At 71.2% G+C, this 192,857-nt stretch carries 171 protein-coding genes, 2 tRNA genes, 1 pseudogene and 1 riboswitch (1 of these 175 only partly in view); of the genes and pseudogenes, 90 read left to right on the top strand and 84 right to left on the bottom strand.

What is annotated here, in order from left to right:
- From HTV45_RS12870 to pknB, 6 genes are all read left to right on the top strand, one after another.
- Window positions 1-381, top strand: a 381-nt coding sequence (locus HTV45_RS12870) for an FHA domain-containing protein (protein WP_215205833.1), incomplete at its 5' end; no start/stop codon positions are given.
- A gap of 10 nt (window positions 382-391) precedes the next feature.
- Complete coding sequence (locus HTV45_RS12865) at window positions 392-901, top strand: FHA domain-containing protein (RefSeq protein ID WP_215205832.1); 510 nt, start codon at window positions 392-394, stop codon at window positions 899-901.
- A 141-nt stretch (window positions 902-1,042) separates the two neighbouring features.
- Entirely contained in the window at window positions 1,043-2,587 is a 1,545-nt protein-coding gene (locus HTV45_RS12860) for a Stp1/IreP family PP2C-type Ser/Thr phosphatase (RefSeq protein ID WP_215205868.1), read from the top strand.
- Window positions 2,588-2,614: 27 nt separating this feature from the next.
- On the top strand, window positions 2,615-4,063 hold the full coding sequence (locus tag HTV45_RS12855; RefSeq protein ID WP_215205831.1) for an FtsW/RodA/SpoVE family cell cycle protein: 1,449 nt from the start codon (window positions 2,615-2,617) through the stop codon (window positions 4,061-4,063).
- Entirely contained in the window at window positions 4,060-5,535 is a 1,476-nt protein-coding gene (locus HTV45_RS12850) for a penicillin-binding protein 2 (protein WP_215205830.1), read from the top strand. The genes HTV45_RS12855 and HTV45_RS12850 overlap by 4 nt, the downstream gene beginning before the upstream one ends.
- A gap of 169 nt (window positions 5,536-5,704) precedes the next feature.
- Entirely contained in the window at window positions 5,705-7,696 is a 1,992-nt protein-coding gene (gene pknB / locus HTV45_RS12845; protein ID WP_215205829.1) for a Stk1 family PASTA domain-containing Ser/Thr kinase, read from the top strand.
- Between the two features lie 124 nt (window positions 7,697-7,820).
- On the opposite strand, the gene HTV45_RS12840 is transcribed toward pknB, so the two are convergent.
- The 5 genes from HTV45_RS12840 to HTV45_RS12820 all read right to left on the bottom strand — a co-directional run bounded on the left by HTV45_RS12840 (window position 7,821) and on the right by HTV45_RS12820 (window position 11,587).
- Window positions 7,821-8,597, bottom strand: a complete 777-nt coding sequence (locus HTV45_RS12840) for a class E sortase (RefSeq protein WP_308309511.1) — start codon at window positions 8,595-8,597, stop codon at window positions 7,821-7,823.
- A gap of 13 nt (window positions 8,598-8,610) precedes the next feature.
- Window positions 8,611-9,768 (bottom strand): class E sortase, encoded by a 1,158-nt coding sequence (locus HTV45_RS12835; protein WP_215205827.1) that lies wholly within the window; start codon window positions 9,766-9,768, stop codon window positions 8,611-8,613.
- On the bottom strand, window positions 9,765-10,430 hold the full coding sequence (locus tag HTV45_RS12830) for an aminodeoxychorismate/anthranilate synthase component II (protein WP_215205826.1): 666 nt from the start codon (window positions 10,428-10,430) through the stop codon (window positions 9,765-9,767). Before HTV45_RS12830 ends, HTV45_RS12835 begins: the two co-directional genes overlap by 4 nt.
- Window positions 10,427-10,588 (bottom strand): hypothetical protein, encoded by a 162-nt coding sequence (locus HTV45_RS12825; protein ID WP_215205825.1) that lies wholly within the window; start codon window positions 10,586-10,588, stop codon window positions 10,427-10,429. The genes HTV45_RS12830 and HTV45_RS12825 overlap by 4 nt, the downstream gene beginning before the upstream one ends.
- Before the next feature lie 219 nt (window positions 10,589-10,807).
- Complete coding sequence (locus HTV45_RS12820) at window positions 10,808-11,587, bottom strand: DUF881 domain-containing protein (RefSeq protein ID WP_215205824.1); 780 nt, start codon at window positions 11,585-11,587, stop codon at window positions 10,808-10,810.
- A 141-nt stretch (window positions 11,588-11,728) separates the two neighbouring features.
- Here HTV45_RS12820 and crgA point away from each other — a divergent pair, with 141 nt between their 5' ends.
- Window positions 11,729-11,983 carry a cell division protein CrgA gene (gene crgA, locus HTV45_RS12815; RefSeq protein ID WP_215205823.1) on the top strand — a complete coding sequence of 85 codons (255 nt, stop codon included), beginning with the start codon at window positions 11,729-11,731 and terminating at the stop codon, window positions 11,981-11,983.
- Between the two features lie 278 nt (window positions 11,984-12,261).
- Here crgA and HTV45_RS12810 read toward each other — a convergent pair whose 3' ends face one another.
- Window positions 12,262-13,149 (bottom strand): rhomboid family intramembrane serine protease, encoded by an 888-nt coding sequence (locus HTV45_RS12810; RefSeq protein ID WP_215205822.1) that lies wholly within the window; start codon window positions 13,147-13,149, stop codon window positions 12,262-12,264.
- 105 nt (window positions 13,150-13,254) lie between these two features.
- On the bottom strand, window positions 13,255-13,782 hold the full coding sequence (locus HTV45_RS12805) for a peptidylprolyl isomerase (protein WP_215205821.1): 528 nt from the start codon (window positions 13,780-13,782) through the stop codon (window positions 13,255-13,257).
- A 338-nt stretch (window positions 13,783-14,120) separates the two neighbouring features.
- Here HTV45_RS12805 and HTV45_RS12800 point away from each other — a divergent pair, with 338 nt between their 5' ends.
- Window positions 14,121-14,819, top strand: a complete 699-nt coding sequence (locus HTV45_RS12800) for a DUF5324 family protein (protein ID WP_215205820.1) — start codon at window positions 14,121-14,123, stop codon at window positions 14,817-14,819.
- A 48-nt stretch (window positions 14,820-14,867) separates the two neighbouring features.
- Here HTV45_RS12800 and HTV45_RS12795 read toward each other — a convergent pair.
- Window positions 14,868-14,940 (bottom strand) — tRNA-Ala (locus tag HTV45_RS12795).
- Between the two features lie 181 nt (window positions 14,941-15,121).
- Between HTV45_RS12795 and HTV45_RS12790 the strand changes: the two genes are divergently transcribed.
- A complete protein-coding gene (locus HTV45_RS12790) occupies window positions 15,122-15,670 on the top strand; it encodes a DNA-binding protein (RefSeq protein WP_215205819.1) in 549 nt (182 codons plus the stop codon).
- A 340-nt stretch (window positions 15,671-16,010) separates the two neighbouring features.
- Complete coding sequence (locus HTV45_RS12785; RefSeq protein ID WP_215205818.1) at window positions 16,011-17,696, top strand: serine/threonine-protein kinase; 1,686 nt, start codon at window positions 16,011-16,013, stop codon at window positions 17,694-17,696.
- Between the two features lie 57 nt (window positions 17,697-17,753).
- Here HTV45_RS12785 and HTV45_RS12780 read toward each other — a convergent pair whose 3' ends face one another.
- A complete protein-coding gene (locus tag HTV45_RS12780; protein ID WP_215205817.1) occupies window positions 17,754-19,115 on the bottom strand; it encodes a hypothetical protein in 1,362 nt (453 codons plus the stop codon).
- 138 nt (window positions 19,116-19,253) lie between these two features.
- Window positions 19,254-19,382: a DLW-39 family protein gene (locus HTV45_RS12775; RefSeq protein WP_003999697.1), complete on the bottom strand. Its 129-nt coding sequence runs from the start codon at window positions 19,380-19,382 to the stop codon at window positions 19,254-19,256.
- A gap of 338 nt (window positions 19,383-19,720) precedes the next feature.
- Between HTV45_RS12775 and HTV45_RS12770 the strand changes: the two genes are divergently transcribed.
- Together HTV45_RS12770 and HTV45_RS12765 are read left to right on the top strand one after the other, a co-directional pair.
- Window positions 19,721-20,083 carry a DUF6344 domain-containing protein gene (locus HTV45_RS12770; protein WP_215205816.1) on the top strand — a complete coding sequence of 121 codons (363 nt, stop codon included), beginning with the start codon at window positions 19,721-19,723 and terminating at the stop codon, window positions 20,081-20,083.
- A 446-nt stretch (window positions 20,084-20,529) separates the two neighbouring features.
- Window positions 20,530-20,943, top strand: a complete 414-nt coding sequence (locus HTV45_RS12765) for a hypothetical protein (RefSeq protein ID WP_251691925.1) — start codon at window positions 20,530-20,532, stop codon at window positions 20,941-20,943.
- A 234-nt stretch (window positions 20,944-21,177) separates the two neighbouring features.
- Here HTV45_RS12765 and HTV45_RS12760 read toward each other — a convergent pair.
- The 9 genes from HTV45_RS12760 to dnaA all read right to left on the bottom strand — a co-directional run bounded on the left by HTV45_RS12760 (window position 21,178) and on the right by dnaA (window position 34,056).
- Window positions 21,178-21,254: transfer RNA gene (locus HTV45_RS12760), tRNA-Ile, on the bottom strand.
- A gap of 123 nt (window positions 21,255-21,377) precedes the next feature.
- Window positions 21,378-22,127, bottom strand: coding sequence for a DUF3566 domain-containing protein (locus HTV45_RS12755; protein WP_215205815.1), 750 nt, complete (start codon window positions 22,125-22,127; stop codon window positions 21,378-21,380).
- Window positions 22,128-22,145: 18 nt separating this feature from the next.
- Window positions 22,146-24,743 (bottom strand): DNA gyrase subunit A, encoded by a 2,598-nt coding sequence (gene gyrA / locus HTV45_RS12750; protein ID WP_215205814.1) that lies wholly within the window; start codon window positions 24,741-24,743, stop codon window positions 22,146-22,148.
- A 42-nt stretch (window positions 24,744-24,785) separates the two neighbouring features.
- Entirely contained in the window at window positions 24,786-26,846 is a 2,061-nt protein-coding gene (gene gyrB / locus HTV45_RS12745; RefSeq protein WP_215205813.1) for a DNA topoisomerase (ATP-hydrolyzing) subunit B, read from the bottom strand.
- Window positions 26,847-27,279: 433 nt separating this feature from the next.
- Window positions 27,280-27,822, bottom strand: coding sequence for a DUF721 domain-containing protein (locus HTV45_RS12740; protein ID WP_215205812.1), 543 nt, complete (start codon window positions 27,820-27,822; stop codon window positions 27,280-27,282).
- Entirely contained in the window at window positions 27,819-28,940 is a 1,122-nt protein-coding gene (recF, locus tag HTV45_RS12735) for a DNA replication/repair protein RecF (protein ID WP_215205811.1), read from the bottom strand. The genes HTV45_RS12740 and recF overlap by 4 nt, the downstream gene beginning before the upstream one ends.
- 72 nt (window positions 28,941-29,012) lie before the next feature.
- Window positions 29,013-29,888, bottom strand: coding sequence for a phosphogluconate dehydrogenase (NAD(+)-dependent, decarboxylating) (gnd, locus tag HTV45_RS12730; protein WP_215205810.1), 876 nt, complete (start codon window positions 29,886-29,888; stop codon window positions 29,013-29,015).
- Window positions 29,889-30,062: 174 nt separating this feature from the next.
- Window positions 30,063-31,193 (bottom strand): DNA polymerase III subunit beta, encoded by a 1,131-nt coding sequence (dnaN, locus tag HTV45_RS12725; RefSeq protein WP_215205866.1) that lies wholly within the window; start codon window positions 31,191-31,193, stop codon window positions 30,063-30,065.
- Window positions 31,194-32,049: 856 nt separating this feature from the next.
- Window positions 32,050-34,056: a chromosomal replication initiator protein DnaA gene (dnaA, locus tag HTV45_RS12720; protein ID WP_215205809.1), complete on the bottom strand. Its 2,007-nt coding sequence runs from the start codon at window positions 34,054-34,056 to the stop codon at window positions 32,050-32,052.
- Between the two features lie 375 nt (window positions 34,057-34,431).
- Here dnaA and rpmH point away from each other — a divergent pair, with 375 nt between their 5' ends.
- From rpmH to HTV45_RS12675, 9 genes are all read left to right on the top strand, one after another.
- A complete protein-coding gene (gene rpmH / locus HTV45_RS12715) occupies window positions 34,432-34,569 on the top strand; it encodes a 50S ribosomal protein L34 (protein WP_003975051.1) in 138 nt (45 codons plus the stop codon).
- A gap of 21 nt (window positions 34,570-34,590) precedes the next feature.
- The gene (rnpA, locus tag HTV45_RS12710; RefSeq protein WP_215205808.1) at window positions 34,591-34,959 is read left to right on the top strand and encodes a ribonuclease P protein component; all 369 of its coding nucleotides are present in this window, start codon (window positions 34,591-34,593) and stop codon (window positions 34,957-34,959) included.
- Window positions 34,956-35,330 carry a membrane protein insertion efficiency factor YidD gene (gene yidD, locus HTV45_RS12705; RefSeq protein WP_215205807.1) on the top strand — a complete coding sequence of 125 codons (375 nt, stop codon included), beginning with the start codon at window positions 34,956-34,958 and terminating at the stop codon, window positions 35,328-35,330. The genes rnpA and yidD overlap by 4 nt, the downstream gene beginning before the upstream one ends.
- A 3-nt stretch (window positions 35,331-35,333) precedes the next feature.
- On the top strand, window positions 35,334-36,602 hold the full coding sequence (yidC, locus tag HTV45_RS12700; protein WP_215205806.1) for a membrane protein insertase YidC: 1,269 nt from the start codon (window positions 35,334-35,336) through the stop codon (window positions 36,600-36,602).
- Between the two features lie 15 nt (window positions 36,603-36,617).
- Window positions 36,618-37,130 carry a R3H domain-containing nucleic acid-binding protein gene (locus tag HTV45_RS12695; protein ID WP_215205805.1) on the top strand — a complete coding sequence of 171 codons (513 nt, stop codon included), beginning with the start codon at window positions 36,618-36,620 and terminating at the stop codon, window positions 37,128-37,130.
- Between the two features lie 121 nt (window positions 37,131-37,251).
- Entirely contained in the window at window positions 37,252-37,971 is a 720-nt protein-coding gene (gene rsmG, locus HTV45_RS12690; protein ID WP_215205804.1) for a 16S rRNA (guanine(527)-N(7))-methyltransferase RsmG, read from the top strand.
- 349 nt (window positions 37,972-38,320) lie between these two features.
- Window positions 38,321-39,397 carry a ParA family protein gene (locus HTV45_RS12685; RefSeq protein ID WP_215205803.1) on the top strand — a complete coding sequence of 359 codons (1,077 nt, stop codon included), beginning with the start codon at window positions 38,321-38,323 and terminating at the stop codon, window positions 39,395-39,397.
- Complete coding sequence (locus tag HTV45_RS12680; RefSeq protein WP_215205802.1) at window positions 39,394-40,488, top strand: ParB/RepB/Spo0J family partition protein; 1,095 nt, start codon at window positions 39,394-39,396, stop codon at window positions 40,486-40,488. Before HTV45_RS12685 ends, HTV45_RS12680 begins: the two co-directional genes overlap by 4 nt.
- Before the next feature lie 321 nt (window positions 40,489-40,809).
- Window positions 40,810-41,427, top strand: coding sequence for a GNAT family N-acetyltransferase (locus HTV45_RS12675; protein ID WP_215205801.1), 618 nt, complete (start codon window positions 40,810-40,812; stop codon window positions 41,425-41,427).
- 110 nt (window positions 41,428-41,537) lie between these two features.
- On the opposite strand, the gene trxA is transcribed toward HTV45_RS12675, so the two are convergent.
- The 7 genes from trxA to HTV45_RS12640 all read right to left on the bottom strand — a co-directional run bounded on the left by trxA (window position 41,538) and on the right by HTV45_RS12640 (window position 51,297).
- Complete coding sequence (gene trxA / locus HTV45_RS12670) at window positions 41,538-41,870, bottom strand: thioredoxin (protein WP_103545205.1); 333 nt, start codon at window positions 41,868-41,870, stop codon at window positions 41,538-41,540.
- A gap of 41 nt (window positions 41,871-41,911) precedes the next feature.
- Entirely contained in the window at window positions 41,912-42,883 is a 972-nt protein-coding gene (gene trxB, locus HTV45_RS12665; RefSeq protein WP_215205800.1) for a thioredoxin-disulfide reductase, read from the bottom strand.
- Between the two features lie 192 nt (window positions 42,884-43,075).
- On the bottom strand, window positions 43,076-43,990 hold the full coding sequence (locus tag HTV45_RS12660; RefSeq protein ID WP_215205799.1) for an anti-sigma factor: 915 nt from the start codon (window positions 43,988-43,990) through the stop codon (window positions 43,076-43,078).
- Window positions 43,987-44,712 (bottom strand): RNA polymerase sigma factor SigM, encoded by a 726-nt coding sequence (gene sigM, locus HTV45_RS12655; protein WP_215205798.1) that lies wholly within the window; start codon window positions 44,710-44,712, stop codon window positions 43,987-43,989. The genes HTV45_RS12660 and sigM overlap by 4 nt, the downstream gene beginning before the upstream one ends.
- Window positions 44,713-44,740: 28 nt before the next feature.
- Complete coding sequence (locus HTV45_RS12650) at window positions 44,741-46,426, bottom strand: protein kinase family protein (RefSeq protein ID WP_215205797.1); 1,686 nt, start codon at window positions 46,424-46,426, stop codon at window positions 44,741-44,743.
- A gap of 141 nt (window positions 46,427-46,567) precedes the next feature.
- A complete protein-coding gene (gene murJ / locus HTV45_RS12645; protein WP_215205796.1) occupies window positions 46,568-48,868 on the bottom strand; it encodes a murein biosynthesis integral membrane protein MurJ in 2,301 nt (766 codons plus the stop codon).
- Between the two features lie 44 nt (window positions 48,869-48,912).
- The gene (locus HTV45_RS12640) at window positions 48,913-51,297 is read right to left on the bottom strand and encodes a DUF6049 family protein (protein WP_215205795.1); all 2,385 of its coding nucleotides are present in this window, start codon (window positions 51,295-51,297) and stop codon (window positions 48,913-48,915) included.
- 193 nt (window positions 51,298-51,490) lie between these two features.
- On the opposite strand from HTV45_RS12640, the gene HTV45_RS12635 reads away from it, so the two are divergent.
- Window positions 51,491-52,957, top strand: coding sequence for a CCA tRNA nucleotidyltransferase (locus tag HTV45_RS12635; protein ID WP_215205794.1), 1,467 nt, complete (start codon window positions 51,491-51,493; stop codon window positions 52,955-52,957).
- A gap of 101 nt (window positions 52,958-53,058) precedes the next feature.
- Here HTV45_RS12635 and HTV45_RS12630 read toward each other — a convergent pair whose 3' ends face one another.
- The 4 genes from HTV45_RS12630 to HTV45_RS12615 all read right to left on the bottom strand — a co-directional run bounded on the left by HTV45_RS12630 (window position 53,059) and on the right by HTV45_RS12615 (window position 56,808).
- A complete protein-coding gene (locus HTV45_RS12630; protein ID WP_215205793.1) occupies window positions 53,059-53,535 on the bottom strand; it encodes a hypothetical protein in 477 nt (158 codons plus the stop codon).
- Window positions 53,536-53,658: 123 nt separating this feature from the next.
- Window positions 53,659-54,921: an MFS transporter gene (locus tag HTV45_RS12625; RefSeq protein ID WP_215205792.1), complete on the bottom strand. Its 1,263-nt coding sequence runs from the start codon at window positions 54,919-54,921 to the stop codon at window positions 53,659-53,661.
- 77 nt (window positions 54,922-54,998) lie between these two features.
- Window positions 54,999-56,081, bottom strand: a complete 1,083-nt coding sequence (locus HTV45_RS12620) for an inositol-3-phosphate synthase (RefSeq protein ID WP_215205791.1) — start codon at window positions 56,079-56,081, stop codon at window positions 54,999-55,001.
- Window positions 56,082-56,124: 43 nt separating this feature from the next.
- On the bottom strand, window positions 56,125-56,808 hold the full coding sequence (locus tag HTV45_RS12615) for a PadR family transcriptional regulator (RefSeq protein WP_215205790.1): 684 nt from the start codon (window positions 56,806-56,808) through the stop codon (window positions 56,125-56,127).
- A gap of 396 nt (window positions 56,809-57,204) precedes the next feature.
- Here HTV45_RS12615 and HTV45_RS12610 point away from each other — a divergent pair.
- Window positions 57,205-59,541 (top strand): annotated as a pseudogene (locus HTV45_RS12610) (transglycosylase domain-containing protein); the annotation flags it as partial.
- A 60-nt stretch (window positions 59,542-59,601) separates the two neighbouring features.
- Here the strand turns inward: HTV45_RS12610 and HTV45_RS12605 are convergent.
- From HTV45_RS12605 to HTV45_RS12595, 3 genes are all read right to left on the bottom strand, one after another.
- Window positions 59,602-60,945 carry a serine/threonine-protein kinase gene (locus HTV45_RS12605; RefSeq protein ID WP_215205865.1) on the bottom strand — a complete coding sequence of 448 codons (1,344 nt, stop codon included), beginning with the start codon at window positions 60,943-60,945 and terminating at the stop codon, window positions 59,602-59,604.
- On the bottom strand, window positions 60,942-61,685 hold the full coding sequence (locus HTV45_RS12600) for an FHA domain-containing protein (RefSeq protein WP_215205789.1): 744 nt from the start codon (window positions 61,683-61,685) through the stop codon (window positions 60,942-60,944). The genes HTV45_RS12605 and HTV45_RS12600 overlap by 4 nt, the downstream gene beginning before the upstream one ends.
- Window positions 61,686-61,890: 205 nt before the next feature.
- Window positions 61,891-62,484, bottom strand: a complete 594-nt coding sequence (locus tag HTV45_RS12595) for a hypothetical protein (RefSeq protein WP_215205788.1) — start codon at window positions 62,482-62,484, stop codon at window positions 61,891-61,893.
- Window positions 62,485-62,777: 293 nt separating this feature from the next.
- Here HTV45_RS12595 and HTV45_RS12590 point away from each other — a divergent pair, with 293 nt between their 5' ends.
- The 9 genes from HTV45_RS12590 to HTV45_RS12550 all read left to right on the top strand — a co-directional run bounded on the left by HTV45_RS12590 (window position 62,778) and on the right by HTV45_RS12550 (window position 75,521).
- Entirely contained in the window at window positions 62,778-63,632 is an 855-nt protein-coding gene (locus HTV45_RS12590) for a bifunctional methylenetetrahydrofolate dehydrogenase/methenyltetrahydrofolate cyclohydrolase (protein WP_215205787.1), read from the top strand.
- A complete protein-coding gene (locus HTV45_RS12585; RefSeq protein WP_215205786.1) occupies window positions 63,622-64,215 on the top strand; it encodes a DUF3017 domain-containing protein in 594 nt (197 codons plus the stop codon). The genes HTV45_RS12590 and HTV45_RS12585 overlap by 11 nt, the downstream gene beginning before the upstream one ends.
- A gap of 578 nt (window positions 64,216-64,793) precedes the next feature.
- Window positions 64,794-65,909 (top strand): XRE family transcriptional regulator, encoded by a 1,116-nt coding sequence (locus tag HTV45_RS12580; protein ID WP_215205785.1) that lies wholly within the window; start codon window positions 64,794-64,796, stop codon window positions 65,907-65,909.
- An 808-nt stretch (window positions 65,910-66,717) separates the two neighbouring features.
- Window positions 66,718-67,707 (top strand): malate dehydrogenase, encoded by a 990-nt coding sequence (locus HTV45_RS12575; protein WP_215205784.1) that lies wholly within the window; start codon window positions 66,718-66,720, stop codon window positions 67,705-67,707.
- A 231-nt stretch (window positions 67,708-67,938) separates the two neighbouring features.
- Complete coding sequence (locus tag HTV45_RS12570) at window positions 67,939-69,459, top strand: aldehyde dehydrogenase family protein (protein WP_215205783.1); 1,521 nt, start codon at window positions 67,939-67,941, stop codon at window positions 69,457-69,459.
- 268 nt (window positions 69,460-69,727) lie between these two features.
- The gene (locus tag HTV45_RS12565; protein WP_215205782.1) at window positions 69,728-71,269 is read left to right on the top strand and encodes a GMC family oxidoreductase; all 1,542 of its coding nucleotides are present in this window, start codon (window positions 69,728-69,730) and stop codon (window positions 71,267-71,269) included.
- On the top strand, window positions 71,266-72,357 hold the full coding sequence (locus HTV45_RS12560; protein ID WP_215205781.1) for a glycine betaine/L-proline ABC transporter ATP-binding protein: 1,092 nt from the start codon (window positions 71,266-71,268) through the stop codon (window positions 72,355-72,357). The genes HTV45_RS12565 and HTV45_RS12560 overlap by 4 nt, the downstream gene beginning before the upstream one ends.
- A 61-nt stretch (window positions 72,358-72,418) precedes the next feature.
- On the top strand, window positions 72,419-74,437 hold the full coding sequence (locus HTV45_RS12555) for a proline/glycine betaine ABC transporter permease (protein WP_215205780.1): 2,019 nt from the start codon (window positions 72,419-72,421) through the stop codon (window positions 74,435-74,437).
- A gap of 79 nt (window positions 74,438-74,516) precedes the next feature.
- Window positions 74,517-75,521 (top strand): ABC transporter substrate-binding protein, encoded by a 1,005-nt coding sequence (locus HTV45_RS12550; RefSeq protein ID WP_215205864.1) that lies wholly within the window; start codon window positions 74,517-74,519, stop codon window positions 75,519-75,521.
- 84 nt (window positions 75,522-75,605) lie between these two features.
- On the opposite strand, the gene HTV45_RS12545 is transcribed toward HTV45_RS12550, so the two are convergent.
- Complete coding sequence (locus HTV45_RS12545) at window positions 75,606-76,112, bottom strand: carboxymuconolactone decarboxylase family protein (RefSeq protein ID WP_215205779.1); 507 nt, start codon at window positions 76,110-76,112, stop codon at window positions 75,606-75,608.
- Window positions 76,113-76,158: 46 nt separating this feature from the next.
- Between HTV45_RS12545 and HTV45_RS12540 the strand changes: the two genes are divergently transcribed.
- The 5 genes from HTV45_RS12540 (at window position 76,159) to HTV45_RS12520 (ending at window position 81,827) form a co-directional block, all read left to right on the top strand.
- Window positions 76,159-77,547: a PLP-dependent aminotransferase family protein gene (locus HTV45_RS12540; protein ID WP_215205778.1), complete on the top strand. Its 1,389-nt coding sequence runs from the start codon at window positions 76,159-76,161 to the stop codon at window positions 77,545-77,547.
- A gap of 206 nt (window positions 77,548-77,753) precedes the next feature.
- Window positions 77,754-78,398 (top strand): dihydrofolate reductase family protein, encoded by a 645-nt coding sequence (locus tag HTV45_RS12535; RefSeq protein ID WP_215205777.1) that lies wholly within the window; start codon window positions 77,754-77,756, stop codon window positions 78,396-78,398.
- Between the two features lie 227 nt (window positions 78,399-78,625).
- Window positions 78,626-78,973 (top strand): hypothetical protein, encoded by a 348-nt coding sequence (locus HTV45_RS12530; RefSeq protein ID WP_215205776.1) that lies wholly within the window; start codon window positions 78,626-78,628, stop codon window positions 78,971-78,973.
- A 7-nt stretch (window positions 78,974-78,980) separates the two neighbouring features.
- Complete coding sequence (locus tag HTV45_RS12525; protein ID WP_215205775.1) at window positions 78,981-80,165, top strand: glutathionylspermidine synthase family protein; 1,185 nt, start codon at window positions 78,981-78,983, stop codon at window positions 80,163-80,165.
- 76 nt (window positions 80,166-80,241) lie between these two features.
- Window positions 80,242-80,346, top strand: a riboswitch (ZMP/ZTP riboswitch).
- A gap of 32 nt (window positions 80,347-80,378) precedes the next feature.
- On the top strand, window positions 80,379-81,827 hold the full coding sequence (locus tag HTV45_RS12520; protein WP_215205774.1) for a glycine hydroxymethyltransferase: 1,449 nt from the start codon (window positions 80,379-80,381) through the stop codon (window positions 81,825-81,827).
- Between the two features lie 61 nt (window positions 81,828-81,888).
- Here the strand turns inward: HTV45_RS12520 and HTV45_RS12515 are convergent, their stop codons facing one another.
- From HTV45_RS12515 to HTV45_RS12505, 3 genes are all read right to left on the bottom strand, one after another.
- On the bottom strand, window positions 81,889-82,605 hold the full coding sequence (locus tag HTV45_RS12515) for a hypothetical protein (protein WP_215205773.1): 717 nt from the start codon (window positions 82,603-82,605) through the stop codon (window positions 81,889-81,891).
- A gap of 138 nt (window positions 82,606-82,743) precedes the next feature.
- Window positions 82,744-83,634 (bottom strand): hypothetical protein, encoded by an 891-nt coding sequence (locus tag HTV45_RS12510; RefSeq protein WP_215205772.1) that lies wholly within the window; start codon window positions 83,632-83,634, stop codon window positions 82,744-82,746.
- Window positions 83,627-84,187, bottom strand: coding sequence for a sigma-70 family RNA polymerase sigma factor (locus tag HTV45_RS12505; RefSeq protein ID WP_308309499.1), 561 nt, complete (start codon window positions 84,185-84,187; stop codon window positions 83,627-83,629). Before HTV45_RS12505 ends, HTV45_RS12510 begins: the two co-directional genes overlap by 8 nt.
- Window positions 84,188-84,339: 152 nt before the next feature.
- Between HTV45_RS12505 and trpS the strand changes: the two genes are divergently transcribed.
- Both trpS and HTV45_RS12495 read left to right on the top strand, forming a co-directional pair.
- Window positions 84,340-85,332 (top strand): tryptophan--tRNA ligase, encoded by a 993-nt coding sequence (gene trpS / locus HTV45_RS12500; protein ID WP_215205863.1) that lies wholly within the window; start codon window positions 84,340-84,342, stop codon window positions 85,330-85,332.
- 267 nt (window positions 85,333-85,599) lie between these two features.
- The gene (locus HTV45_RS12495) at window positions 85,600-86,178 is read left to right on the top strand and encodes a 2'-5' RNA ligase family protein (RefSeq protein WP_215205770.1); all 579 of its coding nucleotides are present in this window, start codon (window positions 85,600-85,602) and stop codon (window positions 86,176-86,178) included.
- 16 nt (window positions 86,179-86,194) lie between these two features.
- Here HTV45_RS12495 and HTV45_RS12490 read toward each other — a convergent pair whose 3' ends face one another.
- Together HTV45_RS12490 and HTV45_RS12485 are read right to left on the bottom strand one after the other, a co-directional pair.
- A complete protein-coding gene (locus HTV45_RS12490) occupies window positions 86,195-86,950 on the bottom strand; it encodes a decaprenylphospho-beta-D-erythro-pentofuranosid-2-ulose 2-reductase (RefSeq protein ID WP_215205769.1) in 756 nt (251 codons plus the stop codon).
- A 36-nt stretch (window positions 86,951-86,986) separates the two neighbouring features.
- A complete protein-coding gene (locus HTV45_RS12485; RefSeq protein WP_215205768.1) occupies window positions 86,987-88,342 on the bottom strand; it encodes an FAD-binding oxidoreductase in 1,356 nt (451 codons plus the stop codon).
- A gap of 133 nt (window positions 88,343-88,475) precedes the next feature.
- On the opposite strand from HTV45_RS12485, the gene HTV45_RS12480 reads away from it, so the two are divergent.
- From HTV45_RS12480 to HTV45_RS12465, 4 genes are read left to right on the top strand one after another with little or no spacing between them, the layout of a single operon-like run.
- Complete coding sequence (locus HTV45_RS12480) at window positions 88,476-89,009, top strand: phosphatase PAP2 family protein (RefSeq protein ID WP_215205767.1); 534 nt, start codon at window positions 88,476-88,478, stop codon at window positions 89,007-89,009.
- Window positions 89,010-89,014: 5 nt separating this feature from the next.
- On the top strand, window positions 89,015-89,941 hold the full coding sequence (locus tag HTV45_RS12475; protein WP_251691998.1) for a decaprenyl-phosphate phosphoribosyltransferase: 927 nt from the start codon (window positions 89,015-89,017) through the stop codon (window positions 89,939-89,941).
- Window positions 89,938-90,375: a GtrA family protein gene (locus tag HTV45_RS12470; RefSeq protein WP_308309497.1), complete on the top strand. Its 438-nt coding sequence runs from the start codon at window positions 89,938-89,940 to the stop codon at window positions 90,373-90,375. Before HTV45_RS12475 ends, HTV45_RS12470 begins: the two co-directional genes overlap by 4 nt.
- Window positions 90,363-91,301 (top strand): YihY/virulence factor BrkB family protein, encoded by a 939-nt coding sequence (locus HTV45_RS12465; protein WP_215205765.1) that lies wholly within the window; start codon window positions 90,363-90,365, stop codon window positions 91,299-91,301. Before HTV45_RS12470 ends, HTV45_RS12465 begins: the two co-directional genes overlap by 13 nt.
- On the opposite strand, the gene HTV45_RS12460 is transcribed toward HTV45_RS12465, so the two are convergent.
- Entirely contained in the window at window positions 91,249-92,529 is a 1,281-nt protein-coding gene (locus tag HTV45_RS12460) for a D-alanyl-D-alanine carboxypeptidase family protein (RefSeq protein ID WP_368860824.1), read from the bottom strand. The genes HTV45_RS12465 and HTV45_RS12460 overlap by 53 nt on opposite strands.
- A gap of 91 nt (window positions 92,530-92,620) precedes the next feature.
- Here HTV45_RS12460 and HTV45_RS12455 point away from each other — a divergent pair, with 91 nt between their 5' ends.
- Together HTV45_RS12455 and HTV45_RS12450 are read left to right on the top strand one after the other, a co-directional pair.
- On the top strand, window positions 92,621-92,872 hold the full coding sequence (locus HTV45_RS12455; protein ID WP_215205763.1) for an SCO4848 family membrane protein: 252 nt from the start codon (window positions 92,621-92,623) through the stop codon (window positions 92,870-92,872).
- Window positions 92,873-92,896: 24 nt separating this feature from the next.
- Window positions 92,897-94,228, top strand: a complete 1,332-nt coding sequence (locus tag HTV45_RS12450) for a metallophosphoesterase (protein WP_215205762.1) — start codon at window positions 92,897-92,899, stop codon at window positions 94,226-94,228.
- A gap of 172 nt (window positions 94,229-94,400) precedes the next feature.
- Here the strand turns inward: HTV45_RS12450 and HTV45_RS12445 are convergent, their stop codons facing one another.
- A complete protein-coding gene (locus tag HTV45_RS12445) occupies window positions 94,401-95,930 on the bottom strand; it encodes an ATP-binding protein (RefSeq protein WP_215205761.1) in 1,530 nt (509 codons plus the stop codon).
- Entirely contained in the window at window positions 95,927-96,616 is a 690-nt protein-coding gene (locus HTV45_RS12440) for a response regulator transcription factor (protein WP_215205760.1), read from the bottom strand. Before HTV45_RS12440 ends, HTV45_RS12445 begins: the two co-directional genes overlap by 4 nt.
- A gap of 163 nt (window positions 96,617-96,779) precedes the next feature.
- On the opposite strand from HTV45_RS12440, the gene HTV45_RS12435 reads away from it, so the two are divergent.
- On the top strand, window positions 96,780-99,209 hold the full coding sequence (locus tag HTV45_RS12435) for an MMPL family transporter (protein WP_215205861.1): 2,430 nt from the start codon (window positions 96,780-96,782) through the stop codon (window positions 99,207-99,209).
- Here HTV45_RS12435 and HTV45_RS12430 read toward each other — a convergent pair.
- The 7 genes from HTV45_RS12430 to HTV45_RS12400 form a co-directional block, all read right to left on the bottom strand.
- On the bottom strand, window positions 99,202-99,990 hold the full coding sequence (locus HTV45_RS12430; protein ID WP_215205759.1) for a TetR/AcrR family transcriptional regulator: 789 nt from the start codon (window positions 99,988-99,990) through the stop codon (window positions 99,202-99,204). The two genes, HTV45_RS12435 and HTV45_RS12430, sit on opposite strands and share 8 nt — an antisense overlap.
- Before the next feature lie 161 nt (window positions 99,991-100,151).
- Window positions 100,152-100,763, bottom strand: a complete 612-nt coding sequence (locus HTV45_RS12425; protein WP_215205758.1) for a Uma2 family endonuclease — start codon at window positions 100,761-100,763, stop codon at window positions 100,152-100,154.
- A gap of 159 nt (window positions 100,764-100,922) precedes the next feature.
- Complete coding sequence (locus HTV45_RS12420; RefSeq protein WP_215205757.1) at window positions 100,923-101,702, bottom strand: succinate dehydrogenase iron-sulfur subunit; 780 nt, start codon at window positions 101,700-101,702, stop codon at window positions 100,923-100,925.
- Complete coding sequence (gene sdhA, locus HTV45_RS12415; RefSeq protein WP_215205756.1) at window positions 101,702-103,456, bottom strand: succinate dehydrogenase flavoprotein subunit; 1,755 nt, start codon at window positions 103,454-103,456, stop codon at window positions 101,702-101,704. Before sdhA ends, HTV45_RS12420 begins: the two co-directional genes overlap by 1 nt.
- A 19-nt stretch (window positions 103,457-103,475) precedes the next feature.
- Complete coding sequence (locus HTV45_RS12410; RefSeq protein ID WP_215205755.1) at window positions 103,476-103,958, bottom strand: succinate dehydrogenase hydrophobic membrane anchor subunit; 483 nt, start codon at window positions 103,956-103,958, stop codon at window positions 103,476-103,478.
- Between the two features lie 5 nt (window positions 103,959-103,963).
- Window positions 103,964-104,344 carry a succinate dehydrogenase, cytochrome b556 subunit gene (sdhC, locus tag HTV45_RS12405; protein ID WP_159535433.1) on the bottom strand — a complete coding sequence of 127 codons (381 nt, stop codon included), beginning with the start codon at window positions 104,342-104,344 and terminating at the stop codon, window positions 103,964-103,966.
- Window positions 104,345-104,546: 202 nt separating this feature from the next.
- Window positions 104,547-105,083, bottom strand: coding sequence for a 2-oxo-4-hydroxy-4-carboxy-5-ureidoimidazoline decarboxylase (locus tag HTV45_RS12400; RefSeq protein WP_308309519.1), 537 nt, complete (start codon window positions 105,081-105,083; stop codon window positions 104,547-104,549).
- A 287-nt stretch (window positions 105,084-105,370) separates the two neighbouring features.
- Between HTV45_RS12400 and HTV45_RS12395 the strand changes: the two genes are divergently transcribed.
- The 8 genes from HTV45_RS12395 to HTV45_RS12360 all read left to right on the top strand — a co-directional run bounded on the left by HTV45_RS12395 (window position 105,371) and on the right by HTV45_RS12360 (window position 113,809).
- Window positions 105,371-106,960 carry a glycoside hydrolase family 20 protein gene (locus HTV45_RS12395; RefSeq protein ID WP_215205859.1) on the top strand — a complete coding sequence of 530 codons (1,590 nt, stop codon included), beginning with the start codon at window positions 105,371-105,373 and terminating at the stop codon, window positions 106,958-106,960.
- A gap of 134 nt (window positions 106,961-107,094) precedes the next feature.
- Complete coding sequence (locus HTV45_RS12390) at window positions 107,095-107,637, top strand: hypothetical protein (protein ID WP_215205754.1); 543 nt, start codon at window positions 107,095-107,097, stop codon at window positions 107,635-107,637.
- A 108-nt stretch (window positions 107,638-107,745) separates the two neighbouring features.
- On the top strand, window positions 107,746-108,351 hold the full coding sequence (locus HTV45_RS12385) for a hypothetical protein (RefSeq protein ID WP_215205753.1): 606 nt from the start codon (window positions 107,746-107,748) through the stop codon (window positions 108,349-108,351).
- 488 nt (window positions 108,352-108,839) lie between these two features.
- Complete coding sequence (locus tag HTV45_RS12380) at window positions 108,840-109,664, top strand: DUF3152 domain-containing protein (protein ID WP_251691995.1); 825 nt, start codon at window positions 108,840-108,842, stop codon at window positions 109,662-109,664.
- 170 nt (window positions 109,665-109,834) lie between these two features.
- Window positions 109,835-110,452, top strand: a complete 618-nt coding sequence (locus tag HTV45_RS12375) for an RNA polymerase sigma factor (protein WP_215205751.1) — start codon at window positions 109,835-109,837, stop codon at window positions 110,450-110,452.
- A 247-nt stretch (window positions 110,453-110,699) separates the two neighbouring features.
- Window positions 110,700-111,596, top strand: a complete 897-nt coding sequence (locus tag HTV45_RS12370; RefSeq protein ID WP_215205750.1) for a hypothetical protein — start codon at window positions 110,700-110,702, stop codon at window positions 111,594-111,596.
- 402 nt (window positions 111,597-111,998) lie between these two features.
- Window positions 111,999-112,673 carry an RNA polymerase sigma factor gene (locus tag HTV45_RS12365; protein WP_215205749.1) on the top strand — a complete coding sequence of 225 codons (675 nt, stop codon included), beginning with the start codon at window positions 111,999-112,001 and terminating at the stop codon, window positions 112,671-112,673.
- Window positions 112,673-113,809 carry a hypothetical protein gene (locus HTV45_RS12360; RefSeq protein ID WP_215205748.1) on the top strand — a complete coding sequence of 379 codons (1,137 nt, stop codon included), beginning with the start codon at window positions 112,673-112,675 and terminating at the stop codon, window positions 113,807-113,809. The genes HTV45_RS12365 and HTV45_RS12360 overlap by 1 nt, the downstream gene beginning before the upstream one ends.
- 188 nt (window positions 113,810-113,997) lie before the next feature.
- Here HTV45_RS12360 and HTV45_RS12355 read toward each other — a convergent pair whose 3' ends face one another.
- The gene (locus tag HTV45_RS12355; protein WP_215205747.1) at window positions 113,998-114,846 is read right to left on the bottom strand and encodes a L,D-transpeptidase family protein; all 849 of its coding nucleotides are present in this window, start codon (window positions 114,844-114,846) and stop codon (window positions 113,998-114,000) included.
- Between the two features lie 324 nt (window positions 114,847-115,170).
- On the opposite strand from HTV45_RS12355, the gene HTV45_RS12350 reads away from it, so the two are divergent.
- Window positions 115,171-116,769 carry a methylmalonyl-CoA mutase gene (locus HTV45_RS12350; RefSeq protein ID WP_215205746.1) on the top strand — a complete coding sequence of 533 codons (1,599 nt, stop codon included), beginning with the start codon at window positions 115,171-115,173 and terminating at the stop codon, window positions 116,767-116,769.
- A gap of 66 nt (window positions 116,770-116,835) precedes the next feature.
- Window positions 116,836-117,486, top strand: coding sequence for a leucine efflux protein LeuE (gene leuE / locus HTV45_RS12345; protein ID WP_215205745.1), 651 nt, complete (start codon window positions 116,836-116,838; stop codon window positions 117,484-117,486).
- A gap of 65 nt (window positions 117,487-117,551) precedes the next feature.
- Here the strand turns inward: leuE and HTV45_RS12340 are convergent, their stop codons facing one another.
- The 6 genes from HTV45_RS12340 to HTV45_RS12315 all read right to left on the bottom strand — a co-directional run bounded on the left by HTV45_RS12340 (window position 117,552) and on the right by HTV45_RS12315 (window position 125,906).
- Entirely contained in the window at window positions 117,552-118,490 is a 939-nt protein-coding gene (locus tag HTV45_RS12340) for a class I SAM-dependent methyltransferase (RefSeq protein ID WP_215205744.1), read from the bottom strand.
- Window positions 118,491-118,636: 146 nt separating this feature from the next.
- Window positions 118,637-119,734: an acyltransferase gene (locus tag HTV45_RS12335; protein ID WP_215205743.1), complete on the bottom strand. Its 1,098-nt coding sequence runs from the start codon at window positions 119,732-119,734 to the stop codon at window positions 118,637-118,639.
- Window positions 119,735-119,996: 262 nt separating this feature from the next.
- Window positions 119,997-121,343 carry an alpha-2,8-polysialyltransferase family protein gene (locus HTV45_RS12330; RefSeq protein ID WP_215205742.1) on the bottom strand — a complete coding sequence of 449 codons (1,347 nt, stop codon included), beginning with the start codon at window positions 121,341-121,343 and terminating at the stop codon, window positions 119,997-119,999.
- 3 nt (window positions 121,344-121,346) lie between these two features.
- Window positions 121,347-122,312 carry a glycosyltransferase family 2 protein gene (locus tag HTV45_RS12325; RefSeq protein WP_215205741.1) on the bottom strand — a complete coding sequence of 322 codons (966 nt, stop codon included), beginning with the start codon at window positions 122,310-122,312 and terminating at the stop codon, window positions 121,347-121,349.
- A gap of 49 nt (window positions 122,313-122,361) precedes the next feature.
- Window positions 122,362-124,653, bottom strand: a complete 2,292-nt coding sequence (locus HTV45_RS12320) for a polysaccharide pyruvyl transferase family protein (protein WP_215205740.1) — start codon at window positions 124,651-124,653, stop codon at window positions 122,362-122,364.
- A complete protein-coding gene (locus HTV45_RS12315) occupies window positions 124,650-125,906 on the bottom strand; it encodes a tetratricopeptide repeat protein (RefSeq protein ID WP_215205739.1) in 1,257 nt (418 codons plus the stop codon). The genes HTV45_RS12320 and HTV45_RS12315 overlap by 4 nt, the downstream gene beginning before the upstream one ends.
- Before the next feature lie 293 nt (window positions 125,907-126,199).
- Between HTV45_RS12315 and HTV45_RS12310 the strand changes: the two genes are divergently transcribed.
- Complete coding sequence (locus HTV45_RS12310; protein WP_215205738.1) at window positions 126,200-127,429, top strand: RCC1 repeat domain-containing protein; 1,230 nt, start codon at window positions 126,200-126,202, stop codon at window positions 127,427-127,429.
- Between the two features lie 373 nt (window positions 127,430-127,802).
- Here HTV45_RS12310 and HTV45_RS12305 read toward each other — a convergent pair whose 3' ends face one another.
- Both HTV45_RS12305 and HTV45_RS12300 read right to left on the bottom strand, forming a co-directional pair.
- Window positions 127,803-129,140: an alpha-2,8-polysialyltransferase family protein gene (locus tag HTV45_RS12305; RefSeq protein WP_215205737.1), complete on the bottom strand. Its 1,338-nt coding sequence runs from the start codon at window positions 129,138-129,140 to the stop codon at window positions 127,803-127,805.
- Window positions 129,140-130,126 (bottom strand): glycosyltransferase family 2 protein, encoded by a 987-nt coding sequence (locus tag HTV45_RS12300; RefSeq protein WP_215205736.1) that lies wholly within the window; start codon window positions 130,124-130,126, stop codon window positions 129,140-129,142. The genes HTV45_RS12305 and HTV45_RS12300 overlap by 1 nt, the downstream gene beginning before the upstream one ends.
- A 198-nt stretch (window positions 130,127-130,324) precedes the next feature.
- Between HTV45_RS12300 and HTV45_RS12295 the strand changes: the two genes are divergently transcribed.
- The 13 genes from HTV45_RS12295 to HTV45_RS12235 all read left to right on the top strand — a co-directional run bounded on the left by HTV45_RS12295 (window position 130,325) and on the right by HTV45_RS12235 (window position 146,508).
- Window positions 130,325-131,650, top strand: coding sequence for a DUF6716 putative glycosyltransferase (locus tag HTV45_RS12295; protein WP_215205735.1), 1,326 nt, complete (start codon window positions 130,325-130,327; stop codon window positions 131,648-131,650).
- A gap of 44 nt (window positions 131,651-131,694) precedes the next feature.
- Window positions 131,695-133,158 (top strand): N-acylneuraminate cytidylyltransferase, encoded by a 1,464-nt coding sequence (locus tag HTV45_RS12290; RefSeq protein ID WP_215205734.1) that lies wholly within the window; start codon window positions 131,695-131,697, stop codon window positions 133,156-133,158.
- A gap of 13 nt (window positions 133,159-133,171) precedes the next feature.
- Window positions 133,172-134,110, top strand: a complete 939-nt coding sequence (locus tag HTV45_RS12285) for an N-acetylneuraminate synthase family protein (RefSeq protein ID WP_215205733.1) — start codon at window positions 133,172-133,174, stop codon at window positions 134,108-134,110.
- A gap of 57 nt (window positions 134,111-134,167) precedes the next feature.
- Window positions 134,168-135,241 carry a hypothetical protein gene (locus HTV45_RS12280; RefSeq protein ID WP_215205732.1) on the top strand — a complete coding sequence of 358 codons (1,074 nt, stop codon included), beginning with the start codon at window positions 134,168-134,170 and terminating at the stop codon, window positions 135,239-135,241.
- A 286-nt stretch (window positions 135,242-135,527) separates the two neighbouring features.
- The gene (locus HTV45_RS12275; RefSeq protein ID WP_215205858.1) at window positions 135,528-136,757 is read left to right on the top strand and encodes an amidohydrolase; all 1,230 of its coding nucleotides are present in this window, start codon (window positions 135,528-135,530) and stop codon (window positions 136,755-136,757) included.
- A 389-nt stretch (window positions 136,758-137,146) separates the two neighbouring features.
- Entirely contained in the window at window positions 137,147-138,196 is a 1,050-nt protein-coding gene (locus tag HTV45_RS12270) for a BMP family protein (RefSeq protein WP_215205731.1), read from the top strand.
- Window positions 138,197-139,038: 842 nt separating this feature from the next.
- Complete coding sequence (locus HTV45_RS12265) at window positions 139,039-140,088, top strand: BMP family protein (RefSeq protein WP_215205730.1); 1,050 nt, start codon at window positions 139,039-139,041, stop codon at window positions 140,086-140,088.
- 198 nt (window positions 140,089-140,286) lie between these two features.
- The gene (locus tag HTV45_RS12260) at window positions 140,287-141,864 is read left to right on the top strand and encodes an ABC transporter ATP-binding protein (protein ID WP_215205729.1); all 1,578 of its coding nucleotides are present in this window, start codon (window positions 140,287-140,289) and stop codon (window positions 141,862-141,864) included.
- On the top strand, window positions 141,864-142,985 hold the full coding sequence (locus tag HTV45_RS12255; RefSeq protein ID WP_215205728.1) for an ABC transporter permease: 1,122 nt from the start codon (window positions 141,864-141,866) through the stop codon (window positions 142,983-142,985). The genes HTV45_RS12260 and HTV45_RS12255 overlap by 1 nt, the downstream gene beginning before the upstream one ends.
- Entirely contained in the window at window positions 142,982-144,256 is a 1,275-nt protein-coding gene (locus HTV45_RS12250; protein ID WP_215205727.1) for an ABC transporter permease, read from the top strand. Before HTV45_RS12255 ends, HTV45_RS12250 begins: the two co-directional genes overlap by 4 nt.
- Complete coding sequence (locus HTV45_RS12245) at window positions 144,253-144,651, top strand: cytidine deaminase (protein WP_215205726.1); 399 nt, start codon at window positions 144,253-144,255, stop codon at window positions 144,649-144,651. The genes HTV45_RS12250 and HTV45_RS12245 overlap by 4 nt, the downstream gene beginning before the upstream one ends.
- Window positions 144,652-144,748: 97 nt before the next feature.
- Entirely contained in the window at window positions 144,749-146,026 is a 1,278-nt protein-coding gene (locus tag HTV45_RS12240; protein ID WP_215205857.1) for a thymidine phosphorylase, read from the top strand.
- An 86-nt stretch (window positions 146,027-146,112) separates the two neighbouring features.
- Window positions 146,113-146,508, top strand: coding sequence for an STAS domain-containing protein (locus tag HTV45_RS12235; protein WP_215205725.1), 396 nt, complete (start codon window positions 146,113-146,115; stop codon window positions 146,506-146,508).
- Here HTV45_RS12235 and HTV45_RS12230 read toward each other — a convergent pair.
- Both HTV45_RS12230 and HTV45_RS12225 read right to left on the bottom strand, forming a co-directional pair.
- A complete protein-coding gene (locus HTV45_RS12230) occupies window positions 146,392-147,408 on the bottom strand; it encodes a sigma-70 family RNA polymerase sigma factor (protein ID WP_215205724.1) in 1,017 nt (338 codons plus the stop codon). The two genes, HTV45_RS12235 and HTV45_RS12230, sit on opposite strands and share 117 nt — an antisense overlap.
- Before the next feature lie 229 nt (window positions 147,409-147,637).
- The gene (locus tag HTV45_RS12225; protein WP_215205723.1) at window positions 147,638-148,918 is read right to left on the bottom strand and encodes an MFS transporter; all 1,281 of its coding nucleotides are present in this window, start codon (window positions 148,916-148,918) and stop codon (window positions 147,638-147,640) included.
- A 64-nt stretch (window positions 148,919-148,982) separates the two neighbouring features.
- On the opposite strand from HTV45_RS12225, the gene HTV45_RS12220 reads away from it, so the two are divergent.
- On the top strand, window positions 148,983-149,945 hold the full coding sequence (locus HTV45_RS12220) for a LysR family transcriptional regulator (protein ID WP_215205722.1): 963 nt from the start codon (window positions 148,983-148,985) through the stop codon (window positions 149,943-149,945).
- Between the two features lie 137 nt (window positions 149,946-150,082).
- Here HTV45_RS12220 and HTV45_RS12215 read toward each other — a convergent pair whose 3' ends face one another.
- Window positions 150,083-150,844 (bottom strand): alpha/beta hydrolase, encoded by a 762-nt coding sequence (locus tag HTV45_RS12215; RefSeq protein WP_215205721.1) that lies wholly within the window; start codon window positions 150,842-150,844, stop codon window positions 150,083-150,085.
- Window positions 150,845-150,957: 113 nt separating this feature from the next.
- On the opposite strand from HTV45_RS12215, the gene HTV45_RS12210 reads away from it, so the two are divergent.
- Together HTV45_RS12210 and HTV45_RS12205 are read left to right on the top strand one after the other, a co-directional pair.
- A complete protein-coding gene (locus HTV45_RS12210) occupies window positions 150,958-152,115 on the top strand; it encodes an adenosine deaminase (protein ID WP_215205720.1) in 1,158 nt (385 codons plus the stop codon).
- Window positions 152,116-152,253: 138 nt separating this feature from the next.
- Window positions 152,254-152,601 (top strand): ATP-binding protein, encoded by a 348-nt coding sequence (locus HTV45_RS12205; RefSeq protein WP_215205719.1) that lies wholly within the window; start codon window positions 152,254-152,256, stop codon window positions 152,599-152,601.
- Between the two features lie 93 nt (window positions 152,602-152,694).
- Here the strand turns inward: HTV45_RS12205 and HTV45_RS12200 are convergent, their stop codons facing one another.
- The 5 genes from HTV45_RS12200 to afsQ1 form a co-directional block, all read right to left on the bottom strand.
- Entirely contained in the window at window positions 152,695-152,898 is a 204-nt protein-coding gene (locus tag HTV45_RS12200; protein ID WP_215205718.1) for a PspC domain-containing protein, read from the bottom strand.
- 58 nt (window positions 152,899-152,956) lie between these two features.
- Window positions 152,957-153,535, bottom strand: coding sequence for a VanZ family protein (locus HTV45_RS12195; protein ID WP_215205717.1), 579 nt, complete (start codon window positions 153,533-153,535; stop codon window positions 152,957-152,959).
- 533 nt (window positions 153,536-154,068) lie between these two features.
- Window positions 154,069-154,743 (bottom strand): hypothetical protein, encoded by a 675-nt coding sequence (locus HTV45_RS12190; protein WP_251691920.1) that lies wholly within the window; start codon window positions 154,741-154,743, stop codon window positions 154,069-154,071.
- Entirely contained in the window at window positions 154,743-156,344 is a 1,602-nt protein-coding gene (locus tag HTV45_RS12185; protein ID WP_215205716.1) for a sensor histidine kinase, read from the bottom strand. The genes HTV45_RS12190 and HTV45_RS12185 overlap by 1 nt, the downstream gene beginning before the upstream one ends.
- Window positions 156,341-157,018, bottom strand: a complete 678-nt coding sequence (gene afsQ1 / locus HTV45_RS12180; protein WP_029394402.1) for a two-component system response regulator AfsQ1 — start codon at window positions 157,016-157,018, stop codon at window positions 156,341-156,343. Before afsQ1 ends, HTV45_RS12185 begins: the two co-directional genes overlap by 4 nt.
- A gap of 275 nt (window positions 157,019-157,293) precedes the next feature.
- On the opposite strand from afsQ1, the gene HTV45_RS12175 reads away from it, so the two are divergent.
- A complete protein-coding gene (locus HTV45_RS12175) occupies window positions 157,294-158,031 on the top strand; it encodes a SigE family RNA polymerase sigma factor (RefSeq protein ID WP_215205715.1) in 738 nt (245 codons plus the stop codon).
- A gap of 309 nt (window positions 158,032-158,340) precedes the next feature.
- Here HTV45_RS12175 and HTV45_RS12170 read toward each other — a convergent pair whose 3' ends face one another.
- Complete coding sequence (locus HTV45_RS12170) at window positions 158,341-159,105, bottom strand: uridine kinase (protein WP_308309483.1); 765 nt, start codon at window positions 159,103-159,105, stop codon at window positions 158,341-158,343.
- Window positions 159,106-159,164: 59 nt separating this feature from the next.
- Between HTV45_RS12170 and HTV45_RS12165 the strand changes: the two genes are divergently transcribed.
- Entirely contained in the window at window positions 159,165-159,503 is a 339-nt protein-coding gene (locus tag HTV45_RS12165; protein WP_215205714.1) for a hypothetical protein, read from the top strand.
- A gap of 128 nt (window positions 159,504-159,631) precedes the next feature.
- Here HTV45_RS12165 and HTV45_RS12160 read toward each other — a convergent pair whose 3' ends face one another.
- Genes HTV45_RS12160 through deoC form a run of 3 tightly spaced genes read right to left on the bottom strand, consistent with a single transcriptional unit; the run spans window position 159,632 to window position 162,907 of the window.
- Complete coding sequence (locus HTV45_RS12160) at window positions 159,632-160,519, bottom strand: aldehyde dehydrogenase family protein (protein ID WP_215205713.1); 888 nt, start codon at window positions 160,517-160,519, stop codon at window positions 159,632-159,634.
- Complete coding sequence (locus HTV45_RS12155; protein WP_215205712.1) at window positions 160,512-161,948, bottom strand: aldehyde dehydrogenase family protein; 1,437 nt, start codon at window positions 161,946-161,948, stop codon at window positions 160,512-160,514. Before HTV45_RS12155 ends, HTV45_RS12160 begins: the two co-directional genes overlap by 8 nt.
- 5 nt (window positions 161,949-161,953) lie before the next feature.
- A complete protein-coding gene (deoC, locus tag HTV45_RS12150; protein ID WP_215205855.1) occupies window positions 161,954-162,907 on the bottom strand; it encodes a deoxyribose-phosphate aldolase in 954 nt (317 codons plus the stop codon).
- 160 nt (window positions 162,908-163,067) lie between these two features.
- On the opposite strand from deoC, the gene HTV45_RS12145 reads away from it, so the two are divergent.
- Complete coding sequence (locus tag HTV45_RS12145; RefSeq protein ID WP_215205711.1) at window positions 163,068-163,769, top strand: PH domain-containing protein; 702 nt, start codon at window positions 163,068-163,070, stop codon at window positions 163,767-163,769.
- 92 nt (window positions 163,770-163,861) lie between these two features.
- Here HTV45_RS12145 and HTV45_RS12140 read toward each other — a convergent pair whose 3' ends face one another.
- The 3 genes from HTV45_RS12140 to HTV45_RS12130 form a co-directional block, all read right to left on the bottom strand.
- A complete protein-coding gene (locus HTV45_RS12140; protein WP_215205710.1) occupies window positions 163,862-165,520 on the bottom strand; it encodes a phospho-sugar mutase in 1,659 nt (552 codons plus the stop codon).
- 123 nt (window positions 165,521-165,643) lie between these two features.
- The gene (locus HTV45_RS12135; RefSeq protein WP_215205709.1) at window positions 165,644-166,468 is read right to left on the bottom strand and encodes a purine-nucleoside phosphorylase; all 825 of its coding nucleotides are present in this window, start codon (window positions 166,466-166,468) and stop codon (window positions 165,644-165,646) included.
- A 92-nt stretch (window positions 166,469-166,560) separates the two neighbouring features.
- A complete protein-coding gene (locus HTV45_RS12130; protein ID WP_215205708.1) occupies window positions 166,561-167,001 on the bottom strand; it encodes a gamma-glutamylcyclotransferase in 441 nt (146 codons plus the stop codon).
- A 98-nt stretch (window positions 167,002-167,099) separates the two neighbouring features.
- On the opposite strand from HTV45_RS12130, the gene HTV45_RS12125 reads away from it, so the two are divergent.
- Together HTV45_RS12125 and HTV45_RS12120 are read left to right on the top strand one after the other, a co-directional pair.
- A complete protein-coding gene (locus tag HTV45_RS12125) occupies window positions 167,100-168,548 on the top strand; it encodes an NAD(P)H-quinone dehydrogenase (RefSeq protein WP_215205707.1) in 1,449 nt (482 codons plus the stop codon).
- 146 nt (window positions 168,549-168,694) lie between these two features.
- Window positions 168,695-169,666: a DeoR/GlpR family DNA-binding transcription regulator gene (locus HTV45_RS12120; protein ID WP_215205706.1), complete on the top strand. Its 972-nt coding sequence runs from the start codon at window positions 168,695-168,697 to the stop codon at window positions 169,664-169,666.
- 279 nt (window positions 169,667-169,945) lie between these two features.
- Here the strand turns inward: HTV45_RS12120 and HTV45_RS12115 are convergent, their stop codons facing one another.
- Complete coding sequence (locus tag HTV45_RS12115) at window positions 169,946-171,718, bottom strand: biotin carboxylase N-terminal domain-containing protein (protein ID WP_215205705.1); 1,773 nt, start codon at window positions 171,716-171,718, stop codon at window positions 169,946-169,948.
- A gap of 364 nt (window positions 171,719-172,082) precedes the next feature.
- Between HTV45_RS12115 and HTV45_RS12110 the strand changes: the two genes are divergently transcribed.
- Entirely contained in the window at window positions 172,083-172,640 is a 558-nt protein-coding gene (locus HTV45_RS12110) for a hypothetical protein (protein WP_215205704.1), read from the top strand.
- Here HTV45_RS12110 and HTV45_RS12105 read toward each other — a convergent pair.
- The 4 genes from HTV45_RS12105 to HTV45_RS12095 form a co-directional block, all read right to left on the bottom strand.
- On the bottom strand, window positions 172,609-173,229 hold the full coding sequence (locus HTV45_RS12105) for a nucleoside triphosphate pyrophosphatase (protein WP_215205703.1): 621 nt from the start codon (window positions 173,227-173,229) through the stop codon (window positions 172,609-172,611). The two genes, HTV45_RS12110 and HTV45_RS12105, sit on opposite strands and share 32 nt — an antisense overlap.
- Window positions 173,230-173,261: 32 nt before the next feature.
- On the bottom strand, window positions 173,262-173,390 hold the full coding sequence (mmpB, locus tag HTV45_RS34815; protein ID WP_285899634.1) for a morphogenic membrane protein MmpB: 129 nt from the start codon (window positions 173,388-173,390) through the stop codon (window positions 173,262-173,264).
- 121 nt (window positions 173,391-173,511) lie between these two features.
- Complete coding sequence (locus HTV45_RS12100; RefSeq protein ID WP_215205702.1) at window positions 173,512-173,718, bottom strand: acyl-CoA carboxylase epsilon subunit; 207 nt, start codon at window positions 173,716-173,718, stop codon at window positions 173,512-173,514.
- A gap of 20 nt (window positions 173,719-173,738) precedes the next feature.
- Window positions 173,739-175,328, bottom strand: a complete 1,590-nt coding sequence (locus tag HTV45_RS12095) for an acyl-CoA carboxylase subunit beta (RefSeq protein WP_215205701.1) — start codon at window positions 175,326-175,328, stop codon at window positions 173,739-173,741.
- A 110-nt stretch (window positions 175,329-175,438) separates the two neighbouring features.
- On the opposite strand from HTV45_RS12095, the gene HTV45_RS12090 reads away from it, so the two are divergent.
- Together HTV45_RS12090 and HTV45_RS12085 are read left to right on the top strand one after the other, a co-directional pair.
- Window positions 175,439-176,317, top strand: a complete 879-nt coding sequence (locus HTV45_RS12090; protein ID WP_215205700.1) for a biotin--[acetyl-CoA-carboxylase] ligase — start codon at window positions 175,439-175,441, stop codon at window positions 176,315-176,317.
- A gap of 638 nt (window positions 176,318-176,955) precedes the next feature.
- On the top strand, window positions 176,956-178,083 hold the full coding sequence (locus HTV45_RS12085) for an adenylate/guanylate cyclase domain-containing protein (protein WP_215205854.1): 1,128 nt from the start codon (window positions 176,956-176,958) through the stop codon (window positions 178,081-178,083).
- Here HTV45_RS12085 and HTV45_RS12080 read toward each other — a convergent pair.
- On the bottom strand, window positions 178,080-178,721 hold the full coding sequence (locus HTV45_RS12080; RefSeq protein WP_215205699.1) for a hypothetical protein: 642 nt from the start codon (window positions 178,719-178,721) through the stop codon (window positions 178,080-178,082). The two genes, HTV45_RS12085 and HTV45_RS12080, sit on opposite strands and share 4 nt — an antisense overlap.
- A gap of 201 nt (window positions 178,722-178,922) precedes the next feature.
- On the opposite strand from HTV45_RS12080, the gene HTV45_RS12075 reads away from it, so the two are divergent.
- From HTV45_RS12075 to hutH, 3 genes are all read left to right on the top strand, one after another.
- Window positions 178,923-179,723, top strand: coding sequence for an enoyl-CoA hydratase/isomerase family protein (locus tag HTV45_RS12075; RefSeq protein ID WP_215205698.1), 801 nt, complete (start codon window positions 178,923-178,925; stop codon window positions 179,721-179,723).
- 65 nt (window positions 179,724-179,788) lie between these two features.
- Window positions 179,789-180,937, top strand: a complete 1,149-nt coding sequence (locus HTV45_RS12070) for a GGDEF domain-containing protein (protein ID WP_215205697.1) — start codon at window positions 179,789-179,791, stop codon at window positions 180,935-180,937.
- 83 nt (window positions 180,938-181,020) lie between these two features.
- Window positions 181,021-182,589, top strand: coding sequence for a histidine ammonia-lyase (gene hutH / locus HTV45_RS12065; RefSeq protein ID WP_215205853.1), 1,569 nt, complete (start codon window positions 181,021-181,023; stop codon window positions 182,587-182,589).
- Window positions 182,590-182,681: 92 nt separating this feature from the next.
- Here the strand turns inward: hutH and HTV45_RS12060 are convergent, their stop codons facing one another.
- Entirely contained in the window at window positions 182,682-183,008 is a 327-nt protein-coding gene (locus tag HTV45_RS12060; RefSeq protein WP_215205696.1) for a hypothetical protein, read from the bottom strand.
- Between the two features lie 109 nt (window positions 183,009-183,117).
- Between HTV45_RS12060 and HTV45_RS12055 the strand changes: the two genes are divergently transcribed.
- On the top strand, window positions 183,118-183,474 hold the full coding sequence (locus HTV45_RS12055) for a hypothetical protein (RefSeq protein WP_251691919.1): 357 nt from the start codon (window positions 183,118-183,120) through the stop codon (window positions 183,472-183,474).
- A gap of 235 nt (window positions 183,475-183,709) precedes the next feature.
- Entirely contained in the window at window positions 183,710-184,963 is a 1,254-nt protein-coding gene (locus HTV45_RS12050) for an Ig-like domain-containing protein (protein ID WP_215205694.1), read from the top strand.
- A 473-nt stretch (window positions 184,964-185,436) separates the two neighbouring features.
- Here HTV45_RS12050 and HTV45_RS12045 read toward each other — a convergent pair whose 3' ends face one another.
- Window positions 185,437-186,555, bottom strand: a complete 1,119-nt coding sequence (locus tag HTV45_RS12045; protein WP_215205693.1) for a hypothetical protein — start codon at window positions 186,553-186,555, stop codon at window positions 185,437-185,439.
- Window positions 186,556-186,687: 132 nt separating this feature from the next.
- Between HTV45_RS12045 and HTV45_RS12040 the strand changes: the two genes are divergently transcribed.
- A complete protein-coding gene (locus tag HTV45_RS12040) occupies window positions 186,688-187,845 on the top strand; it encodes a cystathionine gamma-synthase (protein WP_215205692.1) in 1,158 nt (385 codons plus the stop codon).
- Between the two features lie 49 nt (window positions 187,846-187,894).
- Here the strand turns inward: HTV45_RS12040 and HTV45_RS12035 are convergent, their stop codons facing one another.
- The 3 genes from HTV45_RS12035 to HTV45_RS12025 form a co-directional block, all read right to left on the bottom strand.
- Window positions 187,895-188,143, bottom strand: coding sequence for a hypothetical protein (locus HTV45_RS12035; protein WP_215205691.1), 249 nt, complete (start codon window positions 188,141-188,143; stop codon window positions 187,895-187,897).
- Between the two features lie 46 nt (window positions 188,144-188,189).
- Window positions 188,190-188,693 (bottom strand): sigma factor-like helix-turn-helix DNA-binding protein, encoded by a 504-nt coding sequence (locus HTV45_RS12030; RefSeq protein ID WP_215205690.1) that lies wholly within the window; start codon window positions 188,691-188,693, stop codon window positions 188,190-188,192.
- A gap of 255 nt (window positions 188,694-188,948) precedes the next feature.
- Window positions 188,949-189,449 (bottom strand): MarR family winged helix-turn-helix transcriptional regulator, encoded by a 501-nt coding sequence (locus tag HTV45_RS12025; protein WP_215205852.1) that lies wholly within the window; start codon window positions 189,447-189,449, stop codon window positions 188,949-188,951.
- 163 nt (window positions 189,450-189,612) lie between these two features.
- Between HTV45_RS12025 and ilvA the strand changes: the two genes are divergently transcribed.
- The 3 genes from ilvA to HTV45_RS12010 all read left to right on the top strand — a co-directional run.
- Window positions 189,613-190,842 carry a threonine ammonia-lyase gene (gene ilvA, locus HTV45_RS12020; RefSeq protein WP_215205689.1) on the top strand — a complete coding sequence of 410 codons (1,230 nt, stop codon included), beginning with the start codon at window positions 189,613-189,615 and terminating at the stop codon, window positions 190,840-190,842.
- A gap of 187 nt (window positions 190,843-191,029) precedes the next feature.
- Window positions 191,030-192,073, top strand: a complete 1,044-nt coding sequence (locus tag HTV45_RS12015) for an ATP-binding cassette domain-containing protein (protein WP_215205688.1) — start codon at window positions 191,030-191,032, stop codon at window positions 192,071-192,073.
- On the top strand, window positions 192,070-192,857 hold the 5' portion of the coding sequence (locus HTV45_RS12010; protein ID WP_215205687.1) for an ABC transporter permease. 58 nt of this gene lie beyond the right edge of the window; the window shows 788 of its 846 coding nt (coding positions 1-788); its start codon is at window positions 192,070-192,072; its stop codon lies off the right edge, out of view. Before HTV45_RS12015 ends, HTV45_RS12010 begins: the two co-directional genes overlap by 4 nt.

Raw genomic sequence — 192,857 nt, 5'->3', positions numbered from 1 at the left:
GCCGCGCCGCCCCCCGGCGGCGCTCCCGGCGGGTACGGCTACCCGCAGCCGGCGGGCGGCCGGCGGCCCCCCGCCGCACCCGCGCCGGTGCCCGGCGGACGCACCCGCCACTGGATCGAGATCAACGGCACCCGCCACCAGATCTCCCGCGCCACCCTCGTCATGGGCCGCAGCACCGAAGCGGACGTACGGATCGACGACCCCGGCGTCTCCCGCCGACATTGCGAGATCCGTCCCGGTACGCCCTCTGTGATCCAGGATCTCGGATCCACCAACGGCATCGTGGTGGACGGACAGCACACCACCCGCGCTACGCTCCGCGACGGCTCGCGAATCGTCGTGGGCAGCACCACCGTTATCTATAGGCAAGCCGAAGGGTGAAGCGGGGGCAATGTCAGAGCTGACCCTCACGGTCATGCGGCTGGGCTTCCTGGCCGTACTGTGGCTGTTCGTGATCGTGGCCGTGCAGGTCATCCGGAGCGACCTGTTCGGGACGCGCGTCACCCAGCGCGGTTCCCGGCGGGAAGCGGGCCGGGCGCAGCAGGCCGCCCGCCAGGCACCACCGCCGCAGCGCCAGCAGTCCGGCGGCGGACGCCGTGGCCGTAACACCCCCACCAAGCTGGTCGTGTCCGAGGGCACCCTCACCGGCACCACTGTCGCCCTCCAGGGCCAGACCATCACCCTGGGCCGGGCGCACGACAGCACGATCGTGCTGGACGACGACTACGCCTCCAGCCGCCATGCCAGGATCTACCCGGACCGCGACGGCCAGTGGATCGTCGAGGACCTGGGCTCCACCAACGGCACCTACCTGGACCGGACCCGGCTGACGACCCCCACACCGATTTCGCTGGGCGCACCGATCCGCATCGGGAAGACCGTCATCGAGCTGCGGAAGTAGTGCTACACCAATGAATGAGTGCGAGCGGAGCGAGCACGCAGTGGGGGTCCCCTCCCAGGGCCCCGGCGCGCTCCCGACCGGAGGGTGGGCAGTGTGGCTCGACACGACCGGCTGTATCCGGAGCCGACGGGCGAGGTGCGCATGAGTCTGTCACTGCGCTTCGCCGCCGGATCGCACAAAGGGATGATCCGGGAGGGCAACGAGGACTCCGGTTACGCCGGCCCCCGCCTGCTCGCCATCGCCGACGGCATGGGCGGCGCCGCGGCCGGTGAGGTCGCCTCCTCCGAGGCGATCTCCACCATCGTCGCGCTCGACGACGACGTCCCCGGTTCCGACCTGCTGACCTCCCTCGGCACGGCCGTCCAGCGGGCCAACGACCAACTGCGCATGATGGTCGAGGAGGATCCCCAGCTCGAGGGCATGGGCACCACCCTGACCGCCCTGCTGTGGACCGGTCAGCGCCTGGGCATGGTGCACGTCGGCGACTCCCGCGCGTACCTCCTGCGTGACGGCGTCCTCACCCAGATCACCCAGGACCACACCTGGGTGCAGCGTCTGGTCGACGAGGGCCGGATCACCGAGGAGGAGGCCACCACCCACCCGCAGCGCTCCCTGCTCATGCGGGCCCTCGGCAGCGGTGAGCACGTCGAACCCGACCTGTCGATCCGTGAGGTCCGGGCCGGCGACCGGTATCTGATCTGCTCCGACGGTCTGTCCGGCGTGGTCTCCCACCAGACCCTCGAGGACACCCTGGCGAGCTACCAGGGCCCCGAGGAGACCGTCCAGAACCTGATCGAACTGGCGCTGCGCGGCGGCGGCCCCGACAACATCACCGTGATCGTCGCCGACGTCCTCGACCTGGACACCGGGGACACCCTCGCCGGGCAGCTCTCCGACACCCCGGTCGTGGTCGGCGCCGTCGCCGAGAACCAGAACCAGCTCCACGACAACGGCATCATGCAGACCCCGGCCGGCCGGGCCTCCGGCCTCGGCCGCCGGCGCGGCGGGGGCGGGGGCGGCGGCGAGTTCGGCCCGCCCGGCAGCGGCGACGTCACCGGCTTTATCCCCACCGACGGCTTCGACTACGGCGACGACGACTTCGTCAAACCCGCCAGGAACCGCCGGTGGCTCAAGAGGTCCGTGTACGGCCTGCTCGCGCTCGCCGTCCTCGGCGGCGCCGTGTACGGCGGCTGGCGCTGGACGCAGACGCAGTACTACGTCGGCACCAAGGGCGAACACGTCGCGCTCTACCGGGGCATCAGCCAGGACCTGGCCTGGGTCTCGCTGTCGGAGGTCGAGAAGGACCACCCCGAGATCGAACTCAAGTACCTGCCGCCCTACCAGCGGGAGCTGGTCGAGGCGACCATCGCCGAAGGCGACCTGTACGGCGCCCGGAAGAAGATCGAAGAGCTGTCGGTACAGGCCTCCGCGTGCCAGAAGCAGGCGGAACGGCGCGCCGCCGAGGCCGAGAAGAACGCCAAGACCGGCGAGGGCGAGGCCGGAGGCACCACGGGAACCAGCCCCGTCTCCTTCACGTCCAAGGCATCACCTTCGCCGAATCCCTCGGGCTCGGCGAAGGACCCGGATGATTCCACGCCCCCGTCCACGACCGCACCCACTTCCAGCCCCGGCCCCAGCCTCTCGGAGGAGGAGCAGAAGGTCGTCTCGCTGTGCGGTAAGCAGTAGGCAAGCCGTGAGAGGCCCTGTCACACGATGAGCAGTACTACGAACCCGTCGACGCAGCACACGTCCACGATCGGCGCGATCGGCGCACCCAGCCGGCGCAACACCGAGCTCGCCCTGCTGGTGTTCGCCGTCGTCATCCCGGTCTTCGCCTACGCCAACGTGGGGCTCGCCCTCGACGACCAGGTGCCCGCCGGGCTGCTGAGCTACGGTCTGGGCCTCGGTCTGATGGCCGGCGTCGGCCATCTCACCGTACGGAAGTTCGCCCCGTACGCGGATCCGCTGCTGCTGCCGCTGTCGACCCTGCTCAACGGCCTCGGACTGGTCGCCATCTGGCGTCTGGACCAGTCGGACCGGCTTCAGGCGAGCAGCACGTTCGTCGAGGCGGCACCGCGCCAGCTGCTGTACTCCGCGCTCGGCGTCGCCCTCTTCGTGGCCGTGCTGTTCTTCCTGAAGGACCACCGCGTCCTGCAGCGCTACACCTACATCTCCATGGCCGGAGCGCTGGTCCTGCTGCTCCTGCCGCTGGTTCCGGGCCTCGGGCACAATGTCTTCGGCGCCAAGATCTGGATCAAGATCCCCGGACTGGGCACCCTGCAGCCGGGCGAGTTCGCCAAGATCGTCCTCGCGGTCTTCTTCGCGGGATACCTGATGGTCAAACGTGACGCGCTGGCCCTCGCCAGCCGCCGCTTCATGGGGCTCTACCTGCCCCGCGGGCGGGATCTCGGCCCGATCATCGTGGTCTGGATCATCTCCATCCTGATCCTGGTCTTCGAAACCGACCTCGGTACCTCGCTGCTGTTCTTCGGCATGTTCGTGATCATGCTGTACGTCGCCACCGAGCGGACCAGCTGGATCGTGTTCGGTCTGCTGATGTCCGCGGTCGGCGCCGTCGGTGTGGCCAGCTTCGAGCCGCACATCCAGACGCGTGTGCAGGCCTGGCTCGACCCGATGCGCGAGTTCGAGCTCAGCCGCGCCGGGGTTCAGGACGGCATCGTCCACTCCGAGCAGGCCATGCAGGCACTGTGGGCCTTCGGCTCCGGCGGCACCCTCGGCACGGGCCTCGGCCAGGGCAACTCCGACCTCATCGGCTTCGCCGCCAACTCCGACTTCATCCTCGCCACCTTCGGCGAGGAGATCGGCCTGGCCGGCGTCATGGCGCTGATCCTGCTCTACGCGCTGATCGTGGAGCGGGGCGTACGCACCGCCCTCGCCGCCCGTGACCCGTTCGGCAAACTGCTCGCCATCGGCCTGTCCGGCGCCTTCGCGCTCCAGGTCTTCGTCGTCGCCGGCGGCGTCATGGGCCTGATCCCGCTGACCGGTATGACGATGCCCTTCCTGGCGTACGGAGGCTCCTCCGTCATCGCCAACTGGGCGCTGGTCGGCATCCTGCTCAGAATCAGCGACACCGCCCGCCGCCCGGCGCCCGCTCCCGCCGCCAATCCCGACGCCGAGATGACCCAGGTGGTCCACCCGTGAACAAGCCCCTGCGCCGGGTCGCGATCTTCTGCGGCCTGCTCGTCCTCGCCCTGCTCGTCCGCAACAACTGGATCCAGTACGCCCAGGCCGACAAACTGAGGAACGACGAGAACAACCGCCGCGTGGCGATCGAACGGTACGCCTCACCGCGCGGCGACATCATCGTCGACGGCGAGCCCATCACCGGGCACAAGGCCACCGACGGCGACTTCGCGTACAAGCGCACCTACAAGGACGGCGCCATGTGGGCGCCCGTCACCGGCTTCGTCTCCCAGGCCTTCGGCGCCAACCAGCTGGAGTCCATCGAGGACGGCATCCTCACCGGCAACGACGACCGCCTCTTCTTCCGCAACACGCTCGACATGCTGACGGGCAAGAACAAGGAGGGCGGCAACGTCGTCACCACCCTCAACGGCGCCGCGCAGAAGGCCGCCTACGAGGGCCTGAAGAAGCAGGGCGGCAAGGGTTCCGTCGTCGCCCTCGAGCCGTCCACCGGCAAGATCCTCGCCCTGGCCTCCTTCCCGTCGTACGACCCGTCCACCATCGCCGGCAACAGCCTCGACACGGACACCAAGGCGTGGGAGAAGCTGCAGAAGAAGAACAACCCCGACGACCCGATGCTCAACCGCGCGCTGCGCGAGGTCTACCCACCCGGATCGACCTTCAAGGTCGTCACCGCGGCCGCCGCCCTGGAGCACGGGCTGGTCGACGACGCGGACGAGAAGACCGACACCCCGCTGCCGTGGGTCATGACGGGCACCACGACCGAGCTGAAGAACGACGGCGACCTGCCCTGCAAGGACGCCACCCTGCGTGAGGCGCTGCGGGTGTCCTGCAACACCGTCTTCGGCAAGGCGGGCGCCGACCTCGGCAACGACAAGATGCTGGAGACGGCCAAGAAGTTCGGGTTCACCGAGGAGCAGTTCGTCCCGGTCCGCGCCAGCGCCTCCGTGTTCTCCGAGGGCATGGAGCCCTCGCAGGTCGCGCTCTCCTCCATCGGCCAGTTCAACACCGCCACCACCCCCCTGCAGATGGCCATGGTCACCGCCGCCGTCGCCAACAACGGCACCCTGATGAAGCCGTACATGGTCGACGAACTCCAGGCCCCGAGCCTGGACACCGTCGAGAAGACCGACCCGGAGAAGCTGAGCGAGCCGATGTCGGCGCAGAACGCCCAGATCCTCCAGTCGATGATGGAGACGGTCGTCAACGACGGCACCGGCAAGAACGCGCAGATCGACGGGGTCACGGTCGGCGGCAAGACGGGCACGGCCCAGCACGGTGAGAACAACAGCAAGAACCCCTACGCCTGGTTCATCTCCTACGCCAAGAACAGCGACGGCCAATCACCGGTGGCCGTCGCGGTCGTCATCGAGGACGACGACGCCGTACGTGGCGACATCTCCGGCGGCGGCCTCGCGGCCCCCATCGCCAAGAGCGTGATGGAGGCGGTCGTCAAGGGCAAGCAGTGACCCCGGTCACGTCCGCCGCGCATCGGTGCACTTGGCGGTACCGGTCCTGTCACGGCTGACTCACTTGGCCAGGTCACACAAAGCGATCCGGGTACGGTATGCCCGGACGGCAGCCTCCGGCGGCACGGTATGTGCCGCCGGGATCGACGGAGAGGGCTGGTAGGTAGCTATGGAAGAGCCGCGTCGCCTCGGCGGCCGGTACGAACTGGGCCATGTGCTCGGCCGCGGCGGCATGGCGGAGGTCTACCTCGCCCATGACACCCGCCTCGGCCGCACCGTGGCGGTGAAGACGCTGCGCGCGGACCTCGCGCGCGACCCGTCCTTCCAGGCCCGGTTCCGCCGGGAGGCCCAGTCGGCCGCCTCGCTCAACCATCCCGCGATCGTGGCGGTCTACGACACGGGCGAGGACTACATCGACGGGGTCTCCATCCCGTACATCGTCATGGAGTACGTCGACGGCTCCACGCTCCGCGAGCTCCTGCACAGTGGCCGCAAGCTGCTGCCGGAGCGGACGCTGGAGATGACCATCGGCATCCTCCAGGCGCTGGAGTACTCCCACCGGGCCGGCATCGTCCACCGTGACATCAAGCCCGCCAACGTCATGCTGACGCGCAACGGCCAGGTCAAGGTCATGGACTTCGGCATCGCCCGCGCGATGGGCGACTCCGGCATGACGATGACGCAGACCTCCGCCGTCATCGGCACCGCGCAGTACCTCTCGCCCGAGCAGGCCAAGGGCGAGCAGGTGGACGCGCGGTCCGACCTGTACTCCGGCGGCTGCCTGCTGTACGAGCTGCTGACCGTCCGCCCGCCCTTCGTGGGCGACTCCCCGGTCGCCGTCGCCTACCAGCACGTCCGGGAAGAGCCGCAGCCGCCGAGCGTCTTCGACCCCGAGATCACGCCCGAGATGGACGCGATCGTCCTGAAGGCGCTGGTCAAGGACCCCGACTACCGGTATCAGTCGGCCGACGAGATGCGCGCCGACATCGAGGCCTGCCTCGACGGCCAGCCCGTCGCGGCGACCGCGGCCATGGGCGCGGTCGGCTACGGCGGTTACCCGGACGACCAGCCGACGACGGCCCTGCGCCAGGGCGTCGACCCCGGTGCCTCGACCTCGATGCTGCCGCCCATGAACCCCGACGACGGCGGCTACGGGTACGACGACCGGCAGAGCCGGCGCCGCCAGCCGAAGAAGAACAACACCTCGACGATATTGCTGGTCGTGGCGGGTGTCCTGGTCCTCATCGGCGCGATCCTGATCGGCCGCTGGGCCATCACTGGCAGCGGCGGCGTGGGCAACGGCACCGTCGCGGCCCCCAGCTTCGTCGGCGAGACGAAACAGAGCGCGCAACAGCTCGCCGACAACGCCGATGTGAAGGTCAGCTTCGAGGAGAAGCCCTGCGAGGACCAGACCGCGGGGAAGATCTGCTCACAGGACCCGACGGCCGGCACGACGGTCGACAAGGAGGACACCATCAGCCTGGTGGTCTCCACGGGCGCGCCCAAGGTGGCGGTGCCGAGCGTCGTCGGTGACCAGGTCGAGGACGCCAAGGCCGAACTCGAGAGCGAGAAGTACGAGTTCGTCGTCGAGGTCGAGGAGAAGGTGGACGCCCAGGAGCCGGGCACCGTCCTCGAGCAGGACCCGGGTCTCGGCGAAGAGGTGGAGAAGGGCACCACCGTCACCCTCACCGTCGCCAAGGAGGAGGCCAAGTCCACGGTCCCGGACGTCACCAACCGGAGCTGTGACGACGCCAAGGCCCAGATGACGGCCAACGACCTCGTCGGCAACTGCACCGAGGAGGAGGTCGACGACCCGAACCAGGTCGGCAAGGTCCTGCGCACCACCCCGTCGGCGAACACCCAGGTCGACAAGAACTCCCAGGTCACGATCGTCGTCGGCAAGGCCAAGCAGAACGAGAAGGTCAACGTGCCGAACGTCAACGGCCAGACGCTCGGGGACGCCCAGCGGATGCTCCAGGAGGCCGGGCTCGCGGTCGGCAACGTCGGCCCGGCGCAGGACCCGAACTCCCGCGTCATCGCCTCCGACCCGGGCCAGGGCAACCCGGTCGACAAGGGCACGGCTGTCAACCTGGTCACCGTGGACCAGGGAGGCAACAACGGAGGGAACGGCGGCTTCTTCGGCGGCTCCCAGGGCGGCTGAGCCGCGGGCCCCGTACGGCACACGACAGGAGCCCCGGCCCTCTTCACCAGAGGGCCGGGGCTCCTGCCTTCACGGGATGTCCGCGGGTGGTCCGGCGCCGTGTCCCCGCCGTGTCCCCGCCGTCTCAGCGCAGTTCCGCCGGCGGGGTACGGTCCTCGTCCACCTTCTCCGTACGGACCAGTTCGCCCCAGACGACGTAGCGGTACTTGCTGGTGTACACCGGGGTGCAGGTCGTCAGCGTGATGTAGTGACCGGCCTTCTTCCTGCCGGACTCCTCCGGGATCCTGCCGAGGACGCCGACGTTGTACTTCGAGGTCTCCGGGAGGACGGCGTAGGTCTTGTAGACGTACCACCTGTCCTTCGTCTCGAAGACGATCGGGTCGCCCTTCCCGATCTTGTGGATGCCGTGGAACTTCGCGCCGTGGCCGTCCCGGTGGGCCGCCAGGGAGAAGTTGCCCTTCTTCCCGGAGGTCGGCAGGACCGCCTTCACGGGGTCGGTGTAGTAGCCGGCGACGCCGTCGTTGAGGACCTTCATCGAGGTGCCCTTCTCGACGAGGATCTCGTCACCGGTCATCGCGGGCACATGGAGGAAGCCGATGCCGTTCCTGCTGTCGTAGGAGGCGGGGCCACCGCCGGCACCGGCGCCGTCCTCCTCACCCTGCCCCTGTGCCCAGGAGTCACGGACCTTGTCCGCCTGCCGGTCCGCCGCCCGGTCGGCGACCACGTTCGTCCACCACAGCGAGTAGGCGACGAACAGGCCGAGCAGCACGCCCGCGGTGATGAGGAGTTCCCCGAAGAAGCTGACGGCCATCGCCACCGGCCCCATACGGCGGCGCGCCCGCGGCGGCGGGGACGCGGGCGGGTCGGAGTGCTGTGCGGTGTCGTCGGCGGTCGCTGCCACGTTTCCTCTGCCCTTAACTGACGAGCGCATCCGGCTTGCCCTTGCTGCGCGGCCGTTCCTCGATCATCTTGCCCCAGACGATCATGCGGTACTTGCTGGTGAACTCCGGAGTGCACGTGGTCAGCGTGATGTAGCGGCCCGGACCGGTGAAGCCCGATCCCTTCGGGACCGGATCGAGGACGCTCACATTGCTCGGCGACGTCACCGGCAGTATGGACGCCATCTTGTAGACGAAGTACTCGCCCTGGGTCTCCACGACGATCGGGTCCCCGGGCTCCAGCCGGTTGATGTACCGGAAGGGCTCCCCGTGCGTGTTCCGGTGCCCCGCGAGTCCGAAGTTGCCGGCCTTCGCGTCCGGCATCGCCGTCTTCAGCGCGCCCTCCGCGTAGTGACCCACCATGCCCCGGTCGAGCACCTTCTTGCTGTCGATGCCCTCCGCGATCGGCACCACCACGTCCAGCTTGGGAATGTGCAGCAGCGCGAAGCCCTGCCCCGGCTCGAACGCCCCCGGCTTGCGCTCGCCGTTCGCCCAGTCCCTCTGGAGGTCGCTGGCCTCCTGGCCGGCCTGTGCCTGTGCCCGGATGTTCGTCCACCACAGCTGGTAGGTGACGAACAGCAGCATCAGCACACCGCAGGAGATGAACACCTCGCCAATGGCCCGGCTCGCGACGACCGCCGGACTCGCCTTGCGCGCCCGCGCCTGCCGGCGCGCCTCCACCCGGGACAGCGGCGCCCGGGACTCCCCCTCATCGGCCCACGAGGGGCCCTGGCGGCCTCCGGGGCCGCCAGCGGCCCCGGAGCCCTCCGAGGCCTTGTGCGACCCCCCACGCCGCCCCTGACGCTTCCTGGCGGCCTTCCTGCGGGCCGCCCGTCCGCCGTCGGCCGCGGAGTCCTCACGCGGCGTACGGGCCGGCGGCGGCTCGGGGATGCGCAGCGCCACGGTCTCCTCGTCGACCGGCGGCAGGTACACGGTGCTGTCGGGCGCGTCCCCGTAGGAGCCGTGCGCCGCCGGGCTGTCGGGGGCGCCCCCATAGGAGCCGGGTGCCGCCGTGCTGTCGTACCAGCCGTCCCCGTACGCACCCGGCACCCCGTACGGCTGCCCGCCGTACGGGGTGCCCTGGTCGCCGGCGCCGTAGGCACCGGACTCGCGCTCGGGGCGCAGCGCGGTCACGCCGTGGACCTGCCCACCACCGGGGCGAGCCCCGTCGATCTCGCGACCGCGCTCTCGTCCCCGCACTCCGCCAGCCAGTTGGCCAGCATCCGGTGACCGTGCTCGGTCAGCACCGACTCGGGATGGAACTGCACACCCTCGACCAGCAGTTCCCGGTGCCTCAGTCCCATCACCGTGCCGTCCGCCGTCCGGGCCGTGACCTCCAGTGCCGCCGGTACCGTGGCCGGCTCGGCGGCCAGCGAGTGATAGCGGGTGGCCGTGAACGGGGAGGGCAGACCGGTGAAGACGCCCTTGCCCTCGTGCACCACCGGTGAGGTCTTGCCGTGCAGCAACTCGGGCGCGCGGTCCACCACCCCGCCGTACGCCACCTGTATCGACTGCATGCCGAGACAGACGCCGAAGACCGGCACCCCGGCCGACGCGCAGTGCCGCACCATGTCCACGCAGACGCCGGCCTCCTCGGGAGTCCCGGGGCCGGGTGACAGCAGCACGCCGTCGAACCCTCCCCCGCTCCCCGGGCGGGAGGCCGCCCCCGTGGCGTGTTCCGTCGACACCTCGTCGTTGCGCAGGACCTCGCACTCGGCGCCCAGCTGGTACAGGTACTGAACCAGGTTGAAGACGAAGCTGTCGTAGTTGTCGACGACGAGAATGCGCGCGCTCACTGGTTGTCCACCGTCACATCGTTGAAGGGCAGCAGCGGCTCGGCCCACGGAAAGACGTACTGGAAGAGGACGTAGACCACGGCGACGACCAGCACCAGTGAGATGAGAGCCCGCACCGGTCCATTGCCCGGCAGATGCCGCCAGATCCAGCTGTACATGCCGTCCCTTCCGTCGTACCACGGCACCAGACCCACGCCGTACGCCAACAGACTAACGGCGCAACCCCTCCGTTTTCCCGGCCTCCGGAGGCTGCGCGACGTCCGGCCGGGCCCGACCGTGTGTACCCACATGTACGCGGCGCGGAGCCGATCGCCTCGATGTCCGGGCAGGTTCCACGTGAAACATCGCGGCAGGGGGCGATCACCCCCATACGGCTGCTACTCGACGGGCTTCGCGTAGTGCAGGTCGACCGTGCCCGTGTAGCCGGGCAGCGTCACCGTGCCCTCGTCCTCGACCTTCCAGCCGAGCCCGTAGACGTTGACGTACACCATGTAGTTCTGGATCGCGGGCGCTTCCGTGAGCGCCTTCCTCAGCTTCTCCGGATCCCCGACCGCGGTGATCTTGTACGGGGGTGAGTAGACGCGCCCCTGGAGGATCAGGGTGTTCCCGACGCACCGCACCGCGCTGGTGGAGATCAGCCGCTGGTCCATGACCTTGATGCCCTCGGCGCCGCCCTGCCACATCGCGTTGACCACTGCCTGGAGATCCTGCTGGTGGATGACCAGATAGTCGGGCTGCGGCTCGGGGTAACCGGGCAGCTTGGCGGTGGCGTCCGGCGGGGCGTCGTTCAGGGTGACCGTGATCGCCTCGCCCTTGAGCTTCCGCGTGCCGGCGCGCCCCTCCAGGGCGGCGAGCCGGTCGTCCTCCGCCTCGGTGCTGCCGTCGTCACGCTCGGCGAGGGATTCGATGTCCTCGCGCAACGCGCCGTTGGACTCGTCGAGCTCGCCGTTCTTGAGACTGCGCTCGTGGATCAGGTCGGAGAGCTTCAGCAGTGAGGCGTCGGTGCGGATGTTGGTGCCCTTGGCCGTGTCGAAGCTGATGAAGAAGATGAGTCCAGCCAGGGCGAAGACGCCCGCGGTCAGGATCCGCACCGGCCGGAAACGGTGCCCGCGGGCGGGAGTGGATTCCGGTCCGGGGAAGTCGGCAGAATTGCTCAACGTACCCTTATCTCCTTCGGCGCCGCGGAAGCACTACGCTAACGGACGCCCGGGGAAGCGCTCAGAGTCCCCTTGTACGCTGCTCCGAGCCCGACCCAGTTCCCTGCGCGGCCACGCAGCGCATCGACAGGAGAGACCCTCGTGCCGAAGTCACGTATCCGCAAGAAGGCCGACTACACGCCGCCGCCGGCCAAGCAGACGACCGCGATCAAGCTGACCAACCGCTCCTGGGTCGCCCCGGTGATGCTGGCCCTGTTCCTCATCGGCCTGGCCTGGATCGTCGTCTTCTATGTCACCGACGGCTCGCTGCCCATCGACGCCCTGGGCAACTGGAACATCGTGGTGGGCTTCGGCTTCATCGCCGCCGGATTCGGCGTCTCGACCCAGTGGAAGTGAGGCTCACCGCACGGTGAGCGCTGCCTGCCCAGAGCCGTCCATCAGCTCTGGGCAGGGTTGTCCCCTGAGTTATCCACAGACCTTGTCCACATGTGGACAGTCAACTCGATCTGTGGATAACCCACTGGAGGTTGACGCCGGTGTGACAGAAACACCGGCAACCGAATGCATGTTCGCACGCGGCTTGACCTGCACCAATGCGGGTCGCACGCCCGGTCGGCAGAGCTCCCCGCACCCTATGCACAAGATCCGCCACCGTCTGTGGACAACCACGGAACTCAGGTGAGCTGCGCGGTCCTCAGCAGGATCATCACGACGACCACGGCAAGCACCAACGCACAGGTGCCGTACTGCACCAGCGCCCGCCGCTCCCGCGGCGCATGGACCATGGCGTACCCGATCACGACACCGGCGACGAACCCTCCCAGGTGGGCCTGCCAGGCGATGTTGCTCCAGCCGATGGTGATGATCCCGTTGATGACCAGCAGGGCGATGATCGGCCGCATGTCCTGGTTGAGCCGGCGCATCAGTACGGCGATCGCGCCGAAGAGTCCGAAGATCGCGCCGGACGCGCCGAGCGAGGCCGTAGTGCCCGAGGCCAGTACATAGGTCAGCGCACTGCCCGCGAGGCCCGAGACCAGATAGAGCGCGAGGAAGCGGGCGCGGCCGAGAGCCTCCTCCAGCGGTCCGCCGAGCCACCACAGACCGAGCATGTTGAAGGCGATGTGCCAGATCTCCTCGTGCGCGAACATCGAGGTGACCAGGCGGTACCACTCGCCCGTCGCCACACCCTCCGTAGGCAGGAACGGCGCCGGCGGCCACTCACCGATCAGATACAGATCACGCACCAGCGACGACTGAATCTGCACGGCGACGAAGACCGCCAGATTGACCGCGAGGAGGATCTTGGTCAGCAGCCTGGGGTCGGCGGCGACCGTTCCCCCCGCGATGGTGCGAGGCATGGAGGCCGAGGGCGAGTGCCCCGTACCCGAACCTCCACGGACGCACTCCGGGCACTGGAACCCGACCGAGGCGTCGACCATGCACTCCGGGCAGATCGGCCGCTCGCACCGGGTGCAGCGGACACCGGTCTCACGGTCCGGATGGCGGTAGCAGACAGGAACGCGCGGGGCGTCCTGCGCCCTCCCGTCAGCCTGGTCGTCCATGGGATCCCCTAGGTCGTGTGGAAAAGCCCCGCCCCGCCCATCCTTACGGATGAGCGGGGCGATTGGTTCCCTACGAGGGCTTTCGCACTCCGGGGGACGAGGTGCTCAGCCCTCGCGGATCTCGACCGACTCGATCACCACGTCGTTCAGCGGACGGTCGGTGCGCGGGTTGGTCTGCGTGGCCGCGATGGTGTCGATGATCTTCTGGCTCGCGGCGTCGGCGACCTCACCGAAGATGGTGTGCTTGCGGTTCAGCCACGCCGTCGGGGAGACGGTGACGAAGAACTGCGAGCCGTTCGTGCCCGGTCCCGCGTTGGCCATCGCCAGCAGGTAGGGCTTGTCGAAGCGGAGGTCCGGGTGGAACTCGTCCTCGAACTGGTAGCCGGGACCGCCGGTGCCGTTGCCCAGCGGGTCTCCGCCCTGGATCATAAAACCGCTGATCACCCGGTGGAAGACCGTGCCGTCGTAGAGCCTGTCCGTGGTCTTCTTGCCGGTCTGGGGGTGGGTCCACTCCCGCTCGCCCTTGGCGAGCTCGACGAAGTTCTTGACCGTGATCGGCGCGTGGTTCGGGAAGAGCCGGACCTCGATGTCGCCGTGATTGGTCTTCAGGGTGGCGTGGAGCTGCTCAGCCACGATGTGCCTTCCGTTGTCTTTCCGTGACGCCCTGATCCTCGCACGGACGGGGCATCCAGTCGCCCGGCCTCCGACGACAGACGGGCAACCGGGCCGTTCCGGTGCGGAAAAACAGGCCCGGTACTCCCGCGGCGGGGGCACCGGGCGACGATCCGTGCCATGGTCGACGACAAGCTCCCGTTGCCCGGATTCATCCGCGATCGCACTCGATACCGCATTCGATCACTGCCACCGGCACCCGTATGCCCGTCCGCGCATGCCTCGGAGCGAACCGGCAGGCATGATCCGTAAAAGGGTGGAAAGTCGAAATACCGTACGCCACCGAGGAGGAGGAACCCGTGACCCGCATCGACAGCGTGCGCGCCGCGACCGGTTCGGCGAAGGACAGCGTGCTGCACGCCGCGGAAGCGGTGGCGCCCTACGCCGACACGGCCAAGGTCAGGGCCGCGCACTACGCACAGGAGGCGCGCGTACGGCTGGCGCCCAAGGTGACGCAGGCCGCCGGACAAGCCCGCGTCCAGTACGGCGCCCATGTGCAGCCCTACCTGGAACAGGCCCGGACCCATGTACCGCCGAAGGTCGACCAGGCCGCCCATCAGGCGGCCGTCCGCACGCGCACGGCCGCCCGACAGGCGGCGGACTACTCCCGGCCGGTGATCGAGCAGGCGGTGGCGGTCGCCGGCCCTGCGCGGGAGGAGGCCGCGGCCCGCAGTGCCGCCGCGCTCGCCGCCCTGCGGGGTCAGGTGTCGGCCCAGCAGATCCAGAAGCTCGTCCGCAAGCAGCAGCGCAGGGCGAAGGCGGGCCGTGCCGCGAGGATGGCGCTGATCATGAGCGCCGTCGCAGGCGGTGCCTACGCCGCCTGGAAGTGGTGGGACAAGCAGGCCAACCCCGACTGGCTGGTGGAACCGCCGGCCGCGACGGATGTGCCGGACTCTGCCCGGCTGACGTCCGTGGACGGCAGCGACCTGGGCGCACTCGACCCGGAGGTCGAGGCCAAGGAGGCCGCGGAGGAAGCCGCCAAGCGCGACGAGACCTGACGGGCAGGACCGCCGACGGGGGGGGGGGGGGGGGGGGGGCCCTTTCGGTGGAGCCTAGGGGAGTCGAACCCCTGACATCTGCCATGCAAAGACAGCGCTCTACCAACTGAGCTAAGGCCCCGAAGCGAAGCGTCCACCTGGAAGAACACTTCTCGGTGGCTGCCCGGGACAAGAGTACCGGGTTCCCCCGGGGGTTCCGCAAAAAGATTGGGGGTCCCCGTGACCAACCACTCTCCGTAAGATGCTCGACGTGGTTCGCTTCAGCGAACCACGGGTTCATGGGGAAGCGATGGGGAGACGCAATGGACGCCGCACAGCAGGAAGCCACCGCCAGAGCGCGGGAACTGCAGCGGAATTGGTACGGGGAGCCGCTGGGGGCGCTCTTCCGTAGGCTCATAGACGACCTGGGCCTCAATCAGGCTCGTCTGGCGGGGGTCCTGGGACTGTCCGCGCCGATGCTGTCGCAGCTGATGAGCGGCCAGCGGGCGAAGATCGGAAATCCCGCGGTGGTCCAGCGGGTGCAGCTGCTGCAGGACCTGGCGGGGCAGGTCGCCGACGGCAGCGTCAGCGCGGCCGAGGCGACCGAGCGCATGGAGGAGATCAGGAAGTCTCAGGGGGGTTCGGTGCTCAGTAACACCACGCAGACCACGAGCAGTTCGGGGGCGCCCACGGTCAAGCGGGTGGTCCGTGAGATCCAGTCCCTGCTGCGCTCGGTGTCGGCCGCCGGCGACATCATCGACGCCGCCGACACCCTCGCTCCCACCCACCCCGAACTGGCGGAATTCCTGCGGGTCTACGGCGCCGGCCGCACCTCCGACGCCGTCACGCATTACCAGTCCCACCAGAACTGATCTCCTGTCCGGCAGGCCGGGGAGGGCTCGGCCGCCGGAGTCGCTCCGGAGAACCAGAGGTCCGGAGGTCCCGAGGTCCGGAGGTCCGGAGGTCCGGAGGTCCGGAGATCCAGAGGTCCGGAGATCCAGAGGTCCGGGCAACGAGGGAGGTCCGGGCCAGGGGGCAGGTGCGGGCCAGGGGGCAGGTGCGGGCAACAGGGGCAGGCTCTGTGCGCGCGGGCCACCCGGACCGCGGGGGACGTCTCGCTCGGGACGGAGAGAAGGCGGGACGGGGGAGTCGTATCGCCCGCCGAAGGGGATGGTCAGGGGGACACCGCAGGGGGAGGAGCGACGTACAGCCATGGGTGAGGTCTTCGCAGGCCGTTACGAACTGGTCGATCCGATCGGACGCGGGGGTGTCGGCGCCGTCTGGCGCGCCTGGGACCACCGCCGCCGCCGCTATGTGGCCGCCAAGGTCCTGCTGCAGAGCGACGCCCATTCACTGCTCCGTTTCGTCCGCGAGCAGGCCCTGCGGATCGATCACCCCCATGTCCTCGCTCCCACCAGTTGGGCCGCCGACGACGACAAGGTCCTGTTCACCATGGACCTGGTCACCGGAGGTTCCCTGGTCCATCTGGTCGGCGACTACGGCCCCCTGCCTCCTGCGTTCGTCTGCACCCTGCTCGACCAGCTGCTGGCGGGGCTGGCCGCGGTGCACGCGGAAGACGTCGTGCACCGGGACGTCAAACCCGCCAATGTGCTGCTGGAGGCCACCGGCACGGGCAGGCCACGGCTGCGGCTTTCCGACTTCGGCATCGCCATGCGGCTGGGCGAGCCACGGCTGACCGAGACCAATCTGGTGGTGGGCACCCCGGGTTATCTCGCGCCGGAGCAACTGATGGGCTCCGAACCGGACTTCCCCGCCGACCTGTTCGCCACGGGCCTCGTCGCGCTGTATCTGCTGGAGGGCGCCAGACCGGACGCCAAGGCCCTCATCCAGTACTTCGCCGAGCACGGCACGCCCGGAGCCCCTCAGAGCGTCCCTGAGCCGCTGTGGCAGGTCGTGGCCTCGCTGCTCCAGCCGGATCCGCAGGCGCGGTTCCGCACGGCCACGGGGGCACGCAAGGCTCTCGCCGCAGCCGCGGAACTGCTGCCGGAGCCCGGCCCCGACGACGAACTGATCGAGATCTTCGACCAAGTCGGCCCGCTGCCCCCGGGCTTCGCCGCGGACGGCCCGCTGACCAGGGTCTCGGCTCCGCGGCCGGGCCACAGTGGTACGTCCGCGCCCGCGCAGGAGCACGGCCCCGGGAAGGGCGTCCTGTCCGATGACGGCGAGGACGGGTCCCCGCGCGGCGCGCCCCCACGACCGGACGACTACGGGTCTCTCTCCGGCCGGGGCACGGACACCTCGGACCCACCCGACGGTCCCCGGGCCGGCTCCGTGCCCGCCCGGACGGGCACGGCAGGGGGGACAGGAACCGGACCCGGTGCCCCCGGTCCGGACCACACGACGGGCGCGGGCGACGGCTCCGAACCCACCGATCCGCGTCGCGGCGCCGTTTCCCCCACGGCGCCGCCCGGACCCCCCCGACACCCACCCGGCATGTCCGACACGGGCAGCTTCCCTCTCCCCCCGCCCCGGAGCACGGCCCTCCCCTCCTCTTCGTCCTCCCCCGTGCCCGCCCCGCGGCCCCCCGCACACGCCCCGCAGAACCCGGAACAGGCCCTGTACGGCACACCGCACCAGGCGCCCGATGACCCCGCCCCCTCCGGCTCCCATGCCTCCCCTCACGACCACACGCATCCGCTGCGCTCCCTCCTCGCACGGCCGGCCACGCGTCCCGAGGCCTCTACTGCTGAATACACCGCCCGGGTCCCGCAGGTTCCACCTCCGGCCGGGCCGATCCCACAGCACGGCGCCACCGCCCCCCGGTCCCACCGCCGGCGCAGCCGTCGGCCCGGCCCTCCGGCGAAGGTGGCCGTCCCCGTCCTGCTGCTCGCCCTGGCCTGTTACGCCGTGGGGTTCTGGGCCCTCACCCAGATCTGAACCACGGCAGCCCCGCCGACCGCACGCACACCGCCCGGTACGAAGTCCGGGCACGGCCTATGGACGGGCCCTGCGCCGGACCACCATCGTCCACACGCCGAGCCACGCCAGCAGGGCGCTTCCGGTGCCGATACCGCCGAGCGCGAGCGACCGGTACGCGGCGCCGTCGCCCGCTGTACCGCCCCCGGCCGCCGCGTCCCGGTCCTCCCCCGTGACCGTGAAGACGTCCGCCGGAACGGTCTGCCCCGCGTACCGGGGCCCTTCCTGCACCGCACCGCTCACCCGTATCCGCAGGGTCAGCGGGACCGGCCCGTCGCCGAAGTCGTCCGCGACCTCCGCCGTGAGGTGCGCGACAAGGTAGTAGGAGCCGGCGAACCGCATCACCCCGGTCTGGCGGCCGGGGTCGAGCCGATTGCCGTGAGCGACCTCGGGCAGGGGGGCAAGGCTCTTCGACTTCGGTTCGCCGTTGTAGGACATGCCCAGGTCCTCGACGTGGCCGCGTGCGGGGTTGTAGAGGTCGAGGTCCAGCGCGGCGGCGGCGAACCCTCCGCCCGCCGGGCCCGGACCGCCCAGGTCGACGGTGGCGTACAGCTGCTGTCCCCAGTCCACGGGAACCTTGTAGAAGAGGGTCTGGCCCGGTCGTATGCCGTCCCGCCACACTCCCTGCCCGACCGCGGTGGCCTCGGTGAAACCGGCCCCGCCGGCACGCCGTTCCGGCTGCCCCGTGACGGGCTCGGGAGGCGCGGAGTTCCATTCCCCGGGCGCACGCGTGGGGCCGGTCCCCTCCAGCGCCGGCTCCGACACCGTGGTGAGCTCCATCTCCCAGGGATCCGGGGAAGCGCCCTTCGCCTCCGGGGCGGCGCGCTCGACGGCCAGGTAGTACGTACCCGCGTCATCGCACGGGGATCTTCTGGGGGAGATCTCCCGCATGGCCCAGGCGGCGACGGGATGCGGGCTGCCGCCGCTGCCGAGGCTCGAGGTGTCCGCGTCGCAGGAGCGGCCTTCGCTGTCCCGCACGGACACTCTGACCCCGTCGATGACGGAGGTGCCGCGGCCGGGCGGGGGGACCACGGTGGCGGAGGCGTAGAGGTTCGTGGTGTCGTCCAGTTCCAGCCGGTAGTGGACCGTGCCGGTCGCCGGGAGAGTGCTCCGGTAGGACCTGCCAGGCTCCAGTTCCACGGCGTCCGCCGGGCTCATGGCGCCGTCGACCCTCCGCGCGTCCTCGGCGAAGGCGTAGGTTCCGGGCGTCCCGGAGCTGCCTGCGTCTCCCGGCCCGGAGCGGAAGCCTCCGGCGGCCGCGGCCTGCTGTCCCGGCAGAACGCCACCCAGCACCACCGCCACGCCGACGCATCCGGCGGCCAGGCGCCGACCACGCCCGCTTCCCGCCCGCCCCCGCGCCGTACCTTGCCGTCCCCTCACGCGCCACCCCTCGTCGCCGGACGTCGCCCCCTGTCGCCCATCCTCTCCCGTGGACGCGGCCGGCCGACAAGGCCCCGTCGCACACAAAACCCCGACCGCGAGGGCGGCCGGGGTCTGTTCAGCGTCGGTTGTCGGTACTCACGAACCCGTGGGCACGGAGTCAGTCGCCTCCGTCCACAGATCCTGCTCGGCGCGATCCGCCTGGATCTGGCGGTACACGAGGAGCCCGCCGATGGCGGCCAGTGCGACCAGGAGGAGCTTCTTCACCGCGCGACCTCGTCTTTCGTTGACGTTGGGGACCTCTGGCGCCCGACTATACACACCGGCCGATACCGATCGGTGACCTGCGTCGGCGTTCCGAACTGCCCTCACGCGCGGCGCAGTAGAAGCGGAGCACGGCCGTCCGGCCAGAAGATGACACCCCTCCGGGGACGACCACGCCCAGGTCCTTCCTGCCACTTGGCGAGCTTTTCTCACTTTATGCACCCATCCGTGTGGTGTTCATCTGAACATCCACGCGCCACGGGCGTCGGTCCACCACTTCGCGGCCCTCATACACATCATGAGGAAAGTACGCAAATCGCCCAACCCGAAAGTGAGGGGCCATGGCCCGGAACAAGGTCATGAAGCTGTGGAGCACCATCGTCACCGCCTTCCTCGCGCTGTGCACGGCGCTCGGACTCATCACCACGACCGCCTCCGCGGCCGTACCCCAGACCGAGAAGGCGCGCAACAGCGACAGCGCACCCAGGACGGCGGAACCGACGGCGCCCCTCTGGTCCTGGTCACTGAACAGGGCACTGCCCCCCACGATGAAACAGCGCATCCGCGCCGAGGCGCACGGCAAGTCCCCCGGCTGCCGGCACCGCCCCCTCGCGGACGCGGAGCCCGACTCCCCGGACTGCTCCGACGACACGACGGCCACCCGCCCGGAACCGGTCACCGACCGCATCCGCCTCCAGCGCTGAGTCCGACCGCGCCTCCCGAGCCCTCCTCGTGCCGTCGCTGCTTCCCGAAGTCCTGGCGAACTCGCGTACAGCACCACGGCACGACGGCTCCCTCCCTGGCCGGTGACGGCCACCGCGCAGAAAGACCCCCGCCGGGATCCGGCGAGGGTCTTCTTCGTGCGGGTACGGCTCCGTCGTACACGGGGCTCGCGCACCGCGCGTACTTCATCACCGCTCGGGCTTCGCTGTACGGACCGCCCTGTCGTGTGTCCTGGGCCTGGTGACACACGTGCGGCCCCGCACGTTCGGCCGGTGCCGGCCACCGGCCCGTGCGGTGCGGTCCGCGACCTGCCAGGGCGAGCTGCGGTCGCGGTCCCGGGGGATCGCGGTGATCCTGTCAGGGAGCGTGGCCGGCGTCGTGCGGACGCTGCGCACCGATGACCGCGCTGCACAGGAAGGTGACGGCCATGGCGGCAATTCCGGACGGCACCCGGCGAGGCCACGGAGGGCTCAGCGGCGCTTCCCTGTTCGCCGGGGCCGTGATGATGCTCAGCGGGCCGCTCAGCATTCTCATGGGTGCGTCCGGCATCGCCGGGGACAACCTGTTCGCGGCGTCCCAGTACGCCTATCGGTTCGACCTGACTGCTTGGGGCTGGATCCACATCGTGGCCGGACTGGCACTCGTCGTGGCCGGTCTGGGGGTCGTGAGCAACCGGAGCTGGGGTCGCGGAGCCGGTGCGGTGGCGGCGGGGGTCAGCCTGATCACCCAGTTCATGTTCGTGCCGTACTACCCGCTGTGGGCCATCCCCGTGATGACACTCGACCTTCTGGTCATCTTTGCGCTGACGAGGTTCCACGCCGGCTCGCACAGCGGCTGGTGACACACCCGGGCACGTGACACACCCGGGTCCACCGGCCCGCCACGGGACGGCAGTGGGCACGGGCGGCCCGCCCGCCGAGCTTCAGCCGCTGTGACGCCAGGAAGTCAGGGCCACTCCGCCACCGTGTTCGGTGAGCTCGCGGGTCACGTCTGCTCCAGGGGAGGCCCGTCGTCTGCCGGAGAACGCAACCGCACGCAGAAGACCCCCGGCCTGATGGCTCGGGGGTCTTCTGGCTGGTGGGGCTAACAGGATTTGAACCTGTGGCCTCATCCTTATCAGGGATGCGCTCTAACCAACTGAGCTATAGCCCCGCCGCGCTCTGCGGTGTACGTCCCGCGCGAACTGACTACTGAAGATTAGCGCACGACGGGGGCAGTCCCAAAATCGGTTGTCGGGGTGCTTTCCGGGAAGCCGGGCAGAGCGCTGTGAGCGCCTCACTCGTCCTCGGCCAGCGTCAGTTCGACGCCGCCCACGAAGCCCGCGGAGAGGTTGTAGATGAACGCGCCGAGCGTCGCGAGAGCGGTCGCCAGGACGACGTCGATGACGGCGATGATCGTCGTGAACATCAGGACGTTGGGCAGCGACAGGAACGACTGGAGGTCGAACCCGTTCGACTCGTTGGAGCCGGTCGCCTCGGCGATCGTGCCGCCGACCGTCGAGAACACGCCCATGGCGTCCATGACCATCCACAGCACCGCGGAGGCGACGATCGTGCAGATGCCGAGGGCGATGGAGAGCAGGAAGCTGACCTTCATCACCGACCAGGGGTCGGCCTTGGCCACCCGCAGGCGCGCCTTGCGTACACGCGGGGTGGTGCGCGCCCCCGTGCGCGGCCGTCGTACCGCGCCGGTCTGGCCGGCTGCCGTACCGCCGGCCTGCGCCGCGTAGGCCTGCGGCGGGTGGTACGGGCCCGACTGCTGCTGCGCCTGCCGTTCCCCCGGCAGCGGTGAGGCCGTCTGAGCGGCGGCGCCCTGGTCCGGCGCGGCCTGCTGCGAACCTCGGGTGTCCGTCACGGTTCCCCCCTGGGATCCCTGTACGCCGGACGCGGAGGCGTCCTTGGCGGGCGACTTGATCGCTTGGAGATTGGTCGTGTGCGGATCTGTCGCCCGCGCGGCAGAGCCACGGCCACCGCCGCCCGTTCCCGTATTGGTACCGGCCGGTCCGGCGCCCGTGGCTCCGCTCACGCTGACTCACTCCTCGTGCTACTCGGACGAGGGCGCCTCACCCTCGTCCGCCCCGGTGGTCGCGTCCCCCACGGTGGTCTCGTCGACGACCACGTCGCCGTCGACTTCCTCCGCCTCGCGTCCCGCCTCGGCATTACGGGCGATGCCGACCACGGCATCGCGCTTGCCCAGATTGATCAGTTGGACGCCCATGGTGTCACGGCCCGTTTCCCTGATCTCGTTGACTCGCGTACGAATCACACCGCCCGACAGCGTGATGGCGAGGATCTCGTCGGTCTCCTCGACCACCAGCGCGCCGACGAGGGTGCCGCGGTCCTCAACGATCTTGGCGGCCTTGATACCCAGGCCGCCGCGTCCCTGGACGCGGTACTCGTCGACAGCGGTCCGCTTCGCGTACCCGCCGTCTGTGGCAGTGAACACGAACGTACCGGGTCGAACAACATTCATCGAGAGCAGCTCGTCCCCACCACGGAAACTCATGCCCTTGACGCCCGAGGTCGCACGCCCCATGGGACGCAGTGTGTCGTCCGTCGCCGTGAACCTGATCGACTGCGCCTTCTTGCTGATCAGCAGCAGATCGTCGTCGGCCGAGACGAGTTCGGCGCCGATCAGTTCGTCGTCGGAACCGTCCTCCTGCTCGCGCAGGTTGATGGCGATCACACCGCCCGAGCGTGGCGAGTCGTAATCCTTCAGCGACGTCTTCTTCACCAGGCCGGCCTTGGTGGCCAGGACCAGGTAGGGCACTGCCTCGTAGTCGCGGATCGCGCGGATCTGGGCGATCATCTCGTCCGGCTGGAAGGCCAGCAGGTTCGCCACGTGCTGCCCGCGCGCGTCCCGGCCGGCGTCGGGCAGTTCGTAGGCCTTCACCCGGTAGACCCGGCCCTTGTTCGTGAAGAACAGCAGCCAGTGGTGGGTGGTGGACACGAAGAAGTGGTTGACGATGTCGTCTTCCTTGAGCTTCGTGCCGCGTACGCCCTTGCCTCCGCGCTTCTGGGCCCGGTAGTCGTCGGTCTTGGTGCGCTTGATGTAGCCCCCGCGCGTGACCGTGACGACGATGTCCTCCTCGGCGATCAGGTCCTCGATGGACATGTCGCCCTCGTACGGGATCAGCTTCGTCTTGCGGTCGTCGCCGAACTTGTCGACGATCGCCGCCAGCTCCTGGCTGACGATCCCGCGCTGGCGGACCGGGGAGGCGAGGATCTCGTTGTACTCGTTGATCTTCGCCTGGAGTTCCTCGTGCTCCTGGACGATCTTCTGGCGCTCCAGGGCGGCCAGCCGTCGCAGCTGCATCTCGAGGATGGCGTTGGCCTGGATCTCGTCGATGTCCAGGAGGTCCCGCAGGCCCCCGCGCGCGATCTCGACCGTGTCACTGCGCCGGATCAGCGCGATGACCTCGTCGATGGCGTCCAGGGCCTTCAGCAGACCGCGCAGGATGTGCGCCCGCTCCTCGGCCTTGCGCAGCCGGAAGCGCGTACGGCGGACGATGACCTCGATCTGGTGCGTCACCCAGTGCCGGATGAACGCGTCCAGGGACAGGGTGCGCGGCACACCGTCGACCAGGGCCAGCATGTTGGCGCCGAAGTTGGTCTGCAGGTCGGTGTGCTTGTAGAGGTTGTTCAGGACGACCTTGGCGACCGCGTCCCGCTTCAGCACGATGACCAGACGCTGGCCCGTGCGCGAGGAGGTCTCGTCGCGCACGTCGGCGATGCCGCCGATCCTGCCGTCCTTCACCAGGTCGGCGATCTTCTGCGCCAGGTTGTCCGGGTTCGTCTGGTAGGGCAGCTCCGTGATCACCAGGCACTGGCGGTTCTGGATCTCCTCGACCTCGACCACCGCGCGCATGGTGATCGACCCACGGCCCGTGCGGTACGCCTCCTCGATGCCGCTGCGGCCGACCACGAGGGCGCCGGTCGGGAAGTCGGGGCCCTTGATGCGCTCGATCAGCGCGTCCAGGAGCTCCTCGTGGGAGGCCTCGGGGTTCTCCAGGTACCACTGGGCGCCGGACGCGACCTCGCGCAGGTTGTGCGGCGGGATGTTGGTCGCCATGCCGACCGCGATGCCCGCCGAGCCGTTGATCAGCAGGTTCGGGAAGCGGGCCGGCAGAACGGTCGGCTCCTGGGAGCGGCCGTCGTAGTTGTCCGTGAAGTCGACGGTCTCCTCGTCGATGTCACGCACCATCTCCATCGACAGCGGCGCCATCTTGCACTCGGTGTAGCGCATCGCCGCCGCCGGGTCGTTGCCCGGGGAGCCGAAGTTGCCGTTGGAGTCCACCAGCGGCATCCGCATCGACCACGGCTGCGCGAGCCGGACCAGCGCGTCGTAGATCGAGGAGTCGCCGTGCGGGTGGTAGTTGCCCATGACGTCGCCGACCACGCGGGCGCACTTGTAGAAGCCGCGCTCCGGGCGGTAGCCACCGTCGTACATGGCGTACAGCACACGGCGGTGGACGGGCTTCAGGCCGTCCCGGACGTCGGGCAGCGCACGCGAGACGATGACGGACATCGCGTAGTCGAGGTACGAGCGCTGCATCTCCGTCTCGAGCCCGACGGGCTCGACACGCATGGCGGCGGCGTCCACGTCCTCGAGAGGCGTGACGGGAGTGTTCTCGTCGGTCATTGCTGGTGAAAGTCCTTCCTGGTGCGGTCAGCTGAGACCGACTCAGATGTCGAGGAACCGGACGTCCTTGGCGTTGCGCTGGATGAACGCGCGGCGTGCCTCGACGTCCTCGCCCATCAGGACCGAGAACAGGTCGTCGGCCTGGGCGGCGTCGTCCAGGGTGACCTGGCCGAGGACGCGGTGCTCCTGGTCCATCGTGGTGATGCGCAGTTCCTCGGCGTTCATCTCGCCGAGACCCTTGAAGCGCTGCACGGAGTCCTCACGGATGCGCTTGCCGGCGTTGCGGCCCAGCTCGATCAGCGCGTCGCGCTCACGGTCGGAGTACGCGTACTCGAAGTCGTCCTTGCCCCACTTGATCTTGTAGAGCGGAGGGCGGGAGAGGAACACGTGCCCGGCCTCGACCAGCGGCCGCATGAAGCGGAACAGGAACGTCAGCAGCAGGGTGTTGATGTGCTGGCCGTCGACATCGGCGTCCGCCATCAGAATGATCTTGTGATAGCGGAGCCGCTCGATGTCGAAGTCCTCGTGCACCCCGGTGCCGAACGCGGAGATCATCGCCTGGATCTCCTGGTTCTGCAGGATCCGGTCGATGCGCGCCTTCTCGACGTTGAGGATCTTGCCGCGGATCGGAAGGATCGCCTGGTACTGCGGGTTCCGGCCGGACTTGGCCGAACCGCCGGCGGAGTCACCCTCGACGATGAAGATCTCGCACTTGACGGGGTCGTTCGACTGGCAGTCGGACAGCTTGCCCGGCAGGGACGCCGACTCCAGCAGACCCTTGCGCCGGGTGAGGTCGCGGGCCTTGCGGGCCGCCACTCGGGCGGTGGCCGCCGCGATGCCCTTGCGGATGATGTCCGCGGCCTCGTTGGGGTTGCGGTCCAGCCAGTCGTTGAGGTGCTCGTAGACCACCTTCTGGACGAAGGTCTTGACCTCGGTGTTGCCCAGCTTGGTCTTGGTCTGGCCCTCGAACTGCGGCTCGCCCAGCTTGACCGAGATGATCGCGGTCAGACCCTCGCGGATGTCGTCGCCCGTGAGGTTGTCGTCCTTGTCGCGCAGCAGCCTCTTGTCCCGCGCGTACTTGTTGATGAGCGAGGTGAGCGCCGCCCGGAAGCCCTCTTCGTGCGTACCGCCCTCATGGGTGTGGATGATGTTGGCGAACGAGTACACGCCCTCGTTGTAGCCGCCGTTCCACTGCATCGCGACCTCGAGGGAGAGCTGCCTCTCCCTGTCCTCGGCCTCCAGGTCGATCACGGTGGGGTGCACCGGGTCGCCCTTGCGGGAGTTGAGGTACTTCACGAAGTCGACGATGCCGCCCTCGTAGTGGTACGAGACGAACTTGACCTCGTGCTTCTCGTCCTCGCCCGCCTCGTCCGCACCGGCGGTGGCCTTCGCCGACTCGCGCTCGTCGGTGAGGTTGATCCGCAGGCCCTTGTTGAGGAACGCCATCTCCTGGAAGCGCCGCGAGAGCGTCTCGAAGGAGTACTCGGTGGTCTCGAAGATGTCCGGGTCGGCCCAGAAGGTGACCGCCGTGCCGGAGTCCTCGACCACCTCGTGCCGGGCGAGCGGCGCGGTGGGGACGCCCAGCTTGTACTCCTGCGTCCAGCGGTGGCCGTCCGTCCTGATCTCCACGGCGACCCTGGACGACAGGGCGTTCACCACGGAGACACCCACGCCGTGCAGGCCGCCGGAGACCGCGTAGCCGCCGCCGCCGAACTTGCCGCCCGCGTGCAGCACCGTCAGCACGACCTCGACGGCCGGCTTGCCCTCGGAGGGGACGATGCCCACCGGGATGCCACGGCCGTTGTCGACGACGCGGACGCCGCCGTCGGCGAGGATCGTCACATCGATCGTGTCCGCGTGCCCGGCCAGCGCCTCGTCGACGGAGTTGTCGACGACCTCCTGCACCAGGTGGTGCAGCCCTCGCTCACCGGTTGAACCGATGTACATACCGGGTCGCTTGCGGACCGCGTCCAGACCCTCGAGGACGGTGATCGCACTGGCGTCGTACGAGGCGGTGACCTCGCTGCCCGAGGTGGTCGCCTCGCTGTTCACGCCGGTGTCGGTGGACGGGATGTTCTCGTTGGGGTTGCCGGAATCGGCCACGAAGCGCCCTTTCTGGCACAGCACGAGCCGGGCTCGGCGGCAGGTTGCCGGAGCGGCTGCGGCATGTTGCGTTGGTAAGCCTTGATCAGCGTTGCTCAGCTTTTCCCGGGCGGTCCCCACGATCGGGGCGGGATTGTCTCTCAGTCTACCGGTAGCGCCGACATCGATGGGGCTTTGCGGGCACCTGAGTCCGCATGTGCCGCCCTCAACCAGTCTCGTCCGACTCCCGATATGCGGATGGGGGCTCCAGGAGCCCCACGACGGCACTCAGCGCTTCCGGCCGTCAACCCTTTGCTACTTAGGAGTCAGGTGGTGACGCACACCCGTGCGCGGCGGCGCGGCGACACCACCACCGACGGCCAGAACGCCCCGGGAGAAAGCCCTGATGTGAAGTCGGTCACGTGGGAACGGCGGGGCGGAAGGGACCGTCCGATCACCCGTATGTGTCACCCGGACCGGTGCTTCCCGGGGCACGCAGCGGCCCGAAGCGACGGGCCGGACCAGCGGGACCGGCGACCTTGATCAACCGGACCGTTCCATGGCCCAGGTCCTCGTTCAGCCGTGCGACCAGAGTCGGCGCGAGCAGCCGCAGATTCGTCGCCCAGGCCGTGGAGTCGCAGCGCACCACCAGCACCCGCTCGTCCTCGTCGTACCGCTCGGGCTCGCAGTGCTTCGCCACGTCCTCGCCGACGATCTCCGGCCAGCGCCCCATCACCCCGCCCACCGCGGCCGGGGCCTCCCAGCCGCGCTCGGTGAGCAGCCGGTTGATCGCCGCGCCGAGCGCCATCGGGTCGCGCCCGTCGGCCCGCGCGCCGGAACGCAGACCCCCGCGTCGCGCCTGCTTCCTCTGCTGCGCCGCGTCCCCCCGCGCGCGTGCCGCCTCCTTGGCCGCGCGCAGTGCCACCCGCGCGAGATCGACGCCGGAAGGCTCCGGGACCTTTCCGGCGCCGCTTCCGGGCGCCTCCTGCTCACTCATACGCGCTCCACCGTTCCCCCGGCCACGGTGAACCGCGTACCCGCCAGCACATGAGGCACGTCGTCGTCCACGGCCGCGGTCACCAGCACCTGCTCACCGGGCGCGACCAGCTCTGCCAGCCGCTCACGGCGGCGCGTGTCCAGTTCGGCGAAGACGTCGTCGAGCACCAGCACCGGCTCGTTGCCCTCGGCGCGCAGCAGATCGTACGAGGCCAGACGCAGCGCCAGCGCGTAGGACCAGGACTCGCCGTGCGAGGCGTAGCCCTTGGCGGGCAGCCGGCCCAGCTTGAGCAGCAGGTCGTCGCGGTGCGGGCCGACCAGGGTGACACCCCGCTCGATCTCCTGCTTGCGGGCCTGTGCGAGCGCGGCCATCACCTGCTCGAAGAGGTCCTCGCGCGTGTGCGCCTCACCGGGCGCGGAGGGCCTGTACTCCAGGGCGACCGGGCCGCCTCCCGGCGCGAGCTGCTCGTAGGCCTTGTCGGCCAGCGGCTGGAGCACGGCGATCAGGTCCAGACGCTGTGCCAGGAGCTCGGCGCCCGCCCGCGCGAGGTGCTGGTCCCAGACGTCCAGCGTGGACAGGTCCAGCGTGCGCCCGCCGTGCCGGCGGGCCAGCGCGGTCGACTTCAGCAAGGTGTTGCGCTGCTTGAGCACCCGGTCGTAGTCGGAGCGGACACCGGCCATACGCGGGGACCGTGCGGTGATCAGCTCGTCGAGAAAACGGCGCCGCTCCCCGGGATCGCCCTTGACCAGGGACAGATCCTCCGGCGCGAACAGCACGGTCCGTACGATCCCCAGCACGTCCCGGGGCCTAACCTGCGAGGACCTGTTGATGCGGGCCCGATTGGCGCGGCCCGGGTTGAGCTCCAGTTCGACCAGCTGCTGTCGCTCGCCCTGGCGGACCTGGGCCCGGACGATCGCGCGGTCGGCGCCCATGCGGACCAGCGGTGCGTCGGAGGAGACCCGGTGGCTGCCGAGCGTGGCGAGATAGCCGACCGCCTCGACGAGGTTCGTCTTGCCCTGCCCGTTGGGGCCGACGAAAGCCGTCACCCCCGGATCGAGCGGGACCTCGACCCGGGGATAGGAACGAAAGTCGGCCAGCGACAGATGCGTGACGTGCATGGTCGTTCCGCCGACCTCCCCCGACGTTGTGGACCGCCGAACGGTCCTGTGGACAGTTGAGCGCCCGGTGGACTACTTCTTCTCGACCGCGTGACCGCCGAACTGGTTCCGCAGCGCCGCGATCATCTTCATCTGCGGCGAGTCCTCCTGACGGGAGGCGAACCGCGCGAACAGCGAGGCCGTGATGGCCGGCAGCGGGACCGCGTGGTCGATCGCCGCCTCCACGGTCCAGCGTCCCTCACCGGAGTCCTGGGCAAAACCCCGGAGCTTGTCCAGGTGCTCGTCCTCGTCGAGGGCGTCGACCGCGAGGTCCAGCAGCCAGGAACGGATGACGGTGCCCTCCTGCCAGGAGCGGAAGACCTCCCGGACATCGGTCACCGAGTCGACCTTCTCGAGCAGCTCCCAGCCCTCGGCGTAGGCCTGCATCATGGCGTACTCGATGCCGTTGTGGACCATCTTGGCGAAGTGCCCCGCGCCCACCTTGCCGGCGTGCACCGAACCGAAGTCTCCCTCCGGCTTCAGTGCGTCGAATATCGGCTGCACCTTGGAGACGTCCTCCTGGTCGCCGCCGTACATCAGCGCGTAGCCGTTCTCCAGCCCCCAGACGCCGCCGGAGACACCGCAGTCGACGAAGCCGATGCCCTTCTCCGCCAGCTCCCCGGCGTGCTTCTCGTCGTCCGTCCAGCGGGAGTTGCCGCCGTCCACGACGACGTCACCCGGCTCGAGCAGGCCGGCGAGCTCGTCGATGGTGGACTGGGTCGGCTCACCCGCCGGGACCATCACCCACACCACCCGCGGGCCGCTGAGCCTGCCCACCAGCTCCTGCAGGCTGTGGACATCGGCGACGTCCGGGTTGCGGTCGTATCCGTGGACGGTGTGGCCCGCGCGGCGGATCCGCTCGCGCATGTTGCCGCCCATCTTGCCGAGGCCGACGAGACCGAGCTCCATCAGTTGTGTTCCTTAGGTGTGCGACGTGGCGTGACGGCACGAACGTGCCGGCGTCCGAGCCTAAACCCTGGGGGTACCACCCACGCTTTTCGGGCAGTGGGGGAGCACGTGCACATCTGTGGGCATACGCGCTCACACGTACACCCCTACCTGGGGCTTCCGGCGCGGCGGGCCTCAGCCGCTGAGCCGCACCGGCATGATCAGGTACTTGTAGGCCTCGTCCGCCTCCGCATCCACCGCCGGACGGCCGCTGAGCAGCGCGGGCTTGGTGGACGTGGTGAACGACAGCTGGGCCACCGGGGAGTCGATGGCGCTCAGGCCGTCCAGCAGGAACGTCGGGTTGAAGGCGATGGAGATGTCGTCGCCCTCCAGCTGGGCGTCGACCCTTTCCACAGCCTGTGCGTCGTCGCTGGAACCGGCCTCCAGGATGAGCACGCCCTGCTCGAAGCTGAGCCGCACCGGGGTGTTCCGCTCGGCGACCAGGGCCACGCGCTTGACGGCCTCGACGAAGGGGGCGGTCTCGATCACGGCGACGCTGTTGAACTCCGTCGGGAACAGCGTGCGGTACTTGGGGAGGTCGCCCTCCAGCAGTCGCGTGGTGGTGCGGCGGCCGGCTCCCTCGAAGCCGATCAGGCCCTCTCCGGCGCCCGATCCGGACAGCGCCAGGATGACCTGGTCACCGCTGGTCAGGGCCTTGGCGGTGTCCTGGAGCGTCTTGGCGGGCACCAGGGCGACCGCGGACACCTCCGGGTTCTCCGGCTTCCACAGGAACTCGCGGACCGCGAAGCGGTAGCGGTCGGTGGAGGCGAGCGTGACGGTGTCGCCCTCGATCTCGAGGCGCACACCGGTCAGGACCGGCAGTGTGTCGTCACGGCCGGCCGCGATGGCGACCTGCTGCACCGCGGAGGCGAAGACCTCGCCGGGGACCGTACCCGTCGCGTTCGGCATCTGCGGCAGGGCCGGGTACTCCTCCACAGGCAGGGTGTGGAGTGTGAAGCGCGAGGAGCCGCACACCACCGTCGCCCGTACACCGTCTGTGGAGATCTCCACCGGCCGGTTGGGCAGCGCCCGGGAGATGTCGGCCAGCAGCCGGCCGGAGACCAGGACCGTGCCCTGCTCCTCGACCTCCGCCTCCACCGAGACCCGCGCGGAGACCTCGTAGTCGAAGCTGGACAGGCTCAGCTGACCTTCCTCGGCCTTCAGCAGCAGACCTGCGAGGACAGGGGCCGGCGGACGGGCCGGAAGGCTGCGCGCCGCCCAGGCCACTGCCTCCGCGAGTACGTCGCGTTCCACCCGGATCTTCACTGTTGCCGCCTCCTGCTGTTGCCGGCGCTTCTCGCCCTGCCTGGCTCCGTCGTCTGACTCGGTGTCGCCGGCCCCTGGGCCGGGAAGGACACCGGGACCAGTCTGACGCACCGCACTGACAGTAGGTGCCCGTCGGGGTCAAGTCGTGACGAGGGGCAGTCGGGGTCCGGACAGCGAGTTGTGCACAGGACCCCCTTCTAAACGGATTCCTCACTCTCTCTAGTCGGGAGTAGTAGTAGGGCCTGTGGATACCGTGGATAACCTCGTTTTCCCAGCTCAGGCCCACTTTTTTGTCCACCGGGCCTGTGGGCGGAGCCGGTGGACAACCAGGGGTATCTGTGGAGAACAGAAAGTTCTGCACACTGCGTGCACAGGGAGGGGCTAGTTCTCCCCAGCTCCGTCCCCAGGTTTTCGGCGCTTTCCCACAGGCCCTCGAGGCAACGTGATGTGACGCCTTTCACTCGCCCCGGTGAGAGAGCGCGTCGCGTTGCCGAACAGTGGACAGTGATGTGGAGAAGCGGGTGATCGCTGGGGACAACCGGCCTCAGCCTGTGGGTTGTCCGTGGACAACTTCCTGCACAGGCTGTGGACCGCGACTCTGTCCACAGCCTGTGGAGATCGTTTGTCCACGAATCCACAGGTGGTTGACCTGGGTCGATTGTCCCTCGACCGGCCGAGCTGTGGACAAGGTCGGGACAACTTCTCGGTCCCCAGCATGTGGACGGCAAAAAGTCACCGAATCTGTGGAGGACACCCGTAACCCGGCTCTGAAATCGAACAGAGCAGGACGGCCGAGGCACGAGGAAGGGCGCCTCCGGATCGCTCCGGAGACGCCCTGGACGGACCGGGGGGACCCTCAGCCGGCCTTGATGCGGTTGGTGAGCTCGGTGACCTGGTTGTAGATCGAGCGCCGCTCGGCCATCAGATTGCGGATCTTCCGGTCGGCGTGCATCACCGTGGTGTGGTCGCGGCCGCCGAACAGTGCGCCGATCTTCGGCAGCGACAGGTCCGTCAGTTCGCGGCACAGGTACATGGCGATCTGCCGGGCGGTCACCAGCGCGCGGCCGCGCGAGGTGCCGCACAGGTCCTCCACCGTGAGGCCGAAGTAGTCGGCGGTGGCGCCCATGATGGCCGTCGAGGTGATCTCCGGGGCCGAGTCGTCGCCCCCGGGCATCAGATCCTTCAGGACGATCTCCGTCAGCCCCAGATCCACCGGCTGCCGGTTGAGCGAGGCGAACGCCGTCACCCGGATCAGCGCACCCTCCAGCTCACGGATGTTCCGGGAGATCCGGGAGGCGATGAACTCCAGTACCTCCGGCGGCGCGTTGAGCTGTTCCTGTACCGCCTTCTTGCGCAGGATCGCGATGCGCGTCTCCAGCTCCGGCGGCTGGACGTCGGTGATCAGTCCCCACTCGAACCGGTTCCGCAGCCGGTCCTCCAGGGTGACCAGCTGCTTGGGCGGCCGGTCGCTGGAGAGCACGATCTGTTTGTTGGCGTTGTGGAGCGTGTTGAAGGTGTGGAAGAACTCCTCCTGCGTCGACTCCTTGTCCGCCAGGAACTGGATGTCGTCGACGAGCAGGATGTCCATCTCGCGGTAGCGCTTGCGGAAGCTGTCGCCCTTGCCGTCACGGATGGAGTTGATGAACTCGTTGGTGAACTCCTCCGAGCTCACGTACCGCACGCGCGTGCCGGGGTAGAGGCTCCTCGCGTAGTGCCCGATCGCGTGCAGCAGATGCGTCTTGCCCAGACCGGACTCCCCGTAGATGAACAAGGGGTTGTACGCCTTGGCCGGTGCCTCGGCGACCGCGACCGCGGCGGCGTGCGCGAAGCGGTTGGACGCGCCGATGACGAACGTGTCGAACAGGTACTTCGGGTTCAGCCGCGCGGTGGGCTCGCCCGGGCCGGTCGCCGGGGCGGGCTGCGCCGCCAGCGGGCCGGGTGCCCCGGTGGTGGGCAGGTTCGGGCCCACGGGACCGCCGCGGTGGACATGTCCCGAGCCGGAGGGCGGTTCGGACAGGTCGCGGCGCCGGGCGTCCCGCCGGCCGTAGTCGCCGCGCGACGTGTCGTAGTCGGAGCGCTGCTGTTCGTAGGACGACGGCCGGTCCATCGGCTGCGGGCGGTAGTCCTGCGAGGGCGGTCCGCCGTACCCGTCCTGGGGACCGTAGGAGTCCTGGGTGCCGTAGTTGTCCTGCGACGGCGAGGCGTACGGGTCGCGCTCCGGGAAGCCGAGGCGCTGCTGCTGCCACCCGTAGTCCTCCTGCGGCGGCCGCGGCCAGGAGCCGGGCTCGGGCCGCTGGTACTCCGAGGGGTAGGCGGGGCGGGCCGTGGGGAGCTGGTCGCCGGACGGGCCCTGCTGCTGATCGTCGCGGCGGCGCCCGTAGCCGTCGTAACCGTCGTACGGCTCACGGTTCTCGTACGGCTCGCGCTCCTGCCGGTCCTGACGGTCGCGGTGGTCCTGGCGGTCGCGGTGGTCGCGGTGGTCGCGGTGGTCCTGCCGGTCGGGACGGTCCTGGCGGTCGCTGGGGAGCTCCGGCTGCTCCTCATAGCGGGGCTGCGGCCGGGGCGCCGGCGCCCCGGAGGGCTCGCCGACGGTGTCGTCGACCGTGATCGCGATGCGGATCGGGCGGCCGCACTCGCGGCTCAGGGTCTCGCTGACGACGGGCGCGAGGCGGCCTTCGAGCACACCCTTGGCGAACTCGTTGGGCACGGCGAGCAGCGCGGTGTCGGCGACCAGCGCCAGCGGCTGGCAGCGCCGGATCCAGTGTTCGTCCTTGCCCTCGACACCCTGTCCGCGGCCTTCCCCGAGAAGTTGTTCCAGTACGCGTGGCCACACTGCGGCAAGATCGGCAGGTACGTCAGCCACAGGGCACGCTCTCTCACAGGTCCCTCGATCGTGTGATGCGGAGGACGGGTCGGGATGTAAATCGGGTGGTGGAGGGTCAAGGGAACGAATCGGAGTTCAGCCACGGTAGTCAGCGCGGCGGGTATGGTTCAAGTCGTTGTCCCCAGGCTGTGGACAAGTGTCTCCCGGCGACCGCTGGTTTGACCGAATGGCGCAGCCGCGCGTACCGTAAACAGGTCGAGTTGTCGATGGCTGCTGCCGCCTGCCTCCGATGGGCACAGATCGCGCAAGATGATCGGTCAGCGGTGCACTCGGGCGTAACGCGAGCTTCTCGTGGGCGCACGGTGACAGCCAGGACGGCACCCCGCAAACATCGATTTCTTCTGGAGCCCCCGAGTGAGCAAGCGCACCTTCCAGCCGAACAACCGCCGTCGCGCCAAGACCCACGGCTTCCGGTTGCGGATGCGCACCCGTGCCGGCCGCGCGATTCTCGCGACTCGCCGCAGCAAGGGTCGCGCCCGTCTGTCCGCCTGATACCGGTCGGGTCATGACGTCGTGCTGCCCACCGACAACCGGCTGAGGCGGCGCGAGGACTTCGCGACCGCGGTACGACGAGGGCGCCGAGCCGGGCGCCAGCACCTCGTCGTCCACCTTCGTAGCGGTGCAACGGACCCGCATGCGCCTGGGGAGAGCGCTCCCCCGGTGCGTGCGGGTTTCGTTGTGAGCAAAGCGGTGGGTGGCGCGGTGGTGCGCAACAAGGTGAAGCGAAGGCTTCGTCATCTGATGCGTGAGCGAATCGGCCGGCTGCCCGCCGGTAGCCTGGTAGTCGTACGAGCGCTGCCCGGTGCGGGCGACGCCGACCATGCACAACTGGCCCAAGACCTGGACGCCGCCCTGCGGCGGCTGGGAGGGGGCGCGCGATGAAGTATCCACTGCTGGCCCTGATCAAGATCTACCAGTGGACGATCAGTCCACTGCTGGGGCCGGTGTGCAAGTACTACCCGTCGTGTTCCCGCTACGGCTTCACGGCCATCGACCGGCACGGTGCCTTCAAGGGCACAGCACTCACGGCCTGGCGCATTCTGCGGTGCAATCCGTGGTCGCTGGGCGGTGTGGACCATGTCCCGCCGCGTAAGCGTCCGCGGTGGCACGAAATGCTGCGTAACGCCTGGCGTGCACGCAAGGGCGGGACCTCCGCCGCCGAACCGGCCACCGAGGGACGGATCTCTCCCACAGGTCCGACGAGTCCTTCGAGCCCGGCCGCAGAGACCCCGTCCCATGCCCAAGGAGCATGATTAGTGGACACGATTGCCAGCCTCTTCAGCTTCATCACAACCCCTGTCTCCTGGGTCATCGTCCAGTTCCACAGCGTGTACGGCGCCCTTTTCGGCCCTGACACCGGGTGGGCCTGGGGCCTGTCCATCGTGTCCCTGGTGATCTTGATCCGGATCTGCCTGATCCCGCTCTTCGTGAAGCAGATCAAGGCGACGCGTGCGATGCAGACGCTCCAGCCTGAGATGAAGAAGATCCAGGAGCGCTACAAGAACGACCGGCAGCGCCAGTCCGAAGAGATGATGAAGCTCTACAAGGAGACGGGTACCAACCCGCTCTCCTCGTGTCTTCCCATCCTGGCCCAGTCGCCGTTCTTCTTCGCCCTCTACCACGTGCTCAACAGCATCGCGTCGAACGACACCGTCGGCGTGATCAACGAGCGTCTGCTCGAGAGTGCGCAGAAGGCCCACATCTTCGGAGCCCCGCTCGCGGCGAAGTTCACCGACAGCTCGGACAAGGTCGAGGCGTTGAACTCCTCGCTGACCGACGTCCGCATCGTCACCGCGATCATGATCATTCTGATGTCGGCGTCGCAGTTCTACACGCAGCGCCAGCTGATGACGAAGAACGTCGACACCTCGGTGAAGACGCCGTTCATGCAGCAGCAGAAGATGCTGATGTACGTCTTCCCCATCATGTTCGCCGTCTTCGGTATCAACTTCCCGGTCGGTGTCCTCGTCTACTGGCTGACCACCAACGTGTGGACCATGGGCCAGCAGATGTACGTCATCCACAACAACCCCACGCCGGGTTCCAAGGCCCAGTCCGCGTACCTGGAGCGCCTTTCCAAGCACGTCACCCGGCACGGCAGGACCCGCAGCAGGGGTGAGCGCGCCATCGTCAAGGCCATCGTCGCCAAGGGCCGGGACCGCAACGAGTACGAGCGCAAGTTCATCAACGGTCTGAGCAAGGCGGGTCTCGCGGCCCAGCCCGACGGCACGGTGATCAAGAGCGAGAGCACGACCGCGGCGCAGGCGGAAGACGGTACGGCCACCGGAGCCGCTCCCAAGCGGCAGCAGCCGAAGCGGCAGAGCAAGTCCCGGCGCCAGTCCGGCACGGCGAAGGCGGCGGACGAGCCCACCACCTCGCTCACCAAGTCCGAAGGGACCGAGGACAGCAAGCCTGCCTCCGCTGCCGGTAAGGGCAATGCCAAGCCCGCCGGCAGTACCCGCAGCAAGGCCCAGTCCGGACAGCGCAAGGGTCCGCAGCGGCCCAAGTCCCCGTCCAAGAAGTAAGAAGGAGTCCATCCCGTGACGGAAGGCACCACCACCGCCGCTGCCGAGGGCGCAGACACCCTGACCCGCCTGGAGCAGGAGGGCGAGATCGCGGCGGATTACCTGGAGGGTCTGCTCGACATCGCCGACCTCGACGGCGACATCGACATGGACGTCGAGGCCGACCGCGCCTCTGTCTCGATCATCAGTGATTCGGGCGGCCGTGATCTGCAGAAGCTGGTGGGCCGTGACGGTGAGGTGCTGGAGGCGCTCCAGGAGCTCACGCGTCTGGCTGTGCACCGGGAGACCGGGGACCGCAGCCGCCTGATGCTCGACATCGACGGCTTCCGGGCCAGGAAGCGCACCGAGCTGTCGGAAATCGGTGCGAAGGCGGCCGCCGAGGCCAGGAGCAGTGGGAATCCCGTGAGGCTCGACCCGATGACGCCGTTCGAGCGCAAGGTCGTCCACGACGCGGTCAAGACAGCCGGCCTGCGCAGCGAGTCCGAGGGCGAGGAGCCGCAGCGCTTCGTCGTCGTGCTTCCGGCCTGACTGGCTCGCTTTCCACCGGCCCCGTCTGTTGTGCAGACGGGGCCGCGTTTTGTCAGCCTGATAGTTCTGGTTCTGGTGTCGGCGCCCCGTGCCGGCACGGCACGGAAGGACGGTCCCCCCAGTGACGGAGGCAGCGGAGCTTCCCCCTGCGCCCGAGCAGGCACGCGAGGTGTTCGGCGATCGCTTCGCGGACGTGGTCCGTTACGCGGAGCTGCTCGCCGAAACGGGTGTGCAGCGAGGCCTGATCGGTCCGCGGGAGGTGCCCCGCCTGTGGGAGAGGCATCTGCTGAACTGCGCGGTCCTCTCGGAAGTCGTACCCGAGGGCGTGACGGTATGCGATGTCGGCTCGGGAGCCGGTCTGCCTGGCATTCCCCTGGCGCTGGTCCGGGAGGACCTCAAGATCACTCTTTTGGAGCCGCTTCTTCGACGCACCAACTTCCTCAGCGAGGTCGTGGAGCTGCTCGGCCTGGACCATGTCACGGTGGTGCGGGGCCGGGCGGAGGAGGTCATGGGGAAGTTGCCGCCGGTACACGTGGTGACCGCCCGAGCCGTAGCCCCCCTCGACCGCCTGGCTACATGGGGCATTCCTCTGCTGCGGCCGTACGGGGAGATGCTCGCGCTCAAGGGAGACGCTGCCGAGGAGGAACTGAAGAGCGCCTCCTCCGCGTTGAGTAAGCTCGGCGCTGTGACGACGTCGATCGTGCATGTGGGCGAGGGCATCGTGGATCCGATGTCCACCGTGGTGAAGGTCGAGGTCGGGGAGAGCCCTGGCGGAGTGCGGTTCGCGGCCAAGCGCGCGAAGGCCGCACGTACGGGACGGGTGCGACGCCGACGCGGATAGCGAGTGGATCCTCTGGTCCCGCAGTGCGTGACAGGAGAGGCGCAGCACCTCATCTGAGAGGGCCGGATGTACTCCACACAAGCTGCCCACCTGTACCTGCCGGAGTGTCGCGGCTTCGCGGGCTCAGCCGCTGTGCATCGTGTTTCACGTGAAACGTCGCTCACTGCTGCACGGCATCATCAGTCGGGGCCGCGCTGCGGCCGAACCCCGTGACCGGAAACCTCTGGGTTCGCTCGGGAAAGGGCCGGCTTCCGACGAGACACCGCCCACTTCAAGGGGTACGGAGTTGTCCACAGAGGTGGATTTCTCCACAGAACGTCAGGCCTCACTGGTTCGCGACCCCGAAGGCATGGGAGGCTCTGTTCATTGCGAGCCTGAAGTCGAGGAGAGTGAATCCTTGCGGTCCGACGCCAACATCGCGGGACCGATGACCGACCCGGTCCCCGGTCCCCGTACCGAATCGATGGGGGCGGATGTTTCACGTGAAACACCGCCCCCGATGGACGACACTCCCATCGGTCGTGCTGCCCAACTGGCAGTGGAGGCACTGGGGCGTGCCGGTGAGGGCCTGCCACGGCCCGAGCAGACACGCGTCATCGTGGTCGCCAACCAGAAGGGCGGAGTCGGGAAGACGACAACCACCGTCAACCTCGCGGCCTCACTGGCTCTGCACGGTGCGCGCGTCCTGGTGGTCGATCTTGATCCCCAGGGCAACGCGTCCACAGCCTTGGGGATCGACCACCATGCCGAGGTCCCCTCCATCTATGACGTGCTGGTGGAGAGCAGACCGCTCGCGGAGGTTGTCCAGCCGGTCCCCGACGTCGAGGGACTCTTCTGTGCCCCTGCCACCATCGACCTCGCCGGTGCGGAGATCGAACTGGTGTCACTGGTGGCACGGGAAAGCCGACTGCAGCGGGCCATCCAGGCCTATGAGCAGCCGCTGGACTACATCCTCATCGACTGTCCACCCTCCCTGGGCCTGCTCACGGTGAACGCGTTGGTGGCCGGCCAGGAGGTGCTGATCCCGATCCAGTGCGAGTACTACGCACTGGAAGGCCTGGGGCAGCTGCTCCGCAATGTTGACCTGGTCCGGGGCCACCTCAACCCGGCCCTGCATGTATCGACGATCCTGCTCACCATGTACGACGGCCGGACGCGGCTCGCGTCGCAGGTCGCGGACGAGGTACGCACACACTTCGGCGAGGAGGTCCTGCGGACGAGCATCCCCCGTTCCGTCCGTATCTCGGAGGCGCCGAGTTATGGGCAGACGGTACTGACCTACGATCCTGGGTCGAGTGGTGCCCTCTCCTACTTCGAGGCGGCACGGGAGATCGCGCTGAGAGGTGTCGGCGTCAGCTATGACGCACCGCAGGCGCACATCGGCGCACAGCACAATGATCCGAGCATGGTGGAGGGCGTTCAGTGAGTGATCGACGGAGGGGGCTGGGTCGTGGCCTCGGTGCACTGATCCCTGGCCCGACAGAGAAGACGGCTTCGCCGACCGTAGGAGGTGCCGCCTCGGCCTCCCCTGGCTCGGTTCCGGTGCTCCCGAACGAGCGTGGTGTCGCGGCCGCGAAGGTGGCTACCCTGCCGTCTGTTCCACGTGAAGCAGAGGATTCCGCGGAGGTGGGCACGGCGGCGTCGCACGCGCCACCCCTGGGGGCTTACTTCGCTGAGATTCCGCTGGACGCCATCACACCGAATCCCCGGCAGCCGCGTGAGGTCTTCGACGAGGACGCGCTGTCCGAGCTGATCACCTCCATCAAGGAGGTCGGTCTTCTCCAGCCGGTCGTGGTACGGCAGGTCGGGCCGGAACGGTTCGAGCTCATCATGGGCGAACGCCGGTGGCGGGCTTGCCACGAGGCAGGTCTCGAGGCCATCCCGGCGATCGTGCGAGCCACGGACGATGAGAAGCTCCTCCTGGACGCACTGCTGGAGAACCTGCACCGTGCGCAGCTGAATCCGCTGGAAGAGGCTGCCGCCTACGACCAGTTGCTGAAGGACTTCAACTGCACGCACGACCAGCTGGCAGACCGCATCGGCCGGTCCCGCCCGCAGGTGTCCAACACACTGCGGCTGCTGAAGCTCTCGCCCACCGTTCAGCGCCGGGTCGCCGCCGGTGTCCTGTCCGCCGGACACGCACGGGCTCTCTTGTCCGTCGAGGACTCCGAGGAGCAGGACCGGCTGGCACACCGGATCGTGGCCGAGGGTCTCTCGGTGCGGGCCGTCGAGGAGATCGTGACCCTGATGGGATCACGGCCCCAGAAGGCTCAGCGGTCCAAGGGACCGCGAGCCGGAGCGCTGGTGTCGCCGGCACTGACGGGCCTGGCGACTCGTCTCTCGGATCGCTTCGAGACCCGGGTGAAGGTCGACCTGGGACAGAAGAAGGGCAAGATCACCGTCGAGTTCGCCTCGATGGAGGATCTGGAGCGCATCCTGGGCACCCTTGCTCCGGGTGAGGGCCCCGTGCTGCAGCAGAGCCTGGTGGAGGACGATCCCACGGAGACCGAGTCCTGATCCGGCGACCTGTTCGGCCGAGCCGATCAGCCTTCTGAGGGTGGACCGTATCCGGTGTATACCGAAAACGGTCCACCCTTTGCTTTTGGCGGTATCGATGGAATCGCATCGTGGATACCATGCGTGGGACAGGGCGCATCCACCCGGCAATACCTCTCAGAGCAAGGCAGGAGCCATGCGCATGATGAGCCGTACCGGACTGGTGAGCGCAGGACTGGGGGCAGGCGTTGTCAGTGGCTTCATCGGGAGCCTGCTCCGGGAACGGAGGGCTCTGACAGCCGCCCGTGAGGCAGCGGGCGAAGGAAGCGAGGAACAGCCGTCATGGGCCGTCGGCTCGTACCGCTCACGCTGGACATCCTTCAGGACCTCCCCCAGCGCTGTCGTTCGTGTGTCTTCTGGGAGCGGGACCCCGTCAGCGGCGAGGCAGCGGTAAAGGCCGGGACGTCCGAGCTCGAGAAGGAATCGTGGATCTCGGCGGTTCTCCTGGACTGGGGATCCTGTGGCAGGGTCGTCTACGTCGACGATGTTCCCGTGGGCTTCGTCCTCTACGCTCCGCCCGCCTATGTGGCTCGTTCCACGGCCTTTCCCACCAGTCCCGTGTCGCCCGATGCCGTGCTGCTGATGACCGCGTTCGTCCTGCCCGAGTATCAGGGACAGGGACTGGGCCGGGTGATCGTGCAGACGGTGGCAAAGGATCTGCTCCACCGGGGCTTCAAGGCGATCGAGGTCTTCGGTGACGCCCGCTGGAAGGAGCCCGCTTGCGTCCTGCCCGCCGACCATCTGCTGGCCGTGGGATTCAAGACCGTCCGGCCGCACCCTGCGTATCCGCGGCTGAGGCTGGAGCTGCGGACAGCGCTGTCCTGGAAGGAAGACGTGGAGATGGCGTTGGACCGGCTGCTCGGAGCCGTACAGAAGGAGCCGGCCCTGCGGCCGCTCTGATACGTGAACCGCGTCATGACTTCAGAACGTCATGCGAATGGGCCAGCCCTCTGGGGCTGGCCCATTCGTGTTTCACGTGAAACATGCACCGCCGCAACGACGGTTCGCCCTTACTCGGCGATGAAGTCCTCGAGGTCGCGCACGATCGCGGCCTTCGGCTTGGCACCGACGATGGTCTTGGCCACCTCGCCACCCTGGTAGACGTTCAGGGTCGGGATGGACATGACGCCGTACTTGGCGGCCGTACCCGGGTTCTCGTCGATGTTCAGCTTGACGACCTCGATCTTGTCCCCGTACTCGGAGGCGATCGCCTCGAGTGACGGAGCGATCTGACGGCACGGGCCGCACCAGGCGGCCCAGAAGTCCACCAGAACGGGCTTGTCGCTCTTGAGGACGTCCTGCTCGAAGGAGTCGTCGGTCACGTTCTTCAGGGTGCCGGCCACAGCGGGCTCCTTAACTGGTTGATGCGTGGGGCGGGTGGGAGTCAGACGGCGGCGGTCTTCTCGGGCTCGGGCTTCTCCTCGTCAGCGAGAGCCGCGAGGAAGCGCTCCGAGTCGAGAGCCGCGGAGCAGCCCGTGCCGGCCGCGGTGATCGCCTGACGATAGGTGTGGTCGACCACGTCGCCGGCAGCGAAGACACCGGTGATGTTGGTGTGGGTCGAGGGCGCCTCGACCTTCAGATAGCCCTCCTCGTCCAGCTCCAGCTGGCCCTTGAAGAGCTCGGTGCGCGGGTCGTGGCCGATCGCGATGAACAGGCCGGTCACTGCCAGGTCGGAGAGTTCCCCCGTCTTGACGTTGCGCAGCTTCAGACCCGAGAGCTTCTGATCGCCCTGGATCTCGGCGATTTCGCTGTCCCACACGAACGAGATCTTCGGGTCCGCGAAGGCGCGCTCCTGCATCGCCTTGGAGGCGCGCAATGTGTCACGACGGTGGACGATCGTCACGGACTTGGCGAAACGGGAGAGGAAGGTGGCCTCCTCCATCGCGGTGTCGCCACCCCCGATCACGGCGATGTCCTGGTCCTTGAAGAAGAAGCCGTCACATGTGGCGCACCAGGAGACACCCCGGCCGGACAGGGCGTCCTCGTTGGGCAGGCCCAGCTTGCGGTGCTGCGAGCCGGTGGTGACGATGACGGACTTCGCCTGGTGGACGGTCCCGGCCGTGTCCGTGACCGTCTTGATGTCTCCGGTCAGATCGACGGAGACCACATCGTCAGGAATGAGCTCGGCGCCGAACCGCTCTGCCTGGGCGCGCATGTTGTCCATCAGCTCGGGCCCCATGATGCCGTCCTGGAAGCCGGGGAAGTTCTCGACATCGGTGGTGTTCATCAGCGCGCCGCCGGCGGTGACGGCGCCCTCGAACACCAGGGGCTTCAGCGACGCACGGGCGGTGTAGAGCGCCGCCGTGTAGCCGGCGGGCCCCGAGCCGATAATGATCACGTTACGGACGTCGCTCACGGCTGGATTCCTCGTCTCTGGACTGCGTCGTTCGACCGGGAGAGCTTCTGTCGGAAGTCTCATCCCACCCAACGGATCCTAAGGGGCGCGCATTCCCGGCGTGCCCGCGCACACGCACAGGGGCCCTCCGCGAGAGCGGGAAAGGGCACACCGTACGGGATACCACGGAGGACGGAGACCAAGCGCGGCGTGTCAGCGTGTATAGGAGTGCTTCAGAAGAATCTCCGCCGCGGTGGCCGACGGCGGGCTGCCCACACAGGTCGTCTCGACGATGTAGGCGGTGACACGGGTGTCGTCCGACGTATCGGGAAGCACGACGAGCAGTGCGGCCTTCCCCTGGTATGTGCCCTGCTCGGTGGCGAGGGCGGCGTCATTGCGCCCGATGCCTTCGCGGATACACTCCGGGACCGCGGGCTCCTTGAGGACCTTCGGTTGTGCGCCGCCGGACTCCGCTTCCATGCCGAAGGTCTGCGGGGAGCTGGAGAGCTTGCCCTGTCCCTGGTCCCTGCTGAGGAGATCGGTCACCTGCTTCTCCAGCCTGTCCTCGGAGAAGGTGTCCGCCGCGGTCGTACGGGTTACCTCTTCGGAGCCAGCGCCGTTGTTCATGGACGCCACCACCGCTGAACCGAGGCCTAGGGCGGCAACGGTGAAGACGGCCCCCAGGACGGCGATCCGTCGGCGCCCACGCGGCAGGCGTCCCTTGCGACCGGGGCCGGTCGTGGAGGGGTGGGGTCGCCCCGTAGGCCGGCCCGAGGGCATCGATGTTTCACGTGAAACATGCGGTTGGCCGTCGTCCGGTGCTGCGGAAGCGGTGACCGTGGGGTCCTCGGAGACGTCGGGATCGAGCGCCGTGGAAGGGAGCAGGGCCTCTGCGGCAAGTGCCGTGTCGATACGGCCGACCACATCGTCAGGCATGGGGGCCGGTCCCGGCACCGTGCCGAGCAGATCTCGGATCTCCTCGAGTGAGGCATGAACGTCCGCGCAGAGAGCGCACGCGTCCAGATGCCGACGCACGTCGGCGCTCCGGGCCGGAGGGAGGAGCCCTTCGGTGAGGTCGGAGATCTCCGCGACATCCGGGTGCTCCGCGATGTTCTTCGTCGACGTCACGCTCGCCCACCTCCGCCCTTCGCTGCAGCCGGGTCATTCGATTCCGCGTCCGGCGGGTCCTGCCGTCGCGGGCCCGCTGCGGGTGGGACGGACGTCCCCTGGGTCCGGTTCCGTGTCCCGTCCGGTGTCGTACCCCCACTGTCGCCGTCCGGCCGTAGGTGGGTGAGCAGGGGCAGGAGTCTGGCTCTGCCGCGAGCGCACCTGCTCTTCACCGTGCCGACGGGCACGTCGAGGACGCGGGCCGCCTCGGCGACCGGGTAGCCCTGCATGTCCACCAGGACGAGTGCGGCTCGCTGGTCGGGCGGAAGGGTACCCATCGCTTCGATGAGCTGGCGGTGCAGATCATTGCGTTCCGCGGGCGCCGAGGCGGACTCGTGCGGCTCCAGCAACTGCTCCAGACGCTCCCTGTCGTCGATCGGCGTGGTCTTCCGGGAGGCCGCCTTGCGGGCACGGTCCAGGCAGGCGTTCACCGTGATCCGGTGCAGCCATGTCGTGACGGCGGACTGGCCGCGGAAGGTGTGGGCGGCCCGATAGGCGGAGACCAGGGCGTCCTGGACGGCGTCGGCGGCTTCCTCGCGGTCGCCGAGCGTTCTCAGGGCCACGGCCCAGAGCCTATTGCGGTGACGGCGCACAAGCTCACCGAAGGCGTCGGGGTCGCCCTCCACATGCCGGGTGAGCAGTTCCCGGTCTTCCGTCCCCTCATACGCGGTGCCGTCCGTCATGGGCCCTCCTCCCCTTGTCGCAGAAGGCCTAGCTGCTCACCTTGACGTCCACGACGCGACCACGGAAGGTGCCCTCGCTGGTCTGCGGCAGTTCCGTCAGCCACACCAGAAGGAAGCGGGACTCGGCCGCGTTCCGGGGTTCCAGGGTCACGGTGGATCCCGATCCTTCGGCGAGCTTGGTGTAACCGTCGAAGGACGTGGGCTGCGTGTCGCCGGAAGCGCCGCGCAGCTCGACCGATGTGTCACCGACGAACGAGACGGTGACCTTCCCGACCCGCTGGACCTTGCCGAGGTCCAGGATCACGCCGACGCCGGACTTCAGCCGACCGAAGTCCGTGCTCAGGTAGTAGTCCGTCTGCCAGTACGTGTCGGGTGCGCTGTCGTACACCTTGCCCACGTCACCCGGCTTCTCCGAGCCGTTGCCGAACGGGTCGAAGTCCTGCGCGCCCTGAATCGCTATCGGCTTGCTGACCGGCTTCTGGGGGCCCTTGTCGTCGCCTTCCGTCGTCTGGGTCTTGTTGGTGTCCTCCGCCTTGCCACCCTGCTCCATGAGGGCATCCGCGAGCTGCCAACTGCCCAGGCCCAGCGCGGCGATCAGCAGCGCCGAGACGGCCCACTTCAGGGCCTTGCCCGTGCGGCTCTGCAGCGGGGGAGGCGGGACCGGTGTCGGCTGGGTGGCGCCGGGATGCGGTGCGGGCCGACCGTAGGTGCCCTGCTGGTACGTGGTGCGCTGGTACTCGGGCGGGGTGGCGAACGCGGGCTCAGGCGGACGGATGCGGGGCATCTCGCCGATCGCCTTCACCAGTTCCTCCGGCGTGGTGCACGGAGACTCGTGGCGCGAGGCGGTGGCACCGTCGTTGGCGAGCGCGCGCATGGCCAGCTCGGACAGACCGCGGTGGACACCCGCCCGCACCTGGTCGGGCGGGATCAGCCCGATGTCCTTCGGCAGGCCGGACATACCGTAGGCGTCGCTCTCGTAAGGCCAGCGCTGGGTGAGCGCCGCGTAGAGCAGGGCACCGATGGACTCGGTGTCGGTGCGCTGGGGAGTGTCGGAGCTGATGCCGCGCAACGCCGCGTTCACGGCGAGGCCGCGGATGCGCCATTGCCCGGTCGAGGCGCGCAGGACGGCGTTCGGACTCAGCCGCAGATGAGCGAGGCCCTCACGGTGTGCCGCGGCCATGGCGGCGGAGATCTGACTGACCATCTGGTAGGCGTCGTACACCTCCAGCGGTCCTGCCGCCAGGAGCGCCGTCAGTTCGGTGGCGTCGGGGAGCCATTCGTGCACGACGTAGACGACGTCGTTCTCTTCGACGGCGTCCAGCACCTGGACGAAACGCGGGTCTCCCAGCAGGGCGGAGGACCTGGCCGCGGCCAGTACCGACCGGGCACGTGAGTGATCGGCGGGCAGGATGTGGACGCCGACGGCGCGGCGCAGTTTCTCGTCCACGGCACGCCAACTGCTGAATCCGTCCAGACGGGTGACGCACTCCTCGAGGCGGTAGCGTCTGGCCAGTTTGTGGCCGCTGTGCAGTTCGGGCGGCGAGGTCATCCCGGAACCGCTGGTCCCGGTGCTCTCCTGTGCCTCGTCGTTGTCCGTGTCCCGCTCCCGGTTCTTGGCCACCCCGTCGGCCGTGGACTGGTCCGCCTGTGCGGTCAGCGGCTGCTCACCGCTGTTGTCTGCCACGTCGACGGCAGCTGTGCTCCGTTCTGCCACCGTCGTTCCCTGCCTCCCCATCCATAGCCCATCGGCCGGCGTCCGTCGCGCGCCGGCCGACGCCGAGACCAATTGTGCCCACAGTCCGCCGCTATGCACGACACACAGGGGCGGTTGATGGTTGTGCGCCTACCCCCCGCTTCAGCGTCCCAGGCGTCCGCGCACCATACCGACCAACGAGTTGACTTCGTCGATCCGCATCCGCCGAGCCGCCACGTAGAAGGTTCCGAGCAGAACAGCCCCGCCGCCCAGCAGCGCGGCGAACGAACCCAGGACTCCCTGACCCAGGGCCTGGCTGATGCCGTAACAGGCCGCTCCGCTGAGCAGCGCGGCGGGAACGGAGGCGATGCACAGCCGGGCGTAGGTCCGCAGCACCCGGGCGCCGTCCAGGTCCCCGCCCAGCCGGTCGCGCAGCCGACGCCAGGCGACGCCGACACCGATCACATAGGCCAGACCGTAGGAGGCGGCCATACCGACCACGGCCCAGCGGGCCGGCAGCAGGAGGAAGCAGAGGCCCGAGGCGATCGCGTTGCCCGTGGCCACGATGACCGTGTTGTAGAAGGGGGTTCGGGTGTCCTCGTACGCGTAGAAGGCCCGCAGGACGACGTACTGCACCGAGTAGGGGATCAGGCCGAGGCCGAAGGCCATCAGCATGTAGCCCATGTTGGTGGCCGCCCCGATTCCCGACGAGCCGAACATCAGCGTGCACATCGGGATGCCGAGTGCCACGAAGCCGAAGGCGATCGGCACGATCGCGACGGCCGTCGTGCGCAGGCCCTGGGAGATGTCGTCGCGGACGGCACCGGCGTCGTCGTCGGCCGCCGAGCGGGAGATGCGGGGCAGGAGCGCGGCCATCAGGGAGACGGTGATGATGGCCTGGGGCAGGCCCCAGATCAGCTGGGCGTTGGCGTAGGAAGTGATACCTGTACCGGCGATCTTCGTGTCGACGAAGGACGCTGTGGCCAGCTGGGTGACGACCAGCGCACCCGCCTGGTTGGCGAGGACGAAGAAGATGGTCCACTTGGCGAGCATGGCCGCCTTGCCGAGACCATGGCCCTTCCAGTCGAACCGCGGACGGATCCGGAATCCGGTCTCGCGCAGGTACGGGATCATCGCCAGGGCCTGGACGACGAGGCCGAGCAGCACGCCGACGCCGAGCAGCCGCATACCCTCCGGCGGGATGTTGGTGACCTTCATCTGCGAATCCCCGGCAGTGCCGTAGACCCAGATGAAGGTGCCCAGGGTGACGATGATGACGATGTTGTTCAGAACGGGGGTCCACATCATCGCGCCGAACCGGCCGCGCGCGTTGAGGATCTGACCCATCACCACGTGGACGCCCATGAAGAAGATCGAGGGCAGGAAGAAGCGGGTGAAGGTGACGGCGACCTCGTTGGCCGCGGGATCGCTCGCGACGGGGTTCGACAGCGCGCGCACCAGCAGGGGGGCGGCCAGCCAGGCGAGGGCGGTGAGCCCGGCCAGGGCCACCATCACCAGTGTCAGCAGGCGGTTGGCATACGCCTCGCCCCCGTCCTCGTCGTCCTTCATCGCCCGCACGAGCTGCGGCACGAAGACGGAGTTGAGGCCACCGCCGACGGTCAGGATGTAGATCATCGTCGGCAGTTGGTACGCGATCTGGAAGGAGTCGCCCAGAAGGGCGAGGCCGAGCGCCGAGACGATCATCGCGGACCGGATGAACCCCGTGAGCCGGGACACCATGGTGCCCGCCGCCATCACGGCACTCGACTTCAGCAGTCCCCCGGCCCGGCCGCCCTTCTTCGGGGCGGGGGCGGAAACCGGTTCGGGGACGGGTGCTTCGGCGGCGGGAGGCGGGGTGGCCCCGGCGTAGTGGCCGGGTGCCGGGGACGCGGGTCCCGGCACGGGCGCGGACGCGTAGTGCTGCGCGCCGGTCACCGGTGCGGGTCCGTGCTGCCCACCGCCCGGCTGCTGGTCCGGGACCCCACCGCCCTGCTGCTGATCACGGAAGAGATGGGCGAAGGCGTCGGGTTCGTGGCGCTGGTCGCCGGCCTGGCCGACGAGGTCGTCCACGCCCACGAACTGTGTGGTGCGCGGGTCGTCGCCGTAGGGCAGGTACTGCGTCGGGCCGTCCGGCTCCGGTGCGGGAGGCCGCGCCCACACCCGCGGATCGGGAGCGTACGGCGACGGGGGCGGCTGCCCGTAAAGCGGCTGCTGAGGGGGGTGCGCGCCCGGAGGGGGCGGCGGGTGCGCGGCGCGGTCGTAGAGCGCCTCCGCGACCGGGTCCTGGGCGGCGAGGTCCCGCTCCTGGTAGGGATCCTGCGCGTACGTGTTCTGGAGGTACGGATCCGCGGGTGGCGGCGGCACCTGGTCGTGCCCGGGCGGCGGACCCTCGGGAGGGTCCGACTCGGGGTGGCCCGAGCTGCCCGCGGCATGGCCGCGGTCACCGTCGTACGGCGCGTTCATGGTTACCCCACCTCATCGTCCCGGGCCCACCGGCCACGACATCCTCAACGGTCAACTCTCTCACCCGTGCCGGACGGGTCGGCGCTTTCCGGTGCGGTGTCCGGTGCCGGGTCACTCGGCTGCTCGGGGCCGTCCTCCCGCGAGCCCGTGGCGGACTCCTGGGAGAGACGCGCCTCGTGGGCTGCGGGGTTCTGCGGGCCGTCGGCGTCCTCGTCCGCCCGGTCTTCCTGCTCCTCGGCCTCGCGGGCCGCGGCACGCTTGCGCTGGGTGTACATCCGGAAGCCGGCCAGGACGAGCAGCAGGACGCCGCCGCCGATGACCAGCATCACCGTGGCGGTGATCTCGGTGACCTTCACGTCGAACGTGACGGGGGCGCCGTACTTGTCGCCGTCCTCTGTGTACAGCTGGGCGACCACCGTCGCCCTGCCGTTGGCGTTGGCCGACGTGGTGAACTTCACCGACTGGCTGTGCCCGCCGGAGACGGCGACGGGCTGCTCCTCGTAGGCGGCCCCGCCGATCTCCAGACGGGTCGGGTTGGTCGACGTGAGGCGCAGTACCAGCTTCTCCACGCCCTGGACCAGATTGTTCTGGACCGTCACCGGGATCGTTGCGCTGCGGCCGGAGAGTTTCGTCTCCGACTTGTCGATCAGCCTCACCTGGCCGATGAGGCCGTCCAGATACGACTCGACACCGCTGCGGTAGATCGCCGCCTCGGACTGCCGGCCCCGCCAGGACACGGACATGCCCCGGTTCAGGGCGCGTCCGAACGGAGTCACCACGCGGGACTCCCTGGCCAGGATCACCTTGAACCTGTCGAGTTTGGCCTGCGTCCTGGCGATCTGCTCGAACGTCGCCTTCGGGAGCTCCCGCTTGCGCAGAGAGGACGGATACGCCGAGGCCCTGGGGACTTCGGTGGTGGCGCCGGGGTCCGGTTCGGCTCCGGCGGCGGCTGTGAGGTCCTGGGACTCGGACCAGGTGCCGCCCTGAAGGATTCCGATCGCCTCGGCCATCGTCTGCGCCTGGCTCGCGGACAGTGTGCGCTGCGGCGCCACGACCACACTGCGCTGCCGGTCCGTCTGCAGGCCGAGCGTCAGGCTCTGGGCCAGGAACCGCTGTACCGCGAGCGCCGACGTGGAGGCCTTGGTCATGTCGCCCTGGAACGCCGTGGACAGCCGTGCGTCCGCGACGACGGCCGTGGTGCCGCCGCCGATGGGGCGGGCCGCCGAGGTCGTGTACGGCAGGCCGGTCTCCTCGAAGGTGTCGCTGCGCGCGATCACCGTGTCCGCCCCGGCGGATGTGGCGACCCGGACGACGGAGGGGTCGATGGCACCGTTGACGGGCCAGGCGAAGTCCGTGGTGGGCGTCACGTGGAGGATCGACTCCACGACGTTGGACGCGACCTCGGTCGCCTCCTTGAGGTGGCTCAGCGAACCGGTGACGGAGGTGCCGTTGTGAGCGAGGGAGGCCAGGTCGGGATCGCCGAACGGAAGCGCGACGACCTCCTCGTCCACCACGGCCTGCTGCACCTCGGTGAGCCATCGCTTGGCGACCGACTGGTGGCCACCGACGATGTTCTCGTCACCCTCACCGAGGATCTCGTACCGGGCGGCCATCGCCTCGACGGAGGCCAGCAGGTCCGGATCGATCACCCAGGTGACCCCGAGGTTTCTGCCCAGTGCCACCATCCGGTCCAGCCGGCCGCCGGGGGAGATCTCCTTGGCGAGTTCGTCGTCGTGGAACACCGGCGTCTGCTGTTCGTCCGAGCCCGTCTGCGCGGTCATGTGGACCGTGGAGATCAGGGGCCACATGACCGTCGTCTTGGTCTTTGTGCCGGCCTCCTCGGGCTTCCACGGCAGGAACGTCCGCTGGATGCCGAGGGGCTGCTCCCACGGCTGAGCCGAGGTCTCCCCGGCGAGCGACACCGCCAGCTCGTAGACGCCGTCCTGCCCGAGGTCCAGTTCGTCCACCGGCACCGAGAGGGTGAAAGGCCGGGAGACTCCGGGGGTGAGCCTCGTGAACTCCTGGGAGTACTTGTCGTCGATCTCCGTGCCGACGGTGCTCTGGAGGTCGTCGCCGTTCTTCGCGACGGTGTCGATGCCCGAGCGGGTATCCAGCAGAGGGCCCACACGCAGGCCGACGTGGGCGTCGGTGACGGTCTGCTTGCCCTTGTTGGTCACCGTCCCGGTCACGGTCACGGTGTCGCCCTCGCCGGGGGCACCGGGGGTGAGGGAGTCGACCGACACGGAGACCGATCCCGACTCGGCGGGGGCCTGGGGCGCGTCCGGCCCGGCAGCGCCCGCGGGAGACGCGGCCGGCAACTGGAGAAGCCCCGCCAGCAGCGGCGCTCCGGCGAGCAGTGTTCCGGTGCGCCGCAGCCAGCGGCGGGCAGGTGAGGGACGTGTCCCCTGGAAGTCTGCCGCCTCGGCCACGCGCTCGCCCGTCCCTCGTCGTCAGTGCTCGTCGGATTGTGCGTCCAGGCATGGTAACGATGCATGCTGAGAGGAAGTGCCGCGGACCGGTGCGCAAGATCGCGCACGCGGGTCTTGTCCGTGTATCGGCGGGGGTGTCCGGGCAGCCAAGTGAGGAGCCTCGCGTCGGTCCGGCCACGTACCCTCTTCTGTTGTGCCGAATGCCAACGAAGAAGCCAGTGCCCTGAGCCAGGCGCAGGACCGCGCCGTGAGTGAACTGCTGCGGGTCGCCCCTGTCGCCGACGACCTCGCCCGCCGCTTCCAGGAGGCCGGGTTCTCACTCGCCCTGGTGGGCGGCTCGGTGCGGGACGCGTTGCTCGGCCGCCTCGGGAACGACCTGGACTTCACTACGGATGCCCGTCCGCAGGATGTACTGAAGATCGTGCGTCCTTGGGCGGACGCCGTCTGGGAGGTGGGGATCGCCTTCGGTACGGTCGGTGCGCAGAAGGACGCCCGCGTCGAAGGAGCGGACCGAAGCTTCCAGATCGAGGTGACCACGTACCGGTCGGAGGCGTACGACCGCACCTCACGCAAGCCGGAGGTGTCGTACGGCGACTCCATCGACGAGGATCTCGTCCGCCGCGACTTCACCGTGAACGCGATGGCCGTCGCGCTGCCGGAGAAGCGGTTCATCGATCCGCACGGTGGTCTCGGCGACCTTGCGACGCGTGTGCTGCGTACCCCGGGCACGCCCCAGGAGTCGTTCTCGGACGACCCGCTGCGGATGATGCGAGCCGCCCGTTTCGCCGCCCAGCTCGACTTCGAGGTGGCACCGGAGGTGGTCACGGCGATGACGGGCATGGCCGGGCGGATCGAGATCGTGTCGGCCGAGCGTGTGCGGGACGAGCTGAACAAGCTGATCATGTCCTCGCAACCCCGCAAGGGTCTGTCCCTGCTCGTGGCCACCGGGATCGCCGAGCACGTGCTGCCCGAGCTGCCGGCCCTGCACCTGGAGAGAGACGAGCATCACCGGCACAAGGACGTCTACGACCACACGCTGATCGTCCTGGAGCAGGCGATGGCCCTGGAGGAAGACGGCCCCGACCTGACCCTCCGGCTTGCGGCCCTGCTGCACGACATCGGCAAGCCCCGGACGCGCCGGTTCGAGAATGACGGCCGTGTCTCGTTCCACCATCACGAAGTGGTCGGGGCGAAAATGACGAAGAAGCGCCTCACGGCGCTGAAGTACCCCAACGAGTTGGTGAAGGACGTCTCGCGTCTCGTCGAACTTCATCTGCGCTTCCACGGGTACGGCACGGGAGAGTGGACGGACTCCGCTGTGCGCCGCTACGTCCGTGACGCCGGGCCGCTTCTCGGTCGGCTGCACAAGCTGACCCGCTCGGACTGCACCACGCGCAACCGACGCAAGGCCGCCGCTCTCTCCCGGGCGTATGACGGGCTGGAGGAGCGGATCGCTCAGCTTCAGGAACAGGAGGAGCTGGACGCCATCCGTCCGGACCTCGACGGAAACCAGATCATGGAGATCCTCGGCGTCAAGCCTGGCCCGGCGGTCGGTGAGGCGTACAAGCACATGCTGGAGCTTCGTCTGGAGCACGGCCCGATGGACCATGACGCGGCGGTGACAGCACTCAAGGAGTGGTGGGCGGCGCAGCCCGACTGAGAGTGCGAAACGGGGTCACGTTTCACGTGAAACATGACCCGCTGGCACGACGGAGGGCGGTGTTTCACGTGAAACACCGCCCTCTGGTCCGCGCGGAAGGGTTACTTCACTTCCTTGAGGCAGAGAACCACATTGTGACTGCTGTCACCCGTCTGGTAGTAGGAGATCGTCGCCTCCTTGACGGCCTCGCACTTGTCGCTGTCGCTGGTGTCATCGAACTTCTCGACGACCTTGTACTGGGCGTCGCTCGAAGAGCAGTCGACTCCCTTGAGGTCCGGGGCCACCTGCGTGCCCTTGTTGTGCATGCAGCTGCCCACGGACGCGGTCTCTGCGTCCGTCTGTCCGAAGAACCACTTGCCCACAGCGATGAGAACTGCAATGACGATGAAGCCGACGATGCGTATCAGCGTCTTGTTGAAGCGCCTGGCGGGAGCCGGCGGCGGGACCGGAGCGCCCGGCGGGGGGAACCCAGGCTGGCCGGCCTGCGGGAAGCCGCCTTGGGGCGGGTGAGGGGCCTGGCCCTGGTGCTGCGGCTGGCCCTGGGCGAACGGGTTGCCCTGAGGCGGTGGAGTGGTCACTTGGGGATCCCCCTGAAACATAGGTGCGTGGCGCAAAAGCTGCGCTGATAAGACGCACGTAAGTTACCGGGCCGCACTGACAACTCGGGAGCCGGATGAGGCAATGTGGCATTGATGTGACACTTATCGACGTTCAAACCGTGTCATAGCCACAGCTACTGCTCCGTAGATAACGGCGACTGTTACCACGAGTGGGACCGATCGGCCGTCCGGAGGCAACATCAGGGCGGCCACACCGGCGGCGCCGACGAAGGCCACGTTGAACAGGACGTCGTACAGGGAGAAGACCCGGCCGCGGAAGCCGTCCTCCACGGCGGACTGGACGATGGTGTCCGTGGCGATCTTGGCGCCTTGAGTGGTCACCCCAAGGACGAACGCCCCCGCGAGGAGGGGGACGGTGGCGAACGGAAGGCCCGACGCGGGGACCAGTAACGCCGCCGACGCGGCGCACACCACGATCCACCGGCCCGGCCCGAGCCGCCCGGCGGCCCAAGGCGTCATGACGGCCGCCACGAAGAAGCCGGCACCCGAAGCCCCCAACGCCAGGCCCAGCAGGGCGAGTCCCTGGTCCGTGGTCGAGGTCAGCGCGTACCGGCACAGCATCAGCAGCAGGACGAGCATGGCGCCGTAGCAGAACCGCATCAGCGACATCGCCGTGAGGGCCCAGGCCGCTTCTCTGCGCGGAGGCGCGGCGAGGTGACCCAGTCCCGCCCTGAGGTCGCGGGCGGTGCCGCCGAGCGCCGCGCTGAGGCGGGGGCGTAGCAACGCCTGGTCCGGCCCCAGCAGTTCCTTCGTCATACGCAGCGATGCCACGGCCGCGCCCAGATACAGCGCGGCGCCCACGAGCACCACCACCGCGTCGGAGTCGGCGCCGCTCAGCCGGACGAGGAAGGCCAGTCCGCCGCCCGCGGTCGCGGCGAGGGTTCCGGCGGTCGGGGAAAGCGAGTTGGCGACGACCAGTCGCTCGTGGTCCACCACACGCGGCAGCGCGGCGGACAGGCCCGCGAGGACGAACCGGTTGACGCCGGTGACGCACAGGGCGGAGACGAAGAGCAGCCAGTCGGGTACCCGGCCGAGGATGAGAAGGGCGGTCACCGACGCCATCAGGGCGCGCAGCAGATTGCCGTACAGAAACACCTGACGGCGGCGCCAGCGGTCCAGCAGGATCCCGGCGAAGGGGCCGACCACGGAGTACGGGAGGAGCAGCACCGCCATCGCGGCGGCGATCGCCACGGCCGATGTCTGCCTCTCCGGTGAGAAGACCACGTACGAGGCGAGTGCGACCTGGAAGACGCCGTCGGCGCCCTGGGAGAGCAGACGGACGGAGAGCAGGCGTCTGAAGCCCTGGAAGCGCAGCAGAACGCGCAGGTCACCGACGACGGCCATGAGGCACAGCCTCACATATGAAGAGGGTCTCCGGGACCTACGACCCGGAGACCCTCGACTGCCCGCAGCGGGAGGTCCTAGCGCTCGACCTCGCCGGCGATGAACTTCTCGACGTTCTCCCGGGCCTGGTCGTCGAAGTACTGCACCGGGGGGGACTTCATGAAGTACGAGGACGCGGAGAGGATCGGGCCGCCGATGCCCCGGTCCTTGGCAATCTTCGCGGCGCGCAGGGCGTCGATGATGACACCGGCGGAGTTCGGGGAGTCCCAGACCTCGAGCTTGTACTCCAGGCTCAGCGGGACGTCACCGAAGGCACGGCCCTCGAGACGGACGTAGGCCCACTTGCGGTCGTCCAGCCAGGCGACGTAGTCGGACGGGCCGATGTGGACGTTCTTCTCGCCGAGGTCCCGGTCGGGGATCTGCGAGGTGACGGCCTGCGTCTTGGAGATCTTCTTGGACTCGAGGCGGTCGCGCTCGAGCATGTTCTTGAAGTCCATGTTGCCGCCGACGTTCAGTTGCATCGTACGGTCCAGGACGACGCCGCGGTCCTCGAACAGCTTCGCCATGACGCGGTGCGTGATGGTGGCGCCGACCTGGGACTTGATGTCGTCACCGACGATCGGGACGCCCGCCTCGGTGAACTTGTCCGCCCACTCCTTGGTGCCGGCGATGAAGACCGGGAGGGCGTTGACGAAGGCGACCTTGGCGTCGATGGCGCACTGGGCGTAGAACTTCGCCGCGTCGTCGGAGCCTACGGGCAGGTAGCAGACGAGAACGTCGACCTGCTTGTCCTTGAGGACCTGGACGATGTCGGCCGGGTCCTCGTCGGACTCCTCGATGGTCTCGCGGTAGTACTTGCCGAGACCGTCGAGGGTGTGGCCGCGCTGGACCGTCACCCCGCTGCTGGGGACGTCGCAGATCTTGATGGTGTTGTTCTCAGAGGCGCCGATGGCGTCCGCGAGGTCGAGACCGACCTTCTTGGCGTCCACGTCGAAGGCGGCGACGAACTCGACGTCGCGGACGTGGTACTCGCCGAACTGGACGTGCATCAGGCCCGGCACCTTGGACGCCGGGTCGGCGTCCTTGTAGTACTCGACTCCCTGTACCAGCGACGCGGCGCAGTTGCCCACGCCGACGATGGCTACGCGAACCGAACCCATTCCGGTTGCTCCCTGTGTGTACGAGTGAGGCCCTGAACGGGTCTCACGTGGCGGTGTCGTCGGGCGTATCCGGCCGGGGGCTCTCCCCCGGCCGGGGCAGGCCGCCCGTCGCTCCAGATGTGGTGTCCTGCTGGGCGGATCCCCCGGTGGCGGGCCTCTTCAGGTCCCGTCCCGCCCGCTCGCTCTCGATGAGCTCGTTCAGCCAGCGCACTTCGCGCTCCACGGATTCCATCCCGTGGCGCTGGAGCTCGAGGGTGTAGTCGTCGAGACGCTCCCGGGTCCGCGACAGGGAGGAGCGCATCTTCTCGAGGCGTTCCTCCAGCCGGCTGCGGCGTCCCTCGAGCACGCGCATCCGTACGTCGCGCGATGTCTGCCCGAAGAAGGCGAACCGCGCGGCGAAGGTCTCGTCCTCGTAGGCGTCCGGTCCCGTCTGGGAGAGCAACTGCTCGAAGTGCTCCTTGCCCTCGGCCGTCAACCGGTAGACGATCTTGGCGCGGCGCCCCGTGAGCGGAGCGGCGAGGGCGTCCTCGGTGGTGTTCCCGGGCTCCTCGATCAACCAGCCGTTGGCGAGCAGCGTCTTCAGGCAGGGGTAGAGCGTTCCGTAGCTGAAGGCACGGAACACACCCAGCGACGTATTGAGTCGTTTGCGCAGCTCATAGCCGTGCATCGGGGATTCGCGGAGCAGGCCGAGGACGGCGAACTCGAGGATTCCGGAACGCCGGCTCATCGTCGCCTCCCCTCTGCCGCGGTCACCCGTGACGGCCTCGTGTACGGCTGGAACGCAGTCCTTATGCCGAGCTGATGTATCGACTCGATACATCATGACGATAGAACGGTCTTCCGGATGCGACAAGAGGGAGAGGGGTGAACGGGGTCACATCATTGATTCATTGCCAGCAAGTTGCCTGATTTGAGGTGAACTTCTGTGCTCGGCAGGTTTTGGCGGTGCGTAGTCTGTGCGCCATGCACACCACCGGGAACCGAGTGACGTCCGGGGGCGTCTTGCTCCCCGGTGCAGTACGGGTGAATGCGGAAAGCACCGCATCCGTACTTCGGGGGGACCGGAAACCAGACGCCGTTTCCAGGCGCACAACGGTGCGCCTGCCCGAGGAGTAGTCGTTCGATGAGCGAGCACCGTCGCAAACCGCCGCCGCCGCAGGGAGGCGGACGTGCCGCGGCCCGACGCGGTCAGTCCGGCTCGTCCTCCGGCCGCCGCGCGGCACCGCGAGGCGCCACCGGATCTCCGTCCGATTCCTATGGGCCGGGTCCCCGTGGCTCGGGAGGTGAGGACCAGGCATACGGCAGCCGCGCCGAGGCGCGACGCGCCGCGCAGAGAGGCGGGGCCCGCCGCGCCGGTTCCGCCGCGCCCGGGCGCGGCAGAGGGCGCGCGGCACCTCCCGCCAAGAACCGGATCATTGACTATCCGCGCCACGACAAGGACGGCTGGCGCCGCTGGACGCCGTCCTGGAAGCTTGTCTCCGGCCTGTGCATCGCGTTCTTCGGAAGCCTGGTGGCTGTGGCGGGCATCGGGTACGCGATGGTCAGCGTGCCGGACGAGGGGCATGCCGCCGCGCTGTCCGAGAACAACGTCTACTACTGGGCCGACGGCAAGCAGATGGTCGCCACGGGCAGCGGCCAGAACCGGCAGAACGTCACGATCGACCGTATCCCCGAGGCCATGCAGCGGGCGGTGATCTCGGCCGAGAACAAGAGCTTCTACGACGACTCGGGCGTCGACCCCATGGGTATCGCACGGGCGCTCGGCAACATGGCCACGGGCGGTGACACCCAGGGTGGTTCGACGATCACCCAGCAGTTCGTCAAGAACACCTACCTGACCCAGGAACAGACGCTCTCCCGGAAGTTCAAGGAGATGTTCATCTCGATCAAGGTGGGCACGAAGCTCTCCAAGGACGAGATCCTCCAGGGCTACCTGAACACCTCGTACTACGGCCGTGGCGCCTATGGCATCCAGGCCGCCGCCCAGACGTACTACGGCAAGGACGCGGTCAAGCTCACGCCGAGCGAGTGCGCCTTCCTCGCCGCCCTGCTCAAGGGCCCGACGTACTACGACCCCGCGGGCAACCAGAACCTCGACAAGGCGGCCAGTCCCGAGGCCAACCGCGAGCGCTCCGAGGAGCGCTGGGGCTGGATCCTCGAGCAGATGCACGCCGACGAGCACCTCACGGACGCCGAGTACCAGAAGGCGACCGCGAAGTACCCCATGCCGCAGGGCCGCAAGGCGACCAAGGGCATGACCGGCCAGATCAGCTATCTCGTCGACACGGCGAAGCGGTTCGTCCTGAAGAACTCCGACATCACGGAGGCGCAGTTCGACCAGGGCGGCTACCAGATCTACACCACCTTCGAGAAGGACAAGGTCGACGCACTCGCCAAGGCCGTCAAGAAGGTCGAGAAGAAGAACATCGATCCGAAGCGCGAGCTGGACAAGCACGTCCAGTTCGGTGCGGCGACGGTGAAACCCAATGACGGTGCGATCGTCGCGCTCTACGGTGGTGCCGGCTTCGAGAACGGCCACTTCAACAACAACGCGGACACCTCGGGTATCCCGGTCGGCTCGACGTGGAAGCCGTTCGTGATGGCCGCCGCGATGCAGCACGGTACCTATGAGACCGACGGCGAGGGTGTGTCACCTCTCAGCAAGTACAACGGTGACGACCACCTGAAGGTCAGGAACAACGACGGGTCCTTCGTCCTCAAGAAGGACAACACACCCTTCTTCCAGGAGAACGAGAGCGACTTCCCGTGGGGCTACATCACCCTGCGCAAGGCGATGGAGCAGTCCGTCAACACCCCGTTCGTGCAGCTGGGCATGGATGTGGGGATGAAGAACGTGGCGGACGTCGCCGAAAGGTCCGGCATCCTCAAGGACAGCTTCGCCGGGCTGAACGCCTCGTTCGCGCTCGGTACCTCGACCCCCAGCGCGATCCGTATGGCCGATTCCTATGCGACCTTCGCGGCGTCCGGCAAGCAGGCGGATCCCTATTCGGTGACCGCCGTCAAGCACAAGGGGACGGAGCTGCCCAATTTCGAGAAGCCTCGGGTCAAGCAGGCCATGCCCGAGAACGTGGCGAACAACGTCACCGACCTGCTCGAGAACGTGATCGAGAACGGAACCGCCCAGCACGCGAAGGAGCTGGGACGTACGGCCGCCGGCAAGACGGGTACGACCGACGAGAACAAGTCAGCCTGGTTCGTCGGCTACACCAAACAGCTCTCGACCGCGGTCACGATGTTCCGTGAGGACCCCAAGAGTCACAAGCTGCTCTCCATGAACGGCACTGCGGGCAAGGACTCGATCCACGGTGGTGACATCCCCACGGAGGTGTGGACCGCGTTCATGAAGGCCGCGCTGAAGGGCGAGCCGGACGTCGGGTTCCCCAAGGCCGAGAAGATCGGGGCGATCGCGGACGGGGTGGGTGCGCCCCCCCCCCCCCCCCCCCCCCCCCCCCCCCCCCCCCCCCCCGCCGGCGGCCGCGCGGGACCAGCGGACTCGGATTCAGCCGTCCGTCCGGCGCAGGGCGCGCCATGTGGCGGGGCCCACCATGCCGTCCGCGTCCAGCCCGGCCCGTTCCTGGAAGGTGACGACCGCCCCGTGGGTCAGGGGGCCGAAATCGCCGTCGACCGCGCCGACCTCCGTGACGCCGTGCAGGTACCGGAGCAGGCACTGGAGCTCTCTGACCTGGCTTCCTCCGTCCCCCTGTTTGACGGTGAAGTCCCACGTGCCGCTGTGACCCGCCATGTGGCCGGGGCCGTGCTCAGGATCCTCGTACACCACCGGCTTCTCGCACGTGGGCGGCGCGGCGGCCGCGGGAGCCTCGTCCCGCAGGCTTGTGTACGCCACGCCGGAGCCCGCAAGCACCAGCGCGGCGACGACCGCCGCCAGGGCCGCGGGGCGCCGCCACCGCCGGGGCTTCAGCCGGGGCAGACGGGCGGAGCGGGAGGCGCCCGCGGCCTGTTCCACGCGGCGCAGCAGTGCCGCCGTGTCCGCGGCGCGCTCCTCGTGCGTGGCGGCCAGACAGTCCCGTACGATCTCCCGCCAGTCGTCGGGGAGTCCGGGGGACAGCCGGAGTTCCTCCGCGCCCCGGGCGTAGCGCATCGCCGCGTCGGTGCGGGCCTGCGTGGAGCCGCCCGGGAGCGGGAAGGAGCCGGACAGGACGATGTGGGCGAGGACGCCGAAGGCCCAGATGTCGGCGGTGGGGCGGATCCGGGCGCCCCGCTCGTCGATCTCGGGCCAGAGCAGTTCGGGTGCGGTGTAGTCGGGGGTGGCGAAGGCAGGGGAGTAGGCGTGGGTGCCCTCGAGTTCGGCGGCCATGTTGAAATCGGCGAGGCGCACCGAACCGTCCGCCAGCAACAGCACGTTGGCCGGTTTCAGGTCACCGTGCACCCAGCCCGCGTGGTGCAACTGGTGCAGGCCCTCGCAGATCTGGGCGAGCAGTGCCGGGCCGGCCTCGGGGGCCGGGGTCCGCTCCAGCAAGGCATCCAGGGAACCCTCCGCCCGTTCCAGGACGAGGACGGAGGCACCGTCGAGTTCCGGGTGGGCCGGGTCGTCGACCGTCAGGGTCTCGTACATGCGGATCAGCCGGGGCGCGCGGATCCGGCCCAGCAGGTCGGCCTCCCTTTCGGCCAGTTCGCGCAGGTGGCTGAGCTGGCGAGGGGTTCGGGTGCCGGTCGGCAGGAACTTGAGAGCGGCGTCGCGGGGCAGCGCGGGGTCCGGGGCGTCGACGGCCCGGCGGGCCGCGTAGACGGTGGCGAACGCGCCCGAGGCGAGGGTTTCGCGTACCTCCCAGACGCCCACCCGATAGCCCTTCGGGACGGGGACGGCGTACGGCTGTCTGTTCACCGGACCACCTCGTTACGGGACGGATCGAGCACGATGAGGTCGTCCTCACGCACCAGGTCGAAGCGGAGGGCGAGCGAGACGAGGGACTGCTTCTTGCCGTTGGCCCGCCGGCCGGTCCGGGCGGCGTCATGCGGGCCCGGTCTCAGCCGGAGCTTGACGGCCAGGTAGTCGATGTTCCAGTAGACGGCGGAGCGGCTGACCTTCGGCCAGGTGGGGCGCAGCCGTTCGACGAGTTCCTCGACCGCGGGCAGCGGGGCGTGCGGCTCGCCGCGCAGCCGGGGCTCGCACAGCGCCGCGAGCACCGCGAAGTACCGTTTCGTACGGTCGAGGGCGAATGCCGGAACGGTCGTCGCACCCGCGAGCCCGCGGCGGTCGACGCTGCGGAAGGCGTGGCACGGAGCCCAGACGTCGAACGTGAGGAGATCGCCCGCGGAGGGCAGCACCACCCGCGCGAACTCGAACGGAACGGGTGTCTCCAGCCTGCCCGGCGCGACCTTGATGTGTTCGCCGGCGCCCTCCGGGTTCTCCACCACGTAGGTCTGGTCCTCGCTGAGGTTGCTCAGCAGCCAGAACGTCCGGTGCGCCGAGATCTCACCGGCGACCCGGGGCACTCCTTCATGGGCGAGGGCGAGACCGCCCTCCGTCGCCGCTCTGCCGAACGTGAGACGTTCACCCGTGGCGATGCGGATCTGTTCGTCCCCGACGCCGCCCGACGGCGGCACCACAATGACGCTGTACATGGAGTCGTTCCCCCTTCCCCGATTTCTCGGGGCCAACTTTCTCCAGTCCAACGGGGAGCAGGTTAAGGGACGCTCCTGCGGAGCGGCGAAGCTTCCGCCCGCACGGCGCGTCCCGTGACGCGCAGGGGCCGTGTCACGCCACGAGTGGCGGGACACGGCCCCTGCGGGACACGACGGCGCGGACCGTTCAGCGGGTCCGTGCGGTTCAGTATCGCGGTCGTCTGAACCATTCCGAGCTGGCGCGCTTGGCCGCGAAGACGATCACCAGGATCGAGACCACCCAGATGAGCAGGCCGAGACCGAACATGCCCAGGGCGAAGATGCCGCTGACGATCGCGAACGAGGCGTACACGATCGAGCAGACGCGCACGCTGCTGCCGCCCTTGGCGTACTGGAGCAGCAGCACCAGGCCGAGGATCGCGAAAACGGCGGCCAGACCGATGAAGAAGACGATGACGCCCTTGCCCAGGTCGGCGAACTCCTCCGCGTCGGTGCCGCCCCTGAGCCCGGCTTCGGCCACCACCTCGTCCCAGTCGGCCAGCGCCACGGCGTACACGGCCGCGATGATCACGTGGGACACGGCGATCACCGCGAGCAGGATCTGCGCGGCGCGCGTGATGCCCGGCATCTGGGCGGGGGCGTAACCGCCGCCGCCGTACGGCTGGGCCACCGGCGGGGCGGCGGGGTAGCCGTATCCCTGCTGCGGGGCGCCGGGCTGCTGCGGGTAGCCGTAGCCGGGTCCGGCCGGGGGCTGCTGGGGAGGCTGCCCGTAGGGGTTGTTCGGGTCGCCGAAACTCATGGCGGTTCTTCCTCCGGTTGGGCTTCAGATGCGGGGACGACGCGGGGGCCGGCGCGGAGGAAGTTCTACAGATGCGGTCCGTCCCCCCGGTTCTGCCCGCGGCACTGCGCTCTCATCGTTCGTGACCGTTCCTTTCCTTGTCCAGCCGTACGCCGTATGTGTTGTGCAAGTGCAACATCACTGATCTTGGACCGATTCGGGCGGAAGAGGAGCGGGCACGGGGTCGGGCGTCCGGGCGGCCCGCCGTCCGGGCTGATTGGAACCGGGGCCCGGTCATCCGCGAGGATGGGGGCATGACCGCCCAGATTCTCGATGGCAAGGCCACCGCGGCCGAGATCAAGTCCGACCTGACCGCCCGTGTGACGGCGCTGAAGGAGAAGGGCGTCACGCCCGGCCTCGGCACGATCCTCGTGGGACAGGACCCCGGCAGCCAGAAGTACGTCGCCGGCAAGCACCGTGACTGCGCCCAGGTGGGCATCGCGTCCATCCAGCGCGAACTGCCGGAGACGGCCACCCAGGAGGAGATCGAGGCGGTCGTCCGGGAGCTGAACGAGGACCCCGCCTGCACCGGCTACATCGTCCAGTTGCCGCTCCCCCGGGGCATCGACGAGAACCGCGTCCTCGAACTGATGGACCCGGAGAAGGACGCCGACGGCCTCCACCCGATGAACCTCGGCCGCCTCGTCCTGAACGAGCCGGCCCCGCTGCCCTGCACCCCCAACGGCATCATCACCCTGCTGCGCCGCCACGGCGTGGAGATCAAGGGCGCCGAGGTCGTGGTCGTCGGGCGCGGTGTCACCATCGGCCGCCCGATGCCCCTGCTGCTGACCCGGCGCAGCGAGAACGCCACCGTGACCCAGTGCCACACCGGCACGCGTGACCTGGCGGCGCATCTGCGGCGGGCGGACATCATCGTGGCCGCCGCGGGCAGCGCCCACCTGGTCCGTCCCGAGGACGTCAAGCCGGGCGCGGCCGTCCTCGACGTCGGTGTCTCCCGCAGCGCGGAGGGCAAGATCGTGGGCGACGTCCACCCGGGCGTGGCCGAGGTGGCCGGCTGGGTCGCCCCGAACCCCGGCGGCGTCGGCCCGATGACCCGGGCCCAGCTGCTGGTCAACGTGGTCGAGGCGGCGGAGCGCAGTGTCGGCTGAGCGGCACGCCCCCGACGCCGGGGACGCCCCCGGGGCCCCTGGGACCGAGGACGCCCCTGGGACCGAGGACGCCCCTGGGACCGAGGACGCCCTTGGCGCCGAGGACGCCCCGGAGGCTCGGACACCGGAGCGGTCCGAGGACGTCACGGTCCGCGACTCCGTCAGCGCGCCCGACGCCGAGGGCGTGCCGCGGCGTGCCACCCGCCGGTTCCCGCTGTTCACCCGGGACACCGCGCGCCCCGAGGGCGGCGGCAGAGCGGCCCCGGGTGACGCGCCCGCGCCCGCCCGCCAGTGGCCGATCCTCGCCGTGCTGCTCGCGGCCGGGCTGGGGCTGCTGGTGACCGCGATGGACCAGTTCCGGCTCGGCACGCTGCTCGTCGGCGTGGCCCTGGTGGCCGGAGCCGTGCTGCGCTGGACGGTGCGGGACGTCGGCATGCTCGCGGTGCGCTCCCGGTTCACCGACATCGTCACGTACGGCGGGCTGGGTCTGGGGATCGCGGTGCTGGCGCTGATGGTCCAGCCGGAGCCGAAGCTGAGGATCCCGTTCCTGGAGGACCTGCTGCACTTCACGATCAGCGGCTGAGCCACGCCGGGAATCTCCGCGAACGACGGCCCGTCCTCACCCCCGTGAGAGGACGGGCCGTCGTTCGCGGACCACACTCCTGTACGACGAAGTGCCTGTTCAACGGCTGTCCTGCCGCTGTGGCACGGAAGTGACCGTTCCGCTACGTCCCCCGGAATCCCCGTACAGCCCCGCGATGCGGTCGCGACATGTTCGAGACATGACAGTCCGCCGTGGGGCGCAGGGGATTGATGTGATCATCGCTCCGGCCGTCTGGGTCGATGTTTCGACAAGTCCGCGGATGTGTGACGAAGTGGTGGAACTCCGGGGTGAGCAGGAACAATGAGCACGCTCCGGGGTGTCTCCGCCCTCTAGTTCCGGGTTCCGTTCGGTCGAGGGGGTGACCGATGGGACACTGGACCGTAAGCGGGCGGGCGGGCGACGTTGCCCGTCCGCAGCCATCATGCTCCCGTGCGCCCCCACCCCGGGAACTGAGACCCTGGCTGGCGGCATCCCTGTGGGTAGCCGGACGGGGACTCGGCAGAGGGCACCATGCGCGAGGGAAGAACAGCACGAACCGGGGGGAAGAGGGGGAAGCAATGCCTCGTTGGAAGGCCTTGCCGGAAGAGCTCGATCCGCAGATCAGGGAGTTCACCAGTCAGCTCAGACGGGTCGTGGACCGCAGCGGCATGAGCGTCGCGTCGGTCTCCGACCGCACGGGCTACAGCAAGACGTCCTGGGAGCGGTATCTGAACGGACGGCTGCTCGCGCCGAAGGGCGCGGTCGTGGCCCTGGCCGAGGTCACCGGGACCAACCCGCTGCACCTCACCACCATGTGGGAGCTCGCCGAGCGCGCCTGGAGCCGTTCGGAGATGCGTCACGACATGACCATGGAGGCGATCCGGATCTCACAGGCGCGTGCCGCGCTCAGTGAGCTCGCCGGTCCGTCCACCGGTGGCAGACCGGGCAGGACCGGAGCCGCGGTCCGTCCCGGCGTCGCGGGGCCGGCCGGCGTCTCCCCGAGCGTGCCGCCGCAGCCGACCGCCTCCGAGGTGCGCGATGCCGCGGGCGGGCCGGCCGGGGGCAACTCCTGGGGTGTCTCCGGAACCCCGGGAACGCCGCAGCCGGGCCACTACGGCTCCGCTCCGGCGGGGACGTACGGGGCGCCGCCCCGGGGCCCGTCCGGTCACGGCGGCTCCGGTGGTGCCGGTGGTGCCGGCGGGAAGAAGCGGACGTCCACGTTCATCGCCGGCGCGGTGGGGGCGCTGGTGCTGGTCGCCGCCGCGTTCTACGTCATCGGGACCGAGGGCGACCGCAAGAAGGACGAGGCACGGAAGTCCCCGTCGCCCACCGCCACCGCCAGCGCGAACCTGCCCCCCGGCGTCGAGTGCAGCGGGGAGAGCTGCGCCGGCAAGGACGCCGAGGTCATGGGGTGCAGCGGCGATCTGGTCACGACGACGCAGACCGCGACCGTCGGCGCCACCACGGTGGAGGTCCGTTACAGCGAGACCTGCGCCGCGGCCTGGGGACGCATCACCCAGGCCGCACAGGGCGACACGGTCGAGATCAGCTCGGGCGGGTCGAAGCAGAGCGACACCATCTCCGCCGTCGGCGACACCGTCACGTACACCCCGATGGTGCCGGTCGAGAGCGCGACGGACGTCAAGGCCTGCGCCGTCCTGGCCGCCTCCGGCGAGAAGGGCTGCACGGAGTAGTCCGGTCCACCCCGCCGGCGGAGCAGTGCGCGGTGGACCGCCCGCCCGGTTCGGGTGTCCCGGTGCTCCCGGGCGGCCCGCCCGTCCGCGCGGAAGCCCCTGGAGCGGCAGCCGGACACCCGGGGGCGGTTGCTTCGCCGTGCGGGTGGGGGTGTGTGGGCCCGGCCTCGTGTCCCGGGGCTCCGGGGGCGTCGTACGAGCGGCCCGGCGTGCGGGGGTCGCGGCGCCGCGCCAGGTACCTGCCGTGTGGGCGTGGGCGTGGGCGTGTGTCCGGTCCGGTGGTGCGGGGCTGTCCGTTCGGGTTGGTGCTCCGGGCTGGTGGGTGCGGACCTGTGGGGCGTCGCTTCGCCACGTACGAGACCGCATGCCGGGCCCGTGCCGCCGAGTAGGAGGGGAGCGGGGTGTGTGGGCCGTATGGGTCCATATGTGTGGGGGAATCGTGGGGACGTGAATGCCGGGGCGAAAGGCGGGCACGCGAAAAGTACCCCCAGGGGAGTCCGGCACGGTCGGTCCCCGGCGGCGGCCGCCCCGTCCCCACCTCTCCCGGACGGGACGGCCGCCCTTTTCTGTGCCCTTCCGGCTACCCCTGTACGCGCGCGGTCACTCTGTGGGGCGGGCCACAGGGAGCCCGGCCGTGCGGGCCGGCGGATGCGCGATAGCCTGACCGCTGGATCTCTCTTGACGCCAAGAGACCGATCATGCGAACCGATGATCGATCATCGTGGTGGACGCCGGTCACGAGCCGGAGCGGGATCCCGCACCCCGGGGCAGGGACCGCCCCACCGCCAGCTGTCATACGGAGAACGCCATGACCCGCACTCCCGTGAACGTCACCGTCACCGGCGCGGCCGGCCAGATCGGTTACGCCCTGCTCTTCCGCATCGCCTCCGGCCAGCTGCTCGGCGCGGACGTGCCGGTCAAGCTGCGCCTGCTGGAGATCACCCCGGCGCTCAAGGCCGCCGAGGGCACGGCCATGGAGCTGGACGACTGCGCGTTCCCGCTTCTGCAGGGCATCGACATCACGGACGACCCGAACGTGGCCTTCGACGGCGCCAACGTCGGCCTCCTCGTGGGCGCCCGCCCGCGGTCCAAGGGCATGGAGCGCGGTGACCTCCTCGAGGCCAACGGCGGCATCTTCAAGCCGCAGGGTCAGGCCATCAACGCCCACGCGGCGGACGACATCCGCGTCCTGGTCGTCGGCAACCCGGCCAACACCAACGCGCTGATCGCCCAGGCCGCCGCCCCGGACGTGCCGGCCGCCCGGTTCACCGCCATGACCCGCCTGGACCACAACCGCGCGCTGACCCAGCTGGCGAAGAAGACCGGTGTCCCGGTCTCCGAGATCAAGAAGCTGACGATCTGGGGCAACCACTCCGCCACCCAGTACCCGGACATCTTCCACGCCACCGTCGCCGGCAAGAACGCCGCCGAGGTCGTGAACGACGAGAAGTGGCTGGCCGAGGACTTCATCCCGACCGTCGCCAAGCGCGGCGCCGCGATCATCGAGGCCCGTGGCGCCTCGTCGGCCGCCTCCGCCGCCAACGCCGCCATCGACCACGTGCACACCTGGGTCAACGGCACCGACGAGGGTGACTGGGTCTCCATGGGCATCCCGTCGGACGGCTCCTACGGCGTCCCCGAGGGCCTCATCTCCTCCTTCCCGGTCACCGTCAAGGACGGGACGTACGAGATCGTCCAGGGCCTGGAGATCAACGAGTTCTCGCGCGCCCGGATCGACGCCTCCGTCAAGGAGCTCGAGGAGGAGCGCGAGGCGGTCCGCGGTCTCGGCCTCATCTGACCTGCGCGAACAGGCCCGTGGGCCCCGTACCGGTTCCGCCGGTACGGGGCTCACACGCGTTCGGACGCTCGGCGGGACACTCGTGTGCAGTGACTCGGAGCACTTCCGGCCATGGATTCGGCATGCATTCGGGACAACAGGGCAGGAGCACCCGGTCCCGTGGGTGACACATGTGGGTGACACATGTGTGGTGCACGGACGTGGAACAGGAACGGAAGGCAGTTACCGAACATGGCGGACAGCACAGAACTCCGGGTGCGCGGCACCATCCACGCGGGAGGCGAGTGGCGGACCGCCGTCTCGGGGGCCACCCGCGAGATCCTCGACCCCGCGGACGCCCTGCCGTTCGCCGTGGTCGCGGAGGGCGACGAGAAGGACACCGACCTCGCGGTGGCAGCCGCGCGCCGTGCCTTCGACGAGGGGCCCTGGCCGCACACGCCCGTCGCCGAACGGGCCGCGCTGCTGCGCCGCGTCGCGGACCTGCTCGTGCGGGACCGGGAGGAGCTCGGCCTGCTGGAGAGCCGCGACGCGGGCAAGACAGCCGAGGAGGGCCGCGTCGACATCGACTGTGTGGCCGACGCCTTCCGCTACTTCGCCGACCTGGTCGCCGCGGAGGCGCCCGGACGGGTCGTCGACGCGGGCTCGCCCGACATCCACAGCGTCGTCGTGCACGAGCCGGTCGGCGTCTGCGCGCTGATCACCCCCTGGAACTATCCGCTGCTCCAGGCCAGCTGGAAGATCGCCCCCGCCCTCGCGGCCGGCAACACCTTCGTGGTCAAGCCCAGCGAGATCACCCCGCTCACCACCGTCGCCCTCATCGGCCTGCTGGCCGAGGCCGGACTGCCCGCCGGCGTCGCGGGCATCGTCACCGGACCCGGTCACACCGTCGGCGCCCGGCTGGCCGAGCACCCGGACGTCGACCTGGTCTCCTTCACCGGCGGCCTGGTGAGCGGCACCAAGGTCGCCCGGGCCGCCGCCCCGAGCGTGAAGAAGGTGGCCCTGGAACTCGGCGGCAAGAACCCCAACGTGGTCTTCGCCGACGCCTGCGCCACCGACGAGGGCTTCGACACCGCGGTCGACCAGGCCCTCAACGCGGCCTTCATTCACAGCGGCCAGGTCTGCTCCGCGGGCGCGCGGCTCATCGTCGAGGAGTCGGTCCGGGACCGCTTCGTCGCCGAACTCGCCCGCCGGGCGGAGAAGATCAGGCTCGGCCGGGGCACCGCGGACGGTGTCGAGTGCGGTCCGCTGGTCTCCGCGCAGCAGCGCGAGAAGGTCGAGGCGTACGTCGAGTCCGCGCTGAAGGAGGGCGCGGTACTGCGCTGCGGCGGCAAGCGGCCCGAGCCGTCCGCCGAACGCCCCGAGGCCGGCTACTTCTTCGAGCCGACCGTCCTCGACCGCTGCCACCGGGAGATGCGCGTCGTACGCGAGGAGGTCTTCGGACCGGTCCTCACCGTCGAGACCTTCCGCACCGAGGACGAGGCCGTCGCCCTCGCCAACGACACCGAGTACGGGCTGGCCGGCGCCGTGTGGACCGCCGACGCGGGCCGCGCCCGGCGGGTGGCCGGACGGCTGCGCCACGGCACCGTGTGGATCAACGACTTCCACCCCTACCTCCCGCAGGCGGAATGGGGCGGCTTCGGCAGGAGCGGGGTGGGCCGGGAACTGGGCCCGGCCGGTCTCGCCGAGTACCGCGAGACCAAGCACGTGTACCAGAACCTGGCGCCGAGGCCCGTGCGCTGGTTCGCGGGCTGAACCACAAGCCGGTCCGGAGTCCCCGTACCGCCCGGCCGCGTCCGGCGGGACGTTCCGCGGCCGGCCGAACCGCTTGCGGCGGTCGAGCCGCCCGCTCAGCGGCCGGCCGCCCGTCCTTCACCCGGCCCGTCGCACCGCCGTCCGTATCACCCGTCGCACCGTCCGCCCGCATCGCTCGCCGTACCGGGTCACCCACCCTGCTCTCCGTACCGGCCGTCGCACCGCGATCCGCCCACCTGCCCCGAGTCCCCGGAGGAGTACCACCCCGATGACCGCTCAAACCCACGAACGTGAACTCGTCTACGACTACGTCGTCATAGGCGGCGGCACCGCCGGATCCGTCATCGCCTCCCGGCTGACCGAGAACCCGGACGTCACCGTCGCCGTCATCGAGGGCGGCCCCAGCGACGTCGGCCGCGACGACGTGCTGACCCTGCGCCGCTGGATGGGCCTGCTCGGCGGCGAACTCGACTACGACTACCCCACCACCGAGCAGCCGCGCGGCAATTCGCACATCCGGCACAGCCGCGCACGCGTCCTCGGCGGCTGCTCCTCGCACAACACGCTCATCGCGTTCAAGCCGCTGCCGTCCGACTGGGACGAGTGGGAGGCGGCCGGCGCCCAGGGCTGGGGCGCGGTGCAGATGGAGGCGTACTACGCCCGTCTCAGGAACAACATCGTGCCGGTCGACGAGAAGGACCGGAACGCCATCGCCCGGGACTTCGTCGACGCCGCGCAGACCGCGCTCGAGGTCCCGCGGATCGAGGGCTTCAACAAGAAGCCCTTCTCCGAGGGGGCCGGCTTCTTCGACCTGGCCTACCACCCGGAGAACAACAAGCGTTCGTCGGCGTCGGTGGCGTACCTGCACCCCGTGATGGACGAACGCCCCGGCCTCACGCTCATGCTGGAGACCTGGGCGTACCGCCTGGAGCTGAACGGCACCCGCGCCGAGGGCGTCCATGTGCGGACCAAGGACGGCGAGGAGACCCTCGTCAGGGCGCGGCGCGAGGTCGTGCTGTGCGCCGGCGCGGTCGACTCCCCCCGCCTGCTGCTGCACTCCGGCATCGGTCCCCGGGCCGACCTGGAGGCGCTCGGCATACCCGTGGTGCTCGATCTGCCCGGCGTGGGCGAGAACCTGCTCGACCACCCCGAGTCGGTGATCGTCTGGGAGACGGACGGACCCATACCCGACAACTCGGCGATGGACTCCGACGCCGGCCTCTTCGTGCGCCGCGACCCCCAACACGCGGGCCCCGACCTGATGTTCCACTTCTATCAGATCCCCTTCACCGACAATCCGGAGCGACTGGGCTACCGGCGGCCGGAGTTCGGCGTCTCCATGACCCCGAACATCCCCAAGCCGAAGTCCCGCGGCCGGCTCTACCTCACCAGCGCCGACCCCGACGTCAAACCCGCCCTCGACTTCCGCTACTTCACCGACGAGGACGACTACGACGGCCGCACCCTCGTCGACGGCATCCGCATCGCCCGCGAGATCGCCAAGACCGAGCCGCTCGCCCACTGGCTCAAGCGCGAGGTCGCTCCCGGCCCGGACGTCACCGGCGACGAGGAGCTCGGCGAGTACGCCCGCAAGGTCGCCCACACCGTCTACCACCCGGCCGGCACCTGCCGGATGGGCGCCGCCGACGACGACGGGGCGGTGGTCGACCCCGAGTTGCGCATCCGCGGGCTGGAGGGCATCCGGATCGCGGACGCCTCCGTCTTCCCGACCATGACCGCCGTCAACCCGATGATCGGTGTCCTGATGGTCGGCGAGCGCGCCGTGGAACTGATCGGTGGTGCCGCGTGACCACCACCCCCGCCACCGCCCCGGTCGCTCCGGCCACCGACACCCCCGTCTTCTCCGTCGACGGACTGTGGAAGGTCTTCGGCCCCAGGGCCGAGCGCGTCCCCGCAGACCCGGAGCTCGCCGCACTCGACGCCGCCGGGCTGCGCGCCCGCACCGGGTGCACGGCCGCCGTCCGGGACGTGAGCTTCGACGTCCGCAAGGGCGAGGTCTTCGTCGTCATGGGCCTGTCCGGTTCCGGCAAGTCCACCCTGGTGCGCTGTCTGACCCGGCTGATCGAACCGACCGCGGGCAGCATCGTCATCGACGGTGAGGACGTCCGCGCCATGGACAAGGCACGGCTGCGCGAACTGCGCCGGCACCGCGCCGCCATGGTCTTCCAGCACTTCGGCCTGCTGCCGCACCGCACCGTCCTCGACAACGTCGCCTACGGCCTCGAGATCCAGGGCATGGGCAAGGCGGAGCGCCGCGAGAAGGCCGCCCAGGTCGTCGCCAAGGTCGGCCTCGAGGGCATGGAACAGCGCAGACCCGCGCAGCTCTCCGGCGGTCAGCAGCAGCGCGTCGGGCTCGCCCGCGCCCTCGCCGTCGACCCCGAGGTCCTCCTCTTCGACGAGCCGTTCAGCGCGCTCGACCCGCTGATCCGGCGCGACATGCAGGAGGAGGTGATCCGGCTGCACCGCGAGGAGGGCCGCACGATGGTCTTCATCACCCACGACCTCCAGGAAGCCCTGAAGCTCGGAGACCGGATCGCCCTGATGCGCGACGGCCGGGTGGTCCAGCTGGGCACACCCGAGGAGATCGTCGGCTCTCCCGCCGACGACTACGTCCGCGAGTTCGTCCGGGACGTCCCGCGCGAACAGGTCCTCACCGTCCGCACCGCGATGCGCCCCGGAGACTGCGGCGGGCCCGACCACCCGGGGGCCCTCGCCCCCGACACCGTCGTCTCCGGCGCCATCGAGGTCGTCGCCCGCACGGGCCGCGCCGCCTGCGTCGTGGAGAACGACCGCTGCCTGGGCCAGGTCGACCACGTCGACCTCCTGCGGGTCGTCGCCGGAATCGACGGCCGCCCGGCGAAGGAAGCCGCCCGATGAGCGCCGGCATCGGAACCGGCGCCGCGGAGACGGCCACCGCGACCGCACGGGGGCGGGGCATATGAGCGCCGTCACCACCCCCGCCCCGCCCTCCCCGCCCACGGAACCGGCCAGGAAACCGGCCCCGCGAGCGGCCCGCTCATGGCCGGCCCACCCGCTGCTGCGCCGTCTCCTCCCGCTGGCCGTCGCCGCGGTCGTGCTCGTGCCGGTCGCGGCGGCCCTCTGGGGCAGCGGAGTCTGGCCGTCCGCGCTGACCGCCGACGTCAAGACACCGCTGGACGACGCCTACGCCTGGGTCGTGCGCAACCGGGACACCCACCCCGTCTTCCTCTACTTCCTGCTCCACCTGAGCAACTGGTCCGACGACTCCGTCGGCTGGATGACGGACCTGCTGGTGAACGTCGGCTGGTTCCCGGTGACGCTGGGCGCCGTCCTGCTCTCCTGGCGCATCGGCGGCCTGCAGAGCCGGCGCGGAGTCAAACTGGCCGGCGTCACGCTGGCGTCCTTCGTGGTGTGCGGCCTGCTCGGCATGTGGGAAGCCACCATGGAGACCCTCGCCCTGATGGCGATCGCGGTCATCGTGTCCGCGGTCATCGGCGGCCTGCTCGGCCTGGGCGGCGGTCTGTCGGACCGCTTCCAGAAGATCCTGCGCCCGGTGCTGGACACCATGCAGATCATGCCGGCGTTCGCCTACCTGCTGCCGCTGGTGCTGCTCTTCGGGATCGGCGTGCCCTCGGCGCTGATCGCCACCATCATCTACGCCGCCCCGCCCATGGCCCGGCTCACCGCGCTCGGCCTGCGCGGCGCCGACGCGGGCGTGATGGAGGCCGCCCGGTCACTGGGCGCGAGTACCCGGCAGCGGCTGCTGACCGCCCGGCTGCCGCTGGCCCGCAAGGAGATCCTGCTCGGCCTCAACCAGACGATCATGATGGCCCTGTCCATGGTCACCATCGCCTCCGTGGTCGGCGCCGGCGGCCTCGGCGAGGAGGTCTTCCAGGCCTTGTCCACCGTCGACGTCGGCAGGGCACTGGCCGCGGGCATCCCGATCGTGCTGCTGGCCGTCTGGCTGGACCGCACCACCGCCGCCGCCGGCGACCGGCTCGGTGAGGGCCCCGGCCCCTCCCCCGTCCGCCTCCTGCACGGCTGGCGCGGCTGGAGCCTGACGGCCGGAGTGGGCGTCGTGGCCTCCACGGCGGGCGCCGCGCTGCTCATCGAGGAGTGGCCCGAGCCGTGGACCGTGGACATCTCCCAGCCGGTCAACCGGGCCATGGACTGGTTCACGGGTCACCTCGCCGAGGGCGTGCCCGTCCTGGGCGGCACCCGTACCTGGGCCGACGGCTTCACCACCTGGGTGCTCGACCCGCTCCGCGACGGCCTGACCGCCACCCCGTGGTGGCTCCTGGTGCTGCTCGCCGCGGTGCTCGGCCTCCTGGCCGGCGGCTGGGGCGCCATGGCCACGGCCGCCGCGTCCATGGCCGGTATCGGTGTCATCGACGTGTGGGACAACTCCCTCGACACCCTGTCGCAGGCCATCGCGGGAGTCGTCGTCACCCTTCTCCTCGGCTTCCTCATCGGGGTGGTCGCCGCCCGGATGCCGGTGGTCGAACGAGTGCTGCGGCCCCTGCTCGACACCATGCAGACCCTGCCGCAGTTCATCTACCTGATCCCGGTGGTCGCCCTGTTCAACGTGGGCCGTTCCGCCGCCGTCGCCGCGGCGGTGCTCTACGCGCTGCCCGCCGTCATCCGGATCACCGTGCAGGGCCTGCGCCAGGTGGACCCCGCGGCCCTGGAGGCCTCCCGCTCCCTGGGCGCCGGCACCTTCCAGCAGATCTGCCAGGTCCAGGTACCGCTGGCCCGGCCGGCGCTGATGCTCGCCCTCAACCAGGGCGTCGTCCTGGTCCTCGCCATGGTCATCATCGGCGGCTTCGTCGGCTCCGGAGCCCTCGGCTACGACGTCGTCTTCGGCCTCCAGAAGAGCGCTCTGGGCACCGGTCTGACCGCCGGCGTCGCGATCGTGCTGCTCGGTCTGGTCCTGGACCGCACCACCCAGCGCACCCGGTCCACGACCGGCACACCCTGACCCCCGGACCCGGCGCCCACCCCCGCCGGCACCACCGACCGACCGAACGAACAACGAACCAGGAGAACCCCTCATGCGCATGAAGAAGCTGAACCCGACCGGCCCGGCCGGAGCGAAGCCCAGCGGGGCCAGAACGCGCCTCACCCGGACCGCGACCGCCGTCGCGGTCGTGACCGCCCTCACCGGTCTGAGCGCCTGCGCCGCCGCCGACACCGGCTCCTCCTCGTCCAAGGGCTCCTCCGACTCGGTCACCATCGCGGTGCCGTCGTGGGTCGGCGCGGAGGCCAACGCCGCCGTCGCCCAGTACATCCTCGAGAACGAGCTGGACACCAAGGCCGAGCTCACCCAGCTCGACGAGTCGGTCGCCTTCGACGCCCTCAACAGCGGCAAGGTCGACGCCATCATGGAGGACTGGGGCGGCGCCCCGAAGAAGGTCGACCTGTACGTCAAGGACAAGAAGACCGTCGTCGAGGGCGGCGACCTCGGTGTGGTCGGCCACATCGGCTGGTTCGTGCCGAAGTACCTGGCCGACGAGCACCCGGACATCACGGACTGGAAGAACCTCAACAAGTACAAGAACCTCTTCAGGACCGCCGAGAGCGGCGACAAGGGCCAGCTCCTGGAGGGCTCGCCGTCGTACACCACCAACGACGACGCGATCATCAAGAACCTCGAGCTGGACTACAAGACGGTCTACGCCGGCTCCGAGGCCGCGCAGATCACCCAGATAAAGGAGAACTACAAGGCCAAGAAGCCCTTCATCACCTACTGGTGGACTCCTCAGTGGCTGAACGCCCAGCTCGACCTGGTCGAGGTGAAGCTGCCCGAGTACAAGGAGGGCTGCGACGCCGATCCCGAGAAGGTGGACTGCGCCTACGCCCAGACCCCGCTGCAGAAGTACTTCAACGCCGACTTCGCCGAGGACGGCGGTGACGCGGCCGAGTTCCTGAAGAACTTCAACTGGACCGCCGAGCAGCAGAACGTGGTCGCCTCGATGATCGCGGACGAGAAGATGAACTCGAAGGCGGCAGCCGAGAAGTGGGTCAAGGACAACAAGGACGTCTGGCAGAAGTGGCTGCCCTGACCCGTGGCCCCGTGACGGGCCCACGGCGGCCCCCGGCAGCGCCCCGGCCGCGCGCTGCCGGGGCCCCGGGCCGGGCATGATCCGTCAGTGGTGCCGGCCCGGCTGGTAGTGACCCGGCGTCATACGACACGTCACACCGAACCGGTTCCATGCGTTGATCACCGTGATCGCGGCGATCAGCTGGGCCAGCTCCGCCTCGTCGAACCGCTTGGCGGCCCGCTCGTACACCTCGTCGGGCACGAAACCGTCCGTCAGGACGGTGACGGCCTCGGTCAGCTCGATCGCCGCGAGCTCCCGCTCCGTGTAGAAGTGCCGCGACTCCTCCCACGCGCCGAGCTGCACGATCCGCTCGACGCTCTCGCCCGCCGCGAGCGCGTCCTTGGTGTGCATGTCGATGCAGAAGGCGCAGTGGTTGACCTGCGAGGCGCGGATCTTCACCAGCTCGTACAGCTTCGGGTCGAGGCCCTTCTTCGCGGCGGAGTCCAGCCGGACCATCGCCTTGTAGACCTCGGGCGCGTGCCGCGCCCACTCCAGCCGGGCGGGCGACTCGGCGGCGTAGGGCCGGTCCGCTGTGGTTTCGGTGTTCGTCATGGTTCGACCGTAGGAGCGAGGCAGCCCACGGGTATGGTCCATTTCCATGGCAGAACGCCGGTCCACTTCCCGCGGCGGCCTCCAGGGCATCGACCTCCACCTCGATCCGGCCGGGCCCGGACTGCGCCGCGGTCTGACCGACGCCCTGCGCGAGGCCGTCCGCAGCGGCAGGCTCGCCGCGGGCACCCGGCTGCCCTCCTCCCGCTCCCTCGCGGGTGACCTGGGCATCGCCCGCAACACCGTCGCCGACGCCTACGCCGACCTGACCGCCGAGGGCTGGCTCACCGCACGGCAGGGCTCCGGCACCCGGGTCGCCGACCGCGCGGTACCCGGCCCGCCGAGCCGTCCGGTCTCCGCCCGGCGCACACCGGGCCGCCTCCCGTACAGCCTCATTCCGGGCACCCCGGACCTCGCCTCCTTCCCCCGCGCCGGCTGGCTCAAGGCCACCCGCCGTGCCCTCGCCGCCGCTCCCCACGAAGCCCTCGGCTACGGCGACCCGCGCGGCCTCCCCGAACTGCGCACCGCCCTCGCGGGCTACCTGGCACGCGTCCGCGGTGTACGCGCCGATCCCGAACGCGTCGTCGTCTGCTCCGGCTTCGCCCACGGCCTGAAGCTCCTGAGCGAGGCCCTGCGCGCCCGCGGTGCCCGCACCCTCGCCGTGGAGCCCTACGGCCTGAACGTCCACTGGGACCTGGTCACCCGCGCCGGCCTGCGCACCACCCCACTGCCGCAGGACGCCGCCGGCACCCGCACCCAGGACCTCGGCGACGCCGACGCGGTACTCCTGAGCCCTGCCCACCAGTTCCCGCTGGGCGGCGCCCTGCGCCCCGAGCGGCGTGCCGCCGTGGTCGACTGGGCCCGTCGCGGCGGCGGCCTGATCCTGGAGGACGACTACGACGGCGAGTTCCGCTACGACCGCCAGGCCGTCGGGGCGCTCCAGGACATCGACCCCGACCACGTGGTCTACCTCGGCACCGCCAGCAAGTCCCTCGCCCCCGGGCTCCGCCTGGGATGGATGGTCCTGCCGCCCTGGCTGGTGCCGGACATCACCACCCACTCCGTCAGCGTCGTCGAACAGCTCACCCTCGCCGAGTTCCTCACCTCCGGTGCCTACGACCGCCATGTCCGCGCTGCCCGCCTGCGCTACCGCCGCCGCCGAGACGCCCTCGTCCGGGCCCTCGCCGCACGCGCGCCCGACGTCCGCATCACCGGCATCGCGGCCGGCCTCCACGCGGTCCTGGAGCTCCCGCCCGGCACCGAGCAGTCCGTCGTCCAGGCAGCCGCCTGGCAGGGGCTGGCCGTCCACGGCCTCACCTTCTACCGCCATCCCGACACGGACACCACCCAGAGGGACGCCCTGGTCGTCGGCTACGGCACCCCGCCGGACCACGCCTGGGCCGGCGCTCTCGAGGCGCTGTGCAGGGCGCTGCCCTGAGCTGTTCTGAGCTGCCCTGAGCTGCCTTGAGCTGTTCTGACCCACGGAGGCCGGTCACGGAGACCGGGCGGCGGACGAGGACCGGCCGGCCGGACTCCGCACAGGAAGTTCCGGGCCGCTGTCGATCGGGCCGTGCTCCGTTCGACGTCCTGGTGTGCAGCGCACCGCCCTACGGGGGAGGGTGCCAGGACCCGATGAGGAGAGACATGGAACAGCTGCTGAGGGCCATGAACATCACCGTCTCGAGTGACGGGATCGGTGCCGGTGAGCACCAGACCCTGGAGCGGCCCTTCGGCCACGCCGACCCCGGGAGGATGTTCGCCTGGGCGGGCGCCACGGCGAGCTGGCCCAACCGCACCGAACCCGGAGGGACCCGCGGCCTCGACGACCACCTCACCCGGGACTTCGGCCGCGACATCGGTGCGGAGATCATGGGCCGCAACAAGTTCGGCCCCCAGCGCGGGCCCTGGGACGACCACACATGGCGCGGCTGGTGGGGCGACGAGCCCCCGTTCCACACTCCCGTGTTCGTCATGACCCACCACCCGCGGCCGTCGTTCACGCTCTCCGACACCACGTTCCACTTCGTCGGGGGCACCCCGGGCGAGGTCCTGGAACGCGCCCGGGAAGCGGCGCGGGGCAAGGACGTCCGGCTGGGCGGCGGGGTCACGACCATCCGGCAGTTCCTCGAGGCCGACCTCGTGGACACCCTGCACGTGGCGGTCGCGCCGATCGAGCTCGGCACCGGCCTCCGCCTCTGGAAGTCGCCCGGCGAACTGTGCGACCGGTTCCATCTCGAGGTCGTCCCGAGCCCGAGCGGAGTGACCCACCACCTGTTCTGGCGGCGGTGACGCGAGGACGCACGCGAGGCGGCCCGCCGCGGATCGCGGATCGCATATCGCGGATTACGGATCACGGAAGTGGCTCAGACATGTCAAAGGGGGCGAAACAGCGGTGAGATGAGAGGTGCGGGCCGGGGGCTCCTGTGCGAGCGGCCCGGCCGGTCTCTAGGCTGTCCGCCGCGAGCCGGGAGTGAACAGGGTCCCGGCGGACAGCGGAAACGGCGCAAGGGGGAGTCATGGCGGAGACGCGGCGGAGGCTGCGGTCCAGCACGGTGGTGCTCGGGGGGATGGGGGTGCTCGCGGCGGCCCTGTCGGCGTGCGGGTCGGATCCGGACCGGCGCTGTGTGGACCGGGACAGCTACGACTACCTCAACGGCTACAAGGTCGTCGCCGACAAGAACTGCACGTCCGGCTCCTCCTCCGGTTCCTACGGCAAGGGCAAGTCCCGCAGCGGCGGCGACTCGGACTGGTACTACGACGCCGATGTCAGCGCCGGTTACGCCGAACGCGGCACCTTCAGCCGCAGCGAGGCCGTCGACCGGGGCGGCTTCGGCTGCTCGGGCTCCGGCAGCGGCGGCGGCTGAGCGGGCCATGGAGCGGCGCACCATCGAACCCCGCCCCGGCTGGCAGGAGACCGTCGAGGAGCAGGGCCTCATCTACCCGCTCACCCGGTATCCGGACGGGTCGCTTCGGCCCTACTGGGACGAGAGCGCCTACTACGTCTTCTCCCTCGGTGAGGTCGAGGCGCTGGAGGAGGCCGTCGAGGAGCTGCACGGGATGTGCCTCGCGGCCGCCGAGCACATCGTCACCGCCGGCCGCTTCGCCGACCTCGGCATCACCGATCCCCGGATCGTCCACGCGGTCGGTGAGGCATGGCGGCGGCGCGGCGAACTCCCCTCCCTCTACGGGCGCTTCGACCTCCATTACGACGGCACCGGCCCGGCGAAGCTGCTGGAGTACAACGCCGACACCCCCACCTCCCTGGTGGAGGCAGCCTCCCCCCAGTGGTTCTGGATGGAGGAACGCTTCCCCGGCGCCGATCAGTGGAACTCCCTCCACGAACGCCTGATCGCCGCCTGGAAGAGGCAGGCCGCCCTCCTCCCGCCGAACAGCCCCCTGTACTTCGCCCACTCCTCCGCCGATGAGCTGGGGGAGGACCTGATGACGGTCGCCTACCTCAAGGAGACCGCCGAGCAGGCCGGTCTCGAGACCGACTGGCTCTCCATGGAGGAGATCGGCTGGGACCGGCTCTCCGGGCGCTTCGTCGACAACGGGCTCCGGTTCATCCGCAGCATCTTCAAGCTGTACCCCTGGGAGTGGCTGACCACCGACCGCTTCGCCGGCCATGTGCTCGACACCCTCGACAACGGCGGCGGCACCGGCTCCACTCTCTGGATCGAGCCCGCCTGGAAGATGCTGCTCAGCAACAAGGCCCTGCTGGCGATCCTGTGGGAGCTGTACCCCGGCCATCCGAACCTCCTGCCCGCCCATCTCGACGGCCCGCGCGCGCTGGCGGACACGACGGGGTACGTCGCCAAGCCGCTGCTGGGGCGTGAAGGCGCGGGTGTGACGCTTCACCAGCCCGGAACCGGCCCGGTGCTCCGTGACGAACCCTGCTGCTATCAGCAGCTCGCCCCCCTTCCCGACTTCGACGGCAACCACGTCGTCCTCGGAGCCTGGGTGGTGGGGGACGAGTCGGCCGGCCTCGGCATCAGGGAGTCCTCCGGACTGGTGACGGACGAGTACGCCCGCTTCCTGCCGCACGTGATCCTTTAGCGACCCGGGGGCCACGGGCGGCTGCGCCCGGATGGTGGACGTCTCTCCGTGGCACTCCGTGCCGCCCGGTAATCTGACCGTGGGCCGTGACTGGCGTGCTGGGATGGAGCAACCATCGGGAAGCGGCCCCCGTCCCCGTGACCCGGGGACCGGACATGTGCCGTGCGCCTGGGCCGTACCGTGAACGCCGAACGCCACGTCCGGAGGTCCCTCATGTCTGCCGAGCCCCTCTCCACCGCTTCCACCGCCTTCCGCTCCGCCCTCGACGTGATCCGCGCCGTCGAGCCGCGAGTCGCCGACGCCATCGGCCAGGAGGTCGCCGACCAGCGCGAGATGCTCAAGCTGATCGCCTCCGAGAACTACGCCTCCCCGGCCACCCTCCTCGCGATGGGCAACTGGTTCAGCGACAAGTACGCCGAGGGCACCGTCGGCCGCCGCTTCTACGCCGGCTGCCGCAACGTCGACACCGTCGAGTCGCTCGCCGCCGAGCACGCCAGGGAGCTCTTCGGCGCCCGGCACGCCTATGTCCAGCCGCACTCCGGCATCGACGCCAACCTCGTCGCCTTCTGGTCGGTCCTCGCCCAGCGCGTCGAGGTACCCGCCCTGGAGAAGGCCGGGGTCCGCCAGGTCAACGACCTCTCCGACGCCGACTGGGCCGAACTGCGCCGCGCCTTCGGCAACCAGCGCATGCTCGGCATGTCCCTGGACGCCGGCGGCCACCTCACCCACGGCTTCCGTCCCAACATCTCCGGCAAGATGTTCGACCAGCGGTCCTACGGCACCGACCCGGCCACCGGCCTGATCGACTACGAGGCGCTGCGCCTCTCCGCCCGCGAGTTCAAGCCGCTGATCATCGTGGCCGGCTACTCCGCCTACCCCCGTCTGGTGAACTTCCGGATCATGCGGGAGATCGCCGACGAGGTCGGAGCCACGCTCATGGTCGACATGGCGCACTTCGCCGGTCTCGTCGCCGGCAAGGTCCTCACCGGCGACTTCGACCCGGTCCCGCACGCCCAGATCGTCACCACCACCACCCACAAGTCGCTGCGCGGTCCGCGCGGCGGCATGGTGCTGTGCGACGACTCCCTCAAGGACCAGGTCGACCGCGGCTGCCCGATGGTCCTCGGCGGCCCGCTCCCGCACGTGATGGCGGCCAAGGCCGTCGCCCTCGCCGAGGCCCGGCAGCCCGCCTTCCAGGACTACGCCCGGCGCATCGTCGACAACGCCCGCGCCCTCGCCGAGGCCCTGATGCGCCGCGGCGCCACCCTGGTCACCGGCGGCACCGACAACCACCTCAACCTGATCGACGTCGCCACCTCCTACGGTCTCACCGGCCGCCAGGCCGAGGCCGCGCTGCTCGACTCGGGCATCGTCACCAACCGCAACTCCATCCCCGCCGACCCCAACGGCGCCTGGTACACCTCCGGCATCCGCATCGGCACCCCCGCGCTGACCACGCGCGGTCTGGGCACCGCCGAGATGGACGAGGTCGCCGGTCTCATCGACCGTGTCCTCACCACCACCGAGGCGGGCACCACCAAGTCCGGCGCTCCTTCCAAGGCCTCCCACGTCCTCGACGCGAAGGTCGCCGACGAGATCTCCCACCGCGCCACCGACCTGGTCGCCGGCTTCCCGCTGTACCCGGAGATCGACCTCGGCTGAGCGATTTCCCGCGAGTGACGCACGGCGGTCCGGTCGCGCACCGGGCCGCCGTGCGCCGCCGTCAGACGTCCAGCAGTTCCTGCCGCGGACCGGGAGCGTCCTTCCGGCGCTGGACCAGCCGTGTCCCGTACGGGCGCAGCAGCAGGGCCAGTGACGCTCCGGCCACCACCCCCGGTATCGCCCACCACCAGTCGGTGGAGCCGGCCGCCACAGCGCGGGTCTGCGCTGCCGCCGCGGCCGTGCCGTCGTCGGTCGCCGGGCGGGCCTGCGCCGTCTCCCACGGTGCCGGGTACATCCCGGATGCCGGTACGGGGGCCGTCGTCCTGCCCATCACGCCCAGCCCGAAGAGGAACTTGTACACGTCCGACGGATACTCGGCGCGGTGCCAGAAGCCGTTCGACGACTCGGGGACATGCGACGCCGTGTGTATCCAGACGTCTTCGTCCGGGAGTCCCACGAAGACCCGGTCCACGCGCCAAGGCGTCACGTCGTGCACCATCCATGTCACGTTGATCAGCCGGGCCGAGCTCGAGACGGCTTCCGGCGGCTTCGCAGGGGTGCCTCTGCCGACCGGGCCGAGCAGTTTCTCCAACTGGCCGTACTCCGCGTCGGAGTAGTACAGCGCGGCCGTCTCCTGGCTCTCCGGTGAGACCACCAGCACGCTCGTCGGCCCCCCGGCAACGGCCGGTGACGCTCCCCCCAGCATCACGGCCAGCGCGGCCGCCAGGGCCCCCGCACTCGCCGTCAGTCGTCGGACACTGCCTTTCCATCCACGCATCCGGGCCCCCACTCGGCCGGTCGATCCCCGTGCGGCCCGACCACGAGCCGCCTGTCACTTCTGGTACACCGCCCGGGCCGCCGGGGTTCCCATGGGGTCCGCCAGGAACTCCGGAACTCCGGGAGGCCGGAAGGCCGGCTACCCGTCCGCCTCCCCGACCGCCCCCGCGATCTCCAGCGCCCGCGCCTTCGACGCCACCCCCTCCAGCCGCAGCGTCACACCGTCCGCCGCCGCACCCTCACTGCCCGCCGCACCCGTGTGGCCCCACAGCAGCGTCGGCCCCGCCGTCCGCTCCGCCCGGGTGAACCGGTGTCCGTCCGTGTCGACCATCCAGAAGGTCAGCACATGCGGACGCGAGAACCACAGGGCCGACTCCGCGGACCCGCCCGCCGGGCCACCCGCACCCGGCGACAGCAGCTCCGGCTGCTCGCGCACACTCTTGGTGAAGGCGATGTCCAGGCGGCCCGGGAACTCGTCCAGCCGGATCGTCCGCCCCTTCTCCCGCCAGCACAGGCTCACCAGGGACCGCCCTCGCGGGAGCCCGCTCACCGTCACCGCGTCCGGAGTGCCCAGTGCCTCCGGCACGAGTGGCGCGAACCCGGCCCGCCGCTCCGCCTCGCCGAGCGACACCGACCGCCCGCAGCCCGGCACCTCGGCACCCGGCGAAGGCACCGCCGACGGGTCGTACCGCACCTCGACCCCACCGAAGCCGAACCAGTCGGTCACCGCCGCCCGCACCGGAGGGGTCAGCACCACCACCGTCAGCACCCCGCACAGCGCCGCGACCAGTGACCGCCACCGCGCCCCCGCCCAGCGCCGCACGGCCCGCAGCCGAGCCCGGGCGCCCGTGGGCTCCGCCACCGGGGCCGGCACCCGCTCGGCCAGTATCTGCCCCAGCACCCGCTCGGCCATCGACTCCGGCCCCGCGGCGCCGTGCGGACCGCCCGGCCGCCCGTCCAGGGACCGGCCGAAGGCCCGCAGTTCCTCCCGCAGCCGCTCGGCCTCACCCTCGTCGTACCGCTCACCCACGGCTCTCCCCCCTTTCCCGGGGCCGGAAGTCCGGCAGCAGGCGCTCCAGTCTGCGCAGCGCGCGGTTCAGCCGGGATTTCACCGTGCCCCGGGGCCAGCCCAGGGCCTGGGCGGTCTCCCGCTCGTCCATCTCCAGCAGATAGCGGTAGGTGACGACCAGCCGGTGCTCCTCGCTCAGTTTCCGCAGGGCGGCCGCCAGGGCCGCGCGACGCTCGATCTCCAGCGTCGCCGCCGCCGGGTCGGCCGACTCCGGTATCACCGGCTCCGCCTCCACGAACGCCGCCTCACGGCCGGCGAGGGTGCTCCGGCGCACGGCCGCGCGCACGGTGTTCCTCGTCTCGTTGGCCACGATCGACAGCAGCCACGGCCGGAACGCCGTGCCGTCCCGGAACCGGCCCAGCGCGCGGTACGCCTTCACGAAGGCCTGCTGCACCACGTCCTCCGCGTCCGATCCCGCACCGAGCGCGGCGGCCGCCCTGAGCGCGATGCCCGTATGGGCCCGCACCAGCTCCGCGTACGCCTCCGGCTCTCCGGCGCGTACGCGTGCGATCACCGCGGCCTCATCGACGATGCGACCCCCCTCCCGCGTCCTCACGCTCTTGTTACACCGCCGGGCACGGATCGGTTCCCACCTGTTTCCGGCCGGTTCCGGACCGCCCCCCGATACCTGAGACAATGGTGGGCATGGCGACTGACCGACCCCGCGTGCTCTCCGGAATCCAGCCCACCGCAGGCTCGTTCCACCTCGGCAACTACCTCGGCGCCGTCCGCCAGTGGGTGGCGCTGCAGGAGACCCACGACGCGTTCTACATGGTCGTCGACCTGCACGCGATCACGCTGCCGCAGGACCCGCGGGAGCTGCGCGCCAACACCCGGCTCGCCGTCGCCCAGTTGCTGGCCGCCGGGCTCGACCCGGACCGCTGCACGCTCTTCGTGCAGAGCCATGTGCCCGAGCACGCCCAGCTCGCCTGGGTCATGAACTGCCTCACCGGCTTCGGCGAGGCCTCCCGCATGACCCAGTTCAAGGACAAGTCCGCCAGGCAGGGCGCCGACCGCGCCTCCGTCGGACTGTTCACCTACCCGATCCTCCAGGTCGCGGACATCCTGCTCTACCAGGCCGACGAGGTGCCGGTGGGCGAGGACCAGCGCCAGCACATCGAGCTCACCCGTGACCTCGCCGACCGTTTCAACGGCCGGTTCGGCGCGACGTTCGCCATGCCGAAGCCGTACATCCTCAAGGAGACGGCGAAGATCTACGACCTCCAGGACCCGTCGATCAAGATGAGCAAGTCGGCGTCGGCGCCCAAGGGCCTGATCAACCTCCTGGACGAGCCGAAGACCACCGCCAAGAAGGTGAAGAGCGCGGTCACCGACACCGACACGGTGATCCGCTACGACGTCGCCGAGAAGCCCGGTGTGAGCAATCTCCTCACCATCCACTCGACCCTCACCGGGGCGGACATCGCCGCCCTGGAGGAGAAGTACGCCGGCAAGGGCTACGGCGCGCTCAAGACGGACCTCGCCGAGATCATGATCGAGTTCGTGACCCCGTTCAGGGAGCGCACGCAGCAGTACCTGGACGACCCCGAGACGCTCGACTCGGTCCTGGCCAAGGGCGCGGAGAAGGCGCGTGCCGTCGCCGCGGAGACCCTCGCCCGGGCGTACGACCGGGTGGGCTTCCTGCCCGCCAAGCACTGACCCGCGCGACCGGCCCCGCCCACACCTCCCGGGCACCGGACCGTCACGGACCGCACCGGCGCTGAACCGGCCCACGGCCGCGGTCCGTATCACTACAGAGCGCTGCACATCACTCCCGTTGCGCCTGCCCGCGCCCGGGTCGTGGTCGTACAGTCGATATCCGGGTGACCGTCCCGGCGGTCACCCGGCGCTCACCGCGGCTTCACCGCCGCAGCCCGGACACATGCTTCATCGCACGCTTCACCACCACCGACGACAGGAGACGACGTGGGGACCGTAACGATCGGCGTGTCGATCGCGGTCCCGGAGCCTCACGGCAGCCGGCTTCAGCAGCTGCGCGCGGGCTTCGGCGACGTCGCGGCGCACGGCATCCCCACGCACGTCACCCTGCTGCCGCCGACGGAGATCGACGGCACCGGCCTGGCGGCCGTCGAGGCGCATCTGAGCGAGGTGGCCGCGGCCGCCCGCCCGTTCCCGATGCGCCTGTCCGGCACGGGCACCTTCCGGCCGCTGACCCCGGTGGTGTACGTACAGGTCGTCGAGGGCGGTGCGGCGTGCACCTGGCTGCAGAAGCGGGTCCGTGACGCCTCCGGCCCGATCCCCCGTGAGCTGCAGTTCCCGTACCACCCGCACGTCACCGTGGCGCACGGCATCGACGAGGCGGCCATGGACCGCGCCTACGAGGAGCTCGCCGACTACGTGGCCGAGTGGCCCTGCACCGGCTTCGGGCTCTACGAACAGGGCGCCGACGCCGTGTGGCGCAAGCTGCGCGAGTTCCCGTTCGGCTCCACCATGGTGCCCCCGCAGGCCGGGCGGGTGGACCGGGGCTCCGTCTCCGCCCACTGAACCTCCCCGCCGCCCCTCACACCGGCAGCCTGCGGAACACCCCGCGCGGCAGATGCCGCAGCGCCGACATCACCATCCGCAGCGCTCCCGGCACCCAGACCGTCTCCGCGCGGCGGCGCAGCCCCAGCTCCACGGCCGCCGCGACCGCCTCAGGAGTGGTGGCCAGCGGCGCCTCGGGCAGCCCGGCCGTCATCCGCGTACGGACGAACCCGGGGCGTACGACCATGACGTGCACGCCGGTGCCGTGCAGGGCGTCGCCGAGACCCTGGGCGAAGGCGTCCAGGCCGGCCTTGCTGGAGCCGTAGATGAAGTTCGCCCGCCGGGCCCGCTCGCCCGCGACGGACGACAGCACCACCAGGGAGCCGTGGCCCTGTGTCTGGAGCGCGCCCGCGCACACCAGGCCCGCCGAGACCGCGCCGGTGTAGTTGGTCTGCGCGACCCGTACCGCGGCCTCCGGGTCCCGTTCGTCGTGCGCCTGGTCGCCCAGGGTGCCGAAGGCGAGCAGCACCATGTCGATGTCGCCCTCCGCGAACACCTTGCCCAGGGCGTCCTCGTGGGCGGCCGGGGCGAGTGCGTCGAAGGCGACGGTACGCACCTCGGCGCCGAGGCCGCGCAGTTGGCCGGCGGCCTCGTCCAGGCCGGGGGAGGGGCGGCCTGCCAGCCACACCGTGCGGGTGCGGCGGGCGATCAGCCGCCGGGCGGTGGCCAGCGCGATCTCGGACGTACCGCCGAGGACGAGCAGGGACTGGGGGAGGCCGAAGGCGTCCTTCACGACAGCTCCTAAGACGGGGCGCGGGGGGTGAGGGGTTCAGAGGTGGAGCCGGCGGGAGAGGTCGGAGGTGAACACCGCGCGCGGGTCCAGTGCGGTGCGCAGCGCGCGGAAGTCGTCCAGGCGGGGGTACATGGCCGCGAGGAGTTCCGGGCGCAGCCGGGAGTCCTTGGCGAGGTAGACGCGTCCGCCGGCGCCGGCCACCTCCTCGTCGAGGGTGTCGAGGAAGCCGCCGAGGCCGGGCAGCGCCGCCGGGATGTCCAGGGCCAGGGTCCAGCCCGGCACGGGGAAGGAAAGCCAGCCGGGGTCGGCTTCGCCGAAGCGTTTGAGGACGGCGAGGAAGGACGGGCAGCGCCGTTCGGAGATCCGGCGCACGATCCGGCGCAGGGCGTCCTCCCGGCCGTGCCCGACGGCGAACTGGTACTGCACGAAGCCGCCCGGTCCGTAGACCCTGTTCCAGTGCGGTACGCCGTCCAGGGGGTGGAAGAAGGCGGGGATGCGCTGGAGCTGCCCCGTGCGGGCGCGGGGCGCCCTGCGGTACCAGAGTTCGTTGAAGAGCCCGACGGTGGTGCGGCTGAGCAGGCCCCCGGGGAGGAAGGAGGGGGCGGCGGGGAGGCTCGAGGTGCGGAAGGACAGGGGGGCCCCGCGCGCGCGGGTGCCGCGCGGCAACGCGTCCAGGGGCGCGTGGTCGCCGCGGGTGAGCACCGCTCGGCCGGTGGACCGGCCCCGGGCCAGCAGGTCGATCCAGGCGACCGAGTAGCGGTAGCGGTGGTCGGTGTCGGCGAGACGGGCCATCAGGTCGTCGAGGTCGCCGGCGCGTTCGGTGTCCACCGACATCCAGGAGGTCTCGACCGGCTGCAGCCGGACGGTCGCGGTGAGGATCACCCCGGTCAGGCCCATGCCGCCCGCGGTCGCCTCGAACAGCGGCGTGCCCGGTACGACCGTACGGACCTCGCCGTCGGCGGTGAGCAGTTCCAGGGACAGCACATGGCGGGAGAACGACCCGGAGACGTGGTGGTTCTTGCCGTGGATGTCGGCGCCGATCGCCCCGCCGACGGTCACATAGCGGGTGCCGGGGGTCACCGGTACGAACCAGCCGAGCGGCAGCAGCACCTCCATCAGCCGGTGCAGGGAGACGCCCGCGTCGCACAGCACGGTCCCGCCGTCCGCGTCGACCGCGTGCACGCGGTCCAGGCCCGTCATGTCGAGCACCGCGCCGCCCGCGTTCTGCGCCGCGTCCCCGTACGCCCGCCCCAGGCCCCGCGCGATACCCCCGCGGGCCCCGCAGTCCCGGACGGCCAGAGCCGCCTCCTCGTACGTCCGCGGGCGGATCAGCCGGGCGGCGGTGGGAGCGGTGCGGCCCCATCCCGTGACGGAAACGGTGTCGGCAGGCATGACGGTGACCGTATCGCCCCTATGTGACTCATTGGTTTCGAAACGTCATCGGCGTCCCCGAAACGGGTGATTAATGGGATGTCGCTCGATAGGCGCCGAATTATGGCCCGCCCAGGGTGAACAGTAGGTCCACATGGACGATCACCACGACCTCCCGCACCCCGGCGGTCTGCACGGCCTGGACCACCGGATCGTCGCCGCGCTCCGGGCCTGCGGCACGGATCCACGCGTGGCCGGTGCCGCGCGTGCCCTGTCCTGGGCGGGGGAGCACGGGGCGCTGTGGCTCGCGGCGGGTCTCGCCGGAGCCGTCGTGGACCGCCCCCGGCGCGGTGCCTGGCTGCGCGGCACCGCGCTCACCGCGGGCGCCCACGCCGCCAGCATGGGGGTGAAACGCGTGGTGCGCCGCCCCCGGCCCGCGCATGTCGAACCCCTGGTCGGCACGGTCGGCCGGCACTCCTTCCCCAGTTCGCACGCCACCTCCGCGGCGGCCGCCGCCGTCGCCTTCGGCGCGCTGGGCGCCCGCGCGGTGCCACCGCTGGCCGCCGCCGTGTGCGTCTCCCGCCTGGTGGCCGGCGTGCACTACCCCTCGGACGTGGCGGCCGGTGCGGCCCTCGGCGCCCTCACGGCCCGGCTCGGCGCCCGCTGGATGACGGGAGGCCCCGCGTGACCCTCCTGCGTGAGCGCTCGGACCGCCGGGCCGCCGAGCAGGCCGGCCAGGGCGGCCTGCTCGGCGGCCTGCTCAGAACCGCGCGTCCCAAGCAGTGGGTCAAGAACGTCCTGGTGATCGCCGCCCCGGCCGCCGCCGGAGAACTGTTCTCACCCGGCGCGCCGGCCCGGCTCGCCCTGGTCTTCGTCCTGTTCACCGCCTGTGCCGCCGCGGTCTACCTCGTCAACGACGCGCGCGACGCCGAGGCCGACCGGGCCCACCCCGCCAAGTGCCGCCGTCCGGTCGCCGCCGGCCGGGTCCCCGTACCGGCCGCCTACGCCGCCGGGATCACCCTCGGCGTCCTCGCGCCCCTCGTCGCCTCCCGGCTGTGCCCGCCGGAGGTCACCGTGCTGCTGACCGCGTACCTCGCCATGCAGATGGCGTACTGCGTCAGCCTCAAGCACGTCCTCGTCGTCGACCTCGCCGTCGTCACCACCGGTTTCGTGATGCGCGCGGTGATCGGCGGGCTCGCCCTCGACATCCCGCTCTCCCGCTGGTTCCTGATCACCACCGGGTTCGGCGCCCTGTTCATGGTGGCGGCCAAACGCTACTCCGAGGCCGTGCAGACGGCCGGGCAGGCGGGCGCCACGCGTGCGCTGCTCACCGAGTACACCACCGGCTACCTCCGCTTCGTCTGGCAGCTCGCCGCCGGCGTGGCCGTCCTCGGCTACTGCCTGTGGGCCCTGGAGGAGGGTGGGGTGCCGCACACCAGCGTGCTGCCCTGGCGGCAGCTGTCCGTGGTCGCCTTCGTCCTCGCGGTCCTCCGGTACGCCGTGTTCGCCGACCGGGGGACCGCGGGCGAACCCGAGGAGGTGGTGCTGGGCGACCGCGCCCTCGCGCTCATCGGCGTGGTGTGGGTGGCGATGTACGCCGCCGCGGTGGCGGACTGGTGAGAGACCGTCTGCTCCGGCACCGGCGGGAGCTTCTCGGTTTCGCCACCGTGGGACTGCTCGCGTACGCCGTCGACCTCGCCCTCTTCCTCTGGCTGCGCGGCCCCGCCGGACTCGGCCCGCTCACCGCCAAGGCCCTCTCCTTCGTCGCGGGCTGTGCGGTCGCCTACGCGGGCAACGCGTACGGCACCTACCGCGGCACCCGGGTGCGCGGCGCGCGTCCCTACGCGATGTTCTTCGCGGTCAACCTCGCGGGCGCCGCCGTCCAGCTGCTGTGCCTGACCGTCAGCCACTACGGCCTTGGCTTCACCTCGCGGCGCGCGGACACGGTCTCCGGCGCGGTGATCGGTATGGCTCTGGCCACCGGAGTCCGTTTCTGGGGCACCAGGACATTGGTCTTCCGCAATACGGGCAGAGTCGGCTCATGGACTGGCTGAAAAAGCTCCCGGGCGTCGGGCCGTATCTGGCGCGGCTGATGCGCACCCACGCGTGGCGTTCGTACGAGCGGCTGGACCGCGTGCACTGGACACGACTGGCCGCGGCGTTGACGTTCCGCAGTTTCGTCGCGCTGTTCCCGCTGCTCACCGTGGCCGCCGCGATCGGTGCCGCCACCCTCGGCCGGGACCGCCAGGACGCCCTCCAGGACAAGATCACCGACCAGGTGCCCGGCATCTCCGACCAGGTCGGGGACCTGGTGCAGAACGCGGGCACCGTCGGCCTCATCGCCGGCGCCGCCCTGCTGTTCACCGGCGTCAGCTGGGCCGGTGCGATGCGCGACTGCCTCCGCGCGGTGTGGGAACTGCCCGAGGAGGAGGAGAACCCGCTGCTGCGCAAGGCCAAGGACGCGGGCATCCTGCTCGGGCTCGGCGGCGCGCTCCTGGCCACCCTCGCCGCCTCCGCCGTCGCCTCCGCGCTGGTCGGCCGGATCAGCGACGCCATCGGACTGGAGAAGGGCGGCTGGGGCGGGATCGTGCTGCACGTGGCGGCGTTCGCCGTCGCCGTGGGAGCCGACTTCCTGCTCCTGCTCTACGTGCTCACCCAGCTCCCCGGCGTGGAACCCACCCGGCACCGGCTGACCGTCGCCGCACTCACCGGCGCCATCGGCCTGGAACTGCTGAAGCTGCTCCTCAGCGGTTATGTGCAGGGCGTGGCCGCGAGGAGCGTGTACGGCGCGTTCGGCGTCCCCGTGGCCCTGCTGCTGTGGATCAACTTCACCATGAAGGCGGTCCTGTTCTGCGCCGCCTGGACGGCGACGCCGAGCAGTCCGGACGAGGCGGACGAGGCGGACGAGGCGGACCGGAGGGACGGGGTCACGGACGCGGGCGGCGGCGCACCAGGTCCGGCAGCGGCCAGCGCCGGTTGACCAGGAACGCGCCGCCCGCGAGCGCCACCAGCACCCCGCCGGTGATGCCCAGCGCGGTCCCCATGCCGTCCGTCGCGCTGCCCGCCGCGGCGCTCGCGACCGGTTTCGCGCCGGCTCCGGCCCCGGTGCCTCCGGCCTCACCGGGGGAGGCGGACGCTCCCGGCCGGGCACCGGCCCGCACCGCGCTCCGCGGCGGCACCAGTTCGCCGACCGGCTCGACCTTGCCGACCGCCTTGAAACCCCAGTCGAAGAGCCGCGCGGTCTCCTTGTAGACCTCGTTGGACGCGTCCTTCTGCGGGTTCATCACGGTCACCAGCAGCACCTTGCCCCGCTGCTCGGCGACACCGGTGAAGGTGGCGCCGGCGTTGGTGGTGTTGCCGTTCTTCACGCCGGCTATGCCCTGGTAGACGGGCAGGCCGCTGTCACCGCTCAGCAGCCGGTTGGTGTTCTGGATCTCGAAGGACTTGCGGACCTTCCTGCCCTTCTTGTTCTTCTTCGTCTCCCCCGGGAACTTCGCCCGCACCGTCGAGGCGTACTCCCGGAAGTCCTTCTTCTGCAGCCCCGAACGGGCGATCAGCGTCAGGTCGTAGGCGGACGACACCTGCCCTTCCGCGTCGTAACCGTCCGGGCTGACGGCGTGGGTGTCCAGGGCCTGGAGCTCCTCGGCGTGCGCGTTCATCTCCCCGACGGTCTTCTCCACCCCGCCGTTCATCGCCGACAGCACGTGCACCGCGTCGTTGCCGGAACGGAGGAAGACACCCAGCCACAGGTCGCGGACCGAGTAGGTCTCCTCCTCCTTGATCCCGACCATGCTGGAACCGGGCCCGACGCCGGCCAGGTCGGAGACTTCCACCTTGTGCCGTGCCGTCCCGGGCCACTTGGGCAGCAGCGCGTCGGCGAACAGCATCTTGAGGGTGCTCGCCGGAGCCAGCCGCCAGTGCGCGTTGTGTGCGGCGAGCACGTCTCCGGACTCGGCGTCGGCGACGATCCAGGACCGGGCCGACAGGCCCTTCGGCAGTACGGGCACTCCCCGCGCCAGATCGACCTGGGTGCCGGGCTGCCCGAGCCGGGTGCCGCCCACCGTCGACATGTTCGCCGGGGGAGTGGCCGACGGTGTGGCCGACGGCTTGGGGGCCGCCAGGGCGACGGGCGCGGTCAGCGCGGTGGACAGCAGGAGCGTGGACGCGACCAGCAACGGGCGCCGGACGGTCTTCTTGGGTGCGGGCACGGTCGGAAACGTACATGCCCCTCCAGAGGATGTCCCGCCCCGGTCCCCACCCCGGGCAAGGAACCGGACACCGCCCGGTGATACTGGAGCCATGAAGCTCAGCCGCCCCGTCTCCTGGTTCCTGCTCGCCTTCGGGGTGTGGAGCTGGATCATCTGGGTCACTTTCGTCAGGAACCTGGTCAAGGACGGCAGCGGGCTGGCGTTCGAGGACGGGAATCCCACGGCGTACTTCTTCGTTCATCTGACGCTTGCCGTTGTCTCCTTCCTCTTGGGGACGGTCATCGGGGGCATCGGGTTGCGCGGGCTGCGCGCACTGAGCCGGACGCCGGAGACGGCGTCGTAACGACGAAGCAGGGAACTCCGCACCGTGGTCATCGTCTTCGTACTCATCGCGCTGCTGGTCCTGGCCGTCCTGGTGACGGGCAACTGGTATGTCTGGCGGCGTCTGTTCCGGGACACCACACGGGGTCCGGGCGCGGTGCGCCGCGCGGGTGCGGTGGTGATCGCCGGGGGCTGGACGCTGACGGTCGCGGCGATGGCCGCCGACTCGGCCGGGGCTCCCTTCTGGCTCCAGCAGGTGCTGGCCTGGCCGGGGTTCCTGTGGCTGGCGCTGTCGCTGTATCTGCTGCTCGCGGTGCTCGCGGGCGAGCTGGTACGGCCGGTGCTGCGCAGGGTGCTGGAGCGGCGGGACCGGGCGGCGCGAGGGCCGGCCGCACCGGCGGACGTGCCGGCGAGGCCTGAGGCGATACCGGCGGGGCAGGGCGCGTCCGCCCGGACCGACGCAGCGGGCGCGGGACCGGCCGGGGACGGCCCCGGGTCCGGCAGCGAGCCGGGGGCGTCCATGGCGCCGGAGACGCCCGTGCCGCCGGCCGGCCCCTCGCGGCGTCTCTTCGTCTCCCGTGTCGTCGGCGGGGCGGCCGCCGCGGCGGCCGTGGGGACCGTCGGCTACGGGACGTACGGGGTGCTGCGCGGACCGGGGGTGAAGCGGGTCACCGTACCGCTGGCGAAGCTGCCCCGCGCGGCGCACGGTTTCCGTATCGCGGTCGTCAGCGACGTGCACCTCGGGCCGGTGCTCGGGCGGGGGTTCGCGCAGAAGGTCGTCGACACGATCAACTCGACCCAGCCGGATCTGATCGCGGTGGTCGGGGACCTGGTGGACGGCAGCGTGAAGGATCTGGGGCCGGCCGCGGCGCCGCTGGCGCAGCTGAGGGCCCGTCACGGTTCGTTCTTCGTCACCGGAAACCACGAGTACTTCTCCGGCGCCGAGCAGTGGGTCGAGGAGGTGCGGCGGCTCGGGCTGAACCCGCTGGAGAACGCGCGGACGGAGCTGCCGTACTTCGATCTGGCCGGGGTCAACGACGTGGCGGGGGAGGGCGAGGGGCAGGGGCCGGACTATGCGAAGGCGCTCGGGGACCGTGACCGCGATCGGGCGTGTGTACTGCTGGCCCACCAGCCGGTGCAGGTTCATGACGCCGTCGACCACGGGGTGGACCTGCAGCTCTCCGGACACACGCATGGGGGACAGCTGTGGCCCGGCAGCCTCGTCGCGGGCGCGGTGAACCCCACGCTGGCCGGTCTCGACCGGTACGGGGACACCCAGCTGTACGTGAGCCGGGGGGCCGGGGCATGGGGGCCGCCCACGCGGGTGGGCGCGCCCTCGGACATCACGGTGATCGAGCTGGCGTCGCGGAGGGCGTGATCGGCCGGGGCGGAGCGCCTGCCCTGATCCGCGCAACGGCCGACGCCGGCCACCGCACGGACGGCGGCGTCCCGGCCGCCCGGCGTCCCGTGCGGCGACCGCCGCCGGTACAGCCGCGGGTGTCGTCGGACGAGACGGACGGGGTGCCGCGCCGGACGGCGCGCGGTCCGGCTCAGCCGGAGTCGACGGCGGTTCCGGCGGGCGCTCTCGCCGGTGAGGGTGGCGTCGGCCCGTCCACGGCCTCGTCATCCGCCCGCCTCCGCGCGGGCAGCGTCACGGTGGCCGCCAGGCCCTCGCCCGGCCGCGTCCGCACCGACACCTCACCCCCGTGGGCCCAGACCACCCCCTGCACGATCGCCATCCCCAGCCCGCTGCCCGTACCGCCGCCCGCACGGAAGAACCGGTCGAACACCCGCGCCGCGTCCCCCGCCGCGAGCCCGGGCCCGTCGTCCGCCACGGACAGCCGCACCACGCCGTCGTCCGTGCGGACCGCGCCCAGCCGCACCGCGACGTCCGCCGGAGTGTGCGTGCGGACGTTGCCCAGCAGATTGCCGATCACCTGCCGCAGCCCGGCCTCGTCCGCGTGCACCAGCACTGATCCGTCCGCGTCCACGGTCACCGGCCGCTCCGGCTGCTGCACCCGCAGATCCTCCGCCGCCTCCCGCAGCAGCCGGCACACGTCCACGTTCCGTAGCCGCAGTTCGGGACGCTGGTCCAGCCGGGCCAGCACCAGCAGTTCGTCGACCAGCCGCCCCATCCGGTCGGACTCCGCCATCATCCGGTCCCAGGCCCGCTTGCGTTCCGTGGGCTCCCGCAGCATCCCGCGGTCGTGCAGCTGGAGGTATCCCCGTATCGCGGCCAGCGGTGTGCGCAGTTCGTGCGAGGCGTCGGCGACGAACCGCCGCAGCTGGGCCGCGCTGCGCTCGCGGGTCCGGTAGGCCGACTCCACCTGCTGGAGCATCGAGTTGAGCGCGACCCGCAGTTGCTCCACCTCGAGGATCGGATCCCGGCTGGAGGGGACGCGCCGGGTCAGGTCGCCCTCCGCGATCGCCGAGGACGTCTCCACCATGTCCTCCAGCGGCCGCATCCGCCGCCGCACGCTGAACATGGTCAGGCAGGCCAGCAGCAGCAACAGCAGTGTGCCGATGGCCAGATCGAGCTTGACCGCCCTGGTGACACCTTCGTGCACCGCCTCGGTGGAGGTGGCGATCAGGATGTGGGTGCCGTCGGAGAGCCGGGTGGCGGTGACGCGGTAGGGAGCTCCGCGGACGGTGACGTCGTGCGGTTCCGGGTCCTCGACCAGGGCGCGCGCGTCGCCCGCCGCGTCCGCCAGGGCACGCTGTGCCTCGGTCGGTGCGAAGCCGAGGATGCCGATGGGTTCGCCCCGGGTGTCGACGGCGGCGAAGACCGAGTCCGGGTCGTTGTCCCGGTCGAAGTCCTCGTCCGCCCGGTCGCGGAAGAAGCTCAGCGCGCTCAGCGAGTCGATCTGACGCAAAGTCAGCTCCGACCCGCCCAGCGAGTCACGGTTCGCGGTCAACTCCATGTCGATCTGGTCCAGCAGGTAGTAGCGCATGCCCATCACGCTCACCACGGTGGCCGCCACGATGCCCAGGGCCAGCAGCACCACATTGGCCAGGGTCAGCTGCCCGCGCAGCGAGTGGATGCCGCGCGCGCGGCGCGGCCGTCGGAACGCCGGCCTCATGTGAGCCCGTACCCGACCCCGCGCCGGGTGGTGATCACCGGCGGTCCGATCGTGTCGAGTTTGCGCCGCAGGTAGCTGATGTAGGTCTCCACCACGGTCGACTCCGGCGGGGTGTGCTCGTACTGCCATACGTGCCGCAACAGTTGCTCCTTGGGGACGATCCGGCCGCCGTTGCGCACCAGGAAGCGCAGCAGGGCGTACTCGGTGGGGGTGAGCTCGACCGTGCGGCCCGCGCGGCGCACCGAGTACGTCGTCTCGTCCAGCTCCAGGTCGCCGTGGCGCAGCGGCGCGCGCTGCGGCAGTACGTCGGCGGAGCGGGTGCGGCGCAGCACGGCGGTGACACGGGCGACGACCTCGTCGATGTTGAACGGCTTGGTGATGTAGTCGTCGCCGAAGCCCAGGGCGCCGACGATCTCGGCGGGCGCGTCCCGGGCGGTGAGGAACACCAGCGCCAGCTCCGGCCTCCGCAGGCGGAGTTCGCGGCCCAGAGCGCGGCCGTCGCCGTCCGGCAGCATGACGTCGAGCAGGGCGGCGTCCGGGCGGGTGTGCTCGGTGAGCGTGAGCGCCTCACGGACGGTGCCGGCGATCATGACCTCGAAACGGTGGTAGCGCAGGGCGATGGCGAGGACGTCCGAGATGCTCTCCTCGTCCTCCACGACCAGCACGGTGCCGGGAGCTGTCGTCATGCCGTCCAGTATCCGCGCGGACGGTGCCGGCCGTACGGGTTCGCGCCTTGGAGTTCCTTGAGAGTCCCGCGCAAGTCGTGTCGCCGGGCGGGTGCCGGGGTCGATTCTGCTGCCAGGACCTGGGGGACCGACGATTCGACGAAGGAGCTAAGACGTGGCGGCTTTGGCACGCTGGTGCTATCGGCACCGGGTGGTGGTCCTGTTGCTGTGGGTGGGGGCGCTGTTCGGACTGGGGGCGTCCGCCAGCAGCGCGGGCACGAACTACGCGGAGATCCTCTCGCTTCCGGACACCGACTCCAAGCGGGCGTACGACCTGATGGAGCAGGCGTTCCCGGAACGCGCCGGCGACACCGACACCGTGGTGTGGAAGGTCGAACAGGGTTCCGTGCGCGACGACTCCGTACGGTCCCGGATCGAGCCGGCGCTGCGGGAGATCGGGCGGATGGAGGGCGTCGGCGACGTCACCGGCCCGTACGGCGACCGGGGCGCGGCGCAGATCAGCGAGGACGGGCGGATCGCCTACGCGCAGGTGACGTTCGCCGAACAGGCGAACGCGATACCGAAGGAGCTGGTCCAGGACGTCGTCGACACGGCGCAGGACGCCCGGGGCGACGGACTTCAGGTGGAGCTGGGCGGCCAGGCCATCACGCGCGTCCAGGAGCCGCCGACGGGCACGGCCGAACTGGTCGGCGTCCTCGCCGCCTCCGTCGTGCTGTTCGTGGCCTTCGGGTCCTTCTTCGCGATGCTGCTGCCGCTCGTGGTCGCCCTCTTCGGCGTCGGCAGCGGCGTGTTCGGCGCCCAGCTGCTCAGCCATGTCACCAACGTCCCCGAAATCGCCACGCTGCTCTCCACGTTGATCGGTCTCGGCGTCGGCATCGACTACGCCCTGTTCATCGTCACCCGGCACCGGCGCGGCCTCCTGCGCGGTGTCGACCCGGAGGAGGCGGCGGTCACCGCCCTCAACACCGCCGGCCGCGCGGTGCTGTTCGCGGGCGGCACGGTGTGCATCGCGCTCGCCGGGATGCTGGTGACGAACCTGCGGTTCCTGGACGGCGTGGTCATCGGCACCACACTCACCGTCGTGCTGAGCGTGCTCGCCGCCGTCACCCTGCTGCCCGCGCTGCTCGGCCTGCTCGGCCACCGGGTGCTCAGCCGCCGCCAGCGCCGCCGGCTCGCGGCCGAGGGGCCCCGGACCGAGGCGGTGGGCGGTCTCGCCGCGCGCTGGTCCGCCGGCGTCGAGCGCCGCCCGCGTTCCGTCGCCGTGCTGGCCGTCGTGGTGATGGCCGTGCTGGCGATCCCGCTGCTGTCCCTGCGGCTGGGCACCGTGGACCAGGGCAGCGACGACTCCTCCATGACCACCCGGCAGGCCTACGACCTGCTCGCCGAGGGCTTCGGCCCCGGCTTCAACGGACCGCTCCAGGTGGTCGTGGACGGTGAGGCCTCCGACACTCTGGTGACGGCCGTGAGGGAGACCGAGGGCGTCGCCCAGGTCGCCGCGGTGCCGCCCACGAACGGTGTGAGCGTCATCCAGGTCATTCCCACCACCTCACCTCAGGACGAGGAGACGGACCGCCTCATCGACACCCTGCGCGAGGAGGTCATCCCGGACGCCGGGGCCGATGCCCATGTCGGAGGCGTGACCGCGGTGTCGAAGGACTTCGCGTCGGTGACGGGGGACCGGCTGCCGCTGTTCGTCGCCACGATCATCGGCCTCGGCCTGCTGCTCCTGATGCTGGCGTTCCGTTCCGTGGTGGTGCCGCTGACGGCCGCCGTGATGAACCTGCTCGCGGCGGCGGCCTCCTTCGGCGTCCTCGTGGCGGTCTTCCAGTGGGGCTTCGGACTGGACGCGTTGGGTCTCGGCCAGGAGGGCCCCATCGACTCCTTCCTGCCGATCATCATGCTGTCCCTGCTGTTCGGCCTCTCCATGGACTACCAGGTGTTCCTGGTGAGCCGGATGCACGAGGAGTGGGTGCACACCCAGGACAACGCCCGCGCGGTGCGCGTCGGCCTCGCGGAGACCAGCCGGGTCATCAACTCGGCCGCCCTGATCATGGTCTGCGTCTTCCTCGCCTTCGTGCTCAGCGGCAACTACGGAGCGGCCATGGCGGGCGTCGGCCTGGCCGCCGCGGTCGCGCTGGACGCGTTCATCCTGCGCACGGCGCTGGTCCCGGCCGTGATGCATCTGCTCGGCCGGTCCAACTGGTGGCTGCCCGCGGGCCTGGAGAAGCGGCTGCCGCATCTGGCGGTCGAACCCGCGGAGGACGCCCCGGCGCCGGGCTCCGGGACGCCGCCGGCGATCCCCGCCCAGCGCGGCGGACCCTCCTCGGTCGTCCACGGCTTCGTGCGCGCGGTCGACGGTGAGCCGGTCGAGGGCGCGGCCGTCACCCTGATGACCTCCGGAGGCCGTCAGCTGGACCGGGTCGTCTCCCACGCCGACGGCGCGTACATCCTCTCCGTACCGGGCCCGGGTACGTATCTGCTCTCGGCCACGGAGAGTTCGCACGGCTCCCGCGCGGCGCACGTGACCGTCGCGGACGGGCCGCTGGTGCACGACGTGGAACTGGCGCCCGGAGGGGTGGACGCCGTCAGCTGACGGTGCCGGGGCGCCCGTCGTCGTCGACGGGCGCCTCCTTCCGCGTGGGCGCCGCCTTCCTCGCGGGGTCCGGGAACGCCCTCGTCATCCCGGGGAGGAACTCCGTGAACAGTTCGTGCACCTCGCTGACCAGCGGCCGCAGCACCCGGAAGCGGGCCAGGGCGACCCCCCGCGCGGTGAGCCGGGCGCCCCGCTCGGCCAGCCGGTAACTGCGCTCCCGCCCCTCGGTGCGGTCGAAGATCCAGTACAGGCAGAGTCCCATCTGCGACAGCCACATCAGCTCGGGCAGGATGTCCCGCAGTTCCGCCGGCACCTTGGTCCTCGTCCCGGCCAGCACCGACCGGTGCACGCTGATCGCCTCCAGGCGCGCGTGCTCCGACTCCGGGGAGAAAGGGCTGAGCGGACTGTCCGGGTCGGCCGCGTTCTTGAAGAACTGCACCGCGAACTCGTGGTACGGCGTGGCGATGTCCAGCCACGCCTTCAGCACGCCCGCGAGCCGCGCCTCCAGGTCGGTCTCCCGGGCCAGCACCTCCCGGGCCGCCAGCTGGTGCTCGGCGGCGATCCGGTCGTAGAAGCCCTGGATCAGGTGCTCCTTGCCCTCGAAGTAGTAGTACGCGTTGCCGACGGAGACACCGGCCTCCTTGGCGATGGCCCGCATGGTCGTCTTGTCGTACCCGTGCTCCTGGAACAGCCGCATGGCCGTCTGGAGGATCAGGGCGCGGGTCTGCTCGGACTTGCTGAGGGTGGCGCCGTCGTCGGGGCCGTCGTTCTTCGCGGACACGGGAACAGAGCCTAACGTCCGGTGCGGGCGCCCTCCGGCGCGGTGCGGGTGCCTGCGTCGCAGCTGGGCGCGGTGCGGCTCCAGCCGTCGCGCGGATCGTACGTACGCCGTCGCCCCGGCGGTACAGGTGTCCGCCGGACCGGCCATGTCCGGTGTGCGGCTCAGTCGGCGGTGCGGGGCTGCCCGGCCGCGAGGATCCCGGCCACGTCCAGGGTGACCTTGGCGCCGATGGAGTCGGGGAGGGTGACCGACTGGCCGGGGGAGTGGAAGCGGTGGGTGGCGTACTCGCTCCCGACCGGGTCGGTCAGGACGTGGATGCGCTGGTGCTTGCGGTCGACGACGACGTAGACGGGGACCTTCGCCTCGGCGTAGGCGGCGACCTTGGTCTTCAGGTCGTTCCTCCAGTTGCTGGAGGTGACTTCCAGGACGAGGCGGAAGCAGACCGGGTCGTAGGAGTTGTTCTCGATGAGGTGCTCGTCGAGGTCGGCGTCCACCACCGCGAGGTCCGGGATGGAGTAGTCCTCGGTGTCGGTGGGCAGCCAGAGACCGACGCCTTGGAGTACTTCGGTCTCGCCGTCGTCAAGGCCCGCCATGATGAACGGACGCATGAGTTTGGTCAGGGCTCGGGCGTGAGGGCCATCCGGTGGCGGGGTCACGAGGAGCTGGCCTCCGATGATCTCGACGCGGTAGCCCGGATTGCGGTCCATGAGACGGTTCGCCTCTGCGGTCAGCGGACGCTCGCCGTGGGGCCGCTCGACGGATGCTGCGGACATCGCGTGCCTCCTAGGGGCTGGTGTCGAGACCATCATCGTAGGGCGGAGGATGCCCTCCCGTCCCTTGCGGCCACGTTCACCCCCAACGTGTGGCATATGCCAGAGGGCCCCGTCTCCAGCGGAAACGGGGCCCTCGTGGGCGTCGGCGAACGGCGTACGTCAGTAGCGGCGCGTGATCAGCGCACGCTTCACTTCCGCGATCGCCTTGGTGACCTCGATGCCGCGCGGGCAGGCGTCCGTGCAGTTGAAGGTCGTGCGGCAGCGCCAGACGCCGTCGCGGTCGTTCAGGATCTCCAGGCGCTGCTCGCCGGCCTCGTCACGCGAGTCGAAGATGAAGCGGTGCGCGTTGACGATGGCCGCCGGGCCGAAGTACTGCCCGTCGTTCCAGAACACCGGGCACGAGGACGTGCACGCGGCGCACAGGATGCACTTGGTCGTGTCGTCGAAGCGCTCGCGGTCCTCGGCGGACTGCAGCCGCTCACGCGTCGGCTCGTTGGTGTCCTTCGTGATCAGGAACGGCATCACGTCCCGGTACGCCTGGAAGAACGGCTCCATGTCCACGACCAGGTCCTTGAGGACCGTGAGGCCCTTGATGGCCTCGACCGTGATCGGCTTCTCGGGGTTGATGTCCTTGATCAGCGTCTTGCACGCCAGGCGGTTCTTGCCGTTGATCCGCATGGCGTCGGAGCCGCAGATGCCGTGGGCGCAGGAACGGCGGAAGGTCAGCGTGCCGTCCAGGTCCCACTTGATCTTGTGCAGCGCGTCGAGGACACGCTCCTTGGGGTCGATCTCCAGCTCGAAGTCTTCCCAGACGGCCTCGGCCGAGACCTCCGGGTTGAACCGGCGGATCCGGAACGTGACGGTGATGTACGGGGAGTCGGCGAAACCGGGCTCGGGGGAACCGGCCGCGTCCGACTTGTCGAGAACGGGGGTAGCCATCAGTACTTACGCTCCATCGGCTGGTAGCGGGTCTGGACGACCGGCTTGTAGTCCAGGCGGACGGTCTCGGAGCCGTCGGCGCCGACCTCGCGGTACGCCATCGTGTGGCGCATGAAGTTGATGTCGTCGCGGTTGGGGTAGTCCTCGCGGTAGTGACCGCCGCGGGACTCCTTGCGGGCCAGTGCCGAGACGGCCATGACCTCGGCCAGGTCGAGCAGGTTGCCCAGCTCGACGGCCTCCAGCAGGTCGGTGTTGAACCGCTTGCCCTTGTCCTGGATGGCGACGTTCCGGTAGCGCGCGCGCAGCTCGGCGAGCTTCTCCACCGCCGTCTTGATCGTCTGCTCGGTGCGGAACACCATGACGTTGGCGTCCATGGTCTCCTGCAGTTCGCGGCGGAGCTCGGCCACCCGCTCGGTGCCGGTGGAGGAGCGCAGCCGTTCGATCTGCTCGACGACGAGGGACTCCGGGTTCTCCGGCAGTTCGACGAACTCGGCCGTCTGCGAGTAGTCCGCCGCCGCGATACCGGCCCGCTTGCCGAACACGTTGATGTCCAGCAGCGAGTTGGTGCCCAGGCGGTTGGCGCCGTGCACCGACACGCAGGCGACCTCGCCGGCCGCGTACAGACCCGGCACGACGGTGGTGTTGTCCGCCAGCACCTCGCCCTGGACGTTGGTCGGGATGCCGCCCATCGCGTAGTGCGCGGTGGGCTGGATCGGGATCGGGTCCGTGTAGGGCTCGATGCCGAGGTAGGTGCGCGCGAACTCCGTGATGTCGGGCAGCTTGGCGTCCAGCTGCTCCGGCGGGAGGTGGGTGAGGTCCAGGTAGACGTGGTCGCCCTCGGGACCGCAGCCGCGGCCCTCGCGGATCTCCGTGTAGATGGAGCGCGAGACGACGTCACGCGAGGCGAGGTCCTTCATGACCGGCGCGTACTTCTCCATGAAGCGCTCGCCGTCCTTGTTGCGCAGGATGCCGCCCTCACCGCGGGCGCCCTCGGTGAGCAGGATGCCCATGCGCCAGATGCCGGTCGGGTGGAACTGGAAGAACTCCATGTCCTCCAGCGGCAGCCCGCGCCGGTACACGGCGGCCTGGCCGTCACCGGTCAGCGTGTGCGCGTTGGACGTCACCTTGAAGAACTTGCCGGTGCCGCCGGACGCGTAGATCACGGACTTCGCCTGGAAGACGTGGATCTCGCCGGTCGCCAGCTCGTACGCCACGACACCGGCCGACTTCTTGACGCCGTCGACCTCGGTGATCAGCTGGTCCAGGACGTAGAACTCGTTGTAGAACTCCACGCCCTCCTTGACACAGTTCTGATAGAGCGTCTGGAGGATCATGTGACCGGTGCGGTCGGCCGCGTAGCAGGAACGGCGGACCGGGGCCTCGCCGTGGTTGCGGCTGTGACCGCCGAAGCGGCGCTGGTCGATGGTGCCGTTCGGCGTCCGGTTGAAGGGCAGGCCCATCTTCTCCAGGTCGAGGACCGAGTCGATGGCCTCCTTCGCCAGGATCTCGGCGGCGTCCTGGTCGACCAGGTAGTCACCGCCCTTGACGGTGTCGAAGGTGTGCCACTCCCAGTTGTCCTCCTCCACGTTGGCCAGCGCGGCGGCCATACCGCCCTGCGCGGCGCCGGTGTGGGAGCGGGTGGGGTAGAGCTTCGTCAGGACGGCGGTGCGGCTGCGCTTCGTCGACTCGATGGCCGCGCGCATGCCCGCGCCGCCGGCGCCGACGATGACGGTGTCGTACTTGTGGATCTTCATATCTCTCGCAGCCCCGTGCCTAGCGGATGTTCGGGTCGAAGGTGAAGATCACCAGCGTGCCCAGCAGGATGGTGAACACCGTGGCGGTGTAGAGCAGGCCCTTGAGCCACAGCCGGGTGTTCGGCCGCTCCGCGTAGTCGTTGATGACCGTGCGCAGGCCGTTGGCGCCGTGCAGCATCGCCAGCCACAGCATCAGCAGGTCCCAGACCTGCCAGAACGGCGAGGCCCAGCGGCCGGCCACGAAGGCGAAGCCGATCTTCGAGACACCGCCGTCCAGCACCAGCTGGATCAGCAGGTGGCCGATGACGAGGACGACCAGGACGACGCCGGACAGGCGCATGAACAGCCAGGCGGCCAGCTCGAAGTTGCCCCGGGTGGTCTTCGGGGTCTTCTTGGTCCGCTTGCGCGGCGGCTCGATGACCGGTGCCGGGTTGTCGACGGAGTAGAGGGAGGCGCCCTCGACGGGGCCGATGCCCGAGGCGTTGGTTTCAGTCGTGGACATGGGCGTCAGCTCCCGAACAGTTCACGAGCGGCGTGGCCGAGGACGGGGTAGATCGCCCCGAGCATCAGCACGACCCAGATGGCGACGACGGTCCAGAGCATCTGCTTCTGGTAGCGGGCGCCCTTGATCCAGAAGTCGACGGCGATGACACGCAGGCCGTTGAGCGCGTGGAAGAGGATGGCGGCCACGAGGCCGTACTCCAGCAGCGCGACGATCGGCGTCTTGTACGTGGCCACGACGGTGTCGTAGGCCTCGGGGGACACCCGCACGAGAGCGGTGTCCAGCACGTGAACGAACAGGAAGAAGAAGATGAGGACGCCGGTGACTCGATGAGCCACCCAGGACCACATTCCTTCCCGGCCGCGGTACAGCGTTCCAGCCGGCACGGAAATTTCCTCCGGGAGCGGGGATCGGGGCCGCGCCGGCTTTCCTTGTCGGTCGGGCCCGGCCGGGTACGGTCCACCGGCCCCCAGCATGGTAGCGACGAGTGCCTGTGGTGCTTACAGGGGGCCTGCCGGTGTGATCAAACTTGCACTCGAAGGAGTGCGGGGCGGTTCCCCTCGGCCACCGGGGCGGGGGCATATGCGGTCATTTGCCCGGTGTGGCGCCGCGTGGATCGTTCACGCGGTTCCCCGCGCCCCCGAGGAGGTTCTCCAGACGGCCTCTCGCCAGGTGGCGGAGCTGCTCGGCGGCCACGACGCGTTCGTCCTCCGGATCGTTCGCCAATCGTGACCGGATGTCCGTCAGGACCCGGTCCAGGGCCTCTTCCTCGGGAATGCCGGCCAGGGCGATGACGAATACGTGTCCGAATTTGGCCTCGTAGGCCGCGTGCGCCGCGTTCAGGGCCGTGTGGGCCGCCGTGTAGGTGTCCTCCGGGAGGGCGGGCAGGGACTCCGCGGCCAGGGCCTGCGCGAGTTCCCCGGCGGAGAGGTCGTACGCCGCCTCGTCCGCGGCCGCCAGCAGGGACGCCAGATCGGGGTAGGGGCGGTGGCCGGCGATGCGCAGCGCCCAGCGGAGGCTGTGCAGACAGGCCAGCAGGGCGTGCTCGGCGTCCTGGGCGGGGGCGGTGTTGAACCGCTCCAGCGGGGACGGAGGGCCGGGCACGCCGCGGGACTGCGCGGGTATGGCGACTCGGCCGGGGAGGTCTGGGAGACGGTGCGCAGGCAGCGTGGGTCCTCGTGGGCGTCGCGTGAGTGTCGGTGGAAGATGCTGTGAGAGTTGTGCCGTCACGTTACCGAGTGCGTGCGAGACGTGTCCGATCGGTACCCCGGATTCACCCGGACGGCAGAGTTTGGGATCGGCTTGTGGACGCCCCTCACCCGGATGGGTCGTACGTTGGCTGAGTGAGTCGGCACAGGCAGCAGAGGCGGACGGAACACGGGCGGCGCGGGCGCCGCACCGTGGCGGGAGCGATGCGGGAACACCGGGTGCTGGCCGCGGCCGTCGCGGCGGGCGTACTGGTGGCAGGGTCCGGTGTGGCGGCCGGTCTGTGGGCGACGTCGGGCGGCGGGTCGTCCGCGGACTCCGCGGAGTCGTCCGCCACGCGGAGCCCGAGTCCGAGCCCCACCCGCTCCTACCCCCTGTCGAAGGCGCCGCGCACGATACCCGCCGTCCGCGGGCACACGGCGGAGCGCGGGCCGGGCTGGCGTCCGGCGAAGGGGTACCGGGTGGTCGTGGACGGTCCGGGCCTGGCCGACGAGGGCCGGCTGATAGCAGGCGAACTGGGGCTGGCGTACGCGGGGGAGAAGGACGACGAGCGGGCCGGGGACCTGCGCCTGGAGCTGAACCGCGACGCCGGCGCGAACCCGGAGTCGTACACGATGACCGTCCGGGGCGGACGGGTGACCGTGACCGCGCCGGCCGAGGCGGGCGTGTTCTACGGCACCCGCACCCTCAAGCAGGAGATCAAGGGGGCCGGCAGCGCCCCCGAGGGCGTGGTGCGCGACGAACCGGCCAAGCAGCGGCGCGGCCTGATGCTGGACATCGCGCGCAAGCACTACAGCGCCGGCTGGATCGAGGACCGGATACGGGAACTCGGCGACCTGAAGTACAACGAGTTCGGCCTGCACTTCTCCGACGACCAGGGCTTCCGCATCGAGTCCGACTCCCATCCGGAGATCGTCTCCGCGCAGCACCTGACCAAGGCGCAGGTCAGGAGGATCGTCGACCTCGCGGCCGCCCGGCACATCACCGTCGTCCCCGAGATCGACTCGCCCGGACACCTCGGCGCGGTCATCGCCGCCCACCCCGACCTCCAGCTGCGCGACGCGGGCGGCGACCCCGTGCGCGGCGCGATCGACATCTCCGAGCCGGAGTCCGCCGAGATCGTCGACGATCTGCTGGACGAGTACGCCGGACTCTTCCCCGGCGGGCAGTGGCACCTGGGCGCCGACGAGTACCAGGCCCTCGTGGTCTCCGATCCCGAGGCGTCCTTCCCCGAACTGGCCGCCGCCGCGCGGAAGAGGTTCGGCTCGGGCGCGACCGTCGAGGACCTGACGACCGGCTGGACGAACGACCGGGCCGACACGGTGCGCGCCCACGGCCGCACGCCCCGCGCCTGGAACGACGGCTTCTTCCGGGACGGTTCGGTGCGGGCCGCGAAGGACATCCGGGTGGCCTACTGGACCGGCAAGGAGATCGGCGCCCGGCAACCGGTCGAATACCTGACCGAGGGTCGCGAGGTCATCAACTACAACGACGAGTTCCTCTACTACGTCCTCGGCGAGCCGCAGACCTTCGTCTACCCGACGGGGAAGCGGATCTACGAGCAGTGGACGCCGCTGGTGCTGCGCGGCACCACCCCGGTCCCGGAGCGGTACGACGACCAGATCCTCGGCGGGTCCTTCGCCGTCTGGGGCGATCTGCCCCGCTCCCAGACCCAGGACCAGGTCGCGGCGGGCCTCCGCATGCCCCTGCGGGCGACCGTGCAGAAACTGTGGGACCCGGACACACCCGCCCTGTCGTGGACGGAGTTCCGGAACCTGGCGGACGAACTGGGCTGACCCGCGCCCGCCCGTCCGCGCCGTCCGTGCGCCTCCGCGCCCGGTGGCGGATTGCCGGAATTGCCTGCGAACCCCCGTGCGACTGTGGTGGTGTTCTGCTGGTCAGAACCTACGCACCGGGGGGACACCAGCACATGGGTTACTGGGGGTACTTCGTCGTGGGCCGTGCGGAGCGGCCGCTCGCCGAACTGGACGCGCTGGCCGGTGCGGCCGGGGGACTGACCTTGCGCACCTCGGCACCGGACGGCTGGCAGGTGTGGGAGTACCCGGGCGGCGAGGGCGACATCGGCAACATGAACGACCTGGCCCGGGAGACCGGATCGCCCGCGCTGTTCGGTTATGTCATGGGCAGCGACTGCGTGGTGGTGGAGGCTGCCTCGCCCGAGAGCGGGGCGTGGACGACCTGCCTGGCGCGGGCCGCGATGGCCGGGTACCTCGACGGACAGCGGGAGGGGCTCACGGTCGACGACTACTTCCTGGAACCCGCCGACGCCGCCGAACGCGCCGTCTTCTGGGCCGAGGAGGCGGGGCACGCGGTGTCCGCCGCGGACCTGACCGAGGTGCTGTCCGCCGCCCCCGGCTCTCCCCCACTCTCGGCTTCGCTCGAGCGGGGGCGGCCTCAGGCCGAAAAGCTCTTCTTCCGTCTCCTCGACCGGCTCGGAGTGGTGCCCGAGTGACACTCCCGGCCCGTCGCACGCAGTAAGGGGAAATGCGGGCTCCGCAGGGGACGAGGCCCGTACAGGGCCTCATCGGGGGGCCTGTGACGACCCGCAAGGGGGGCGTGGATGAGCCTGGTGGAACTGATCGCACAGGCCGACGGGCGCGGGCTGGCCGTGAGCGGCCTGGCTTGTCTGGATCGGTGCGTGCCCTTGCTGGGCGGCGACGACGAGGTGCTGCGGCCGCTCTGGGGGAGCCTCGCGGAGGACGCGGCCGCCGGTGACTGGGCCGAACGGCTCGAACAGGCGCGCGGCAAGCTGGACATGGTGGCCGGCGGCGCGCAGGAGGAGGCGGAGGAGTCCGTGGCGCTCGCGCACCGGATGCTCGCCGCCGCCCCCGCGGAGCGGTCCGCCGCCGGTCTCGGAGCGTGGGCCGACTCCTGCTCCCTCGCCGCGCTGCGGATCCACCGGCTGCTGGATGGTCCCGCCGCCGAGGACGACGGCCTGGCCGGACGGTGCCGGGAGGGGGCCGCGGAGGATCTGTCTCCGCTCCTCGCCGCCGAACTGCGCCGTCAGACCACCGTCCTGGAGCTCCTGGCCGCGCATGGTCCGGCAGGGCTGCGCGGCGCGCTGGAGGTGTCGACGGAAGGCCGGCGGGTGCTCCGCGCCGCGGTGTCCCGCCGCGGCCGCCGTGACGGCCGGGGCGGCTCGCGGGGGTCGCTGCGCATGGGGTGACGAAACGGTTCTTCACAGGGCTCCCCGGGGTGTGACGACTGCGGGGACGGCGACGAACAGCACGGACGCGTCCGGCGGGAGGCAGCGCCCGTAGCCCGTCGCGCCCCGGACGGCGTCGCGGAGTTCCGCCGGGGAAAGCCGGGGAAAGCCGGGGAAAGCCGGAGAACGCCGGAGAACGCCGGAGAACGCCGGGGCCGCACCTCGCGGACGTGCGAGGGATCGAAAGGTTGTACGGAGGTGCTGGGCCCGCCGTGTGGTGATCGACACGTCTCCGTCCCGTGACGATCATGATCGTCGCCCCCTCTGTCAGCAGGGGCCGGCCGGGAGCCGGTCCTCCGTTCAGTGAACGGACAGAGCGATACGAGGGGATTTCCGTCGTGGGGCATCGTGGCGGACGTGGGGACCGGCGCGCGCGGGGGAGGCGGCGAGGAGGACGGCGGGGGCGTGGATCCGCCCGGCCGCGCTGGAGCCGCACCGTACCGGCCGGGCTGGCCTCCGCCGCCGTGGTGGTCGCCCTGGGCGCGGCCGTCGCGCACTGCCAGGACAGGGACGCGGCCGCCGGGGGCGACCGGCCCGTGGCCGTCGGGGACATGCTGGAGGAGCCCGCCGGCGGCACCGGCGGTACCGGCCCGGAACGGGACCCGCGCGTCGCCGACAGCGCCCGGCCCCCCTCCTCCCCGCCGCCGCCCTCCCCCACCACGAGCCCGTCCGCCTCCGCCTCTTCCCCCGCCACGGAGACCGCGATCCCGGACACCGGCCCCGGCACCTTCACCACCGCACGGGCCGACGGGTCGGCCGTCGGTACGGGCAGCCGCGTCCGGCGCTACAAGGTGCTGGTCGAGGACGGTATCGATGTCCCGGCGAGCGAGGCCGCCGCCGAGGTCTCGGCGGTGCTCGCCGACCGCCGGGGCTGGACCAGGGACGGGGTGAACTCCTTCCAGCTGGTGAGCTCCGGGTCGTACGACTTCGTGGTGAAGATCGCGACACCCGGCACCACGGACCGGATCTGCGGTGCCGCCGGGCTGCTGACCCGCGGTGAGGTCAACTGCAGCGTGGGCACGGACGTGGTGGTCAACCTCAAACGGTGGGTACGGGGGTCACCGCAGTTCGACGGGCCGATCGGCGAGTACCGGGCGCTGATCGTCAACCACGAGGTCGGCCACCGCATCGGACACGGCCACGAGGGCTGCCCGGGGCCCGGCCGTCCGGCGCCCGCGATGATGCAGCAGATCAAGGGCCTCGACGGCTGTGTCGCCAACGCCTGGCCCTACGGGCGCGACGGCACGTACCTGGGCGGGCCCGCAGTCCCCTGACAGCCCCTGACCGCTCCTCACCGGCCAGGACGTGCCGTGCGAGGCGTCTGGCGAGCTGTGACGTATTCGTCGCTCCGGACGCTGATCACCGTGGGGCGTGGGCGCATTCGGACGTGCTCACGCCAAGCCACAGTGGTGCGCTACGCGCTCGGTACGGACGAGGACGGTTCTTGGGCCACGGAGGTGAATACCGCCGCACAGGGGCGTACGACGGGGAGCTGGGCGCGGCCGTCGGGCGGGCCCAGGAGGGTGACGAGGCGGCCTTCGCCGTGGCCTACCGGCTCGTGCAGCCGGGGCTGCTCGCCTATGTGCGCGGGCTGGTCGGGGACGACGCCGAGGACGTCATGTCGGACGCCTGGCTGGAGATCGCCCGTGACCTGGGCCGGTTCAAGGGTGACGGGGCCGGCTTCCGGGGCTGGACGGCGACGATCGCCCGGCACCGGGCGCTGGACCATCTGCGGCGGCAGCGGGTGCGGCCCCGGCCGTCGGCCCTGGAGCAGGACGTACTCGACCTGCCCGGACAGCAGAACACCCACGACCAGGCCATGGAGTCCCTCTCCACCGCGCACGCCCTCGAACTGGTCGGCGGGCTGCCGCGGGACCAGGCCGAGGCCGTGCTGCTGCGCGTGGTCGTCGGCCTCGACGGCCCCGCCGCCGCCAGGGTCCTCGGCAAGCGGCCGGGTGCGGTGCGGACGGCCGCACACCGGGGTCTGAAGCGGCTGGCCCGGCAGCTCGGAGCCGACGGTGTGACGGATGAGCCGCCGCGGACGCTGGGTGAGTCGACGTGAGTATCGGCCGGCACGGCGGACGCGGTGGGCGGCACGGCGACGTCCGCCCGGGGCCGTCCGCACCGGCGGCGGCCACGTGCAGGGCGGTGAACAGGCCGGATACGCGCCACGTATCCGTTGGTCCGTGCCGCGCCACCGGACGACCGGACCGCGTGGGCGGTCGGAACGGCCGGACCCGACGGCCGGGCGGAAGCCGAACGGAGCGGCCGGGCGGACCGGACGGGATCGAACAGGGACGGGAACGGACATGGGTGAACGGCAGAGCGGCGGTGGGCCGGCGGGCCGCCGGCGTGCGCACCCCGCCGAGAGCGTGCCGACCGCGGTGCACCATGAGGGTGTGCCGTCCGCGCGGAGCGGCCGGGGCACCGTCCCCGTCGGCCTGGAGGCACTGCTCGCCGCCGCGCTGATCCGTGACGGACTGGACCCCGGCGCCGAGCAGCGGGCCGTCACCGCGTTTCTGACGGCCCGGCACTCAGGCACGAGCGGCGCGCGCACCCGGCGCCGCGACGACTGGCGGGTGCGCCGGCGGCGCGTCGGCAGCCACTCGCTGAAGGCGACCCTCTCCGTCCTCGTCGCCGGTGTCACCCTGAGCGGTGTCGCGGTCGCCGGGATCGGCGCGGCGGGCGTGTCCGAGGACGGCCCCCGCGACACCGGACCCACCCGCACGCCGTCGCGCACCACCGTCCCGGCCACCCCGGGATCCACCGCCCCCGTCCCCGGCCCCGGTTCCGGCAGCCCGGACCTGGACCGGCCTGGAACCGCCCGGGACTCCGGGGCGGACTGCCGCGCCCTCGAACAGGCCGAGGGGCGTGGCAGGACACCGGACCCGTCGGCCCTGAAACGGCTCACGGAGGCCGCGGGCGGCGCTGCGCGCGTCCGCGCCCACTGCGCCGGGGAACGGGGCCGGGACGCGGGGGGTCCGGCGAGCGCCGGTCCGGCGGGCGGGGCGGGGAACGGTCCCTCCGGCGGTGCGGGCGGCCCCGCCGCCCCCGACGTCGCGGGCCGGGGCCGGGAGAGCGACCAGGGCGGGAATCCGGACCGGGCCCCGGGTGCCGTCACCGGCGAGAGCGAAGGCCGGGGCGGGACCGACGGCCGGGGCGGGAGTGCGGGGCGGCCCGCGGAGCCGGGCGCGGCGAAACCGTAACGAACACCGTGTGACCGCTGTTACCCGAGCACAGTGCTACCCGAGGCCAGTGACATCCGTGCTCAGGAGGTCGCCGCCGAGGCAACGGCCGGGGCCGCCACCCCCCACAGGAGAGGCCCCGGCCGTCGCGCGGTACGGGCCGCGCGGCGGCCCGTACCCTCTACAGCGCCGTGAGTGCGTTTTCTGTCACACCATCTCGTGTCACGGGTTAATTGCATCTTGGACGAACATGGACGGGGAGAGGATTCAGGCCGTAACGTGCCTTTCGCGCCAGGTCGCGGGGGGACAGATGACCACCAACCGTCCGTGGCCCAAGACCGCATTCACCAATTCGAGGAACCACGACGGCGAGTACCCGGTCCGCGAACGCGGCGCCGGCTGAGGCGCAGAAGGGCGCGCGCGGTGCTGGGGGACGACGCGGAGCTGACCGCCGCGGTGTGTGCGGCACAGGACGGGGACGAGACCGCGTTCCGGACTGTGTACCGCGCGGTGCACCCGCGGCTGCTGGGGTACGTCAGGACACTGGTCGGCGAGCCCGACGCGGAGGACGTGACCTCCGAGGCCTGGCTCCAGATCGCCCGTGACCTGGAACGGTTCACCGGTGACGCGGACCGGTTCCGCGGCTGGGCCGCCCGTATCGCCCGCAACCGGTCACTGGACCACATACGCATGCGGGGCCGCCGTCCGTCCATCGGCGGCGACGAGACCGAACTCACCGGGCGGGCCGCCGAGTCGGACACCGCAGGGGAGGCGATGGAGGCGCTGGCCACCGACGGCGCGTTCTCCCTGATCTCCCGCCTGCCCCAGGACCAGGCCGAGGCCGTCGTGCTCCGCGTGGTGGTGGGCCTCGACGCCAAGACCGCGGCCGACACCCTGGGCAAGCGTCCCGGTGCCGTACGGACGGCCGCGCACCGTGGCCTGAAACGGCTGGCGGAGCTGCTCGCCGACGATCCGGAAGGTCATCCGGAATCGTCCGGGGTGCTCGACGCGCTGCCGCCCCAGAGAGAACCACGCCGTCGTACGGTGACGTCCGCGAGTGTGACGCAGATGCGAACGCGGACGCAGAAGGACATGTGATGGCCGACGAGCAGTACAGGTGGCTGGACCGCGGGACGGCGGAGCGGCTGCTGAGCGGAGAGCCACCCGAAGCTGCCGACCCCGCCACCCGTGACCAGGCCGAACGGCTTGCCGCCACGCTGCACGCGCTCGCCGCCCCACCTCCCTCCGCCGAGGGCGGACTCTCCGGGGAGGCGGCCGCGCTGGCCGCCTTCCGCGAGCTGCGGGACGAACGCGAAGGGCGGGCCGCGCCGCTCGGCGCCGCCGGTCACCGTGCCGGAACGGCGGACTCCGGCGGGAGCCTGATCCGTATCGGCGCCCCGCGCGGTGATCGTTCCGGAACGGCGGACGGAGCGCGCGGCCCGCGTCGCCTGCGGTACGGGACGGCCGCGGCGCTGGCCGCCGGCCTGCTCGGTGGCGCCGCGGTCCTGGCCGGAGCCGGCGTGCTGCCCACACCGTCCGGCGGATCCGGGACCGACCCGGCGGCCTCCGCCTCTCCCACGCATCCCGAACGCCCCCTGCCGCCCCTCCCTCCGGACGGTGGCGCGGTCACGCCCGAGGGGCGGCATCCGGAGGGCGGCACGGGCGAGCACGGGACGGAGGCCCGGCGGGACGCCGGCGAGGACCGGCCGGGGACGTCGGCCGGTCCCGGATACGACCTCGGGGACCCGGGGGCACATGCCGGCCGCGGCGGGAATCAGACGGCGTCGGCTTGCCGGGCCTTACAGGACGGCAAGAACCTGAACCGCCGGCGCGAACGCCTCCTCGAGGACGCGGCGGGCGGCCCCGCCCACGTCGGTCCGTACTGCGCGGACGCGCTGGCGTCGGACGGGGACGGCGCCGGTACCGGGCGCCCGCCCGGGAAGGGCGCCGATGCGGGCGCCCCCGCGGGCGGCGGCAGCGGCAAGGGCTCCGAGACGAGCAACGGGAACGGCAACGGGAACGGGAACGGCGGGAGCAACGGCAACAGCGGCAGCGGCAACGGCGGGAGCAACGGCAACGGCAACGGCAACGGCAACGGCAACGGCGGGAGCAACGGCAACAGCGGCGCCCACCCCGGTAAGGGCGAGGGCGGCAATCAGGGCAAGGGCGGCAAGAAGGGCCAAGGTGCCGAGCAGGCGCCAGGTTCCGGGAAGTCCCAGGGAAACAAACCCTGACCTGCGCTTTTGGTGTCCGTTGAACGGGCCGCGCCGCCAGGTGTGACACTTCCGGCCCGCGTGACGCAGTAATAAGTGAGCCGACTGGTCATCGGCCGTCGCACAGAGCCGGGGTTCCCCCCGTACTCACGGCTCGTGCACCTCGGCGCGGGCGGGACACGTTCCCCCGGTCCCGCCCGCGCCCCATCTCACCAGTGCACGACGACCTTGTCGCCGTTGCGCACCTGTCCGTACAGCCGCGCGATCGCCTCCTCGTCCCGTACGTTGACGCAGCCGTGCGAAGCGCCGCCGTACCCTCGCGCGGCGAAGTCGGCCGAGAAGTGCACGGCCTGGCCGCCGCTGAAGAACATGGCGTACGGCATCGGCGAGTCATAGAGCGTGGACACGTGGTGCCGGGACTTCCAGTAGATGCGGAAGACACCCTCACGGGTCGGCGTGTACTCCGAGCCGAAGCGGACCGGCGTCGTCGACACCGTCCGCCCGTCGATCATCCAGCGCAGGGTGCGGCTCGACTTGCTGATGCACAGCACCCGGCCGGTCCGGCAGCGGGCGTCGGGCGCGTCGGCCGGCTGGCCGCCCATCAGATACAGCTCCCACTTGCCCGGCTCGCGCGTCATCGCGAGCAGCCGCTGCCAGGTGACGCTGTCGGCCACCCCGGTCTCCGGCAGTCCGCGCTTGCCCTGGAAGCCCCGGACCGCCTTCTCCGTCGGTCCGTCGTAGTCCCCCGTGGGCCCGTGGAAGATCCAGGCGACTTGCCGCAGCCGGGCCTGGAGCTCCCGGACGTCCCGCCCGGAGTCGCCGGGTGACCACAGCACCCGCGGTGATTCGGGGTCGGGGCGGGCGGGGGACGGCCGGTCGGTACCGTCCGGCGTCCGGGAGACCGGGGCGGTCGGCGTCCGGCCCGGCACTTCGATGTGTACCGGGGGCTTGCCCGCACCGCCCGCACCGCCCGCACCGGCGGGCTGCACCGTGCAGCCCGCCGCGCCCGCCGCGAGGGCGGTGAGCGCCGCGAGACCGGCGATCCCCTTCCTCCTCATGCCCGTCCTCCGCACCCCGGCCCCCTGTCGTCCCACCGGCCTCGCGCCCGGTCGCGCGCCCGGTCGTCCTCTCAGGTCTACCCAGGAGATGACCCCGGCCGAACAAAGGGGCATGGTGGTGAGTGACCCAACGGCAGCCGCCTGGGCGGGTGCTGTGAGCGGAGTCCCATCGCGGTTGTGAGGAAGGTCCCAGCGTGTGCCCCTGCACCGGGCCGCACGCGCACCGCTACAGTCCGTGGAGGAGTCGGCCCGGTACTGGTGAGCAAATGGGCGGTCGGCGGGCGATCAGGTCGAGCAAGGCTGCTCAGCGGGAGGCATCACACCATGGCGCGCGAGTCGGGCAGTGCCCGGTCCACCGAGAGTGGACTGCCCATCGAACCGGTCTACGGGCCGGAAGCCCTCGAGGGCTGGGACCCGGCCGCGAAGCTGGGTGATCCGGGGTCGTACCCCTTCACCCGCGGCGTGTACCCGACGATGTACACGGGCCGGCCGTGGACGATGCGCCAGTACGCCGGCTTCGGCACGGCGACGGAGTCCAACGCCCGCTACAAGCAGCTGATCGCCAACGGCACGATGGGCCTGTCGGTCGCCTTCGACCTGCCCACCCAGATGGGCCACGACTCCGACGCCCCGATCGCCTCGGGCGAGGTCGGCAAGGTGGGCGTCGCCATCGACTCGATCGACGACATGCGGGTGCTGTTCGGCGGAATCCCGCTGGACAAGGTCTCCACGTCGATGACGATCAACGCCCCCGCCGCCCTCCTGCTGCTCCTCTACCAACTGGTCGCGGAGGAGCAGGGCGTGAGCGCCGACAGGCTCACCGGCACGATCCAGAACGACGTGCTGAAGGAGTACATCGCGCGGGGCACCTACATCTTCCCGCCCAAGCCCTCGCTCCGGCTGATCGCCGACATCTTCAAGTACTGCCGGGCCGAGATCCCGAAGTGGAACACGATCTCGATCTCCGGCTACCACATGGCCGAGGCGGGTGCCTCTCCCGCGCAGGAGATCGCGTTCACCCTCGCCGACGGCATCGAGTACGTCCGCACCGCGGTCGCGGCCGGCATGGACGTCGACGACTTCGCCCCGCGCCTGTCGTTCTTCTTCGTGGCCCGCACCACGATCCTGGAGGAGGTCGCCAAGTTCCGCGCGGCCCGCAGGATCTGGGCGCGGGTGATGAAGGAGGAGTTCGGCGCCAAGAACCCCAAGTCGCTGATGCTGCGCTTCCACACGCAGACGGCCGGGGTGCAGCTGACCGCCCAGCAGCCGGAGGTGAACCTGGTCCGGGTCGCCGTCCAGGGCCTGGGCGCGGTGCTCGGCGGCACCCAGTCGCTGCACACCAACTCCTTCGACGAGGCGATCGCCCTGCCGACCGACAAGTCCGCACGGCTCGCCCTGCGCACCCAGCAGGTCCTCGCCTACGAGACGGACGTGACGGCGACCGTCGACCCGTTCGCCGGTTCCTACGTCATCGAGAAGATGACCGACGACGTCGAGGCGGTCGCGCTGGAGCTGATGCGGAAGGTCGAGGACCTCGGCGGCGCGGTCAACGCCATCGAGCACGGCTTCCAGAAGAACGAGATCGAGCACAGCGCCTACCGCATCGCCCAGGAGACCGACTCCGGCGAACGCGTCGTGGTCGGCGTCAACCGCTTCCAGCTGGACGCGGAGGAGCCCTACGAGCCGCTGCGCGTCGACCCCGCCATCGAGGCCCAGCAGGCCGACCGTCTCGCCGCACTCCGCGCGGAGCGCGACCAGCAGGCGGTCGACTCGGCGCTCGCCGCCCTGCAGAAGGCCGCGGAGGGCGAGGACAACGTCCTGTACCCGATGAAGGACGCCCTGAAGGCCCGCGCCACCGTCGGCGAGGTCTGCAACGCGCTGCGCGCGGTCTGGGGCACCTACGTGCCGACCGACGCGTTCTGAGCCGCCCCTTCCCGGTGACCGGAATCATGCGGAGGAGTGTCGTACCGCCGTGCGACACTCCTTTCCATGTTCGGCGTCATCGACCTTCCCGCCTACCTGGCGGGCCTGGCCCTCATCATCCTGCTCCCGGGGCCCAACTCGCTGTATGTGCTGTCAGTCGCCGCCCGGCGCGGTGTCCGGGACGGGTACCGGGCCGCGGCCGGGGTGTGGTGCGGGGACGCCGTGCTGATGACACTGTCGGCCGCCGGGGTCGCCTCACTGCTCCAGGCGAACGCCGTCCTGTTCGGCATCGTGAAGTACACGGGCGCCGGCTACCTGACGTGGCTCGCCGTCGGCATGCTGCGGGCGGCCTGGGGGATGTGGCGGACACGGCGGGACAAGGACGAGGCCGAAACGCCCGCCGCCGTCGCACCCGGTGAGCGCCCGTACCGCAGGGCGCTGGTCGTCAGCCTGCTGAACCCCAAGGCGATCCTGTTCTTCATCGCCTTCTTCGTGCAGTTCGTCGACCCGGGCTACGCCTATCCCGCGCTGTCCTTCGTGGTCCTCGGCGTCTTCGCCCAGCTCGCCAGCATGCTCTACCTCAGTGTGCTGATATTCGGCGGCACCCGGCTCGCCGAGGCCTTCCGCCGCCGCAGGGGTCTGTCGGCGGGGGCGACCTCGGCGGCGGGCGCGGTGTTCCTGGGCTTCGCGGCGAAGCTGTCACTGGCGGGCTCGTAGCGGTCGGCCCGCAGCGGTCGGCGGCCCACGAACCGGCAGGGTCCGGAACGGGGTGAGCAGAGGGTTCAGGCGGCCCGCAGGAACGCCGACAGGGCGGCCTTGCCGAGGTAGGTGAACCGGGTGGCGCCCGTGAGGTGCTTGTCCAGGGCCTCCTCGATGCCGGGCCACTTGGGGTCGCCGAAGTCGTCCAGGACGACGATCCCGCCCGGGGCGGCGATCTCCTCCGCCCACTGCAGGTCCTTGGCGACCCCCTCGGCCGAGTGGTCGCCGTCGACGACGATCACGCCGTAGCGGCGGTCCGAGACGGCCGCACGGGTGCCGGGGTCCTCGGAGAACCCCCGCTGGATCCGGGCGGCCACGCCCGCCGGACCGGCCAGGGCGAGATTGGTCCGCACGGCGCGCTCGTCGACCGGTGTGCCGGAGGGGTCGGAGCGGCGCGGAGTGCCGGGCTGGAGCTGCACACCGGCGAACGGGTCGACGATCGTCACGCCCGGGCTCCGGCCGTCGCGTTCCATCATCCGGATGAGCCCGGCGGAGAACATGCCGTAGAGCGTGCCGATCTCCAGGATCTCGTCGTTCGGCGGGTCCAGCAGGGGGATCGTGCCGAGCTTGCCGCAGATGTTCATGGTGCCCCCGGCGATCCGGCCGGTCCCCAGCGACTCGAGCGCCACCAGCAGCCGGTACGCGGTGGCGACATTGCGTTCGGCGGCGCCCCGGTCTCCCGCCAGCTCCGCCACTTCGGACCGCAGCCGGTTCAGCGGGCCGGGGCTCACGGCCCGGGAGAGACCCCGGCCGGAGGAACCGAGCAGCAGCTCCAGGGTGAGCTCCTGACGCCGCACCGTCTCGGCGGTCTCCCGCAGCCGCTCACGGTCCGCCGCGTCCGCGGCCGCCGTCGAGCGCAGCCGCCGGTCGATGTGCCGGTCGATGCGCCGGTCGATGAGATCGGCGACCGGCCGCAGCACACGCCGGGACACGGAACTGGTGAGCAGGGAGCGGGTGTTCATGGAGCCGGAGACCTCGATCCGTCGGAAGCGCGGTGGGAGTGGTGTGGCTGCCGGGTGGGGGACAGGCTAGGCGGGCACCGCCGGTGGAGGAGGGGTGCGGAGGCGAGCGGCACGCGAACACCTGACGAACACCGTGTGGCGCCGCGTCAGCCGAGCAGACGCCGCAGGTTCAGCCTGCCCCACAGCAGGCTGGTGGCGAACGACAGCACCAGCACCGTGACCAGCAGACCGGCCAGCAGCAGGCCGGCCACCGGCCCGCCCAGGTCCGGCGACACCAGCGGAGCGACGATCTCCTCCACGAACAGCACATGCACCATGTACGCGCCGAGCGCCGCACCGGCCAGCTTCCGCAGCGCGGGCCGCAGCTTCTCGGGGACCCTGATCCTGCTGATCAGCAGCAGTACGCAGATACTCATCGCGGCGACGAAGAGGTGCGCGTTGGGCATCACGTAGTGGACCTGGGTGTTGTACCAGAGGGCCCCGGCCATGGTCAGCGGCAGCACCGCGTACAGCGGCCACCGCCACCGAAGGGCTCCGGCCGGCAGGGTGAACAGCAGGGCGCCGCCGACCGCGTACACCAGGGAGTAGGTACCGAACCCCCAGGTGACCTGCGGCATGTCGTGGCCGGTCACCTCGGTGACCGTGGCCAGTGCGCTCGGCAGGACCGCGAGGGCGAGGAGTGCGGCGCCGAGGCTCCAGGGCCGCTTCCCGGCGGTGAGCAGCAGCGCGAAGGCGAGCAGGGCGATGATCGGGATGTAGGTGTACATGAACCACAGGTGGTAGGCGGGCCGTACGGAGCCGGCCAGGGAGTCCGTCGCCAGCTCCGTCATGGGGCGGTCGTTGCGGTCGCGCAGCCAGGCCCAGAGGAGGTAGACGGCCGTCCAGGTGAAGAGCGGGACGGTGTTGCGGACGATCCGCTGCCACATGCGTGCGCTGTCGCGCGGGGGCGCGCCCACGAGGACGGCCCAGCCGGCGATGGCGAAGTACAGGGGGACGGCGAAGGGGTTGATCGCCTCCGCGATGTGGCCCGCCCAGTAGGAACCGGCCCCGTTCGCGGGGTCGTTGTCCGTGGAGCGGATGAACTGGGCGCCCACGTGGCCCACCATGATGGTCGCGGAGCAGATCAGGCGCAGCAGGTCGATGTCGTAGCGGTGCTCCCGGGGGGTGGGGGTCGGCTTCTGTCCGGGGGCGGCTGGGCTTTCCTGCTGCTGCTGCGGCAGGCGCACGGCGGTGTTGTTGGGCACCGGGTCACTGTGGGGCGGGGCGGTGTACGGGAGTTGACGGGTGGATGGCACAGCCGTGACCGGTCGGTCTCGGTTGGCCCGCCGGGCGTGACGGCTGGGCGGGGGTGGGTTGCGCAGCCCGGCGTCCACGGGGTGCCTCCCCGCCTCCCCCACTCTCGACTGCGCTCGAGCGGGGGACCCCCATCGCCCCGCGGCACGATGGTCCGCGGCCGGCCGGCCGGCCGGGATCCGGGATCCGGGATCCGGGATCCGGGGTCCGGGGTCAGCGGTTCCGGCGGACAGCTCGGCGGACGACGCGGGTGGCCCGGCCTGCCTGGATCCTCGCCCGGGTGCGTGGTGTGCTGCCCGGCAACGCGAGTTCGGCCAGGCGGAGTTCGGGGAAGTAGTAGCCGGGCGTCTCGGACAGGTGGGCGCGGAGCCAGTCGGTCGCCGTGTCACGCAGGCCGGCGTAGGTCTTCGGCTGCATGCAGAAGCCGATCGCCCGGACCAGCGGGGACAGGGTGTCCGGCGCCCGCCCCACCACCGCAGGGGGCTCCGCGCGTTCCAGGTCCGGCACCAGGTGGTCGATCACGGCCAGCGGCACCCGGTTGCTGTTCGGGTAGGGCTTGAGCCGGTCCATCACCAGCGCCGTCCCGACCCGGGCGACGGGCACGTCGTAGTAGGCGGACGCGGTCACCATGGCCGTGGAGAAGCAGCCGACGACGAGTTCGGGACGGCCAAGCCGGTACAGCGTCTCGGCCAGCAGCGGCGCGTCCAGCACGGTGAGCCGTACGCCCGCGTCCGCCGCCGCCTTGCCGAGCGCCGCCGAGTAGCCCGCGGGAGCGGTCGGGTGGGGCTTGAAGACGAGGGACCGGTGCCCGGCGCGCACGGCCCCGGTGAGCATACGGACATGGAGGTCCTCCTCCTCCCGCGCGCTCAGGATGTTGATCGCGGCGAGATACTGGCCGAGGAGCACGGCCGTCGGGGCCTCCGCGAGCACGGGCGCGAGCCGCGGGTCGTCCGCCGCGTCCCGCGAGATCTCGTCCAGTACCCCGCGGAACGCCCCGTCGGGGACGACCACCGGTGCCACCGCGTACTCGGAGAGCAGCATCGGCCGCAGACCGGGGATCAGGTCGAGGTGCAGCAGCCGCCGGACGCGGCGGGCGATGGTCAGCGGAAGCCTCTCCCGGGTCGGTCCGTAGCTCATCAGACCGTCCGCGTAGACGTCGACGGCGGCCTCGGTGAAGATCGCCGCGAGCGCGCGGGCCGGGTTGGCCTGGATCGACTCGACGGCGAGCTCGATCCTGTCCCCCTCGTCGATGTCCCAGAGAAGACGGAACGCCCGCTGCCACACCACCAGGTCGCTGCCGCGCGGGCCCCAGGCGCTCGGGTGGTAGGGGCGGATCGCCTCGTTCCAGCTGACCACCGAGTCGAACCGGCCGGCGATCGGCCCGTAGCCGTGCATCTCGTCCAGCCGCAGGGCGGTCTCCGGCACGGCGGCGTTGTTGCAGACCAGCAGGACGCGACGGGCCTTCCCGCGCGGTCCGAAGAGGCCCGCGTCCAGGGCCGCGGCCAGCGTGGCCGCGCCGTAGAGCGTGGAGACCTGGAAGATCTGGGTCGTCTGGGGCATGGGTCAGGCAGCCTTCCGCCCGTCACGCAGGCGGCCGAGCAGCCTGCTCCGGGTGCTGTCGATGGTGGCGAGGGTCTCCTCCAGCGCCTGCTGGGGCATGCGGTGCAGCGCCTCCCGCGCCTCCCGCCGCAACCGCCGGGCCGCCGAGGGCTCGTACGCGTCCGCCTTGCCGATGTGGAAGGCGATCATGGCGCAGTAGGTGCGGACGGCCTTCAGGAGGAACCGGTCGCTTTCCGGGTCACCGAGCACATCCCGCAGCAGTGCGTCGTACGCCGGGATGAAGTCCAGCTGGCGGGAGTCCTTGACCTGGGTGAGGGAGGTCGCGACGCCGCGCCGGTAGAACACGCCGTGCAGGCCGAGGGAGGCGTACGTCCGGGCCGTCAGATGCAGTTGCCAGATCCACAACCGGTCTTCCGCCGTGCGGAGTTCGGTCACGAAGCGCATACCGCCGTCGGCGAAGAGGCGGCGGTGGTAGATGCCCGCCCAGACGAAGGGGTAGTCGACCATCGTCTCGGTGTCGGCGGGCGTGATCCCGTCGCGCGGATCCATCACCGCGCCCCGCACCGGTGCTGGCGGACGTTTGATCACCCGCTCGGTGCCGGTGGCCTGGACGTGGTCGGTGCGGGCGAAGTCGCAGCCCAGTTCCTCCATGGCCCGCACCATCCCGGCGAGATGACCCGGCCCGTACCAGTCGTCGCCGTCGAGGAACGTGAGGAACTCGCCCCCGGCCGCGTCGATACCGGTGTTGCGTGCCTGGGCGATGCCCATGTTGCGCTCGTGCCTGATCACCCGCGCGCCCGGCAGCTTCTCCGCCCAGCGGTCGATCACCCAGGGTGTGGCGTCCGTGGAGCAGTCGTCGACGAGCAGGAACTCGACGTCCGGGCCGGCGTTGGCGGCGAGACTGCGCAGCGTGCTCTCGGCGAACGGTTCCACATTGTGCAGGGGGACGACGACGGACAGTTTCGGCACGGGGGCCTCACCTCGGGGTGTTTCGGGAACGGCGGGATGTCTCGGCGGCTCAGATCGGTCCGAAGGTCTCCCGGAGATCGTCGAGGTTGGAGCGCGTGGTCTCCCAGAGGAGCTTCTGCGCGTCGAGCACCTCCGCCACGGCGGCCGGATGGTCGTCCAGGACCGCCGTCGCCCGCTCCAGCAGCCGGGCACCGAGGTCCCGGTCGTGCACCGACAGCCCCCACTCCTCACGGCCGATGTCGGACAGGAAGTAGGCCAGCTTCGGATGGGAGACGAGGCTGAGGACCGGGGTGCCGCAGCCGAAGGGGATCATCCCCGCATGCCCGCGCATCCCGATCACCAGGCGCGACCGGCGGAACAGGTCACGGACACCGTCGTTGGTCATGTCGTACAGCTGCTCGACGGGCAGGGAGATCCCGTGCTCCCGGCGCAGATCGTGCACGAACCTCTCGTCGGCGGGCATGTGCGCCGCGTACCGCACGCCGGTCCGGTCGCGCAGGCCGCGCAGCGCGGTGGCCATGTGGGCCAGGAAGCCGCCGTAGTCGTGGCCGAAGCGCAGACCGGCGCGGTCGTAGGCGCAGTTGACCAGGACGGTGTCGTCCCGCACCACCGGATCGGTCCAGCCCGGGACGAGGTGGCGGGCCACCGTGGTGGGGCAGGGCTGGTAGCGGACCCGGTCGCGCAGCCCGGCGGGGAGCAGCTCGCGGACGCGTTCGATGGAGCCGTGGTTGCGCAGTCCGAAGAACTCCGAGCGCTCGACGAGGGTCCGCAGGCTTTCGGCGAAGCGGCTCCGGCGGTAGAGCTGCCCGTCGAAGACGTTGTAGCCGACCGCGAACACCGCCAGCGGGACGGTCAGCCGGGCCAGCACACGGTCCGGGATGTTCCATTGCCAGTGGCTGTTGGCGTTGGGGGAGGTGTCGGGGAGGAACAGTCCGCCACCGCCGACGATCACCCCGCGCCGCGCGTTCAGTTCGTCCAGCGCGGCCTCGTCCACCAGCCGGTGCACCGGCTGCCGGTACCAGGCGCGCGGTCCGGTGTCGGTGCCGAAGCACAGGCGCACGGCCTCCGGCAGCACCTTGTCGCCCGCGTTCTCCCGGCCCTCGGCGAACAGCGCGACGTGCGCCAGCTGCTCCCCGGCCGCGACCGGCTCCCGCTCCCGTACAGGCCCGTGTTCCGCTCCGGGCTCCCGCCGCTGGTCCTCCGTACGCGTACGGAGGTACCAGTCGTGGCATCCGGCGTCGGTCGGATCGGCCTCCAGCCCCGCGCGGGCGTAGGCGTGCGCGTCCGTGTCCCGGCCGCACAGCCACGCCAGCCGCGCGAGCTGGGCGAAGGCGCGCGGCGCGGTGTCGGGCGACGCCGCCGCCAGCAGCAGCCGTGCCTCCGCCTCCTCGTAGCGCGACAGCGCCATCAGACAGACGCCCAGTGTCTCCTGGCAGCGCGGAGCGTCCAGCCGGTCCCCGACCACCGGGGCGAGCACGTCCACGGCCTCGTCGTAACGGCCCTGTCCGCGGTACACCTCGGCGACCGTCCGGGCGAGGCCGAGCGAGGGGCGGGCCTGCAGCAGCGGCGGGGCGAGGTGGGCCAGCAGCTCGGGGTGTCCGGTACCGGGCAGGGCGCAGTACGCGGCCCGGAACTCCTCGTCGTCCTGCTCGAACCGGCGCCGCGCCCCGGCGGCCGGGGCGTGTCCGGGCTCGTCGGACGGGCCGGGGAACCGCAGCACGGCGACCTCGGCGGGCACCGGCATGTCGTCGTACAGCCGGCGGGCGGGGAAGTCGTACCGGGCGTCGAGCGGCTGCAGGACCCCTCCGAGTACCGAGCCCGCCTCGCTGCCGCCGTCGAGCCGGGCCACCACGGTGTCGTCCACGTCGGCCCGCTGCACCACCAGCAGTCCGTCCGTCCGGACCGCACGCCGCTCACCGCCCTCCCCGTCGGGCAGCACCTGCGGTACGGCACCCACCCCGTGCCGCATCCGCAGCAGTTCACCGAGGTCCCCCAGTACGACCGAGGTGGGGGAGAGGGCGACGACGGTGTCGTAACCCTCCAGCCGGAGCACGTCCAGGCGGCTGTCCGCGCGACGCGTGACCAGGCGCGGGTGCAGCCTGCGCAGGGCGTCGAACGAGGCGTCCGGCAACCCGGGGTGCAGCACCACGAAGTCCTCGCACACCCCCGGGTTGGTGAGCGCCAGACTGCGCAGCAGGGTGGCCACAGCGGGCAGGGTCCCGGGGCCGGAGTGGACGGCGAAGGCGATCCGGCGCCTGCCGGTGACGGCGCTCCGGTCGTCGGCGGAAGCGGTGCTCCGGTCGTCGGGGAGAGCGGGGGCGGGGGCGGAGGGGTGGGTCATCGCAGGGAGATCCTCATCGTGCCGGCGTCGACGTGCGTCGCGCGCTCCATGACCCACGCGGCCTCCGCGGGCCGCAGCCGGCCGGGCCGGTCGAAGCCGATGAGGTCCAGGCGGGGACTGACATCCAGGAAGTCCAGCAGCCGCAGCACGGTGAACGCGGTGCTCGCCCCGGCACCCCAGCCGTCCTCTCCCAGCAGCGCCGGATCGCTCAGGGGCCGCCGCAGCGAGGCGTCCCCGACCTGGTCCTGCGCCCCGGCGACCAGCCGCTCCCGGGTCGCGCGGCGCCAGGTCCCGGCAGGGTCGCCGAAGACCAGCCGGATCCCGGCCCGCCGGGACCACGAGGGCCCCTCCCACGGTGTGTCGCCGCGCAGCGAGACGGCGTGCAGCCCGGTGCGCCCGCCGGTGCCCTCCGCGCGCAGACGGAACGCGTCGCAGCGCACCACCAGGTCGTAGCCGTCGATCTCCGCGCCCAGCGTGCTGTCGGCCACCTCGCGGGCGTCCGAGACCACGCACACCGTCCGCCCCGCGACCAGGGCACGCAGCCCGCCGGCCCCGATCGGCACGCTCCCGCCCAGCAGCGGATCGGGCAGCGCGGACCGCTCGACGAGCCGTCGATAGGTGCCGTACAGCTCCAGCAGACGCCGTACGGTCCGATCGCCCGGGCCGTGCTCGGCCATCCGCGCCCGGACCTGGGCGGCGAACTCCCCGGCCGCGGTGCCGGTGTCCCCGGCGGTCAGTCTCTCCAGCGCGCGGCCGGACACGGGAAGGAGCGCGGCGGCCTCCTCCAGGCACTCCCGCCGGCGTCGCAACGTGTCGGTCCGGCGGGTGACCGCCTCCGCCGTGTCACCGCCCTGATGCAGCGCGAGACAGCGGCCGTAGCACTCCAGCGCCTCCTCGTCCCGCCCGAGCCGGTCCAGCGCCCGGCCACGCAGTCGCCAGGCCCCTCTGGACCGCTGCCGGAGCTCGGTCGCCGTCTCCGCGATCCCCAGCGCCAGCGCCGGACCGTCCTCGCCGCCGGTCTCCAGCGCACGCTCGCCGACCTGGAGCAGGGCGTCGAAGGGGTCCGCCGACGGGGTGCCGAGGGCGGCGGCGAGCACACCGACGGCCCGGGTGAGGCGGACGTCGCAGGGAGCGGTCCGGTCGTCCCGGGCCGCCAGATACTCACCGCACACGCGCATGCCCCGGGCGTACAGCGCGGGCCTGGCGGCCTCCTTCTGCCGTGCCTTGAGCATCCCCGCCAGGGGGTTCGTCATCCGTTCCACCGTCCTGAGGTCTCCGGGCCGAATGTGCCCCAGCGGGGCGGTCCGCCGGTGGCATCCGGGTGGACGAGGGGTGAACAGTCCCCCTCCAGCAGCCGGCGAGGCGCCCGGGTGTTCGTACTCAGGCCCCGCTGGGTGCCGGTACCCAGTCATCGGGAGGTCCGGATGAGCGGATCCGCCCTGCCGCCCGCGCGCCCCCGAGCGGCAGGGTGGGGACCGGAGGGGGAGGTCCTCCCCGCCCGACGCCGCGTGCGCCGGGTTCCGCCCTCGCGCGAGTGGAGTGCCGGATGGTTCCGAGAACGTGGCTGCGGGTGCTGGTCGCGGGCGTCGCCGTGCTCGGCCTGGCCGGGTGCAGCAAGGCGGACCGTGCGGTCCACGGCGCGCCCCGGTGCCCGGAGGGGCCCGCCGCGCAGCCCGCGCCGCGGCAGGTGCCCCCGGGCGTCGCCTGGGCCTGGGCGTCGATGAACGGCGCCCCGGCCGGCAGCCGCGCGGAGGGCGCGGTGCCGGGCTGGACCGACGTCGTCTCGGTCGCGGACGGCCGCTGGACCACGGTCGCGGTCCGGGCCGACGGCACCGTGTGGTCCTACGGCACCAACATCGGCGGCTCCCTCGGACAGGGCTCCTACGAGCGCCACTACCGGGCCGAACCGCGCCGGGTACCCGGTATCGACGACGCCCGCACCGTCCACAGCAGCGGGCCGACCTTCTACGTCGTACGGCGGGACGGCACCGTGACGGCCTGGGGGGACGACCGGTTCCTGGTCAACGGCGGTAAGCGGGAGGGGTACAACGGCGTGCCGACCCCGCAGCGGGTCCCCGGTCTGGAGGACATCGTCTCGATGGGGCCCGGCTCCCTCAACGCCTTCGCCCTGCGCTCCGACGGCCGGGTGCGGGGATGGGGCATCAACCTCACCGACGTCCTCGGCGACGTCGACGGCACCCGGCTCACCACGATCGACGGCGTCGGCGGAGTCGTCGACGTGGCCTCGGCGGGCGGAGCGGTGGTCGCACTCAAGGCGGACGGGCGGGTCTGCGCGTGGGGGAACAACGCGCACGGCCTGCTGGGGACCGAGCCGCGCGGCGGCCAGAGCGGCAGACCGGTACGGGTGCCAGGACTGACGGACGTGGTCCAGGTGGCGGGCGGCGACAACGTGGCCTACGCCCTGGACCGGGACGGCGTGGTCCGGGCCTGGGGCCGGGGCGTGGGCGGCACACTCGGTGACGGCGACACCTCGGACCACTCCTCCACCGCGCCGGTCCGCGTGGCGGGCCTCCCCGGGATCCGCCGGATCGCCGCGTCCGGACTCACGGGGCTCGCCATCGACAGCAAGGGTGGGCTGTGGGGCTGGGGATCGGGTCTGGGTCTGGGCGAGCGGGCCGGGGGCGATGCGGACCGGCCGGTGCGGATCCCCCTGCCGGGCCCCGCCCTGGACCTCTCCGGCACCCACGTCATCCTCGACCCGGCCCCGCCCGAGGACGCCACCGGCGGCACACCCTTCCAGGACACCACGCCCTGAGGCACCCCCTGACGCCGGCCGGACGCCGGGCCTGACACCCGGTCGGCCGGACCGCCCCGGTCCTCGCCGACACCCTGCCCGAAGCGCGACCTCGCAACGGGTGCCGCTCCGGGTGCCGCGTGCCCGGTTCCGCGAGCCCCGGGTCCCGTGGCCTGAGCCCCGGGCCGCCGGTCCTGGGCCGCGTGCCGCGTGCCGCGGACCGCGCGTCACCACTCTCGCGTCACCGGTGTGGCACGAGGGTGCCCGCACCGGCGTCGCCGACCGGTTCCGGTGTCCGGGCCGACGCCCGCCCTCCTCGGCCGTGCGGCCGAGACGTATCGGGATCCCGCGCTCCCGGCGCCGCCCCGGCGCGTTCCGGGCCCCACGACCGGACCTACCCCCGCACCGCCTTCCGCAGCGCCCGGGCCCGCCGTACCACCCGGCGTGCGGTGGCGCTGCGGGGGAGGAACGCCAGCCGGCCCGGAATGCCGCCGGGCAGCCCCAGCGAGGTGAGCCGCTTGCGCCTGAACCAGCGTCGGGCGGGCGGGCCGGGGTTCTGTGCGAGGTAGCGCTCGGCGGCCGGGCGCAGGGACGGGTGGACCTGCGGCTGCATGGTGAACCCGAGCGCCGTCACGAGGTCGTCCAGCCCGCCCGCCGCAAGTGGCGCCGGGCCGCCGCCGTCCCCGCCCTCCAGGTCCTCCAGCAGCGCGTCCGCCAGGACGGCCTGGACCCGGTGACCGTGCTGGTAGGGCGTCAGCAGGTCCAGGAGCCGCTCCGTGCCGACGCGGGCGACCGGCAGGCCGTAACACGCGGACGCCGTGAACAGCGCGCCCGAGGAGCAGCCGACGACCAGCGCGGGCCGGGACCTCTCGAACAGCGCCTCGGCGGGCACGGGAGTGTCCAGGACGGTGAGGTCCACCCCGAGCCGCTCCGCCTCGGTCCGCAGCGCGCGGCCGTGCCGGACCTCGGAGGCGGGGTGCGGCGCGAACACGACCGTGCGGTGCCCGCGTTCGACCGCTCCCCGCAGCATCCGCAGGTGCAGCTCGTCCTCCTCCCCGGCGGGGTGGACACCGAGCGCGGACAGGCTCTGTCCCACCAGCAGCGCCGCGCCCTCCGGCAGAGCGGACAACCCGTCCGCGGGCACGACCAGTTCGCGAACCGCCCGGCGGAAGGCGTCCGTCGGCACGACCCGCGCCGGCACCCCGAACTCGGTCAGCAGCATCGGTGTCAGACCCGGCACCACGTCCAGATGCAGCAACTGCCGCACCCGCGTGCCGATCAGCGGATCGAGCTTGCCCCGCGTGGGCCCGTAGACCGCCGGCCCGCCCGCGTGGACATGGAGGGGAGCTCCGGTGAACACCCGGGCCACCGCCAGCGCCCACGGCGTGTCCGGGGACTCCAGCACCAGCTCCACACGGTCCCCGCCGAGCCCCCACAGCAGCCGCAGATGACGCTCCAGGAGCGGAACGTCCTCGGTGCGGGGCGTCCAGGCCGCCGGGTGGAAGGGCCGGACGGCCTCGTTCCAGGACAGCACCTTCTCGAAGCGGGCGCGCAGCGGGGCGGCACCCGCGAGCGCGTCCGGCGCCTGCGCGGCCTCCGGCACCGGGGAGTCGTCGCAGACCAGCAGCACCCGCCGCTCGGCCCGCGCGAAGCAGCCGGAGTCTGCCGCCGCCGCCAGGGTGGCGACGCCGAGCGGCGTCGAGGCGCAGAAGATCTGTGTCGCGGGGGTCATCACGCGGCGTCCTTCCCTGTGCCGGCCCGGCGCCGCAGCCGCCGCAGCCGGGCGGAACGGTGCAGGTCCATGGTGTCCAGTACGCCGTCGAGCACGTCCTGCGGCATGCGCCGGAGCGCCGCCGCGCTCATCGCCCGCAGTCTCCGGGCCACGGCCGGTTCGAACTTGTCCCGCTCGGACAGATGGTGGGCGATGACCGCGCAGTACGTCCGTACCGCCTTGGGCAGCAGCAGGCCGGCGTCCCGGTCCGCCGCCGTCTCCTCGACGACCTGGTCGAAGGCGCGGAGGAAGTCGAGCTGGCGGGCGTCGCCGATCCGGGTGAGGGAGGAGTCGACCCCGCGCCGGTAGAACACGCCCAGCAGGTCGGTCACGGCGAACGACGTGGCCTCGCGGTGCAGCCGCCAGATCCACGGCCGGTCCTCGGCCGTGCGCAGGCTCTCGGTGAAGTGCAGCAGCCCCCGCTCCAGCAGCCGCCGGTGGTAGATCCCGGCCCAGACGTAGGCGTAGTCCACCGAGGTCGTCCGGTCCGCCGGCAGGATCGCGTCCCGGGGGTCCAGCACCTCGCCCCGCAGGCCGACCGGCACCCGGCGCACGGTCCGGGTGCGGTCCGTGACCTGGATCTGGTCGGTGCGGACGAAATCGCACCCCAGCCCCTCGGCGTCCGCCACCAGCCCGGAGAGATGGCCCGGTGCCAGCCAGTCGCCGCCGTCCAGGAAGACCAGGTACTCGCCGCGCGCCGCGTCCAGTCCGGTGTTCCGCGCGGCGGACACCCCGCGATTGGCGTCGTGGCGGATGTGGCGGACCCGGGCGACGGCCGAGAGTTCCCCGGCCGCGCGCTCGAGAATGTCCTGGGTACCGTCCTGGGAATGGTCGTCGACAAGAAGGAACTCGAAGTCCGGACGGGCGTTCAGACGGAGACTTCTGAGGGTGTCAGGCGCGTGTGGCCGGACGTCGTGGAAGGGGACGATCACGGAAAGCTTCGGCACCCGGAAAACTCTAGGAGGCCGCCCGGATCAGCGACTTTCGGGTGACCGTACAGAGGGTGAACTCCATGTGTCGGTACGGTGTATCACGTCTACGTGAGGCGTTTTCGGTGGCGGATTCGGCTCTCGGACGGGTGTTGTTAACTCTTCGTTGATTCACGGTTGGGCCGTACCTAGAATTCGCTTCCTAGCGTCTTCGGTGTGCCAGCAAGTGCAAAGAAGCCCCTGAGAGTGGCGGTCCTCGCGGATTCCGACACCCGGTGGAAATGGGGCGCCCTCACCGCGAACCGCATCGCTCCGCGGGAAATCCGCCTGGACGGATTTCTGCTGCGGGGCCGCGCCACGCCCACCGCCCGCCAGCTCGGCGAGGTCGGCGTCCGCGCCGACTCCCTGAGGGAGGTCACCGCGGCCGAGTTCCTGCGCGTGATGCGTGAGGAGTCCTGCGACATCCTCGTGCTCGCCCTGGTCGGCGGTGGTGTGCAGGCGATGCTGCACGGGCTGAACCGGGCCTGGGAGGGCCGCGCCGACCGGCCCGTCGTCGTCACCGGGTACGTCGGTGTCGTCTACGAGAAGCTCGCCGACGGCCTGCTGCTGCGCCACGGCGCCGACCTGGTGCTCGCCAACTCCCGTCAGGACGCGGACCGTTTCCGCGCCGTGTACGAAGGGGTGGGCGCCGACGCCGGCTCGGTGACCGAGGTGGCGCTGCCGTTCCTGGGCGGCGCCCCCTACTCCGGGGAACACGCCCCGTACACCGTCGTGTTCGCCGCCCAGCCGTCGGTACCGGACAGCCGCAGGGACCGTACGTACCTGCTGAACCGGCTGGTGGAGCACGCCCGTCGGCACCCCGGGCGCGAGGTGCTGCTGAAGCTGCGCTCCAGGCCCGGCGAACACACCACGCACCTCGAGGAACTGCCCTACCAGAAGCTGGTCCAGCGCCTCGACCCGCCCGCCAACTTCCGTCTGGTCTACGGGCACATGGGCGAGGTCCTCGACCGCACCGACCTCCTCGTCACGGTCAGCTCCACGGCCGCCCTGGAGTCGCTGCACCGCGGTATCCCCACCGTGGTCCTCACCGACCTCGGTGTCCGGGAGGCGCTCGGCAACCACCACTTCGTCGGATCCGGCTGCCTCGCCTCCTGGGACCAGCTGGACGACGGCCACCTCCCGCGGGCGGACGGGGAGTGGGTGGCCCGGCAGGGAGTCGCCGCCGGCGGAACGCCCTCCGGGGAGGGCACGTACGAGACGGCGTTCGACGCCGCCCGGGAACGCATCGGCGACCTGCTCGGCCGACCCGGCGGACTCCCGCCGATGACCCCGTACTACACACCCGTCACCGCGCCCGGCTATCTGCCCGGCATCCTCGCCCGCCACCACCTCGGCCCGGACGGCACACCGCTGCCCGGCGCGCCCGCCGCGGACAGGGAGCCCGGGCCGGTCCGGCAGATCGTGCGCCGGGCGGCGCGCGGCGCCTACCGGCACGGCGTGCAGCGCGTGGCCCCCGTGATCCGCCGCATGGGCGAGCTGTGACCTCCCAGGCCGCCGACCCGAACTCCGCTCGAGGAGCTGATCCCATGTCCCACCCGCCGACGGTACGCCGGGTACTCGCCGTGATCCCCGCGCGCGGCGGCTCCAAGGGCGTGCCCGCGAAGAACCTCGCCCCCGTCGGAGGCGTCCCCCTGGTGGCCCGCGCCGTGCGCGAGTGCCGTGCCGCGCGGAACGTCACGGACGTCGTCGTCTCCACCGACGACCGGGCCATCGCCGCCGCCGCGCGGCAGGCCGGCGCCGAGGTCGTCCTGCGGCCCGCCGCCATCGCCGGTGACACCGCCACCTCCGAGGCCGCCGTGCTGCACGCCATGGAGTCCCACGAGGCCCTGCACGGAGCCGGGGTGGACGTCGTCCTGCTCGTGCAGTGCACCAGCCCCTTCCTGCTCCGCGAGGACATCGACGCGGTGGCCGCCGCGGTCGCCGGCGAGGGCGCCGACACGGCGGTGACCGTCGCCCCGTTCCACGGCTTCCTCTGGCGGGACGCCCCGGCGGAGCCCGAGGGCCCCGTGACGGACGCCTCCCGCGCGCCTGCCCCGACGGCCGCCGACGACGCGAGCGCCGGGACCGCCGGCGCCACCCTTGCCGGCGTCGACGGTGGCCGACGGGAACCGCGGGCAACCACCCCCGCCGGGGGCTACGGCGTCAACCACGACAAGTCCTTCCGTCCCCGCCGCCAGGACCGCCCCCAGGACCTCCTGGAGACCGGCGCCGCCTACGCCATGGACGCGGCCGGCTTCCGCGAGCACCGGCACCGCTTCTTCGGCCGCACCGCACTCGTACGGACCGACCCCGCCCGCGTCCTGGAGATCGACGACCCGCACGAACTCGCCCGGGCCCGCGCCCTCGCACCGCTCTTCGACGCCGAGCGGCCCGGCGCCCTCGCTGCCGTTCCTCCCACCCACCTCGCCGCCGTTCCTCCCACCCACCTCGCTGCCATTCCTCCCACCCACCTCGCTGCCGTTCCTCCCACCCACCTCGCTGCCATTCCTCCCACCCACCTCCCCGCGGCCGACGACATCGACGCGGTCGTCCTCGACTTCGACGGCACCCAGACCGACGACCGGGTGCTGATCGACTCCGACGGACGGGAGTCCGTCTCCGTGCACCGCGGAGACGGACTCGGCATCGCGGCCCTGCGCCGCAGCGGTCTGAAGATGCTGATCCTGTCCACGGAACAGAACCCGGTCGTCGCCGCCCGCGCACGCAAGCTCAGGCTCCCCGTGCTGCACGGCATCGACCGCAAGGACCTCGCCCTCAAACAGTGGTGCGAGGAACAGGGCATCGCGCCGGAGCGCGTGCTCTACGTCGGCAACGACGTCAACGACCTCCCGTGCTTCGCCCTGGTCGGCTGGCCCGTGGCGGTCGCGAGCGCCCACGACGTCGTACGCGGCGCCGCCCGCGCCGTCACCGCCCTCCCCGGAGGCGACGGCGCGATCCGGGAGATCGCCGGCTGGATCCTCGGCCCCTCCCTCGATTCCCTCCCCAAGTAAGGAAACCCCGGACATGAGCACCAACTCCCGCATCCGCACCCTCGGCCCCCGCGAGGCCGGCCCGGGCCGCCCCGTGTACGTCACCGGCGAGATCGGCATCAACCACAACGGTGACATCGAGAACGCCTTCAAGCTGATCGACGCCGCCGCCGAGGCCGGCTGCGACGCCGTCAAGTTCCAGAAGCGCACCCCGGAGATCTGCACCCCGCGCGACCAGTGGGACATCGAGCGGGACACCCCCTGGGGCCGGATGACGTACATCGACTACCGCCACCGCGTGGAGTTCGGCGAGGAGGAGTACCGCCAGATCGACGCCTACTGCAAGAAGAAGGGCATCGCCTGGTTCGCCTCCCCGTGGGACACCGAGGCCGTCGCCTTCCTGGAGAAGTTCGACGTCCCCGCCCACAAGGTCGCCTCCGCCTCCCTCACCGACGACGAGCTGCTGCGCGCCCTGCGCGCCACCGGCCGCACCGTCATCCTCTCCACCGGCATGTCGACGCCGAAGCAGATCCGCCACGCGGTCGAGGTCCTGGGCTCGGACAACATCCTGCTCTGCCACGCCACCTCCACCTACCCGGCGAAGGCCGAGGAGCTCAACCTCCGCGTGATCAACACCCTCCAGCAGGAGTACCCGAACGTCCCGATCGGCTACTCCGGCCACGAGACGGGCCTGCAGACCACCCTCGCCGCCGTCGCCCTCGGCGCCGCGTTCGTCGAGCGCCACATCACCCTCGACCGCGCCATGTGGGGCTCCGACCAGGCCGCCTCCGTCGAGCCGCAGGGCCTGACCCGCCTGGTCCGCGACATCCGCACCATCGAGGCGTCCCTCGGCGACGGCGTGAAGAAGGTCTACGAGTCCGAGCTGGGCCCGATGAAGAAGCTGCGCCGGGTCACCGGCGCGGTGGCCGAGGCGGAGATCGCCACGGCCGCCGGCGAACCGCTGACCGTCTGACCCGCGCCCTCCACCCCACCCGCCCACCCCTACGACGACGGGAACGGTCGTACGTCGATGAGCCCGCCCGCCGGCCGGCCCGGCCCCCACACTCTCGCCTTCGTCGAGAGCCCGGTACAACTGCTCAACGTGCTGGAGTGGGCGCACGCGCACGCGCCCGGCGGCGGGCTCACCCTCGTCGTGCTGTCCCCGGTCGACCCGATGACGCGCGGCCAGCTCCGCCGGATGGCGGAGCTGGCCCGCGACGAGGGCCACGAAGTCCGCTGGGAGGAGGCCCGCGGGGGAGCGGGCGCCCCGCTGCGGACGGTCGGCGGACTGGCCGGGCCGCTGCGCCGGGCCACCCGTGTCGTCCTCGGCGACCCCTTCTCCCGGTATGTCCAGCTACTGCTGACGATCACCCGGGCCCCGGAGGTGGTGGTGGTCGACGACGGCACGGCGACCATGGAGTTCGCCGGCCAGCTGGCCCGCGGCGAACGGCTGGTGCGCTGGCACCGCAAGGGTGGCCGTCCCGGCCCCCGCGACCTCCTCTTCGCCCCCGTGTCCGCCGCCGCGCGGCGCCGGCTCACCCCGGGCGGGGACCGCGCGGTGGTCATCTTCACCTCCATGCCCATGCAGGACACCCCGCCCGGAGTCACCGTCCGCGCCCACACCTTCGCCTGGACCCGGGACCGCTTCGGCCCGCCCAGCGTCACCCGGGGCGCCGATCTGGTGGGCACGTCGCTGGTGGAGACCGGTGTGGTCGACGACGACGCCTACCTGGAGGCCGTCCGCTCCCTGGCGAGGACGCACGGCGTCCGGCGCTACTTCGCGCACCGCCGCGAGAGCACGGAGAAGCTCCACCGGCTGGCGGTCGGGACGGGACTGGAGATCGTCCGGCCCGAACTGCCCCTGGAGCTGGTCGCCCGCCGCGGCCCCATCGGCCGCACCGTCCTCAGCTTCCCGTCCACGGTCGTCCACACCCTCCCCCTCGCCCTGACCGGTACGGACGTCCGCGTGACGGTCTGTGCCATCGACCCCGCCTGGCTGACCAGGACGGCCTCTCCCCGCGCACACGGCTTCCTGTCCGGGGTGACGGACTCCGCGCGGGGCGTCCACCGGCTGCCGGCGGTGGCGGCGCCCGTGACGCCCTAGGTGTGCCGGAGGTGTCCGCCAGATGAACCGGTCCGCGTGGTCTGCGCCGAGCGTGGTATCCGTGAAGAGGTGGATGGGTGCCGGGGCCACCGATGTCGCTGTGACGCGAGTCATGTTCCGGCAGGTCATGGGGCCTTGACCCCGCACAAGGGCGGCGAGTTTACCCATCCCGACTGACGGCTATGCGCGGGGCGGCCGGTTTTTCTTCGCCTGACGGACTGATTTTTCTTGATCGAGGGTCAGTAGTCGGCTTCGGCGCCCTACTCTTCAAAGGGTGAAACCACTGATGTCACTGGAGTCCGAGGTCGACCTCCCCGGCGGAGCGGTGCTCCCCGGAGCGTTGCCCGAGGCCCTGCGTGCCGAGCTCGTCGCGTTCCGCCGCGACCTGCACATGCACCCGGAGCTCGGCAATCAGGAGTTCCGCACCACCGCCGCGATCAAGGAACGCCTGGAGCAGGCCGGCCTCCGGCCGCGCGTCCTCTCCGGCGGAACCGGCGTGATCTGTGACATCGGCACGGACGACGAGGCCGGCACCGACTCGGCGATGCTCGCGATGCGCGCCGACATCGACGGCCTGCCCATCCCCGACATGAAGTCCGAGTGCCCCTACCGCTCCACCGTGCCCGACCGCGCCCACGCCTGCGGCCACGACGTGCACACCACCGTGGTGCTCGGCAGCGGCCTGGTCCTCGCCGAACTGCACCGGCAGGGCCTGCTGCCCCGCCCCGTACGGCTGATCTTCCAGCCCGCCGAGGAGGTGCTGCCCGGCGGCGCCGCCGACGCCATCGCGGACGGCGCGCTCGACGGCATCGGCAGAATCATCGCCGTGCACTGCGACCCCCGCGTCGACGCCGGCAGGATCGGACTGCGCCAGGGCCCCATCACCTCTGCCTGCGACCGGCTGGAGATCGCTCTCGACGGCCCCGGCGGCCACACCGCCCGCCCGCATCTGACCACCGACCTGGTCACCGCCGCCGCCCGTGTCGTCACCGACGTGCCGGCCCTGGTCGGCCGGCGCGTCGACAGCCGCAGCGGACTCGCCGTGACCTGGGGCAGGATCGAGTCGGGTCACGCGCCCAACGTCATCCCGCAGCACGCCGAGCTCTCCGGCACCGTGCGCTGTCTGGACCTGGAGACCTGGCGGCAGGCGCCGGACGTCGTGGTCGCCGCCATCGACGAGGTGGCCAACCTGCACCGAGCCAAGTCGGAGATCAACTACGTACGGGGCGTCCCGCCGGTCGTCAACGAGGCCGGGGCCACGGAACTGCTGCGCGACGCCATGACCGCCCGGCGCGGGGTGGACTCCGTCGAGGGCACCGAGCAGAGCCTCGGTGGCGAGGACTTCTCCTGGTACCTGGAGCGCGTCCCGGGCGCCATGGCCCGCCTGGGCGTCCGTCCTCCTGGCGAGCGCACCGTGCGCGACCTGCACCAGGGCGACTTCGACGTGGACGAGCACGCGATCACGGTGGGAGTGGAACTCTTCACCGCGGCAGCCCTCCTGGACGCCCTGCGCTAGTGCTCCGGCGGTGCGGCCGCGTTGGTTCCATCGCGAACCCGGGGTTCCCCGCCCCGGGGGGCGGGGAACCTGGCTGCTTCCGCCCGCCCGTCCGTCCGCCCCACCACCCCCACCCACCTCTGCACCCCCCCACCTCTGCCGTCATCCCTCCCGCCCCTTCCGCTTGCGCGCCGCCCACCGCAGGGGCAGCGTGGTGCGCGTGCAACCGAACGTCATGTACCGATCGCCCGTTCCGGGCCCGTACGGACCTCTGGTTCACCAGGACGTAACCGGCCATCGGCACGAATGGATAACGGCCCCGCTGAACCCCGTTCCCAGGAGTGTCTACGCGCGTTAATGTGCGCCGAACCGAGCACCCGCTGCGGGGCTTTGGAGAATGGGGACTTCAGATGCGTCGGATATCCAGGCTGACCCGCGTCGCGGTGGGGGTCGCCTCGCTCGCCCTCGCCGCCACCGCCTGCGGCGGGACCAGCAGCGACAACAACGACAGCGGTGGCTCGAAGGAAGACCTCGGCCTCGCCATCGCCTACGACATCGGCGGCAAGGGCGACCAGTCCTTCAACGACGCCGCGTACGCCGGCCTGGCCAAGGCCAAGGACGAGTTCGGTTACAAGACCGCGGACGTGGAGCCCACCGAGGGTGAGACCGACGCGGACAAGGAGCAGCGCCTGTCCTCGCTGGCCAAGCAGGGCTACAACCCGGTCATCGGCGTCGGCTTCGCCTACGGGCCGGCCATGGAGGCGGTGGCCGCCAAGTACCCGGACACCACCTTCGGCATCGTCGACTCCGTCGTCGAGGGCGACAACGTCGCCTCCCTCGTCTTCGCCGAGGAGCAGGCCTCCTACCTCGCCGGTGTCGCCGCCGCCAAGGCCACCGAGACGAACGTGGTCGGCTTCGTGGGCGGTGTGGACATTCCGCTGATCCACAAGTTCCAGGCGGGCTACGAGCAGGGCGTGAAGGCGACCGACCCCAAGGTCAGGGTGATCCCGCAGTACCTCACCCAGACCGCGGAGGAGGGCGGCTTCTCCAGCCCCGACAAGGGCAAGGCCGCCGCCGAGGGCCAGATCGAGAAGAAGGCCGACGTCATCTACCAGGCGGCGGGACTCTCCGGTCAGGGTGTGATCGAGGCCGCCGCCAAGGCGGAGGTCTGGGCGATCGGTGTCGACTCCGACCAGTACAAGCAGGAAGCGCTCGGCGCGTACAAGGACTTCATCCTCACCTCCGCCCTCAAGGACGTCGGCGGTGCGGTGTACGCCCTGGCCAAGTCGGTCCAGGACGACGAGCCGCTGACCGGCACGCAGGTCTTCGACCTGAAGGTGGACGGCGTCGGCCTGTCCGACAGCAACCCGAAGATGGCCGAGGTCGAGGGCCTGACGGACGCCGTGGCCGAGGCCAAGGAAGGCATCATCGACGGCTCCATCGAGGTCAAGACGGAGTAGTCGGCAGACGACGGAAACGCAGGAAGCGGGCGGGCGCCCCCACAGCCCGCCCGCTTCCTGCGTCTCCGCTCCCCTCACCCGCCCCTCACCCGCCCCGCTCCCGCCTGCTCCCGACGCCCTCCCGCCGGGCGCCACCCCTTCCGCGGCCGGGCCGGCCCCCGTCTCCGGGGGCCCTTCCCGTCTCCGGGGCCGGTCCTCCCGCCCCCGGGCCGGGTCCTGCCATGCCCTACTCGTGACCGGTCCCGGCCCACTCGGACCGGCCCTCCCGCACCCTGGGCCGGTCCTCCCGCACCCTGGGCCGGTCCTGCCGTGCTCGCGGCGGTCCTGCCGCATTCCAGGGCTCTTTCCCCCGCACCCTGGGCCGGTCCTGCCGTGCTCGGGAGGCGGTCCTGCCGCATTCCAGGGCTGATCTGGCTGTGGATCACCAACCTGGCGCCGCGACACCCTGCGGTACGAGGCCGGTTCGGCCACCAAGGCTCTTTCCCCCGCACCCTGGGCCGGTCCTGCCGCGCTCGGGAGGCGGGCCTCCCGCCTCCCAGGGCTGTTTGCCCCGCACCCTGGGCCGGCGGTCCTGCCGCGCCCAGGGCTCGCTCCTCCGCACCCAGGCCCGTTCCTCCCCCACCCGCGTCCCGCGTCCGCCCCCGCGGAGGACACCTCACCCACCGCAACCCCGCGTTCGCGATCGGCAAGGCCCGACCACGGCCCGGGGTCATGTTGGCCACGGGCGCATAACAAGGTGGACAGAAGGGGTTTTCAGGTAGGTCTACGCGCGTTAATCTGCGGCGAAGCCAGCGCCGTAGCTGAACACGTCCCGGCGCTTTGTACGACTAGGAGCACCACACATGCGCCGGATTTCCCGGATGACGGTCGCAGGCGCAGCGACCGCCTCCCTGGCCCTCGCCCTCTCCGCCTGCGGCGGCACCTCCACCTCGTCGAGCTCCTCGGAGCCGAAGGGCGACAAGGGTCTCGCCATCGCCTACGACGTCGGCGGCAAGGGCGACCAGTCCTTCAACGACGCCGCCTACGCCGGCCTGGAGCAGGCGAAGACGGAGTTCGGCTACGAGACCGCCGACGTCGAGCCCACCGACGGCGAGACGGACGCCGACAAGGAGCAGCGCCTGGTCTCGCTGGCGAAGCAGGGCTACAACCCGGTCGTCGGTGTCGGCTACGCGTACGCCGCCGCCGTGAAGGGTGCCGCGGAGAAGTACCCCGACACCACCTTCGGCATCGTCGACGATGCCACGGTCGAGGCCGACAACGTCGCCGACCTGGTCTTCTCCGAGGAGCAGGCCTCCTACCTCGCCGGTGTCGCCGCCGCCGAGAGCACCACGACGAACGTGGTCGGCTTCGTGGGCGGTGTGGACATTCCGCTGATCCACAAGTTCCGCGCCGGCTTCGAGCAGGGCGTCAAGGACACCGACCCCAAGGTCAAGGTCATCTCGCAGTTCCTGACCCAGACCGCGGAGGAGGGCGGCTTCTCCAGCCCCGACAAGGGCAAGTCCGCCGCCGAGGGCCAGATCGAGAAGAAGGCCGACGTCGTCTACGCGGCCGCCGGCCTGTCCGGTCAGGGCGTCATCGAGGCCGCCGCCGCCAACAAGGTGTGGGCGATCGGCGTCGACTCCGACCAGTACAAGCACGAGGCCCTCGCCAAGTACAAGGACTCGATCCTCACCTCGGCGATGAAGGATGTCGCCAAGGCGGTGTACAACCTGGCGAAGTCGGTCGAGGACGGCGAGCCCGCGACCGGTATCGTCAAGGGCGATCTGAAGACGGGTGAGGTGAGCCTGTCGAACTCCAACCCGAAGTTCGCGGACGACGCCGAGCTCCAGGAAGCCATCGAGACGGCCAAGGAGAAGATCGTCAGCGGCGAGATCAAGGTCAAGTCCAGCTGAGCAACACCCTGAACCACCGCGGGGTCGCGGCCGTTCGACGGGGTACGAGGAGCCCGGCTCCTCGTACCCCGTCGGTCCAGGGCGCCACCCGCTCGTATGCCGTAGGGGCGCTACGCGCGTAGACGACCCCCGTCCCCAGGAGAGTGCGTCATCAACGCGTCCAGCAGCCCTCCGGCCGGAGCGGCGGTCAACGAATCGGTGACCGCCGTGGAGCTCGCCGGGATCACCAAGCGCTTCCCCGGTGTCGTCGCCAACCACGACATCCACCTCACCGTCCGCAAGGGCACCGTGCACGCCCTCGTCGGTGAGAACGGCGCCGGCAAGTCGACCCTGATGAAGATCCTCTACGGCATGCAGAAGCCGGACGAGGGCACCATCACGGTCCACGGCGAGCAGGTGAACTTCTCCTCGCCCGCCGACGCCATCGCCCGCGGTATCGGCATGGTGCACCAGCACTTCATGCTCGCCGACAACCTCACCGTCCTCGAGAACGTCGTCCTCGGCAGTGAGAAGCTCTACGGCATCGGCGCCCGGGCCCGCCGCAAGATCAAGGAACTCTCCGAGCGCTACGGCCTCGGCGTCCGCCCCGACGTCCTGGTCGAGGAGCTCGGCGTGGCCGCCCGCCAGCGCGTGGAGATCCTCAAGGTCCTCTACCGCGGCGCCACCACCCTGATCCTCGACGAGCCCACCGCGGTCCTGGTCCCGCAGGAGGTCGACGCGCTCTTCGACAACCTGCGCGAGCTCAGGGCCGAGGGCCTGTCCGTCATCTTCATCTCGCACAAGCTGGGCGAGGTCCTCTCCGTCGCCGACGAGATCACCGTCATCCGCCGCGGCACCACGGTCGGCACCGCCGTCCCCGCCGAGACCACGCCGCGCCAGCTCGCCGAGCTGATGGTCGGCAGTGAGCTGCCGACGCCCCAGACGGCGGAGTCCACGGTCACCGACCGCCCCGTCATCACCGTCGACGCGCTGCGCCTGGCGGCCCCCGGCGGCAAGGCCCTGCTCGACGACATCACCTTCACCATCCACGAGGGCGAGATCCTCGGCATCGCCGGTGTCGAGGGCAACGGACAGACGGAACTGGTCGACGCCCTCATCGGCCTCAGGCACGCCGACTCCGGCGTCATCCGGCTGGCCGACGAGGAGATCACCGCCTGGCCCACCCGCAGGCGCCGCGAGCAGGGCATCGGCTACATCCCCGAGGACCGCCACCGCCACGGCCTGCTCCTGGCGGCCCCCCTCTGGGAGAACCGCATCCTCGGCCACGTCACCGAGAAGCCCAACGCCAAGGGCGTCTGGCTGGACCCGAAGGCCGCCCAGGAGGACACCCGGCGGATCGTCCAGACGTACGACGTCCGCACCCCCGGCATCGACGTCACCGCGGCCTCCCTGTCCGGCGGCAACCAGCAGAAGCTGATCGTCGGCCGTGAGATGAGCCACAAGCCGCGCTTCCTGATCGCCGCCCACCCGACCCGCGGTGTGGACGTCGGCGCGCAGGCCGCCATCTGGGACCACATCCGCGAGGCCCGCCGCGAGGGCCTGGCCGTGCTGCTGATCTCGGCCGACCTGGACGAGCTGATCGGCCTGTCCGACACCCTCCGGGTGATCTACGACGGCAAGCTGGTCGCGGACGCCGACCCGGCCACCATCACCCCGGAGGAACTCGGCACCGCCATGACCGGCGCCGCCGAGGGCCACCTCGAACACGACGAGACCCCCGAGACCCAGGCCGACCTCTCCAAGTCCGCCGAGTCTCCGGAAGACGAGGCCCGCTGATGAAGAAGTTCGACAAGGAGCGCGCGCTCCTCGCGGTGGCCGGGCCGGTCATCGCGCTCGCCGTGGCCTTCGTGCTCAGCGCGATCGTCCTGATCGCCTCCGGCAAGAACCCGGTCGAACCGTTCGCTCTGATGTTCGAGCAGCTCGGCTTCTCGGACATCCAGGTCCTGATCATCAACCAGGCGTCGATGTACTACATCGCCGCCCTCGCGGTCGCCATCGGCTTCCGGATGAACCTCTTCAACATCGGCGTCGACGGCCAGTACCAGCTCGGCGCCATGATGGCCGCCGTCGTCGGCGCCCACGCCGCCCTCCCGGCGTTCCTCCAGGTCCCGCTGCTGCTCCTGACGGCCGTCCTCACCGGCGCCTTCTGGGCCGGTATCGCCGGTGTCCTCAAGGTCACCCGGGGCGTCAGCGAGGTCGTCGCCACGATCATGCTCAACGCCATCGCCACCTCGCTGATCGTCTACATGTGGAAGCCGGACGTCTTCGGCGTCAAGATCGGCAACAACAACACCACCGGCGAGATGCACGAGTCCGGCTGGATCCCCGGCATCGCCATGGGCGAGGCCGGCGAGATCTACGGCCTGGTCGTCCTCGCCGTCCTGCTCGGCATCGGCTACTGGGTCACCCTCAACCGCACCCGCTTCGGCTTCGACCTGCGTGCCTCCGGCGCCTCCGAGTCCGCCGCCGCGGCCAGCGGTGTCAGCCCCAAGCGCATGGTCCTCACCGCCATGCTGCTCTCCGGCGCCATCGCCGGACTCGCGGGCCTGCCGATCCTGCTCGGCGACACCCACACCTACAGCCTCAACTTCCCCACCGGCATCGGCTTCCTGGGCATCGGTATCGCCCTGCTCGGCCGCAACAGCCCGGTCGGCATCGCCTTCGCCGCCCTGCTGTGGGCCTGGCTCGACAAGGCCTCGCCCGAGCTGGACTTCCACGGCTACGACAAGGAGATCGCGGTCATCATGCAGGGCCTGATCGTCCTCTCGGTCGTCGTCTCCTACGAGGCCGTCCGCGAGTGGGGCCTGCGCCGCCAGCAGCGCAAGGTCGGCGCGGAGCTCGCCGCGGGCCACGTCCTCGGCGCCAACAACACCACGAAGGAGGTGGCCGGCCGATGACCGCTCCGACCACAGCGACCGACGTCAACCAGCCGTCGCTCGAGCACACACCGCCGACCGGCCGCCGCATGTCGTGGCCCGTCCTGCTCCTGCTCATCGCCGGAGCCCTGGCACTGGTCTCCGTCGTACGCCTCGTCACCGGTGCCGACGGCATCACCAACGTCAGCCAGATGTCCACCGCCCTCCAGCTCGCCGTCCCGATCGGCCTCGCCGGTCTCGGCGGCCTGTGGGCCGAACGCGCGGGCGTCATCAACATCGGCCTCGAAGGCATGATGATCCTGGGCACCTGGTTCGGCGCCTGGGCCGGATTCCAGTGGGGCCCCTGGACCGGCGTCCTCGTCGGCCTCATCGGCGGCGCGCTCGGCGGTCTGCTGCACGCCATCGTCACCATCACCTTCAACGTCAACCACATCGTCTCCGGTGTGGCCATCAACATCCTGGCCCTCGGCGCCACCCGCTACCTCGCCCCGCTCGCCTTCGAGGGGCACCAGGGCGGCTCCGCCAAGCAGTCCCCGGCGGTCGACTCCCTGGGCCACTTCACCGTGCCGGGGCTGTCCGACGGACTGAGCGACCTCAACGACAAGGGCTGGTTCTTCGTCTCCGACATCGCCGGCCTGCTCGGCGGACTCGTCACCGACGTCTCCTGGCTGACCCTGATCGCCGTCGCGCTCATCCCCGCCACCTGGTACATCCTGTGGCGCACCGCGTTCGGCCTGCGGCTGCGCTCCTGCGGCGAGAACCCGATCGCCGCCGAATCCCTCGGCGTCAACGTCTACAAGTACAAGTACCTCGCCGTGATCATCTCCGGCTCCCTGGCCGGCCTCGGCGGAGTCTTCCTCTCCATCGTCGCCAACCCCTTCTACCTGGAGGGCCAGACCAGCGGCCGCGGCTACATCGGCCTCGCCGCGATGATCTTCGGCAACTGGATGCCCGGCGGTCTCGCCATCGGCGCCGGCCTCTTCGGCTACACCGACAGCCTCAACCTGCGCGGCGGCTCCGCCAACGTGCACGCCCTGCTGCTGCTCGGCGCCCTGCTGCTGCTCATCGGCGCCATCTGGCTCGTCATCCGCAAGAAGTACGTCCAGGCGGCGATCACCCTGGTCATCGGCGCCCTCGTGTTCGCCTGGTACGCCGGCACCAACGAGGTCCCCAACCAGGTCGTCTCCGCCACGCCGTACGTCATCACCCTCGTCGTCCTCGCCCTCTCCGCCCAACGGCTGCGCATGCCGAGGGCCAACGGCATGCCGTACCGGAAGGGGCAGGGCAAATGACCGCGGCCGATCCCGACTGGGAGACCCTGCGCGCGGTGGCACGGGAGGCCATGACGCACGCCTACGTCCCCTACTCGGGGTATCCGGTCGGCGTCGCCGCCCGGGTCGACGACGGGCGCACGGTCTCCGGCTGCAACGTCGAGAACGCCTCGTACGGCCTCGGCCTGTGCGCCGAGTGCGGAATGGTCTCCGAACTGCACCGCACCGGCGGCGGCCGCCTCACGCACTTCACCTGCGTGGACGGCAAGGGCGACATCCTCGTCCCGTGCGGCCGCTGCCGGCAGCTGCTGCACGAGTTCGGCGGCCCCGGCCTGCTGCTGGAGACCCCGGCGGGGATCATGCCGCTCTCGGAGATGCTGCCGCAGGCCTTCGGCCCGGAGCACCTCACCCAGTAATCCCGTGCGGCCCCCGCGGGCGACTGTCGCTACCGTCGACACGTCGGCCGCGGGGGCCGCGCCCTTCGCACCTTCGGAAGGAACCCCAGCCATGGCCATGGACGCCATCTCCGTCATCCGCACCAAGCGGGACCGCGGCGAACTCAGCGACGAGCAGATCGACTGGGTGATCGACGCGTACACCCGCGGGGAGGTGGCCGACGAGCAGATGTCGGCGCTCGCCATGGCGATCCTCCTGAACGGCATGAACCGCGGCGAGATCGCCCGCTGGACGGCCGCGATGATCGCCTCGGGCGAGCGGATGGACTTCTCCTCGCTGTCCCGCCCCACCGCCGACAAGCACTCCACCGGCGGTGTCGGCGACAAGATCACCCTCCCGCTGGCGCCCCTCGTCGCCGCCTGCGGCGCGGCCGTCCCGCAGCTCTCCGGCCGCGGCCTCGGCCACACCGGCGGAACCCTCGACAAGCTGGAGTCCATCCCCGGCTGGCGCGCCCTGCTCTCCAACGACGAGATGCTCTCCGTGCTGGACGGCACCGGCGCGGTCATCTGCGCGGCCGGCGACGGACTGGCCCCCGCCGACAAGAAGCTCTACGCGCTCCGCGACGTCACCGGCACGGTCGAGGCGATCCCGCTCATCGCCTCCTCGATCATGTCGAAGAAGATCGCCGAGGGCACCGGCTCCCTGGTCCTGGACGTGAAGGTCGGCACCGGCGCCTTCATGAAGACCCTCGACGACGCCCGCGAACTGGCCCGCACCATGGTCGGCCTGGGCACCGGCTCCGGCGTGCGGACCGTCGCCCTGCTCACCGACATGTCCACCCCGCTCGGCCTGACCGCGGGCAACGCCCTGGAGGTCCGCGAGTCGGTCGAGGTCCTGGCCGGCGGCGGCCCGGCGGACGTCGTCGAGCTCACCCTCGCCCTCGCCCGCGAGATGCTCGACGCGGCCGGCCTGAAGGACGCCGACCCGGCGAAGGCCCTCGCCGACGGCTCCGCGATGGACGTCTGGCGCCGCATGATCGCGGCCCAGGGCGGCGACCCGGACGCGGAGCTGCCGGTGGCCCGCGAACAGCACGTCGTCAAGGCCCCCTCCTCCGGAGTCCTGACCCGCCTCGACGCCTACGGCATCGGGGTCGCCGCCTGGCGCCTCGGCGCGGGCCGCGCCCGCAAGGAGGACCCGGTGCAGGCGGGTGCGGGCGTCGAACTCCACGCCAGGCCCGGTGACACCGTCACCGGGGGCCAGCCCCTCCTCACCCTCCACACGGACACCCCGGACCGCTTCGACTACGCCCTCCAGGCGATGGAGGGCTCGTACGACGTCGAGGCCCCCGGCACGGACTTCACGGCCACCCCGGTCGTGCTGGAACGTATCGCCTGACCAGCGCTTTCCCCGATCGGGTGAACGGGACCGGTGGACCGCCGCCGGTCCCGTTCGGCATGTGATCCTTTCGGCGCCCCCTCGCGATGAGTTACGCGCGTCCGGCCGGTCTACCGGTTGTGGACGCCATGACACCGCCCGTGCTCGTGCTCAGCGGCCCCCTCACCCACAGCGGCGTGAGCGGGCCGTGCGACGCGCTGCGGGCCCTGCTGGACAGCGGTGGGGGCGGCGCGGGCCGGGTGGTCGTGTGTGATGTCGGCGGACTGGGGCCGCCCGGTCTCGACGCCGTCGACCTCCTCGCGCGGCTCCAGCTCACCGCCCGCCGCGGCGGAGGCGGGATTCTGCTGCGCGACGCCTCCCCGGCGCTATGCGCCCTGCTCGACCTCGTCGGCCTCCGCTTCGAGACGGAGGGGCAGCCCGAACAGCGGGAACCACCGCTGGGTGTCCAGGAAGCAGTGGAACCCGGTGATCCGGCCGTCTGAGATCTCCAGCACCTGCACCGCCCAGGGTGTGAAACCACCGGTCTCCGGGTCGGGCTTGTACTGCGCGAACCCCGGCATCCCGTTGACCTCCACCGGCACCAGCCGGGAACCCGCGCACGGGGCGCCCAGCGTCGTCATGAACCCGGTGATGTCCCCGGCCCCGGTCAGCCACAGGTCGAACGGCGGCATCGTCATGACGGCGTCCTCGTGCAGCAGCGCGGTCAGCGCCGTCATGTCGTACCCCTCGAACGCCGTCACATAGCGCTCGAGCAGCTTCTGCTGCTCCTCGTCCAGCGGGTCCGACACCGCTGCCCCGCCGCCCGGCCGCTGCCGCTCCGCGAGTGTCGCCCGGGCCCGCTGCAGCGCGCTGTTGACCGACGCCACCGAGGTGCCCAGCAGCTCGGCGACCTCGCTCGCCTTCCAGGCCAGCACCTCACGCAGGATCAGTACCGCCCGCTGCTTGGCCGGCAGCTGCTGGAGCGCGGCCATGAACGCCAGCCGCACCGACTCCTTGGCGAGCGCGGCCTCCGCCGGATCGGCGGGCGTGGGCAGCACCCGGCCGTCGGGCATCGGCTCCAGCCAGGTGCTGTCGGGGCGGGGGGACAGCGCGGCCTGCGCCAGGGGGGTGGACTCCGTCAGGTCCATCGGGCGGGCGCGCTTGTTGCCCGCCGTCAGCAGGTCCAGGCAGACGTTGGTCGCGATGCGGTAGAGCCAGGAGCGCAGGCTGGAGCGGCCCTCGAACTTCTCGTAGCTGCGCCAGGCCCGGATCATGGTGTCCTGCACCGCGTCCTCCGCCTCGAAGGACGAGCCGAGCATCCGGTAGCAGTACCCGGTGAGTTCGACCCGGTACTTCTCCAGTTCGGCGTCCAGGTCGGTCTTCGTCGCCGTGTCGTTCGTCATCGTGCGCCCACCCCATGTGGTGTCGTCGTGGTCCACCACTTCGGAAGCTATCGCAGCCCACTGACAACGGCCCGTCGGCCGGACGAACACGCAGGTCAGGCGGTGCCGACGCACGTCTTTCCTCGCCCCCGGGGGCTGAACTCGGCCCCTCCGGCGTTCGAGGAGCCGGGGCCCGGGGGACAGCGCCCCCGGGGACGGGACAGGGAAGGGGCGGCGGGGGCGAGGAACCTCACGCCGACCGGACGACCCCCCGCGCCGCCGCCCGCGTCCCCGCCAGGGTGATCGCCGCGACCCCGGCGACCGCCGCCAGCCCGACGGCCACCGTCCCGCCCCAGCCCCCCGCGTGGAACGCCACCGCGCCCACCACACTCCCCGCACTCGCCCCGACGTAGTACGCGGACTGGTACAGCGCGGCCGCCTGCGCCCGCCCCCGCGTCGCCGTCCTCCCGACCGCCGCCGACGCCACCGCGTGCCCCGCGAAGAAGCCCGCCGTGATCAGCACCAGCCCCAGCAGCACCACCGGCAGCGAACCCGCCAGCGACAGCACCAGCCCCGCCGCGGTCGTCCCCCCGCCCGCGTACAGCGCGCCCCGGCGCCCCAGCCGCCCCACCAGCCGTCCGGCTGCCGAAGCCGAGACCGTGCCCACCAGATACACCAGGAAGACCGACCCCGCAATTCCCTGCGGCAGCGAGAACGGCGCCTCGGTCAGCCGGTACCCGATGACCGTGTACACGCCCCCGAAGACCGTCATGAACAGCGCCCCGATCGCGAACAGCCGCCGCAGCAGCGGATCGGCCAGGTGGTGGCGGACCGTACCGGCCAGCACACCCGGCCGCAGCGAGCCCGGACGGAAGTGCCGCGGCGCCGGCAGCAGCAGCCGGAACGCCACCGCGCACGCCACCGCGATCACCCCGATCAGGCCGACGGCGACCCGCCAGCCCCACTCCTGTGCCACCCAGCCGGTGATCACCCGGCCGCTCATCCCGCCCACACTGTTGCCGGCCACGAACAGCCCGATCGCCGTCACCAGCGCCCGGGGCGTGACCTCCTCCGCCAGATACGCCGTCGCCGACGCGGGCAGCCCGGCCAGGGCCGCGCCCTGCAACGCCCGCAGTGCCACCAGCCAGCCCAGCGACGGGGCGAACGGCACCAGCAGCCCGAGGGTCACCGCGACCGCCAGGGAGACCGTCATGACCGTACGCCGACCGAACCGCTCCGACAGCGCGCTCATCGGCAGCACGAACAGCGCCAGACCGCCGGTCGCCGCCGACACCGTCCAGCTCGCGTCGCTCGCGCTCACCGCGAAGTCGCCGGAGATCAGCGGCAGCAGGGCCTGGGTGGAGTAGAGCAGCGCGAACGTCGCGACACCCGCGAGGAACAGGGCGAGACTCATCCGGCGGAAACCGGGCCCGCCCGGGGACATCCGGGACTCGGAGACGGGAGGCGGGGCGGAGGCAACGGATGCGACGGCGCCCACGCTGGTGGACGCCCCGGTACTGGCGGGAGTCATGACCCCGAAACTACGGACGCCCCCGCTCATCCGTCCAATGCACGGAATCGTCATAATCGTTCCCATGGTGCATCAAGCAAGGTCACGCGGCGGGCTGTCACGGACCGGTGACACACACGACACGGAAGACATGTCGAGGCTGCTCGCGCCGCGCCTCGCCTACTTCGCCGGTGTGGCCCGCACCGAGCACGTCACCCGGGCCGCCCAGGAGATGCAGGTACCGCAGTCCACCCTCTCCCGCGCGATGGCCCGCCTCGAAGGGGACCTGGGCGTCGACCTGTTCGCCCGCCACGGCCGCACCGTCTCCCTGACCCCCGCCGGCCGCACCTTCCTCGCCTCCGTCGAACGCGCCCTCGCCGAGATCGAGCGCGCCGCCGACGACGTGCGCGCGGACGCCGATCCGGCCACCGGCAAGGTCGCCTTCGGCTTTCTGCACACCATGGGCGCCGAGACCGTGCCCGGTCTGCTGCACGCCTTCCGCGCCGACCATCCGCGCGTCCGCTTCAGCCTCGTCCAGAACTACGGCGAGGCCATGCTGGAAGGGCTCCGCGCGGGCGAACTCGACCTGTGCCTGACCTCTCCGGTGCCGGACGCCCCCGACCTCGTCGCCCGCCGCCTCGACGAGCAGAAGCTGCGCCTGGTCGTCCCCGCCGACCACCGTCTCGCCGGCCGTCGCCGCGTCCGCCTCGCCGAGGCCGCCGACGAGAACTTCGTGACCCTGGAGCCCGGTTACGGCCTGCGCCGCATCACCGACGACCTCTGCGCCCAGGCCGGTTTCCGACCCCGGATCGCCTTCGAGGGCGAGGAGGCGGAGACGCTGCGCGGCCTGGTGGCGGCGGGCCTCGGTGTGGCGCTCCTGCCCCCGCCCCCCTACCCCCGCCCCGGAGTGGTCGAACTGACGGTCACGGCTCCCCGGGCGGCCAGGGAGATCGGCGTGGCCTGGCCGGCCGGCCGTCCGGACACACCCCCGGTGGCAGCCTTCAAGAAGTTCCTCCTCTCCAAGAGAGGAACGCTGCTCCCGATGTGAGAGGGGGAGGCTGACCGCCGACGCGGGGGCAGCGCCCCCAGCCAGGGGCGCGGGGCTGTCTCACCATGCGGCTCCGCCGCGTGAGCGCGACGAGCCACGGACGGCCCGCCCGCCGCGGCATGCGTCACGGCGGGCGGCTACCGCCGCAGAGACCGACCGAACCCCACAGCCAGCGGCATCCGCAGCCCCAGCGGCGGAGGCGCCGCCAGGGCATCCCGCACCGGCCGCGAGAACGCCCGCCCGAACAACGCCCCCATCACGAAGTCCTCCGCCAGCGCCAGCACTTCGTCCCGGTACTGGCTCAGCCCGTGCCCGTCCGCGTGGACCTCGAACCGGCACACCTCCCGGTTCGCCTTCTTCGCCCGCGCGGCCAGCCGGAAGGACAGCTCGGGATCGGTCCGCGCGTCCTGCGTGCCGTGCACCACCAGCACATGTCGTCCGACGAGCTGTTTCACCGGTTCGGGTGGTGTTGCCGCGTCCTCCCCGGGCAGCCAGGGGGCCAGCGCCAGCACGGAGCTGACCGCCTCGTGGCCTCCCGCGCGCAGCGCCGCCCGGCCGCCCATACCGAGACCGGCCAGGCAGACGGGAACGTCCCCGTAGCGCCGGACGGCCTCGCCGGCGGCCCAGGCGGCGTCGTGCGCGAGATGTGCCGCGTCGCCGTTCCAGCCCCGGTAGCGGTAGTGGACGACATGGGCGGCGAGGCTGTGCTCGTGTCCCGCGCGGGCCAGGCGCCGGCCGAGGCCCCGCACGGACGCGGCCGCCACCATGGGGGACGGTCTGCGGGTGGAGACCTCCTCGCCGGACGGGAGCAACAGCACCACCCCGCTCACCGCCGCCGGCTCCGGGCCGAGTGTCCTCCCCAACCGGGCCGTACGCACCGGCGTTGCTTGCTGTGCCATGGCAGAACATTCTCAGAAGCGGCGGTGGGCCCGACCCGTCCGTGCGGTCACCTTTGCGTATCGACGCGTTTCCCCACCGGGTGATCTACGCGCGTAGGGGTTACGGTGCGGAAATGACGAGCCAGACCATCGCGAACACCCCGACAGCGGACCAGATCCGCCGGGCGCCCAAGGTTCTGCTGCACGATCACCTCGATGGCGGCCTGCGCCCCGGCACCGTCGTCGACCTGGCCCGGGACAGCGGATATCACCGGCTCCCCGAGACCGACCCCGGCAAACTCGCGCTCTGGTTCAGGGAGGCCGCCGACTCCGGATCCCTCGAGCGCTACCTGGAGACCTTCTCGCACACCGTCGGCGTCATGCAGACCCGGGACGCTCTCGTCCGGGTCGCCGCCGAGTGCGCCGAGGACCTGGCCGAGGACGGTGTCGTCTACGCCGAGGTGCGCTACGCCCCCGAACAGCACCTCGAAGGCGGGCTGACCCTCGAAGAGGTCGTCGAGGCGGTCGACGAGGGCTTCCGGCAGGGCGAGCGGCGCGCGCGGGAGAACGGCCACCGCATCCGGGTCGGCGCCCTGCTCACCGCGATGCGGCACGCCGCCCGCGCCCTGGAGATCGCCGAACTCGCCAACCGCTACCGGGACCTGGGCGTCGTCGGCTTCGACATCGCGGGCGCCGAGGCCGGCTACCCGCCCACCCGGCACCTCGACGCCTTCGAGTACCTGAAGCGGGAGAACAACCACTTCACCATTCACGCCGGCGAGGCGTTCGGGCTGCCCTCCATCTGGCAGGCCCTGCAGTGGTGCGGCGCCGACCGGCTCGGTCACGGGGTGCGGATCATCGACGACATCCGCGTCCGCGACGACGGCACCGTCGAGCTCGGCCGGCTCGCCTCCTACGTCCGGGACAAGCGCGTCCCGCTGGAACTCTGCCCGAGCTCCAACCTCCAGACCGGCGCGGCGTCCTCGTACGCCGAACACCCGATCGGTCTGCTGCGCCGGCTGCACTTCCGGGCCACCGTCAACACCGACAACCGCCTGATGTCCCACACCACCCTGAGCCGGGAATTCGAGCACCTGGTCGATGCCTTCGGTTACACGCTCGACGACATGCAATGGTTCTCTGTCAATGGGATGAAATCAGCGTTCATCCCTTTCGATGAACGACTGGCCATGATCAATGACGTCATCAAGCCCGGATACGCCGAGCTGAAATCCGAATGGCTGTTCCGTCAAACCGCCTCCACCAGCGGTTCCGCGGAAACGGGGCGCTGAGCGGCGCGTTCTCGGTGCGTGTGAACACATCGGGCGTTCACCGTTCGTCCGCATTTCGATGTTTGCGGCGAGCGGTGCCTCGTGTTTACCGTCACAGCACCGCTCACTCCCCGTATCCCATTTCGAGGACGCATTTACATGAAGCAGTCTGCTGCCAAGACCCTCGGTGTCGCCGCTCTCGGTGCCGCCTTCGCCGCCGCCGGTGCGGGTGCCGCCAACGCGGCTCCGGCCGTCCCGGACGCCACCCAGGCGCTGGACACCGTCACCCAGGCCGTCCCGGCGGAGCGGCTGTCCGGCGCGGCACCGGGCTCGGCCGAGGCGCTGTCCACGGGCCAGGAGCTGGCCGGCACCGGCGTGGCGGCCGTGCAGCCGGTGGCCGAGAAGGTGGGTCCCGTGGTTCCGGGCACCGGTCTCCTCGGCGGTCTGCCGGTGAACCAGCTGCCCGCCAAGGGCCTCAACGTCAACGGTGTCCCGCTCGGCAGCTGAACCACCCAGGCGCGAACCGCCGATGGGGCGCACCCGGACTGTCGGGGTGCGCCCCATCGGCGTACACGCGCAGGCGGTGCGGTGTCTCGCGGGTCACCAGGCGTCCGTCCGGACCTTGTCCTCCGAGGGCAGCAGCACCCACAGCGCGATGTACAGCAGGAACTGCGGTCCCGGAAGCAGACACGACGCCAGGAAGATCACCCGCATCGTGGTCGTGGAGGTGCCGAAGCGCCGGGCCAGCGCGGCGCACACTCCGCCGATCATCCGGTCGTTGGTGGGGCGGGCGAGGCGGCTCATGACAGCTCCTTCGTCAGCGGTACGAGGCCTCCCGGTCGGCTGCCTCATGCACTCCACGTTACGGAGACGAAGGGGGAAACGCGTCGCCCCACGGAGCGATCCCGACCCTGGGAATCGTCGGGGTCCTCCCCTGAAGCGGCTCCTCCATGAGGAGGGCCGTCACGGGCCGCTCGGCCGCACGGCGCAGCCAGGCGCGGCCCGCCGGTACCACGGCCAGGTGCGCGAGCGCGGCGCCGGCCGCGTTCAGCAGCAGCGAGTCGACGTCCACGACCTGCCCCGGGACCGCGGTCTGCAGCAGCTCCACGGCCAGCGAGACGAGGGCGACCGCGGTCGTGGTGCGGATCAGCGAGCCCAGCCGGGACACCGCCAGCCGGCCCCCGGCCATCGGCAGCAGCACGCCCAGCGGAGCGAGCAGGGCCATCGACTCGCCGGCCCGCCGCACCCCCGTCACCCAGCCCAGGGCGAAATCACCCCGGATACCGTCGAACGGGCGCAGATTCGCGGGCATCACCCAGGGGACGTCCAGCGGGCGCAGCGCGTACCAGGCCACGAACGCGAGGTGCGCGGCCAGGAGGAGTGCTCCTGTCACGCGGATCCGGGACGCGGCGGTGCCGCCGATGAGGCCTTGACGCTGCACGATCCCCAAGACGCGGTGTCCGGCACGATCGGTTCCGGCCTGTCACCCGTTCACCGGGTGAGGCATGCGCCACAGCCCGGCGGGCGGGCCCGGACCCCGTCGTCGGTCCGCTCCTCACCGGCCCCGGCGGCCCGGCCCGCGGACGTCACGTCGCGGCCGGCCCCGCGCGGACGACGCGCTCCGTCCGGACCTGCGGGCCCGCCGGGTTCGCCGGCCCCGTCGGCGCGTCCGGTACGCCGTCCGGGGACGTCGCCCGACCGTCGCTCGACGACCACCGGGTCTGTCTCGTCCGCCCCGTCACCGTGCCGGCCCGTGCCGCCCTCATGGCCCGTGGCGGGTGCGCCGGCCGAGGTGCCCCCGACCCGCCGGTGCGTGCGGCACGTCGTGGGGAGCGTCGCGTGACCGCCGCTCGACCGCCGCCTGACCTGTCCCGTCCGCCCGGCCGGCGTGCCGGCCCGTGCCGCCGTGATGGTCCGTGCCGCCGTGCCGGCCCGCTGCGGGGTGCGCCGACCGGGGCTTCCCCTCGTCCCCGCTCAGCCGCCGGTGGCCTCCGTGGAGGGCGGCTCCTCGTCGCCCGGACGGGTACGGACCTCGTCCGTGCACTTGTAGCGGCGCGGCCGGCTGTCGTCCGGGCCGCCCAGGATCACCGACCCGTCCCCGTCGGCGGCCGCCGAGTCGGAGAAGGTGCACACGACCTGTGCCAGCGCGGAGGAGGACAGGCTCCCAGGCCCGGTGCTCAGCCGCAGGGTGTCCTCCGGATCGCCGGGCCGGGGGCCGCGCACCGTCGTCCCGGGCCGTACCCGGGTGGTGTACCCGGCCTCCCGCTCGGCGTCCGACGGCCGCTGCGCCATCACGTCCAGCAGTCCCTGTGCCACGAGCGCCCGCCGCGCGTCCGCGGCCCCGTCCGGGACCCGTACCGTCCGGTCCACGGCCACCAGCGACGATCCGCACAGCAGGAACACCTGCACCTCAAGCCCCCGCCCGGCCTGCGCCGGCGCCTCCGGCTCGACCGGCGAGCAGCGCACCCGCGAGGGCGCCGGACCGAAGTCGGTCGGCACCTCCGTGGCCCGGATCCCGCACCCGGCCAGCAGTGCCCCGAGCGTCCCGGCGGCCAGCAGCCCCCGCACCGCGGTCCGTCGTACGCCGGCCCGTCGTACGGTCGTCCGGCGCGCGGCGGCCCGCCCCGCGCCCATCCGTCCCGCTCTCATCAGGCGTCCCCCTCGGCGCCTGCGTCCCCGGGGTCGCCGTCCCGGACCGTCGAACCCTGCGCGGACACGTCCCGCGGCAGTCGCAGCGTGAACACGGCGCCGCCCTCGGGGGAGTTCACCGCGGTGATCTCTCCGCCGTGGATGTGCGCGTTCTCCAGCGCGATGGACAGTCCCAGACCGCTGCCCTCGGAACGCGGCCGGGAGGCACTCGCCTTGTAGAAGCGGTCGAAGACGTGCGGCAGGACATCCTCGGGGATGCCCGGCCCGTGGTCCCGCACCTCGATGACGACCGTGCCCCCGCCACCGGTTTCCCCGCCGTCCCCGCACTCCCGTACCGACACCCGCACCGGCGAACCGCCGTGCTTGAGCGCGTTGCCGATGAGGTTGGCCATGATCACGTCCAGCCGGCGCGGGTCGATCCGCGCGTGGATGCCGCGCGCGGCGTCCAGGTCGACCGCGTCCAGCCAGGCACGCGCGTCGATGCAGGCGGTGATCTGGTCCGAGACGTCGACGTCGTCCAGCACCAGACGGGCGGTACCGGCGTCGAAGCGGGTGACCTCCATCAGGTTCTCGACCAGGTCGTTCAGCCGCCGGGTCTCGCTCACCACCAGCCGTACCGCGGGCTCGATCATCGGGTCGATGCCGCCGCCCTCGAACTCGAGCTCCTCCTCCAGGACCTCCGTCACCGCCGTGATCGCGGTCAGCGGCGTGCGCAGTTCATGGCTCATGTCCGCCACGAACCGGCGCGAGGCCTCGTCCCGCGCGGCCATGTCGGCCACCCGCTTCTCCAGCGCCTCGGCCGCCTTGTTGAACGTGCGTGACAGATCGGCGAGTTCGTCGGTGCCGGACACTCTGAGCCGGGTGTCCAGTCTCCCCTCACCGAGCCTGCGGGCGGCCACCCCGAGCCGCTGCACCGGCTTCAGCACGGTCGTCGCGGCGGCGTGCGCGAGCAGCGCGGAACCTATCAGCGCGAGCGCCGTCGCGATCCCCAGCGACCAGGCCAGCGAGTTCAGGTCCTTGGCCTCCGGCTCCAGCGACTTCAGCATGTAGCCGGTCGGCCCGCCGCCGATCACCCGCGTCCCCGCCACCAGGTACGGGACGTCGTCGTCGACCGTCCGCTGCCAGTACAGATGGTGCGGATAGGTGTTCGCCGACGTGATCTTCTGCCGCTCGGTGACCGCGTCCCGCAGCGACTTGGGCACGTCCTGCAGCGAGAAGCCGTTCAGCCCGCCCGAACTGCCGTACACGGTCCGCCCGCCGGGATCGACCGCCACCAGCAGCACGGTGAAGCGCTGGCTGCTCGTCGCCATCTGACCCGCCGCGCGCTGCAGTTCGTCCTGGGTCGCACGCTCCGGCAGCGCACCCGCGCGGTTCTGCATCTCCCGCTCGAAGTCACGCAGCACCGCGTCCTGGGTGCGGGTCAGCACGGACTCACGGTTCAGCCAGTACGCGATCCCGGACGCCGACACCGCGGCGGTGAGCGCGACCAGCCCGAACACCACGACCAGCCGCAGCCGCAGACTCGTGAACCGCAGCCGTGACCAGACTCCCCTGCGCGCCGCGAACCAGCCGCGGACCCCCCCTTGGTGCTCGTGTGTCACTGGGGCGGATCCAGCCGGTAGCCGACACCGCGCACGGTACGGATCAGGGTCGGGGACGACGGCACGTCCTCGACCTTGGCGCGCAGCCGCTGGACGCACGCGTCCACCAGACGCGAGTCGCCCAGGTAGTCGTGCTCCCACACCAGCCGCAGCAACTGCTGCCGGGACAGCGCCTGTCCCGGCCGCCGGCTCAGCTCGAGCAGCAGCCGCAGCTCGGTCGGCGTCAGCTGGAGGTCCTCGCCGTTCTTCGTCACCGTCATCGCCGAACGGTCGATGACCAGGCTGCCGAAGCTCGCCGAGTCGCTGGACTCCCGTTCCCCGCGCCGGAGCACGGCCCGGATACGGGCGTCCAGCACCCGGCCCTGGACCGGTTTGACGACGTAGTCGTCGGCGCCCGACTCGAGACCGACGACCACGTCGATGTCGTCGTTGCGCGCGGTCAGCAAAATGATCGGCAGCTGGTCGGTGCGCCGGATACGACGGCACACCTCGAAACCGTCGATGCCGGGCAGCATCACGTCCAGCACGATCAGGTCCGGCCGCTGCTCGCGCAGGAGCTTCAGACCGTCCTCACCACTGGCAGCGGTCGCCACCCGGTGGCCCTGGCGCGTCAGTGAGAGCTCCAGGGCCGTGCGGATGGCGTCGTCGTCCTCGATCAGCAACAGGGAAGGCACGCGCTCATTCTGGCCCATGGAGTGCTTCCTGTTCGACCCGTGGGCGGCAGTTGCCCATTGGGCCCGGATACGTGCCGCTACGTGCACCGACGCTTGTGAAGGACCTGTGCTCCTTCCGGGACCGACCCCTGTGACACGCCTGTGACAGTCGGCTGACACGGCGATGAAGGTCCCCGGGCAAGCTTCTCGGCACAAGCACAACAGCACGACGGCACAACAGCACAGCAGCACGACAGCACGGCAGGACACCGGAACTCCACGACGGGGGGCGCGAGATGAACACGCTGCACGGCACCAGCTCGAGCGCAGTGATCACGCGACTGCACGACGTGAAGCGGGGTTCCGAGAAGTCCGGTGCCGCGGGCATGCGGGGGTGCGCTCGCGGCACCGGGCGTCAGCACACCACGATCATGACGGTGGTTGACGCACCCACGGGGGACACGAACGGGGGGACCGCGTACGGGGAGGGCTCGGGGGAGCGCCGCTCACTGTCGGAGGTGGAGTTCACCGCCTACGTCCGGGAGCGCCGCGCCTCCCTGTACGCCACCGCCTACCACCTGACCGGTGACCGCTTCGAGGCCGAGGACCTGCTGCAGAGCGCGCTGTTCTCGACCTACCGGGCGTGGGAGCGGATCAGTGACAAGGCGGCGGTCGGCGGATACCTCCGCCGCACCATGACCAACCTGCACATCAGCGCGTGGCGCCGCCGCAAGCTGAACGAGTACCCGACCGAGGAGCTGCCGGAGACGGCCGGCGACACGGACGCGATGCGCGGCACGGAGCTGCGCGCGGTCCTGTGGCAGGCGCTGGCCCGGCTGCCCGAACTCCAGCGGACCATGCTGGTCCTGCGCTACTACGAGGGCCGCACGGACCCGGAGATCGCGGACATCCTCGGCATCAGTGTCGGCACGGTGAAGTCGAGCATCTGGCGGTCTCTCCGCCGGCTGCGCGAGGACGAGGTCCTCAGCTTCGGCCGTGACGAGGAGAGCGCCTTCGGGGAGCTTGTCGCCTGAAGGCAGGGGGAGCCTGGAGGACGGGGGAAACCCTCCAGGCGCACGGGGGAATCGGGGGTCCGGGATTCGGGGAGTTCCGGACGACCACGGCCCGCGGGGGGACGCACCAAGGGTCCGAGGGGGGACACGGGGGTACGGGGGAAGCACGGGGGAGTGCGAAACAGCGGGACTGCGCAGGGCCGGGGGGCCCGTCACGCGGTCCCGCTCTTTCGTGCGCCCGCGCCCGTCGGCGCCCGTCGGCGCCCGCCTGCGCCGGGGTGCGTCGCAGCCTGCCGGCGCCGTACCCGCCCCCGTGTTCGCGGTCGCCCTCTACCTCGCCGAATGGTCGATCCCCGACCGCCTCATCGGATCGATCCGGACCTGATCCGCCGCGCCCGGCCCCGGCGTCCGTGAACGCCCGGCGACCGCGGCCTTCGCCAGCCGGTCCAGCGCCTCGTCCCGGCCGCAGGCGTACGCGCCCAGCGCCGTCTGGCGGGCGATGATCGACCGCTCCAGCCGCATCAGCCGCCAGCCGCGGCGCAGCAGGAACGGCACCGACTTGCGTCCCTCCCGGAGATCCCGCAGGAAGCGCCGCCGGAACGTCCGCACCGGACCCCGGCTCAGGCAGAGGGCGTCGGCCAGCAGCCCCAGCTCCCGGCAGCGGGTGACGATCTCCGCGGCGAAGACGCCCTCCGCGATAAACAGCGGGGTGCCGCCGATGTCGAGGGGCGCCTCACCCGTACGGGCGCTCAGCGCGATGTCGTAGACGGGAACCTGTGTGCGACGCTCGCGGCACAGCCGGTCGATCGCGGCGACGGCGACGTCCGCGTCCCAGGAGCCGGGGTGGTCCCAGTCGATGTCGGAGCTCCCCGCGACCAGGGGGAGGGTCGGGTCGTCACCCTCCTTGTAGAAGTCGTCGAGGCGCAGCACCGGAAGGCCGGAGCGGGCCGCGAGAAGGGACTTGCCGGAGCCGGAGGGGCCGCAGAGCAGCACGACTCGCGCGGGTATGGGCGACTGGGGACTCACGGGACACCAGTCTGGGGCATCGGCCGGGCGGCGTACGACCCCGGACCCCGGCTTTGAAGCGCGTGTCACACATCCACTACTCTTCGCGACGAACCGATCACCCAGCGAAGGTAATAGGTGGCACAGCGATGGCCCGACACAAGGCACCCAAGATGCCGACCGCCCGGCGTGCCCTCGCGGTCCTGGCGACGGCGGGCGTGGCGCTCGGCGGCGGTGCGGCGACGGCGGCGGCCGCGGACTCCGGGACGCTGCTGGACGGCGCCGGCCAGGTCGTGGGCACCGTCGCGGACCTCAAGCCCAACCCGCTCGCCGGCACGGGGGTGGACCCGCTCGACAACGGCGTCGGCACCCAGGTCGCCGACTTCCGGTCGGTGGACTCCCGGGAGGTGACAGGGCCGGTCGCCCAGGCGCCGTCGGTCGGTGCCGTCCCGGTGGCCGGACCGGCGACGGACGCGCTGAGGGGCTGACCGGGCGGGAACGCGGCAGAGCGCCGTACCCCTCCCGGACGGAGGTGGAGTACGGCGCTCCGGCGGTGAGGCGGCGTCGCCCGGATCCCTGAGGGCGCGGGCTGCGACGGCCGGACGGCGGCTCGGTGTCAGTACGCGGAGCCCGACGCTCCCAGGGAGCCCGTCGGGTGCCAGACCGTCTTGGTCTCCAGGAACGCCGTCATGCGGTCCGTGCCGGGGGTCGCCGACCAGTTGTCCACAGGCTGTGGACGAAGAACGCGCTTGAGGTTGTCCGCGGCCGCGATCTCCAGTTCCTTCGCCAGCTTCTCGTCCGCGCCCGCGAGGTCGATCGCGTTGACGTCCTGGTGGGAGGCGAGCGGGGCGGCGATCTCCGCCGTGCGGCCGGAGAGGATGTTGACGACGCCGCCGGGGAGGTCGGAGGTGGCCAGCACCTCGCCGAGGGAGAGCGCGGGGAGCGGGGACTTCTCGCTCGCGATCACGACCGCCGTGTTGCCGGTGGCGATGACGGGAGCGAGTACCGAGACCAGGCCCAGGAAGGACGACTCCTGCGGGGCCAGCACGGTCACCACGCCCGTCGGTTCCGGGGAGGACAGGTTGAAGAACGGGCCCGCGACCGGGTTGCCGCCGCCGACCACCTGGGCGATCTTGTCGGTCCAGCCCGCGTACCAGACCCAGCGGTCGATCGCCGCGTCCACCTGGTCGCCGGCCTTCGACTTCGACAGGCCCTCGGCGTCGGCCACCTCACGGACGTACTGGTCCCTGCGGCCCTGAAGCATCTCCGCGACGCGGTAGAGGATCTGGCCGCGGTTGTACGCCGTCGCGCCGGACCAGCCGCCGAACGCCTTGCGCGCGGCGACCACCGCGTCACGGGCGTCCTTGCGGGAGGCGAGCGGGGCGTTGGCCAGCCATTTCTGCTTCGAGTCCGTCACCTCGTACACCCGGCCGCTCTCCGAACGCGGGAACTTCCCCCCGACGTACAGCTTGTAGGTCTTCAGTACGGTGAGTCGGTCAGACATCGAGGTACGCCTCCAGGCCGTGGCGACCGCCCTCGCGGCCGAAGCCCGACTCCTTGTACCCGCCGAACGGCGAGGTCGGGTCGAACTTGTTGAACGTGTTGGACCAGACGACGCCCGCGCGGAGCTTGTTCGCGACCGCCAGGATGCGCGAACCCTTCTCCGTCCAGATGCCCGCCGACAGGCCGTACGGGGTGTTGTTGGCCTTGGCGACGGCCTCGTCGGGCGTGCGGAAGGTGAGGACGGACAGGACCGGGCCGAAGATCTCGTCGCGGGCGACCGTGTGTGCCTGGGTGACCTTCGTGAACAGCGTCGGAGCGAACCAGTAGCCGTTCTCCGGGAGTGCGCAGGCCGGGGACCAGCGCTCGGCGCCCTCCGCCTCCCCCTGGTCCGCCAGCGCGGTGATCCGGGCCAGCTGCTCGGCGGAGTTGATCGCGCCGATGTCGGTGTTCTTGTCCAGCGGGTCGCCGAGACGCAGGGTGGTGAGCCTGCGCTTGAGGGAGTCCAGCAGCTCGTCGTGGATCGACTCCTGGACCAGGAGGCGGCTGCCCGCGCAGCAGACCTGGCCCTGGTTGAAGAAGATGCCGGTGACGATGCCCTCGACGGCCTGGTCGATCGGCGCGTCGTCGAAGACGATGTTGGCGCCCTTGCCGCCCAGTTCGAGCGTCAGCTTCTTGCGGGTGCCCGCGACCGTGCGCGCGATCTGCTTGCCGACGGCGGTCGAGCCGGTGAAGGCGACCTTGTTCACGTCGGGATGGGCGGTCAGCGCGGCGCCGGCGCGGCCGTCACCGGTCAGGATGTTGACGACACCCCGGGGCAGGCCCGCCTGGCGGCAGATGTCCGCGAAGAACAGCGCCGACAGGGGAGTGGTCTCGGCGGGCTTCAGGACGACCGTGTTGCCGGTCGCGAGGGCCGGGGCGATCTTCCACGCCAGCATCAGGAGCGGGAAGTTCCAGGGGATGACCTGGCCGGCCACGCCGAGGGGGCGCGGGTCCGCGCCGTAGCCGGCGTGGTCGAGCTTGTCGGCCCAGCCCGCGTAGTAGAAGAAGTGCGCGGCGACCAGCGGGAGGTCCGCGTCGCGGGTCTCCCTGATCGGCTTGCCGTTGTCGAGGGTCTCGAGGACGGCGAGCTCGCGGCTGCGCTCCTGGATGATCCGGGCGATCCGGAACAGGTACTTCGCGCGCTCGGAGCCCGGGAGCGCCGACCACTTCTCGAACGCCTTGCGGGCCGCCTTCACCGCGCGGTCGACGTCCGCCTCACCCGCCTCGGCGACCTCGGAGAGGACCTCCTCGGTGGAGGGCGAGACGGTCTTGAAGACCTTGCCGTCGGCGGCCTCGGTGAACTCGCCGTCGATGAACAGGCCGTACGACGGGGCGATGTCGACGACCGAGCGGGACTCGGGCGCCGGCGCGTAGTCAAAAACAGGTGCCATGGTGATCAGTCCACCGTCACGTAGTCGGGGCCGGAGTAGCGGCCGGTGGCCAGCTTCTGGCGCTGCATCAGCAGGTCGTTCAGCAGCGAGGAGGCGCCGAAGCGGAACCAGTGGTTGTCCAGCCAGTCCTCGCCCGCGGTCTCGTTGACCAGGACCAGGAACTTGACGGCGTCCTTGGTCGTGCGGATGCCGCCGGCCGGCTTCACACCGACCTGGACGCCGGTCTGGGCGCGGAAGTCGCGGACCGCCTCCAGCATGAGGAGGGTGTTCGCGGGGGTCGCGTTGACGGCGACCTTGCCGGTCGAGGTCTTGATGAAGTCGGCCCCGGCCAGCATGCCGAGCCAGCTCGCCCGGCGGATGTTGTCGTACGTCGACAGCTCGCCCGTCTCGAAGATCACCTTGAGGCGGGCGCCGGTCCCGCAGGCCTCCTTCACGGCGGTGATCTCGTCGAACACCTTCCGGTAGTCCCCCGCGAGGAACGCTCCGCGGTCGATGACCATGTCGATCTCGTCGGCGCCGGCGGCGACGGCCTCGCGGACGTCCGCCAGCTTCACGGCGATCGGGGCGCGGCCGGCCGGGAACGCCGTGGCGACGGAGGCGACCTTGACGTCCGAGCCGGCCACCGCCTCCCTCGCCGTGGCCACCATGTCGGGGTAGACACAGACTGCGGCCGTGGCGGGCGCCGAGCGGTCGGACGGGTCGGGGCGGACCGCCTTCGCGCCGAGCGCCCGGACCTTGCCCGGGGTGTCCGCGCCTTCCAGCGTCGTCAGGTCGACCATCGAGATGGCGAGGTCGATGGCGAACGCCTTCGCGGTCGTCTTGATCGAGCGGGTGCCGAGGGAGGCGGCGCGCGCCTCCAGGCCTACCGCGTCGACGCCGGGCAGCCCGTGGAGGAAACGGCGCAGCGTGCCGTCGGACGCGGTGACGTCGCTGAGAGCGTGGGGTGCAGTGATGGGCATGGTCACCAGACGAGCATATCTACGCGCGTAGCTGCTGTACAGCCCCGAGGGGCATCTCGTGGGGCTCGGGGCCGGGGTGCCGGTACGGGGAGGCGCCGGGGACCGTGCGTGGCTTCCGCCGCGTACCAGGTCCGCCGCGGCGTCGTGCAGAATCGGGGGCATGACGAGCCCCGACCCCCAGTCGCCCGGCCCGGAGCCCACGAAGCCTTCCGGTCCCGCGACACCCCAGTACCAGGACCGGATCTACCGGTCGCCCGCCGGTCTGGTCGGCGGCGTGCTGCTGCTCGCCATCATCGGCTGGCTCGGCATCGACGCCGTGGTCGCCGGAGAGGGCCGCACCCCGTGGTTCGCCCTCGCCACGATGCTCCTCCTCGTGCCGCTGGTCGTCGCCTACACCCTGCGGCCCGCCGTCTACGTCAACGACGACCGGCTCCGCGTCCGCAACCCGTTCCGTGTGATCGTGCTGCCCTGGGGGGAGGTCGCCTCGCTGCGCTCCGGCTTCTCCAACGAGGTCATCGACACATCCGGTACGAAGTACCAGCTGTGGGCCCTTCCGGTATCCCTGCGGGCCCGGAGCAGGGCGGCACGGCAGGAGGCGCGGGCCGCCGCGCAGGCGTCCCGCGCCGAGAGCGGAGGGCGTGCGGGCCGGAGCGGCGGCCGCGGGCTCGTTCCCGGGGGCGGGACCGAGGCGCCCAGGCAGCCGGAGGGCGACCGGGCCATGGCCGAGATGCGTGAGCTGCACGAGCAGCGGCAGGAGGTCGGGACCGCGCAGGGTGAGGTGACCGTGCGGTGGGCCTACGAGATCGCGGGGCCGGCCGTCGCGGGGGCCGTGCTGCTGGCGGTCCTGCTGGCTGTGGGGTGATGGGCGTCCGGCGCCCGGTGTCCGGCGTCAGGCGCCGGATGTCGGATGTCGGGTGAGGTACGCGGGGCGAGTGGTCCGCCCCGCGTGGTTCCTCAGATACCGGCGGCCTCGGACAGGTCCCGCTTGATCCGGGCGAGGAGTGAGGTCGCCTCGGCGCGGGCTCCGGGGAGGTCCGTCGTCGCCGCGACCGGGACGACCACCTCCAGGTAGCACTTCAGCTTCGGCTCCGTGCCGCTCGGGCGGACCACGACCCTCGCGCCGTCCAGGGTGTAGCGCAGACCGTCGGTGGGCGGCAGCTTCTCCGTCCCCTCGGCCAGGTCCTCGGCCCCGGTCACGCGCAGACCGCCCAGCCGTGTGGGCGGCTGCTCGCGCAGGCGGCGCATCGCGGAGGCGATGACGCCGAGGTCCTGCACACGGACCGAGAGCTGGTCGGTGGCGTGCAGACCGTGCTCGACGGCGAGGTCGTCGAGGAGGCCGAGGAGCGTGCGGCCCTCCTCCTTGAGCTCGGACGCCAGTTCCGTGAGGAGCAGCGCCGCCGTGATGCCGTCCTTGTCCCGTACGCCGTCCGGGTCGACGCAGTAGCCGAGCGCCTCCTCGTAGCCGTAGCGCAGGCCCTCGACCCTGGCGATCCACTTGAAGCCGGTCAGGGTCTCCTCGTAGGGGAGGCCCGCCTTCTCCGCGATGCGGCCGAGGAGGGAGGACGACACGATCGACTCGGCGAAGGTGCCGGTCGCTCCGCGGCGGACCAGGTGGGCGGCGAGGAGCGCGCCGACCTCGTCGCCGCGCAGCATCCGCCAGTCCGCGTCGGTGGGGCCGTCCTTGACGGCCGCGGCGCAGCGGTCGGCGTCCGGGTCGTTGGCGATGACCAGGTCGGGGCCGGTCTCGCGGGCCTTCGCGAAGGCGAGGTCCATCGCGCCGGGCTCCTCCGGATTGGGGAACGCGACGGTCGGGAACTCCGGGTCGGGGTCGGCCTGCTCCGCGACGAGGAGCGGGGCGGGGAAGCCCGCGCGGGCGAACGCGGCGAGGAGGACGTCCTTGCCGACGCCGTGCATCGCCGTGTAGACGGTGCGGGCCGTGCGGGGGGAACCCTTGGCCAGGACCGCGTCCGTCCGGGCGAGGTAGGCGTCCAGGACGGTGTCGTCCAGGGTCTCCCAGCCTTCGGTGGGGCGGGGGACGGCGGTGAGGGAGGCGACGGCGGCGATCTCGGCGGCGATCTCGGCGTCGGCCGGGGGGACGATCTGGGAGCCGTCGCCGAGGTACACCTTGTAGCCGTTGTCCCGGGGCGGGTTGTGGCTGGCGGTGACCTCCACGCCGGCGACCGCGCCGAGGTGCCGTATGGCGAAGGCGAGGACGGGGGTGGGGAGGGGGCGGTCGAGGACGGCCGCCCGGAGGCCGGCGCCGGTCATGACGGCGGCGGTGTCCTCGGCGAAGTCACGGGACTTGTGGCGGGCGTCGTAGCCGATGACGACGAGGCCGGCCGTGTCGTCCCCGTGGGGGGTGCCGTGCTTCTTGAGGTACGCGGCGAGGCCGGCGGCGGCGCGGATGACCACGGAGCGGTTCATGCGCATCGGGCCGGCGCCGAGTTCGCCCCGGAGGCCGGCGGTGCCGAACTGGAGGGTGCCGGCGAAGCGCGCGGTGAGCTCGGCGTGGTCGCCGGTGTCGATGAGACGGGCGAGTTCCCCGCGGGTGTCCGGGTCGGGGTCCTCGGCGAGCCATGCCCGCGCCTGTGCGATGAGGGCGTCGTCTGCCACGTTCGGTTTCGGCCTCTCTCGGTCGTGGTCTGTCAGGGTGTCATGCGGTGACGCTCCGCCGGGGGCGCGCCGCGTGGGTGCGGCGGGGTCTCGCGAACCGCCGCCGGACACCTCGTCCCGCGCTTACAGGCGCCCCAGGACCTGGGTCAGCAGCGAGCCCATCCGCGTAGCGGAGTCGCGGCCCGCCTGGAGGACCTCCTCGTGGTTGAGGGGCTCGCCCGTCATACCGGCGGCGAGGTTGGTGACCAGCGAGATACCGAGCACCTCGGCCCCGGCCTCCCGTGCGGCGATCGCCTCGAGGACCGTCGACATGCCGACCAGGTCCGCCCCGATGACCCGGGCCATGCGGATCTCCGCCGGAGTCTCGTAGTGCGGGCCGGGGAACTGGGCGTAGACGCCCTCCTCCAGGCTCGCGTCGATCTCCTTGCACAGCGCCCGCAGCCGCGGCGAGTACAGGTCGGTGAGGTCGACGAAGTTCGCGCCGACGATCGGTGACGTGGCCGTGAGGTTGATGTGGTCGCTGATCAGGACCGGCTGGCCGGGGCGCATGCCCGGGCGCAGGCCGCCGCAGCCGTTGGTCAGGACGATCGTCTTGGCGCCCGCCGCCACCGCCGTACGGACGCCGTGCGCGACCGCCGCGACGCCGCGGCCCTCGTAGTAGTGCGTACGGCCGAGGAAGACCAGGGTGCGCTTGGAACCGATGCGGTAGGAGCGGATCTTGCCCCCGTGGCCCTCGACCACCGGCGCCGGGAAGCCGGGCAGCTCGGTGACCGGGTACTCGGCCTCGGGCGTGCCGAGGGCGTCCACGGCCGGGGCCCAGCCGGAGCCCATCACGAGGGCGACGTCGTGGGTCTCGGCGCCCGTGAGTTCACGCAGGCGCGCGGCGGCGGCGTCGGCTGCGGCGTAGGGGTCGCCCTGGATGTCGTCCGGAAGAAGAGAAGCGTTCACGTCGTCGAGGGTAGCCGGTATTCGCCTACGCGCGTAGATGCCGAAGGCGCCGGGTTGGCGATCGTTGTCGTGTCGTTTCCGGTGGACGGACCTCAGCAGGGGCGCTTGCGCAGCTCCATCACATAGTCGTGGGGCGCGCCCGCGGACTCGGCGGCGTCGGCGATCTCCCCGAGATACCGGGCCGAGGGAAGACCGCCCTCGTAACTGTTCAGGACGTAGGTCCAGGCCTGCTCCTCGCCGTCCAGGGTGTGGGCGCGGACCCGGGTGCGGCGGTAGAGCTCGAGGCCGCCCGCCCCCTCCCAGCGGTCCAGCGACTCCTCGTCCATCGGGGCGATGTCGTAGAGCGCCACGAAGACCTGGGAGATCGGGTCCTCGACCAGGGTGGCGAGGGAGCCCTGCCAGCCCATGTGCTCGCCCCCGAACGTCAGCCTCCAGCCGTTCAGCCAGCCGGTGGCGCGCAGCGGCGAGTGCGGGGCGCGGCGGGACATCAGCCGCGCGTCGAGGTTGCCGGCGTACGCGGCGTAGAGCGACATATGGGGAAGGGTACGGCAGGCGGCACGCGGGCCACTCCGGTAACAGCGGGGCCACGGCTGCCGCCCCCGGGCGGTCGCTCGGTGAAGTGTGCGGGACAATGGAGTACGTGACTCGGATCGTGATCATCGGTGGCGGACCCGGCGGATATGAAGCGGCGCTGGTCGCCGCGCAACTCGGCGCGGAGGTGACCGTCGTCGACCGCGACGGCCTGGGCGGGGCGTCGGTGCTCACCGACTGCGTGCCGTCCAAGACTCTGATCGCCACGGCCGAGGTGATGACCACCTTCGACTCCTCCTACGAGGAGCTGGGCATCATCGTCGCCGACGACACCCCGCCGCTGGAGCAGGCGGCCAGAGTGGTGGGTGTGGACCTGGGCAAGGTCAACCGGCGGGTGAAGCGGCTCGCCCTGGCCCAGTCGCACGACATCACCGCCTCCGTGACCCGCGCCGGGGCACGGGTGCTGCGCGGGCGCGGCCGGCTGGAGGGCATGCAGGGGCTCGACGGGTCGCGCAAGGTCGTGGTGCGCGCCGCCGACGGGAGCGAGGAGACGCTCACCGCGGACGCCGTGCTCATCGCCACCGGCGGTCACCCGCGCGAGCTGCCCGACGCCCGGCCCGACGGCGAGCGGATCCTCAACTGGACGCAGGTGTACGACCTGGACGAGCTGCCCGAGGAGCTCATCGTGGTCGGCTCCGGCGTCACGGGCGCCGAGTTCGCCGGTGCCTACCAGGCGCTCGGGTCGAAGGTGACGCTGGTGTCCTCGCGCGACCGGGTGCTGCCGGGTGAGGACCCGGACGCGGCCGCCGTGCTGGAGGACGTCTTCCGCCGCCGGGGGATGAACGTCATGGCGCGCTCCCGTGCCGCGTCCGCCAAGCGGGTCGGCGACCGGGTGGAGGTGGCCCTCGACGACGGGCGGGTCATCACCGGATCGCACTGTCTGATGGCCGTGGGCGCCATCCCGAACTCGGAGGGCATGGGCCTGGAGGAGGCCGGGGTCAGGCTGCGGGACTCGGGCCACATCTGGACCGACAAGGTCTCGCGGACCACCGCCCCCGGCGTGTACGCCGCCGGTGACGTGACGGGTGTCTTCGCGCTCGCCTCGGTGGCGGCGATGCAGGGCCGTATCGCCATGTACCACTTCCTGGGCGACGCGGTCGCCCCGCTGAATCTCAAGACGGTCTCGTCGAACGTCTTCACCGACCCCGAGATCGCCACCGTCGGTTACACCCAGTCCGATGTCGACGGCGGCAGGATCGACGCCCGGGTGGTCAAGCTGCCGCTGCTGCGCAACCCGCGGGCCAAGATGCAGGGCATCCGGGACGGCTTCGTGAAGATCTTCTGCCGTCCGGGCACCGGCATCGTGGTGGGCGGTGTGGTCGTGGCGCCGCGCGCCTCGGAGCTCATCCACCCCGTCTCGATCGCGGTCGACAACAACCTGACCGTCGAGCAGATCGCCAAGGCATTCACCGTGTACCCGTCCTTGTCGGGCTCGATCGCCGAGGTCGCGCGGCAGCTGCACACGCGGAAGTCGGGCGCGGAGGCCTGATGGCCAAAACCCGCGTCTCGCCGGTCACGGGGCGTCGCCACTGACGTACGGGGCCTATACCACTTGGTGTGGGGCCGTGCGAACAACTTCTGCTATTCAGCGCAAACTGCTGAAAGCAGACGGTCGTCGGCGTTACTGTCAGTTTCGTGTTCGCTGCAGAACGTCGCCAATTGATCCTCGAAATGGTGCGAGCGAACGGGGCCGTGTCGCTCCGTGAGCTCGCCCGTGTCGTCCAGACCTCCGAAGTGACCGTACGGCGGGACGTGCGCGCGCTGGAGGCAGAAGGACTCCTCGACCGCCGGCACGGCGGTGCGGTACTTCCGGGCGGTTTCACGCGAGAGTCCGGTTTTCCGCAGAAATCCCATCTCGCGACCGCCGAGAAGACCGCGATCGCCGACCTCGCCGCGAACCTCGTGGAAGAGGGCGAGGCCATCGTGGTCGGCGCGGGTACCACCACGCAGGAGCTGGCCCGCCGGCTCGCCCGGGTGCCCGGCCTCACGGTCGTCACCAATTCGCTCCTGGTCGCCCAGGCGCTGGCCCACGCCAACCGGGTGGAGGTGGTGATGACCGGCGGTACGCTCCGCGGTTCGAACTACGCCCTCGTCGGCAGCGGGGCCGAGCAGTCCCTGCAGGGCCTGCGGGTCTCGCGGGCGTTCCTCTCCGGTAGCGGCCTGACCGCCGAGCGCGGTCTGTCCACGTCCAACATGCTGTCGGCCTCCGTCGACCGGGCGCTTGTGCAGGCCGCGGCGGAGGTGGTGGTCCTCGCCGACCACACGAAGCTCGGCACGGACACGATGTTCCAGACCGTGCCGACCGATCTGATCACCCGCCTGGTGACGGACGAGCCGCCGGCGCACGACGACCGTGCGGCGACCGAGCTCCAGGCGCTCGCCGACCAGGGTGTGCAGATCGCGGTGGCGGGGGCGCCCGGAGGTGCCGCGGGCCCGGGGGGTGACGGGCCGCCGTCGTCCCGCCAGCGCCGGGACGTCCCGCTTCCCGGACCGCGGCGGCAGGGCCCCGGACTGCGTGCGGCCGTGGCGCTGGGCGCGGCGGCGGACCAGGGGCCCGGACAGGGGGCCGAGCGCGCGGCGCGGGTGGCCGATCTTCGGAGGCGGTGAGGGTTCGCTGCGCGGGCGGGGGTGCTGACGGGTCCGGCCCGGCCCCGGCTCCTGGCAGGGGCGCGCCCGATGGCGGGAGCCTGTACCCCCCGGTGGCCCGACGGGTGACCCGGTGTCGGTGCGGGGCGGAGGTGTGAGCGCAGCCCGGCGCCGGCGAGGGTGCCGCCCCCTCTCTCGGCTCCTCACCCCTCTCTCGACTGCGCTCGAGTACGACCGACGGACGGCCCGCACTCGCGCCCGGCGGGCCCGTGGAGCGGCCCGCCGGACGGTGAGGACGGGTCAGTCCTTGATCTCGCAGATGGCCGCGCCGGAGGTCACCGACGCCCCCACCTCCGCGCTCAGGCCCTTGACCGTGCCCGAGCGGTGCGCGTTGATGGGCTGCTCCATCTTCATGGCCTCCAGGACGACGACGAGGTCGCCCTCCTTGACCTCCTGGCCCTCTTCCACCGCGATCTTGACGATCGTGCCCTGCATCGGGGACGCGAGGGTGTCGCCCGAAGCCGCCGGCCCGGACTTCTTCGCCGCCCGCCGCTTCGGCTTGGCGCCGGCGGCCAGGCCCGTACGGGCCAGTGACATGCCCAGGGACGCAGGCAGGGAGACCTCGAGCCGCTTCCCGCCGACCTCGACGACCACCGTCTCGCGGCCCGCGTCCTCCTCGGCCTCCGCGTCCACACCGGCGGCGAACGGCTTGATCTCGTTGACGAACTCCGTCTCGATCCACCGGGTGTGCACCGTGAACGGGTCGGCGGAGCCCGTGAGCTCGGGAGCGAACGCCGGGTCCCTCACCACCGCGCGGTGGAACGGGATCGCCGTGGCCATGCCCTCGACCTGGAACTCCTCCAGCGCACGGGCGGCCCGCTCCAGCGCCTCCCGGCGCGTACGGCCGGTGACGATCAGCTTGGCCAGCAGCGAGTCCCACGCCGGTCCGATGACCGAGCCGGTCTCGACACCCGCGTCCAGCCGGACACCCGGCCCGGACGGCGGGGCGAACGTCGTGACCGTGCCCGGGGCGGGCAGGAAGCCCCGGCCCGGGTCCTCACCGTTGATCCGGAACTCGAAGGAGTGGCCGCGCAGCACGGGATCGTCGTAGCCCAGCTCCTCGCCGTCGGCGATACGGAACATCTCCCGCACCAGGTCGATACCGGCGACCTCCTCGGTCACCGGGTGCTCCACCTGCAGACGCGTGTTGACCTCGAGGAACGAGATCGTCCCGTCGACACCGACCAGGAACTCCACGGTGCCCGCACCGACGTAACCGGCCTCCTTGAGGATGGCCTTCGACGCCGAGTACAGCTCGGCGACCTGGGCGTCCGACAGGAACGGCGCCGGAGCCTCCTCGACCAGCTTCTGGTGCCGGCGCTGGAGGGAGCAGTCACGCGTGGACACGACGACCACGTTGCCGTGACGGTCCGCCAGGCACTGCGTCTCCACGTGCCGCGGCTTGTCCAGGTAGCGCTCGACGAAGCACTCGCCCCGGCCGAACGCGGCGACCGCCTCACGGACGGCCGAGTCGTAGAGCTGCGGCACCTCCTCGAGGGTGCGGGCCACCTTCAGTCCGCGCCCGCCGCCACCGAAGGCGGCCTTGATGGCGATCGGCAGCCCGTGCTGCTCGGCGAAGGCGACGACCTCCTCCGCCCCGCTCACCGGATCGGGTGTACCCGCGACCAGCGGAGCACCCGCGCGCTGTGCGATGTGCCGGGCGGCGACCTTGTCGCCGAGGTCGCGGATGGCCTGCGGCGGCGGACCGATCCAGGTCAGCCCCGCGTCCAGCACCGCCTGGGCGAACTCGGCGTTCTCGGAAAGGAAGCCGTAGCCGGGGTGGACGGCGTCCGCGCCGGACTCCCGCGCGGCCTTCAGCACCTTGTCCATGTCGAGGTAGCTGGTGGCCGGAGTGTCACCGCCCAGGGCGAACGCCTCATCCGCGGCGCGGACATGCGACGCGTCCCGGTCCGGTTCTGCGTAGACGGCAACGCTCGCGATTCCGGCATCCCGGCAGGCCCGGGCCACGCGGACAGCGATTTCGCCACGGTTGGCGATGAGCACCTTGCGCACGATTGAGGCTCCCTCCTTGAAACAAGCCGAGTTTAGGGACTGCCGACACGGCACTACGACCCGTCCCCAGTGGTGAGCTTGCCCACACGGAGCGTGATGCGCGGCTGGCTCGACCCGTGAAATCCCTTGTCGCACCTAGGTACGCAGGACTCTTCCCGGAAACCCTAGCGGCCCTGTGTGGTCAAGGTCTCTGTGAGAGCGTGCTGCGGCCCACTCTGTTTCTTTGTGGAGTCCCTACGAATGGCCCAATGGTTCTTTGCCCCTCGCAGACCCCTTGTACCGAGGTATACCCGTTAGTAGCCTTCCGGTCGGCCCGAACATACTCGGGGTAACCACAGTCGTGCTCGAAAGTGGGTGGGGACCGGTGGTGCGCAGACCGGTGGCGGGGGTCGTGGCGCTCGTGCTGTTCGCGGAGGCGCTCGGCATCGCGGCGGTGAACTGGTTCCTGGGCGTCGTCGTGGACCGGCAGGACATGTCGCTGGCGGGCCTCGACCCGCACATGATGTCGGTGTCCTCGAAGATCGGCGGCATCGTCTTCGGGCTCTACCTCGCCCTGTGCGGGCTGGTGGCCCTGCTCGCCGCCCTGCGCGACCGCGCGCCGGCGGGATCCGGCAGGGTGCTGCTGATCAGCGCCGCGGTGGTGCACGGGCTGCTGGGAGCGTTCGCGTGGGGCCTGGTCGGCTGGACCGCCTTCGTGTTCATGGTGGGTGTACTCGGGCTGATCGTGCTGCTCCTGATGACGTACGACGGCCACGCGGGCGACACCACCGCCGGTGCCGCTCCCGACGGCGGTACCGGGGGTGCCGGCGGCATGGACGGGCCCGGCGGCACGGACGGTACCGGCGGGACGGAGGGCCCCGGGGGCCCGGGCCGCACCGGCGGCTCTCCGCTCACTCCTCCGGCGGCGCCCACAGTTCCGTGATGCCGACGCCGAGTCGGGCGAGCAGCCGGCGCAGCAGGGGCAGGCTGATGCCGATCACGTTGCCGTGGTCGCCGTCGATGCCGTCGATGAACGGTGCCGAGCGGCCGTCCAGGGTGAACGCCCCGGCGACGTGCAGCGGTTCGCCGGAGGCGACGTAGGCGGCGATCTCGTCGTCCGTGGGGTCACCGAAGCGGACGACGGTGGAGGCGGTGGCGGAGGTGTACCGGCCGCTGAGGGTGTCGTAGACGCAGTGGCCGGTCTGGAGGGTGCCCGCGCGGCCCCGCATGGCCTTCCACCGTGCGGTGGCCTCCTCGGCGTCCGCGGGCTTGCCGAGGGGCCGGCCGTCCAGTTCCAGCACCGAGTCGCAGCCGATCACCAGCGCACCCTTGACCTCGGGCTTCGCGGCGACGACGGAGGCCTTGGCCTCGGCCAGGGCGAGCGCCAGTTCGGCGGGGGTGGGGGCGGTGACGGCGTCCTCGTCGACCCCGCTGACGATCACCTCGGGCGCCAGTCCGGCCTGGCGGAGCAGTCCGAGCCGGGCAGGGGACTGGGAGGCGAGTACGAGCCGCCTGGGGCGCTGAGCAGTCATGCGCTCAGGTTAGTCACCCGGACCGGACCGCATCACCTCACGCCGATCACGAGCATCGCCAGCACCATGGCCAGGGCCAGGAGAACGCTCAGCCGCCGCAGCATGCCCTGCATGTCGCGCAGTTCTTCGGGCGGTTCGTTCTCCGGGTCGGACCACAGCATGACACCAGCGTGCGGCCCGGCGGGGCGGGGCGCCTGAGTAGGCGTACTCAGATCGGCGCCCCGCGTTCCTCCGCGGTGCCCGGGTACGGCGGGGCCGCACCCGGACCCGCGGCAGCGGGCCTCAGCCCGGCCAGGAGGAGCGGCTCCACGCCGTCGGCCCCGGCCGGGGCAGCCGGTGGGCGGCGATGCGGGACGGGTCGGACCAGGCGTCGCGGGGTGCGGGCGCGCCGGACGGCACGGCGGACGCCGCAGCGGCGCGCACCCGGACCACCGCCAGTGCGGCGGCCAGCTCCTCCGGGGTCGGGTTGCCCCGTACGACCTTGATCACAGCGGCTCCTTACTGCGGCTCTACAGGGGGATGTTGCCGTGCTTCTTCGGGGGCAGGCTCTCGCGTTTGGTGCGGAGCTGACGCAGGCCCCGGACGAGGTGGCGGCGGGTGTCGGACGGCATGACCACCGCGTCGACGTAGCCGCGTTCCGCCGCGACGTAGGGGTTGAGGAGGGCGTCCTCGTACTCCCGCATCAGCCTCGCGCGGGCCTCGTCCGGGTCCTGCGAGCCGGCGATGGTGCGGCGGTGCAGGATGTTGACCGCGCCCTGCGCGCCCATCACCGCGATCTGGGCGGTGGGCCAGGCGAGGTTGAGGTCGGCGCCCAGGTGCTTGGACCCCATGACGTCGTACGCGCCGCCGAAGGCCTTGCGGGTGATGACCGTGATCAGGGGGACCGTGGCCTCGGCGTAGGCGAAGATCAGCTTGGCGCCGCGGCGGATGATGCCGTCGTGCTCCTGGTCCACGCCGGGCAGGAAGCCCGGGACGTCCACGAAGGTGATCACCGGGATGTTGAAGGCGTCACAGGTACGGACGAAGCGGGCCGCCTTCTCGGACGCGGTGATGTCCAGGCAGCCGGCGAACTGCATCGGCTGGTTGGCGACGATGCCGACGGGGCGGCCCTCGACCCGGCCGTACCCCGTGAGGATGTTCGGCGCGAAGAGGGGCTGGGTCTCGAGGAACTCGGCGTCGTCGAGCACGTGCTCGATGACGGTGTGCATGTCGTAGGGCTGGTTCGCCGAGTCAGGGACGATCGTGTCGAGTTCGCGGTCCTCGTCGGTGACCGCCAGGTCCGCCTCCTCCGGGAAGGCCGGGGGCTCCGAGAGGTTGTTGGAGGGGAGGTAGGAGAGAAGCTGCTTGACGTACTCGATCGCGTCCTTCTCGTCGCCGGCCATGTGATGGGCCACGCCGGAGGTCGCGTTGTGGGTACGGGCGCCGCCCAGCTCCTCGAAGCCGACGTCCTCGCCGGTGACGGTCTTGATCACGTCCGGTCCCGTGATGAACATGTGGGACGTCTGGTCCACCATGACCGTGAAGTCGGTGATCGCCGGGGAGTACACCGCGCCGCCCGCGCACGGGCCGACGACCAGGCTGATCTGCGGGATCACACCGGAGGCGTGGGTGTTGCGGCGGAAGATCTCGCCGTACGCGCCGAGGGAGGCCACGCCCTCCTGGATGCGGGCGCCGCCGGAGTCGTTGATGCCGATGACGGGGCAGCCGGTCTTGAGGGCGAAGTCCATCACCTTGACGATCTTCTGGCCGTAGACCTCGCCGAGGGCGCCGCCGAAGACGGTGAAGTCCTGGGAGAAGACGGCGACCGGGCGGCCGTCGACGGTGCCGTAACCCGTGACGACGCCGTCGCCGTACGGACGGTTGGCGTCGAGGCCGAAGTTGGTGGAGCGGTGCCGGGCGAACTCGTCCAGTTCGACGAAGGAGGCCTCGTCGAGCAGGAGGCCGATCCGCTCACGGGCGGTCAGCTTGCCCTTGGCGTGCTGTTTTTCGACGGCGCGTGCGGAGCCGGCGTGCGTCGCCTCTTCGATGCGACGCTGAAGATCCGCGAGCTTGCCCGCGGTCGTGCGAATGTCGGGCTGCTGCTCTTCCGGCTCGGACATCGGGATGCGGCTCCCTGCCTGCTCAAAAGGGGGGACGGTTACTCATCCGTAGCGTAGTAGTGCGCCCTCCGTTCGGCAGTGCGGTGTTTCCCACACCTAGTGTGGGTTGCATGACGCCCCGAGATGACTCCGCTTCCGCCCGCGGCCGGTGGTCCGATCTGGACCGGCCACCGCTCAACTCCGCCGCGCTGCGCCGGGGACTGGTGCGCGAGGGGTCTCTGTGGCGGGAGGTGGAGGTGGTGCAGCGCACCGGGTCCACCAACTCCGACCTGGTGAGCCGGGCCGGCCAGGGCGAGGTGGCGGAGGGAACCGTCCTGGTCGCCGAGGAGCAGACCGCCGCGCGGGGGCGGCTCGACCGGCGGTGGACGGCGCCGGCCCGCTCGGGGCTGTTCTTCTCCGTGCTGCTGCGGCCCGCCGAGGTGCCGGTGGCTCGGTGGGGCTGGCTGCCCCTGCTCACCGGTGTCGCGGTGGCGACCGGGCTGTCGCGGGCGGCGGGCGTCGATACGGCCCTGAAATGGCCGAACGACGTGCTGGTCACGGTGGAGGGCGGGGAGCGCAAGGCCGGCGGGATCCTGGCGGAGCGCGCCGGGGACGACGCGGTGGTGATCGGAGTCGGGATCAATGTGAGCCTGCGGGCCGATGAGCTGCCGGTGCCGGCCGCGGGGTCGCTGGCGCTGGCGGGGGCGGTGGCCACGGACCGGGATCCCCTGCTGCGGGGGATGCTGCGGGCGCTGGAGGAGTGGTACGGGCGCTGGCGGGCCGCGGGCGGGGACGCGGGGGAGTGCGGACTGCAGGAGACGTACGCGGCGGGATGCGCGACGCTCGGGCGGCGGGTGCGGGCGGAGCTGCCGGGGGACCGGGCGCTGGTGGGGGAGGCGGTCGCGGTGGACGGGGACGGGCGGCTGGTGCTGGCCACGGAGGAGGGTGTGCAGGAGCCGGTGGGAGCGGGCGACATCATCCACCTGCGCCCGACGGGTGACGTGGGCTGACGCCCGTGCCCGTGCCCGTGCCCGCGGCGCGTTGTGCGGTCCGGTCCGGTGCGCGTCGTACGTCCGGCCGGGGGAACACCGTGCGGTGGGATGCCGGGCACCCGCGCGTGCGAGGCGGCACCGCGCACCCNCCCGCGGCGCGTTGTGCGGTCCGGTCCGGTGCGCGTCGTACGTCCGGCCGGGGGAACACCGTGCGGTGGGATGCCGGGCACCCGCGCGTGCGAGGCGGCACCGCGCACCCGGCCGGCACCCGGCGAACCGTGCCCGCGGCGCGTCGTGCGGTCCGGTCCGGTGCGCGTCGTACGTCCGGCCGGGGGAAGACCGTGCGGTGGGATGCCGGGCACCCGCGCGTGCGAGGCGGCACCGCGCACCCCGGCCGGCACCCGGCGAACCGTTCCCGCGGCGCGTTGTGCGGTCCGGTCCGGTGCGCGTCGTACGTCCGGCCGGGGGAACACCGTGCGGTGGGATGCCGGGCACCCGCGCGTGCGAGGCGGCACCGCGCACCCCGGCCGGCACCCGGCGAACCGTCCGTCACCCGCACCTCCGGCCCAACCGAACGGAGTGAGCTGGCGCACACCTGCCGTAGAGTTGGGGCCGGTCGATACAGGGCCGTGGCAGATCGGAAGGGCAACAAACGCGTGACCGTCGACGACTCGGGTTCCGGTGCGGAAGCGCAGGGCGCCGGCGAGGATCCGCTTGCTCTGCGCCTCGAGCAGCTCATTCTGGGCGCCGACCGCCGCTACACACCGTTCCAGGCGGCCCGCAGCGCCGGTGTGACGATGGAGCTGGCCACCCGCTTCTGGCGGGCCATGGGTTTCGCCGACGTCGGACAGGCCAAGGCCCTGACGGAGGCGGACGTCCTCGCGCTGCGCAGGCTCGCCGGTCTGGTGGAGGCGGGGCTGCTCAGCGAGGCCATGGCGGTGCAGGTGGCGCGTTCCACCGGGCAGACCACCGCCCGGTTGGCCGAATGGCAGATCGATTCGTTCCTGGAAGGGCTGACCGAGCCGCCCGAGCCGGGGATGACCCGTACCGAGGTGACGTACCCGATCGTCGAGCTGCTCCTGCCCGAGCTGGAGGAGTTCCTGGTCTACGTCTGGCGCCGGCAGCTCGCCGCTTCCGCCGGGCGCGTGGTGCAGGGGGCCGACGACGAGGAGATGGTCGACCGGCGGCTGGCCGTCGCCTTCGCGGACCTGGTGGGATTCACCCGGCTGACCCGGCGCATGGAGGAGGAGGAGCTCGGCGAACTCGTCGAGGCCTTCGAGACCACCGCCGCCGATCTGGTCGCCGCTCGGGGCGGACGGCTCATCAAGACGCTGGGTGACGAGGTGCTCTACGCCGCCGATGACGCGGGTACCGCCGCGGAGATCGCCCTGCGGCTGGTCGAGACCATGGCGAACGACGAGACCATGCCGGAGCTGCGGGTCGGCATGGCGTTCGGCACGGTGACCACCCGGATGGGCGATGTGTTCGGTACGACGGTGAATCTGGCCTCCCGGCTCACCTCCATAGCTCCCCGTGACGCCGTGCTCGTCGACGCCGCGTTCGCCGAGGAGCTGATCCGTACCGGGGACGCGCCCGCCTCCGAGGCCGCGGCCGCCGAAGCCGTCACCGCGGCGGAGAAGGAGGGCGAGGAGCCGCCGGTGTACCGGTTCGCGCTCCAGCCGATGTGGCAGCGGCCGGTGCGTGGGCTCGGTGTGGTGGAGCCGTGGCTGCTCACCCGGCGGAACGAGGCTCCGCCCGCTTCCGCCTCTTCCTCCCCTTCCTAGTCCTCCGGCTGGCGCGGCTGTCCGCCGCCCACGCAGAGACCGATGACCGGTATGCACAGCCCGGGATCTGCGGGCGGGGCGGGGACCGGGCTGTCCGGCCGGTGCGGGGGTGGTTCCTGCTGCCCGTGGACGGGCGGTGGGCCCGGTGGGCCGGGCCGGCCGGGTGGAGTGGCGGGGGCGTGGCTCGTCGCGGGCCCGGGTGACGGGGTGTCCGCCGTCTCCGGGATCGTGGTGGGGACCGGGACCCGGGGGCGCGAGGGCGGTCCGGGCGGGGTGAGGGGGACCGCGTTCTTGCCGCCCAGGGTTTCGGGGGAGGACGCGTCGTCCTTCGGGGACCGCGTGGCCGGGGACGCGGGAGGCGCTCCGGCGGGTGCTCCGGCGGGCGGGCCGGTGGGCCGGCCGGCCCGGGTGGGTGAGGCCGCGGGGTGGGGGGCCGCTTCCGTCGCGATGCCCGTCCCGCCGTCGGGGGCGGAGGCCAGACGGACCAGGGTCACGGCGCCCGCGGCCAGGGCCAGACCGCTCGCGGCCAGGAGCGCCTTGCGGGGGCGGGGCCTGCGGTGACGGCCCCGGATGCGGGACAGGGGTGCGGCGGTGCGTGGTGCCGGCGGACTCTTCGGCGGCGGACTCTTCGGTGTCATGGCCTTCCCTCCCCTGCCGCGTGACGCGGTGTGCGCAAGCTATGCCTCTGGGTGAGGGGCGCGGCCGGAGTCGGCCGGATGTCACTCGAACGGGTGGGCGGGGGGTGACAGGGGAACCGGGCACGCGCCCTTTTCGCCGGCGGGCACGGCTGCGATGATCGGGACGAGCGAGAAGTTAACCCGCGTTAACCGGAGGGCGTCATGAGTGAGGAACGGTTCGGGGAGTTCGTGCTGGTGCGCCGGCACGAGCGGGGGCATGTCGCGGAGCTCGTCCTCGACCGCCCCAAGGCCATGAACGCGGTGTCGACGGAGATGGCCCGCTCGATCGCCGCCGCCTGTGCGGCACTCGGCGCGGACCGTGACGTACGGGCGGTGGTGCTGACCTCGTCGCACGAGCGGGCGTTCTGTGTGGGCGCCGACCTGAAGGAGCGCGATTCCTTCAGCGACGCCGATCTGGTGCGCCAGCGGCCCGTGGCGCGCGGGGCCTACACCGGGGTCCTCGAACTGCCGGTGCCCGCGGTGGCGGCCGTTCACGGGTTCGCGCTGGGGGGCGGCTTCGAGCTGGCCCTGTCGTGCGATGTGATCGTGGCGGACCGTACGGCCGTGATGGGGCTGCCGGAGGTGTCCGTCGGGGTGATCCCGGGCGGGGGCGGTACGCAGTTGCTGCCGCGCAGGGTGGGGGCGGCGCGGGCCGCCGAGCTGATCTTCACGGCGCGGCGGGTGGAGGCCGGTGAGGCCCGGGAGCTGGGGCTGGTCGATCAGTTGGTGGACGAGGGGCGGGACCGGGAGGAGGCGCTGGCCATGGCGTCCCGGATCGCGGCGAACTCGCCGGTGGGGCTGCGGGCGGCCAAGCGGGCGCTGCGGCTCGGGCACGGGCTGGACCTGTCCGCCGGGCTCGAGGTCGAGGACGCCGCCTGGCGGTCCGTGGCGTTCTCGGGGGACCGGGCGGAAGGGGTGGCCGCCTTCAACGAGAAGCGCAGGCCGCAGTGGCCAGGGGAGTAGCGGCGCGGAGCTGGGGGCCACCGCCTTGATGTCCCGGTTCGCCGGAATATACCTAATCTGGGGACATGGGTGAGGAGAGCCGGCTGGCGGCCGTGGTGGCGCTGGCTCAGGGCATGGCCGCCGCGCACAGTTCGCGGGAGTCCTGGCGGGCCGCGGCCGTCGGTGCCTGCCGGGCGCTGGGCGGGAGCTTCGCCGCGCTGTCGGTGTGGGAGCGGGAGCTGGGGCGGCTGCGCGTCCTGGTGAATGCCGGGGAGCTGGCCGAGGGGGAGGAGGAGTTCCCGGAGGACGAGTCCTATCCGGTGCATCAGTTCGCCGAGATCACCGAGTTCCTCCATGAGCGGTGGGCGGGCGGCGGCGAGCCCGACGCGTGGGTGGAGACCGCGGGAGGGCCCTCGGCGGGTCCGGCGGAGTACTGCCATCAGCGGGTCGCGGCCCTCAGGCGGCGGGGTCGCGGCTGCTGTGTGGTCGCGCCCATCGTGCTGCACGGGCGGGCGTGGGGCGAGCTGTACATAGCCCGGCCGGCCGGTGTGCCCGTCTTCGGGCGGGGCGACGCCGACTTCGCGACCGTGCTGGCGGCCGTGGTGGCGGCGGGGATCGCGCAGACCGAGCGGCTGGAGGAGGCGCGCCGGCTCGCCTTCACGGACGCGCTGACCGGGCTGGCCAACCGGCGCGCGGTGGACACCCGGCTCGACGAGGCGGTGGAGCGGCACCGGCGGGACGGTGCCGTGGTCAGCCTGGTGGTGTGCGATCTGAACGGGCTGAAGCGGGTCAACGACACGCTGGGGCACGCCGTGGGGGACCGGTTGCTGGAGCGGTTCGGGACCGTGCTGTCGCTGTGCGGGGCCATGCTGCCCGGCGCCCTGGCGGCGCGGCTCGGCGGGGACGAGTTCTGTCTGCTGGCCGTGGGGCCGCCGGCCGACGAGGTGGTCAAGACCGCCGACGAGGTGTGCCGGCGGGCCATGGAGCTGGGTATCGGGGAGGGCGTCGCCTGCGGGGTGGCCTCCACCGGGGACCCCGTCGGGCCGGTGCGCTCCGCCCGGCGGCTGTTCCGGCTGGCGGACGCCGCACAGTACCGGGCCAAGGCCGAGCGGTCCGCTCATCCCGTGGTCGCCGGGCGGGAGGGGCCGAAGGACCCGGTCGTACGGCTCGCGGACGAGCCGTCGCGGGCGGCGGACGGGGAGCGGCGCCGGTTCCGGGGGCGGCATGCGCCGTAGCGTTCCGGTGCTCCGGTAAGGGGCGCGGGGCGCGTCCGGGGGTGACATCGCTCAATTCACTGCGTACGCTCCTGAATATGGATATGCACACTGTGGTGGTGGGGACGTCGGGTGCGACCGCGTCCGACGTGCTCGCCGTGGCGCGCGGCGGTGCCCGCGTCGAACTGTCCGCGCAGGCGATCGCCGCCCTCGCCGCCGCCCGCGAGATCGTGGACGCCCTGGCCGCCAAGCCGGAGCCCGTGTACGGGGTGAGCACCGGCTTCGGCGCCCTGGCCACCCGGCACATCAGTCCGGAGCTGCGCGCCCGGCTGCAGCGCAACATCGTCCGCTCGCACGCCGCCGGGATGGGGCCGCGGGTGGAGCGGGAGGTCGTCCGCGCGCTGATGTTCCTGCGGCTGAAGACGGTCTGCTCCGGGCGCACCGGCGTCCGGCCGGAGGTCGCGCGGACCATGGCCGACGTGCTGAACGCCCAGATCACCCCGGTCGTCCACGAGTACGGCTCCCTCGGCTGCTCGGGCGACCTGGCCCCGCTGTCCCACTGCGCCCTCACCCTCATGGGCGAGGGAGAGGCCGAGGGCCCCGACGGGACGGTGCGGCCGGCGGGTGAGCTTCTCGCCGAGCACGGCATCCGGCCCGTCGAACTGCGCGAGAAGGAAGGGCTCGCCCTTCTCAACGGCACCGACGGCATGCTCGGCATGCTGGTCATGGCGCTCGCCGACCTCGACCTCCTCTACCGGTCCGCCGATGTCACCGCCGCCCTCAGCCTGGAGGCCCTGCTCGGCACCGAAAAGGTGCTCGCCCCCGAACTGCACGCCATCCGCCCGCACCCGGGCCAGGCCGCCAGCGCCGCCAACATGCTCGCCGTACTGCGCGGTTCGGGACTGACGGGGCATCACCAGGACGACGCCCCGCGGGTCCAGGACGCCTACTCCGTGCGCTGCGCCCCGCAGGTCGCAGGCGCCGGACGGGACACCCTGGCCCACGCCCGCCTGGTCGCGGAGCGCGAACTCGCCGCCGCCGTGGACAATCCGGTGGTGCTGGCCGGGGACACCTCCCAGGCTCCTGGCTCCGGGGGAGGGCGGGTGGAGTCCAACGGCAACTTCCACGGGGCGCCGGTCGCCTACGTCCTGGACTTCCTCGCCATCGCCGTCGCCGACCTGGCGTCCATCGCCGAGCGCCGCACCGACCGGCTGCTGGACAAGAACCGGAGCCACGGACTGCCGCCGTTCCTCGCCGACGACCCCGGTGTGGACTCCGGGCTGATGATCGCTCAGTACACCCAGGCCGCCCTGGTCAGCGAGTTGAAGCGGCTCGCCGTACCGGCGTCGGCGGACTCGATCCCGTCCTCCGCGATGCAGGAGGACCATGTCTCCATGGGCTGGTCGGCGGCGCGCAAACTCCGTACGGCCGTCGACAACCTCACCCGGGTCCTCGCGGTGGAGCTGTACGCCGCCACGCGGGCCGTGGAACTGCGGGAAGGGCTGACGCCGGCTCCGGCCACCCGGGCGGTCGTCGAGGCCGTGCGGGAAGCGGGTGTGGGCGGCCCGGGACCGGACCGGTATCTGGCGCCGGATCTCGCGGCGGCGGACGCGTTCGTCCGCGACGGGCGGCTGGTCGCCGCCGTGGAGACGGTCACCGGGCCGCTGCGCTGACCGGGCCGGGGTCCGTGGCGGTCCGTCGCGGGCTCTGGCGGTACCCCACGGGACCCGGAGGGTGCCGCCCCGGCCCGAAGCGGACGGGGCGCCTAGAAGTCCAGCCGTTCGCGGCGCACCGAATAGGCGACGAAGCCCGCGCCGAGGGCGAGGCTGGCCGTGCCGCCGATGATGTATGGGGTGCTGTCGAAGCTGCCGGTGTCCGCGAGCCGGACGTCCTGGCCCGTGGTGTCCAGTGAGGCCGACGTGGCGCCGGAGACGACTCTTGCCTGCGTGGTGACCTGCGGGGACGGAGTCGCCGGCGGCGCGTCCCCGGTCGGCGTGTCCGACGACGCGTTGGCGGAGGGGACGAACCACAGGGCACCCAGCAGGGTGCCCGCGGCGGTGGCGGTCAGCAACGGACGGAGCGCGGATGACACGGAATATCGATCCCCTTGTGGCGCTGGCGAATTGGCCGTGTGGTGCGATGTTAGTGAAAGTCGCGGGTCACAGGAAAGTCACGGGAGCCGAAAGCCGTACCCTCCGGACATGAGCACTCCAGAGACGTCACGGTTTGTCCGGCTTCGGGTCGAACTCGTTCTTGAGGTCGACGACGAAAAGGCGGTCACCGGGGCCGCGCTGCACAGGATTTCGGACGAGGCCGATATGCCGGCCGAGGAACGGGTACACGCCGAGAGCGCTGTGACCGAGGACTCCGCGGAGGCCCTCGCGCAGTTGGTGGATCCGTTCAGCCTGGTCAGTGAGGTCCCCGGTATCGAACTCCTGCAGGCCTCATGGAGTGCCGAGCGGATCGACTACGACCCGGATTCGCCGGAGTGGGACCTCGGCGAGGATGATGGCGAGGAGTCCTACGACGACGAGGACGGCGCGGGCCGGGCCGGCTGACCCGACTTGGGGAAATCGTGACCCCGCGCGGCAACCGCCGCCGGGGCCGCGACGTCTCAAGGGGAGCAGAGACGCCGTCCTCGCCGTCCGCTCCGGCGGACGTGGTGAGCCCCACACTCGCGGGCCATGGGGAACCGGATCACCCGGTCGTAGCGTTGAAGGTTGTGGACGGGCCCCTCGGCTTCGCGCCGGGGACCCGTGGGGTTGGGATTCGGCAACGATGGAGAAGCGTGTGATGACGGACGGTAAGCGGCGCAGGCGTCTGGCGGCCGCGTCCGCTCTGCTCGGCGGAGTGCTGGTGCTCTCGGCCTGTTCCGGCGGTGACGACAGTGCCTCCGGCGGCAGTGACGGCAAGGACACCTCCCAGGCCCAGGTCGACGAGGCGGCGGCGCAGAAGTCCTCCGAGGCGCAGATCAAGATCACGCCGAAGGACGGTTCGAACAGCGCCTCCATCAACAACTCCGCGACCGTGGCCGTCAGCAAGGGCACGCTGACCGAGGTGAAGATGACCACCTCCGACGGCACCGCCGTCGAGGGCGAGATATCCGCCGACAAGAAGAGCTGGAAGCCCAGCGGCCAGTTGGAGCGCGCCACCACCTACAAGGTGACGGCCACCGCCGAGGACTCCGAGGGCCTCGCCGCCCACGAGAACGCGTCGTTCACCACGGTCTCCCAGGCCAACAGCTTCATCGGCAACTTCACCCCGGACGACGGCACCACGGTCGGCGTGGGCATGCCCGTGTCGATCAACTTCGACAAGGCGATCACCAACAAGGCGGCCGTCCAGAAGGGCATCAGCGTCTCCACCACCAGTGGTCAGGAGGTCGCCTGCCACTGGTTCAACGCCAACCGCATGGACTGCCGTCCCGACGACTACTGGCAGGAGAACTCCACGGTCACCCTGAAGCTGGCCCTCGACGGGGTCGAGGGTGCCGAGGGCGTCTTCGGGGTCCAGCAGAAGACGGTCAGCTTCAAGACCGGCCGCAACCAGGTCTCCTACGTCGACGCCAAGACCAAGCAGATGAAGGTCACGCAGAACGGCAAGACCATCCGCACCATCCCGATCTCCGCCGGGGCGCCCGAGAACAAGACGTACGAGGGCCAGATGGTGATCTCCGAGAAGTTCAAGGAGACCCGGATGAACGGCGCCACGGTGGGCTTCACCGACGACGACGGCGAGGGCGAGTACGACATCAAGGACGTGCCGCACGCCATGCGTCTGAGCACCTCCGGCACCTTCATCCACGGCAACTACTGGGGCGCCAAGTCCATCTTCGGCAGCGTCAACACCAGCCACGGCTGCGTCGGTCTGGCCGACGCCAAGGGCGCGAACGACCCGAACACGCCCGGGTCCTGGTTCTACGACAACTCCATGGTCGGTGACGTGGTCGTCGTCCAGAACACCGGCGACAAGACCATCGCCCCGGACAACGGCCTCAACGGCTGGAACATGAGCTGGGAGCAGTGGAAGGCGGGTTCGGCGGTCTGACGCCCCCTCCGGACACGGAGCGAACCCACCCCGCACGGCCGGTGCCCCCGTCCCCTCCTCCGGGAGCGGACGGGGGCACCGGCCTTTCCCGCCGCTGCTCCGCACGGCCCGCCGGGCGGCGCGAGGAGCGCTGAGGCGTCAACCGCACGGTCACGAGACGGAGTTCTTCCACGCCGGGATCGCCGACAGGGCGGGCAACACGTCGACCCTCTCGAAACGGAAGTACGGCCGCGGGGCCGACGGTGCGCGGACGGGCGGCGGGCCCGTACGGAAGGCGACGGCCCGCTCCGTACGACGATCACCGGCGGTCGTCCCGGTCCGCGCCGGCGGGAGGCGGAGCAGACCGGGCGGCCGTGTCCGTGCGGCGTGGGCGGGCCGGCCGGGACCCTGCTGCCCGGTACGGCGGCTCGGGGCCTCGGGCCTCGGGTCCTCGACCCCAGGGCCCCGGGCACCGGGCACGGACCGGCCGGTGGTCAGTGCGGCAGGGTCGCCGGGTTGCCGCCGTTCGCCTCGTAGCCGGCGACCGCCAGGGCGCGGTGGACCGCGAACTCGGCGGCGGGGTCGGGGGACAGGGTCCAGGGCAGGGCGCCCACATGGCCGTCGATGTGTATGAGCTGGCTCATGGCCTCCGCCCAGCGCTCCCCGCGGACCAGGAAGAAGACCAGCAGATGCCGCACATGCGCCGTCATCGGGTCGTCGGGGCGGGCCGAGTGCACCGCGTGCAGCGCGCCGTGCACCGCCTTGGTGACCGTCTCGCTCCGGTGGAAACCGGCGACCAGGTTCACCTCCGGCAGATGCTCGAACACCGCGAAGAGCGGCATGGCGGCGAGCAGGGATCCCTGGGGTGCCCGCGCCGCCGCGGCCTCCGCGAACGCGTACGCCTGCTGCCGCGAGCCGTGCCACTTCTCGCACCAGTAGTGCAGCGCGGCCAGGTGCGCGCCCATGTGCGCCGGGGCGCGGTCCAGGATCTTCAGCCAGACCTGCTCGAAGTCCGCCTGCGCGTAGCCCAGACCGCGGGCCACCGAGAGCTCCACGATGTACGGAACCGGGTCACCCGGGGCCAGCAGCGCCGCCTCGCCGCAGGCCGCCTTCGCCTCTTCCATGATGATCCGGAACTCGTCCGTGCCGGGCGCCGCCGTACGCCATGCCTGCTGCACGAGGAACTCGGCGTGCACCGCGGCGCCCCCCGCGTCCTTGGGCGCCTCCGTCCGCCACACCCGCAGCCACTGCCCGCCCGGCGCCTCGCCGGCCCCGCCGGGCCGCTGGGCCAGCTCCAGGGAGGCCGCGCCCGCGAACGCCTGTATGCGCTGCCAGCGCAGCTCACTCTCCGCGGCCGTGCCGGCCAGCAGCTGCCGCGCCGCGCGGTAGTCCTGCGTGCGCTGCACCAGGTCCAGCACGTCCAGCAGGTCCTGGTCGGGGCCGGGCATACGGATGTCCAGCTCCTCCTCGAGCGCGAAGCCGTAGTTCGCCGGGTCCGCCCCGTCCGGATGGCCGGCCGGGACCAGACCCATCGCACCGCGCCGGCGCCTGAGGAAAGGCAACACCACGAAGCCGATCATGACCAGCGCCATCAGGACCCAGAGAATCTCCATGTCACCAGCGAACCAGACCACGTCGGCAATTGGCCAACCCGCTGCCCGATCCTGTGGAAAACTCCCGGCGCCCGCCGTCGCGGCTCCGGCGTGTCCGTCATCGGCACCGTGCGCGCACTACCCTCGGGGCTCATGAGCGACAGGCACATCAGTCAGCACTTCGAGACGCTCGCGATCCACGCGGGCAACACCGCCGACCCCCTGACGGGCGCGGTCGTCCCGCCGATCTACCAGGTGTCCACCTACAAGCAGGACGGCGTCGGCGGCCTGCGCGGCGGCTACGAGTACAGCCGCAGCGCCAATCCGACCAGGACCGCGCTGGAGGAGAACCTCGCCGCCCTGGAGGGCGGCCGCCGCGGCCTGGCGTTCGCGTCCGGCCTGGCGGCCGAGGACTGCCTGCTGCGTACGCTGCTCAGCCCCGGCGACCACGTGGTGATCCCGAACGACGCGTACGGCGGCACGTTCCGCCTCTTCGCCAAGGTCGTCGCCCGCTGGGGAGTGGAGTGGTCGGTCGCCGACACCAGCGACCCCGCCGCGGTCCGGGCCGCGATCACGCCGAAGACCAAGGCCGTATGGGTGGAGACTCCCTCCAACCCGCTGCTCGGCATCACCGACATCGCCGCCGTCGCCCAGGTCGCCCGGGACGCGGGCGCCCGGCTCGTCGTCGACAACACCTTCGCCACGCCGTATCTCCAGCAGCCGCTGGCGCTCGGCGCGGACGTCGTCGTGCACTCCCTGACCAAGTACATGGGCGGTCACTCGGACGTCGTCGGCGGGGCCCTGGTCACCGGTGACGCGGAGCTGGGCGAGGAGCTGGCCTACCACCAGAACGCGATGGGCGCGGTCTCCGGTCCCTTCGACTCCTGGCTGGTGCTGCGCGGCACCAAGACGCTGTCGGTCCGCATGGACCGGCACAGTGAGAACGCCACGAAGGTCGCCGACATGCTCGGCCGTCACTCCCGCGTGACGAGCGTCCTGTACCCGGGACTGCCGGACCACCCGGGTCACGAGGTCGCCGCCAAGCAGATGCGGGCCTTCGGCGGCATGGTCTCCTTCCGCGTGGAGGGCGGCGAGGAGGCGGCCGTGGAGGTCTGCAACCGGGCCAGGGTGTTCACTCTCGGTGAGTCCCTGGGCGGCGTCGAGTCCCTGATCGAGCACCCGGGACGGATGACGCACGCGTCGGTGGCCGGATCGGCGCTCGAGGTCCCCGCCGACCTGGTGCGCCTGTCCGTGGGCATCGAGAACGCCGACGATCTGCTCGAGGACCTCCAGCAGGCGCTCGGCCGGTAGGGCGGGCGGGGCCTGCGGGAACTCCGTGCGGCCGCACCGGCCGCCGGGTTCACCAGCCTGTGAGGGGTGGGGTCGTCTCCGAGGGCGGCTCCACCCAGGGGCGGACCGTGACCGCCCACACCACGAACGCCACGGTCGCCGCCAGTAGCAGGAGCCAGACCGCGCGGCGGAGGAACGTCCTGCGCCGCAGCATGCGGGCGCCGCGCCGGGTCGCCTCCGCGTGCAGGCCCGGCGGCACCGGCGGGGGTGTGCCCTCCAGCATGCGCCGGACGGTCGCCTCACGGCTGAGCCGGTTCATCTCCGCCTCCCCTTGCCGCTCGCGCCGCTGGGCCGGCACGGGCGGGTCATGACGGCACCGCCCCGACACCGCTCACGGCCGGGGGCTGCGGGCGGGCCGGGCGCAGCACGGTCGCCATCGCGCGGTTGAAGATGGTCCGGACCCGTTCGACGGGAAGTCCGAGCAGCGCCGCCGTCCGCTCCCCGTCCACGCCCTCGTACAGGCGGATCACCAGGACCAGACGTTCCTGCGGGCTGAGCGTGGCCAGGGGGCCGGTGGGGCGGGAGCGGGAGCGGAGCGGTCCGCCGTACCGGTGCCAGGCCCCGCGCGCGTACCGGGCCACCAGATCCTGGCGGGTGTGGTCGTAGGGGTCCTCGCCGTGCAGGCGGTCCCAGCAGGCGTACGTACGGGCCAGCGACAGGGTCACCAGGTGCCGTGCGCGCGGGTTGTCGTTACGGGCCTCCGCGGTGAGCAGGGTCGCGGTGTGCAGCAGGCGGCCGCCCGCGCCGGCGACGTAGGCCTCGAACTCACGGGCGCGGGTGGTGTCATCGGGCGTGTGCCGTGGTCGCAACCGCGCCTCCCGTCACCCTGGGGGAACGGGTCCCGGCCGGGCGCGGCGGGGACCCTGCTTCATATCAGGGCAGGGCGCGCCCTGCGGTCAAGGGGTGCGCACGGGGGAAGGGCCGGGGATTTTCCGCCCCCGCGGCCCTTCCCGTCCCGAAACCGGGTCTCCGCCCCGGGCCCCGCTCCTCGAACGCCGGAGGGGCCGGCTCTTCTCGTTCCGGAGCCCGCTCCCGGATGCCGGAGGGGCCGGCATCCGGGAGCGTCAGGAGTCCGGTCGGTCGTGTGCGGCCATGCGGGAGGACAACGCTCCGTTGAAGCGCGTGAGCAGCGCGCAGAAGGCCTCCCGCTCCTCCGGCGCCCAGTCCTCCGTCAGCTCCGCCATCAACTGACGTCGTGAGGAGCGCACTTCCTCCAGCCGGGACTGCCCGCGCGGAGACAGCTGGAGCACGACCGCACGCCCGTCCTCGGGGTGGGAGGTCCGCTTCACCAGACCGGTGTCCACCAGCGGTGCCACCTGACGGGTGACCGTGGAGGAGTCGATGCCCATGCTCGCGGCGAGCGCCTTGACGCCCATCGGGCCCTCTTTGTGGAGGCGGTTGAGCAGCAGGTATGCCGCGCGGTCCATCGAGTTGCGCACCTGGCCGACCCCGCCGAGCCGCGTCTGTTCGGCGCGGCGGGCGAACAGCGCCACTTCGTGCTGCAGCGTGTCGAGGAGACCCGTGTCACCGACGGCAGTCGGGTCCGTCGTCATGTCCATCGACATTTCAGGTGTTGGGGGCATGGCCGAAGGCTCACTTCGTGGAGGGCTGCTAATTGGGGGACAGGGTACGCGCCGGGGCGGCGGGCCGTACCGGCGCTGGGCAAAGCGGTGGTCCGCGGACCGGTCGCACCCGTCACGCCCGGCCGGGAACTGCGATGCTGGGGTGATGAGCCACAGCACGGCCCCGTCCCTGCGGACCGTCACTCTCGACGATGTGCGCGGCGCCCGGAAGACGCTCTCGGGCGTGGCCCGGTGCACCGCGATGGAGGGCAGCAGGCACCTGTCCCGGACGGTGGGCGCACCGGTGCATCTGAAGTGCGAGAACCTCCAGCGGACCGGGTCGTTCAAGCTGCGCGGCGCGTACGTCCGGATCGCCGGGCTGTCGCCCGGGGAGCGTGCCGCCGGCGTGGTCGCGGCGAGCGCGGGCAACCACGCGCAGGGGGTGGCGCTGGCGTCGCGGCTGCTCGGGGTGCGGTCCACGGTGTTCATGCCGAAGGGGGCCCCGCTGCCGAAGGTCAGCGCGACCCGGGAGTACGGCGCCGAGGTGCGCCTGCACGGCCAGGTGGTGGACGAGACCCTGGCCGCGGCGAGGGAGTACGCGCACGAGACGGGGGCGGTGTTCATCCACCCCTTCGACCACCCGGACGTCATCGCCGGCCAGGGCACGGTCGGCCTGGAGATACTGGAGCAGTGCCCCGAGGTGCGCACGGTCGTCGTCGGTGTCGGCGGGGGCGGGCTGGCCGCCGGCGTCGCGGTCGCGGTGAAGGCGCTGCGGCCCGATGTGCGGATCGTCGGGGTGCAGGCGGCGGGCGCGGCGGCGTATCCGCCCTCGCTTGCGGCCGGGCGCCCGGTGCCGGTGGACAACCCGGTGACGATGGCCGACGGGATCAGGGTGGGGCAGCCCGGCGAGGTGCCGTTCGGGATCGTCGACGAGCTGGTGGACGAGGTGTGCACGGTCACCGAGGACGAGCTGTCGGCCGCGTTGCTGCTCTGCCTCGAGCGGGCGAAACTGGTCGTCGAACCAGCCGGGGCCAGTCCGGTCGCGGCGCTGCTGAGCCGTCCCGGTGCCTTCGAGGGGCCGGTCGTCGCGGTGCTGTCCGGCGGCAATGTGGACCCGGTGCTGATGGAGCGGGTGCTGCGGCACGGTATGGCGGCGCAGGGCCGTTACCTGGCCGTCCGGCTGCGTCTGGCGGACCGTCCGGGCGCTCTGGCCTCGCTCCTCGGGGCGTTGTCGGTGGCCGATGCCAATGTGCTCGACGTGAGCCATGTACGTACCGATCCGCGGCTGGGGCTCACGGAGGCGGAGGTCGAGCTGCACCTGGAGACCAGGGGTCCCGCGCACTGCGCCGAGGTCGAACAGGCGCTGCGCGAGGCGGGTCACACCGTCCTGGACTGACGCCGGGGGTCGCGTCACTCCTTCGAGTCAATCAATTCCATTGAGAGACGCGATACATCGCGTTACGGTGTGTCTCGGGTCACCGCACGGCCGGCCCGACCCGCCGCCGTGCCGTACGAGAGATCTCAGCACACCGAAGCACGCACACCCAGGCTTTCCGAAGAATCACGACGACGTGGAGACTCATATGCCAGGCGCCATCTATGCCGAAGGTCTGGTGAAGACCTTCGGAGACGTAAAGGCACTGGACGGCGTCGACCTCGAGGTCCCCGAGGGCACCGTCCTCGGCCTGCTCGGGCCGAACGGCGCGGGCAAGACCACCACCGTCCGCTGCCTCACCACCCTGCTGCGGCCCGACCGGGGCAGGGCCGTCGTCGCCGGCATCGACGTGCTCAAGCACCCCGACGCCGTGCGCCGCTCCATCGGCCTGTCCGGGCAGTTCGCCGCCGTCGACGAGTATCTGACCGGCCGCGAGAACCTGCAGATGGTCGGACAGCTCTACCAGATGAGGGCCAGGGCGGCGAAGGCGCGGGCGGACGAACTGCTGGAGCAGTTCAACCTCGCGGACGCCGCCGACCGTACCGCGAAGACCTACTCCGGAGGCATGCGCCGCCGGCTCGACCTCGCGGCGGCCCTGGTCGTCTCGCCGCCGGTGATGTTCATGGACGAGCCGACCACCGGCCTCGACCCGCGCAACCGCCAGCAGCTGTGGGAGGTGATCAAGCAGCTCGTCTCCGGGGGCACGACACTGCTGCTCACCACGCAGTATCTGGAGGAGGCCGACCACCTGGCGCACGACATCGCGGTCGTCGACCACGGCAAGGTCATCGCCCAGGGCACCTCCGACCAGCTCAAGGCCCGTACCGGCGGCGAGCGCGTCGAGGTCGTGGTGCACGAGCGGGAGCACATCGCGGCCGCCTCCGCGCTCCTCGACAAGTACAGCCTGCGCGGCCTCGGCAAGGGTGACACCACCGTCGAGGACCACATGCGCAAGATCACCACACCGGTCTCCGGCGGAGCGAAGCTGCTCGCCGAGATCATCCGTGAACTCGACGCCGACGGCATCGAGATCGACGACATCGGTCTGCGCCGCCCCACCCTCGACGACGTCTTCCTCTCCCTCACCGGACATGTCGCCGAAGCCGGGTACGAAGACGCGGGCGCGGACGGTGCGCGCGACACCACGGGACAGAGCAGGGGAGACCGCCCCGGTAAGGAGAGCGCGAAATGAGTGCCGTCACCGACGCCGTGCGGACCACGGCCCCGGCGAACGCGATCAGCCAGTCGGTCCGCGACTCCCTGGTCGTCGCCAAACGCAACCTGATCCGCATGGCCCGCATCCCCGAAGTGGTCATCTTCGGGCTGATCCAGCCGATCATGTTCGTGGTGCTGTTCTCCTATGTGTTCGGCGGCTCCATGAACATCGGCGGCAGCACCAGCCCGCAGGTCTACCGCGAGTTCCTGATGGCCGGCATCTTCGCCCAGACCGTCACCTTCGCCACCGCCGGAGCCGGTGCGGGCATCGCCGAGGACATGCACAAGGGGCTCATCGACCGCTTCCGCTCCCTGCCGATGGCGCGTGGCGCGGTGCTCACCGGCCGCACCCTCGCCGACCTGGTGCAGACGGCGCTCACCCTGCTCGTGCTCGCCGCGGTCGCCCTGCTGGTCGGCTGGCGCACCCACACCGGCATCGGTGAGGTGCTCGGCGCGTTCGGCCTGCTGCTGCTGACCGGGTACGCGTTCACCTGGATCGGCGCGGTGATCGGCCTCTCGGTCCGCACGCCCGAGGCGGCCACCTCCGGCGGACTCGTCTGGCTCTTCCCGGTGACCTTCGTGTCGAACGCGTTCGTCGACTCCAGCAACATGACCCCCTGGCTGCGCCACATCGCCGACTGGAATCCGTTCAGCGCCACCGTCCAGGCCTGCCGCGAGCTCTTCGGCAACCCGGGAGTGTCCCCCTCGGACGCCTGGCCCATGCAGCACCCGGTGTGGGCCTCGCTGATCTACTCGGTCCT

Source organism: Streptomyces sp. CHD11, assembly GCF_018638295.1.
GTDB lineage: Bacteria > Actinomycetota > Actinomycetes > Streptomycetales > Streptomycetaceae > Streptomyces.
Note: the sequence above shows the minus strand (reverse complement) of the source record. Positions and strands in the feature narration are given on the sequence as shown.

Coding starts and splice junctions, on each gene's coding strand:
- HTV45_RS12675 (WP_215205801.1), top strand. CDS start 40,810: ATGGGCCGTCGGCTCGTACCGCTCACGCTGGACATCCTTCAGGACCTC.
- HTV45_RS12445 (WP_215205761.1), bottom strand. CDS start 95,930: ATGAGGCCGGCGTTCCGACGGCCGCGCCGCGCGCGCGGCATCCACTCG.
- HTV45_RS12130 (WP_215205708.1), bottom strand. CDS start 167,001: ATGTCGCTCTACGCCGCGTACGCCGGCAACCTCGACGCGCGGCTGATG.
- HTV45_RS12155 (WP_215205712.1), bottom strand. CDS start 161,948: ATGGCACCTGTTTTTGACTACGCGCCGGCGCCCGAGTCCCGCTCGGTC.
- HTV45_RS12190 (WP_251691920.1), bottom strand. CDS start 154,743: ATGAGAGCGGGACGGATGGGCGCGGGGCGGGCCGCCGCGCGCCGGACG.
- hutH (WP_215205853.1), top strand. CDS start 181,021: ATGCACACTGTGGTGGTGGGGACGTCGGGTGCGACCGCGTCCGACGTG.
- HTV45_RS12535 (WP_215205777.1), top strand. CDS start 77,754: ATGGAACAGCTGCTGAGGGCCATGAACATCACCGTCTCGAGTGACGGG.
- HTV45_RS12565 (WP_215205782.1), top strand. CDS start 69,728: ATGACCGCTCAAACCCACGAACGTGAACTCGTCTACGACTACGTCGTC.
- pknB (WP_215205829.1), top strand. CDS start 5,705: ATGGAAGAGCCGCGTCGCCTCGGCGGCCGGTACGAACTGGGCCATGTG.
- HTV45_RS12530 (WP_215205776.1), top strand. CDS start 78,626: ATGGCGGAGACGCGGCGGAGGCTGCGGTCCAGCACGGTGGTGCTCGGG.
- HTV45_RS12340 (WP_215205744.1), bottom strand. CDS start 118,490: ATGAACACCCGCTCCCTGCTCACCAGTTCCGTGTCCCGGCGTGTGCTG.
- HTV45_RS12540 (WP_215205778.1), top strand. CDS start 76,159: ATGGCAGAACGCCGGTCCACTTCCCGCGGCGGCCTCCAGGGCATCGAC.
- HTV45_RS12550 (WP_215205864.1), top strand. CDS start 74,517: ATGAAGAAGCTGAACCCGACCGGCCCGGCCGGAGCGAAGCCCAGCGGG.
- HTV45_RS12330 (WP_215205742.1), bottom strand. CDS start 121,343: ATGCCCCAGACGACCCAGATCTTCCAGGTCTCCACGCTCTACGGCGCG.
- HTV45_RS12385 (WP_215205753.1), top strand. CDS start 107,746: ATGAGCCTGGTGGAACTGATCGCACAGGCCGACGGGCGCGGGCTGGCC.
- HTV45_RS12055 (WP_251691919.1), top strand. CDS start 183,118: ATGAGCACTCCAGAGACGTCACGGTTTGTCCGGCTTCGGGTCGAACTC.
- HTV45_RS12310 (WP_215205738.1), top strand. CDS start 126,200: ATGGTTCCGAGAACGTGGCTGCGGGTGCTGGTCGCGGGCGTCGCCGTG.
- HTV45_RS12175 (WP_215205715.1), top strand. CDS start 157,294: ATGAACACGCTGCACGGCACCAGCTCGAGCGCAGTGATCACGCGACTG.
- HTV45_RS12015 (WP_215205688.1), top strand. CDS start 191,030: ATGCCAGGCGCCATCTATGCCGAAGGTCTGGTGAAGACCTTCGGAGAC.
- HTV45_RS12590 (WP_215205787.1), top strand. CDS start 62,778: ATGACCGCCCAGATTCTCGATGGCAAGGCCACCGCGGCCGAGATCAAG.
- HTV45_RS12515 (WP_215205773.1), bottom strand. CDS start 82,605: ATGCGTGGATGGAAAGGCAGTGTCCGACGACTGACGGCGAGTGCGGGG.
- HTV45_RS12480 (WP_215205767.1), top strand. CDS start 88,476: ATGGACGATCACCACGACCTCCCGCACCCCGGCGGTCTGCACGGCCTG.
- HTV45_RS12275 (WP_215205858.1), top strand. CDS start 135,528: ATGTCACTGGAGTCCGAGGTCGACCTCCCCGGCGGAGCGGTGCTCCCC.
- HTV45_RS12455 (WP_215205763.1), top strand. CDS start 92,621: ATGAAGCTCAGCCGCCCCGTCTCCTGGTTCCTGCTCGCCTTCGGGGTG.
- HTV45_RS12410 (WP_215205755.1), bottom strand. CDS start 103,958: ATGTCCACGACTGAAACCAACGCCTCGGGCATCGGCCCCGTCGAGGGC.
- HTV45_RS12265 (WP_215205730.1), top strand. CDS start 139,039: ATGCGCCGGATTTCCCGGATGACGGTCGCAGGCGCAGCGACCGCCTCC.
- HTV45_RS12865 (WP_215205832.1), top strand. CDS start 392: ATGTCAGAGCTGACCCTCACGGTCATGCGGCTGGGCTTCCTGGCCGTA.
- HTV45_RS12390 (WP_215205754.1), top strand. CDS start 107,095: ATGGGTTACTGGGGGTACTTCGTCGTGGGCCGTGCGGAGCGGCCGCTC.
- HTV45_RS12205 (WP_215205719.1), top strand. CDS start 152,254: ATGAAGCAGTCTGCTGCCAAGACCCTCGGTGTCGCCGCTCTCGGTGCC.
- HTV45_RS12790 (WP_215205819.1), top strand. CDS start 15,122: ATGGACGCCGCACAGCAGGAAGCCACCGCCAGAGCGCGGGAACTGCAG.
- HTV45_RS12315 (WP_215205739.1), bottom strand. CDS start 125,906: ATGACGAACCCCCTGGCGGGGATGCTCAAGGCACGGCAGAAGGAGGCC.
- HTV45_RS12255 (WP_215205728.1), top strand. CDS start 141,864: ATGAAGAAGTTCGACAAGGAGCGCGCGCTCCTCGCGGTGGCCGGGCCG.
- HTV45_RS12105 (WP_215205703.1), bottom strand. CDS start 173,229: ATGACTGCTCAGCGCCCCAGGCGGCTCGTACTCGCCTCCCAGTCCCCT.
- HTV45_RS12465 (WP_215205765.1), top strand. CDS start 90,363: ATGGACTGGCTGAAAAAGCTCCCGGGCGTCGGGCCGTATCTGGCGCGG.
- ilvA (WP_215205689.1), top strand. CDS start 189,613: ATGAGCCACAGCACGGCCCCGTCCCTGCGGACCGTCACTCTCGACGAT.
- HTV45_RS12440 (WP_215205760.1), bottom strand. CDS start 96,616: ATGACGACAGCTCCCGGCACCGTGCTGGTCGTGGAGGACGAGGAGAGC.
- HTV45_RS12600 (WP_215205789.1), bottom strand. CDS start 61,685: ATGTACAGCGTCATTGTGGTGCCGCCGTCGGGCGGCGTCGGGGACGAA.
- HTV45_RS12270 (WP_215205731.1), top strand. CDS start 137,147: ATGCGTCGGATATCCAGGCTGACCCGCGTCGCGGTGGGGGTCGCCTCG.
- HTV45_RS12355 (WP_215205747.1), bottom strand. CDS start 114,846: ATGAGGAGGAAGGGGATCGCCGGTCTCGCGGCGCTCACCGCCCTCGCG.
- HTV45_RS12125 (WP_215205707.1), top strand. CDS start 167,100: ATGGAGTACGTGACTCGGATCGTGATCATCGGTGGCGGACCCGGCGGA.
- HTV45_RS12575 (WP_215205784.1), top strand. CDS start 66,718: ATGACCCGCACTCCCGTGAACGTCACCGTCACCGGCGCGGCCGGCCAG.
- sigM (WP_215205798.1), bottom strand. CDS start 44,712: ATGACGGACGGCACCGCGTATGAGGGGACGGAAGACCGGGAACTGCTC.
- HTV45_RS12245 (WP_215205726.1), top strand. CDS start 144,253: ATGACCGCGGCCGATCCCGACTGGGAGACCCTGCGCGCGGTGGCACGG.
- recF (WP_215205811.1), bottom strand. CDS start 28,940: ATGCACGTCACGCATCTGTCGCTGGCCGACTTTCGTTCCTATCCCCGG.
- HTV45_RS12765 (WP_251691925.1), top strand. CDS start 20,530: ATGGCGGCAATTCCGGACGGCACCCGGCGAGGCCACGGAGGGCTCAGC.
- HTV45_RS12485 (WP_215205768.1), bottom strand. CDS start 88,342: ATGCCTGCCGACACCGTTTCCGTCACGGGATGGGGCCGCACCGCTCCC.
- HTV45_RS12035 (WP_215205691.1), bottom strand. CDS start 188,143: ATGAACCGGCTCAGCCGTGAGGCGACCGTCCGGCGCATGCTGGAGGGC.
- HTV45_RS12580 (WP_215205785.1), top strand. CDS start 64,794: ATGCCTCGTTGGAAGGCCTTGCCGGAAGAGCTCGATCCGCAGATCAGG.
- HTV45_RS12625 (WP_215205792.1), bottom strand. CDS start 54,921: ATGGCCGTCGTCGGTGACCTGCGCGTTCTGCTGCGCTTCCAGGGCTTC.
- HTV45_RS12685 (WP_215205803.1), top strand. CDS start 38,321: ATGGGAGGCTCTGTTCATTGCGAGCCTGAAGTCGAGGAGAGTGAATCC.
- yidD (WP_215205807.1), top strand. CDS start 34,956: ATGAAGTATCCACTGCTGGCCCTGATCAAGATCTACCAGTGGACGATC.
- gnd (WP_215205810.1), bottom strand. CDS start 29,888: ATGGAGCTCGGTCTCGTCGGCCTCGGCAAGATGGGCGGCAACATGCGC.
- HTV45_RS12050 (WP_215205694.1), top strand. CDS start 183,710: ATGACGGACGGTAAGCGGCGCAGGCGTCTGGCGGCCGCGTCCGCTCTG.
- HTV45_RS12095 (WP_215205701.1), bottom strand. CDS start 175,328: ATGTCCGAGCCGGAAGAGCAGCAGCCCGACATTCGCACGACCGCGGGC.
- HTV45_RS12740 (WP_215205812.1), bottom strand. CDS start 27,822: ATGAGTGAGCAGGAGGCGCCCGGAAGCGGCGCCGGAAAGGTCCCGGAG.
- HTV45_RS12070 (WP_215205697.1), top strand. CDS start 179,789: ATGGGTGAGGAGAGCCGGCTGGCGGCCGTGGTGGCGCTGGCTCAGGGC.
- murJ (WP_215205796.1), bottom strand. CDS start 48,868: ATGAACGCGCCGTACGACGGTGACCGCGGCCATGCCGCGGGCAGCTCG.
- HTV45_RS12240 (WP_215205857.1), top strand. CDS start 144,749: ATGGACGCCATCTCCGTCATCCGCACCAAGCGGGACCGCGGCGAACTC.
- HTV45_RS12045 (WP_215205693.1), bottom strand. CDS start 186,555: ATGGAGATTCTCTGGGTCCTGATGGCGCTGGTCATGATCGGCTTCGTG.
- HTV45_RS12280 (WP_215205732.1), top strand. CDS start 134,168: ATGAGCCCGCCCGCCGGCCGGCCCGGCCCCCACACTCTCGCCTTCGTC.
- deoC (WP_215205855.1), bottom strand. CDS start 162,907: ATGCCCATCACTGCACCCCACGCTCTCAGCGACGTCACCGCGTCCGAC.
- HTV45_RS12220 (WP_215205722.1), top strand. CDS start 148,983: ATGGTGCATCAAGCAAGGTCACGCGGCGGGCTGTCACGGACCGGTGAC.
- HTV45_RS12595 (WP_215205788.1), bottom strand. CDS start 62,484: ATGAGTTTCGGCGACCCGAACAACCCCTACGGGCAGCCTCCCCAGCAG.
- HTV45_RS12570 (WP_215205783.1), top strand. CDS start 67,939: ATGGCGGACAGCACAGAACTCCGGGTGCGCGGCACCATCCACGCGGGA.
- HTV45_RS12230 (WP_215205724.1), bottom strand. CDS start 147,408: ATGACGAACGACACGGCGACGAAGACCGACCTGGACGCCGAACTGGAG.
- HTV45_RS12225 (WP_215205723.1), bottom strand. CDS start 148,918: ATGACTCCCGCCAGTACCGGGGCGTCCACCAGCGTGGGCGCCGTCGCA.
- HTV45_RS12785 (WP_215205818.1), top strand. CDS start 16,011: ATGGGTGAGGTCTTCGCAGGCCGTTACGAACTGGTCGATCCGATCGGA.
- HTV45_RS12235 (WP_215205725.1), top strand. CDS start 146,113: ATGAGTTACGCGCGTCCGGCCGGTCTACCGGTTGTGGACGCCATGACA.
- HTV45_RS12420 (WP_215205757.1), bottom strand. CDS start 101,702: ATGGCTACCCCCGTTCTCGACAAGTCGGACGCGGCCGGTTCCCCCGAG.
- HTV45_RS12545 (WP_215205779.1), bottom strand. CDS start 76,112: ATGACGAACACCGAAACCACAGCGGACCGGCCCTACGCCGCCGAGTCG.
- leuE (WP_215205745.1), top strand. CDS start 116,836: ATGTTCGGCGTCATCGACCTTCCCGCCTACCTGGCGGGCCTGGCCCTC.
- HTV45_RS12425 (WP_215205758.1), bottom strand. CDS start 100,763: ATGTCCGCAGCATCCGTCGAGCGGCCCCACGGCGAGCGTCCGCTGACC.
- HTV45_RS12040 (WP_215205692.1), top strand. CDS start 186,688: ATGAGCGACAGGCACATCAGTCAGCACTTCGAGACGCTCGCGATCCAC.
- HTV45_RS12160 (WP_215205713.1), bottom strand. CDS start 160,519: ATGTCTGACCGACTCACCGTACTGAAGACCTACAAGCTGTACGTCGGG.
- HTV45_RS12080 (WP_215205699.1), bottom strand. CDS start 178,721: ATGACACCGAAGAGTCCGCCGCCGAAGAGTCCGCCGGCACCACGCACC.
- HTV45_RS12810 (WP_215205822.1), bottom strand. CDS start 13,149: ATGGACGACCAGGCTGACGGGAGGGCGCAGGACGCCCCGCGCGTTCCT.
- HTV45_RS12285 (WP_215205733.1), top strand. CDS start 133,172: ATGAGCACCAACTCCCGCATCCGCACCCTCGGCCCCCGCGAGGCCGGC.
- HTV45_RS12025 (WP_215205852.1), bottom strand. CDS start 189,449: ATGTCGATGGACATGACGACGGACCCGACTGCCGTCGGTGACACGGGT.
- HTV45_RS12370 (WP_215205750.1), top strand. CDS start 110,700: ATGGGTGAACGGCAGAGCGGCGGTGGGCCGGCGGGCCGCCGGCGTGCG.
- HTV45_RS12075 (WP_215205698.1), top strand. CDS start 178,923: ATGAGTGAGGAACGGTTCGGGGAGTTCGTGCTGGTGCGCCGGCACGAG.
- HTV45_RS12855 (WP_215205831.1), top strand. CDS start 2,615: ATGAGCAGTACTACGAACCCGTCGACGCAGCACACGTCCACGATCGGC.
- mmpB (WP_285899634.1), bottom strand. CDS start 173,390: ATGCTGTGGTCCGACCCGGAGAACGAACCGCCCGAAGAACTGCGCGAC.
- sdhA (WP_215205756.1), bottom strand. CDS start 103,456: ATGAAGATCCACAAGTACGACACCGTCATCGTCGGCGCCGGCGGCGCG.
- HTV45_RS12090 (WP_215205700.1), top strand. CDS start 175,439: ATGACGCCCCGAGATGACTCCGCTTCCGCCCGCGGCCGGTGGTCCGAT.
- HTV45_RS12320 (WP_215205740.1), bottom strand. CDS start 124,653: ATGACCCACCCCTCCGCCCCCGCCCCCGCTCTCCCCGACGACCGGAGC.
- HTV45_RS12770 (WP_215205816.1), top strand. CDS start 19,721: ATGGCCCGGAACAAGGTCATGAAGCTGTGGAGCACCATCGTCACCGCC.
- HTV45_RS12555 (WP_215205780.1), top strand. CDS start 72,419: ATGAGCGCCGTCACCACCCCCGCCCCGCCCTCCCCGCCCACGGAACCG.
- HTV45_RS12860 (WP_215205868.1), top strand. CDS start 1,043: ATGAGTCTGTCACTGCGCTTCGCCGCCGGATCGCACAAAGGGATGATC.
- HTV45_RS12305 (WP_215205737.1), bottom strand. CDS start 129,140: ATGACCCCCGCGACACAGATCTTCTGCGCCTCGACGCCGCTCGGCGTC.
- HTV45_RS12620 (WP_215205791.1), bottom strand. CDS start 56,081: ATGGGTTCGGTTCGCGTAGCCATCGTCGGCGTGGGCAACTGCGCCGCG.
- HTV45_RS12210 (WP_215205720.1), top strand. CDS start 150,958: ATGACGAGCCAGACCATCGCGAACACCCCGACAGCGGACCAGATCCGC.
- gyrA (WP_215205814.1), bottom strand. CDS start 24,743: ATGACCGACGAGAACACTCCCGTCACGCCTCTCGAGGACGTGGACGCC.
- HTV45_RS12200 (WP_215205718.1), bottom strand. CDS start 152,898: ATGAGCCGCCTCGCCCGCCCCACCAACGACCGGATGATCGGCGGAGTG.
- HTV45_RS12350 (WP_215205746.1), top strand. CDS start 115,171: ATGGCGCGCGAGTCGGGCAGTGCCCGGTCCACCGAGAGTGGACTGCCC.
- HTV45_RS12165 (WP_215205714.1), top strand. CDS start 159,165: ATGGCCCGACACAAGGCACCCAAGATGCCGACCGCCCGGCGTGCCCTC.
- HTV45_RS12290 (WP_215205734.1), top strand. CDS start 131,695: ATGTCCCACCCGCCGACGGTACGCCGGGTACTCGCCGTGATCCCCGCG.
- HTV45_RS12615 (WP_215205790.1), bottom strand. CDS start 56,808: ATGAGCCGGCGTTCCGGAATCCTCGAGTTCGCCGTCCTCGGCCTGCTC.
- HTV45_RS12520 (WP_215205774.1), top strand. CDS start 80,379: ATGTCTGCCGAGCCCCTCTCCACCGCTTCCACCGCCTTCCGCTCCGCC.
- HTV45_RS12360 (WP_215205748.1), top strand. CDS start 112,673: ATGGCCGACGAGCAGTACAGGTGGCTGGACCGCGGGACGGCGGAGCGG.
- HTV45_RS12395 (WP_215205859.1), top strand. CDS start 105,371: ATGCGGGAACACCGGGTGCTGGCCGCGGCCGTCGCGGCGGGCGTACTG.
- HTV45_RS12215 (WP_215205721.1), bottom strand. CDS start 150,844: ATGGCACAGCAAGCAACGCCGGTGCGTACGGCCCGGTTGGGGAGGACA.
- HTV45_RS12825 (WP_215205825.1), bottom strand. CDS start 10,588: ATGTACAGCTGGATCTGGCGGCATCTGCCGGGCAATGGACCGGTGCGG.
- HTV45_RS12525 (WP_215205775.1), top strand. CDS start 78,981: ATGGAGCGGCGCACCATCGAACCCCGCCCCGGCTGGCAGGAGACCGTC.
- HTV45_RS12145 (WP_215205711.1), top strand. CDS start 163,068: ATGACGAGCCCCGACCCCCAGTCGCCCGGCCCGGAGCCCACGAAGCCT.
- HTV45_RS12250 (WP_215205727.1), top strand. CDS start 142,982: ATGACCGCTCCGACCACAGCGACCGACGTCAACCAGCCGTCGCTCGAG.